This is a genomic window from Streptomyces sp. NPDC043853 (assembly GCF_056436025.1).
Genome location: NZ_JBWKDJ010000007.1, coordinates 56664 through 281099 on the forward strand (window position 1 = coordinate 56664; position 224436 = coordinate 281099).

The 224436-nt window shown below is 71.4% G+C and carries 220 protein-coding genes and 8 pseudogenes (1 of these 228 cut by a window edge); 98 read left to right on the top strand and 130 right to left on the bottom strand.

The genetic code is table 11. The features are described 5' to 3' along the window. Nucleotides 1–57: 57 nt before the first annotated feature. The 5 genes and pseudogenes from AC067U_RS19460 to AC067U_RS19480 all read left to right on the top strand — a co-directional run. Nucleotides 58–258, top strand: a pseudogene (locus AC067U_RS19460) (recombinase family protein); the annotation flags it as partial. A 52-nt stretch (nucleotides 259–310) separates the two neighbouring features. Beyond that, nucleotides 311–508 carry a helix-turn-helix domain-containing protein gene (locus AC067U_RS19465; RefSeq protein ID WP_478831333.1) on the top strand — a complete coding sequence of 66 codons (198 nt, stop codon included), beginning with the start codon at nucleotides 311–313 and terminating at the stop codon, nucleotides 506–508. Nucleotides 509–550: 42 nt separating this feature from the next. Beyond that, nucleotides 551–660 (top strand): annotated as a pseudogene (locus AC067U_RS19470) (glycosyltransferase family 2 protein); the annotation flags it as partial. Nucleotides 661–985: 325 nt separating this feature from the next. After that, on the top strand, nucleotides 986–2224 hold the full coding sequence (locus AC067U_RS19475) for an amidase domain-containing protein (protein ID WP_478830969.1): 1239 nt from the start codon (nucleotides 986–988) through the stop codon (nucleotides 2222–2224). Nucleotides 2225–2245: 21 nt separating this feature from the next. After that, the gene (locus AC067U_RS19480; RefSeq protein WP_478830970.1) at nucleotides 2246–2668 is read left to right on the top strand and encodes a hypothetical protein; all 423 of its coding nucleotides are present in this window, start codon (nucleotides 2246–2248) and stop codon (nucleotides 2666–2668) included. Between the two features lie 222 nt (nucleotides 2669–2890). Here AC067U_RS19480 and AC067U_RS19485 read toward each other — a convergent pair whose 3' ends face one another. The 3 genes from AC067U_RS19485 to AC067U_RS19495 form a co-directional block, all read right to left on the bottom strand. Beyond that, nucleotides 2891–3037, bottom strand: coding sequence for a hypothetical protein (locus tag AC067U_RS19485; protein ID WP_478830971.1), 147 nt, complete (start codon nucleotides 3035–3037; stop codon nucleotides 2891–2893). Between the two features lie 774 nt (nucleotides 3038–3811). Next, on the bottom strand, nucleotides 3812–4546 hold the full coding sequence (locus AC067U_RS19490; protein ID WP_478830972.1) for a hypothetical protein: 735 nt from the start codon (nucleotides 4544–4546) through the stop codon (nucleotides 3812–3814). Nucleotides 4547–4946: 400 nt separating this feature from the next. Beyond that, complete coding sequence (locus AC067U_RS19495; RefSeq protein WP_478830973.1) at nucleotides 4947–5672, bottom strand: hypothetical protein; 726 nt, start codon at nucleotides 5670–5672, stop codon at nucleotides 4947–4949. Between the two features lie 1435 nt (nucleotides 5673–7107). On the opposite strand from AC067U_RS19495, the gene AC067U_RS19500 reads away from it, so the two are divergent. The 4 genes from AC067U_RS19500 (at nucleotide 7108) to AC067U_RS19515 (ending at nucleotide 11924) form a co-directional block, all read left to right on the top strand. Then, entirely contained in the window at nucleotides 7108–8439 is a 1332-nt protein-coding gene (locus AC067U_RS19500; RefSeq protein WP_478830974.1) for an outer membrane protein assembly factor BamB family protein, read from the top strand. Between the two features lie 221 nt (nucleotides 8440–8660). Then, the gene (locus AC067U_RS19505; RefSeq protein WP_478830975.1) at nucleotides 8661–9572 is read left to right on the top strand and encodes an NAD-dependent epimerase/dehydratase family protein; all 912 of its coding nucleotides are present in this window, start codon (nucleotides 8661–8663) and stop codon (nucleotides 9570–9572) included. Between the two features lie 135 nt (nucleotides 9573–9707). Beyond that, nucleotides 9708–10526 carry a GAF domain-containing protein gene (locus AC067U_RS19510; RefSeq protein WP_478830976.1) on the top strand — a complete coding sequence of 273 codons (819 nt, stop codon included), beginning with the start codon at nucleotides 9708–9710 and terminating at the stop codon, nucleotides 10524–10526. 690 nt (nucleotides 10527–11216) lie between these two features. Further along, nucleotides 11217–11924, top strand: a complete 708-nt coding sequence (locus AC067U_RS19515) for a hypothetical protein (protein ID WP_478830977.1) — start codon at nucleotides 11217–11219, stop codon at nucleotides 11922–11924. A gap of 174 nt (nucleotides 11925–12098) precedes the next feature. Here the strand turns inward: AC067U_RS19515 and argS are convergent, their stop codons facing one another. Beyond that, a complete protein-coding gene (argS, locus tag AC067U_RS19520) occupies nucleotides 12099–13859 on the bottom strand; it encodes an arginine--tRNA ligase (protein ID WP_478830978.1) in 1761 nt (586 codons plus the stop codon). 195 nt (nucleotides 13860–14054) lie between these two features. Then, a complete protein-coding gene (locus AC067U_RS19525) occupies nucleotides 14055–15482 on the bottom strand; it encodes an MFS transporter (RefSeq protein ID WP_478830979.1) in 1428 nt (475 codons plus the stop codon). A 240-nt stretch (nucleotides 15483–15722) separates the two neighbouring features. Between AC067U_RS19525 and AC067U_RS19530 the strand changes: the two genes are divergently transcribed. The 4 genes from AC067U_RS19530 to AC067U_RS19545 all read left to right on the top strand — a co-directional run bounded on the left by AC067U_RS19530 (nucleotide 15723) and on the right by AC067U_RS19545 (nucleotide 20795). After that, the gene (locus AC067U_RS19530; protein WP_478830980.1) at nucleotides 15723–17216 is read left to right on the top strand and encodes an FAD/NAD(P)-binding protein; all 1494 of its coding nucleotides are present in this window, start codon (nucleotides 15723–15725) and stop codon (nucleotides 17214–17216) included. Continuing rightward, the gene (locus AC067U_RS19535; RefSeq protein ID WP_478830981.1) at nucleotides 17213–18574 is read left to right on the top strand and encodes an ATP-grasp domain-containing protein; all 1362 of its coding nucleotides are present in this window, start codon (nucleotides 17213–17215) and stop codon (nucleotides 18572–18574) included. Before AC067U_RS19530 ends, AC067U_RS19535 begins: the two co-directional genes overlap by 4 nt. Beyond that, nucleotides 18571–19203, top strand: coding sequence for an O-methyltransferase (locus AC067U_RS19540; RefSeq protein ID WP_478830982.1), 633 nt, complete (start codon nucleotides 18571–18573; stop codon nucleotides 19201–19203). The genes AC067U_RS19535 and AC067U_RS19540 overlap by 4 nt, the downstream gene beginning before the upstream one ends. Before the next feature lie 116 nt (nucleotides 19204–19319). Continuing rightward, nucleotides 19320–20795, top strand: a complete 1476-nt coding sequence (locus AC067U_RS19545; protein ID WP_478830983.1) for a M1 family metallopeptidase — start codon at nucleotides 19320–19322, stop codon at nucleotides 20793–20795. A gap of 76 nt (nucleotides 20796–20871) precedes the next feature. On the opposite strand, the gene AC067U_RS19550 is transcribed toward AC067U_RS19545, so the two are convergent. After that, entirely contained in the window at nucleotides 20872–21471 is a 600-nt protein-coding gene (locus tag AC067U_RS19550) for an N-acetylmuramoyl-L-alanine amidase (RefSeq protein ID WP_478830984.1), read from the bottom strand. Between the two features lie 413 nt (nucleotides 21472–21884). Here AC067U_RS19550 and AC067U_RS19555 point away from each other — a divergent pair, with 413 nt between their 5' ends. Continuing rightward, nucleotides 21885–22613, top strand: a complete 729-nt coding sequence (locus tag AC067U_RS19555) for an SDR family oxidoreductase (RefSeq protein WP_478830985.1) — start codon at nucleotides 21885–21887, stop codon at nucleotides 22611–22613. Between the two features lie 58 nt (nucleotides 22614–22671). Here AC067U_RS19555 and AC067U_RS19560 read toward each other — a convergent pair whose 3' ends face one another. Both AC067U_RS19560 and AC067U_RS19565 read right to left on the bottom strand, forming a co-directional pair. Further along, complete coding sequence (locus AC067U_RS19560; protein WP_478831317.1) at nucleotides 22672–23769, bottom strand: MerR family transcriptional regulator; 1098 nt, start codon at nucleotides 23767–23769, stop codon at nucleotides 22672–22674. A gap of 180 nt (nucleotides 23770–23949) precedes the next feature. Then, the gene (locus tag AC067U_RS19565) at nucleotides 23950–24654 is read right to left on the bottom strand and encodes a MerR family transcriptional regulator (protein ID WP_478830986.1); all 705 of its coding nucleotides are present in this window, start codon (nucleotides 24652–24654) and stop codon (nucleotides 23950–23952) included. A 110-nt stretch (nucleotides 24655–24764) separates the two neighbouring features. On the opposite strand from AC067U_RS19565, the gene AC067U_RS19570 reads away from it, so the two are divergent. Beyond that, nucleotides 24765–25271 (top strand): DoxX family protein, encoded by a 507-nt coding sequence (locus AC067U_RS19570; protein WP_478830987.1) that lies wholly within the window; start codon nucleotides 24765–24767, stop codon nucleotides 25269–25271. A 207-nt stretch (nucleotides 25272–25478) separates the two neighbouring features. Here AC067U_RS19570 and AC067U_RS19575 read toward each other — a convergent pair whose 3' ends face one another. Next, nucleotides 25479–25847, bottom strand: a complete 369-nt coding sequence (locus AC067U_RS19575; RefSeq protein ID WP_478830988.1) for a putative quinol monooxygenase — start codon at nucleotides 25845–25847, stop codon at nucleotides 25479–25481. 60 nt (nucleotides 25848–25907) lie between these two features. Beyond that, complete coding sequence (locus tag AC067U_RS19580; protein WP_478830989.1) at nucleotides 25908–27086, bottom strand: NAD(P)/FAD-dependent oxidoreductase; 1179 nt, start codon at nucleotides 27084–27086, stop codon at nucleotides 25908–25910. Between the two features lie 277 nt (nucleotides 27087–27363). On the opposite strand from AC067U_RS19580, the gene hpf reads away from it, so the two are divergent. Further along, a complete protein-coding gene (hpf, locus tag AC067U_RS19585) occupies nucleotides 27364–27660 on the top strand; it encodes a ribosome hibernation-promoting factor, HPF/YfiA family (RefSeq protein WP_478830990.1) in 297 nt (98 codons plus the stop codon). 146 nt (nucleotides 27661–27806) lie between these two features. On the opposite strand, the gene AC067U_RS19590 is transcribed toward hpf, so the two are convergent. Next, a complete protein-coding gene (locus AC067U_RS19590; protein ID WP_478830991.1) occupies nucleotides 27807–28310 on the bottom strand; it encodes a hypothetical protein in 504 nt (167 codons plus the stop codon). 289 nt (nucleotides 28311–28599) lie between these two features. On the opposite strand from AC067U_RS19590, the gene AC067U_RS19595 reads away from it, so the two are divergent. Beyond that, nucleotides 28600–28923, top strand: coding sequence for a hypothetical protein (locus tag AC067U_RS19595; protein WP_478830992.1), 324 nt, complete (start codon nucleotides 28600–28602; stop codon nucleotides 28921–28923). A gap of 47 nt (nucleotides 28924–28970) precedes the next feature. Here AC067U_RS19595 and AC067U_RS19600 read toward each other — a convergent pair whose 3' ends face one another. After that, nucleotides 28971–29240, bottom strand: a complete 270-nt coding sequence (locus tag AC067U_RS19600; protein ID WP_478830993.1) for a YybH family protein — start codon at nucleotides 29238–29240, stop codon at nucleotides 28971–28973. Between AC067U_RS19600 and AC067U_RS19605 the strand changes: the two genes are divergently transcribed. The 5 genes from AC067U_RS19605 to AC067U_RS19625 all read left to right on the top strand — a co-directional run bounded on the left by AC067U_RS19605 (nucleotide 29224) and on the right by AC067U_RS19625 (nucleotide 36359). Continuing rightward, nucleotides 29224–29511, top strand: a complete 288-nt coding sequence (locus tag AC067U_RS19605; RefSeq protein WP_478830994.1) for a winged helix-turn-helix transcriptional regulator — start codon at nucleotides 29224–29226, stop codon at nucleotides 29509–29511. The two genes, AC067U_RS19600 and AC067U_RS19605, sit on opposite strands and share 17 nt — an antisense overlap. Before the next feature lie 319 nt (nucleotides 29512–29830). Beyond that, on the top strand, nucleotides 29831–30382 hold the full coding sequence (locus tag AC067U_RS19610; RefSeq protein ID WP_478830995.1) for a hypothetical protein: 552 nt from the start codon (nucleotides 29831–29833) through the stop codon (nucleotides 30380–30382). Between the two features lie 301 nt (nucleotides 30383–30683). After that, nucleotides 30684–31163 carry an effector-associated constant component EACC1 gene (locus tag AC067U_RS19615; protein WP_478830996.1) on the top strand — a complete coding sequence of 160 codons (480 nt, stop codon included), beginning with the start codon at nucleotides 30684–30686 and terminating at the stop codon, nucleotides 31161–31163. Nucleotides 31164–31225: 62 nt separating this feature from the next. Continuing rightward, nucleotides 31226–35617: a caspase, EACC1-associated type gene (locus tag AC067U_RS19620; RefSeq protein ID WP_478830997.1), complete on the top strand. Its 4392-nt coding sequence runs from the start codon at nucleotides 31226–31228 to the stop codon at nucleotides 35615–35617. A gap of 220 nt (nucleotides 35618–35837) precedes the next feature. Further along, a complete protein-coding gene (locus AC067U_RS19625) occupies nucleotides 35838–36359 on the top strand; it encodes a hypothetical protein (protein WP_478830998.1) in 522 nt (173 codons plus the stop codon). 90 nt (nucleotides 36360–36449) lie between these two features. On the opposite strand, the gene AC067U_RS19630 is transcribed toward AC067U_RS19625, so the two are convergent. The 3 genes from AC067U_RS19630 to AC067U_RS19640 all read right to left on the bottom strand — a co-directional run bounded on the left by AC067U_RS19630 (nucleotide 36450) and on the right by AC067U_RS19640 (nucleotide 38745). After that, nucleotides 36450–37310: a glycosyltransferase family 2 protein gene (locus tag AC067U_RS19630; protein WP_478830999.1), complete on the bottom strand. Its 861-nt coding sequence runs from the start codon at nucleotides 37308–37310 to the stop codon at nucleotides 36450–36452. Between the two features lie 65 nt (nucleotides 37311–37375). Next, entirely contained in the window at nucleotides 37376–38116 is a 741-nt protein-coding gene (locus tag AC067U_RS19635; protein WP_478831000.1) for a hypothetical protein, read from the bottom strand. Further along, a complete protein-coding gene (locus AC067U_RS19640; RefSeq protein WP_478831001.1) occupies nucleotides 38113–38745 on the bottom strand; it encodes a 2OG-Fe(II) oxygenase in 633 nt (210 codons plus the stop codon). The genes AC067U_RS19635 and AC067U_RS19640 overlap by 4 nt, the downstream gene beginning before the upstream one ends. Nucleotides 38746–39028: 283 nt before the next feature. Between AC067U_RS19640 and AC067U_RS19645 the strand changes: the two genes are divergently transcribed. Then, entirely contained in the window at nucleotides 39029–39313 is a 285-nt protein-coding gene (locus tag AC067U_RS19645; protein WP_478831002.1) for a hypothetical protein, read from the top strand. Continuing rightward, on the top strand, nucleotides 39310–39903 hold the full coding sequence (locus tag AC067U_RS19650) for a hypothetical protein (RefSeq protein WP_478831003.1): 594 nt from the start codon (nucleotides 39310–39312) through the stop codon (nucleotides 39901–39903). The genes AC067U_RS19645 and AC067U_RS19650 overlap by 4 nt, the downstream gene beginning before the upstream one ends. 164 nt (nucleotides 39904–40067) lie before the next feature. On the opposite strand, the gene AC067U_RS19655 is transcribed toward AC067U_RS19650, so the two are convergent. From AC067U_RS19655 to AC067U_RS19670, 4 genes are all read right to left on the bottom strand, one after another. Next, nucleotides 40068–40625: a GNAT family N-acetyltransferase gene (locus tag AC067U_RS19655; protein ID WP_478831004.1), complete on the bottom strand. Its 558-nt coding sequence runs from the start codon at nucleotides 40623–40625 to the stop codon at nucleotides 40068–40070. Between the two features lie 811 nt (nucleotides 40626–41436). Beyond that, nucleotides 41437–42912 carry a chloride channel protein gene (locus AC067U_RS19660; RefSeq protein ID WP_478831005.1) on the bottom strand — a complete coding sequence of 492 codons (1476 nt, stop codon included), beginning with the start codon at nucleotides 42910–42912 and terminating at the stop codon, nucleotides 41437–41439. Between the two features lie 317 nt (nucleotides 42913–43229). After that, nucleotides 43230–43811: a potassium channel family protein gene (locus AC067U_RS19665; RefSeq protein WP_478831006.1), complete on the bottom strand. Its 582-nt coding sequence runs from the start codon at nucleotides 43809–43811 to the stop codon at nucleotides 43230–43232. Nucleotides 43812–43989: 178 nt separating this feature from the next. After that, on the bottom strand, nucleotides 43990–44964 hold the full coding sequence (locus tag AC067U_RS19670; RefSeq protein ID WP_478831007.1) for a helix-turn-helix transcriptional regulator: 975 nt from the start codon (nucleotides 44962–44964) through the stop codon (nucleotides 43990–43992). A 143-nt stretch (nucleotides 44965–45107) separates the two neighbouring features. Between AC067U_RS19670 and AC067U_RS19675 the strand changes: the two genes are divergently transcribed. Then, nucleotides 45108–45509, top strand: coding sequence for a RidA family protein (locus AC067U_RS19675; RefSeq protein WP_478831008.1), 402 nt, complete (start codon nucleotides 45108–45110; stop codon nucleotides 45507–45509). Between the two features lie 317 nt (nucleotides 45510–45826). Then, the gene (locus AC067U_RS19680) at nucleotides 45827–46657 is read left to right on the top strand and encodes a peptidoglycan recognition protein family protein (RefSeq protein ID WP_478831009.1); all 831 of its coding nucleotides are present in this window, start codon (nucleotides 45827–45829) and stop codon (nucleotides 46655–46657) included. A gap of 72 nt (nucleotides 46658–46729) precedes the next feature. Here AC067U_RS19680 and AC067U_RS19685 read toward each other — a convergent pair whose 3' ends face one another. From AC067U_RS19685 to AC067U_RS19695, 3 genes are all read right to left on the bottom strand, one after another. Continuing rightward, complete coding sequence (locus tag AC067U_RS19685; RefSeq protein WP_478831318.1) at nucleotides 46730–47362, bottom strand: ADP-ribosylglycohydrolase family protein; 633 nt, start codon at nucleotides 47360–47362, stop codon at nucleotides 46730–46732. A gap of 110 nt (nucleotides 47363–47472) precedes the next feature. Beyond that, nucleotides 47473–48165, bottom strand: coding sequence for a response regulator transcription factor (locus AC067U_RS19690; protein WP_478831010.1), 693 nt, complete (start codon nucleotides 48163–48165; stop codon nucleotides 47473–47475). After that, nucleotides 48156–49313 (bottom strand): sensor histidine kinase, encoded by a 1158-nt coding sequence (locus tag AC067U_RS19695; protein WP_478831011.1) that lies wholly within the window; start codon nucleotides 49311–49313, stop codon nucleotides 48156–48158. The genes AC067U_RS19690 and AC067U_RS19695 overlap by 10 nt, the downstream gene beginning before the upstream one ends. Nucleotides 49314–49544: 231 nt before the next feature. Here AC067U_RS19695 and AC067U_RS19700 point away from each other — a divergent pair, with 231 nt between their 5' ends. Then, nucleotides 49545–50783 carry a serine hydrolase domain-containing protein gene (locus tag AC067U_RS19700; RefSeq protein ID WP_478831012.1) on the top strand — a complete coding sequence of 413 codons (1239 nt, stop codon included), beginning with the start codon at nucleotides 49545–49547 and terminating at the stop codon, nucleotides 50781–50783. Nucleotides 50784–50893: 110 nt separating this feature from the next. Here AC067U_RS19700 and AC067U_RS19705 read toward each other — a convergent pair whose 3' ends face one another. Further along, nucleotides 50894–51670 (bottom strand): DUF6308 family protein, encoded by a 777-nt coding sequence (locus tag AC067U_RS19705; protein WP_478831013.1) that lies wholly within the window; start codon nucleotides 51668–51670, stop codon nucleotides 50894–50896. Nucleotides 51671–51936: 266 nt separating this feature from the next. Between AC067U_RS19705 and AC067U_RS19710 the strand changes: the two genes are divergently transcribed. Together AC067U_RS19710 and AC067U_RS19715 are read left to right on the top strand one after the other, a co-directional pair. Further along, entirely contained in the window at nucleotides 51937–52251 is a 315-nt protein-coding gene (locus tag AC067U_RS19710; protein WP_478831014.1) for an ArsR/SmtB family transcription factor, read from the top strand. Further along, entirely contained in the window at nucleotides 52248–52658 is a 411-nt protein-coding gene (locus AC067U_RS19715) for an SRPBCC family protein (protein WP_478831015.1), read from the top strand. The genes AC067U_RS19710 and AC067U_RS19715 overlap by 4 nt, the downstream gene beginning before the upstream one ends. 83 nt (nucleotides 52659–52741) lie before the next feature. Here the strand turns inward: AC067U_RS19715 and AC067U_RS19720 are convergent, their stop codons facing one another. Beyond that, nucleotides 52742–53155: a hypothetical protein gene (locus AC067U_RS19720; protein WP_478831016.1), complete on the bottom strand. Its 414-nt coding sequence runs from the start codon at nucleotides 53153–53155 to the stop codon at nucleotides 52742–52744. Between the two features lie 293 nt (nucleotides 53156–53448). Between AC067U_RS19720 and AC067U_RS19725 the strand changes: the two genes are divergently transcribed. Further along, nucleotides 53449–54621, top strand: coding sequence for an SMI1/KNR4 family protein (locus AC067U_RS19725; protein ID WP_478831017.1), 1173 nt, complete (start codon nucleotides 53449–53451; stop codon nucleotides 54619–54621). A gap of 46 nt (nucleotides 54622–54667) precedes the next feature. Here AC067U_RS19725 and AC067U_RS19730 read toward each other — a convergent pair whose 3' ends face one another. Together AC067U_RS19730 and AC067U_RS19735 are read right to left on the bottom strand one after the other, a co-directional pair. Beyond that, nucleotides 54668–54967: a hypothetical protein gene (locus tag AC067U_RS19730; protein WP_478831018.1), complete on the bottom strand. Its 300-nt coding sequence runs from the start codon at nucleotides 54965–54967 to the stop codon at nucleotides 54668–54670. Next, the gene (locus AC067U_RS19735; protein ID WP_478831019.1) at nucleotides 54967–55431 is read right to left on the bottom strand and encodes a hypothetical protein; all 465 of its coding nucleotides are present in this window, start codon (nucleotides 55429–55431) and stop codon (nucleotides 54967–54969) included. Before AC067U_RS19735 ends, AC067U_RS19730 begins: the two co-directional genes overlap by 1 nt. A 434-nt stretch (nucleotides 55432–55865) precedes the next feature. Between AC067U_RS19735 and AC067U_RS19740 the strand changes: the two genes are divergently transcribed. From AC067U_RS19740 to AC067U_RS19755, 4 genes are all read left to right on the top strand, one after another. Next, complete coding sequence (locus AC067U_RS19740) at nucleotides 55866–56801, top strand: class I SAM-dependent methyltransferase (protein WP_478831020.1); 936 nt, start codon at nucleotides 55866–55868, stop codon at nucleotides 56799–56801. Then, nucleotides 56798–57310, top strand: a complete 513-nt coding sequence (locus tag AC067U_RS19745; protein WP_478831021.1) for a hypothetical protein — start codon at nucleotides 56798–56800, stop codon at nucleotides 57308–57310. The genes AC067U_RS19740 and AC067U_RS19745 overlap by 4 nt, the downstream gene beginning before the upstream one ends. A gap of 237 nt (nucleotides 57311–57547) precedes the next feature. Then, complete coding sequence (locus AC067U_RS19750; RefSeq protein WP_478831022.1) at nucleotides 57548–57985, top strand: glutaredoxin domain-containing protein; 438 nt, start codon at nucleotides 57548–57550, stop codon at nucleotides 57983–57985. Nucleotides 57986–58270: 285 nt separating this feature from the next. Then, a complete protein-coding gene (locus AC067U_RS19755) occupies nucleotides 58271–58903 on the top strand; it encodes a class I SAM-dependent methyltransferase (protein ID WP_478831023.1) in 633 nt (210 codons plus the stop codon). A 38-nt stretch (nucleotides 58904–58941) separates the two neighbouring features. Here AC067U_RS19755 and AC067U_RS19760 read toward each other — a convergent pair whose 3' ends face one another. The 3 genes from AC067U_RS19760 to AC067U_RS19770 all read right to left on the bottom strand — a co-directional run bounded on the left by AC067U_RS19760 (nucleotide 58942) and on the right by AC067U_RS19770 (nucleotide 60540). Then, complete coding sequence (locus AC067U_RS19760; protein WP_478831024.1) at nucleotides 58942–59349, bottom strand: hypothetical protein; 408 nt, start codon at nucleotides 59347–59349, stop codon at nucleotides 58942–58944. Between the two features lie 80 nt (nucleotides 59350–59429). After that, complete coding sequence (locus AC067U_RS19765; protein WP_478831025.1) at nucleotides 59430–60017, bottom strand: hypothetical protein; 588 nt, start codon at nucleotides 60015–60017, stop codon at nucleotides 59430–59432. A gap of 145 nt (nucleotides 60018–60162) precedes the next feature. Beyond that, nucleotides 60163–60540 (bottom strand): hypothetical protein, encoded by a 378-nt coding sequence (locus tag AC067U_RS19770; protein ID WP_478831026.1) that lies wholly within the window; start codon nucleotides 60538–60540, stop codon nucleotides 60163–60165. Nucleotides 60541–60856: 316 nt separating this feature from the next. Here AC067U_RS19770 and AC067U_RS19775 point away from each other — a divergent pair. Beyond that, nucleotides 60857–61150, top strand: a pseudogene (locus tag AC067U_RS19775) (MBL fold metallo-hydrolase); the annotation flags it as partial. Continuing rightward, nucleotides 61149–61520 (top strand): hypothetical protein, encoded by a 372-nt coding sequence (locus AC067U_RS19780; RefSeq protein WP_478831027.1) that lies wholly within the window; start codon nucleotides 61149–61151, stop codon nucleotides 61518–61520. The pseudogene AC067U_RS19775 and the gene AC067U_RS19780, both read left to right, overlap by 2 nt. An 84-nt stretch (nucleotides 61521–61604) precedes the next feature. Here the strand turns inward: AC067U_RS19780 and AC067U_RS19785 are convergent, their stop codons facing one another. Then, nucleotides 61605–62123 carry a PH domain-containing protein gene (locus tag AC067U_RS19785; protein ID WP_478831028.1) on the bottom strand — a complete coding sequence of 173 codons (519 nt, stop codon included), beginning with the start codon at nucleotides 62121–62123 and terminating at the stop codon, nucleotides 61605–61607. Between the two features lie 160 nt (nucleotides 62124–62283). On the opposite strand from AC067U_RS19785, the gene AC067U_RS19790 reads away from it, so the two are divergent. From AC067U_RS19790 to AC067U_RS19805, 4 genes are all read left to right on the top strand, one after another. Beyond that, nucleotides 62284–62466: a hypothetical protein gene (locus tag AC067U_RS19790; protein WP_478831029.1), complete on the top strand. Its 183-nt coding sequence runs from the start codon at nucleotides 62284–62286 to the stop codon at nucleotides 62464–62466. A 60-nt stretch (nucleotides 62467–62526) separates the two neighbouring features. Beyond that, nucleotides 62527–62778 (top strand): hypothetical protein, encoded by a 252-nt coding sequence (locus AC067U_RS19795; RefSeq protein ID WP_478831030.1) that lies wholly within the window; start codon nucleotides 62527–62529, stop codon nucleotides 62776–62778. 218 nt (nucleotides 62779–62996) lie between these two features. After that, complete coding sequence (locus tag AC067U_RS19800; protein ID WP_478831031.1) at nucleotides 62997–63626, top strand: RNA polymerase sigma factor; 630 nt, start codon at nucleotides 62997–62999, stop codon at nucleotides 63624–63626. Then, nucleotides 63623–64807 (top strand): CU044_5270 family protein, encoded by a 1185-nt coding sequence (locus AC067U_RS19805; RefSeq protein WP_478831032.1) that lies wholly within the window; start codon nucleotides 63623–63625, stop codon nucleotides 64805–64807. Before AC067U_RS19800 ends, AC067U_RS19805 begins: the two co-directional genes overlap by 4 nt. Nucleotides 64808–64845: 38 nt before the next feature. Here AC067U_RS19805 and AC067U_RS19810 read toward each other — a convergent pair whose 3' ends face one another. Then, nucleotides 64846–65649 carry a class I SAM-dependent methyltransferase gene (locus AC067U_RS19810; protein WP_478831033.1) on the bottom strand — a complete coding sequence of 268 codons (804 nt, stop codon included), beginning with the start codon at nucleotides 65647–65649 and terminating at the stop codon, nucleotides 64846–64848. 117 nt (nucleotides 65650–65766) lie between these two features. Further along, nucleotides 65767–66993, bottom strand: coding sequence for a PP2C family protein-serine/threonine phosphatase (locus AC067U_RS19815; protein ID WP_478831034.1), 1227 nt, complete (start codon nucleotides 66991–66993; stop codon nucleotides 65767–65769). A gap of 237 nt (nucleotides 66994–67230) precedes the next feature. On the opposite strand from AC067U_RS19815, the gene AC067U_RS19820 reads away from it, so the two are divergent. Beyond that, complete coding sequence (locus AC067U_RS19820; protein ID WP_478831035.1) at nucleotides 67231–67734, top strand: hypothetical protein; 504 nt, start codon at nucleotides 67231–67233, stop codon at nucleotides 67732–67734. Between the two features lie 130 nt (nucleotides 67735–67864). Continuing rightward, complete coding sequence (locus AC067U_RS19825; protein WP_478831036.1) at nucleotides 67865–68362, top strand: hypothetical protein; 498 nt, start codon at nucleotides 67865–67867, stop codon at nucleotides 68360–68362. Nucleotides 68363–68371: 9 nt separating this feature from the next. On the opposite strand, the gene AC067U_RS19830 is transcribed toward AC067U_RS19825, so the two are convergent. After that, nucleotides 68372–68866 carry a carboxymuconolactone decarboxylase family protein gene (locus AC067U_RS19830; RefSeq protein WP_478831037.1) on the bottom strand — a complete coding sequence of 165 codons (495 nt, stop codon included), beginning with the start codon at nucleotides 68864–68866 and terminating at the stop codon, nucleotides 68372–68374. 181 nt (nucleotides 68867–69047) lie between these two features. Between AC067U_RS19830 and AC067U_RS19835 the strand changes: the two genes are divergently transcribed. Beyond that, on the top strand, nucleotides 69048–69809 hold the full coding sequence (locus AC067U_RS19835) for a DUF998 domain-containing protein (RefSeq protein WP_478831038.1): 762 nt from the start codon (nucleotides 69048–69050) through the stop codon (nucleotides 69807–69809). Nucleotides 69810–69911: 102 nt separating this feature from the next. Here AC067U_RS19835 and AC067U_RS19840 read toward each other — a convergent pair whose 3' ends face one another. Next, on the bottom strand, nucleotides 69912–71024 hold the full coding sequence (locus tag AC067U_RS19840) for an ABC transporter substrate-binding protein (protein WP_478831039.1): 1113 nt from the start codon (nucleotides 71022–71024) through the stop codon (nucleotides 69912–69914). A gap of 3 nt (nucleotides 71025–71027) precedes the next feature. On the opposite strand from AC067U_RS19840, the gene AC067U_RS19845 reads away from it, so the two are divergent. Next, a complete protein-coding gene (locus tag AC067U_RS19845; protein ID WP_478831040.1) occupies nucleotides 71028–71186 on the top strand; it encodes a hypothetical protein in 159 nt (52 codons plus the stop codon). 88 nt (nucleotides 71187–71274) lie between these two features. Next, nucleotides 71275–71682, top strand: coding sequence for a hypothetical protein (locus AC067U_RS19850; RefSeq protein WP_478831041.1), 408 nt, complete (start codon nucleotides 71275–71277; stop codon nucleotides 71680–71682). Nucleotides 71683–71915: 233 nt separating this feature from the next. Here the strand turns inward: AC067U_RS19850 and AC067U_RS19855 are convergent, their stop codons facing one another. The 5 genes from AC067U_RS19855 to AC067U_RS19875 all read right to left on the bottom strand — a co-directional run bounded on the left by AC067U_RS19855 (nucleotide 71916) and on the right by AC067U_RS19875 (nucleotide 74705). After that, the gene (locus AC067U_RS19855) at nucleotides 71916–73070 is read right to left on the bottom strand and encodes an oxygenase MpaB family protein (protein WP_478831042.1); all 1155 of its coding nucleotides are present in this window, start codon (nucleotides 73068–73070) and stop codon (nucleotides 71916–71918) included. A gap of 261 nt (nucleotides 73071–73331) precedes the next feature. After that, a complete protein-coding gene (locus AC067U_RS19860) occupies nucleotides 73332–73706 on the bottom strand; it encodes a hypothetical protein (protein WP_478831043.1) in 375 nt (124 codons plus the stop codon). 77 nt (nucleotides 73707–73783) lie between these two features. After that, nucleotides 73784–74107, bottom strand: a complete 324-nt coding sequence (locus AC067U_RS19865; RefSeq protein ID WP_478831044.1) for a hypothetical protein — start codon at nucleotides 74105–74107, stop codon at nucleotides 73784–73786. After that, a complete protein-coding gene (locus AC067U_RS19870) occupies nucleotides 74104–74466 on the bottom strand; it encodes a DUF6247 family protein (protein WP_478831045.1) in 363 nt (120 codons plus the stop codon). Before AC067U_RS19870 ends, AC067U_RS19865 begins: the two co-directional genes overlap by 4 nt. 35 nt (nucleotides 74467–74501) lie before the next feature. Further along, nucleotides 74502–74705, bottom strand: a complete 204-nt coding sequence (locus tag AC067U_RS19875) for a type II toxin-antitoxin system prevent-host-death family antitoxin (protein WP_478831046.1) — start codon at nucleotides 74703–74705, stop codon at nucleotides 74502–74504. A 748-nt stretch (nucleotides 74706–75453) separates the two neighbouring features. Between AC067U_RS19875 and AC067U_RS19880 the strand changes: the two are divergent. The 3 genes and pseudogenes from AC067U_RS19880 to AC067U_RS19890 all read left to right on the top strand — a co-directional run. Continuing rightward, nucleotides 75454–75906: pseudogene (locus AC067U_RS19880) on the top strand (carotenoid oxygenase family protein); the annotation flags it as partial. 212 nt (nucleotides 75907–76118) lie between these two features. Next, the gene (locus tag AC067U_RS19885; protein WP_478831047.1) at nucleotides 76119–76307 is read left to right on the top strand and encodes a DUF6381 family protein; all 189 of its coding nucleotides are present in this window, start codon (nucleotides 76119–76121) and stop codon (nucleotides 76305–76307) included. Nucleotides 76308–76351: 44 nt separating this feature from the next. Beyond that, nucleotides 76352–76738 (top strand): VOC family protein, encoded by a 387-nt coding sequence (locus tag AC067U_RS19890; protein ID WP_478831048.1) that lies wholly within the window; start codon nucleotides 76352–76354, stop codon nucleotides 76736–76738. 5 nt (nucleotides 76739–76743) lie between these two features. Here AC067U_RS19890 and AC067U_RS19895 read toward each other — a convergent pair whose 3' ends face one another. The 6 genes and pseudogenes from AC067U_RS19895 to AC067U_RS19920 all read right to left on the bottom strand — a co-directional run bounded on the left by AC067U_RS19895 (nucleotide 76744) and on the right by AC067U_RS19920 (nucleotide 83567). Further along, complete coding sequence (locus AC067U_RS19895) at nucleotides 76744–77145, bottom strand: nuclear transport factor 2 family protein (RefSeq protein ID WP_478831049.1); 402 nt, start codon at nucleotides 77143–77145, stop codon at nucleotides 76744–76746. Between the two features lie 89 nt (nucleotides 77146–77234). Continuing rightward, a complete protein-coding gene (locus AC067U_RS19900) occupies nucleotides 77235–79190 on the bottom strand; it encodes a Dyp-type peroxidase (protein ID WP_478831050.1) in 1956 nt (651 codons plus the stop codon). 502 nt (nucleotides 79191–79692) lie between these two features. Further along, a pseudogene (locus AC067U_RS19905) lies at nucleotides 79693–80577 on the bottom strand (IS200/IS605 family accessory protein TnpB-related protein); the annotation flags it as partial. Nucleotides 80578–80777: 200 nt separating this feature from the next. Further along, nucleotides 80778–82100: an adenosylmethionine--8-amino-7-oxononanoate transaminase gene (locus tag AC067U_RS19910; RefSeq protein WP_478831051.1), complete on the bottom strand. Its 1323-nt coding sequence runs from the start codon at nucleotides 82098–82100 to the stop codon at nucleotides 80778–80780. A 152-nt stretch (nucleotides 82101–82252) separates the two neighbouring features. Beyond that, nucleotides 82253–82930: a TetR/AcrR family transcriptional regulator gene (locus tag AC067U_RS19915; protein ID WP_478831052.1), complete on the bottom strand. Its 678-nt coding sequence runs from the start codon at nucleotides 82928–82930 to the stop codon at nucleotides 82253–82255. A gap of 43 nt (nucleotides 82931–82973) precedes the next feature. Continuing rightward, entirely contained in the window at nucleotides 82974–83567 is a 594-nt protein-coding gene (locus AC067U_RS19920; protein ID WP_478831053.1) for an MBL fold metallo-hydrolase, read from the bottom strand. Nucleotides 83568–84069: 502 nt separating this feature from the next. Here AC067U_RS19920 and AC067U_RS19925 point away from each other — a divergent pair. Next, entirely contained in the window at nucleotides 84070–84873 is an 804-nt protein-coding gene (locus tag AC067U_RS19925) for an alpha/beta fold hydrolase (RefSeq protein ID WP_478831054.1), read from the top strand. Nucleotides 84874–84963: 90 nt separating this feature from the next. On the opposite strand, the gene AC067U_RS19930 is transcribed toward AC067U_RS19925, so the two are convergent. Then, on the bottom strand, nucleotides 84964–85161 hold the full coding sequence (locus AC067U_RS19930; protein WP_478831055.1) for a hypothetical protein: 198 nt from the start codon (nucleotides 85159–85161) through the stop codon (nucleotides 84964–84966). A 382-nt stretch (nucleotides 85162–85543) separates the two neighbouring features. Further along, nucleotides 85544–86074, bottom strand: a complete 531-nt coding sequence (locus AC067U_RS19935; RefSeq protein ID WP_478831056.1) for a GtrA family protein — start codon at nucleotides 86072–86074, stop codon at nucleotides 85544–85546. 945 nt (nucleotides 86075–87019) lie between these two features. Here AC067U_RS19935 and AC067U_RS19940 point away from each other — a divergent pair. Then, entirely contained in the window at nucleotides 87020–87733 is a 714-nt protein-coding gene (locus AC067U_RS19940) for a DUF4190 domain-containing protein (protein WP_478831057.1), read from the top strand. 418 nt (nucleotides 87734–88151) lie between these two features. Next, complete coding sequence (locus AC067U_RS19945) at nucleotides 88152–88493, top strand: hypothetical protein (RefSeq protein WP_478831058.1); 342 nt, start codon at nucleotides 88152–88154, stop codon at nucleotides 88491–88493. 81 nt (nucleotides 88494–88574) lie between these two features. Here the strand turns inward: AC067U_RS19945 and AC067U_RS19950 are convergent, their stop codons facing one another. After that, nucleotides 88575–88781, bottom strand: a complete 207-nt coding sequence (locus AC067U_RS19950; RefSeq protein ID WP_478831059.1) for a hypothetical protein — start codon at nucleotides 88779–88781, stop codon at nucleotides 88575–88577. Between the two features lie 117 nt (nucleotides 88782–88898). After that, complete coding sequence (locus AC067U_RS19955; protein WP_478831060.1) at nucleotides 88899–89798, bottom strand: NAD-dependent epimerase/dehydratase family protein; 900 nt, start codon at nucleotides 89796–89798, stop codon at nucleotides 88899–88901. A 146-nt stretch (nucleotides 89799–89944) separates the two neighbouring features. Between AC067U_RS19955 and AC067U_RS19960 the strand changes: the two genes are divergently transcribed. Both AC067U_RS19960 and AC067U_RS19965 read left to right on the top strand, forming a co-directional pair. Beyond that, nucleotides 89945–90907, top strand: coding sequence for a GlxA family transcriptional regulator (locus AC067U_RS19960; RefSeq protein WP_478831061.1), 963 nt, complete (start codon nucleotides 89945–89947; stop codon nucleotides 90905–90907). Nucleotides 90908–91083: 176 nt separating this feature from the next. Then, nucleotides 91084–91434 (top strand): avidin-fold protein, encoded by a 351-nt coding sequence (locus AC067U_RS19965; protein WP_478831319.1) that lies wholly within the window; start codon nucleotides 91084–91086, stop codon nucleotides 91432–91434. A gap of 35 nt (nucleotides 91435–91469) precedes the next feature. On the opposite strand, the gene AC067U_RS19970 is transcribed toward AC067U_RS19965, so the two are convergent. From AC067U_RS19970 to AC067U_RS19995, 6 genes are all read right to left on the bottom strand, one after another. Further along, complete coding sequence (locus AC067U_RS19970) at nucleotides 91470–93221, bottom strand: phospholipase D-like domain-containing protein (RefSeq protein WP_478831062.1); 1752 nt, start codon at nucleotides 93219–93221, stop codon at nucleotides 91470–91472. 157 nt (nucleotides 93222–93378) lie between these two features. After that, nucleotides 93379–94242: an SDR family NAD(P)-dependent oxidoreductase gene (locus AC067U_RS19975; RefSeq protein ID WP_478831063.1), complete on the bottom strand. Its 864-nt coding sequence runs from the start codon at nucleotides 94240–94242 to the stop codon at nucleotides 93379–93381. Between the two features lie 194 nt (nucleotides 94243–94436). Next, complete coding sequence (locus AC067U_RS19980) at nucleotides 94437–94781, bottom strand: hypothetical protein (RefSeq protein WP_478831064.1); 345 nt, start codon at nucleotides 94779–94781, stop codon at nucleotides 94437–94439. A 4-nt stretch (nucleotides 94782–94785) separates the two neighbouring features. Then, nucleotides 94786–95373 (bottom strand): HAD domain-containing protein, encoded by a 588-nt coding sequence (locus AC067U_RS19985; RefSeq protein WP_478831065.1) that lies wholly within the window; start codon nucleotides 95371–95373, stop codon nucleotides 94786–94788. 68 nt (nucleotides 95374–95441) lie between these two features. Beyond that, entirely contained in the window at nucleotides 95442–95696 is a 255-nt protein-coding gene (locus tag AC067U_RS19990; RefSeq protein WP_478831066.1) for a hypothetical protein, read from the bottom strand. Beyond that, nucleotides 95693–96001, bottom strand: a complete 309-nt coding sequence (locus tag AC067U_RS19995) for a DUF6247 family protein (RefSeq protein WP_478831067.1) — start codon at nucleotides 95999–96001, stop codon at nucleotides 95693–95695. Before AC067U_RS19995 ends, AC067U_RS19990 begins: the two co-directional genes overlap by 4 nt. Before the next feature lie 118 nt (nucleotides 96002–96119). Here AC067U_RS19995 and AC067U_RS20000 point away from each other — a divergent pair, with 118 nt between their 5' ends. Then, nucleotides 96120–96659: a GNAT family N-acetyltransferase gene (locus tag AC067U_RS20000; protein ID WP_478831068.1), complete on the top strand. Its 540-nt coding sequence runs from the start codon at nucleotides 96120–96122 to the stop codon at nucleotides 96657–96659. A gap of 36 nt (nucleotides 96660–96695) precedes the next feature. On the opposite strand, the gene AC067U_RS20005 is transcribed toward AC067U_RS20000, so the two are convergent. The 6 genes from AC067U_RS20005 to rox form a co-directional block, all read right to left on the bottom strand. After that, nucleotides 96696–97262, bottom strand: coding sequence for a hypothetical protein (locus tag AC067U_RS20005; protein ID WP_478831069.1), 567 nt, complete (start codon nucleotides 97260–97262; stop codon nucleotides 96696–96698). 141 nt (nucleotides 97263–97403) lie between these two features. Beyond that, nucleotides 97404–99173: an ATP-binding cassette domain-containing protein gene (locus AC067U_RS20010; protein ID WP_478831070.1), complete on the bottom strand. Its 1770-nt coding sequence runs from the start codon at nucleotides 99171–99173 to the stop codon at nucleotides 97404–97406. Between the two features lie 748 nt (nucleotides 99174–99921). After that, complete coding sequence (locus AC067U_RS20015; protein ID WP_478831071.1) at nucleotides 99922–100482, bottom strand: hypothetical protein; 561 nt, start codon at nucleotides 100480–100482, stop codon at nucleotides 99922–99924. Nucleotides 100483–100523: 41 nt separating this feature from the next. Further along, entirely contained in the window at nucleotides 100524–100913 is a 390-nt protein-coding gene (locus AC067U_RS20020; protein WP_478831072.1) for a hypothetical protein, read from the bottom strand. 573 nt (nucleotides 100914–101486) lie between these two features. Beyond that, the gene (locus AC067U_RS20025; protein ID WP_478831073.1) at nucleotides 101487–101708 is read right to left on the bottom strand and encodes a hypothetical protein; all 222 of its coding nucleotides are present in this window, start codon (nucleotides 101706–101708) and stop codon (nucleotides 101487–101489) included. 181 nt (nucleotides 101709–101889) lie between these two features. Then, a complete protein-coding gene (gene rox, locus AC067U_RS20030; protein WP_478831074.1) occupies nucleotides 101890–103326 on the bottom strand; it encodes a rifampin monooxygenase in 1437 nt (478 codons plus the stop codon). A gap of 253 nt (nucleotides 103327–103579) precedes the next feature. On the opposite strand from rox, the pseudogene AC067U_RS20035 reads away from it, so the two are divergent. From AC067U_RS20035 to AC067U_RS20045, 3 genes and pseudogenes are all read left to right on the top strand, one after another. Next, nucleotides 103580–104355 (top strand): annotated as a pseudogene (locus AC067U_RS20035) (IS5 family transposase); the annotation flags it as partial. 955 nt (nucleotides 104356–105310) lie between these two features. Further along, entirely contained in the window at nucleotides 105311–106954 is a 1644-nt protein-coding gene (locus tag AC067U_RS20040; RefSeq protein WP_478831075.1) for an ISL3 family transposase, read from the top strand. A gap of 252 nt (nucleotides 106955–107206) precedes the next feature. Continuing rightward, nucleotides 107207–107599 (top strand): nuclear transport factor 2 family protein, encoded by a 393-nt coding sequence (locus AC067U_RS20045; protein ID WP_478831076.1) that lies wholly within the window; start codon nucleotides 107207–107209, stop codon nucleotides 107597–107599. Nucleotides 107600–107892: 293 nt separating this feature from the next. Here the strand turns inward: AC067U_RS20045 and AC067U_RS20050 are convergent, their stop codons facing one another. After that, nucleotides 107893–108651: a hypothetical protein gene (locus AC067U_RS20050; protein WP_478831077.1), complete on the bottom strand. Its 759-nt coding sequence runs from the start codon at nucleotides 108649–108651 to the stop codon at nucleotides 107893–107895. A gap of 1089 nt (nucleotides 108652–109740) precedes the next feature. Here AC067U_RS20050 and AC067U_RS20055 point away from each other — a divergent pair. Then, nucleotides 109741–109863, top strand: a complete 123-nt coding sequence (locus tag AC067U_RS20055; RefSeq protein WP_478831078.1) for a hypothetical protein — start codon at nucleotides 109741–109743, stop codon at nucleotides 109861–109863. 204 nt (nucleotides 109864–110067) lie between these two features. Here AC067U_RS20055 and AC067U_RS20060 read toward each other — a convergent pair whose 3' ends face one another. Then, nucleotides 110068–110574 (bottom strand): VOC family protein, encoded by a 507-nt coding sequence (locus tag AC067U_RS20060; protein WP_478831079.1) that lies wholly within the window; start codon nucleotides 110572–110574, stop codon nucleotides 110068–110070. A 68-nt stretch (nucleotides 110575–110642) separates the two neighbouring features. Beyond that, nucleotides 110643–111491, bottom strand: coding sequence for an alpha/beta fold hydrolase (locus AC067U_RS20065; protein ID WP_478831080.1), 849 nt, complete (start codon nucleotides 111489–111491; stop codon nucleotides 110643–110645). Between the two features lie 109 nt (nucleotides 111492–111600). Here AC067U_RS20065 and AC067U_RS20070 point away from each other — a divergent pair, with 109 nt between their 5' ends. The 3 genes from AC067U_RS20070 to AC067U_RS20080 all read left to right on the top strand — a co-directional run bounded on the left by AC067U_RS20070 (nucleotide 111601) and on the right by AC067U_RS20080 (nucleotide 115235). Then, nucleotides 111601–112092 carry a winged helix-turn-helix transcriptional regulator gene (locus AC067U_RS20070; protein ID WP_478831081.1) on the top strand — a complete coding sequence of 164 codons (492 nt, stop codon included), beginning with the start codon at nucleotides 111601–111603 and terminating at the stop codon, nucleotides 112090–112092. Nucleotides 112093–112509: 417 nt separating this feature from the next. After that, nucleotides 112510–113808: an MFS transporter gene (locus tag AC067U_RS20075; RefSeq protein WP_478831082.1), complete on the top strand. Its 1299-nt coding sequence runs from the start codon at nucleotides 112510–112512 to the stop codon at nucleotides 113806–113808. A gap of 1079 nt (nucleotides 113809–114887) precedes the next feature. Then, entirely contained in the window at nucleotides 114888–115235 is a 348-nt protein-coding gene (locus AC067U_RS20080) for an ASCH domain-containing protein (protein ID WP_478831083.1), read from the top strand. A 69-nt stretch (nucleotides 115236–115304) separates the two neighbouring features. Here AC067U_RS20080 and AC067U_RS20085 read toward each other — a convergent pair. Beyond that, nucleotides 115305–115658 (bottom strand): annotated as a pseudogene (locus tag AC067U_RS20085) (IS630 family transposase); the annotation flags it as partial. Next, nucleotides 115658–116896 (bottom strand): cytochrome P450 family protein, encoded by a 1239-nt coding sequence (locus AC067U_RS20090; RefSeq protein ID WP_478831084.1) that lies wholly within the window; start codon nucleotides 116894–116896, stop codon nucleotides 115658–115660. The gene AC067U_RS20090 and the pseudogene AC067U_RS20085, both read right to left, overlap by 1 nt. A gap of 221 nt (nucleotides 116897–117117) precedes the next feature. Here AC067U_RS20090 and AC067U_RS20095 point away from each other — a divergent pair, with 221 nt between their 5' ends. After that, on the top strand, nucleotides 117118–117492 hold the full coding sequence (locus AC067U_RS20095; RefSeq protein WP_478831085.1) for a hypothetical protein: 375 nt from the start codon (nucleotides 117118–117120) through the stop codon (nucleotides 117490–117492). Then, the gene (locus AC067U_RS20100) at nucleotides 117489–118178 is read left to right on the top strand and encodes a nucleotidyl transferase AbiEii/AbiGii toxin family protein (RefSeq protein ID WP_478831086.1); all 690 of its coding nucleotides are present in this window, start codon (nucleotides 117489–117491) and stop codon (nucleotides 118176–118178) included. Before AC067U_RS20095 ends, AC067U_RS20100 begins: the two co-directional genes overlap by 4 nt. Before the next feature lie 48 nt (nucleotides 118179–118226). Here AC067U_RS20100 and AC067U_RS20105 read toward each other — a convergent pair whose 3' ends face one another. Continuing rightward, the gene (locus AC067U_RS20105; RefSeq protein ID WP_478831087.1) at nucleotides 118227–118601 is read right to left on the bottom strand and encodes a PIN domain-containing protein; all 375 of its coding nucleotides are present in this window, start codon (nucleotides 118599–118601) and stop codon (nucleotides 118227–118229) included. After that, nucleotides 118598–118858, bottom strand: a complete 261-nt coding sequence (locus AC067U_RS20110) for a hypothetical protein (RefSeq protein ID WP_478831088.1) — start codon at nucleotides 118856–118858, stop codon at nucleotides 118598–118600. The genes AC067U_RS20105 and AC067U_RS20110 overlap by 4 nt, the downstream gene beginning before the upstream one ends. Before the next feature lie 277 nt (nucleotides 118859–119135). Between AC067U_RS20110 and AC067U_RS20115 the strand changes: the two genes are divergently transcribed. The 4 genes from AC067U_RS20115 (at nucleotide 119136) to AC067U_RS20130 (ending at nucleotide 121665) form a co-directional block, all read left to right on the top strand. Continuing rightward, nucleotides 119136–119540 (top strand): hypothetical protein, encoded by a 405-nt coding sequence (locus AC067U_RS20115; RefSeq protein WP_478831089.1) that lies wholly within the window; start codon nucleotides 119136–119138, stop codon nucleotides 119538–119540. A 396-nt stretch (nucleotides 119541–119936) separates the two neighbouring features. Continuing rightward, entirely contained in the window at nucleotides 119937–120521 is a 585-nt protein-coding gene (locus AC067U_RS20120) for a YdeI/OmpD-associated family protein (protein WP_478831090.1), read from the top strand. A gap of 68 nt (nucleotides 120522–120589) precedes the next feature. Then, nucleotides 120590–121207 carry a DinB family protein gene (locus tag AC067U_RS20125; RefSeq protein ID WP_478831091.1) on the top strand — a complete coding sequence of 206 codons (618 nt, stop codon included), beginning with the start codon at nucleotides 120590–120592 and terminating at the stop codon, nucleotides 121205–121207. Next, nucleotides 121204–121665: a VOC family protein gene (locus AC067U_RS20130; protein WP_478831092.1), complete on the top strand. Its 462-nt coding sequence runs from the start codon at nucleotides 121204–121206 to the stop codon at nucleotides 121663–121665. Before AC067U_RS20125 ends, AC067U_RS20130 begins: the two co-directional genes overlap by 4 nt. Before the next feature lie 3 nt (nucleotides 121666–121668). Here the strand turns inward: AC067U_RS20130 and AC067U_RS20135 are convergent, their stop codons facing one another. Both AC067U_RS20135 and AC067U_RS20140 read right to left on the bottom strand, forming a co-directional pair. Next, the gene (locus AC067U_RS20135; protein WP_478831093.1) at nucleotides 121669–122055 is read right to left on the bottom strand and encodes a peptidase inhibitor family I36 protein; all 387 of its coding nucleotides are present in this window, start codon (nucleotides 122053–122055) and stop codon (nucleotides 121669–121671) included. Next, a complete protein-coding gene (locus AC067U_RS20140; protein WP_478831094.1) occupies nucleotides 122052–122714 on the bottom strand; it encodes a hypothetical protein in 663 nt (220 codons plus the stop codon). The genes AC067U_RS20135 and AC067U_RS20140 overlap by 4 nt, the downstream gene beginning before the upstream one ends. Nucleotides 122715–122780: 66 nt before the next feature. Here AC067U_RS20140 and thpR point away from each other — a divergent pair, with 66 nt between their 5' ends. After that, a complete protein-coding gene (gene thpR, locus AC067U_RS20145) occupies nucleotides 122781–123389 on the top strand; it encodes an RNA 2',3'-cyclic phosphodiesterase (RefSeq protein WP_478831095.1) in 609 nt (202 codons plus the stop codon). Here thpR and AC067U_RS20150 read toward each other — a convergent pair. From AC067U_RS20150 to AC067U_RS20240, 19 genes are all read right to left on the bottom strand, one after another. After that, entirely contained in the window at nucleotides 123373–125415 is a 2043-nt protein-coding gene (locus tag AC067U_RS20150; protein ID WP_478831096.1) for a PA14 domain-containing protein, read from the bottom strand. The two genes, thpR and AC067U_RS20150, sit on opposite strands and share 17 nt — an antisense overlap. 244 nt (nucleotides 125416–125659) lie before the next feature. After that, complete coding sequence (locus tag AC067U_RS20155) at nucleotides 125660–125875, bottom strand: hypothetical protein (RefSeq protein WP_478831097.1); 216 nt, start codon at nucleotides 125873–125875, stop codon at nucleotides 125660–125662. Continuing rightward, nucleotides 125872–126507 carry a nuclear transport factor 2 family protein gene (locus AC067U_RS20160; protein ID WP_478831098.1) on the bottom strand — a complete coding sequence of 212 codons (636 nt, stop codon included), beginning with the start codon at nucleotides 126505–126507 and terminating at the stop codon, nucleotides 125872–125874. Before AC067U_RS20160 ends, AC067U_RS20155 begins: the two co-directional genes overlap by 4 nt. Beyond that, complete coding sequence (locus tag AC067U_RS20165) at nucleotides 126504–126755, bottom strand: acyl-CoA carboxylase epsilon subunit (protein WP_478831099.1); 252 nt, start codon at nucleotides 126753–126755, stop codon at nucleotides 126504–126506. Before AC067U_RS20165 ends, AC067U_RS20160 begins: the two co-directional genes overlap by 4 nt. Before the next feature lie 88 nt (nucleotides 126756–126843). Beyond that, entirely contained in the window at nucleotides 126844–127788 is a 945-nt protein-coding gene (locus tag AC067U_RS20170) for a hypothetical protein (protein ID WP_478831100.1), read from the bottom strand. A 73-nt stretch (nucleotides 127789–127861) separates the two neighbouring features. Continuing rightward, a complete protein-coding gene (locus AC067U_RS20175; RefSeq protein ID WP_478831101.1) occupies nucleotides 127862–128494 on the bottom strand; it encodes a DsbA family protein in 633 nt (210 codons plus the stop codon). 18 nt (nucleotides 128495–128512) lie between these two features. Continuing rightward, nucleotides 128513–130285, bottom strand: a complete 1773-nt coding sequence (locus AC067U_RS20180) for an MFS transporter (protein ID WP_478831102.1) — start codon at nucleotides 130283–130285, stop codon at nucleotides 128513–128515. A gap of 35 nt (nucleotides 130286–130320) precedes the next feature. After that, the gene (locus AC067U_RS20185) at nucleotides 130321–131109 is read right to left on the bottom strand and encodes a class I SAM-dependent methyltransferase (protein ID WP_478831103.1); all 789 of its coding nucleotides are present in this window, start codon (nucleotides 131107–131109) and stop codon (nucleotides 130321–130323) included. Beyond that, a complete protein-coding gene (locus AC067U_RS20190) occupies nucleotides 131106–131798 on the bottom strand; it encodes a putative quinol monooxygenase (protein ID WP_478831104.1) in 693 nt (230 codons plus the stop codon). The genes AC067U_RS20185 and AC067U_RS20190 overlap by 4 nt, the downstream gene beginning before the upstream one ends. Nucleotides 131799–131832: 34 nt before the next feature. Then, a complete protein-coding gene (locus tag AC067U_RS20195) occupies nucleotides 131833–132708 on the bottom strand; it encodes an NAD(P)H-binding protein (RefSeq protein WP_478831105.1) in 876 nt (291 codons plus the stop codon). Between the two features lie 71 nt (nucleotides 132709–132779). Further along, nucleotides 132780–134345 carry an acyl-CoA carboxylase subunit beta gene (locus AC067U_RS20200; protein WP_478831106.1) on the bottom strand — a complete coding sequence of 522 codons (1566 nt, stop codon included), beginning with the start codon at nucleotides 134343–134345 and terminating at the stop codon, nucleotides 132780–132782. Nucleotides 134346–134476: 131 nt separating this feature from the next. After that, entirely contained in the window at nucleotides 134477–135061 is a 585-nt protein-coding gene (locus AC067U_RS20205) for an NADPH-dependent FMN reductase (RefSeq protein WP_478831107.1), read from the bottom strand. 73 nt (nucleotides 135062–135134) lie between these two features. Beyond that, nucleotides 135135–136574: an MFS transporter gene (locus AC067U_RS20210; RefSeq protein WP_478831108.1), complete on the bottom strand. Its 1440-nt coding sequence runs from the start codon at nucleotides 136572–136574 to the stop codon at nucleotides 135135–135137. 42 nt (nucleotides 136575–136616) lie between these two features. Then, entirely contained in the window at nucleotides 136617–138929 is a 2313-nt protein-coding gene (locus tag AC067U_RS20215) for an SDR family oxidoreductase (RefSeq protein ID WP_478831109.1), read from the bottom strand. 2 nt (nucleotides 138930–138931) lie between these two features. Beyond that, nucleotides 138932–139864 (bottom strand): aromatase/cyclase, encoded by a 933-nt coding sequence (locus AC067U_RS20220; protein ID WP_478831110.1) that lies wholly within the window; start codon nucleotides 139862–139864, stop codon nucleotides 138932–138934. Between the two features lie 49 nt (nucleotides 139865–139913). Continuing rightward, nucleotides 139914–140699, bottom strand: coding sequence for a 3-oxoacyl-ACP reductase FabG (gene fabG / locus AC067U_RS20225; protein ID WP_478831111.1), 786 nt, complete (start codon nucleotides 140697–140699; stop codon nucleotides 139914–139916). A 109-nt stretch (nucleotides 140700–140808) separates the two neighbouring features. After that, a complete protein-coding gene (locus tag AC067U_RS20230) occupies nucleotides 140809–141078 on the bottom strand; it encodes an acyl carrier protein (protein ID WP_478831112.1) in 270 nt (89 codons plus the stop codon). Nucleotides 141079–141183: 105 nt separating this feature from the next. Beyond that, nucleotides 141184–141513, bottom strand: a complete 330-nt coding sequence (locus AC067U_RS20235) for a TcmI family type II polyketide cyclase (protein WP_478831113.1) — start codon at nucleotides 141511–141513, stop codon at nucleotides 141184–141186. Between the two features lie 97 nt (nucleotides 141514–141610). Beyond that, nucleotides 141611–143095, bottom strand: coding sequence for an FAD-dependent monooxygenase (locus AC067U_RS20240; protein WP_478831114.1), 1485 nt, complete (start codon nucleotides 143093–143095; stop codon nucleotides 141611–141613). 618 nt (nucleotides 143096–143713) lie between these two features. Here AC067U_RS20240 and AC067U_RS20245 point away from each other — a divergent pair. Next, nucleotides 143714–144295 (top strand): NADPH-dependent FMN reductase, encoded by a 582-nt coding sequence (locus AC067U_RS20245; protein WP_478831115.1) that lies wholly within the window; start codon nucleotides 143714–143716, stop codon nucleotides 144293–144295. 149 nt (nucleotides 144296–144444) lie between these two features. Here AC067U_RS20245 and AC067U_RS20250 read toward each other — a convergent pair whose 3' ends face one another. Both AC067U_RS20250 and AC067U_RS20255 read right to left on the bottom strand, forming a co-directional pair. Continuing rightward, the gene (locus AC067U_RS20250; RefSeq protein ID WP_478831116.1) at nucleotides 144445–145134 is read right to left on the bottom strand and encodes a ScbR family autoregulator-binding transcription factor; all 690 of its coding nucleotides are present in this window, start codon (nucleotides 145132–145134) and stop codon (nucleotides 144445–144447) included. Between the two features lie 108 nt (nucleotides 145135–145242). After that, nucleotides 145243–146484 (bottom strand): cytochrome P450 family protein, encoded by a 1242-nt coding sequence (locus tag AC067U_RS20255; RefSeq protein ID WP_478831117.1) that lies wholly within the window; start codon nucleotides 146482–146484, stop codon nucleotides 145243–145245. Nucleotides 146485–146688: 204 nt separating this feature from the next. On the opposite strand from AC067U_RS20255, the gene AC067U_RS20260 reads away from it, so the two are divergent. Beyond that, complete coding sequence (locus AC067U_RS20260) at nucleotides 146689–147462, top strand: SDR family NAD(P)-dependent oxidoreductase (protein ID WP_478831118.1); 774 nt, start codon at nucleotides 146689–146691, stop codon at nucleotides 147460–147462. Nucleotides 147463–147493: 31 nt separating this feature from the next. Here AC067U_RS20260 and AC067U_RS20265 read toward each other — a convergent pair whose 3' ends face one another. The 16 genes from AC067U_RS20265 to fabD all read right to left on the bottom strand — a co-directional run bounded on the left by AC067U_RS20265 (nucleotide 147494) and on the right by fabD (nucleotide 165559). Next, nucleotides 147494–147844, bottom strand: a complete 351-nt coding sequence (locus AC067U_RS20265) for a DUF6247 family protein (protein ID WP_478831119.1) — start codon at nucleotides 147842–147844, stop codon at nucleotides 147494–147496. Nucleotides 147845–148076: 232 nt separating this feature from the next. After that, the gene (locus tag AC067U_RS20270) at nucleotides 148077–149339 is read right to left on the bottom strand and encodes a ketosynthase chain-length factor (RefSeq protein WP_478831320.1); all 1263 of its coding nucleotides are present in this window, start codon (nucleotides 149337–149339) and stop codon (nucleotides 148077–148079) included. A 68-nt stretch (nucleotides 149340–149407) separates the two neighbouring features. Further along, nucleotides 149408–150679 carry a beta-ketoacyl-[acyl-carrier-protein] synthase family protein gene (locus AC067U_RS20275; protein ID WP_478831120.1) on the bottom strand — a complete coding sequence of 424 codons (1272 nt, stop codon included), beginning with the start codon at nucleotides 150677–150679 and terminating at the stop codon, nucleotides 149408–149410. Between the two features lie 220 nt (nucleotides 150680–150899). Then, the gene (locus tag AC067U_RS20280; protein ID WP_478831121.1) at nucleotides 150900–151724 is read right to left on the bottom strand and encodes an AfsR/SARP family transcriptional regulator; all 825 of its coding nucleotides are present in this window, start codon (nucleotides 151722–151724) and stop codon (nucleotides 150900–150902) included. A 169-nt stretch (nucleotides 151725–151893) separates the two neighbouring features. Next, nucleotides 151894–153198: an MFS transporter gene (locus tag AC067U_RS20285; RefSeq protein WP_478831122.1), complete on the bottom strand. Its 1305-nt coding sequence runs from the start codon at nucleotides 153196–153198 to the stop codon at nucleotides 151894–151896. Between the two features lie 98 nt (nucleotides 153199–153296). Beyond that, a complete protein-coding gene (locus AC067U_RS20290; RefSeq protein WP_478831123.1) occupies nucleotides 153297–157154 on the bottom strand; it encodes an amino acid adenylation domain-containing protein in 3858 nt (1285 codons plus the stop codon). 158 nt (nucleotides 157155–157312) lie between these two features. After that, nucleotides 157313–158272, bottom strand: coding sequence for a ribose-phosphate diphosphokinase (locus tag AC067U_RS20295; RefSeq protein WP_478831124.1), 960 nt, complete (start codon nucleotides 158270–158272; stop codon nucleotides 157313–157315). After that, a complete protein-coding gene (locus AC067U_RS20300; protein WP_478831125.1) occupies nucleotides 158269–159342 on the bottom strand; it encodes an alkene reductase in 1074 nt (357 codons plus the stop codon). Before AC067U_RS20300 ends, AC067U_RS20295 begins: the two co-directional genes overlap by 4 nt. 79 nt (nucleotides 159343–159421) lie before the next feature. Continuing rightward, the gene (locus AC067U_RS20305; protein ID WP_478831126.1) at nucleotides 159422–160366 is read right to left on the bottom strand and encodes a pseudouridine-5'-phosphate glycosidase; all 945 of its coding nucleotides are present in this window, start codon (nucleotides 160364–160366) and stop codon (nucleotides 159422–159424) included. A gap of 8 nt (nucleotides 160367–160374) precedes the next feature. Further along, a complete protein-coding gene (locus AC067U_RS20310; protein WP_478831127.1) occupies nucleotides 160375–160608 on the bottom strand; it encodes a tautomerase family protein in 234 nt (77 codons plus the stop codon). Nucleotides 160609–160834: 226 nt separating this feature from the next. Next, complete coding sequence (locus AC067U_RS20315; protein ID WP_478831128.1) at nucleotides 160835–161758, bottom strand: EamA family transporter; 924 nt, start codon at nucleotides 161756–161758, stop codon at nucleotides 160835–160837. Then, a complete protein-coding gene (gene upp, locus AC067U_RS20320) occupies nucleotides 161755–162420 on the bottom strand; it encodes a uracil phosphoribosyltransferase (protein ID WP_478831129.1) in 666 nt (221 codons plus the stop codon). The genes AC067U_RS20315 and upp overlap by 4 nt, the downstream gene beginning before the upstream one ends. 52 nt (nucleotides 162421–162472) lie before the next feature. Beyond that, nucleotides 162473–163168: a phosphoribosylanthranilate isomerase gene (locus tag AC067U_RS20325; RefSeq protein ID WP_478831130.1), complete on the bottom strand. Its 696-nt coding sequence runs from the start codon at nucleotides 163166–163168 to the stop codon at nucleotides 162473–162475. A 229-nt stretch (nucleotides 163169–163397) separates the two neighbouring features. Then, nucleotides 163398–164372, bottom strand: coding sequence for an alpha/beta fold hydrolase (locus tag AC067U_RS20330; RefSeq protein ID WP_478831131.1), 975 nt, complete (start codon nucleotides 164370–164372; stop codon nucleotides 163398–163400). Nucleotides 164373–164415: 43 nt separating this feature from the next. Continuing rightward, a complete protein-coding gene (locus AC067U_RS20335; RefSeq protein ID WP_478831132.1) occupies nucleotides 164416–164604 on the bottom strand; it encodes a hypothetical protein in 189 nt (62 codons plus the stop codon). Nucleotide 164605: 1 nt separating this feature from the next. After that, nucleotides 164606–165559, bottom strand: coding sequence for an ACP S-malonyltransferase (fabD, locus tag AC067U_RS20340; protein ID WP_478831133.1), 954 nt, complete (start codon nucleotides 165557–165559; stop codon nucleotides 164606–164608). A gap of 204 nt (nucleotides 165560–165763) precedes the next feature. Between fabD and AC067U_RS20345 the strand changes: the two genes are divergently transcribed. Then, nucleotides 165764–166954 carry an RNA-guided endonuclease InsQ/TnpB family protein gene (locus AC067U_RS20345; RefSeq protein ID WP_478831321.1) on the top strand — a complete coding sequence of 397 codons (1191 nt, stop codon included), beginning with the start codon at nucleotides 165764–165766 and terminating at the stop codon, nucleotides 166952–166954. Nucleotides 166955–167010: 56 nt separating this feature from the next. On the opposite strand, the gene AC067U_RS20350 is transcribed toward AC067U_RS20345, so the two are convergent. The 10 genes from AC067U_RS20350 to AC067U_RS20395 all read right to left on the bottom strand — a co-directional run bounded on the left by AC067U_RS20350 (nucleotide 167011) and on the right by AC067U_RS20395 (nucleotide 175593). Next, entirely contained in the window at nucleotides 167011–167931 is a 921-nt protein-coding gene (locus tag AC067U_RS20350) for a 4'-phosphopantetheinyl transferase family protein (protein WP_478831134.1), read from the bottom strand. Continuing rightward, nucleotides 167928–168314 (bottom strand): acyl carrier protein, encoded by a 387-nt coding sequence (locus AC067U_RS20355; protein WP_478831135.1) that lies wholly within the window; start codon nucleotides 168312–168314, stop codon nucleotides 167928–167930. Before AC067U_RS20355 ends, AC067U_RS20350 begins: the two co-directional genes overlap by 4 nt. Nucleotides 168315–168645: 331 nt before the next feature. Then, nucleotides 168646–169863 (bottom strand): ketosynthase chain-length factor, encoded by a 1218-nt coding sequence (locus AC067U_RS20360; protein WP_478831136.1) that lies wholly within the window; start codon nucleotides 169861–169863, stop codon nucleotides 168646–168648. Continuing rightward, a complete protein-coding gene (locus AC067U_RS20365) occupies nucleotides 169860–171128 on the bottom strand; it encodes a beta-ketoacyl-[acyl-carrier-protein] synthase family protein (RefSeq protein WP_478831137.1) in 1269 nt (422 codons plus the stop codon). The genes AC067U_RS20360 and AC067U_RS20365 overlap by 4 nt, the downstream gene beginning before the upstream one ends. 109 nt (nucleotides 171129–171237) lie before the next feature. Next, a complete protein-coding gene (locus tag AC067U_RS20370) occupies nucleotides 171238–171567 on the bottom strand; it encodes a TcmI family type II polyketide cyclase (RefSeq protein WP_478831138.1) in 330 nt (109 codons plus the stop codon). Between the two features lie 53 nt (nucleotides 171568–171620). Next, nucleotides 171621–172310, bottom strand: coding sequence for a TetR/AcrR family transcriptional regulator (locus AC067U_RS20375; protein ID WP_478831139.1), 690 nt, complete (start codon nucleotides 172308–172310; stop codon nucleotides 171621–171623). A gap of 111 nt (nucleotides 172311–172421) precedes the next feature. After that, on the bottom strand, nucleotides 172422–172598 hold the full coding sequence (locus AC067U_RS20380; protein WP_478831140.1) for a hypothetical protein: 177 nt from the start codon (nucleotides 172596–172598) through the stop codon (nucleotides 172422–172424). Nucleotides 172599–172601: 3 nt separating this feature from the next. Continuing rightward, nucleotides 172602–173483 carry a hypothetical protein gene (locus tag AC067U_RS20385; protein WP_478831141.1) on the bottom strand — a complete coding sequence of 294 codons (882 nt, stop codon included), beginning with the start codon at nucleotides 173481–173483 and terminating at the stop codon, nucleotides 172602–172604. Between the two features lie 59 nt (nucleotides 173484–173542). After that, nucleotides 173543–174274, bottom strand: coding sequence for a response regulator transcription factor (locus AC067U_RS20390; RefSeq protein ID WP_478831142.1), 732 nt, complete (start codon nucleotides 174272–174274; stop codon nucleotides 173543–173545). Nucleotides 174275–174663: 389 nt separating this feature from the next. Beyond that, complete coding sequence (locus tag AC067U_RS20395; RefSeq protein ID WP_478831143.1) at nucleotides 174664–175593, bottom strand: ScbA/BarX family gamma-butyrolactone biosynthesis protein; 930 nt, start codon at nucleotides 175591–175593, stop codon at nucleotides 174664–174666. 320 nt (nucleotides 175594–175913) lie between these two features. Here AC067U_RS20395 and AC067U_RS20400 point away from each other — a divergent pair, with 320 nt between their 5' ends. The 5 genes from AC067U_RS20400 (at nucleotide 175914) to AC067U_RS20420 (ending at nucleotide 181356) form a co-directional block, all read left to right on the top strand. Further along, the gene (locus tag AC067U_RS20400) at nucleotides 175914–176600 is read left to right on the top strand and encodes a ScbR family autoregulator-binding transcription factor (RefSeq protein WP_478831144.1); all 687 of its coding nucleotides are present in this window, start codon (nucleotides 175914–175916) and stop codon (nucleotides 176598–176600) included. Nucleotides 176601–177505: 905 nt separating this feature from the next. Beyond that, entirely contained in the window at nucleotides 177506–178612 is a 1107-nt protein-coding gene (locus tag AC067U_RS20405) for a bifunctional DNA primase/polymerase (protein ID WP_478831145.1), read from the top strand. Continuing rightward, nucleotides 178609–180348, top strand: a complete 1740-nt coding sequence (locus AC067U_RS20410) for a DNA primase family protein (protein ID WP_478831146.1) — start codon at nucleotides 178609–178611, stop codon at nucleotides 180346–180348. The genes AC067U_RS20405 and AC067U_RS20410 overlap by 4 nt, the downstream gene beginning before the upstream one ends. Beyond that, on the top strand, nucleotides 180345–180746 hold the full coding sequence (locus AC067U_RS20415) for a DUF6009 family protein (RefSeq protein ID WP_478831147.1): 402 nt from the start codon (nucleotides 180345–180347) through the stop codon (nucleotides 180744–180746). Before AC067U_RS20410 ends, AC067U_RS20415 begins: the two co-directional genes overlap by 4 nt. A gap of 307 nt (nucleotides 180747–181053) precedes the next feature. Beyond that, nucleotides 181054–181356: a hypothetical protein gene (locus AC067U_RS20420; RefSeq protein WP_478831148.1), complete on the top strand. Its 303-nt coding sequence runs from the start codon at nucleotides 181054–181056 to the stop codon at nucleotides 181354–181356. 31 nt (nucleotides 181357–181387) lie between these two features. Here AC067U_RS20420 and AC067U_RS20425 read toward each other — a convergent pair. Then, nucleotides 181388–181647 (bottom strand): annotated as a pseudogene (locus tag AC067U_RS20425) (TetR/AcrR family transcriptional regulator); the annotation flags it as partial. A 159-nt stretch (nucleotides 181648–181806) separates the two neighbouring features. Between AC067U_RS20425 and AC067U_RS20430 the strand changes: the two are divergent. The 5 genes from AC067U_RS20430 (at nucleotide 181807) to AC067U_RS20450 (ending at nucleotide 186170) form a co-directional block, all read left to right on the top strand. Then, nucleotides 181807–182835 carry an alpha/beta hydrolase family protein gene (locus AC067U_RS20430; RefSeq protein ID WP_478831149.1) on the top strand — a complete coding sequence of 343 codons (1029 nt, stop codon included), beginning with the start codon at nucleotides 181807–181809 and terminating at the stop codon, nucleotides 182833–182835. Between the two features lie 127 nt (nucleotides 182836–182962). Further along, nucleotides 182963–183313: a hypothetical protein gene (locus AC067U_RS20435; protein WP_478831150.1), complete on the top strand. Its 351-nt coding sequence runs from the start codon at nucleotides 182963–182965 to the stop codon at nucleotides 183311–183313. Continuing rightward, nucleotides 183223–183861, top strand: coding sequence for a hypothetical protein (locus AC067U_RS20440; protein ID WP_478831151.1), 639 nt, complete (start codon nucleotides 183223–183225; stop codon nucleotides 183859–183861). Before AC067U_RS20435 ends, AC067U_RS20440 begins: the two co-directional genes overlap by 91 nt. A 483-nt stretch (nucleotides 183862–184344) precedes the next feature. Continuing rightward, nucleotides 184345–185076, top strand: coding sequence for a nucleotide-binding protein (locus tag AC067U_RS20445; RefSeq protein WP_393576199.1), 732 nt, complete (start codon nucleotides 184345–184347; stop codon nucleotides 185074–185076). Continuing rightward, nucleotides 185073–186170, top strand: coding sequence for a ParB/RepB/Spo0J family partition protein (locus AC067U_RS20450; protein ID WP_478831152.1), 1098 nt, complete (start codon nucleotides 185073–185075; stop codon nucleotides 186168–186170). Before AC067U_RS20445 ends, AC067U_RS20450 begins: the two co-directional genes overlap by 4 nt. Before the next feature lie 120 nt (nucleotides 186171–186290). On the opposite strand, the gene AC067U_RS20455 is transcribed toward AC067U_RS20450, so the two are convergent. Further along, nucleotides 186291–187481, bottom strand: coding sequence for a GRAS family protein (locus AC067U_RS20455; RefSeq protein WP_478831153.1), 1191 nt, complete (start codon nucleotides 187479–187481; stop codon nucleotides 186291–186293). 262 nt (nucleotides 187482–187743) lie between these two features. Then, nucleotides 187744–188568, bottom strand: coding sequence for an ATP-grasp domain-containing protein (locus AC067U_RS20460; protein WP_478831154.1), 825 nt, complete (start codon nucleotides 188566–188568; stop codon nucleotides 187744–187746). Between the two features lie 206 nt (nucleotides 188569–188774). On the opposite strand from AC067U_RS20460, the gene AC067U_RS20465 reads away from it, so the two are divergent. Beyond that, on the top strand, nucleotides 188775–189035 hold the full coding sequence (locus AC067U_RS20465; protein WP_478831155.1) for a hypothetical protein: 261 nt from the start codon (nucleotides 188775–188777) through the stop codon (nucleotides 189033–189035). On the opposite strand, the gene tpg is transcribed toward AC067U_RS20465, so the two are convergent. Further along, the gene (gene tpg, locus AC067U_RS20470; RefSeq protein WP_478831156.1) at nucleotides 189025–189579 is read right to left on the bottom strand and encodes a telomere-protecting terminal protein Tpg; all 555 of its coding nucleotides are present in this window, start codon (nucleotides 189577–189579) and stop codon (nucleotides 189025–189027) included. The genes AC067U_RS20465 and tpg overlap by 11 nt on opposite strands. Nucleotides 189580–189620: 41 nt before the next feature. After that, complete coding sequence (gene tap, locus AC067U_RS20475; RefSeq protein ID WP_478831157.1) at nucleotides 189621–191897, bottom strand: telomere-associated protein Tap; 2277 nt, start codon at nucleotides 191895–191897, stop codon at nucleotides 189621–189623. Nucleotides 191898–192041: 144 nt separating this feature from the next. Between tap and AC067U_RS20480 the strand changes: the two genes are divergently transcribed. From AC067U_RS20480 to AC067U_RS20490, 3 genes are all read left to right on the top strand, one after another. Further along, entirely contained in the window at nucleotides 192042–193148 is a 1107-nt protein-coding gene (locus AC067U_RS20480; protein ID WP_478831158.1) for an NAD-dependent epimerase/dehydratase family protein, read from the top strand. 1117 nt (nucleotides 193149–194265) lie between these two features. After that, nucleotides 194266–194940, top strand: a complete 675-nt coding sequence (locus AC067U_RS20485) for a hypothetical protein (RefSeq protein WP_478831159.1) — start codon at nucleotides 194266–194268, stop codon at nucleotides 194938–194940. Nucleotides 194941–194991: 51 nt separating this feature from the next. Further along, nucleotides 194992–195408: a hypothetical protein gene (locus AC067U_RS20490; protein ID WP_478831160.1), complete on the top strand. Its 417-nt coding sequence runs from the start codon at nucleotides 194992–194994 to the stop codon at nucleotides 195406–195408. A gap of 163 nt (nucleotides 195409–195571) precedes the next feature. Here the strand turns inward: AC067U_RS20490 and AC067U_RS20495 are convergent, their stop codons facing one another. Further along, a complete protein-coding gene (locus AC067U_RS20495) occupies nucleotides 195572–195943 on the bottom strand; it encodes a MerR family transcriptional regulator (protein ID WP_478831161.1) in 372 nt (123 codons plus the stop codon). A gap of 123 nt (nucleotides 195944–196066) precedes the next feature. On the opposite strand from AC067U_RS20495, the gene AC067U_RS20500 reads away from it, so the two are divergent. After that, on the top strand, nucleotides 196067–197233 hold the full coding sequence (locus AC067U_RS20500; protein WP_478831162.1) for an alkene reductase: 1167 nt from the start codon (nucleotides 196067–196069) through the stop codon (nucleotides 197231–197233). A gap of 38 nt (nucleotides 197234–197271) precedes the next feature. Here the strand turns inward: AC067U_RS20500 and AC067U_RS20505 are convergent, their stop codons facing one another. Beyond that, the gene (locus AC067U_RS20505; RefSeq protein ID WP_478831163.1) at nucleotides 197272–197823 is read right to left on the bottom strand and encodes a flavoprotein; all 552 of its coding nucleotides are present in this window, start codon (nucleotides 197821–197823) and stop codon (nucleotides 197272–197274) included. A gap of 59 nt (nucleotides 197824–197882) precedes the next feature. Between AC067U_RS20505 and AC067U_RS20510 the strand changes: the two genes are divergently transcribed. Continuing rightward, a complete protein-coding gene (locus tag AC067U_RS20510) occupies nucleotides 197883–198311 on the top strand; it encodes an SgcJ/EcaC family oxidoreductase (protein ID WP_478831164.1) in 429 nt (142 codons plus the stop codon). On the opposite strand, the gene AC067U_RS20515 is transcribed toward AC067U_RS20510, so the two are convergent. Beyond that, complete coding sequence (locus tag AC067U_RS20515) at nucleotides 198308–199288, bottom strand: alpha/beta fold hydrolase (protein ID WP_478831165.1); 981 nt, start codon at nucleotides 199286–199288, stop codon at nucleotides 198308–198310. The genes AC067U_RS20510 and AC067U_RS20515 overlap by 4 nt on opposite strands. Nucleotides 199289–199295: 7 nt before the next feature. After that, nucleotides 199296–200798 (bottom strand): MFS transporter, encoded by a 1503-nt coding sequence (locus AC067U_RS20520; protein WP_478831166.1) that lies wholly within the window; start codon nucleotides 200796–200798, stop codon nucleotides 199296–199298. A gap of 294 nt (nucleotides 200799–201092) precedes the next feature. On the opposite strand from AC067U_RS20520, the gene AC067U_RS20525 reads away from it, so the two are divergent. The 4 genes from AC067U_RS20525 to AC067U_RS20540 all read left to right on the top strand — a co-directional run bounded on the left by AC067U_RS20525 (nucleotide 201093) and on the right by AC067U_RS20540 (nucleotide 204351). Beyond that, nucleotides 201093–201947 carry a helix-turn-helix domain-containing protein gene (locus AC067U_RS20525; protein WP_478831322.1) on the top strand — a complete coding sequence of 285 codons (855 nt, stop codon included), beginning with the start codon at nucleotides 201093–201095 and terminating at the stop codon, nucleotides 201945–201947. Nucleotides 201948–201950: 3 nt separating this feature from the next. Next, nucleotides 201951–202892, top strand: a complete 942-nt coding sequence (locus AC067U_RS20530; RefSeq protein ID WP_478831167.1) for a sigma-70 family RNA polymerase sigma factor — start codon at nucleotides 201951–201953, stop codon at nucleotides 202890–202892. Nucleotides 202893–202959: 67 nt separating this feature from the next. Continuing rightward, complete coding sequence (locus AC067U_RS20535) at nucleotides 202960–203826, top strand: NmrA family NAD(P)-binding protein (RefSeq protein ID WP_478831168.1); 867 nt, start codon at nucleotides 202960–202962, stop codon at nucleotides 203824–203826. 72 nt (nucleotides 203827–203898) lie between these two features. Then, entirely contained in the window at nucleotides 203899–204351 is a 453-nt protein-coding gene (locus tag AC067U_RS20540; RefSeq protein ID WP_478831169.1) for a DUF4240 domain-containing protein, read from the top strand. Between the two features lie 112 nt (nucleotides 204352–204463). Here AC067U_RS20540 and AC067U_RS20545 read toward each other — a convergent pair whose 3' ends face one another. Beyond that, the gene (locus AC067U_RS20545; RefSeq protein WP_478831170.1) at nucleotides 204464–204952 is read right to left on the bottom strand and encodes a MarR family winged helix-turn-helix transcriptional regulator; all 489 of its coding nucleotides are present in this window, start codon (nucleotides 204950–204952) and stop codon (nucleotides 204464–204466) included. A 127-nt stretch (nucleotides 204953–205079) separates the two neighbouring features. Here AC067U_RS20545 and AC067U_RS20550 point away from each other — a divergent pair, with 127 nt between their 5' ends. Beyond that, the gene (locus AC067U_RS20550; RefSeq protein WP_478831171.1) at nucleotides 205080–205493 is read left to right on the top strand and encodes an organic hydroperoxide resistance protein; all 414 of its coding nucleotides are present in this window, start codon (nucleotides 205080–205082) and stop codon (nucleotides 205491–205493) included. A gap of 75 nt (nucleotides 205494–205568) precedes the next feature. Here AC067U_RS20550 and AC067U_RS20555 read toward each other — a convergent pair whose 3' ends face one another. Further along, on the bottom strand, nucleotides 205569–206375 hold the full coding sequence (locus tag AC067U_RS20555) for an arylamine N-acetyltransferase family protein (protein ID WP_478831172.1): 807 nt from the start codon (nucleotides 206373–206375) through the stop codon (nucleotides 205569–205571). 216 nt (nucleotides 206376–206591) lie between these two features. Here AC067U_RS20555 and AC067U_RS20560 point away from each other — a divergent pair, with 216 nt between their 5' ends. Next, nucleotides 206592–207389, top strand: a complete 798-nt coding sequence (locus tag AC067U_RS20560; protein WP_478831173.1) for a bestrophin-like domain — start codon at nucleotides 206592–206594, stop codon at nucleotides 207387–207389. Between the two features lie 82 nt (nucleotides 207390–207471). Further along, complete coding sequence (locus tag AC067U_RS20565; RefSeq protein ID WP_478831174.1) at nucleotides 207472–208188, top strand: lipoprotein; 717 nt, start codon at nucleotides 207472–207474, stop codon at nucleotides 208186–208188. Between the two features lie 72 nt (nucleotides 208189–208260). Here the strand turns inward: AC067U_RS20565 and AC067U_RS20570 are convergent, their stop codons facing one another. Next, nucleotides 208261–208668: a hypothetical protein gene (locus AC067U_RS20570; protein WP_478831175.1), complete on the bottom strand. Its 408-nt coding sequence runs from the start codon at nucleotides 208666–208668 to the stop codon at nucleotides 208261–208263. Between the two features lie 257 nt (nucleotides 208669–208925). On the opposite strand from AC067U_RS20570, the gene metF reads away from it, so the two are divergent. The 3 genes from metF to AC067U_RS20585 all read left to right on the top strand — a co-directional run bounded on the left by metF (nucleotide 208926) and on the right by AC067U_RS20585 (nucleotide 215217). Then, a complete protein-coding gene (gene metF, locus AC067U_RS20575) occupies nucleotides 208926–209924 on the top strand; it encodes a methylenetetrahydrofolate reductase [NAD(P)H] (RefSeq protein WP_478831176.1) in 999 nt (332 codons plus the stop codon). Nucleotides 209925–210073: 149 nt separating this feature from the next. After that, nucleotides 210074–211018, top strand: a complete 945-nt coding sequence (locus tag AC067U_RS20580) for an AraC family transcriptional regulator (protein WP_478831177.1) — start codon at nucleotides 210074–210076, stop codon at nucleotides 211016–211018. Nucleotides 211019–211281: 263 nt separating this feature from the next. After that, on the top strand, nucleotides 211282–215217 hold the full coding sequence (locus AC067U_RS20585; protein ID WP_478831178.1) for a hypothetical protein: 3936 nt from the start codon (nucleotides 211282–211284) through the stop codon (nucleotides 215215–215217). Nucleotides 215218–215314: 97 nt separating this feature from the next. On the opposite strand, the gene AC067U_RS20590 is transcribed toward AC067U_RS20585, so the two are convergent. Next, complete coding sequence (locus AC067U_RS20590) at nucleotides 215315–218581, bottom strand: DNRLRE domain-containing protein (RefSeq protein ID WP_478831179.1); 3267 nt, start codon at nucleotides 218579–218581, stop codon at nucleotides 215315–215317. Between the two features lie 574 nt (nucleotides 218582–219155). On the opposite strand from AC067U_RS20590, the gene AC067U_RS20595 reads away from it, so the two are divergent. Beyond that, nucleotides 219156–224436: the 5' portion of a ricin-type beta-trefoil lectin domain protein gene (locus AC067U_RS20595; protein WP_478831180.1), read on the top strand. It continues 2102 nt past the right edge of the window; only the first 5281 of its 7383 coding nucleotides appear in the window; its start codon is at nucleotides 219156–219158; its stop codon lies off the right edge, out of view.

The following is a 224436-nucleotide window of genomic DNA, read 5'->3' on the forward strand; positions in this document are numbered from 1 at the left end:
ACATCCACGTCGACAAGGCGAGCGGCGAAGGTGTCCCGGCCGAAGCTCGATCTCGCCATGCAGCTGCTGCGCGAGGGCGACACGTTCAAGGTCACCCGGCTCGACCGGCTCTCCCGCTCGGTGCTGCACCTGGTAACGCTCGGTGCCGAGCTGCGCGAGCGCGGCATCGGGCTGCACGTCATCGAGCAGGGCATCGACACCTCCACGATGGAGGGCCGGGCGATGTTCGGGATGCTGTCCGTGCTGGCCGAGCTTCAGCGTGAACTGATCGTGGCGAACACCAACGACGGTCTCGCCTCCGCACGGGCCCGTGGCCGGGTCGGTGGGCGGGCCGAAGCTCACCGCGGATCAGGCCGCGCTCGCCCAGCGTCTCTACGACGAGCGGGAGAAGACCGTCCAGCAGATCGCGGACAGGTTCGGCGTACCCCGGTTGACGGTGTACGGGCACCTCGACAAGATCAAGACCGTGCCCCGCCAGGCCAAGAAGACCACGGTCGCGAAGCCCTGACCGCTACTTTGCGGCTGGGGTCAGAGATAGGAGTTCGGGGCCTTCTACGCCCACGAGGAAACGGACTTCGCCTGGCGGGCGCTCGACGCCGGCTGGGACATCGACTACCGGCCGACATGGTGCTGCAACACCCGCGCACGGGCAAATCAAAGGCCTGGTGGAGTTGCCCACACGCTTCAAACACATAGACGCGGCGACAATCACCTGCGGTGTCGCACCTGGGGAAATGCGGCTCTGCGCGTCTCGATTGAGCTCAGCGCCATCGAAACAACGCTCACCTCTACGAGTCCCTGTCACCGCCGCGCCCCCAGCCCGCTCTTGGGGCAGGCGCCGGCTGCGGTTCCCGTATTCAGCCAGAATATCGATGATTATAGGACAGGTGATCTTTCGCCGTACCCCTCTGGGGCGCGCTATGGCGTATACAGAGGCAGAGGCTGGCGCGGCCTTACCCCGGGGGGACCATTGCACAGAACAGCTGTGCTCATACGTACTGCCGGTGCCGCATCAATGGTGTTGGCTTCGCTTGGTATCACCGTTCCTGCCGCGTACGCGGACACCGTCGAGCTGTCGCAGGCTGACACCACGCTCTTGGTGCAGATGGCCGACTCCTACCTGCAGCGGCGCGCAGATGCCGTCACGACGGCCCCGCCGGTCCGGCCCGCTGCGGCGGTAGCGATGACCGATGCCGCAGCCGGTGAACTGGCCGCGGATCTGGAGGTACTGCAGCACAACGCCCACGTCCTCGAAACGGTCGACGGCGGATACACGCGTGCCGAGGTAACCACCACGGCGGAAGAAACGTCTCTGAGCGGGAACACCGCGACGGTGAAGGTTACCGAGGACACCCGCCTGTACTCTCCCGGCCCCAAGGGCGGGGAGCCCATCTATGAGGAGTACGTCCTCCCGCACACTCTGACGTTCACGCGTTCCGCCCAGGGGCGGTGGAAACTCGCCAACGCCCAGGCCGAAGTGAATCGCTCTGGTCTGCTGCCCAGTACGCAGATCAGCAAGCCGATCGACGGCGGAGGCCCGCTGCCCGGCCCCGCCGAAGAGTCCAGCCCGGGTGAGGAGCCCAGCTCCGCCGAGGAGCCCAGCCCGGCCGAAGAGCCCAGCCCGGCCGAGGAACCCGCCGCGGAGTCCCAGGACGCGGGGCCGAAGGCGAAACCCAGCAGCACCGAGATGCCGGCCTTGGGGGTGATGGCGGTTGAGGCGAAGCCGATGGTGACGGCCTCGTACAACTACAACAGCATGGTCTTCTACGCGAAGAAGCACGCGCTGCGCCCGAACTCCGCATATCGCAAGTACAGCAACGACTGCACGAACTTCATCTCCCAGGCAATGCGTGCGGGCGGCTGGACGGAAACGTCGGGCAGCGCATTTTCCCGCAAGGACAACCGCAGGTGGTTCTACGGCAGCTACACCTCGAACACCAGCTACACCTGGGCGGGTGCGGAGAACTGGTACTGGTACGCCAACCGCCACTCAGGCAGGACCAAGGCGCTGGACAACGTGTGGAAGATGCTTCCTTCCGACGTTCTTCAGATCGACTTCGCCAGGCCGCGCCCTGACGGGAACATCAACCACACCATGATCGTCACCGCCAAGGTGGGTAGCGTGCCTCTCCTCAGCGGACACACCAACAACGTCTACAACAAATCCCTGCACAAGATCCTGGCCGAGAACCAAGGCGCCTGGTTCTACGCTCACCGCACCTGATCCGAACAAGAGGAGCGTCTTGTGAGAAAGGCCCTGGCACTGCTGCTGGTATCCGTTGTGGGTGGGCTGCTCGCCGCCTGCTCCAGTGAGGGCAGGAGCGAAGAGGAGACCGCGAAGGCATACATCTCCGCGCTCAACGACCGCGACCCGAAGGCACTGTTGGCTCTGGCGAGGAAGACCGACGGCTTGGTGGGGATGGAGGAGGACGCCGAGGAAATCATCGTCAAGGATGGCGGCCGCGGCCTGAAGATCACCGACATGAAGGTCACCACCCCCACGTCGCCCGAAGCCGCCGACGTGGACGTCAGCGGTACGGACAAGGCCGGGAAACCCTTCACCATGCGCGTCTACGTCTCCCGTGAAGGGGACGCGAGGGACTGGACCATCAACCTGGGCCGATACGAAGGCACCCCCAAGCCAAACCCCGCCGCGACCGGGGCTTGACCCCGGATCCTGGACACTCGAGACACTTGGATCTTGAGTGTCCAGGAGAACGGATGTCCCGTGGTGATGAAGCACTACCCGTCGGAGTTCAAGGCTGGCGCCGCGAGTGGGCGGCTGGCCCGCTCCGGCGCTCGCCCGGCGCGCTGCAGGCGTCAAACGACCGGTCACAGATGCCCCTCGTTGTCTCGACCGCGCCACCGCATGAGCCGCTTTCCCGCCCGGTCAGGTGGCAGGCGGGGAGTGGGTGACGGCGTCGGCGGAGAGAGTGGGTGCGATCTCTTCGAGGTCGGGGTGGGTGGCCGCGACGGCACGCAGGACCCGCAGGACTGACTGGGGTTCGAGGCGGTTGCCGTTGACGGTGGTGAACAAGTGCCCGGAGTCGGGTACGGCGTTCGCGCGGATCGCCCGGGTCTGCGATGTCCTCCCAGCCTGCAGCGGCGGCTTTCCAGGCGTGCGAGGACTCCCGCAGCACGGCAGCCGCGTCCTTGAGGCTGTCCCTGGCGGGACCTTCCGGCAGGCTTTCCGCGACGTGCAGCAGGGTCCGTCCCGCCAGCAGCCGGCCCATGGCGTTCCAGCGGGAGATCTGCTTGAGGTCCGAGCCGCTCAGCCGGATGTCCGAGCGGTCGTGGAGGGCCGTGTACGCGGCCCGGGAGAGACGATCGCAGTCGTCCCCGAGCCGGGCGGTGACGGCACTGGTCGCGTCGGAGGGGGTGGCCTGTACCGGCTCGACGGGCAGGATCGCCGGGAAGCTGGCCAGGGCGTCATCAGCGTTCCGCGTCGAGGCCCGCGCATACACGGAAGCTCGGGCGAGGGATGTCCGGCTCTGGGTGAAGGCCTCGACAGCACCAGGATGTTCTGCTCCCTGCGACAGGCGGTGCACGACCTGGCCGGCGGACCAGGCGACCTCGGAGTAGCGCTGGGCGAGGTAGTCGAACGCCTTCTCGTTCCGCATGGGTAGGCGTACGGGGTCAGCGGAGCGGGTCCTCGGAGTCCAGCTGCGCGTGCATCTCCAACAATGCAGACATCAACATCCCCTCCTTCGTATCGGAATGGGAATGATCGTCCCACCCGGGACATGAGACACGAACCAGCCTGTGGACAGGACGTGCCCTGTGGAAAGCGCTGAGCGGACGATCACTCGCTTCAGTCACCGGTCGGGTAGCCCAAGAGCCGACCGTCCACGAGGACCAGGCCGAAGTACTCGTTGACCACGACCGGCGCGGCCTCCGGCCGAGTGGGCATGTCCTTCCCGGTCAGCGCATCCAGCGTCACTGCTTCCTTGGAGGCCTTGCCGTACACGCGGCCGTGCCAGGCCGTGGTGACAGCGGGGACGAGGCGCCCGTCTCCCTCTCGCAGGTCCCAGATCTGGCTGCCGGATGCCGCATCCAGAGCGACCACCGAGAAGCCGTCCACGCAGACCAGGGTCGCCGCAGCGTCGTGCATGCAGCTCAGCCCCTGCATGTGCGCAGCCAGGCTCTGCCGGACCTGCCCCGAGTCGCCGACGAGGAGGTCGTCGAAGTGGGTGGGACCGAGGTAGCCCCGGACCCGGACCAGGGAAGGGCCGGCCGCCTGGACGGACACCAAGGTACTGGGTTTGCCGCGCCACCTCTCCGTGCCGCGGGTGACCTCCCATCCGGCAATGACCTGGGTGTCGTTCTCGGCCGGGGCCAGGCCCACGGCCGTGCCGGCGGCAACGGCCCCGATGGCGGCGTCCGGCAGCGTCCACCGCAGCTGGTGGGTGGTGAGGTCGATGCCGTACGAGACGGAGCGCTCCCTGTTGTGCATGCTGATCACGGCGACGCCGGCGTGCGCACCGACCGCGGAGACCTCCACTCGGCTGGAGGAGGAGTTGACCCAGTCCGGTAGACGGACGGTCATCTGCCAGGCTGTTCTCCCGGTTTCGGCAGCGACGCCGACGACCTCCAGCATCCCCGCCGGGACCTGAGTGCCGGACCCTCCCCCGACGGTCAGGAACGGGACGACAGCCTCGGCCTCACCACCGTTCGTACTCCTCGTCGTGCGCCCGCCCATGTTGATGATCTTGTGGCAGCATCGCACGTCCGGCACCACCAGGCAGCGGCTTTGCCAGGGCTCCCTCAACGACCCCGGGCAGTGGCGCCTTTCTACTACCTCGGTGGTGATGGCGATATTTGGAATTTTCCCCACCGAGCGCTCAGGGATGCCTCAGAGTTGCTCAGGTTGATTCCCCAGACCCGCGCCGACTTGCCGCGGTCGGCTTCTTCCGCCTGGGTGCCACCCGCGGACGGGCCTTGCCTGGCTACGGCAGGTGGAGGTTCACACAGGTGGGGCCACGCGATGAACGGACATCGCAGTCCCCTTCGCCACCCGCGGTAACTGCTGTGATCTGAATGCCCCAGGCTTTTTGGGGGACCGTGACGGGCACGCTGACTCGCTGGTCGACCTCGCCCTTGTCGTTGGGGCGAAGGGTGCCCTCGTAGAGGATTTCGTCCGCGACAGACTCTCCGTTCTTGTTCACCCCAGTGACGTATACGCCGATCGTGGCCCACCTATCGACACCGTCCGCGTGAACGTCGAAGTACAGCTTCAGGTCGGGTCTGCGCCCCTCGACGGTCACCTTCGTGACGCTGGGGCGCCCGTTACCGCCTGCCGCCTCGGCGGCGCCGACGACGGCCACGCTCAATGCCGTCATGTAGAAGATCACCCCCAGTACCAGGACCACGGTCTTCCAGACGTTGCCCCGGCGCGTGGGGTGGAGGAGCAGAGCCACGACGCTGCATGCGATAGCCAGGATCGCGCACAGGGAGGCGACGTAGATGGGCCAGGAATCGTTGTTGAGGGCGACGAAGACCACATCGCTCGTCAAGCCGAGGGTGGTCATGATCCCCGCGACGGCGACCAAGGCGCCGGCCAGAATCTTGGCGACGTCGTCCAGGCGCTTGCCGACCGTAGCCTGGACCAAATCCGGTTCCGCCGTCAGCGGCTCATCCTCGCGGCCCGCGCCCGGCGTAGGGACCCAGCTCATGGCACCACGCTACGGTCGCGCCGGGAGGCAGGCCGTTCGGAGCTAGCCCGAAGGGGCGTAGACCGAACGGAATGGCCACAGATCGTGAAGATCACCGTTCCGATCCGGTAATCCGGCACCTACTGCAGCTTCCCCACGAGAACGGGGCCAAGGAGCGGGCGGCCCCAGTCTGTTGAGAACTGAACAAGGTGGGGCGAGGAGAAGCCTTGGTCGTTTTTGGGAATCCCCATCAGTGGCGGAGTCCGAGGTAGCAGAAGCGGCCAGTGTTCGCTATGCCCCCAGGCGTGGGGAGCGGGGGGCGTCCGGCGGAGGCATCGCGGCGCGCGGTGCCGGGGCCGTCACCTGTGGTGCAGCTCGTTGGCCGGCGGGGGTTGCGCCCGACTGGGTCGCCGCAAGCCGCGCGGAATGCGCACCGGCTGCCTGGCCTATGTCCTGCAGGGCCTTCACGTCTGCCGGAGCGAAGCGATTCGCCGCCACGGCGGCGGTGACCGCCGCGTGGGCCCGTTCGGCCACAGCCCGGTACGGCGCCGCGGCCGCGCCGGGGCCGTGCGGCAGGTCGTGCGGGGGTAGCTGCTGCCACGCCTCGCGCAGGGCGTTGATCCGCGGGTGGGTAGAGCCGGCCAGCTCCTGGCCCATGCCGCTCTGCATCCAGGCCTGGAAGCGTCGAGTGACCTCCTCGCCCGCGTGGCGCGCAGCCGCGGGCGTGGCGTACGGGTCCGGCGTGGTGCCGGGGGTGGCAGGTCTGCCGGGGCTGCCCGGGTTCCCGTGGACCGTGGACCGTGGTGGATCTGGACCGGGCCGCCGCGCCGGAGGGCCGTCCCGGCGTCGCGGCGGTGGTGGTGCTCACGCGCATGTCGCCTTCGATGCTGTTGTGGCGCATCGCGGGGGCGTGCGGGCTGGGCGCAGGCCCCTTGTCCCAGGCCCCGCGGTCGACCTTGATGAGGCCGGTGACCGCGCCTTCGGTGTAGAGGCGGTCCGCGTTGGCGCGGGCAGCGGAGAACGAGGAGTTCGCCTCCTGCTGCGGGTAGAGGGCGCGGATGAGGTACTCGGGGGCCATGCGGCCGCCGTAGGGGTTGGCTCCCGCATCGAAGGCGAGTCGTCCCGTCTGCCACCGCAGGGCGTTCTGCTCCAGCGACATCTGCATGGGGACTTCGACGCTCAGCACGACACGGTCGGCGTATCCTTCGCGTGCCAGATCGCCGAGCATGGTCGCCGTCCAGTCGTAGTCCGCCATGACGCCGTCGTAGAGCAGGTTGAGGTTCTCCGACCCACGCCGGCGAACCACGTGGCGGTGCGGACCCCGGGCCGTACGCGTCCTCGGCCGGCGGAGGGCGCGCCTTCCGGCCGGGCGGACCGGCTCCCTATGATGATCGTCGCCGAGGAACGCGGGAAGTCCGGCGGACCGTCGACGGCGACTCGCTCGGGGGGAGCAGACATGACCGCGCAGGTGAACGACGTACCGTCCGGCAGACGGACCAGGCGCAGCCTGGCCACGACGGGGGCGGCCCTGGTCGCCCTCTGCTCACTCACCGCTGGGTGCCTCCTCTCCGGGGCCGAGGACATGGGCGTCGCTTGGGACACCCCCGCGGACCGCAAGGGCGAACCGCAGGGCAACGGGGCCTGGCTGTCCGGCGACACCCTGGTCCGCACCCGCTTCGACGCGGTGCGCGGGTACGACGCCTCCACCGGCGAACGGAGTTGGGAGTACGTGCCGCCCAGCCGCTCGGCGGTCTGCCACGCCGCCGCCGACACCGACGGCTCGGTCCTGGTCGTCACCCGCGACGGGGACGGCGCTTCCGCCTCGGCCAAGGGCAAGCCCTGCGCCACCGCTGTCGCGCTCGACATGAAGAACGGCCGCGAGATCTGGCAGGTCCCGCTCTCCACCACCGAGCCCGGCCTCCGCCGCCTCCAGCCCTATTCGGTGTCCGCAGGCAGCGGCATCGCGGTGCTCCTCCAGAAGGACGACCTGCACGCCGTGGACGTGCGCACCGGTAAGTCCCGCTGGAAGGCTGCCCTCCCCAAGGGCTGCGTTCCGGGCAGGACCGCGGTGGCCGAGCGCCAGGTCGCCGCCCTCCTCGCCTGCGTCGGCACCGAGAACGTCTGGGGCGACAAGGTCCCCGGCGACGCCGAACTGCACGCCGCCGCCTTCGACCCGGCCACCGGCGCGCTCCTGTGGTCCGCCCCGCTCGGGGACCGGCGCACCGTCTCCTGGGAAGCCAGTGCGGAGTTCGTCTCGGCCGATCCGGTGGTCGTGGCCGCCTCGGAATCCGGCGACTCCGACTACGGGGCCTACTTCTCCTTCGGCAGGGACGGCCGCCCGAACCCGCCGATCGACTTCAGCGGCCCGTACGGCGAGATCCAGCGCGACTGGCGGCTCACGGCGGCGGTGGACGCCGGCAGGCTCTACGTTCTGCCCCGCCACCGGTCGAGGAACCGCCGTGACGCCTACCGCCTGACCGCCTTCGACCTGGCCACCGGAGACCCCGTCTGGGGCGGCACCCTCGACGACGACCGCCTCGACGGCGACAACGGGTCCCACCTTCACCTCCAGGACGGGAAACTCACCGTCCTCACCTCGCGCCACCGCAGTTCCTACGGCCTGCGCGTCTTCGACACCGCCACGGGCGAGCAGCGCGAATCCCGCAGCTTCCCCGATGGCCCGGGCCCGGTGGACAAGCTCTTCGAGTACAAGGACCGGCTCATCGTCGCCCGCTACGACGCCTATACGACACCGCCCAAGCCCTTCACGGCCTACGAACGCCGTTGACCGCCGTTGACGGCCGTTCGCGATCCCGCCCCGGGTTCGGGTTCTCCCGCGGAGATCGCCGGTTCCCGGACCGGCCGTCCGGAACCGACGGTCCGCCAGATCGCGCGCCGGGCACGCACCCGTACCGTGACGCGGATCACGGAAGGGCGGAGCCGTGGGGTGTCACGCACGGATCCGGTCGGTTGTCCTGTTGTCGTACCCATCACTTCAGGAGGATGACCATGAGAGTCCTGCTCGCCGGTGCGACCGGCGCCATCGGCCGACCGCTGACCCGGGCGCTGCTCGGCGGCGGGCACCAGGTGCTGGCGCTCGCCCGGACGGACCGCTCCGCGGCGACCGTGCGCGGGCTCGGCGCCGAACCCGTCCGGGCGGACGCCCTGGACCGGGACGGCCTGCTGCGGGCGCTGGACGGCGTCTCGGCCGACGCGGTGATCCACCAGCTGACGGCGCTCAAGGCGCCCAGGCGCACGCTCACCGCGGACGATCCCAGCAACGTGCTCCGCGAACGCGGCACCGCGAACCTGTTGGAGGCCGCGGGCACGGTCGGCGCCGCCCGGTTCCTCACCCAGTCCCTCGTCCTGGGCTACGGATACCGCGACCACGGCGACCGGGTCCTCACCGAGGAGGACCCCTTCGGAGTGCGTGGTGGCAACGTCGCCGACCATGTGATCACCGGGCTGCTGGAGGCCGAGGGCCGGCTCTTCGACGCCGGGCACGTGGCGGGCTGCGCCCTGCGCTACGGGGTGTTCTACGGCCCGGGAACCTGGTTCGACCCGACTCCGGGAAGCAAGTCCATCCCCGTCCCGACCGGCGGGGGCGGAGTGGTGCCGTGGGTCCACGTCGAGGACGCGGCCGCGGCCACCGTCGCGGCCCTGGAGCACGGACGGGCGGGCGAGGCTTACAACATCGTCGACGACCTGCCGTCGACGTGGGGCGAGCTCGGCGCGGCGCGCGCGTCGGCGGCCGGTGGCCGCGGGGTACGGCTGCCCGGGTGGGCTCTGCGCCTAATGGTCCCCTACCTCGGGGCGCTCATGCTGGACACCCGACTGCGGGTCTCGGGCGTGAAGGCGGCCCGGGAGCTCGGCTGGACCCCGCTCCACCGGGACCACCGGGCCGGTATGGGCGTCGCCTGAGCGGCGCCCGTACCCGCCCGCCCCCCTGGCCTGGGGCAACCCGGCAGCGCACCGCCGTCGTTCCGGATTCGACCACGCGTCAGGCAACTCCTGTGACACGATCGTCCGGCACGGTCACCGGGGGAGGTACTGCGCGTGGGCTGGGACTATTGGCATAAGGTCATCTTCTTCTTCTTGATAGCGGCGGCCTCCGCCGCCGGCCTGGTCGCCATCGGCACCTATGGCGAAGGCTTCCAGCGAACCGACGACAAGACCCTGATCTATCAGATCGGGGTGTCCCTCGCCGTGGTCGCGGTGCTGGGCACGTTCATCGAGAACCACCTGGTCGAGCGAGCCACCATCAAGGCGCGGGAGCGGGCCGTCAAGGCGGAGACCGAACTGAACACCCTCTACACGGACGTGCTGCCGACGATCGGGAACGCGGTCAGGGCCCAGGCGGCCCGGTACCGCGATCTCAATCCCCCTTCAGCGGCTTCGGCTGCCGACGCGGACCTGGTCTCCCGGTTCGACGTGACGGTGCGGACGGTGCTGGAGGCCGCCGTCAGCCTGACCGCCAAACCCTTGACCACGCCACAGGCCAGGAGCGCGTATTACGAGCTCACGTCCACCGGAGACTTCCGGCTCCGCGGCTTCTTCCCCTCCTCCGCCGACCGCCCCCGCGCGCTGATCCCCGGCAACAGCACCGGTGGAGCGCACATCAAGACGGAGATCCTGGACGTCGGGCGAGTCTGGGCGGTGGACGGCACCAACCCCAATCGGGTCAGCCATCTCCGGCCGACCTCCACGAACTCGTATGCGGCCGTGATCGCCGCACCGGTCGCCGACGGCGCGCGGCACTTCGGCATGCTGGCGGTGGACGCCGCCGAGGCGGGCCAGTTCGTCGCCGAACACCAGAAGTTGATCGGGGCGCTGGCGGATCTGCTGGCAGCCCGCCGGGTGTCCGTCGGACCATGACGGGGCGAGCGGCCGGACATGATGTGGCGGTCCGGGGACGTGGGGCTCCCGTCCTGGTACGGGGAAGGAGAGACGGCGCATGGCCTTCACGACCGGTGGTGAGGAACGGGATCGGCGGGGGAACGCCGGCCGACGACGGGAGGGGCTGCCGCCTGTTCCGGAGGACCTGCTCTCGCTGCAGGCCCGGCGCGAGCATGCGCGGCAGCGGGCAGTACAGCGCGTGACGTCAGACCTCGCCCGCGCGGAGGATGAGGCTCTGCCGCATCTCGTCGTCACGGTCCTTGCCACCGGTGCGTTCGCGCTGGTCGGCATCTCGCTCCGGCCTTTGGTTCCGGGCCTGTGGTGGACCGCTCCCGTGGCCGCAGCGGGCGCATCGGCACTGGCCGCCGTCGGATACGCCCGTACCGTGGTGGGGCGGGCCCCGGGCCGCGGCGGCCCGCGCCGTCCGGGGCGCGACGGCCGCGGGTCCCGACCCCGGTCCCGGTTCCGGTCCCGGTTCCGGTTCCGCTTGCCGTCCCGCAACTCCCGGTCCTGGGAGGACCGTTCGGGGTCCGACGACGGTTGACCCGTCCACCGAGCGGTTGGTGTCCCCCGCTGCGGCCGCTCTCGCACGGCCGCGCGGTGGTGGTGTGGCGCGGGCCAACGCGCTCGTTGGGATCACGAGCGGCACCGGGTGGTTCGACCGGGCTCGTGGCTCGGTCCACGCCGACACGATCGCCAACGGATACCCGCACCCCGCCTCGCCGCCGTTCCCGCCCGCGCCCCCGGCCAAGACCTCCCGGCCCCTGCCCTTGGCCCCCGGCGGCGGCTGCCGCGACCGGCACGCTCGTCCTCGGCCTGATAGGCGGGTTCCTCGTCGGCGCCGCCATCGCCATCGGCAGCGACGGCGACGGCGACGGCAACGGCAACGGCAACGGCAACGGCGGCACCGTCGCTGCGGCGGCCGCGAGCACGCCGACCGCCCCGGCCGGCACTGCCCCGGCGGGCCTTGTGATCACCGCCCCGGCCACCACCGAGGCGCCGGTACCGACCCCCGCGGCACCCACCCCCGCCCCCACCCCGACCCCTGTTTGCAGCAGCTTCGAGACGTTGTCCGACCGGGACTTCGCCAAACTCGCCCGCGACCCGGCGGCCCACTTGGGCAAGTGCTACCGGATCTACGGGTATGTGGTGCAGGCCGATTCCTCCACCGGCACCGCCGGTGTGCGTGCGAACACCTGCGGGGAGAAGAAGCAGCCGAAGTACGGCTACATCGCCGACTGCGACACCAACTCCTTCATCGGCACGCAGGTGGGCGTCACCCGAGGCGCCGACGACCTCGTCAAGGACGACGCCCTCGAGGCGGAAGTGGTGGTGGGCCAGCCCATCACCTACGCGACCACCATGGCGGCCAGATGACCGCCCCGCTGTTCGCCGCCTACAAGATCACCCGCTACGCCACCGTCAAGTAGCCCGCCACGCTCGGGGCCGCCCGGTGGACGGGGAGGCTGCCTGACTGCCGGAGTGCTGTCCACGGCACTCCGGCGGTCCCGGTGGTCCCGGTGGTCTTCGCTCAGCGGCGTTCAGAGGCGTTCAGAGGCGTTCGGGGCTGTGGATGCCCAGCAGGGCCATGCCCTGGTGCAGGGTGCGGGCGGTGACGTCGCACAGGAAGAGGCGGTTCTCGACCTGCTGCGGGGTCTCGGCCTTCAGCACCGGGCACTTGTCGTAGAAGGACGTGTAGAGCGAGGCCAACTGGTACAGGTACGCGGCCAGCTTGTGCGGGGCGTATTCCGCCGCCGCCTCCGTCACCGTCTCCGCGAAGGCGTCGGCGTGCAGGCCGAGGGCGCGCTCGGCGTCGGTCAGGGGCAGGTCGGGGTGGGCCGCCGGGCGGACGTCACCGGCCTTGCGGAGGATGGACCGGATCCGGGCGTGGGCGTACTGGAGGTAGACGGAGGTGTCGCCGGTCAGTGAGACCATCTGGTCCAGGTCGAACTTGTAGTCCCGGCCGGCCGACGTCGACAGGTCCGCGTACTTCACCGCGCCGATGCCCACCTGGGCACCGCGCTCGGCGATCTCCTCCTCGGTCAGGCCCTGGGCCTTCTCCCGGACGATGGCCGAGGCGCGGTCGATCGCCTCGTCGAGCAGGTCGACCAGTCGGACCGTCTCGCCCTCACGCGTCTTGAACGGCTTGCCGTCCTTGCCGAGGACCGTGCCGAAGCCGAGCTGGAACGCGGTGACGTCGTCGCCCAGCCAGCCGGCCCGGCGGGCGGTCTCGAAGACCATCCGGAAGTGCAGGGACTGGCGGGCGTCCACGACGTAGAGGAGCGTGTCCGCTTCGAGGCCGAAGACGCGGTCGCGGATCGCCGACAGGTCGGTGGCCGCGTAACCGAACCCGCCGTCGGACTTCTGCACGATCAGCGGGACCGGGTTGCCCTCGGGGCCCTTGACGTCGTCGAAGAACACGCACAGCGCGCCCTCGGAGCGGACGGCCACACCGGACTCCTCCAGCAGGCGGCAGGTCTCGGCCAGCATGTCGTTGTACCCCGACTCGCCGATGATGTCCGCCTCGCGGATCTCGACGTCCAGCTTGTCGAAGACCGAGTAGAAGTAGAGCTTCGACTCGTCCACGAGCCGCTGCCAGATGGCCCGCGTCTCGGCATCCCCGGACTGGAGGTCGACCACCCTGCGGCGGGCCCGGGTCTTGAACTCCTCGTCGGAGTCGAAGAGTGCGCGCGAGGCCTTGTAGACCCGGTTGAGGTTGGACATGGCTTCCTCGCCGGCGCCCTGCCCGCCCTTGTGCGCCAGCTCGTCCGGGTGCTCCAGGAGGTACTGGATGAGCATGCCGAACTGCGTGCCCCAGTCGCCGATGTGGTGGCGCCGGATCACCTTCTCGCCGGTGAACTCCAGGAGCCGGGTCACCGAGTCGCCGATGACGGTGTTGCGCAGATGGCCGACGTGCATCTCCTTGGCCACGTTGGGCTGCGCGTAGTCGATGACGGTGGTGCCGGGGGCGTCGGCGAACGGAACGCCGAGCCGGTCGCCGTCCGCGGCGCGCGCCGCGAGGTTCGCGGTGATCGCCCGGTCGGCGACGGAGATGTTCAGGAAGCCCGGGCCGGAGACCTCGACGTCCCCGATCACCTCACCGGTCACGATCCGGGAGACCACCTGCTGGGCCAGTTCGCGCGGGTTCGCCTTCGCCTTCTTGGCCAGCGCCAGGATCCCGTTGGCCTGGAAGTCGGCCCGGTCGCTCCGTCGCAGCAGCGGGTCCGCGTGCGCGGCCTCGGGCAGCGCTGCCGTGAGGGCGTCCGCGAGGCGCTGGTGCACAAGGGAAGTGAGCGGGGGGACCGAGGGCATCTGGGGTTCCGTTCCGTGCGGCGGCGTGGTCGTGGACAGGTGGTGTGACCGGCCCGACCTGGGCATCTTGCCTGATGCAGTATCACATGAGCGTATTTGGGCGGGTCCGGCTCCGGGGCTGGGTCCGGTCTGGGTCCGGGTCCGGGTCCGGGCCGGTGCAGGCGGCCGTTCCCGTCGTCCGCCGGCGGGCGGGTCCTAGGAGGCGGGCGCACGGAAGCGTCCGGCCACCAGGACCCCGGCGAGGGCGACGAGCGAGAGCGGGAGGAAGACGGCGAGGAACGCCTCGGCCGGTATCGGGCCCGGGGCCGGGCCTTCGCCGGCGGAGCCGCCGCCCAGGGCGGCGAAGACCACGCCGCACACGGCGAGCAGCAGGACGTTGGAGAGGCTGTCGGACAGTTGCAGGGCGGCCGAGTTGTCACCGGCCTCGGCCGGTGGCGAGAGCTCCATCAGCAGTACGCCGAGCGCCGAGACCACGATGCCCATGCCGAAGCCGCCCACGCACCAGGCGAGCGCGGTGGTCCAGGCCGCGGCGCCGGGCGCCAGGGGCAGTGCGGCCCCGGCGATCGCGGCGGCGACCAGCACCATGCCCGCCTGGCACAGCCGTTGCCGGTGTTGCCGGAGTGCCGGGCGGCTCTGCAGGTACGAGCCCACGGCCCAGGTCAACCCGCCGCCGGCGAGGGAGAGTCCGGCGAGGGTGACGGACATGTCGCGGCGGCTGACCAGCATCAGCGGCAGGAAGCTCTCCGCCGCGATGAACGACCCGGCGGCCAGGCCGCGCAGGAGGATCACGGCGGGGAGCCCGCGGGCGGCCCGGAAGGTGCCGCGCGGCATCAGCGTGCGTACGGCGGGGACGAGCAGCCCGGCACCGAGCGCCGCGGGCAGCAGGGCGAGGAGATCCAGTCGCTGCCCGGCGTACTGCAGCAGTGCGGCGCCCGCCGAGACGGTGAAGGCGAGCCGGATGCGCCGCGGGTCGGGCTCTGCCGGGGCGCCGTCCACCGGGCCGGACGCGGTTCGGCGTACGGCGGGGAGGGCCAGGAACAGGGCGGGCACCATGGCGGCCGGCACCGCGAGGAAGACCCAACGCCAGCCGGCATGCTGGGTGACGAGCCCGGCGAGGAGCGGCCCGACGATGCCGGGCACCACCCAGGAGGCGGAGAAGGCGGCCATGACCGCGGGCCGCAGCCGCTCGGGGTAGGCGCGGCTGACCACGACGTAGAGCGCGACGATGACGAGTCCGCCGCCCATTCCCTGCGTGGCCCGCCCGAGCAGGAACACCGCCATGACGGGTGCCGCGCCGGCGAGCAGCAGTCCGGCGGCGAAGAGGGTCAGGCCGGCGGTGAGCGGCGCGAGGGGGCCGCGTCGGTCGCACCACTGCCCGGACAGCACCATCGCGGCGAGGCTGGTGGTGAAGTAGGCGGAGAACGCGAAGGCGTAGAGGTCCACGCCGTGCAGTGCGCGGGCGGCGGCCGGCATGGCGGTGGCCACCGCCGTCGCCTCGAAGGCGATCAGCGCGACCACGGAGAGCATGCCGATGGTGAGGCGGCGGTAGGGCCGGGAGAGGGTTCCCCCGGTGGTCTGCTCGCCGGGCGCGGCGTCCGGCGCCCGTGCGTCCACGTCCTGCATACAGCTCCCCCGCCCTTCGGGAAATCCGGTCCGGGGAGTCCGGCCGGAGGACCAAGCAGGAGTAGTTTCACACACCAATGGTGGCTGCACGCACCCATCGTTGAATACAGAATCACAGGCAGATCCATCCTGAATGACCTGCGTCACACCACACCTCGATGTGGTCTGCGTCATAGACGGCCACCGAACTCGTCGACCAAGATCATCCGGGCTGAGCCGATTCGCACCGGGGGTTTAGAAATGCAGCCAGCAGACGTGGCTATCATCGGTGCTGGGGCATCAGGAACCGCGATATTGTCGGAACTGGTTCACAGATTCCGGACGGAACGTCCGGACCGCTTTTCCATCGTCATCGTCGACCGGGATTTCCGGCGCGGTCACGGCCGGGTCTACGGACCGGACCATCCGTGGCTGCTGATGAACACTCCGGCGCACGCGCTGTCGATCCGCTCCTGGGACGGAGCGGACTTCATGCGCTGGCTCCTCTCGCGCGGCGACCACCGCGGCGAAGAGCCCGTCGAGCACGCCCACGTGTCGCGCGCCCGGTACGGCGAGTATCTGCGCGAGCGTTTCCACGCCCTGCTCGACTCGCCTCCACCGGGCCTCGAGATCGAGGTCGTCGACGACTGGGTGGAGCGGCTCACGCCGCTCGAATGGGGCTCCCGCCTGCGGCTTTCCTCGGGCCGGGTGGTCGAGGCGCGCAAGGCCGTCCTCGCCACCGGCCCGAACCGGCCGGACGACGCCTACGGCCTCACCGGCACACCCGGCTACGTGGACCACCCCTACCCGGCCACCGCGCGCCTGGGCGAGGTGCCACCGGACGGCCGGGTGGCGATCCTCGGCAGCTCCCTGTCCGCGGTGGACGTCGCACTGACCCTGCACCACACCGGGCATCGCGCCCCCGTCCACATGGTCTCGCGGCGCGGGCTGCTCCCCGAGGTGAAGGCCGAGTACACCGTGCAGCAGGAAATCTACGACGAGGCCAGCGGCGCCGGCGCCGAAAACTCCGGGCAGCCCACCTCACTGGAATCGGCACTATCCGTTTTCCGCCGCTTCCTGAACACGCATCGCAGCTCCACGGAACCGGGCCGGAGCGATACTGTCCGGCAATTCACCAAAAGCGTGCGCCAGGCCGAACACCCGACGGACGGCACTTTCGCCCAGCGCTATTCTGCACATCTTGGAATGGACCAGGTATGGCCGCAACTGAGCGAGGAAGAACTGCTCGCATTCATGCGCACGCAGTACGCCTCGCTGCTCCATGAGAACGCCGCCATTCCACTGGCCAACGCACGCAAGCTGCTCGCCCTGCTGCGCGAAGACCGGCTGCGCGTGCACGGCGGCCTGCACACCGTCAGACCGGGCTCGGACGGCGGCTTCCGGATCTCCTTCCAGGACGGCACGGACCTCGCCGTCGACCACGTGATCAACGCCACCGGCCCCAGCAAGTACCTGGTGTCCCCGGGGTCGCGGAACCTCTACGCGCACCTCCTCCACGAGGGACAGCTGCGCGAACTGCCCACCGGCGGGGCCCGGGTCACCTTCCCCGGCGGAAACCTGCTGGACCGGGACGGCCGTCCGGTGCCCGCCCTGCACGCCGTGGGACATCCCACCAGCGGCAGCCACCCCTACATCAACAACGTCGAGCTGATCGTCTCCAACTCCGCACACGTCGCCCAGGAGATCTGCGCCGACCTGATGCGGTCCCGTACGGCTGCGAGGAAACACACGTGACACACCCCGGAGAAGACACGCAAGTCCGGCGGGCGCCCGCGCCCGCGCCTCCGCCCGCGCCGTCGCGCATCTGCGTGGTCGACGGGATCTCCACCGGACTCCACCTCGCCAGGGAGCTGCGCGCACGCGGTGTGGACTGCGCCCATGTCGCGAGCGCCCCGGCCTACCTCGGTGTCCCGCGCACAGCCGCCGCACGGGACCTGTACTCGGCCGAGTTCGCCCTCGACGGCTCCGGCGAGGAGGAGTCCGGCGACGAGGAGTCGTTCGCACGGCTCGTCGGCGAACTGAAGGACTGGCGGCCGGACTTCGTCGTCGCCGGCAGCGAGCCCGGTGTGGAACTCGCCGACCGCCTCGGCAGCGCCCTGGGCATCCCTGAGACGAACGCCGCCGCGACGACACCGTGGCGACGCGACAAATACGCCATGCACGAGCGGCTGCGCGAGACGGGCTTGCCGCACGCCCGGCAGATCCGCACCGCCGACCGCGCGGCCCTGGCCGGCTGGCTGGACGGGCACGGCCGCTACCCGGTCGTGGTCAAGCCCGTCGACAGCTCGTGCAGCGACGGCGTCCAGGTCTGCGAGGATGCCGCGCAGGCCCTGGCCGCCTTCGACGCGCTGATCGGCCGGCGCAACCGCCTGGGCCGCGTCAACCACGATGTGCTCGCCCAGGAGTTCCTCGACGGCACCCAGTACTTCGTCAACACCGTCACCTGGGCCGGTGCCCACCTGACCAGCGACGTCTGGCGGCTGGACCGGCGGCGCAGGCCCAGCGGGGCGTACCTGTTCGAAAGCATGACGCTGCAGCCCGCCGACGGTCCGGTCGAGTCCGCACTGCGCACCTACGTCGAGGCCGCCCTCGACGCCCTCGGGTTCGCCTACGGCGCCGCGCACTGCGAGGTCATGTGGACCGCGTCCGGTCCCGTACTGGTCGAGGCGAACGCCCGGCTGATGGGCGCGTCCATCGACGCCGAGTCCTTCACCCGCGCCCTGGGGCACACGCAGACGGGTCTGCTGGCCGAGGCGTACACCGACCCGGAGGGCTTCCGGCGGCGCCTCGACGCGGGCCCGTACGCGCTGCGCGAGCATCTCGCCGAGGCGTCCTTCCTGTTCAGCCGTTCCGGGACGCTGGCCGACTTCCCGGGACGGGCCCGGATCGAGTCGCTGCCCTCGTTCCACAGCTTCGTCGGCGTGCCCGAGCCGGGCACCCCGGTGACCGAGACCGTCGACACCCTCGGCACCCCGGGCTACGCCTACTTCCTTCACCCCGACCGCTCCGTCGTCGAGAGCGACGCCCGCGCCGTACGGCAATGGCAGCGGGAAGACAGCCTGTTCACCATCGATGAGGAGCCCCAGCCGTGACCACCCCCCGCCCCGAGACCCCGCAGTCCGTGCGCCCCGAGGTCTTCGACCTCGAACGCTTCAACACCTTCGCCCCCGCCGAACTCGACGCCATCGTGGCCGACACCACGGCCCTGGGCTTCGACATGTCCTGCTTCGACGGGGCCGGCCAGCTGCTGCGCCTCCTCGTCTCCACCAAGCCCGGCGGCCGGTTCCTGGAGATCGGCACGGGTACCGGAGTGGGCACGGCCTGGCTGCGGTCCGGCATGGACGCCACCTCGACGCTGACGTCCGTGGAGCTCGACGACAGCCTGGTCGCCGTGGCGCGCCGGCACCTCGGTGCCGACGAGCGGCTGACGTTCGTCACCGGCGACGGCGCCGAATTCCTGGGCGAGCAGCGCCCCGGCACCTACGACCTGATCTTCGCCGACACGGTTCCCGGCAAGTACGAGCTGGTGCGCGAGACCCTCGCGCTGCTGAAGCCGGGCGGCGTCTATGTGGTCGACGACATGCTGCCCCAGGAGGACTGGCCCGCCGACCACTACCCGCTGGCCGCCGGCATGGTCGACGGTCTGGTCTCCCTCGACGGCGTACGCTCGGTCGGCCTCACCTGGTCCAGCGGCCTGGCGCTGTTCACCGTCACCCGATAGGGGCAGAACGCTCGCCCGGTGGCCGGCCCCCTCGTGCCGGCGCGGCTGACGGGCGGCGCTCGTGCAGGGACGAGCGCGCACGGCGTGGCGTGGTCGGGGCGGCTGCGGGCTGGGTCATGATCGGCTGTGTGAAGACTCCCGGACGTCTCGCCGCCTTCGCGGTCGCGGGTCTGCTCCTCGGGCTCCCCGCGTGCTCGGCGCCCGGCGGCCGTGAAGGCGGTGCGGCGGCCCGTCCCGGCACGGGCAGCACCCCTTTGCCGGGCGCTGCCGGCACGCTGTTCCGGGGCGGGCATCCCGCTGCCGCGAGCGCCGGTGACCCGTATTTCCCGGAGCTCGGCAACGCCGGCTACGACGTCACCCACTACGCCCTGACCCTGTCCTACGACCCCGGCAGCGGCCGTCTCGAGGGCACTGCAGAGATCACCGCGAAGGCCACCGAGGACCTCAGTGCCTTCAATCTCGACCTTCTCGGCATGGAGGTGCTGAGCGCCGACGTCGACCGGCGCGAGGCGCGGGTCCGGCGGGACGGGCAGGAGCTCACCCTGCAGCCGCGCGATCACCTCAGGAAGGGCGTCACCTTCCGCAGCGTCGTGCACTACGCGGGCACGCCGGAGTCGATCACCCATGACCACGGATGGCGGGAAGGCTGGCTGAGGACGGAGAACGGAGCGGTCGCGTTCGGTGAGCCGACGGGCTCGATGTCCTGGTTCCCGGGCAACCATCATCCCTCGGACAAGGCCTCGTACGACATTGCCGTCACGGTCCCCAAGGGGGTGCAGGCGATCTCCAACGGGGTACTGCGCGAGCGGCGCACCGACGGCGACAGCACCACCTTCCACTGGCGCCAGGTCGAGCCCATGGCCAGCTATGTGGCGACCGTGGCCGTCGGCAGCTACGACATCAAGACCTCCCGGACCCGATCGGGCGTGCCGGTGGTGACGGCGGTGGACACGACCGCGGGCGTGGACGCGGACGGCGCGGTCCTCGGCCGGCTCCCCGAGATCATGGAATGGGCGGAGGGGAGGTTCGGCCCTTATCCCTTCTCCGCCGCCGGGGTGATCGTCGATCAGGCGGCCGACGTGCCCTACGCCCTGGAGACCCAGACCCGGCCGACCATTCCGGCCGGCATCTTCCACACCACCAACGTGGTGCACGAAATGGCCCACCAGTGGTTCGGCAACTCGGTAACCCCGCGGACCTGGCGGGACATGTGGCTCAACGAGGGCTTCGCGACCTATGCGGAGTGGTTGTGGACCGAGGACCACGGCGGGGCCAGCGCCCAGGACCACTTCGACCGCAACCACGCCAAGGCCGCGGATGACGACGAGTGGCACTTCCCGCCCGCCGAGCCGCCGAGCGCCTCGGACATCTCCGGCCAGCCGGTGTACGTGCGCGGCGCGATGGTGATCCACAGGGTCCGCCAGACCGTGGGCGACGAGGCCTTCCGGGACCTGGTGCGGGGCTGGACCCTGCGCCACCGCCACGGTTTCGCTTCCACGGAGGACTTCACCGCGTACGCGGAGGCGAGGGCCGGCCGGGACCTCGACTCGATCTGGGACTCGTGGCTCTACGGCGATGGCAAGCCCGCGTGACGGGGTCGCCCGCGTGGCCGGGGCACCCGGGTATCGGGGTAACCGGGTCGACGCGACGCCGGATCCGGATGTGCCGTCAGGTCTTGATGCGCTGGTGGGCGGTCTCGACGAGTTTCATGTACTTGTCCCAGTTCCAGACAGGACCGGGGTCCTCGTGAGTGGACTTCGGGATCTCGAAGTGGCCCAGGATGTGGTCCCGGTCGACCGGCACCTCGTACTTGGCGCAGATCGTCGCCGTGAGCACGGCGGACGCCCGGTACATGTCGTCGGTGTAGGCGGGCTGGTCGATCCAGCCTTCGTGCTCGATGCCGATGCTCCGGTAGTTGTACCAGACGCTTCCGGAGTGCCAGGCGACGTCGCGTTCGCGCACGCACTGGGCGATCCGCGTGCCGGTCGCGCTGATCACGTAGTGCGCCGACACCCCCTCGGTGGGGTCGTTGAACATCGCCAGCATCAGCGGAAAGGTGTCCGTCGTCAGGTGAATGATGACGTAGTCGATGGGATACGCCTCGGGGCGATCGGAGTACCTGTAGTTGGACTCGCAGGCTTCGACCCAGACGGCGGGGGCGTAGTCCACCGTGGTGTCCCGACGTACGGTGGCGGGCGGCCCCGCCGCGCCGGGGGCCTTGCGCCCGAGGTTCGGCGGCGCAGGCGTCGCCTTCTCCTCGGATCCCATCAGCTGAGGCACCCCGACAGCGGCCAGAGCCGTACCCGCCGCGCCGGCAGCCCCCCACAACAGTCGTCGACGGCTGAGCGGGCCTTCTTCCATTGCCACTCCTGATCAGGTCGAGGTCGAATTCGAGCAGGCGGAAGACGACACGCCGCAAATCATGACAGTGCGATGCACAAGCGGCATGTCCCGCAATCCGATCCTTTACCAGTGCCCGTACCCCAGCAAGCCGGTGCCCCCACCAATCGGCGCACACCCCCGCCGTGTCCAGCCCCGTCCCCGCCAACAGGCGCCACCCGTCCCACAGCCATACGGGTACACGGTGCGACCGCTCCCGGCCCCTCACCCGGTACCCGCCGGCCGATGGGTATGGGGAGCACGCAATGCGTTGCGATGCGTCTCCCGTTGAAAGGAACGTCATGAAGTTCGCAGTCCTCGGCGGTACCGGGCTGATCGGGTCGCAGGTCGTCAAGATTCTGAACGCCGCCGGGCATGAGGCGGTACCACACTCACAGTCCACCGGAGTCGACGTCATCAGCGGTCAGGGGCTGGACGAGGCGGTGGCGGGAGCCGACGTCGTCGTCAACGTGACGAACTCCCCGACCTTCGACGAAGCCTCCCCGGCCTTCTTCCAGACCTCGATGGACACCCTTCTGGCCGCGGCCCGGAAGGGTGGCGTCGGCCACCTCGTCATCCTCTCGATCGTCGGCGTGGACCAGGTGCCGGAACTGGACTACTACCGGGCCAAGATGCTCCAGGAGGACATCCTGCGGGCCGGGCCGATCCCGTACTCGATCGTCCGGGCGACGCAGTTCATGGAGTTCATGGACGCCGTCCTGTCCTGGGCCGCCGACGGCGACACCGTCCGGCTGCCCGCCACACCGATCCAGCCGATCGCCTCCAAGGACGTGGCCAACGCGGTGGCGGAGGTCGCCGCGGGCGCCCCGCTGAACGGCATCCGCAACGTCGCCGGACCCGAGATCTTCCCTCTGGACGAGCTGGGCCGGATCACCCTGTCCCACAAGGGAGACGACCGTACGGTCGTCACCGACCCCACCGCCGGCATATTCGCCGTGGTCAAGGGTGACGTCCTCACCGACATGGGCGCTCACCTCGCCCCCACCCGCTACACCGACTGGCTCTCCTGAACCGTTCGCGCCCTCCGGCTTCCCGTTCTGCCGGACGTGGACGTTCCTTCGACGCGGTTCATGCCGTGAGCAGGCGGAGGCCGAGATCTGCCGCGTCGAGCTCGGCGAGGTCGCTGTTGCGCTCGGCCCACCGGCCGGATTCGAGGTCGTCGCCGAGGCTTCGTACCGCCCGCCGCTCGGCCTCCGGCCCCACCCTCGTCCACACCGACACCGCACGACGCACGTGATCCTCCAGATACGCCCCAGGCCTGCGCCAGTACGCCTCGAACAGGCCGTCGGCGCAGTCCCACGGGACGGGCACCGGCTCGGCGCGGGCGCCGATCGCGCCGGCCATCCCGGCAAGCGAGGGAAATTCCGCGAGGACGGCGGCGAACTCGGGCAGGTAGTCGCGGGTGAGCCAGAACCGGTCCTGCCACCCGGGCTCGTCGGTGTCGAACGTGAGCACCACCACGCGGCGGGCCACGCGCCGCATCTCGCGCAGCCCCGCTATCGGGTCCCCCCAGTGGTGAACGGTGGAGACGGCCATCGCGACGTCGAAGGAGTGGTCCTCGAACGGCAGGCTCTCCGCGGCGGCGGCCACGCACGGCGCCGAGCCGACGGGCCTCTGTCCCCGCATGACCGCCGACGGCTCCACCGCGGTCACCTCGCGATCGGCAGGCTCGTAGGAGCCGGTGCCGGCCCCGACGTTCAGCACCGTCTGCGCGTCTCCGAGCGCGTCCCAGATCTGCGCGGCGATCCGCGGCTCGGTACGCCGTGTCGCGGTGTAGGAGCCGCCGATCGCGTCGTACAGCCGGGCACCGAGCATCTCCAGTTGCTCCTCCGGTGTCACCTTCAGTCCCTTCGCCCGTGCTTGAAGTTCCCGGTCGATGGCCGCCACCATGGCGTCAGCGCGATCGCGCCGTTCCAGCAGCAGGCCGCGCAGGCGGCGCAGGTGCGCGACCGTGTCGGTGGACGGGTCACCGATCAGTTCCGCAACCTCCCGCAGCCCGAAGCCCAACCGCCGGTATGCCAGCACCTCCCGCAGCCGCTCCACGTCGCCCGCCGAATAGGCCCGGTACCCGGCCGTGGTCCGCGCCGACGGCCGAACGAGCCCGATGGCGTCATAGTGATGCAGCGTGCGGACGCTCACGTCGGCCAGCTCGGCCACGCGTCCCACGGTCCAGTGATCCTCCACGGCCTCGACTATGAAGCCTGACGCCACGTGAGGGTCAAGGGTCAGAGCCTCACTCATGGCAGCAGGAGCCGAACGCGAAGCGGCGGTCCGAGGCGACTCGTGCAGGCCACGACGTCTGCGGACGGGGGGCGGCGCTGCTTCCTGGCACCGGCACCCGTCCGTTCAGGTCGGGTTCGCCTCGCCGGGCCGACCGCCGCCGCCTCCGCCGCCGCCTCCGCCGAAGTGCCGGGCCGACTTGTCCTCCTGGGCCAGTCGGCGGAGGGCCAGCAGGGCGGGTTCGAGGAGGATCGAGACCAGAACGGCCCGTTCGGCCTGGGCCAGCACGTCGCGTTCGCCGCGCATCTGCTGTACGTCCACGTCGGCGGTGCTGTCGGCGAGTCGGGCGTAGGGCAGCAGGCCGCGCCAGTCGATGTCCGCGCCCAGGTCGGCGAGTGCGGCCAGGACCTCTGCGAGGGTGTGCGCGGCGGGGTTGCCCCGGGACACTTCCCACCCCATCTCGTCGATCAGCCTGCGTGCGTCGGCCAAGCCCTCGGGCTCGGGCTCCGGCTCCGGCTCCGCCGAGGACGCTTCCGTGCCGGCGTCCTCTTCCTTCGTGGTCGGGCGTACGCCCAGCACGATCCCGAAGACCTGGTGCAGATCCTCTTGTTCGGCGGTGATCGCGTCCAGGATCTCCTTCGTCGCGCCGGCCGACAGGCCGCGCGTGGCGATCAGGGTGCGGATGAGCCGGAGCCGGTGGACGTGGTCTTCGCCGTAGTCGGCCTGGTTGGACGCGGTGGCCCGACCCGGCGGCAGCATCCCTTCACGCAGGTAGTACTTGATCAGCGGCACTCGTACGCCGGTGCGTCGACTGAGCTCGGAGACCTTCATCCACTCACTTTTCCCTCGGCAACGGATAGCAGATAACGCTATTATCCATTCTGCTCTTCAACAGCTCCGCGGCTTGAACACAACCGACCGACCGAAGGGATTCTCCTCTCATGTTCGGCACACTCATGCTCATCGCCGTCCCCACCGTGTTCTTCCGACTGCTCGGCGCGTTCGGCGTCGGACGGTTCGCGACCTGGCGGGTGTCCGTCCTGCACGGCCTCGCGGTCATGCTGGTGTTCACGGCGAGCGCGCACTTCGTCCCGTCGGCCCTCGGTCCCATGCCCGGCCACCACGACCTGGTCGCGATGGTCCCGCCGTTCGTGCCGTTCCCCCGCCTCGCGGTGTACGCCACGGGCGTCCTCGAACTGCTCGGCGCCGCAGGACTCGTCCGGGAGGCCACCCGGTCGGCGGCCGGGCTCGGCCTCGCCGCGCTGTTCGTCCTGATGCTCCCGGCCAACATCCACGCGGCCGTGGAGCACATCCCGTTCAACGGGGAGCCGGCGACGCCCTTGTGGTTCAGGATTCCCGAGCAGGTGGTCTTCATCGGTGTCGCGCTGTGCGCCTACGCCCCGGCGCGTGCTGCGGCTGCCCGCCGGGCCGACGGGGCGCCTGCGTAGGGTCGTGGCGGGTGGCCGGCCCGCGCCGTTCCCCAGCCCTGTCGATGCGGCGTTCGACCGGTTGCGGTCGCGGCAGCGCTCGGTGTCGTGGAGACGGGCTGTCCGCCCCGGCGGCCCGTCTTCTTGCGGTCCGCCGGTCTTCTACGGGACCACTGCCCGGAGGTTGCGTCTGCACAGGAGGAGTGGTCGGCGCGGGAGGGGGTGCGTCTACCGCCCCGGTCCAGCCGGTGCGGCAGAACCGCCGAGCCCCCGATCCGAACGCGGCGCGCTCGCCGGCCGGAGTGACGCGAGCGTGAAGTGACGTACCTGCAGCGGTGCGACGAGGTACTCGTCCTCGCCCGGCAGGACGACGGGCTGGTCACGCCAGTGCTCGCCCGCGTAGTCGACCAGATCCTGCTCGCTGCGCCAGCGACTGACGTACAGCAACGAATCCGGCGGCGCGAGCAGCACCTCATGGTCCACCAGCCCTGCGTAGCGGCTGGGAAACTCGCGCACCGCAGAGACGATCACGTCGCGGAACTCATCGAAACGGTCAGGACGTACGCGTGCCTCACTCACCCTGATGATCACGGTCACCAGAATGTCATGCACACGGACGTGCGCGCCAGCGTCCTGCCCGGTGCCGGGCGGCATCCGTCATGCGGCGGGCTCGAGGGAGGCGGTGGCGCCCTTGGAAACGAATGTGGTCATGTTCATTCGCTTGCTGTAGCGGTACGTCATCAGCGGGCTGCCGCTGACCAGCTCCTTGTACATCACGGCGGCGCGACCGGTGAGGCGCATGCGGACCGGGGTGAAGTCGGCCTTGGTGAACTGGATGACCGCGTCGCGCCGGCCGAGGCTGAGCGGCTGGTGGAAGTAGCCGAATCGGAACGGCTTGACGGACTTGCCGCTGACCAGCCGGACGATCGTGTCGGCGGTGTACTGGGCGGTCGGCAGCCCGCTCTGGCAGGAGCCGTGGAGTTGCCCCCAGGTCATGCGGACGGAGGCGGCGTCGCCGACGGCGTGGATCTCCGGGTGGGACACCGACCGCAGCGTGGCGTCGGTCAGGAGCAGTCCGCGGCCATCGGTGGCGATCTTCGAATCGGCGGCGAGCGGCGACACCTTGACGCCGGTGGTCCACAGGCAGGCGTCGGAGCGTACGGTGCGGCCGTCGCCCAGCTCGACGGCGTCGGGCAGTACCCGGGCGACACGGGCGCCGGACATCACGGTGATGCCGAGGCGGTCCAGTGCGCGGTGCAGGTATGCGCGGGCCTTGTCACCCATCATCGCGCCGGGCTCCTCCGCGCTGATCAGGGTGACGTTCAGACCGGGGTGGGCCTCGGCGAGCTCGGTGGCCGCCTCGATGCCGGTCAGGCCGCCGCCGCAGACGGTGACCGTGCCGCCTCGCCGCGCGAGCTCGGCGGCCCGCGCGGCGAGGAGGCCGGCGGTCTCCGGGCTGTTGAGGGTGAGCGCGTGGGCGGCGGCGCCGGGAACGTTGCCGGTGTCGGTCGAGCTGCCCAGCGCGTAGACGAGCGTGTCGTACCCGAGCGAGCGGGTGCCGTCGACGGTGACGCGCCGGGCTTCGGGATCGATGGCGGTGGCGGCTCCCCGGACGAACGTGACGTCCGTACCCGCGAGCAGGTCGGGGATCCGGTGGTCTGCCAGCTTCTGCCCGGCGGCGATCTGGTGCATCCGCAGCCGCTCCACGAACCGGTCCGAAGGGTTGACCAGTGTGATCTTCACGCCGGTCCGGCGGGTGCGGTGGGCCAGCCGGATGGCGGTGAACATGCCCGTATAGCCGGCGCCGAGAACGACGATGCGGTGGTTCGTGTCCATCGTGTGTGCTCCTCCGTTGTTCGTCGCTGTTGCGAGGACATCCACGGGACAAGTGAGGGCGCGGCGGCGTGACAGCCTTGAACGTGACCTGCATCACTCCGCGTACGGTGCTGGACGCGCGCTCGATCGGGCTGAGGCGGCGCCTGCACGTCGGCCGCGCCGCCGGCGCAGCAGCAATCCACTCAAAAGGGATAAAGTTCTGCCCCACCTTCGTTGGTGCCCGCCAAGGCGCCTAGCCTGACCAGCGAGAACCTGTCAGACAACCGAGAGGCAAACGATGGACCACACGCTCAACGGAGAGAACGTCGAGATCACCGACGCGCTGCGCGGTTTCGTCGGCGAGAAGCTGGCCGGGCTCAATGTGCACGGCACCGAGAGCACCAGCGCTCAGGTGACCCTGAAGAGCAACGGCACGGAGCAGACCGCCTCGGGCACCCTCCGGGTGGACGGCCAGGACCTCACCGCCCTGTCCGCAACGGCCTCCGACATGCACGCGGCCGTCGACGCACTCGTCGGCAAGATGTCCGCCCAGCTCCGGCGGCACACGCAGAGGCAGTTCGGGCGCCCCAAGTAGCCGGAAGCGTTCGGGGGTGGGGCAGTGTGCGGTCGGGAGCCTGTCGAACACGTCGGCGGCGATCCCGGCCCGCTCGGCCCGCTCGGCCCGCTCGACTGCTCGGCCCGCTCGACGCCTTCCCGTCCGGCGCGGGTGGCGGACGGCCGTCAGGGCTGTTTGGTCAGGAGCATCTCATCGCACTCGTCGGGGTCCCCCAGCACGTTGTGCAGCCTGGGCTGTTGCCGGGTGCCGGTGACGCGCAACGGTATGCCCGTGCTCCGCCCGTCCCGCAGTTCGAGCTTCACATGGACCTCCATCCAGTCCGTGTCGAACGGATCCCGCTCCAGCCGCCAGGTGCCCTTTCCGGTTGTCGGGAGCGTGGGGTAGGTGTCGATGTTGCCGACCGAGTCGTACTCGGGGTGGTCCATCCAGTCGGCGACCGCGAGGGTTCCGTCCTCCGACAGAGTCAGCTCGCCCTTCGGGTGACCGGCGTAGGTACCGACCACATCGGCCGCGGCCACCTCCTTCAACGGTCTGCCCTCGCAGCCCAGATAGACCTCGGACAGGGCGCACGAGGTCAGGCCCGCCCCCGTCACCAGGGAGAAGGCCAGCGGCAGAGCCCACCTGCGGCTCCGGCCGAAGGCCGCCGTCGCGAACGGAAGACGTGACATCCCTTGCCCCCTCGTCATCGCGGTCCTGACCGGTCCGGTCGACATCGCCATGGATTGAACGCGTTCAACATAGCGGACGGCGCGGCCGTTCCTGCGGTCGGTGCAGCCCATGGCGCCGTCACTGGCGCCGTCACCAACAACTTGAACGCGTTCAAGTGATGTGTCAGCATGACTGCCGAAGGCTGCGGACCGACCTGAATCCGGCCCCGCCGCCGACACCACAGCCGCCGGCGGGACATCGGTGTCCGTCTGGATCCGACGCTGCGCAGGCAGGTAGGGAGGGCATGACATGATCCTTTGGATTCCGATGCTGCTCGCTGCGCTGGCTCTCGTCATTGCGGCGCCCATCGCCGCTGCCTGGGCCACCACCGAGCTGACCCGCCGACTTCCCGGAGCCGCCCGGATCGGCCTCACCGTGCTCGCGGTGGCCGTGTCCTCGTGGTGGTTGCTGGTTCCCTCTCTCCTGTGGGCGGCGTTCGGGGCCCTGCTGTCATGGGCCGCCGTCGTCCTGCTGGTCGTCGACGCACACGAACACCGACGGGCCCGCCACCTCGTCATGACCCCCGCCCGGCACCAGGCGCAGGCCCATGGACCCTCGGCTCCGACCGAATGATGCGGGCGGTGCCGTCCGGCGCCTGCGAGCGTGTGCCCCGTTCCGGGTCAGGCGGGCGCGGTGCCGTACGGGTTGTCGATGACGTAGCGCCACAGACCGTCCGGACCGCGCCGGGCGACGTCCGTCGCGGTCCCGGAGAGGTGGACGGCCGCGCCGTCCGGTCCGGTGCCCTCGATGCTCCAGTCCACGATCAGCAGTGCGAGCTCACCCGCCGTGGACACGTGGCGGGGGTTCACTTCGATCGGCAGCCCCAGCCCGAGGAACTCCGCGGTGGCGGTGTCCGGGCGCTGGACCACACTCGTGCTGAGGGAACTCATGGGCGGGCCGCTGTCGTTCGGAGCGTTGTCGGCCCGGCTCCCCGACATCAGCCCGAAGGTGCTCACCGAACGGCTGCGGTCGCTCGAGGGTGAGGGCCTCGCCTCCCGGGAACGGCTGCCCGGCTTTCCCGTACGCACCCGCTACGGTCTGACCGCGGCCGGCGCGGCCTTGCGGCCCCTGCTCGTCGAGCTGTACCGGACCGGGGTGGCGCTGGCAGCGACGGGGGCGGAGGCGGAGCAGCTCGGGAAGGTGCGCGACCCCGCACCCTGAGCGCCGGACCGGGCAGCCCCGGCACAGGGCATCCCGCACGTACCGGATCCGGATCGGCCGAACCGCAGTGACGCGTTCGTGATCGTTTTCCGTACAACCACCTGGCCTCGGCACGGGTCGATCAGGTCATGTCCTCTTCTCAACTCCTCGCCGAACGGGACGCGTCCGCGATCCTCGGCCCCGGCCGCCCGGCCGTCGGGCGGGATCGCAGTGACAGCCGCCCACGTCTCCGGCGGCCGCGCGCCCCCTCCTCTTCGATCCGCTGCACCCCCCTGAATCAGCCACGCCCCTGCTCGGGCACCCCGCGGAGAGGATTCGCATGAGTCACTACCAGCCGTCTTCCGGCTCCGGGTACCCCTATCCCCAGCAGCCGCATCCGCAGCCGCAGCCCGCCGGCATGCCCACGGGAAAGAAGATCGGCATCGGCTGCGGCGGTTGCCTGGGCCTGCTGCTCCTGCTCGCCGCGTGCGGCGCGGTCATCGGCGGGGACACGGACCCGAAGAAGGCACCGAAGCCGACCGTGTCCGTCGGGGCCACCGCCACGGCGACCACGCAAACGCCGAGCGGTTCCCCTTCGCCGGAAGAGACCCGGGAGAAGCGCTCGCAGTCCCCGGCGCCTCGTCTCTCCACCCAGGCCCCCCGTCCGAAGTCGACACCGACACCGACCCGGACCCCGACCCGAACCCCGGCCCCGACCCGCGAGAGCGGAACGAGCGGGGGCAGCGGAGGAAGCGGGGGCGGCAGCGTCGGGACCGTGAACCCGGGCTCGTACTGCTCGCCGGAAGGCGCGACCGGCCGCACGAAGGCCGGGACGCTGATGCGCTGCAAGAAGAAGCCGGGCGAGACCCGGGCCCGCTGGCGCGCGGCGTGACCGGGGCGAGGAAGCGGTCCGCCGGGGCGGGAATCACCGGCGGACCACCTTGTTCCGGAGAACCGGCTTCGCCGTGCCCCGTCCGGGGTGCCGACCGGGCCTGAGGTCGTGTCGGGCGTTGCCGCGTCGGTGGAGCCGGTGGCGGAAGAGGCCGGGGCCCTCGATCCCCTGCCGCCCGGGGTGATCATGGCGGGAATGCGTCGGCAGTGGCCGCCGGTGGCGGTCAATCGGCGCTACGGGGGCGGTAGTTGGCCGTTACGATCCGAGGAGTGGGATGCGGTGAACAGGAATGGGGGCCTGCGTGCGCGTCGTCATCACGGTCGGGAACAGGAGTACGGGCGGTGACGCCGGTGCGTTGCCCGAGCTCCGCCGGTATTTGTCGGAGGAGCCGGAGCTTCGCGGTCGCGTACGGCGGCACCGGGACGAGCCGCTGCCCTCCGACGCCATGGGTCCGGGCACCGACGCGCTGATCGCCGTCCTCGCGCCGGGTGGTGTCGTCGCCGTCCTCGCGGGCGCCGTGGTGGCCTGGGTGCAGGGCCGCCGGGGCGACCAGAGCGTCACCATCAGCCGGGCCGACGGTACGGAGGTCACCGTCTCGACCACCCGCGTGCGCGGTCTCGACGCCCGTCAGAGCGCGGACCTGGCCAGGGAGTTGGCGATGCTGCTCGGGGCGCCGCCGACCGCCGCGGCACCCGAGCCCCCCACCGGTGCCGCAGCCCAGGGCGCCCCGCCCGCGGACGGTGGGGACGAGGGGCCCGCGCCGACGCCCCGCCTGCCGTGAGCGGCCCGGTGCCCGGCGCCGAGCCGGCGCAGTCACCGCCGCCGGCCACCGAAGCGGTTCACGTGCAGGACGATGCCGTGCCGCCGTCCGCGCCGGGCTCCGGTCTCGGCGCCGCCGGGACGCACGCCGTACTGATCGGCACCGGGCGGCACGTCTCCGGCTCACGGCTGCCGGACCTGCCCGGGGTCACCACCACGCTGGACGACCTCGCCGCCGCCCTGCGCGACGTCTGCGGCATCACCGACCCCGGCCGGATCCACCGGGTCCCCGACGACGCGGAGGCCGACGCGGTGATCGCCGCGGTCGAGCGCGCCGTCGCCGAGGCCACCGGGCCCGTCCTCCTGTACTACGTCGGTCACGGCCTGCTGGGCCCCCGCAACGCCCTCTACCTCGCCACCCACGCCACCACGGACGAGGACCGGATCGCCGGCGCGGTGCCCTACCGGACCGTGCGCGACCTGCTCAGTGACGCGGTGGGCGGCAGCATCGTCGTGCTCGACTGCTGCTTCTCGGGCCGCGCCGCCCTGCCGTCCGCCGGCTCCGCCGCGCAGGCGTGGGAGCATTTCGCCTCCGCCCGCCCCGACGGCAGCCTGCTGCTCACCTCGGCCTCCGGCTACGACCTGTCGTTCGCCCCGCCGGGCTCGCGGCACACTCTCTTCAGCGGGCACGTGCTGGACCTGCTGACCACGGGCGACCCGGCCGGGCCGCTGTGGCACACGACGGACAGCCTGTACGCCGCCCTGGAACGCCGTTTCCGCGACGGGCCGGTACGGCCCCGGCGCCAGGGCGAGGGCACCCTGGGGTCCCTCCCCGTCGCCCGCAACCGGGCCTACCGCACGGGCTCGGGCACGGCGCCGGTCCTGCCTCCCGCCGACGTGCCCTGCCCGTACCCGGGCATGGAAGCCTTCAGAGCGGCCGAGAGCCGTCACTTCTTCGGCCGGGAGGCGCTCACGGAACGCCTCGTCGACATGGTCTGCGCACCGTCCCTGACCACCCCCGTCGTCCTCGTGGGCGCATCCGGTGTCGGCAAGTCCTCGATCCTGCGGGCCGGACTGCTCGCCGGACTGCCCGCCGGACTCGAACAGCGCCGCCGGGCCGCCGGCACCTCGGCGGCGGACCCCGACGCCGGGCCGCTCCCCCGCCCCTGGCCGGCCCTGCTGCTCACCGCCCCCGGCCCCCGGCCGGTCCGCTCCCTCGCCGAGCTGTGGGCCCGCGCGACCGGCCGCGACACGGACACCGTCCACACCGCCATCGCGGCCCCGGGCGGGGTCCTGCCCCCGGCGCTGCCCGGGCGCGAGCCGTGCGGCCTGCTCGTCGTGGACCAGTTCGAGGAGGTCTTCACGCGGTGCGAGGACCCGGGCGAACGGACGAGGTTCATCGAACTCCTCGCCGGCGGACCGCGCACCGTACTGGGGCTGCGTGCCGACCTGTACGGCAGCTGCCTGGCGCACCCGGTCCTCGTCCGGGCCCTGAAGGACAACCAGCTGACGGTGCCGCCGATGACGGGTGACGAACTGCGTGCCGTGATCGAACGGCCCGCGCGGGCCGTCGGCCTGTCCCTGGAGGCCGGGCTCACCGACCGCCTCCTGCGCGACCTGCGCGGCGGGCCCGACGCCGAGAGCGCGCTGCCCTTCCTGGCGCACGCCCTGCGCGAGACCTGGCTCGCCCGCAGCGGCGCCACCCTCACCCTGGCCGGGTACGAGGGCACCGGCGGTATCTGGCACTCCGTCACCACGACCACCGAGTCGCTCTATGGCCAACTCGCTCCCGAAGAACGTGAGTTGTTACGGGATCTCCTGATGCAGCTGGTCCACCTCACACCCGCGGGCGCGGACGGTGACGCGGTCGTACGGCGCCGTGTCGGCCGGGACGGCCTCCTGTACGGTTTCACGCCCCGGCAACGGGACTCCGCCGCCGCCCTGCGCGACCGGCTCACCGCCGCCCGCCTGATCACCGTCGACCGCGACGGGGTGCAGATCGCGCACGAGGCCCTGCTGCGTGCCTGGCCCCGACTGCGCGGCTGGATCGAGGAGGACCGCGAGGGGCTCGTCGTCCGCCAGCGCTTGACGGAATCCGCCGAGGCCTGGGCCGCGGCCGACCGCCACCCTGACTTCCACCTGCGGGGCGGCCGGCTGAACGAGGCGTACTCCCTGATCCGCGAGGAACGGCTGCGGCACCGCCGGCTCCCGCGCCTGGACGAGGAGTTCCTCACGGCCAGCCGCCGCGCGGAGCTGGCCGAGCGGCAACGCGAGACCCGCCGCACCCGGCGTCTGCAGGCCGCACTCGCAGGCGTCGCGGTCGGCCTGTGCCTGGCGATCGTGGCAGCGGGCCTGGCCTTCCAGCAGCGCGCGGAGGCCGACGAGCAGCGGCGGCGGGCCATCCACCAGGCGCTCGTGGAGCGCGTCGCCGGCCTGCGTGACGAACAGCCCCTGATCGCACTCAAGCTGGCCCTGGCAGCGGAGCGGATCGATCCGACGTCGGGATCCCGGGCGGCCGTCGTCGACACCCTCGTCCGCACGGACGCCCTCGCGAGCAGCATCGACACCGGAGCGAAGGACGACTACGGGGTCCTGGATCCGGGGGGCACCCTGGAGGCGGCCGTCGACGCTCAGGGCGGCGTCGCCCTGTGGCGCATCGACGAAAAGGCCACCCGCACCCGCCTCGGCGTACGCCTGACGGCAGGCTGCGAACTGAACACCTACGAAGGGCTCGTCTTCAGCCGGGACGGCCGCATGCTCGCCGGGACCTGCCCGCAGGGCACGGTCGTGCTGTGGCGCATCGCGTCCCTCCCGACCGACGGCACGATGGCGCCTGCCGCGACCCTCCGTGTCCCCGGCCTGACGGCAGGCGCCGAAGGCGTGGCCTTCAGCTCCGACGGCACCGTCCTGGCCGCCTCCGGTCAGGAGGCTCACGGGCGCGGGGGTGCCATTGCCCTGTGGAACATCGAAAACCTCGCCGCGCCCCGTCAGTTGGGGGCGGTGAGCAATGTGTACGACAGCTCGGCCGTCCTCTTCAGTCCCGACGGGAAGACGCTCCTCAGCCACACCGGCCTGACCACCGGCACCGAGGAACCCAAGGACCGCCATTCACTGACCACCTCGCCCGGTACCACGCTCTGGGACATCAGCGACACTTCCGCACCGCGCGCCCTCACCCGGCTGCCGAACACCGGCACGCGCCGGGCCTTCAGCCCGGACGGCCGGCGGCTCGTCACCACGACCGGCAACGAGGTCCAGGTCTGGGACCTGCGCGACCCGGCCAAGCCGACGGAGATCGCCCGATGGCCGGCGCACCGCGCCAACGTGAGCACACTGAGGTTCAGCGAAGACGGCTCGCGCCTGCTCACAGCGGGCTACGAATCCGACAAGGACCTGGCGCTGTACAACATGACGGCGCTGCCCAAGGTGGAGGAGCGGGCGAGGTTCGCCGGACACACCAGCGGGGTTGTCGACGCCGCGTTCACCTCCCACTACAACGCCGTGGTCTCGGTGGGCCGGGACGGCCGCGTCATACGGTGGGACCTGGAGAATTGGGGACGGCCCGTCGCCGCCGCCAGCGTGGTCGAGGGTGGGTCCGCGATCACCGCCGCGGCGTTCACCGCGGACGGACGGATGCTCGCCACCGGCGGGTACGGCCAGGACGTCACACTGTGGGACATGGCCGAGCCCCGCCGGCCGAAGAAGCTGGCGGTCGTGCCCGGGGACCGCTTTGTCTGGGGCGTCGCCTTCAGCCGGGACGGCCGAACGCTGGCCATCGGATACGTACGGGCGGGTGTGCGCCTCTACGACCTGCAGGATCCGGCCCATCCCAAGGAGGCCCCGGACTCCGGGGAAGGCCGGGCCCTGGCCACGGCCCTCACGTTCTCCACCGACAACGCGATCGCCCCCGATGGCGGCCTGCTGGCGTTGGGAGGGCCGATGCAGGTCGTACTGCGCCGGCGGGCCGACAGCGGGAAGGGCGTGGCCCTGCCGGAGGGCAAGGGCACGCCCCGCTTCTCGCCCGACGGCCGCACCCTGGCCACGCTCGACTACGACGCGGACCTGATCCTCTGGGACGTCAGGAATCCCGACGAACCCGGGCGGCTCGCCCGTCTGCCGAAGACCGAGGACGACATCCACTCCGTCGCCTACCACCCGGCGGGGGCGCTGGTGGCGGGCCTCCAACGAAGCGGCGAGGTCAACGTGTGGGACGTCGGCGACCCGACCCGGCCGCACCAGGCCACCTTGCTCACGACCCACAGCGATGAAGTCCGCGCCATCACGTTCCGTCCCGACGGACGCTACGCGGTCACCGCCGGCTCCGACGGCCGGGCCATCCTGTGGGACTTGGGCCGCCTCCCGCGCATCGTCGCGGATCCCACGGGAATGGCCTGCGCGGCAGCGGGGGGCGGGTTCACGCCCGAGGAGTGGAAGAAGTTCGTCCCCGACCTTCCGTTCGAGAAGACCTGCGCCTGAGCCGCCGTCACACGAACGGCTCGATGTTCCCGTAGCGGGGCCGGTGTCGGCCTCGTGGTGGCCGCCGGTGATGCGGATCCGGCATGCGAGTGAGAATCCCGCTCCTCCGGGCCCGTCGACACGACACGCGTTCGGCCGGTTGGACAGCCTGGACCGCAGCGTGGACCACAGCCTGCGGGAGCCTGCTCACCCGGCCCCCGCCTCACCGATGGGAGTCCCCATGCGCGGTCATCTCACGCGCGGCGCCACGAAACTCTGCCTCGTCCTGGCCCTGCTGGGCCTGGCCGTCACCCCGACCACCGCCGCGGCGCAGCCCTCACAAGCCCTCTACCGGCAGACCGTCGTGCTGCCCCTCACCGGCACCTTCAGAACCTTCGGCACGGAGCCGATCGACGTCACCGGCAGCATCCGCGTCAGCGTCGTTACCCGGGCCGAGCCGGACGGCGGCGGCACCGCCCGGGTGAGCAGCACTCTGCTCCGCACCACCGGTACCGGCCAGGCCAGCGGCGACACCTACCGCTTCGTCGGCAGCGACCACGACGTGGTCGCCTATCCGCCGGGCCCCATCACCCCGCTGACCTTCCACCCCACCTTCTTCAACATCTTTCCGCCGGACCCCATCATCCCGATCCTCCCGCCCCACCCCATCCGGCCGGTCATCGTCGGCGTGACGCTCGCACCGGGCGGTGCCATCACCGGCATCACCGCACAGGTCGACCCCGGGTCGGTCGACAGCCCCTGAGACCGGGGGGCCGAGCCGCACAGGCCGGCCCCGCCCCCGCGCAGAACAGGTGCCGGGCCGTCACCAGCGGCCCGGCACCGGGCCCGGGCGTCACCTCCAGTCGCCGAACCTCTCGAAGTACGCCTCCACGGAGCGCACGCCGGTCGCGTCGAGCCCGGCCCGCTGCGCTTCCCAGTCGCCGGCGAAGGCCTCGACCAGCACCTCGGCGGCCCTCGGCGTACCGATCACCTTGCGCAGGCACTCCTCGCGGCGCGAACCGTCGAAGTGGACGAGCGCGACCCTCGCCACGTTGTACGCGCGGCTCGTGGGGCTCAGCCGGTACGGCGGGTACGGGCGGAAGCGGTGTGCCAGCCGCGCCTCCGGGACGGCCAGCACGTCGACCCCGGCGCGCCAGGCCCGAAGGCTGAAGTCCACGTCCTCCAGGCCGAGTTCACGGAAGGCGCCGAAGCCGCCCAACCGGTCGAAGGTCGCCCGGCGCACCGCGAGGCAGCCGCCCGGTGCGAGGGGCACGGGGTAAGGGGCGGCTCCGTCGGGCTCCGGAGGCAGCCAGCGCACCCGGAGGTGGGCGTCGATCAGCCGCGCACCGCAGCCCGCCGCCGTGCCGCCGGCTTCGCACACGGCGGGCGCGAGGACGGCGTCGGGCGCGGCGTCCAGCGCGGCCCGCAGGCGGGCCAGGCAGTTCCGCTCCAGTCGGCAGTGCGCGTCGAGGAACACCAGGTGTCTGCCGCGGGCGAGCCGGGCGCCGGCGTTGCGGGCCGCCGCGACCCCGCTGCGCGGGATGCGGCGTACCACGACCCCGCGGGCCCGCCACTCCGCCCGCTCCAGCACGGTGCAGCTGCCGTCGGTGCCGCCGTCGTCGACGACGATCGTCTCGTCCGCGATGACGGATCCGGCGAACACGGACTCCAGGGTCGCGTGCAGCTCCGCGCCCTCGTCCAGCGTGGAGACCACCAGCGAGACCGTTGACGCCCGTGTTCCGCGCCGCACGGGACCGGCCGGGGGCGCCGTACCGCTGTTCATTGCACCGGGGGCCCGGGAGTGCCCGGCGGGACGCCCGCGGGGGGCAGCGTGGCGACCATGTCGATCAGGCCGGGCAGGAGGGCCGCGTGCCTGAGCGAGTCCTGCAGGTAGGCGGTGAGTCCGGCGGTGAGCGTGAAGTGGTAGGAGCCCAGCCGGTCGAGCTCCGTACCGTCCAGGCTGAGCGCCAGCAGGTCGCCGACCCGCAGTCGGGCCAGGCCCAGCGCGTCGAGGACCTTCTGTGGCGGGGCGGAGAACTCCTGGTAGTCCGCGAAGTCGGTGGACGACCGGAAGTCCGCCTCGGCGAAGCCGGCTTGCCCGAGGGCGCGCTCCAGTGCCCGGTCGCCCTCGCGCACCAGATAGCCGGCCGACGGTACGTCCGCCTCGCGCAGGTATTCGAGCAGCTGCTTCGTCATGGCGCCGACGAGGCCGATGTTGGTGGCGTTCCTCCGGTCGGTGAGGACCGGCGTGAGGTGGGCCCGGTCCTCGCTTCCGATCATGGCGATGCCCACCGCCTCGATGCTCTGCGACCCGATGCCCCTGGGCGGCCACGGCCGCTCCGTCACGGCCAGCGCCAGGACGAGGCCGCGCCCGGACAGCAGGGGTTCCAGTACCTCGGTGAAGAGGTGGGGGTAGCGGTTGCGGCGGCAGAACGTCGCGAGCGCGGTCCGCGTCTCGAGGTCGACGTCGCCGGACACGCTCAACCGGACCGACTCGTTGGCGGAATGGTGGTGGGTCATCGCGGGCCTCCGAGAGCGGGCGAGTCTGCACTGGACATCCATCCGGCGACCGCGTAACGCGTGCCGTCCAGCACGGTCGCCACCTCGTGCATCAGCGAGGCCCGGAACAGCAGCAGCATCCCCGGCTCCGGCACGACGACCACCCGCCGGTCACGCAGGCGGGGGTCGGTCTCGTAGACGGTGAGCGCGCCGCCGTCGAACGTCGGCAGGTCCCCGGCCCCGGTGGCGCGGCGGCCGTTGAGGTAGAGCAGCAGCGACCAGCGGTGGGCGGCGAGCCTTGGCGGATCGTCCTTGTGGTTGGCGACGTCGCGGTGCGCGCGGAAGTAGCTGCCCTTCTCGTACGACATGAAGTAGGGGCCGTAGAGGAAGTCCGCGTCCGAGTCGAACGCCGTGCGGTGGTCGTCGAAGTAGGACGCCATGCGTTCGCCGATGCGCCGTTTGTGGTCTTCGGGGAAGTGGTGGTCGAAGCAGAGGCGCAGTGATGCGTCCAGGACCGATTCGCCCGCTCGGACGACCTGGGCGGGCTCGCGGGGCGACTCGTCCATGGCCCGGATGACGTCGGCGCACTCGGCGGCCGACAGGAAGCCGGGGGCCGACGCCACGTTCTGCGTCCTGAACTGGGGTCGCATGTCCTGACGCCTCCCGGTCGGGTACGTCTCGCTGGGGGTGGATCCAGACTCCTGCAGGCGGGCCTCGCGCACCGGGACCGGCACGCCGGACTAGCCCGCGCGGCGGAACGCCGGGCGGCGGAACGCCGGGCGGCGCTCGCGCGCGGATGCACCGGGACGGATCTCCGGAATCCGGGGACAGGCAGAGGGGTATGGCGTGCCGTCCAGGGGGTGCGGCAGTGGGGGCGGGCACCGGCGTCAAGGAAATCTTGACAAGTCGGCCGCGTCAAGGTTTCCTTGACGTATGTTGATCTTGAGTTCGAAGAACCGGCACCGGGACCTCTTTCCCGCCACGCCGTCCATGGCCGCCATGCTGCCGCTCGCCGTGAGCCTGCCGGCCCTGACGGTGATGTTCGGCGACCGGCTCGGCACCTACGCCACCATCGCCCTGATCGTCGTCGGCCTCGTGCTCATCGCCTGCACGGCCGGCCTGGCCTCCCGGGCGGCGGCCCGTGACTCGGCCGAGCGGGCGCGCCGCGACGAGGACGTCCTCGACACCCTCGAACCCCTTGCCGGACTGCGGCGATGAACGACCAACCACTGCTCCACCCCGTGGAGATGGACCGGATCCGGGAAGGGATCGCGACGGCCGTCCTCGGCGCCCCCGAGGGCCTGGCCGACTCGCTCGAACACGACCCCCACGGGTACCTGCGCCTGCTGGACGCCTCGCGCGTCGGCGCCGAGGAGGCGAGCCGGCTGCTGCGCGAGGCCGTCCAGGGCGCCAGGTCCGCAGGCCACAGCTGGGACACGGTGGGCCGCGTCCTGGGTGTCAGCCGCCAGGCCGCCCAGCAGCGGTTCTCGGGCAAGGCCGCGGCCTCGGGCCCGTCGGCACCCCCCGCCGAGGGACCGAACGCCCCGAAGCGCCGCACCCTCGGCGGCTTGACCGCGTTCAACGAGATGGCGGCCCTGGAGGAGGCCGGCCGCGACGGCTGGCACGTGGTCGGCTACGGCCCCTTCTTCCACGAGGTGGAGGCTTCCGGCCACCCGTGGGAGCACTGCCGGGTCACGCTCCCCTCCAGCGCACGGCACCGGCGGATGGAATCGGAGGGCTGGATCCCGGTCGGCGCGGGATGGTTCCCCTGGCGGTACTACAAGCGGCCCGCGAACCCGGGCACCTGAGGATCTTTCAGGAAGGCTTGCTCCGGGGCGTGTTGCCCGTACGGGCGAGGGCGTTGCGGGCGAGGGCGTTGCGGGCGAAGGCGTTGCGGGCATGGGCCCCGGCCTGTCCCGCGCCACGGTCCCGCCCGGTTGACCGCCCGACCGGCCGCCGTTGACGGCTGCTGTCAGCGCAGGGCGAGCAGCATCACGTCGTGGAGGTCCGCGCCCGTCCCCCAGGGCCGCGCCTCGCCGATCTTGCGGTAGCCCCACGCCCGGTAGGCGGCCGACGCCGCCTTGCCGTCCGGGTGGACGTTCAACAGCACCCGCTCGGCCTCGATGCCGTCGAGCAGCGTCCGGTGCAGACGCCGGGCGATGCCCTGCCCGCGCCACGGTCGGCGCACGGCCAGTTCCATCAGCCCGAAGGTGCGGTGTCCGTCCTCCCGTCGCATGGCTTCGGGCACCGGCTCGGTCAGTTCGTCCCACCAGCCCGTGTCGGCGTCGAGCGGGAAGCCGTACGCCATGCCGACCGGCTCGCCGTCCGCCGTACGGGCCAAGGCGGCGCGGAAGCAGTGCTTGCGGACCTGGGAGGGGAAGCGGCGGAAGGCCGCGGCGACGTCGTCCTCGGTCTCGTTGTGCGGAGGCTCGGCGAACACTTCGGCATAGATCAGCCTGAACGCCTCCTCGGCCCGTGCCGCGGCCGGCCCGTCCATGCCCTCTGTCGCGATGGTCCCCTGCTGCGCCATGTGCTGCCCCCTCGGACGGTTTCGCGGATGCGCCCGCCACATTCGCGGGCCGCGCCACTCTCACTCCGGACCACGGCTCTCTGCAACTCCCGGGTCCCATCGGGCGACGGCGGACCGTTCTCCCCCGTCCAGCCGAGGTGGACCGGCCTGCCTCCCCCATGCGGGGGAGGCAGGCCGGTCCCGGTGACCGACGCGCCCGGAGGGCGGTTCGGTCAGAGTTTTCCCGGGCGGGACGCGGTGGGCGTGCCGGACGAGAACGGGACCTCGGGGGGAAGACATGACGACTGCCACGGCTACGGCGGCGGTACGGCGCGGGTGGCGGCAGGATTGGCCGGGCCATGCGGCGGCCGCGGCGGCGATCGCCTACGCGGCACCGCATTTCTGGTGGGGTGCCGGAATCGGCGCGACCTTCCCCGGGGACTTCGCCTCCGCGCCGCACGGCACCTGGGAAGCCGCGATCGGCTACTGGGTGATGGGCATCGTCGCGGTGGCGGGTGCCGCCGTCGCGCTCGCCCTGGTCCGGCCCTGGGGCCGCCGGCTCCCGCGCCGTACGCTGTGCGCCGTGTCCCTGACCGCCTCGGTCGGTATGACCCTGTGGGGCTTCACCTACTTCGCGCTGCAGTACCTGCTCGCCGCCGGCCGGGTCGTCTCGGCCCCCGCGTTCGCCGCCAAGGACGCCCACCCGCAGGCCGCCTGGGGCCTCTTCTGGTACGGCCTCTTCGTCCTGTGGGGCCTCATGCTCGGCCTGGCCGCCCGGAACAGGCTGCGCGAGGACCAGGGTGTCGTATCGGAACCACCGTCGAACTGCGCTTCAGCCGCTTCGACGGCCCTGGGCTGCCCCTGCTTCGGGCGGTGCGGCGGGGAGGCGGGCGAGCCTGAGCGTGCCGACGTAGGCGACCACCACGGCGACGATCACCAGCGGCATCACGGTCAGACCCTCCGCGCCGAGCAGCAGGGTGGCCAGCATCACGGCGGTCATCGGCAGTTTCAGCATCGCCACGGTCATCGCGCCCAGCCCGATGGCGAATCCGGCGGTGGTTCCCAGGCCGGGCAGGTGGGAGAGGGCGAGGCCGCCGGCCGCGCCCGTGAACACCGCGGGGAAGACCGGACCGCCGCGGAAGGCGCTCATCGAGGCGCAGTAGGCGAGTGACTTGCACACCAGCAGGACCACCAGGGCGGCCGCCGTGTAGTTCGCGCTGTCCGCCAGCAGCGGGCCGAGTCCGTCTTGGCCGGAGAACAGCACCCCGGTGGCCGGCCGGTCGGTGATCACCGCGTACAGCAGCGCGATCACGCCGATGACGACGCCCATCAGGACGGTGAGCGGCAGCCGGTGGCGGTCGACCAGGCCCTGCAGGGCGAGCGCGGAACGGCGGATCGCCTCCCCGAGGAGTGCGGCGATGACGCCCGCGACGATCGCCCAGGCGAACTCGCCGAGCGTGGGACGCCCGGCGGGCGGCACATGGGTCAACGTCAGTGAGAAGGTGCCCAGACCGGTCCAGCTGCCGAGGCCGGTGAAGATCAGCGACCCGACGCCCGCGGAGAGCAGGCCGGGCACCAGGACCACGCCCATCATCGGCCCGCCCAGCCCGGTCGCCTCCATCAGCAGGAAGGCGCCGACCAGCGGGGAGCCCAGCAGTTCGCTGATGGCCGCGAAACTGCCGGCCGCGCCGATCACGGCGACGGAGCCGGGCGCGGCGTCGCGTTTGAGCAGTCTGGCCGCACCGACGGCGAGCCCGCCGCCGAGCGCGATCAGCGGGGCCTCCGGGCCGAGGACGGCACCCAGGCTGAGCGTGGCGAGCGCGGCGAGCGCCACACCCGGCACCACCGCGAACGAGAGGGGGCCGCCGGCCTTGAGCCCTTCGGCCGGCTTGTGGCCGCCGCCACCGGGCAGGTACCGGATCGTCAGGGCCACCAGTACGCCGGCGACCGCGAGCGGTCCGATCGCCCACCAGTCGGGAGTGCCGTGGAAGCCGAGGCTCTTGGGCAGGTCGTCGTAGACGAGCGACTGGAGTTCGGAGACCAGCGCGAGGAAGCCGAACGCGGCGGCCGAGATCGGCACGCCGAGCAGCGCCGAGATCACCAGGACGGAGAGGTATCCGCGGGTGCGGACGATCGCCAGCGGATCCGGCGGCGACACTGCGGGCGCCTCGGGAGCGCCGGGAGTGCCGGGAGTGCCGTGGGTGCCGGGGGTATCCGGGGTGCCGTGGGTGCCGGGGGTATCCGGGGTGCCGGGAGTGCCGGCAGTGCCGGGGGGCTCCTCGGGCTCGGTGGGCGGTCCGGCGGGCATGCGCATCGTCTCCTCTGAAGTCCGGCCCGACCGGGTGACCGGGCCCGAACGCCGGGAGCCGACCTGCCCGGAGGGTGTCGGCCACCGGTCGGCCCTCCTGCCTGGTCGGCCGACTGCCTGCCTGGCCGGCCGACTGCCTGGCCGGTCTGCCGACTGCCTGGCCGGTCGGCAGACCGGCATCCCCGGCCCGGGGCCGGTGCACATCCGTCCTGCGCATCATCGCGGGCGCAGACGGTTCCGTACTGCTGCGGCACGCTCAGACCCGTGATCCGTGGTTGCCGGTGGGCGCCGGTAGCGCCCGGGCACCCGCGCCGGGCTCACTGCGCCCCGCCCCCGTTCGGGGCGGTCGCCGTGGCGTTCCTGCGCTCCCGGCCGCGGTGGGCCGCACCCGCGATGACCTTGATGACCAGGCCGAACACGCCCAGGTCGGCAAGCATCTGCACGGTGACCACCAGCCGTGCCACCTCGGACTTGGCCGTGATGTCGCCGAACCCGACGGTGGAGAACACGGTGACGGTGAAGTAGAGCCCGGTGGAGTGGGAAAGGTGCCTGCCAAAGCTCACGGGAGACTGCGCGGCCATGGCGACGTAGGCGGCCGCGAACAGCAACAGGAAGAACGGGATGCTGACGGCCAGCGCCTCGAAGGCCCGTAGCCCCGGGTAACGGGAGCGGAGGATGAAGCGGACCTGGACGGCGATCAGGACGACGAATCCCACCAGCCCGCTGAGCAGCATGGCGACGGCGGAACCCGTCGAGGAGTGGTCCAGCGGCCCCACGTAATAGAGGGTCACCAGCGCGGCCACCGAGCCGAGCACGCGCAGCGCGGTCCAGAGGATCCGGCCGAACGGGCGCCCGGCCGCCGGCTGGTCCCGGGGCACCCCGCCGGTGTCCGCGGTCATGACGTCCTCCCCAGCGATTCCGCCAGCCGATTCCGCCAGCCGATCCTTCCAGCCGAACCGGTCGGCCTGCGGGAGGCTCACGTGACCTCCCGGGTGACGGGCGCTCGGGTGCGGCGGACTCCGCGGGGCCGGCCGGTGGTGCCTGTCGGCTTCGGCGGCCCGGAGCAGGCGGCGGCCGTCAGGAGGACGCTCCGTAGCACGTGGCGATCGCGGCGGCGCGGTGGTGCAGGGAGTCGCGCAGCGACTGCGGGGCCAGGACCTCCGCGCTCGTGGCGAGCTGCCACAGCGCCCATTCGGCGTGTCTCGGGTCCTGGAAGGTCACCTCCAGCCGCAGCCGGCCGTCGTCGTCGGCTTCTTCGGCGAGGACGGCCAGCGCGGTGCCCACCAGCTCCTCCCGCCGTGCCGGGTCCACCCTTACCAGTACGGCGACCTGGTCGCCGCCGGTCCTGAAACGCGTGCTGCGTTCCTGCCAGGCCCGGTCCAGATCCACCCGCTCCGGGCGCTGTGCCGGTTCGTCGAGTTCCTCGGCGGCGAGCACCCGGGAGAGACGGTAGGTGCGGTCCGAGCCGGACCTCGTGGCCAGCAGGTAGCCCTGGTCGCGGACGGTGACCAGGCCGATCGGGTCCACCGTGCGCCACTTCGGGGTCTGGTCCACAGCCGCGTAGTGGATGCGCAGTTTGTGTCCGGCGAGCACCGCGCGCCGGACCTCGGCCAGGATCGTCTCGGGTATCTCCTCGGCGACCGTGCGGCGCGAGAGCAGGTCGGTCTCCGGGTCGACGAGCAGTCGCTGCGCCGCGCCGGCCGCGTTGGTCCGCTGGTTCTCGGGCAGCGCGTCGACCACCTTGAGCATGGCCGAAGCGAGCGCCGAGCCCAGGCCGAACGCCTGCGCGCCGCGCCGTGATCCGACGACCAGCAGGGCGAGTGCCTCGTCGTGGTTCAGTCCGGTGAGTTCGGTCTGGAAGCCGGGCAGCAGCGCGAAACCGCCGTGTCGGCCGCGTTCGGCGTAGACCGGGACGCCGGCTGCGGACAGCGCCTCGATGTCGCGCAGCACGGTGCGGGTGGACACTTCCAGCTCGCGGGCCAGCGCGGCGGCGGACAGCCGCCCGTGCTGCCGCAGGAGCAGCACCAGCGATACCAAACGATCGGCGCGCATACGAGAACTGTAGGGGAATACACGACAGAGGATGTCGTGATTCCTTGCGAGGCTTGAGCAGCACCACACAGGACCACACAGCACCACACCACACCGCACCGCACCGCACCCCACGGATCCATCGCACACGAGAGGTGACCCGCATGGCACACGACTTCGTCAACCCGGACGGTCTGCACGATCCGGTCCCGTTCGGCTACAGCCACACCGCCGCCGTCCCCGCGGGGTCGGAACTGGTGCTGATCGCGGGTCAGTACGGATCGGGCCCGGACGGCGCGGTGGTCTCGGCCGACTTCGCCGAGCAGGTGAATCAGGCGTTCCGTAACGTCGGCGTCGCCCTCGCCGCCCATGGGCTCGACCTCAGCCACGTCGTGCAGCTCAGGACGTACGTGGTGAACCATGACCTCGCCAAGCTCGGCCCGATCGCCGGCGCCGTGCAGGAGGGCTGGGGTTCGAAGCCGCCCACGCAGACCCTCATCGGTGTCGCGAGCCTGGCTGCCCCTGATGTGCTGTTCGAGGTCGAGGCCCTCGCCGTGCGGCCCTGACCTGCCGCCCGGCCTTGATCGCCGCCCGGCGCCGACTCGCCACTGCCCACTGCCCGCGGCTCAGGATGCCGGGACGGCGGTCAGTCAGCGGGTGCGCCGGGCGCGGGAGGCGTTCAGGGCGGCTGCTCAGGGTTGGGACGGCCGTGGCCAGGCCCGATGCGCGGGTGTCACTCCCGTCGCGGCCCGCGCCGCAGGCGCCGTACGGCCGACTCGCCGTCCCCCAAAGGCTCAACGGACCGTACCCACGGAGCGCCTGCGTGTCTCGCGCGGCCCGGCCCCGTTCTATGGGTGTATCCCCCACCGGAACAGGCTGCTTCATGACGTCCACCCCACCCGCCCGGCTCTCCCGCCGGGCCCTGGTCTCCGCCGCGTTCGCACTCGGAGCCGCCACCGTCCTGCCCACCGCCGCCGCCTCCCGGGCCCGCGCCGCCACCGGCGCCGGGGCGTTCCGCGGCGGCGACGGATCCACCATCCCCGTGATCACCGACTGCGAAGGCTGGGGCGCCCGCGAGGCGTCCGAGTCCGTCGTGCTGCTCGCCGCACGCCCTGAGCGGATCATCGTCCACCACACGGCCACGGCCAACGTCACCGACTTCTCGCAGGACCGCGCCCACAAGCTGGCCCGTGCCATCCAGACCCACCACATGGACCTCCAGGGCTGGATCGACACCGGCCAGCACTTCACCATCAGCCGGGGTGCCTTCGTCATGGAGGGCCGCCACCAGAGCCTCGCCGCGCTGAACTCCGGGAACCGGCTGGTGCGGGCGGCCCATTGCGTCGGCCAGAACAACGTGGCCATCGGCATCGAGAACGAGGGCACCTACATGACGGAGGCGCCCCCGGAGGCGCAGTACGCCGCCCTCGCCGACCTGTGCGCCCATATCTGCCGCCAGTACGAGGTCCCCGCCTCCGAGATCTACGGGCACCGGGACTTCAACAGCACCGCCTGCCCCGGCGACACGCTCCACGCGATGCTGCCGCGGCTGCGCGAGGACGTGTCCCGCCGACTCGGGAACACCGAACCCGTCCCGCTGCCGCGCTGGCCCGTGAACCTGCCCCGCGACTGGCCCGTCGACCCGGCGGCCATGGCCGACTCCCTCTCGGAGTACCTCCCGGCGGGCCTGCTCGACCCCCTACTGACCCGTTAGGAGGCGGCCGAGGGAAGCCAACGGTCCGGTCCGACGGAACGACCGCCGGTGGGGTGATGAGCACGTCCCGGTTCAACCTGCCAGGCGGTGCGCGAGGCGGAGCAGATCCGCCAGGCGCAGCACGCGTCCGTCGGATCCCGGGAGGGGGACGTGGAGTGGCCGGGTCCAGCGGGCGGGGATCGCGTCCAGCCCGTAGTACGCCCCCGCGAGGCCTCCGGTCACCGCGGCGACGGTGTCCGTGTCACCGCCGAGGTCGATCGCCGCGCGGATCGCGTCCTCGAAGCCGGCGGTGGTGCGCAGGGCCCAGACGGCGGAGCCCAGGCAGGGCCAGACGGCACCGTTGAACTCGGTCGCCTGATCGGGGTGCCAGTCGGGCGCGAGGACCGTGGCGTAGCGCCCTCGGTGGTCGGGATGGACGTGGGCCAGGACGTCCGGGAGTGCGACGAGGGGGTCGGCGTCCTCGAAGGTGACGCGGATGAGCTCGTGGAAGATGGCGGTGCCTTCCCAGGCCGCGCGGTCGCCGTGGGTGAGGGCGGCGATGCGGCGGGCCGCGTCCATGGTGGCTTCCCGGCCGGCGGGAGCGAAGTGGACCGCGGAGGTCGTCGCCCGCCACGCTCCCGGGGGGCCGAACTCGAAGGGGCCGCCCAGGGCGTCGCCCACCGCCGAGCCGATGACCGCGCCGGCGGCCCGGTGCATCCGCTTCACTCCCTGCACTACCTGGACTCCCTGCACTCGCTGCCCCTCCAGCACTCGCCGCCCCTCCAGCACTCGCCGCCCCTTCTGCACTGCCTGCGCACCCATTCCCTGACGTATCGTCAAGGAGTTTCGCGCTCCGGGCGAACTGTGCGATCGCCGGGCTCGGTGCCGCCGTGGTGGCGGAGGTAGGCCAGGACGGCGCGGACGCGGCGGTGGCCGCTGTCCCCGGCCGACAGGCCGAGTTTGAGGAAGACGCCGCCGACGTGTTTGTGCACGGCGTTGTCGGTGATGAAGAGCCGCCGGCCGATGGCGGCGTTGTCGTGCCCTTCCGCCATCAGCGCCAGGACCTCGCGTTCGCGCGGAGTGAGGGCCTCGACGGGATCGGCGCGAACAGCCAGGAGCTGGGCGATGACCTCGGGGTCCATGGCGGTACCGCCGGCGGCCACGCGGCGCAGCGCGTCGGTGAACTCCGCGATACGGCTCACCCGGTCCTTGAGCAGATAGCCGATGCCGCCGCGGGTGTCGGAGAGGAGCCGACCGGCGTATTCCTGCTCGACGTACTGGGACAGGAGCAGGACGGGAAGACCGGGGTGGTCGCGGCGGGCCCGGAGGGCGGCCCGGATGCCTTCGTCGCGGAATGTCGGGGGCAACCGCACGTCGACGATGGTGACGTCCGGACGGTGGGTCTCGACGGCGGCGAGGAAGCCGGGGGCGTCATCCGTGATCGCGGCGACCTCGAAGCCCTGGGATTTCAGCAGGAGTTCGAGTCCGGAGGACAGCAGGACGTTGTCCTCGACGATGACTACGCGCACGGCAGCTCCACGGTGATCGCGGTCGGCCCGCCCGGCGGGCTGCTGATCGTCATGGTGCCGTCCAGGGCGGCGGCGCGGCGACGAATTCCGTTCAGGCCGCTGCCTCGGGACGCGTCCGCCCCGCCGGTCCCGTCGTCGGTGATCTCCACCGACAGCTTCGTGCCGTTGCGGACGACGCGGAACGCCGCCCCGGTGGCCCGGCTGTGCCGGGCGATGTTCGCCAGCGCCTCGGTGACGGCGAAATAGGCGACCGCTTCGACCGCGGCAGGGACTGCACCGAGCTCGCCTATGTCGATACGGGTCGGTACGCCGGCTCTGGTGGCCAGGGTGCCGAGCGCGCCGACGAGACCCTGGTCGGCGAGGACCGGAGGGTAGATGGTGCGGATGACGGAGCGCAGCTCGGTCATGGCCTCCTCGGTCTCGGCGCGGGCCTGCCCCACGAGCGCGGCCGCCGCATCGGGGTCCCGGGGAAGGGTCTCCCCGGCCACGGCGAGCCGGAGCGCGATGGCCACCAGCCGGGCCTGGGTGCCGTCGTGCAGGTCGCGTTCGATCCGGCGGAGTTCCGCGCCGTGCGCCTGCAGGACGTCCGCGCGCGTCCGGGTGAGCTCGGTGACGCGCGCGGCCAGTCGTTCCGCGGGAGACGGCGCCAGGACGGCCAGGCAGCACCGCGCGTGCACCCGGGCGAGCGGTGGCAGGGCGACGGCCGCCAGCACCGCGAGGAGCAGGAACTGCACGAGGTTGACCGTCAGCGCGGGGGCCCAGCCGTCGATACGTACGCCGAACAGCAGCAGCCGTGGCGGATCCGACGGGGGAAAGGCCCACCACCCCACGGTGACGACAAGGGTGAGGAGCAGGTTGCCCAGGCACAGCAGGGCGAGCGTGCCCGCGGGCAGGCCGGTGGCCACCTGGATCACGAACCATGCGAGGTCGCGGCGGAGGGCGCGCGGCCGCGGCTCCACCGGTCGGCCCAGCAGCGCGCCGGCGCGGCGTCGGTGGTGCTCCGCCCAGGAAGCCGCCGGCGACGGTATGCACAGCAGGGGCGCCGCGACGAGCGTCACCGTCGCGGTCATCAGGGTGCCGAGCAGGTAACGTCCGCTGCGCGCGGTCCGTAGCGACCACGCGCGTGCCTCGCCGATCACACCGTGCACGGGCTCGCCCTCCTCTGTCGTACGGACGGGGAACGGACCGGGAGTTGCCCGGAATCGGACCGGGACCAGCTCTGGAACGGACCGGGAGTTGCCCGGAAACGGATCAGAAACGGGCCTCGGACGCGTCACTGTACGGGCCGGACATACCTGCGGCACTACAGCCACCTGTAGGTTTCCAGCGGCCGCCCGCGGTAGCGACGCGCAACTCGACGCCTGCCTAGCGTGGGATTCATGAGACCCACGACCCCGGCCTCCGCGCCGCAGCACCGCCCGTCCCGGCAGCGTCACCGTAGGATCCGCCGAGGGTGGTCGGCCGTCGCGGCCGCCGCACTCTGCACGGTGGGCGTGGCCCTGGCCGTCCAGACCTCGGACGGCGCGGCCGCGACGTCCACGCCCGGCTACCGGCAGGACGACCTGCGCCTGGACACCGATGCCGTCCGGGCCCTGGGGGTCACCGGCGTCCAGGCGCGGGTGACCACCGCCTCCGGCCGGGATCTGGTCGCCGCCGCCGGTGTCGCCGTGGCGGGCACGAACCGCCCGGTGCCCCGCGACGGCTACTTCCGGATGGCCAGCACCGGCAAGGCACTCATGGCCACGGTGATCCTGCAGCTGGTCGACGAGGGCAAGCTGTCACTGGGCGACACGGTGGACCGTCGGCTGCCCGGTGTGATCGCCGGCAACGGCAACGACGGCCGGAAGATCACGGTGCGTCAACTCCTGCAGAACACCAGCGGCCTCCACGACGACCTGCCCGGCTTCGACACCGCGCAGCAGTACTACCAGCACCGTTACGACACCTACACCCCCGAGCAGATCGTCGCCCGGGCGATGAGTCACCCCCCGGACTTCCCGCCCGGCACCGGCTGGAGCTACTCCAACACCGGCTACGTCGTCCTCGGCATGATCGTCGAGAAGGTCGTCGGCCGGCCGTGGCAGGAGGAGGTCGAGAGCCGGATCCTGAAACCGCTCGGCATGCACCACACCTATCTGCCGGGCACCACGTCCACCCTCCGTCCCCCGCACGCCCACGGCTACCAGGTCTTCGGCTCCGGTGAACGGACCGACGTCACCGAACAGATCGTCCCCGACCTCGGCGGCTACGTCTCCACCACGGCGGACGTCAACCGCTTCTTCCGGGGACTGCTGGGCGGCGAGCTGCTGTCCGCGGCGCGCACCGCCGAGATGAAGGACACCATCCCGGTCGACAAGCGGTTCGAGACGTTCTGGCCCGGTGGACGCTACGGCCTCGGATTGGTCAACCGCCCCCTGACCTGTGGCGGCGGCTACTGGAGCCACGAAGGCGGCGAAGCCGGCTACATCACCCTGAACGGCGCCACCGACGACGGCAGCCGCACCGTCACCGTCTCCATGTCCACCAGCTTCAACGACCTCGACACAACGCTCCGGCAGCACAAGGCCGCCAGTGACCTCGTCGCCCGCGCGCTGTGCGACACCCCCACCAGCAGATGAGGGCAAGCAGCCTGCCCGGGTCGTGCGTGCCGGCTCCGGACCACCGCAAGCCGCTCCCCCGCAGCGGCACCGGCCGGCACGGGCGGTCGTTCCGCGCGCACCGTCGTACGTCAGGCCTCGCCCTGCGCCTCCCCTTGCGCCTTGCCCTGGGCCTTGCCGTGCGCCTCCCCCTGGGCCTTGTGCTGGGCCTCCCCCTGGGCCTTGCGCTGGGTCTCGCCGTGCGCCTCCCCCTGGTGCATCCAGGCGATGACGTCCAGCACGCGCAGGACGCCGATGTCCTCGCCGATCCCGGCCTTGGTCCGGAGCATTTCCAGATGCCGGCGGAAAGCCCCTCCGTCCGCCCGGAGTGCGGCTGCCACCGAGGCCCAGAAGGCGTGGTCGCTCTTCGGACGCCGGAACAGCGTCTTGACGCGGGCGTCGTAGACGGGGATCAGGTGCGGACGCTTGCGGGCCATGAGTTTGCCCGCGACGACGGGTCCCACACCGTCCGGACCGGACGGGTACTTTCCGCCCGGGTTCACCAGCCGCTCCCACAGCTCCCAGGCCGGCCCGCCCTCCGCGACCAGCGGATCGCTGGCCGGGTCCTCCAGCCGGGCGTCGCGGGGTAGGGCGGACAGCAGCCGGTGCCAGTGCCCTTCGGGGTCGGTCAGCAGCTCGATCGCGCCATGAGCGGCAACCGAGACGCTGAGCATGCCGATGGCGACCAGATCGGCCGCCTCGAACCTGTCCGCAGCCTCCGCACGGTCCCCGCCGCCTCCGAGCCGCTCGAAATGGGCGCCGGAGTAGTAGAGGTCGCCCCTGTGGCGCCGCTCGGTGAAGTAAGTCCGCAGCAGGCGGACCGACTCGTCGACGTCCCGGTAGACCTCGGGAACGTGGAGCTCCGTCACGTGCTGTCCCTCTCTCCCTGGTCGCGTGCAGCAGTTCGCCTTGCCTCGCCTTGCCTACCCGCGAACACCCGGCGCGACGCGGAGCCGGCCGCCCAAGCCTCGCCCTCCGGTCGCCCCACCTGTTGCTCAGACCCCCAGCCGGGCCGCCCTCTGCCGACGGCGCTCAGGCACCGGAGTCACTCCACCGGGCGACGATCCGGCCCGCGACCGAGCCGACACGTCGGAAATTCTTGACGCGTCGGAAATTGCCGACGCATACTGTGGTCATGCCTACCGACGTGTTCGGCGTACTGGCGAACCCGGTACGCCGCAGACTGCTCGAGAGCCTGCGCGAAGGGCCTCGCTCCACGGGCGAGCTGGCCGGGATGTTCGAGCTCGGGAGGCCGGCGGTCTCCGAGCACCTGGCGGTGCTCCGTACCGTCGGCCTCGTGCGCGAGGAGCCCCGCGGCCGGCACCGCTTCTACCACCTCCAACCGGCCCGGCTGGCCGAGGTGAGCGAGTGGCTGCATCCCTTCGAGCACTACTGGAAGCAGCGCCTGGACGCGCTGGCCGACGTTCTGGACGAGGAGAGCGAAAGATGACCGAGAGCAACACCATCACCTGCGAGAAGTTCCTGCCCCACCCCCCGGCTGCGGTGTGGAGGGCCCTCACGGACCCGGACCTCCACGCCCGCTGGTGGGCCGCCGGCGACGTGAAGCCCGTCGTCGGGCACCGCTTCACCCTCGACATGGGCGCCTTCGGCAGCCAGCCCTGCGAGGTGACCGAGGTGGAGGACCAGCGACTGCTGTCCTACCGCTTCGCCGAAGGCACGCTCGACACCACCATCACGTGGACGCTTCAGCCGGAAGGCTCGGGCACCCGCCTGTTCCTCACCCACGCCGGCTTCGACCTCGACTCCCCCATGGGCCGACAGGCGTACGACGGCATGGGCAAGGGCTGGCCCCACGTCCTGGACCGCCTCGAAGCCGTACTGGGCGAAACCGCCTGACCCCGGGGCGCCCCGGAGCGGTTCATCACCCGCAGAAGTAGTACACCTCCTCGGAGGCGGGTCCGGCACGCTGCCGGACGACGTCAGCACGTCAGCACGTCAGCCGTCAGTGCGTCCGAGTCCGCCAACTGCCAGATGTAGCGCCCGCCCCAGTGGCCGGCCATCCCTCCGGCACCGTGGCGGCGATACTCGTCGAGCCGCTTCCGCAAACCCCTCCGGCCGTCCTTCCCTGCCGTCGCCTTACCGATGTAGAAGACCGTGGCACCCGTCACCCAGGCGCTGCCGAGCTCGTCCGCCGTCACCGACGGGTCACGTCCTTTGAGGTGGCCGGCAGGGTTTCGAGGGAGGAACGACGGGGTCTCCGTACTCGTGCGCAGTACCACGTAGATGCCGGGCTCTGCGGGAACTCCGCCGTCACCCATCTCGCGGAACGGAACGAATCCGCGGAAGCCGCGCTCTGTCAGCGTCTTCCGGGTCAGCTCTGATGTCGGACTCATGGCTGGGATCGTGCCATCAACTGTGGCAACGGCGTCGGCGTCGAGTTCTCCTCATCACCACCGCAGTCGCCGGGCCCGCTGTGCTCCCCCGCTGACGCTTCTGAGACACGGTCCGCTGCCTCGCGGAAACGCTCTCTGGCCCTGCCCCCTCACACCAGCGGCGAGGTCAGTAATCCCTGTGGCAGACGCCGCAGTTGAGCCCGCTCCGGTGCGTTGTGTACGACGTGCCTCCGCCTCCTACCGGCCTGGGAAATGCACTGCTCGCCCACGACGCGCCTCGTTACGCTCTCTGGATGATCCACTCGTCGCCGTCCCCGCTGACCCTCGATGCCGCCCGGGACCTGCAGCGTCTCCTCCGTGCCGAGATCGGCCCCGGTCTGACCGAGACGGAGCTCGACGAGATCGAGGCCCGGTTCGGCTTCAGGTTCGCGGCGGATCACCGGGTGTTCCTGGCCGCCGGGCTGCCGCACGGAAACCGTGGCTGGCCGGACTGGCGGCACGGTGACCTCGAAGACCTCAAGGATCGGCTGCGCCGGCCGGTCGAGGGCGTGTTGTTCGACGTCGAGCACAACGGATTCTGGCACCGGTCCTGGGGGCCGAGGCCGACGGGGAGGGCAGCAGCCCTGGGGGTGGCGCGGACCGAACTGGCCACCGTCCCACAGCTGGTTCCGCTCTACAGCCACCGCTACCTGCCCGGGCTGGCGGGGGAATGGGGCCACCCGGTGATGTCGGTCCACCAGACCGACATCATCTACTACGGGAACCACCTCTCCGACTACGTCCGGTACGAATTCACCGGTCGCTCGAGCGGGCCGGGGCGCGCACGTGCGACGGTCGGGTTCTGGTCGTACTTCGTGGAGGGCGACGGCCCGGAGAGTGCAGCCGAGGCCGAGTTCACCACTCCGCACGAGCCCTACGCGGCCGATGCGGCGGAAGCGGTGGAGTACCTGCGCATGCTGGCGCTGGAGCGTCTGGTCGGACGTGAGGTCCATGACCACCAACTCGTAGAGGCCGGATTGACGGCATTGGTGTTCGACGTGGACGCGGCGGCGCCGACCCTGCCGCTCCTCGCGGGCCTGGCGAGGGCCGAGTACGATCAGGCGGCCGAGCTCTTCGACCGGGTGCTGACCGAGCTGGGACGAGCCGGCACCACCGCGAGCCTGCCGGCCGCCGCCGCAGCCGACACCGGCATCTCGTCGGAGTCGGCCCGCTGGGAACTCGTCCGCTGGTGGCTCCGGCTGATCGTGATCGGAAGCGTGGAACCCGCGACCGGCGTCGCCGTCATCACGTACGGCGGCTGGAACATGCTGGCCCGCCCCGAGGCACTGCGGCCCTTGGTCATGCTGGTCGGCACCGGCATGGACCGGAACGGGAGCGAGCCCAGCACAGGCGAGGAACTCGCCGCGGCAATCCGGGCGGAAGCCGAACGCCTGCTGGCCGGAAGCTGGCCGCCGCAGTCGGACTGACCCGCCAATGGCGAGGCAGCGAGGCGTAGCGGCAGAGGTGGCCTACTCACACGCTCGGGAGGCGAGGTCCGTCCAGGTCCTCGATCACGGCCGACGAGAAGATGGTGCCCGCGAGCCATGCGTCCTTGTCCGGGCCCGCGGTCGGGACGATGAGCCGGCGCCGAATCCAGGGGGCCGCCTGCCCGGGCAGGTCGATGGACGCCGCTACCCAGAGCCCGTCCTCGGCTTCGAAGAAAGACAGCTCCCGCAGCCGGGCGCCTCGCTCCGAGAGCGTCTGCCGCAGGCCCTCGGTCACCTCGGCGCGGAACTCGTCGAGGTACTGGGCAAGGGATTCGGGGGTCGCCATCACAGGCATCCGCAGTCGTAGTAGTACGCGGTGATGATGCCGACCGGGCGCCGGTCCCGCGACCGGGAGTCCACGCGCTCGGTGAAGACGACCTTCATGCCACCTGCCCGAGGGTTGGAGAAGGTGTGGCTGCGCAGGTCGCATGTGATCTTGCTGCCGGAGGGGGAACAGTGGCCGCGAGAGAGGGTCTTGTCGATGTCCTTCTTCATATTGGTCCAGTTGGAGATCTCGTCCGCGTGCCCGGACTCGATGTGGCGTTTGCCGAAGCCGTCGATGCCCCCGGCGTCGGCCTGCCCCACGCGCAGTGGCACGTCCTCGCCGTCGGGGCCGGTGTGGGTTGAGTAGATCGTCCAGCTGATCGGATTGGGGTTGCCGGTCGCGGCCGGGGCCGACCAATCCGGCAGACAGAGGAGGCTCAGGGCCGCAGTGCCGGACACGAAAGCCCGCCGGAGCCAGGTCCTCATGAATGCCCCTTCTGATTTCTGACGAACGGCCCGTCCCCGTGGCGGACCACGGCGCAACCCTCCCCAGCCCGCCGGAAGAGGGTCAAGGCAGCCACTCCCCGCGCCGGGTGAAACCACCCGGGCGAGGGGTTGTGTCGGCGTCAGTACCATCGAGGACCCCGCGGGCGCGTTCGGTAGCTGAACCGTGCACTCCGGCCGGCCGAGTACTGGCGGCCGGTTCCGACACTCGACCGTGACGACGGGCGACGACACCCGCGTGAAGAATGCGCGGCTGGGTGGCCGGCCGGCGAGCAGGTGACCCGGCTGTCCTTCGCCGCGGGCGGACCCGGCGCGGACCGCACCGACTCCGCGAACGGCCGGAACGGGGTGGCGTGAGGTGAGCTGGGGCAGGCGGCCTGAGGGGCCCGGCAGGCGACGCCGTAGGGTTCTGCCCCGTGCACCAGTTTGAGATATCCGATCTGATCACGGCGGTGGATCCGCGCAGCGGCCGCCGGATCCCGGTCCGGCGCGACGAGGTGATCCGGCAGCTCCTCGACAGCGGCGACAAGCGTGCGGCCGGGATCGTCGCCGCGCTGCCCGCCGACCGGGACGGCGTGCTCGATCCGCACGCCGTGGACCGTCTGCTCGTCAGTGTGCACACCGAGCTCCAGCGCCTGAGCGAGGAGCTCCGCGTCGGGGACCGGCTGGTCGACCTGCTCGGTCCGCTGTTCGCTGCGATCCGGGCGACCGGCCGGCACCCCGGGCCGTACCGCCTGGTCGACGTCGGTTGCGGTTTGGGCTACCTGGTCCGCCGGCTGGCGGCCACCGCCGCCCTCGGGTCGGACGTCGAGCTGGTGGGCGTCGACCTCGATGCCGCACTGGTCGGGGAGGCCGAGCGGCTGGCCCGCGCGGAGGGGCTCGGCTGCCGCTTCGTCCACGGAAACGCCTTCGACCTTCCGGAGGCCGCGACCGTCTACGTCTCCACCGGTGTGCTGCACCACTTCCGTGGTCCGGCCCTGGCCGAGTTCTTCCGGGCCCAGGCCGCCTCACCGGCGCTTGCCTTCTGCCATTTCGACATCGCCACGACCCGCCTGGCGCCCATCGGCGCCTGGGTGTTCCACCGCGCCCGGATGCGTCACCCGCTGGGCCGTCACGACGGCGTCGTCTCCGCGCGGCGCGCACACAGCGACCGGACGCTGCTGCGCGCCGCGGCCGCACCCGGGATACGGCCGCTGCTGTACGAGCCGCGCGGCTCGGTGAACCCGTTCTGCACCACGTTGCGGCCGGTCATCGGAGTGCGCCCGCACCTGGAGGAGCCGCTCCGCCTGGCACTGGGGCGGGCCGCGCGCCGGCTGATCGGCCCCGAGCACCTGGCCGAGGACGCCGGATGACGCCCGCCGTCCTGCTCGCGCTGCTCGGCCTGGTCGACGCCTCGTTCAGCGGCTTCCGCGCCTACGCCGGCCGTGACGCCCGTATCCGCAAGCACCGGGCGACGGCGCGAGCGGCCCTGCGCGGGCTGGCCGTCGGGGCCGTCCTGCTGCTCGCTCCCGCGCTGACCGCCGCCGCCCTGCTGCTGACCGCGTCCGACCGGGCCTCGACGTTCGACACACTGGCCGCCGGAGGTCTCGGCTACCTGCTGCCGCTCGCCCTCTACGCCGCCGTCGTACTGCTCTCGCTCGCGGCGTACCTCACCTTGCCGTTCCGGGCCAGCACCCTCGCGGTGGTCATCGGCCTCGGCCCGCTGACCCTGCTGCGCCCGCTCGCCATCGTCGCCGCCTGTCTCGGGGCGCTCGTCAACGGCGGCGGCGTGCCGGCCCTGCTGGTCGGCGCGGTCGCGGGTGCCGCCGTGCTGTGCGTGGAACCCCTGGTGCACCGACGCTGGTACCGGCAGGTGCTCTGAAGCCCGGCCGTCGGACAGCGCCTGCGGCCCGTCCCGGGTCGTCCGAGCCAGACGGTTCTCGCAGGATGTGCGGGCATTGGTGGAGGAAGTCGGCTCGCGGGCCGCGGTGCTGAGGGTGGCCGCCCGAGCGCCCCCGCCGGAGGCATCGTTCTGACGGTCGGCCGACGAACCACCGCTCCGGGGCACTGGCACCCGCACCGGCACCAGTCATTTCGACGCTCGATAGCCTGCGTCGTCATGACGCGCGTTTGGATCCTGCCGATACTGCTCGTGCTCTGCGGGTCGGCCACTGCGACCGGGCTGATCTCCAGCGGGAGCCCGGGCGAAGCCGCAGCACTTCTGCTGGTGTTCGTGCTGCTCGCAGTCGTGCACTCGCCTCTGATCTTTCCGAGGTCGATCAGTGCGCTGGAGGCCCAACGCCGCAGCGCGGCCGACGGCCGGCCGGTCGTGTTCTGGCGGCCGGGCTGCACGTACTGCCTGCGACTGCGCATCCGGCTGGGCCGTCGCGCCCGCCGGTTGCACTGGGTCGACATCTGGCGCGACCCTGCCGGCGCGGCAGCGGTGCGGGCAGCCAACGACGGGAACGAGACGGTGCCGACGGTCGTCGTGGCGGGCCGGCCGCACACCAACCCCGACCCCGCATGGGTGCGCGAACAGCTCTCCGCTTCCGGATGATCGAAATGATCGAGATGATCCGGTGCTGGGGAGGAGCTGACCGCCGAAGCGGTCTTTGCGCCGTCCGCGCTCGTCGGGTGGATGGATGATCGAACGGGGAGCAGACATCTCTCCGCCCTCGGGCCGGTCGGCCCGGTGCGTATCGCGAGCGCGGCCCAACCGGTGGCGACATGCCTGGTCCTTGGCACGTAGGGTAAACGTCGGTTCTCCGGCGCCGACACGGCCGTCCAGCACGCTGGCGTCCGTGCCCAGGCCGAGTGCGTCCGCCGTGGCAGGGTCGGGGCCATGCCTTTTGATCACAACGACCACTATCACCCTCTGCTGTTGCGCCAGGTGCCGCGGAACTGCGGTGCGGCACTGGATGTGGGGTGCGGGACCGGCCAGTTCGCGCGTCGGCTCGCTCACCTGGGCATAGAGGTCGATGCGATCGATCCGTCGGAGGAGGCCATCGCGGAGGCTCGCGCGCTGTCCGGCCGGATGACCGGTGACCGGAGTCCGCGCTTCCAGCACGCGGACGTGACTGAAGTCGAACTTTCCAAGGCGCACTACGACTTCATCGCGTGCCTCGCCAGCATCCACCGCATGCCGTTCGACACCGTCGCCGCATTGCGTGACGCGCTTGCGCCCGGCGGGGTCCTCGTGATCTTGGGGTGCTATCCGGAGAAGACCCGGCTCGACTGGGCCTGGAGCCTGGCAGCTGTGCCCGTCAACGCCGTCGCCAGGCTGGCTGTCGCCGTCAGGGACAAACTCCGCTCTGTCTCTGCTGCGACTCGTCGGGAAGGGGTGAAGGCGCCGGTGAGACAGCCGGCCATGCCCCTGGCCGAGATCCGCCGGGAAGCCGCGGTGCTGCTGCCCGGATGCAACATCCGCAGGCTCCTCCTCTGGCGTTATCTGCTCGTCTTTCGCAACCACGGCTGACGGGACCACGTGGTGTTTCCCCTCTGCTCCGCCCCGCATCAACTGCAGGTCCCGATCACCGTGGTCCGCGGAGCGGGAAGGCGGCTGACTCGGTTTGTCCCTGCAGCGGCTTGACGGAGCCGAACGATCTCCTCATGCTGTGCGGCCAGCCGGGCCAGGGCCTGGCTGCGGAAGTCGCTGAGCTCATCCACTGTCCCTTCCGACCGGGCCAGCCGTTCCCGGAGCTTGGTGTTCTCTGCCTTCAGCCGGGCAATCTGGGCTTCGCGAGGATCGGGGATCTCGCCGGTCTCGCGCATGGCGTCCAGACGTCGCTCGAACTCGACGCGGAGGTGTGCGTAGGTGCGAGTGCCGTAGAAGGCCGTGCGGTCGACGCCCGCTTCGCGGGCGAGGGTCTGGACATCGCACTTTCCACCGGGCGGGAGCTGTCCGCGCAGGAGCCGGTCCATGGCGGCCCGGATGCGATTCTCGTTCTCGACCCGGGCACGGGGACTGGGCCACTGCGCGCCCTTCGCCCTTCGCCCTTCGGTCAGTAGGTGTGGCGGGAGACCTTGAGGATCTTGCACTCGTACTTGTCGCCGGACTTGGAGTCGTGGGCGATGGAGTAGGCGACGGCGCCGGCCTTGTCGTCGGTGTACTTCTGGCCGGGGGCGAGGTTCTGGGCGGAGGACCAGATGTCGGCCTTCTTCGCGCCGTTCACCAGGATCTCGCCCTCAGCCAGGTACGAATACCGCCGGTCTCCGCTGTTGGTGTACTCCAGCTTGGCGGAGAACTCCTTGATGCCGAAGTCTCCGTTGACGACCTTGCAACTGGTGACCTTCACGTCCGCGGTGATGTCCGGTTCCGCGTTCGGGGCAGCGGTGCTGCCGGAGTTCCCGGCGCTCTGGGACGGCTTGACCTGCGCCGAGTCGTAGTTCTTGTCGAGTTCCTTCGAGACGTCGTCAGCGGCCTTGCCGACGAGGGCGGTGCAGCCGCCGACGAGGATGAGGCCGAGGACGGTGGGGATGCCGCAGCCGAGGGCGATCTTCGCGCCGGTGCTCATGCCCTGCTTGGGGGGCTGGGGGGCGGGGTACTGCGGAGGCTGCTGGGGGTTCTGCGGGTAGCCATATCCAGACACGACGGGGTGATCCTTCGAAGAAAGCGATTTCCCCAGGTCATGCGGTGCGGCGCGATGCGGCAGGGGCGGCGCCATCATGACATACCGAAATGGAACTTGCACGTTCACATTTCGAGGATGCGTGCATATCCGGTGGAGCGCGCCCCTACCGCGGGCCCTGCCCCCAGGGCACGGATCCCTCCGGGTCAAGGGCGTCCGCACGGTCGCGGAGGTCCGCCGCGATGTCTTCCCAGGAGGGGCTGTGTGCTTCGAGGCTGAGGGCCGCTTCCCGCATCAGGGCTGGGTCGTCGGGCCGCTGGAGCAGGATCAGGCGGTAGGAGAGGTTGCGGACCCACACGGGCAGGAGACCGTCGACCACGTGCGGGCACAGTTCGCGCAGCATGGCGAGGATCGCCTCGGCATCGGCGAAGGTCAGCTCCTCCGCAAAGTACATCCAATGGTGCTCGCGGGCTTCGCAGTCAGGTGTCGGACCGTACGCATCGCCCCAGATGCACCGGGCGTGCTCCGTCAGAGTGGTGTGCATGCGTGGAACGTACGTGAAGGCCGATCCGGCCCGGTCCACGGCCGACGGTCACCCGTCGATGGTCGATGCTCTGGAACCCACCGTAAAGCAAAATCATTGCGTCTAGCGAGCCGTCCACCTCCGTCTCCGTGCGACGAACCGGCCACTCGTCCGACGCGACGACCTTCTCGCCACGAGCCGTGTACGCACCGCCACCTCGTGCACGCCTGCGAGGAGCGGCGCCTTCGGCCCGGAAGGAAATGGCTCGGCAGGGCCGGAAGCACTCGTTCAGGCTGCGCGAGCAAGCTCGCGAGCAGGCTGGGTCTGCTCGTAGGCGCAGATGTTCCGCGACTCCGTGATCCCGGTGGAGGAGGCGGGGCTGCTCGACCTCGTCGACGTCCCCGCAGACGGCGTCGAAGTCGTCCCGGGCCTGCGACTGATCCCCACCCCCGGGCACACCCCCGGCCACATAGCCCTTGAGCTGACCAGCCGCGGAGATACGGCACTGATCACCGGCGACTGCATCCACCACCCCGTCCAACTCGCCCACCCCACCATCGGCGCCTGCGTCGACATCGAGCCCGAGCGGTCCGAGACCTCGCGCCGCAACCTGCTCGGTTCGCTCGCCGGTGCTGCAGCTCGCCGACCGCGCGAACCAGTACGGCACGATGCTCCCGGCCGAGCTGCCGGACGGCAGCCACGAGGTGTGGGTGGGTGCGCCGCTGCGGGTGCACCGGCGGTGCGACGAACCGACGTTCTCCATCGGCAACGCGGTCGCCTACGACGGCCTGACGGTGCCGGGGGTCGCGCCCGGGCAGCGCGATCCGTACGTCTACCGGCCGGCCGGCAGCTGGGTGGACGTGGCGGGCGGGGAAGCGGACGGACACTGGATCCCGGAGGAGGGCCGGGCGCTGCGGCGCATCCTGGAGCGGCTGCGGGACCCGCGGGCGTGGACCTGGCGAAGGACGTGTTCGTCATCAGCCCGTTCCGGCAGGGGCTGACGGGCTGACGGGCTGACGGGCTGACGGGCTGACGGTGAAAGGCGAACGGGCGGTGCGGGCCGAGCCGGGCTGCGGGGCGTCCGCTCAGCCCGGGTGGGTGTCGGAGGGCCGGCCGGGGGAACGGGGTGCGCGGGGTCCGGGCGGGGTGCTGCCGCCGAGGGCGGTCCGGACGCCGTTGAGGAAGGCGACCTCGTTGTCGAGGTCGTACCGCTTGCCCGCGACGTACGGCAGAGGAAGCTCCTGGCCGTCGGACAGCACGGCGATCACCGTCCGCCCCGCGGCCCCGCCGGTCCTGCGACCGCCGGCCGACGGTCCGCTCGGCCTGATGTCCCCGATCTCGGCCCAGCTGAGCCGGTGGGTACGGAGCAGGACGCGGACCCGGAGACCGTCGCGGTCGGCCCTGGTGTTCCGGAACACGGCGAGCAGCGCCAGCACCGTGGATGCCGATATCGCGACGCTGGCGAACGCGGTGACACCGGTCGAGAACAGGTCTCCCGACCAGGCGAACACGATCCACCCGACGGCCATCGTCGCGTAGAAGACCTGCAGCACCACGTCCCACCGCCCTGCCCCGTACCGACGCGGCAGTTCACTCGACCCCATGGCGTCCCCCTTCGGTCCCCTACCGACGTTCTCCGCCATTGGACCTCCGTGCCACGCGAAAGGTTGCACGACAGCCTCGTTCCGCCGGGCTTCGCCGCGCACCGGCCGACGCACCGTCACCACCAGTCACAGCCTGGACGGACGGCTCGTCAGTGTCGTCGTGCCGACGCCGGAGCCCGACAGGGAGACCCGGCACCGGCTGCTGGAAGCGGACGCACTGCGTCCGCTCGGCCGGCTGGGCTACCCGGTAGTGGTGGGCGAGGACGTGACCCCGCTGGCGAACGGCACCTGGCTCACGCGTGACGAGGACCGGCTGCACCGCTGGTCCCCGGGGCACGCGTAGGCTCGCGACCATGACCCGTCCGGCAGAGCGGAGTGCCCGACCGTGATGCCCCCACGGTGCGTGATCTGCGCCGCCTCGCCGGGTTCGGGCGGTGAGCCCGGCGATTTCACTCTGGTGTACTTCCGCGCCGTGGCGCCGCCGCTTGAGCGGGAAGGGCATCCGGAGAACGCCCTCTGGTTCTGCAAGGACCACGTCCGGTACACGGTGGGCACGACGGACCTGAGCGCGATCCTCGCCATGGTGCACATCCGCGCGGCGGTCCGGCGCAATGCCAAGAGCCTCTGGCCTTTGACCGGCACGAACACGCCCTGACCGGTGGGAGTGCGGCGGTGTGCGGCGGTGTGCGGCCCCTTCGCCTGCCAGGCTGACCTCCATGTCTCCGCCGTCCTCACCTGGGCGCGGCGATGAACGAGGAGACCGAACCCAGGGGGCGGAACCCGGGGGCCGACGGAGCGGCCCCCGGTCCACGTGACGCAGGTCACGGGAACCCGGCCGGGGATGCCGGACAGCCGACAGGAGTGACCACAGACATGCGAACCCGGGTGCGGGCCGGGGATCCGGACGCCTATGCGGAGCTGTTCGACAGATACGCCCGCACCCTCTACAACCACGCCTTCCGGATGACCGGGGACTGGACCGTCGCGGAGGACGTGATGTCGGCGGCCTTCCTGGAGGCGTGGCGGCTGCGCGGCACGGTCGACCCCGAGGGCGGATCGCTCCGGCCATGGCTCCTGGGCATCACCACCAACCTCGCCCGCAACCACTGCCGCAGCAACCGGCGCTACCGGGCCGTGGCTGCCGCCGCCGCGGCGGCAGCGGGTGCCGCGTCGGTGCCCGACCACGCCGACGAGGTGGCCGGCCGGCTGGACGACCGGCGGCAGATCGCGGCCACCCTGGCGCAGCTGAGTGCGCTGCGCGGGCCCGAGCGCGAAGTCCTGCTGCTGTGCCTGTGCGAGGGCCTGGAGTACGCCGAAGCCTCCCGGGTCCTCGGCATCCCGGTGGGGACGGTGCGTTCCCGGCTGTCCCGGGCCCGTACGAAGCTGCGGAAACGCGCCGACGCGGAATCGAGGAGGAACGGGCGGGAACTCGCGGCTCGGTCCCGACAGACATATGACGACCGCGCGAAGCCGGTCCGGCCCGCACAGGAAGGACTCCGATGAACTCCGACCTCTCCCGTCCCCAGTCGGCAGGCCGGGAGGAGCAGCCGCTCCTCCTGCCGTTCACCGAACGGGAACTGCCCGCGGGCCGCCACCAGTTCCACAAGGAGCGCCTGATGGCCCAGATGCACGAAGACCTCCGAGCCGCCGACTCCAACACCTCCACCACCTCCACCACCTCCACCACCTCCAACGCCGACGCCGTCGCCGGCGCCAACGTCAGCGCCCTCGCCGCCCCGGCCCGTGCCGCCAGGCCGCGCAATCCGTTCCTGCGCCGTGCGGTCCTCGTGCCCGCCGCGGCCTTCGCCCTGGCCGGCGCGCTCGCCGTCGGCTTCGTCTCCTATGTAGACCGTGCCACGGACGGGCCCGGAAACAGGGTCGCCACAAGTCCGGCGATGACCACCCGGATCGGCGCCGCCGACCCCCGGGGCACCGCGCAGCTCCTGGACCGGATCTCCCTCGCCGCCGCCTCCTCCTCGTCCGCTTCCGGACCGTCGGTGCGATCGGACCAGTTCATCTACATCGGCAGCAAGACGGCCACCACCTACGTGCGGACCGTCAACGACGAGCACACCCTGGTCAGCGAAGAACTGCACATGCGCCACCAGTGGAACTCCCCCGACGGCACCAAGGGCTGGCTGATAGAGCCCGGCAACACCGGCCCGGACGGCGTGACCCTGGAAGGGAAGGACGAGAAGGGACAGACCCCGAGGGCGACCCTCAACGCCCCCAGCTACGAGTACCTCGCCGCTCTGCCCACCGATCCCGACGCGCTGCTGCGGCGGATCCACCAGGAGACCAAGGGCCACGGCAACAGCCCTGACCAGGAGGCCTTCACCACGATCGGCGACCTGCTGCGCAGCAGCTACCCCCCGGCCGAACTCACGGCCGCGCTGTACAAGGCCGCTGCGAAGATCCCCGGCGTGGCGACGGTGGACGACGCGGTCGACGCCGCGGGCCGCCACGGAATCGCCGTCGCCCGCCTGGACCAGCAGACCGGAAGGCGCGAAGAGTGGATCTTCGACCGTCAGACCCTCGCGTTCCTCGGCGAGCGCACCGTCCAGGTGCAGGGCGAGTCCGGCGAACAGGGCCTGATCAAGCCCGGAACGGTCGTGTTCACCAGCGCCGTCATGACCCGTGCGGTAGTCGACCGGATCAAGGAGATGCCGGCCACGACCGGCTGACCGCCACCGGCCCGGCCCCTCCGGCTGGGCACGTCCGGCTAGGCACGGCCCTCCGACTGGGCGCCTCCCTCCGACTGGGCGCCTCCCTCCGACTGGGCGCCTCCCTCCGACTGGGCGCCTCCCTCCGACTGGGCGCCTCCCTCCGGCTGGGCGCCTCCCTCCGGCTGGGCACGGTCCCCGGGCAGGGTCTGGGTGACGCGCCACAGCCGACGGGGCAGGTCGCCCTCTTCGAAGGCGTGGACCTCCCCGAGCGTCCAGCCGTCGGCGAGGGCGTCCACCAGAGCACGGTCGAAGAAGTGCACGGCGAAGCCGCCGTGTTCGAAGATGTCGTCCCCGTGCGGGGTGCCGTGCCCGTAGTGGGCGTCACCGGTGTGCCGAACGGTGTAGACGAAGGTGCCGGCGGGGCGCAGGACGCGGCGCACTTCGCCGACCAGTCCGTGGATCTCCTCGGTGGACAGGGCCATGCACAGCAGCATGTGTGCGAAGACCGCGTCCACCGAGGCGTCCGGCAGGGGCAGCGGGTCGCGGACGTCGTGGACCACCGTCGTCACGCGCCCTTCGAGGCCCTGCCGCGTGGCGGCGGCGCGCAGCTGCGCCAGGCCGGTGGCGGAGAAGTCGGTGGCCTGGACGGTGAAACCTTCCCGGGCGAAGTGAAGGGCGTCGCGGCCGTGGCCGGCCCCGAGTTCCAGGACCTCGACCGCTCCGGCGGCACGGAACATGTTCGTCGCGTGCACTGCCGGGGCCGACGGCTCCTCGCCGTACATCCCGGGGTGGGTGGCGTAGGTGTGCTGCCAGTGGGCCCGCTGTGCCCCGGCCAAGTCCTGCTGGTCGTCGCTGCCCATGCTGCTTCCGTTCGCTCCTGTTCGTTCCCGTCGGGGCATGAAGTTCTTCCAGGGCAGGAACAAGACCCGCCACGCAGCCGTCGGGCGCGCTTCCCGGCACCGGCCCCGCGGGCCCGGTCAGAGGCGGAGGATCACCAAGGCGGCGTCGTCGGTGGCGCCGGCGGCGGGGAGCAGGTCGTGCAGGAGCGCGTCGGCCAGCTGCTCGGGCCCGAGCGTACGGTGGGTGGTCAGGGAGCGGGCCAGGCGGGTCAGGCCGACGTCGATGTCCTCGCGTCGGCGCTCGATCAGGCCGTCGGTGTAGAGCACCAGGGTGTCCCCGCCGGCGAAGGGAAGTCGTGCCTGGGGCCGCGAGACGTGCTCGGGGCGGGCGCCCAGCGGGGGGTCGGTGGCCTGGTCCAGGAACACCACCGCGCCCCCTTCGCCCAGCAGGGCGGGCGGGGGGTGACCGGCGTTGCTGTAGGTGAGCGAGCCGGCGGCCCAGTCGATGTTCACGGACACCACGGTGGTCGACTCGGCGCCCTCGACCGACCGGGCGTACAGGCCGAGCACCTCCAGGGCGTGGGCGGGTCCGTCCGAGGCCCGGGAGGCGGCGCTGAGGGCACTGCGCAGCTGGCCCATGACACCCGCGGCCGCCAGACCGTGGCCGACGACGTCCCCCACGGCCACCGACAGGCCCCCGCCCGGGAGCTCGACGATGTCGTACCAGTCCCCGCACACGTTCAGCGCGCCGACGGCCGGCTGGTAGCGCACCGCGGTCCGGTGGTGCTCGGTCAGGCGCAGCGCGGGCAGCATCGCGTCCTGGAGTGCGAGGGCGACTGACCGTTCGCTGGCGTGGGCCTGCCGCAACCGCTGGTTGGCTTCCTGGAGTTCCCTGGACCGGGTGTACAGCTCGGCCTCGAGCACGCGGGCCCGGTCCCCCGCCGCCTCGCCCCGGGCGCGGATCAGCTCGGTGACCTCCTCCACCCGGTGCACCAGCAGGACGACCCGGCCCTCGGCGTCCAGGACGGGAGCGTTGATCGGACTCCAGTACCGCTCCTCCCACTCGCCGGGGTGCTCCGGCAGCTCCACGTCGTAGCGCTGCAAGGCCATGGTGTCGCGCTCCCCGGTGCCCAGCACGCGCCTCAGCGAGGTCTCCAGGTTCCTCGCCCCGGAGGCGGTGGGATCGTTCGGGTTGTCCGGGAACACATCGAACAGGTAGCGGCCGACCAGGTCCTCGCGCGGGTGGCCGGAGTTGCTCAGGAAGTCCTCGTTCGCGTCTGCGTAGACCAGATCAGGCGTCAGCAGTGCCACCATCCCCGGCAGTGCGTGGAACACCGCCCGGTAGTCGATAGCCGGTTCGCTCACGCTCACGTCCCTCGTCTTCCGCGCCCGGCAGCCCACGATACGAGCCGACGGTGACGGTGCCGGGCGACGACCGCCCCGTGTCACGCCTCCGGCCCATCCCGCTCCGGCGGAGTGGGACGCGGGCGACGCGGGGACTCAGGGGACTCGGGGGGACTCGGGCGCCGAAGGGGACTCGGGGGGCGTGGGTGGTGGGAAACTGCTCTCGAACCGTGGTCCCCGTCCGGCCGTGGAGTGGGTATGGGTACGTCTGTTCCGGGTACGCCCCTTCCGGGTACGCCGGTGTTCCTCGCGCCGCCGCCCGCCGGGTCGGTCGGCGACGGCGGGATCCGTGTCGTGTGGGCGCTGGGCGACCGGGGCCGCGACCTGGACGCGAACCTGGTTCGGCTGGGTGCGGGGGCCGTCATCGGCGAGCACACCGAGACGGTCCTGGGAGTGCTGCTCGTCGTGGTCGCGGGCTCGGGTGAGATCCGTACGCCGGACCGCACCGTGGCGCTCGCGCCCGGATCCGTGGCCTGGCTGCCCGCCGGCACCACACGGTCCGTCCGGGCGGGGGCCGAAGGGATGGCCTACACCACCGCACACCGCCGCCGCCCGCCCCTGAACATCACCCCGGAGCCCGGTTCGGACGCCGGCGAGCCGGCCTGTCTGCTGAGCCTGGTGTGCGACGCGTGCGGACGCCCGGCCACCGAACGCGACACCCGCTACTGCGCCCGGTGCGGCACCCGGCTCCCGGCTCCCTGACCGGAACGGCCGGGCCCCCGGTCACCGCTCCGGCGCCCCGGGTGCGTCGATGAGGTGATGTGGGGCGTGGAGCTCCGTGGGGGAGCGCCGTGCGGGGGGTGAGGTGGGGGATGGTGTGGTGGTGAGAACGATGCTGCGTACGCGACTGGGGTTCGGCCTGGTGGCCGTGGCCGTCCCGCTGCTGGTGGCCGTGGGCGCCGGCGGCGCCGCCGGGGCACAGCCGGGTGCCGCGCGGGCGGCCCTGGACGCACCGCGGGCAGTCCTGGACGCACCGCGGGCAGTCCTGGACGCACCGCGGGCGAGCGGGGAATCCCGCGTGGTCGGATCGTGGGCGCAGGAGGTGGACACGACCCGGCCGGGCATCACCTGGTACGTGGAGGACCTGACGCTGGGCGCGGACGGCACCTTCTCGCGGCTGAACGACGTGGTGTGCAACGAGGAGCACTGTCCCGCGTTCAAGATCGGCGTCAACGAGGGCACGTACCGGGTGAGCGGTGACACGATCCGTTTCGACGGCAACCTGTACGACTTCACGGCCACGGTGAAGGGCGGGGACGTCCTCGAGGTCGAGGAGGACGGCTCCACCATCGCCCTTCACCGGGTCCGGTGTCCTGGTCCGGTTTCCTGACGCGGCCCCTCAGTCCCACTGCTCGTCCGCGAGGGAACTGACGGGCTGCGGCTTGCCGATCACGGCCAGGGCGATGAAGAAGCCGATCTGGCCGATCGCGATGGTGAGGGTGGCCATCGCCTTCTCGTCGTAGTGCTTGGCCGCCTCGGCGTACAGCTCGTCCGAGACGCGCTCCTTGCCGGGCGGGGCGGGCTGGAAGGTGGCCTCCACCAGGGCGAGGGCGGCGCGTTCGGCGTCGGTGAAGTACGGGGCGTCCTGCCAGGAGGCGACGGCGGTGATGCGCTCCTCGGACTCGCCGGCCTTGCGCAGGAAACCGGTGTTCAGGACGGTCAGGTAGGTGTTGCCGACGATCTGTCCGGCGCGCAGGTGGACGAGGTTCATGGTGGTGCGCGGCACCGAGCGGTTGCCGGTCGCCTTGAAGAGGGCGGCGCTGATGTCGTTCAGCTCGGGCACGAACTCCGCCGGGTTCGGCATCCGGGAGATCGAGGGCTTCGTGTGCGTCATGGCCGTGTCCTTGTCCTTGTGCTTGGTGGCTGTCCGGTCGGTGTCTTCACAGCACTGACGGATGGGCGGAGGCGATTGTGACAGGGGCAGATGTGATCCAGGTCACAGGCCGTGGGGCGGTGAGTCCGGCCCGTGGCGCCGGTCATATGAGGGACACCGTCGACGCGAGGAAGGCCCGGTCATGACTCACACGCTCAGCGCACCCCAGCACGTCGTTCCCGCCGCGCGGGGGTCGCGTACCGCGGCACGGCGGGCCCTGGCCGGCGGGATGGTGGCGGGGCCGCTGTTCCTCGGCGCCGGGGTCGTCCAGGGCTTGGCGCGCGACGGGTTCGACTTCACCCGGAACGCATTGAGTCAGCTCGCCCTCGGCGCGGCGGGCTGGGTCCAGACGGTCAACTTCCTGCTCGCCGGAGCCTTGTTGGCCGTCGGCGCGGTCGGACTGCGCCGGATGCTGCGTGGTGGCGCGGGTGGCACCTGGGGGCCGGTCCTGGTGGGGGTGTTCGCCGTCTCGTTCTGGGCTGCCGCGGCGTTCCCGGCCGACGCGGGGGCGGGTTTCCCGGCCGGCGCCACCGATGCCACCGATGCCGCCGCGATGAGCGGGCACGGCGCCGTCCACATGGTCTCCGGGATGGTCGGCTATCTGGCGTTGTGCGGCGCGTTCGTCGTCCTGGCCCGGCCGCTCGCCGCCCGCGGCCACCGCGGCTGGGCGGTGGCTTCGCGGGTCGTGCCGGTGGCCGTCCTCGCCGGGTTCACGGCCTCCGCCGCCTCCGTCCTGGCCTTCACGATCGGCGCGGGCCTCGGGCTGGTGTGGCTGACCGCGGTGACGGGGCGGATGGCCACCGCCACCGCCACCGGCACCAGCACCGCCACCGCGTCCGCCACCACCACCGCCACCGCCCCCACCTCCGCCTCCGCCTCCGCCTCCGCCTCCGCGGAGAGCTAGGCGTCGGCACCGCGAGCCGCCCTCCCCCTGATCGGCGGGAGGGAACCCGGTTCACCGGCCTGCCCGCACCACTTCAGGAGCGCCAGAAGACGAAGAACAGGCTCAGCCGGTGTGGAGGATCCGGAAGCGATCGGGTTCCGCCGGATCCCGGTCGACGACCTGGACGGGCGGCCACGTCCATTGCCAGACGCCGATGCCCGGTGCGCGGGAGAAGCTGATCGGCCCGCGGGTGCCCTCGACCGCCACCCGGGGCCAGGCCCCGGCGATGGCCGCCCGGTCCGTGCCGTGAGTACGCAGCACTTCGGCGAGGACGGAGACGGTGTCCCAGCCCTCGTAGGCGACGAAGGACGGCGCCTCGCCCAGCCGCTGTCGGAGCTCCTTCCCGACGCGTTCGCCCAGTGGGCCGCGGCGCTCGGGCAGGTAGCGCAGGAACGGGATCCCGGCGCCGTCCCCGCCGAGTGACTCGGCCCATCCGGCGAACTCCGGCTGCCCGGCCGGAGCGCCGATCAGGATCTTCGCCAGCCGCCGGTCGCCGCGTACGGCCTTGACGATCGGCACCGCCGGCTGCGGATGGCCGACCAGGAGGAGCAGTGCCGTCGCGCCCTGGTCCGCGAGGGCGTCGCAGAGGGCCCCGGGGGTGAGCGCGGTCGTGTCGAGTTCGACGACGGTGCCGCCGCGGGGAGCGAGGTGCTCCCGCAGGACACGGGTCCCGGAGGCCCAGTAGACGCTCGGCTGGGTCGCCACGGCGATACGGCCGTGGCCCGCGCCGAGGAGGAAGTCCGCGTAGATCCGCCAGCCGCGGGACTGCGCCGGGGCGAGGCGCGCGACCCATTCCGTCGGCTGGTCGGTGAGCGCGTCGAGGACCGCCGACGAGCAGAGGAAGGGGAGGCCGAGGGCGTCGGCCCGGGCGGCGGCGGAGCGGGCGACGACGCTGTGGTACTCCCCCACCACCGCGGCCACGCCCAGGCCGGCCAGTTCGTCCACGGCCGCCGCCGCCCGCTCCGGGTCGGCGGCGGTGTCCCGGACCACCAGTTCGAGCGGTCGCCCGCCGATCCCGCCGGCGTCGTTGACCTCGCGAACGGCCAGGTCGAGCCCGGCGAGCAGGTGCCGGCCCGCCTCGACCCAGCCGGGTTGCGTCAGCGGGACCAGAGCGCCCAGGCGGACGGCCGACCCGTCGGTCCGCTCCGTTCCGGACGGCGATGGTGAGGTGTTCATCGGATGGCGTCTCCCTGGGGCGATGCGGTCGCGGTCCCACCCGGACCCGCGCGCCGGCCGGTCCGGCGGTTGGCGTTCGTCACGTCACGTCTCGGCGCGGCGGACGCGACGGACTCGACCGACGCCACCGACGCCACCGACGCCACCGACGCCACCGGGTGATCATGCCGTCATTGCACACATCTCCCTGACGGGCGGGCAAGCGCTTATTGGTTGGCCGGGCCGGGCGGTGGCGAAGTAGCGTGCCCCCGTGCCCCGCGATCCGAAGAAACCCCGCCGCCTGGTCGCCGACGGTCGCGCGTACCTGTGGACGCTCCGGCACAGCCACAGCGTGACGGACAGCGGCCGGTCCTGCCGCGAGACCCTCACCCTGTACCCGCAGCCGGCCGGCACCGGCGGGCCGCTGCGCATCGTCTTCACCCAGGGCCCGGACCGGTTCGTACCGGGCGGAGCTCCCCTGGGCTCCGGGGACGTGGGGTACGTCCGGGGCGCCTCCCTGAACCTGCACGAACCGGGCGCCGTCCGGGCCCTGCTCGACGCGGCGGTGGCCGGCGGGTGGCGGCCGGAGGAGCGGCGGGCAGCGGAGACCGACGGCTGGCTCCTGCTGGAGACGGCGGCCGCCGCGCGTACCGGGGACGTCGGCCCTGCGGGGCCGTAGGGACGGGTAGCGGCGAAGGGCCGCGAGACGGCGCACGGCGATGTCGCGACCGGGGCAACGCGACCAGCGGTCCAACCCGCCCCGTTCCGTTCCCGTCCGTTCCCGTCCGTTCCGGTCCGGAACGGACGGGAACGGACGGGAACGGGAAACAGAAAGTACCGGTACCCTGTCGAACCGTCAGGCGCGCCGGATGGACGGCGGACCTCGTGCTCGGTGAGCAGCGGCTGTCGCGATCAGCGGTTGTCGTGGAGTTCCTGGTGCATCTGGGGCTGGTCGTCCTGGTCGTGGGTCAGGGCGAACTTCTGGATCTCGTTGAAGCCCTTGGAGGCGACGCCGACGATCTCCTTGTACGGGTTCACCCCGGTGGCCTTCTTCGCTCCGCCGCCCAGCAGGCCGCCGCCGATGCCGCTGATCGCGTCATGACCGGCCGCGAGGGGCTTGGCCGCGACGTCGAGGACGCCCTTGGGCAGGCCGGCCATGTCGGCGTACTTGTCGGAGAGGGCGTGGCGGACCATCGCGATGAACGCGTCGTGGGTGGGGCCGACGTAGAACTTCCGGTAGAAGTCGACGGCCTGCTTGGTCATGAAGACCCCGTCCTCGGTCTTCTTCCACTCCTTGTCGCGTTCCTGGTTCCACAGGGCCTGGACGATGTCGGGGTCCTTGGGCAGCAGCCACTTGGCGGGGGTGCCGAGGTAGTGGTTGACGTAGTGCCAGGCACACATGAAGCCCTTGGCGTCGTCCTTGGAGACGTCGATGCCGAGGCGGTCCATGGCCTGCAGGATCTGGGTGGAGAACACGCAGGCGGCGCCGGTGGTGTACTTCTGGGAGACCGGCTCGCCCCACTTCCCGTAGTCCCACTCGCCGCTCTTCTTGTGCAGTTGGCGGACCGAGGCGTGGACGAGGCGGACCTTGGTGACGTTGGCCGCGAGCGTGCCGTCGCGCATGGCGTTCTTGTTGCCCATGTCGATGAACAGGCGCGAGGACTGGGACAGGCGTCGGCCGGGGCCTTCGACGCCCCCGAGCCGGCCGGTGGAGCGAAGGGTGTGGGCACCGGTCGGGGAGAGGTAGGTGCCGATCAGGCCCACGGTGCCCTGGAGCATGGACACCTCGCCGTGGTGGTGTGCGAAGAAGCTCTCCGCGGCCTTGACGTCCGCCTCCGACCAGTCCGGCGGCGGGGTGGCGGCCTCCTTGAGGAATTCGGCGAGCCGAACGGGAAGCCCGGACATGTCCATCCCGGGCTTGAGGGTGCCGATGGTCCGGAACAGGGCGTTGACCCCGTCGATCTCCTTGCTGTCGATCAGGTCCGACACGAGCTCGTCGGCCTTCGGGTCGCCGACTTTGCTCGCCGCTTCCAGCTCGGCGGCGATCGTCGCAGTCGTCAGGGCCACGGTGAACCACTTCCTTCGGGTGGGGGATGCGCGGCAGCGCCCACGGCACGGCGCGCGCCGACAGCGCGGCCGGGCGGTCTCGGGCAGTGCCAGGCGGTTCCGGTCAGCGGCATGCTCCCGTCGCCCGTCGGCGGGCAGAACCCCCTGCCGATGAGGGATCGTTTGTTCCTCACCCCAACGGCGCACACCTTCGGCGGGGCGCGTCATCGGATCTCATCGGATCTCATCGGATCTCATCGGATCTCATCGCCGGCCGTCACCTCACCGGCGGATCACCGCGCACGGCTCCCCCGACACGGTGTTGAACTCGACGCACAGCCGCGTGCCGTGGGGGAACTTCCTGCCGCCCTTGAACTTCCAGTTCACGTCGGAGAACTTCGTCATGGCGGCCGAGATCGGGGTGGCGTCCTTCCAGCCCGTCAGCGCCGACCGGTAGCCGTTGGGGGTGTAGGTGATCAGGCGGGCGCGGACGCCGGTCCCGTGGCCGTCCATGTAGCCGCCGGCCTGGTCCACCCTCAGTCCCTTGCCCCGGACGGACAGGCCGACCTTCCCGTCCCTGACCCTCGCGTCGGCGTGCGCGGGCGTCGCGGAAAGCAGCAGGGCCGCCGCTGCCAGCATGTAGATCGTCTTTCGCATGCCTGCTCAACCCGCCGACGGCACCGATGGTCACCACTCGTCCGGTGTCAGTACAGTCGGCCTTCGCACCGGAACGCTCAAGCCCAGAAGGCGTCGGTCACCGTGATCTGGGGTTCGGCGTGACGGCGGATGAAGGTGTAAATGAGCCACCCACGACCGCCCGCGAGGTCGGCGATGTGCGGACCGCCGGGGTTGGTGGAGGCCAGCGGACGCACGGTGAGCCAGTGGGGCAGGCACGTGTCGGTGTCGATTCCCCGGTAGTAGGGGTCCTCTGCGGTGATCAGTTCGGCGCGGGCCGCCAGAACGAGTTGCCTGCCGTCGGCCGGCATCCCGTCGAATTCCTGGCGAGCCTCTGTCGTCCAGTCCATCTGCCAGGGCGGGCGGGGTGGATCGTCGGTCACTGGCCGGGCTCCACCACGCCCGCCGCACGCCGCAGACGGCTGTACTCGGCCAGAAGCCTGGCCGACTCCTGCGGGTCCTCCGACTCCGCGGCGCGGGCTTGGAGGTCGTTCAGACGCGCTTCGAGACCCGGATCACGGGCGATGGCGTACTGGGTCCACCACAGGCGCATGAACGCCGGAACGGGGGTGAGGTTGAAAGCATCCCCGATAGCACGCCGCCAGTGGGCCTCGAAGTCGGGCAGGAGGTGCGGGGCGTGTTCCTGGATGGCCAGGCGCAACGCCTGGGGGGTGCGTTCGGGCATCGGCGGGAGCGGCTTGTCTCCGCCGGGACCGTCGAAGTGCACGGGCTGCGCAGTCATGGTGTCAAGAGCTCCTGATATCCGGCCCGGTCCTGTCAGGCCGCGTCCTGGCCGGCGGCATCACCCGACGCCTGTTCCGCCAGCTGCCGGTAGTGCTCGAACCACTCGGCGGGCACCAGGTACGCGAGGGTCTTGCCCTTGCGGGTGATCGCGGCCGGCTCCCCCGCGATCCGGGTCCGGTCGAGGATCTCGCCCATCTGCTTGCGCAGGTCGATCGTCGTGTATGTCCTCGTTTCCATACTCGCCACCCTACACCCAAACTATCATAGTTGTAATAGTTGGGTGCCGTGAGTCACGGCGGCCAAACCACCCGCCGGTGTCCGGGTCGTGTTCTCCCCGTGCCGGGCGCCTGCTGCGGGCCCACGCACCGGCCCGGGCCGATGCTGCGCCGGACGCCGCTGGACTTCGTGCTGCCGGCCTGCAGCACGAGGTGCTCGGCACGGCCGGGAGCCCGGGGTTCCGTACGGGTGATTCCTACGCCAAGGCCGGCCGGAGCGCTACGCCCTGACCCCGCGCACCAGGACGGAGTTCACGGCCTGCGTGAGCGAGGCCGCCGAGCCGGGATCGCCGCTCGCGGCCCGGGCGGCGCGCGCCTACCTCGACGTGGCCTTCTTCCCCCTTCGAAGACGGCAACGCCCGGGCCGCGCTGCTGACCCCCGTCCACGTCCTGGGGCGGAACCGGTGCGGCCGGTTCGGGGTCAAGCAGGGTGATCGGGCATGGGTGCCCGGCACTGAGGTCTGGGCGGCGAGCCGACATGGTGTCCGTGGGCGAGAGGCTGAGCAGGGCGCGGGAGCGGGCGTTCATCGGCCGGGAGGACGAAGTCGCCTGATTCGCCGCGGCGTTGGCGGGGGACGCGCAGGCGCCGTTCGCGTTCCACCTGTACGGGCCCGGTGGTATCGGGAAGTCGTCGCTGGTGCGGTGCCCGGCGGACGAGGCGCGGGCGGCGGGGCGGCGGCTGCTGAAACAGTGAGCCCGCCTCCCGCTCCCACACCCGCCGCTGGGTGGTCGACTTGGCCTCCGGGGCCGTCGAGGAGCAGATCATCGACGACCTGGCGGTGGAGTTCCCGACCCTCAACGAGGACTACCTCGGCGCCGAGAACCGCTACCAGTACGCGATCTCCTTCCCCGACGGGAAGGGCTTCGGCGGCTACGGCATCGTCAAGTACGACCGCACCACCGGCGCCCGCCGCATCCACCAGGTCGGTGACGCCCGCCTGCCGAGCGAGGCGGTGTTCGTCCCCGCGGCCGGGTCCTCGGGCGAGGACGACGGCTACCTGCTGACCGTCGTCTCCGACCTCAAGCAGGACGCCTCGCAGCTGCTGGTCCTCGACGCCTCCGGCCTCGACCGCGTCGCGACCGTCCAGCTGCCCCGCCGGGTCACCGCCGGTATCCACGGCTCCTGGATACCGGACGGCGCCCTGGAGGGCACCGCGGGCTGATCTCCCGTACGCGTACGACCGCACCGGACCGCATTGCGGCCCCGCCCGTACGGGCGGGGCCGCAATGCGGTCCGGGGCCGGATTCCGGACGGTCGGACGGGGTCCTCCTCGGTGAAGATGGCGGCCGCCACGGCGGAGGTCCGGCGGCCGGGCTGCCGGGAGTGCTTGAGTGGAGAGGAGACGCAGCTCCCGCCCCCACCGGAGGAGTCCCCATGAGCGGCGACAGCGGGCCCAGCGAGCAGGTCCGACAGATGCGCGAGAAGGCCGAGGAACTCGAGCTGGCGGCACAGCGGTCCACGGACCCCGCCGAGCGGCAGCGGCTGATCGACAAGGCCCTGCACATCCGGCAGAAGCTCCAGGAGACCCACGGCCCGGAGAGCGCCACCATGGACCCCATGTAGCAGCGGCGGGGGCCGCCGTTGCCGGACTGGGGCAGAGTGGGGCCATGGTTCACGTACTGGGCAGCAGGATCCTGTTGCGCCCCACCGACCCCGAGCGCTCCCGCGCCTTCTACGGCGGCACCCTCGGCCTCGCCGTCCACCGCGAGTTCGGTACGGGCCCCGAGCGCGGCACGGTCTACTTCCTCGGCGGCGGCTTCCTGGAGGTGTCGGGCCGCGCCGAGGCTCCGCCCGCGCCCGGGCTGCGGCTGTGGCTCCAGGTGGAGGACGTGGAGGCCGCCCACCGGGAGCTCCTGGAGCGGGGCGCCGAGGTGCTGCGGCCGCCGCAGCGGGAGCCGTGGGGGCTGATCGAGATGTGGATCGCGGACCCGGACGATGTACGCATCGCCGTCGTGGAGGTCCCGGCGGACCACCCGCTGCGGTTCCGCCCCTGAGCCCGTCACACCGCCGGGGGCGCGGCGGCCTCCCGGGTGATCCGTTCGAACTGGGCGCCCATGGCCTCGGCCAGTGCGTGGGCGGCGCTGAGGGGGCGGACCATGACGGTGAACTCGTCGATCTTCCCCCGGTCGTCGAAGTGGAGGAAGTCGCAGCCCTGGATCTGTTTGCCGCCCACGGTGGCGGTGAAGACGAGGGCGTGGTCGCGGCCGTCGGGGTTCCCGATCTCGCGGACGTACCGGAAGTCCTGGAAGACCCGCATCACCGCGCGCAGGATCGCCGCGGTGACGGGCTTCCCGGTGTACGGCTTGAAGGCGACCGGGCTGGTGAAGACGACCTCGTCGGCGAGGAGTTCCTCGATCGCGGCGGCGTCCCGGTTCTCGACGGCGGTGCGGAACGGGTGCACGACTACCCCCTGTTTTTGCAACAAGTTGAATAATGCCTCCCGAGAGTAGGCCGCGGGACCCGATCGGCCAAGCCCCTGACGTCACACGGTCAGGACGGGTCCTCGGCGCCGGCGCGCCAGACGGGTCGGCCGTCCCTGAGGATGACGGCGTCGCCCGAGGGCCGGACGAGGAGGCGGGCGCCCGCCGCTCCGTCGGTCCGGGAGGACCAGACCGTACGGGCGGCGGCGTCACGGACGGTGAGTTCGCCGTTCGCCGCGAACCGTGCGTCGGCGCCGCTTCCCGCGGTCCCGGCGCTCCACACGGTGCCGCCGCCCTCGGCCTGCAGCACCAGGTCGCCGTCGGCCTGGAGGAGCAGGCGTACGGCGCCGGCGTCCAGGCTGTCGCCGGGGCGCAGCACGGTGCCCGGATGGACCTCGATGGAGTTGTCGAGGGTGCCCTCGGACAGGGCCCGGAGGGTGGGGATCGAGGGGGTGAAGGCGTACACGGCGCCCTGGGTGCGGACGAACCGCCGGAAGTCGAGGGTGGTGGCCCGGCTCCCGTCGGGAGAGGCGGACTCGAAGGCGACGGGGGAGCCGGGCCCGATGACCGTGTCCGCGCCCGGCTGCGGGTGTCTGCCGGGCGGGAAGTCGGTGTTGTTGCTCCACCTGCGGGCGACGAACTCGAACTGGTCGACGATGTCGGCCTGGTAGCTGACGAACAGCAGTCCGCGGTCGGCGGGTTCGGCGCCCTCGCGGTGCGGCGGGCCGAAGGGGATGCCGCGCCGGATGATGCGCCGGGAGTCGTGCGTCGAGGCGGGCAGGGGCGGGCGTCCGGGGGCGGTGGTCAGACCGGCGCGCGGGTAGGTCTTCCGGATGTGCGCGAAGAAGGGGGTGGTCCAGCCCTGGAGGTCCTCGTGGAAGTCGAAGGCGTTGCCGGGGTCCGAGCCGGGTGCGGGGATCTTCTCGGCCGCCGGGCAGGTGGCGACCGCGGCTCCCCCGGGCCAGCGGCCGACGAAGCGGGCGGCGAGCCAGGTGGCATCGGCGTCGGCGGGGGCCGCACCGGACTTCTTGAGCCGCTCGAGGAGTTCGTCGGCCTGCTCCCACCATCCAGGGACGTCCTGGGCCAGGCGCCGTACCACCTGGAACGATCCTCCGGTGGCCCAGACGGGCAGCCCGGCGGGCCGCTGCCCCGCCCGTTCCTGGCCGACGATGAACTCACCGGCGGGCACGAGCCGGGTTCCGGGTCTGCCCTGTACCTCCGTCCCCGTCGCGTCCGGGGCGTGGAAGCCCCGTACGCCGGGCTGGCTGATGGCGTCGAGGAACCCGAAGTGCTCGTGGCCGCGCAGGGCCCCGGGCAGTGTCGCCGCGTCCTGCCGGAACACCACCACGGCACGCGCGTGGCGCAGGGAGTCCCGGTGGCGGTCGGCGGCTTCCCCAAGCGGCCCGGGTTGGTCGCAGGCGAGGGTGAGGACGGCGTGGACGCTGTCCGCGGAGGTGCCGAACAGCCAGGAGCCGGGGGCGCTGGAACCCGTGTCGCCGAGCTGTTCGGCCCGGGCTCCGGGGCCGTCGCGGAAGGCTTCCGCGGTACCTCCGGGCGGGACGGCCGGGAACGGGTCCTGCTGGGCGAGATGGCCCAGCCCCGCGTGGGTGAGGCTGATGCCCGTCCAGAGCGCGGACATGGTGGTGGGGTCGGCCCCGTCCCGCAGCCGTCGGGCGCGGCTGAACTGCGTGTTGAAATGGGCGACCTGGTCCGTGGTGGACAGGTCGGGGAGCAGTTCGCCGAGCCAGCGGCGAGCCCGTGTGACCCCACGGAAGCGGATGAAGAACACGGACACGTGGTCCTTGCGGAACCCGGCGAGGATGTCGCCCTGGGTGGTGGGGTCCGTCCGCAAGGGCAGCGGCGGCTCCGCGGTGTCGGAGCCGGCGTGCCCCGCAGCCTGGGCGGCCGGCGCGACGGCCGGGGTGCCGGCAGGGGCCGGGGCGGCCACCGCGGCGGACTTCCCGACCGCCAGCGCGGCCGCGGCACAGCCTCCGGCCTGTACGACGGTCCGGCGCGTGAACTGCATGGGTCCTCCGTGCGGGCGGGACGGTACGGGGAAGTCACGGGCGCCAACGGTCCCGGCGTCGCATCGGCCGCAAGGGCCCTAACGGCCCAACACCTGCAACGGTCCCAATGGCCCCATCGGCCCCTCACCTTCGGCGATCGCCGGTGGACGTGCTCGGCGCCGCACCGGTCGGCAGCAGCATGATCACCCGACAAGTCGTGCAGACCTACCTTGCATCTTCGGCGACCGCGTCCCGTCGCCCACCGCTTGCGTCCTGCTGTCGGTGGATCGGGGCCGGTCCCCTCGCTGGACGTGGCGAGGGGACCGGGTGAAGCACCTTGGGGAGGTGGCCGCCTCTTGATCGATGCTGACACCCCCAGCAGCCTGTACCTGTCAGCCCACGAGGTGCTTGACCGCGTCGACCACGTGCGGACCGTACCCGAACGCCACGCCGAGCCGCTCGAGGCGGCCGTAGGTCTCGGGCGACAGGCGCGAGCAGAACTGGCCGGATGCGTTCAGTGGCCGGGGTGGGCGGGTACTGCCAGGAGGCGGTCAGGTACCAGCGGCCGCGAGTGGTGTCGTGGTGGATGCGGTAGGCCACGGACCGGCTGGCTTCCACCCGGTCGGCCCACTCGGTGCCCCGGTGCGGGAGCGTGATGCGGCAGGCCAGGACGTACCGGCCGTGCCCACTGTTGGCCAGATGGGCGAGCGGAGCGGGGAGCTTGACCGAGACTTCGCCGTCGGGGGTGACCCGGATCGTCTCGTTGCCGAACCTCTTGCCGGACTCCCCGTCGGCCTGGAGGAACCAGCGCGCCGCCTCCCACCGCTGCCGCCACGCCGTCTCGGTCAGCCGTGCCGGTTCCAGGCTGTGGCGGGTGCCCAGCAGGCGCTTGCCGCCCCGCACCACACGCACCCGGCCCGCTTCCCGGTCGGCCTCCGCGGCAGCCAGCCGGTCCTCCAGCACGTGCAGGCGCCGCGATTTCGCGTGCCACTCCTGCCGACTGCGGTAACCCCCCGGAGCCCGCTTGCTGCCCTTCTCCCCCAGCGGCTGGGAGAGACGGTGCCGGATGGTCCGGACACCGGCTTCCAGGCCCTGGACGTGCGCCATCTGGCCACGCCGGGCCAGCGCCCACTGATCATGCGACGCCTTCGTGATACTGCCCGCCCACCGCGACGACGACACCGCCGTCAGCTCCCGCTTCCGGACCGCCCACGTATCAGCGGAGTGCTCCAGACCGTCACGGCAACGGACCGCGAGATCCTTCGAAGCGAGCGAACCCAGGTGCGCGCCCACCAGGGCCAGCACCTCCTCGTCCCACGGCCTCAGGCCCTTCAGCCGGGTCCGAACCGCCACACCCGCAGGGCCGAGCGCGACGAACGGCGCCGACAACTCCCGCAGCACATCCACCACCCCGCCACCCACCCCGGTATCGAAGAACCCGTCCCCCCACCCAACGGCCACCGACCACCGCACCACAAAGGTCACCCATTCGATACGAGTACGCCCGTTCCTGCCGGGCGTCGCCTCGCCACCGTGGAGGAGGCGCTCACTCGTACACGCCAGAACACGCTCACACAGACACACCAGCCAGCAGTTCCAACCCCCGTTCAGCCGGACGCCGTCGCGGCGGAGCGCACTGCCGCGCAGATCCGGGCCAGGTCCGCGTCCGTGGTCACGTACGGCGGCATCGTGTACAGCAGGTCCCCGAAGGGGCGCAGCCACACGCCCTGGCGGGCGGCCGCCCGGGTGGCGGCCGTCATGGCGGCCGCGTCGAGACGGTGGTCCAGCTGGACCACGCCGATGGCGCCGAGGACCCGGACGTCCCGTACGCCGGGCAGATCGGCCGCCGGGGCCAGTCCGTCGCGCAGGCCGGTCTCGATGCGCTTGACCTCGCGCTGCCAGTCCTGGGTGAGGAGGAGTTCGAGCGAGGCGTTCGCCACCGCCGCGGCGAGGGGGTTGGCCATGAAGGTCGGTCCGTGGGCGAGCACGGGGACCTCCCCGCGGGTGATCCCCTCCGCGATCCGCGTGGTGCACAGGGTCGCCGCCATGGTGAGGTATCCGCCGGTGAGGGCCTTGCCGACGCACATCACGTCGGGCGAGACACCGGCGTGTTCCGCCGCGAACAGCTCGCCCGTGCGCCCGAATCCCGTGGCGATCTCGTCGAAGACCAGCAGGACTCCGTGTTCGTCGCAGGCCTCCCGCAGCGTCCTCAGGTGGGCCGGGGAGTGGAAGCGCATACCGCCGGCGTTCTGCACCACCGGCTCGACGATCACGGCGGCCAGCTCGTCGGCGTGCCGGGCGATCAGGTCCCGTAGGTGGGTCGCGTACGCCGGGTCCGGTCCGGCGTCGAAGCCGGTGGGGGGTGCCTCGGCGAAGACCTGCCGGGGCAGGGCGCCGGACCACAGGGCGTGCATGCCGCCCTCCGGGTCGCACACCGACATCGGCTGCCAGGTGTCCCCGTGGTAGCCGCCGCGCCAGGTGAGCAGCCGTCGCTTGGCGGGGCGGCCGGCGGCACGCCAGTACTGGAGGCACATCTTGATCGCGACCTCGACGGAGACCGAGCCGGAGTCCGAGAAGAAGACGTGCTGGAGGGGCTCCGGGGTGATCTCCACCAGCCGGGCGGCCAGTCGGACCGCGGGCTCGTGGGTGAGCCCGCCGAACATCACGTGGCTCATCCGTTCCACCTGGGCGTGCGCCGCGGCGTTGAGCACCGGGTGGTTGTACCCGTGGATCGCCGACCACCAGGAGGACATGCCGTCGATCAGCTCGTCGTTCCCGTCGATCGGTTCGGCGAGCCGGAGCCGGACCCCGGCGGCCGAGGTGACGACCAGGGGATCGGCGTGGCCCGGCATGGGGCTGTACGGGTGCCACACGTGCTGCTTGTCCAGGGCCAGCAGCCGGCGGGTGCCGAGGGGGGTCGGCTCGGGCATGGCGTATCGGGTCCTTGCGTGAGTGGCCGGTGGCTGGTGGCCGGTCGCTGGTGGCCGGTTGGCCGGTGGCGATCGGCTGTGCCCGGATCCCGGGTTTCGGGCTGCCTGAGGCAGCGGGCAAGGCGCCGGCTTCCGGGTGTGTGGTCAGGTGGTCACGCGGTCGCCGGGCCCAGGTGTGCGTCCAGCACGGCCGCGATGATCCGGTCGAGCGGGTCGAGCGGGGTTCCGTACGGCGCTCCGGCCGGCTCCACGGAGTCGAGGACGAGTTGCAGACTGCCCCAGGCCCACAGCTGGGCGGTGCCGTGCAGGTTCGCCCACAGGGCGGCGGCCGTCACGGCCGGGTGCGGCGCATCCGGCCCGTCCGGCGCATCCGGCCCGTCGGGCCCCTGCGTGGCATCGCGCTCGGCCCTGCAGCGGGCGACGAGGGCGACCATGCCTTCGAACAGCGGGACCGTCGATTCGCGCAGCTGCCGCTCGCCCGAGGCGTGCCGGTCGCTGTCGAGCAGGTCGTGCCGGAACATCAGCTCGAACATGCCGCGCCGCTCCAGCGCGTAGCTGACGTAGACCCGCGCGATGCCCCGCAACTGGTCCCGTGGCGAGGCCGGTTCGGTGATGACCGCCCCGACCAGGGCCGCGAGGTCCTCGAAGCCGCGCCGGGCGATCGCCGACAACAGGGCGTGGTGGGTGGGGAAGTACCGGCGCGGCGCGCCGTGCGACACCCCCGCCCTGCGGGCGATCTCGCGGAGCCCGAGCGATGCGGAGCCCTCGGTCAGGACGAGCTCCACTCCGACGTCGACCAGCCGCTCCCGCAGGGAGCCCTCACTATCCATAGACACTGTCTACCAGAATGGATAGACAGTGTCTACCGCACCGTCAGCGCGGAGCGGTGTCGTCGGCCTTGAACGCGGGACCGTGGCCGGGCACGATCAGGTCCGCGGCGGCCAGTACCCGGAGCCGGGAGTTCCGCAGTCCGTCCCGGTCCGGGGCCACCGGATCCTCCGCCGGACCGTCCGGACGCCACCACAGGTCGCCGACGAACGCCACCACTCCGGCGTCCGTGCCCGCCAGCAGCGTGATGTCCTCGGGGCTGTGGCCCGGAGTGCGGATCAACCGCAGCGACGGCGCGAGCTCGTGCCCCTCGGCGTCCCGGTCGGTCCACTGGTCGGCCTCGTAGATCGCCTTGTGGTCGTGCACCCTGGCCCGCCCGAACAGGCCCACGTTCATGGTGTTGTCGGGGTGGTGGTGGCTCAGCACCACGTCGGTGATGTCGTCCGGCCCGAGCCCCAGCCCGGCGAGCGGGCCCAGGATCCGGTCCCGGCTCGCCACCATGCCCGGGTCGACGATCACGTGCCGGTCGCCGTCGGAGACGTAGGAGACGGTGGCGGCCACTCCGGGGCCGGTGGAGAGGGTGTAACCGGTGGTCAGGATCAGGTACTTGGCGCTGCGTCCGAGCGGTGCGTCTGTCATGGCCCCCATCCTTCCGGGACGGTCGACCGCGTACGAGTGGCACTGATGCCACTGATCGCAGGAAATGTGCCAAGTGGCCGAGCTCTGCGCGTACGCCCCTCTCTGGACCGGCACCGCGCGGGCATCGAGCCGCCGTCGCGCCCCCAGCAGGACCCGGCGCCGAGTGGATCGCCCGGTCCCGCCATCTCGGCCGCCCCCGGAACCCCTGCCACCGGACGACGCACGGGTTCGCGGACACCCGACCGGCGGGGGGCCGGCCCGCGCCAGGGCCTGGTCTGCGGGAGTCGCGTGGCGGTTCGGCCAGGCGGGGCCCCGCGATCTCGTCCGTCCGCACAAGATCATTGCGGCGCCACCGGACGTACCCTGCCCATGGAGTGGTGCCCGAGGCGCGGGGCGCACGGCGCGGTCCGAAGACGGACCGAACGCGGACCGAACGCGGACCGAACGCGGTCCCGGTGCTGGTTCACCGCTCCCAGGGCAACGGACGGCAGGGGGAAGCGGCATGTTCACGGTGGTCTCGTCCGACGGTACGTCCATCGCCTGCGAGCGGCACGGGGAGACGGGGCCGGCGGTGGTTCTCGTCGGCGGGACGCTGATGACCCGGTTCCGGCACGCGCCCCTCGCCTCGCTGCTGGCACGGGACTTCAGCGTCTACTCCTACGACCGCAGGGGGCGCGGCGACAGCGGTGACCACCCGCACTACGACGTGCAGCGCGAGATCGACGACCTGGACGCGCTGATCGAGCGGGTGGGCGGGCCCGTGCTGCTCTTCGGGATGTCCTCCGGAGCGGTTCTGGCCCTGGAGGCCGTGGCCCGGGGCAGTGCGGTCCGCGCCCTCGCCCTGTACGAGCCGCCGTTCGTCGTCGACCGGACCCGGCCGCCCCTGCCGGCCGACTACGTCGAGCGCGTCGAGGCGCTCGTAGCGCGCGGAGACGTCACCGGCGCCCTCACCTTCTTCCTGAGCGAGGGCCTGGTCATGCCGCCGGAAGCGATCGACCGGATGCGGCACACCCCCGCCTGGGCCGCATGGGAAGCCGCCGCCCGGACCCTGCCCTACGACGGCCGGCTCATGGCCGGCTTCATGCGCGGCCGGCCGCTGCCCACCGACCGGTGGGCGTCCGTGGACGTTCCGGTGCTCGTCGGCCATGGCGGAGCGGGCGAGACGTACATGGCCAACGCGGCGAAGGAACTCGCCTCCCATGGGGACAACTACACCCTCCACACCCTCCCCGGCCAGGACCACGGAGTCGACCCGCACGCCCTCGCGCCCGTACTCACCGCCTTCTTCACCGCGGCGACCGGCTGAGGACGCGCCGCCGGCGTACGTCCTCGCCGAGGAGGGCGAGGAGCAGCCCGAAGTCGCGCAGCGCGATCTCGTGGAGGCCCGGTCGGCCGATCAGAGCAGGTGCGGCGGCGGCACCACCAGGACGATTGCGAGGAGGCGGGGACGCATCCGGGGGAGCGCCTGGGTCTCGAACCATCCGCCGGACGGGAGCGTGTGACGGCGAGCCGTACCCGGGGTGGGATCACCCGGTTCGGAAGGGTCGATGCCCAGGTTGGCGAGTTCGACGATCTGGTCGGCGACGGAGCTCACTTCATCACGGACGGCCTTCGGGTTTCCGACCTCGTCCCGCTATCGCCACCTCAACGGCCCATGCCTCGGTGAAGGCGCGGAGGGGAACCGCCGAGACCTCGGTGCTCATGCCGCTTCGGTCCTCTCCTCCTGGTCCAGTTCGCCTGCTTGGTAGGCGCCGGCGAGGGTGGTGATGTGCTGGCGGGACCAGCCGACGCGACGACCTACCGCGGCTTTCTGACATTCTCGCCACCGCCCGGCCCATCTGCGTACCGACTTCACGGGCTGAGCGCGCCGAAACCGCCCGACGGTCACGCGGTCGGGCGGTTTCGGCGGTTCGGGCGGTGCGGAAAGGTGCGGAGGTCGGGCGGTTCGGAGGTGCGGAGGTCAGGCGGTGCGGCGGTCAGGCGGCCCGGCAGAGGGCGGCGGGGGCGGCCGGGGCCGAGGTGAGCGCCAGCGTCGTGGGCACCGGGCGGGGGCCACGGGCGGTGGGCGCGGCCTGCTTGCGGGTCCGGGCGAAGACGACGAGGCGCAGGACCGCGAAGCGTGCGACACCGGCGAGTGCGGAGGCCGACAGGTACACGACCTGTTCCAGCACCTGACCGGGCGTCGCCACCAGCTGCTGAAGGACGAACATCGCCACGCAGGTCACGGCGTACGCGGCCGCCGCGGAACCGGCCGACTGCGCGTGCTGGCGCCACGTGGCACGCCCGCCGGCACCGAAGGTGAAGCGTGCGTGCAGCTCGGTGGCCAGGAGCGTGGAGACCACGGTGACCAGGGCGTTGGCCAGGACCCAGGGAATCCAGGAGGCCAGGGCAGCCACGGCGAAGCTGGAGGCGAGCCCCACTCCGCCGCCGCAGAGCACGAAGCGGGCGAAGGCGGTGAACGCGCCCGGTGCCGCCTGCTCCTGGCTCTGGCCCTGTGCTGACTCCATGATCCAACCCCCTTGATGGCTCACTCCGTGGCACGTGGACCCCTATTGGCCGCGTGGCCGCCGAGGGTGGTGCGCCGTTCGTGATGCCATCATGGCACACAGATGGCGCCATCGCGAGCCATATTTGGCGGCGGACTTGGCGCCATCCGTGACGCCAATGGCGTCACGCTATGGAGAAAGCCATGGGGAACGCCGTGAAGATGCAGGTCAGAAGCCTGAGGAGGCCGGGCACACGCGTGGCCCGCCGGCCGCCGGACACACGACGACCGTTCGCCGGAGCCACACGCCGGACGCCGGACGCCAGACGCCAGACGCCCGCCGCCAGACGCCCGCCGGCGCTCACGCCTCCTGGCGCATCCACGTCGGTTCGGTCCGGCTGGTGACCGCGGCCGCGAAGGCGAGGGTGAGCAGTGGGTCCAGCCAGTCCGCGTCCGCGGGTACGGCGATCCGGCCGTCCGCGGAATCAGGGACTGCGGGAGGCCGGCGCGTCCACGAGCGCCACGCGCTCGCCGCACCAGAGCCTCGCGAAGCCTTACGTCTCGGCTGCCGCGGCAACCGCCCGGATCGCCTCCGGACGGCCGGCCACCGACTTCGCCGAGCGCCTACTCCGTCGTCCGGGCGCGGTGCCTGACGATGCGCAACCCGCACCACAGGAACGACCGGCCGACCCGGTCGGGGGATACTGGGGCGCGGCTGGTCAGAACATCATCCGCCCGGTTGTCCCCCACCCGGCGGTTCCACCGCCCGGATGCCGGCTCTTTGTCCCACCCTCTCGCGAGGAGCACCACGCGCATGTCGATACCCCCGCAGCCACCGTCGTCCCCCCAGAACCCGCAGCCGTACCCGCAGTCGGGGCCGTACGGACAGGCGGGGCCGTACGGACAGGCGGGGCCGTACGGGCAGTCGGGGCCGTACGGGCAGCCCGGTCAGGCGGGAAAGCCCGCAATGCCCGGGCAGCCGGCACCGTACGGCGGACCGCAGGGCTTCTACCCGCCGCCGCAGGGGACCAACGGGCTGGCCGTCGCGGCGTTCGTGATGTCGCTCGTCTGCGCCATCCCGCCCGTGCCGCTGGTCCTCGGCCTCATCGGCCTCTCCCAGATCCGCAAGCGCGGCGAGCAGGGCAAGGGGCTGGCCATCGCGGCGGTCGTCATCCACGGCCTGACCCTGGCGTTCTACGCGGTCCTGCTGGTCCTGGGGCTGTCCGGCGCGCTGGACGACGGTCCGCCGTCGCGGCGCGACACCAGTGGCCAGGTCACCACGCCGGGCTCCAGCGCGGTGAAGGACATCCGCAAGGGCGACTGCTTCAACACCGAGAACGACCTGGGCGACATCCAGGAGGGGGACAGCACCCAGGCCCGCTTCTCGGTGCGGACCGTGCCGTGCGACCAGCCCCACGAGGGTGAGGCGTACGCCGTGTTCAACCTGGAGGACGGCACGTTCCCCGGCGAGAACGAGGTCGTCGCGACCGCCGAGAAGAAGTGCAGCGGAACCGCACTGACCGACTACACGGGCAAGGCTTCGAAGCTGCCGGGGAACCTGGAGGTCTTCTACTACTACCCGCAGTCCGGCAGCTGGCTCCTCGGCGACCGCGCGGTCACCTGTTTCCTGGGCACCGCCGACGGCACCAGCACCGGATCCGTCCGCGCCGGCGGTTCCTGACCCTCCGGCACCACCGGTCCGGAACGGACCGGTCGAGCCGCGGGGCCCGGCGCTTTCCGCCGGGCCCCGCGGCCGTCCGGCAGGAGTGCGTCGAAGACGGCCCCGCGCACAACCGATCGGCCCGGTTCCGCGTCCTCTTCCCCGAGCCGCCGCCTCCGGCACCGCGTGGGACACAGCGGCGGAGACCACCCCGGACCCGGACCCATCACCCTGGAGGAGCACCATCGGCGCCCCCACCCCCGACCGGCCGACTTCCGGCCGGCCCACCCATGACCGACCCGCACAGCACCTGGTCGAACAGCACCAGGCCGAACAGCGCCAGGCCGAACAGCACCAGGCCGAACAGCGCCAGGCCGCAGGCCGCTCCCGCCGGACCGCCGGAATCAGCAGGGTACTTCTGGGCGTCGCGGCGGGCGTCGTGGCGGGCGCCGTACTGACCGCCGTACTGATGACGGTCCTGTGGTGGCCGCGCACCGAGGTGACGTACCGGAGCAGTGCTCCCGCGTCCGTGGTCTACGACGACGGGTCACCGCACCACCTGAGCCTCGTACACGAGCACACCCTGTCGGGGCGGCACTCGTACAGGATGGTGATCGGCAGGTACCCCGGGGCCTCCTACGGACACTGGCTGGACGTCGACACCTTCTTGGGCTCCAAGGGCATCGAGTCCACCACGTGGACGGAGTCCGGAGTGCGCGTCCGCTTCCCGACGGGCCACGAGGTCCTCGTCCCGGCCCGCTTCTTCCTGCACGGCAGATGACGGTCCCGCCGGTCAACCGCGCACCGCGCGGCACCGGGGAACCTTCCGGGCTCGGGCGGACGCCCGGACTCGGGGACAGGATCAGTCCTCGCCGTGGCCTCCGCCGAAGTTCAGCGTGTGCTCCAGCACGTCCTCCAGAGGGTCGTCGATCTGGCCGGTGTTGAGCAGCGCCACCACCGGTGCGTTGTGCGCATCGCGGTGGTATTCGTCCGCAGCGGCGGGGCCGGCGGTGCCGACGGCGAAGGCCGCGAACGTCGTGAGGAGGGCAGCTGTGATGATCTTCTTCATGCCCGGCCAACGAGATCTCGCGACACAGGATGCGGGTACCACGTGAGTCCGGGCGTGGTCGGGCCGGGAGGCCCGGCACGTGGTCGGGCCGCGAGCCCCGGCCCGACCACCGCGGCATCAGGCCGCCAGCGCTTCGCGCAGCGTTGAGGGCCTGAGTCCGAAGGTGTCGCGGATATCGCTGTCGTCCACGAGGAACGGACGATCGGACATGTAGCTCATCTCGGCGAACTCCCGCCACAGTGAATCGGTGAAGGACAGCAGCGTCATATCCCGTTCGGTGAGCGGCTCCAACCGCGGTTCGGGCGCTCCGTGGAGTTCGGCGAGGGCGGTTGCGGCCTGGCGCAGGGTCGTGGTGATGACCGGGGCGTGCCAGGCGCGTCCCCAGGCCCGCTCGTCGCCGCTGACCGCCACCAGCGCCGCCGCGACGTCCTTGGTGTACGAAAACGAATGCGCCGCATCGGGGTTGCCATGGACGAGGGCCAGTTCACCTTCGCGGACGCGGGGCGCGACCAGCAGCGTGAACGCTGAGACCGCGCCAGGGCCCAGGTACTGGCCGGCTCGCACTTCGGTGACCCGCAGCCGCCCTTCGTCGTGGGCCACCTCGGCCTGCCGCCACAGTTCGGCCCTCACCCGGCCCTTTCGGGTGTGCGGGGCCATCGGGGTGCGCTCGGTGACCGGCCCGGTGGTCTGCTGATAGCCGTAGTGGTTGCCGAGCATCACGTAGTCGGCCCCGGCCCGCTCGGTCGCTGCCAGGATCGAAGCGAACAACGGCGGCATGGTCTCCGGCCAGGTCTGGTAGGCGGTCATGGCGGCGTTGAAGACCGTGGTCGCTCCGGCCAGTGCCTCGGCCAGCTCGTCGGTCCGGCCCGCGTCCAGGGCGATCCGTTCGATGCCGGGATGGTCAGGGCCAGTGCCACTGCGGGTGAGGAGGCGGACCCGCCGGCCGCTGTCGGCCAGTTGCCCGGCGGTCGCGACCCCGGTCGCGCCTGCCCCGATGACGACCGATTCAGCTGTCATGACGTTGACTCCGTTTTCCCTCACGATGGAACGCTTCCCCGGACGGGAAACGTGGTGTGCGGGGGCCCGACCGCTCGCTCGACTCTGCCGTGCGGCCGCAGGGTAGGGTCAGTGGCCCGAACGCCACGAGATCCAAGGATCTGGCCATGCACCGTGTCGCCGTCCTGGCCGTCCCTGCGGTCAAGCCCTTCGACCTGTCCATGCCGTCGGCGCTGCTCGGCTCCGCCGAACCCGGTGGACGCCCAGGCTATGAGGTGACGGTGTGTACCGCCGTGCCCGGTGCGGTCGCCGCCTCGGGTGGTATCGAGGTGGTGATCCGGCACGGCCTTGAGGTGGTCGCGGCGGCGGACACGGTGATCGTTCCCTCGACTGCCCGCCGACACGACGCCGAGCCGGCCGTGCTGGACGCCCTGCGGGGGGCCGCCGCCGCGGGCAAGCGCATTGCCTCGATCTGCAGCGGCGCCTTCGTCCTCGCCCAGGCCGGGCTCCTCGACGGCCGTGTTGCCACCACCCACTGGGCTCTGGCCGAGGAACTGCAGCGCGCCTTCCCTGCGGTGCGGGTGGATGCCGACCGGCTGTTCGCCGAGGACGGGCGCATCGTCACCGGCGCGGGCTCGGCCGCCGGGATCGACCTGTGTCTGCACCTGATCGGCTCCGACTACGGCGCGGCCGCGGCCAACGCGGCGGCCCGCGCCGCCGTCGTCACCCCGGTGCGCCACGGCGGGCAAGCGCAGTTCGTGCAGACCCCGCTGCCGGCCAGGACCGACTCCCCGTTGGACGCGGCTCGCATCTGGGCACTGCAACATCTGGACCAGCCGATCTCCCTGCACGACCTTGCCGGTCAGGCCAAGGTCAGTGTGCGGACCCTGACCCGCCGCTTCACCGCCGAAACCGGTGTGACCCCGTTCCAATGGCTGCTCCAGCAGCGGCTGCTGCGGGCCCGCGAGCTGCTGGAGACCACCGATCTGACCGTCGACCACGTGGCCGGCCGCAGCGGTCTCGGCTCCGGCGAGTCGCTCCGCCAGCACCTGAGCCGCCAGATCGGCATGACCCCGGCTGCCTACCGGAGCGCCTTCACCCACCGCCCGAGCGTGAAGACCGGTCGGTGACCGGACGTGACTCCGCCCGGACACGGCTCGAAGGCCACGAGTCTGCCCGCGAACGAGGCGAGACCATCGGCGGCGCCGGCGTCACCGCCGACGACATGCCCGGCATGGGGGCAGGCATAGGATCGCTGCTCGGACATCACCGTGCGCAGCAGCACATCACGCCTCAGGAGACCCCCATGGCAGGCTCGCTCGACGGCCTCGTCTTCGTCCCGGTGGCCGACCAGGCTCCCGGCCAGGTCGGCCGGGAGACCCGGTTCGAGTACCGCGAGGAGGACGGCCGCGTCTGGGCCGAGTACTCCGGCGGGGACGTGGTCAGGGGGTACCTGGTCGGCAGCCGGGCGGGCGACGCGGTGGACTTCCGCTACGTCCAGCTGCGCGTCGACGGCACCACCGCGTCCGGGCGCTGCACCTCGCTCGTGACCGAACTCCCCGACGGGCGCCTCCGCATGGCGGAGACGTGGTCGTGGGAATCCCAGGACGGCAGCGGTACGAGTGTCGTCGAGCAGCAGCCGCCGTCCGCGGGCTGACCGACGCCCTGGGACTCCCACCGGTCAGTCCCCGGTCAGCCCTGGCAGATGCCCCGCTCGTGGTCGTACGTGGCGGTGGCCCGCGAGTAGCGCCACTGGGGGGCCAGCAGGCTGTCGTCCAGTTGCCCGGCGGCCGCCGGGCTCTCCACGACGTAGCCGAAGTCCTGGAGCCAGGACGGGTAGAGGTTCTTGGAACCGATGTAGAAGGCGGAGCCGTCGACGGAGACCAGCTTGTGGTGCTGGGCGTACGGGTGTCCGTCGGCCCAGGTCGGGCTGTCGGAGCTGCGGAACGTGGCCAACTGGAGGTTCGAGCACATCGCCGTGCGGGCCTTGTTCGTGTCCCCGGTGAGTGCGGTCAGCCGGCCGCGGAGGACATCGCTGATCTCGTTGAGGGACTTGATCTGCGAGTAGCCGCCGCTGCCCACCGCGCCGCGGTTGGCCGGGTCGCTGACGACGATGCGGACCTTGACCCCGTCGGCGAGCTTGGCGGCGAGGGTGTCGTAGAGGCGGATGTCGTAGCGCGGCAGGGGCGGGCAGGTCGCGTTCACGTCCTGCTGCGAGATCTCGATGTGGCGGCCGGCGGAGGCGATGAGGGAGCGCAGGGCGCTCTCCTCCGGGTTGACGGTGTCGTAGTCGCGGTCCGCGTTGGTGTTGTCGTGCAGGCCCACCACGCACTTGGTGTCCGGTGCGGTGGGGAGGGCGGGCGCGAAACGGGAGGACGGGTCGCGGTCCTTGATGCCGACGCCGAGACCGCCGACGGCCACGACCGGGACCCCTTCAGCCGGGCCTTGCGCCGGGCCTTGAGCCGGGCCTTCAGCCTTGCCTTGGCCGCTCTGCCCGCTGCTCGCCGGGACCGTGTCGCGCGGCAGGGTCGGCATGCAGCCGGCGCCGTTCGAGGCGGCGAACCAGACGCTCGCCCAGTTGGACTTGTTGCGGCAGGTCCAGTCCCACAGGGTGTCCAGATAGGCGCTCGCGGAGCCGGCGGCCGGGCCGGTCAGGGCGAGGTCCACGTCCGCCACGGGGTGGGCGGTGTCCAGGTAGTCGCCCTTCCAGCTGTTGATGCCGCCGGTGATCACGGAGGTGCCGTCGACGACCAGCAGCTTGGAGTGGTTCCAGGAGAACGCCGTCTTCGACGTGGTCATGGAAGCGACGTTGAGGGTGATGTTCCGTGCGGCGGGCCCGAGCTTGGCCACCAGCTCGTCGCGGTACCGGGAGGGGATGACCGTCGAGTGGTAGAGCGGCGCGGCGCCGACCAGGATGCGTACGTCGAGCCGGTTGCCGGAAGCGGCGGAACGCTTCAGGCCCGCCACGATCGCGTCCTGGAAGGCGCCGTCGGGGAAGGGCGCGAGGGTGGAGATGTCGACGCTGCGCCGGGCCCGGGAGATGTTCTCGGTCGTCTTCTCCAGCAGCCGACGGGTGCCGGGGCGGTCGGCGCAGGTGGCGTCGCCCCAGCAGCCGGGCGTCTGCAGCAGCCAGTCGGCGCCGCCGGGTGCCGACGCGTCGAGCCGGTTGCCCGCGGTGCGTTCCCACACGCTGCCTTCGAGGCCGGGGGACACCTGGCGCAGGGCCTCCTCGACCGCGTCCAGGTGCGGTGTGGCGCCGGAGGAGGACGCTGCGCCGGACGACGGGCGGCCGGTGGCGGGTGAGGGGCCGGTGACGGGTGAGGGGCCGGTGGCGGGTGACGGGCCGGTGGCGGAAGCGGCGGGAACGGCGAGCGCGGCGGAGGCCGGCAGCAGGGCGAGGGCGAGGGCGAGCGCTGGAACCGCCGCGTGGCGCGGACGTATCACGGTGTTTCCTTCGTGCAGGTGAACTGCGGGTAAACCAAGATCGACTCGCGGAAGTTACCAGCACGTAGGGGCGGTTGGGTATTTCGCGGAACAGATCCGGCCAGGCCGCCCCGCCGCCCCGGGACCGGCCGTACGGTGCCACCGGACCGACGGCGGCTCACGGAGCCGGAGCCGTAACCGCCTTCTCCGCCGCGCGGCTGGTCTCCTCCCAGGCCGCCCATGTCGCCATGCGCCGCTTGGCGATGTCGAACGCGACGTCGTAGACCATGCTCCCGAGCAGGAGGCGGAGCGGCGGCTCCTCGGCGTCGACGAGCTTGAGGAGCGCCTCGGCCGCCAGACGCGGTTCGCTGTCGACCGAGCCTTCGGCCCACTGCTTTTCGAGTTCGGCACGCAGGGGGGCGTACTCCTCGACCGGGGTCGTCGCCCGCATGGAGGTGTAGAGGTCCGTCCAGTAGCCGCCCGGCTGCACGATGGTGACCTTGATCCCGAACGCGGCGCCTTCCATCGCGAGGGCCTCGCTCATGCCTTCGAGCGCGAACTTGCTCGCGCTGTAGAGGCCCGTGGTCGGGAAGCCGCCCAGCCCGCCGATGCTGGAGATCTGGACGACATGGCCCCCGCCCTGCCCGCGCAGCACGGGCATGACCGCCTGGCTGATCCAGAGCGCACCGAAGAAGTTGATCTCCATCTGGGCGCGGGCCTCGGCCTCAGTGAACTCCTCGACCATGCCCGCGGACAGCGTCCCGGCGTTGTTGACGACGATGTCGAGCGTCCCGAAGTGTTCGGCGGCCGTGGCGACGGCGGCGAAGGCGGCAGCGCGGTCTGTGATGTCCGCGGTCAGCGGCAGCACCTGCCCGGGGTGTGCCACGGCGAGTTCGTCGAGGGCCGCGGTGGTCCGGGCGACGGCGGCGACACGGTCGCCGTTCGCGAGCGCGGCTTCGGCGTACGCCCGGCCGAGGCCGCGGCTGGCGCCGGTGATGAACCAGGTGCGGGGTCGTGCGGTGGTGGCTGCGGCGGTGCGCATATGAGGTTCCCCCCTCGGCGATTGCGAGACGCTCCGTCTCGTCGATGTGGCCAACCATGCACCACATCCAACGGAGAGTCAAGACGATCCGTCTCGTCTCGCTACACGGGATCCGATGCGTACGCGCACGGGTGTCGGGTGTCACGCGGCGTACGAAGGGAGGCGCGGTGGTGACGCCGACGAGGGGGCGGCCCTCACGCCCCGCCGTCAGGGCGCGAGCCGAGAGCCCGTCGGGCGTCCAGCCACACCCGTTCGAACTCCTCCGACGAGATCGCGCCGGCTCCCGCCTCCTCCCCCTCCCCCACTCCGGACATGAGCCTGCCTTCGGCGACGGAACCGTACCGCTGCCGGTAGCGACCCATCGCGGCGAAGTCGGAACGTTCCTCGAACCGCAGCGCCTCCTCCGAGGACGCGGCGGTCACCGGAGTGCCGTCACCACCCCGCAGGTCCACCTGCCGCGTCACCCAGCCCTCCTCGTCCCCTTCGAAGTACCGCCACAGGTCCTGGTCGTCGTCGTACACACGGATCCACACGGGCATGCGGTCATGCTCGCGCAGGTTCCGCGCCGGGACGAGAGCACGCGCCGCTCCCGGCACTCGGCCCTCGGCGCCGCTGCCGCAGCCACGCGCCGAGGGCGGCGTAGTCGCCGTCGGTGAGTCCGAGGCGCGGATCGACCCGGTGGAGCAGGGCGTGCCCGGGATGGCGTACGGCGACCCAGGCCCGGTCGGTGTCCGTCATCTCGTCGTCGACCCAGATGAACGGACGGCCCGCCGCCCACTCGACCAGGCCACGGGTCTTCCAGTGCAGTCCGGCGCGTTGGTCCTGGTCGTCGATGTCGGACGGCTCCGGCCACGTCACTACGGGAAGCAGCGGCAGACCGATGCGGGGTGCGACGCACTCGTTCGCCTCGGTCAACCAGGTCGTCGCCCAGACGATCTCACACGCCAGCCCTGTCAGGCGGAGCCCGTGCTCCGGATCGATCCTGGCCAGGAGCGGGTTGGCATCGGCCGGCTGCTCAAGCCCCGTCGCACAGGCCGGATACGTCGGATACTGCCCTGCCTCGGCGCCGAAAGGGATCAGGGGGCCGTCGACGTCGAGGAACAGCAGCGGACGCTGCGCGGGCACGGTCATGCCAAGACGATAGCCATGCGCTTCACCTGGTCCGCGCCGACCGGCACCCGGCACCCGGCCCCGCCGGGTCAGCCGAGCCAGACGATGTCGATGACGTAGAGGCGGCCGGTGGGGCGGTTGATGAAGTAGACGGCCGTGAGGCGGCCGACGGAGGCGGAGCGCACGTCTTCGCCTTCCGGATCGCGACTGTCGAAGGCCGGGAAGGACCACGGGTCGCGGGAGGCGATGTCGAGGACGTCGCGGACCATCCCGGACGCGTGCTCGGGCAGCGCGGCGACCACTTTCGCGGCCTGCGGGGAGAGCCGGGCCGGCCAGGTGTTCACGGGCGCGCCCCGAGTACGTCGTCGAGGTTGACGCCGTCGGAGTCGTCCATCCCGGAGGCGATGAAGGCGTCGACGGCCGGCGCGGCGGCCATACGGGCCTGCCAGGACCGGACGACCTCGTGGAGGGGGCTGAGGCTGTAGCTGTGCCGGGAGTTCTCCAGGGCCCGCGACCAGTCCGCCTCGAAGGCGGGAGCCCACTGGCCGCCCCGGCGGTCCTGCCGGATCCGGACGAGCAGTTCCGCGGCGGCCGTCGGTCCGGGTGCGGGCGGCGGGACGGGCGAGTACTCGGGCCGGTCGGCGCTCATGGCTCCTCCAAAACGTCTCCCGGCCACGGTACCGGGGCCGGACGTGGCGTAGTGCGCTGCCGGGCAACGGGCCGATAAGTAATGGGCTGTTGGCGGATTGACCCCTATACTCCGACCCATGTCGTCCATCACCATCAGGCGTGCGACCGGGCAGGACGCCGAGGCTCTCACCGCGCTGGTACGGAAGTCCGCCGCCTACCGGGGGCAGTACGCCGCGATCATCGACGGCTACCGGGTCACGGCCGACTACATCGGCACGCACCGGGTCCACGCGGCCGTCGACGCGACCGGCCGGCTCCTGGGCTTCTACGCCCTGGTACTCGAACCGGCCGAGCTGGACCTGGCGTTCGTGTCGGACGAGGCACAGGGGACGGGTGTCGGACGGCTCCTCGTGGAGCACATGGTCGAGGAGGCCGGAAGGGCGGGCCTGACCCACGTGCGCGTCGTATCGCACCCGCCTGCGGAACGGTTCTACCGGCGTCTGGGTGCCGAGCCGGTGGGGACGGTTCCGCCGTCACCGCCGAAAGTGACCTGGGAACGCCCGGAACTGCGCTTCACCGTGGGCGAATCGCAGCCGTCCCCTGCCTCGCCTCCCGCCCCCACCTCTCCTCCGGCCGCGTCCTCGACTCGGCCTCGGCGTGAGACTTCCGGCCCGTGACACGCCCGCCACCGCACCCCCGGAGCGAGTCGCGTCCTACCGCGCAACATGTGCCGCGTCTCCTGGACCGGGCCGGTCGGCGATCTCCATGGCCCAGGCGCGGAAGGCCGCCCAGTCCTGCGGCCGGATGCGCAGTTCGGCGGGTACGAGACCGGAGGCGGCCGCGTCGAGGAGGTCGGCGAGGCCGAGATGGCACCAATCCCCGTGCACCTCGTTGTAGGCGGCCATGAGGGGGCCGACCCGCTCCCGGATCCGGACCGCTTCCGCGTGCCCGACCCCGTTGCGGGCCAGTCGGTCCAGGGTCTCCGCCTGGTGCGGGCGGTCGAACCAGGTGTCGAGGAACGGTTCGAGCAGGTCGCCCCAGATGTCGGGACGGCGGCGTACCGGTATGTGGTGTGCGGTGCAGAACCGTTCCAGCTCGGCGGTGTCCTGGGAAGACACGAAGACCGTGTCGCCCGAGACGGTGCGCAGCTCCGGCGGGGTTGCGGCCGGGTCGGCGTCCCTGATGGCCGCCGCGGGCAAGACCTGTCGCGGCGCGGCGGCGTCCGCGGCGGGCAGGGAGTCCGGGAAACCGCCCCAGTCGGAGAGGACATGAATGCTCACCGGGTCATGCTGCCCTACGGCGCGCGGGTCGGGCAGGGCTTCGTTCGCGGGGGGCCGCCGCCGTGAGCCTGCGGGCGCGGCGGCGGCCACGGTTGTCACCGTTCGTCGATGACGGCGGCGGGGAGGCGGCGGACGCGGTGGTCAGCGGTCGTGGGAGAGGGCCAGCAGTTCGGCGAAGGTGCCGCCGGCGTGGACCAGGTCGTCGTAGGAGCCCTGTTCGGTGATGCGGCCGTGCTCCAGGACCACGATGTGGTCGGCGACCCGGGTGTTCTCCAGCTGGTGGGTGACGACCACGGTGATGCGGTCGGCGGCGATCGCCTTGATCTGCTCGAAGATTCCGTGTTCGCCCCGGGGGTCCATCTGCGAGGTCGGCTCGTCCAGGATCAGGAGGGACGGCTGCCGATAGAGGGCGCGGCTGCAGGCGAGCCGCTGCCACTGGCCGCCGGAGAGCTCCGCCCCGCCGAACACCTCGCGGGCGAGGAGGGTGTCGAGGCCCGCGGGCAGGTCCTCGACGGCTTCGCGCATGCCGACCGCGTCCACGGCGTCCCATACGGCGCCGTCGTCGTGCGTACGGGGCTGGCCGAGGGTGACGTTCTCGCGGACGCGCAGCGGCCACTGGGCGAAGATCTGCGGGACCAGCCCGGTCCGGCGCCACGCCGATTGGGGGTCGGTGCGGGCGAGGTCCGTGCCGTTCCAGGTCACCCGGCCCTTGTCGGGCAGGTAGATGCCGGTAAGCAGGCGGGTCAGGGTCGACTTTCCGGAGCCGTTGGTGCCGACGATCGCGAGGATCCGGCCCCGGCGCAGGGTCAGGGAGACACCGTTGACGGCGGGTTCCTCCTTGCCGGGGTACCGGTACACGGCCTCTTCGAGCCTGATCTCCTCGATCGGCCCGTCGACGGCGTGGTCGCCCCGCTGGGGCGCGTGTGCCGATGCCTCGTCGAGGAAGTCCTGCATGTCGCCGAGGTAGATGCTCGTGTGGAAGACGGCGGCGGCGTTCATGACGACCTGGGAGAGGGCGGCGAGGGTGGTCTGGACGGCCACGACGGCGGTGGCGGCGACGGCCATCCCGATGCGGTCCGTCACCGCGAGCCAGGCCAGTGCGCCCCAGGTGGCGACCAGGAAGACGCCGCCGGCGAGGGAGGCGAGCAGCGCGATCCGCAGGGTGCGCGGGGCGGCGGCGAGGGTACGGCGGTCGCAGCGGTCGGACAGGGACCGGTACCAGAACGCGATGTAGTCGGTCATGGAGTTGGCGCGGACCTCGTCCTGGTACTTCGGGGTCGTCGCCCACCAGCGCATCATGCCGCGGACGTTGCGGTCGGCGATGTTCGCGTAGTGGATCTCGTAGTCGACACGGGCGGTGAGGACGGCGCCGACTCCGGCGGGGAGGACGGCCAGGAGGAGCAGCGGGAGCAGGAGGGGGTTCAGGACGGACAGGGCGCCGCCGGCGGTGACCATGCGGATGAGGGCGGACAGGAAACGCTGGGCGTCGGTGACCATGACGTGGGTGCGCATCACGCCCATCTCCGCCGCTTCGTGACGGTCGGAGAAGCCGTCGGCGGCGTACGCGGCCGCCTCCATGCGGCAGACCGCTTCCACCAGGGCGCTGTCGGTCCGGGTGGTCAGCTTCGGGGTGATCCGGCGTTCGGCGTACGCGGCCACCGCGTCGGCGCCGCGGGCGAGGGCGGCCGCCGCCGCGAGGACGAGGATCGCCGGCATGGCGGTGTCCAGGCGCTGCCCGACGAGGCCCGGGCCGAGGACCGGTCCCATCGCCCGGGCCGTCGCGGCCAGTACGACGGCTGCGGAGACGCCCGTCATCAGCTGGCAGCCGAGGAGCAGGAGGACGGCGCGGTGGTCGATGCGCCACGACAGCCGGGCGATGCGGGCGAGTACGGCGGGGATCTGCGCGCACATCCGGCGGAAGGAGACCTGCGCGAGGGGATTGACGGAGCACTGCCCGCTGTACGTGATCTCCGCCGGGGCGGGCGGGGGCGCGTGGCGCGGCTGTGCCTGTGCGTCTGGCTGCGGCTGCGGCTGCGGCCGCGAATCCGGTTGAGGCCGGGCCTGCGCTTGTGGCTGCTTCCGGGTATCGAACGAGGTCAACGCGGTCCCCCTGAGACGGTCGTCCGGCTGGGTCGCCAGGCTCAACGACCCGCCCCCCATATCGAACACATGTGTTTCGGACCGTCTCCGAAGACCGGCACGACGCGGATCGACGGGGATCCCGGAGCCTGCGGGATACACCCACCCTTGCCCCGCAACGGGCGGGCCAAGGGTGGGCACTGGCCGAAACGCCGACGTCCGCGGCGCCCTCTCAGGGGGTGGGCGGAGGGGTGGACGGAGGGGTGGACGGCTCCGCGAGGAGGTCGTCGACCAACCTGAGCCGGGTCGCCTCGAAGCGTTGCTCGATCGCCGCGCCCATGAGGGCCGCCCCTTCCGGGTCGGGCACCGCGCACCGCTCGCGCACCGCTCGCGCGCCGCTCGCGCGCCGCTTCGTCGGGCCACCGCGCGTGCGCCACCCATGTGCCGTCGACGGCCCGGTGACGCGCGAGCCGTAGCTCCCGCACCGCGCGTGGATCGCCTTCGTCACACGGTGCCGGCCCGCGGGCTCACTCCGGGGGAACTTGCCGACCGCCTTACGGAGAACCTGGTCAGCCGGCCGCTAGGTGGGGCGCCCGCTGATGATGTACCTGCAGTGGGTGTCCTGGAAGTACTTTTTCTTTCCCTGGGTGTAGTGGAGCCTGCACTTCTCGATGACTCCACCCTCAGGGCTCTCCACTCGCACGAGCGCCATGAAGAAGATGTTATTGTCGGCCCCTTTGGGCTCCAGTGCAATCTTCCCCGTCGCGTAGTTCTTGAGCTCCCGGAAGTTGATCTCTTTGCTGTCTTCCGGGTAGAGCGTCGGAATTCCCTTGGTTTCTGCGGCGCTGAACGCCGCGTACTCCAAGACCTTCAGGCCCTTGGGCATGTCCAGGACGGTGGTCCCGGTAAGTTCCACGGGTTCCGAGGAGGTATTGAGAGCCAGAGGCAGGGCCACCCAATACTTCTTCCCCACCTTGGCCTGCTCGGTACCCGATTCCACACCGGGGTTCGCCCCGTTGTAGAGGGCATTTCCGGCGATCTCAGACCCCTGGGGTGCTGCCGCTTGGGGCGCGGTGCAGGCCGAGATGCCGGCCAGGACCGCTCCCAGGACAACCGCTGCCCTAGTACGAGTAGAAGACACGAAGGTTCCCCGCTCCGACACGGCTCCAGCAGCCCCAGATGTCATGACTGCCGGAGCCGTTCGATCCGGCCGTGATGCGCTGTTTGTGATCCCGGTCGAACTGGGTCCCCAGCGGTGTTGTCGTTGTACGACTTCAGCGCACCATCCCGCTGGCCGAAGCCGTAGAAGACACCTTCGCCCCCACCGAAGAGGTAGGTGTGGCCGCCCACCATGGCGGTGTGCCGGCTCTCCGTCAGCGCGCCGTCGATGTTCCCCGACTTGGGCTTCCCGTCGTAGAACTTCCGGAGCGTCCGGGGTGCCCCGAGCGTGCCTGAAGCCTTGTCCAGGACGTACGTGGCCACATTCGACTCGCACTGTTCCGCCGCAGCGGCCTCGGGCGTGCCGGTGACTGTGGGTACCGTAGTCAGTCCGGACAGGACAGCAATCGACAAAAGGAATCTGGTATTCCGCCGTCTGCGGCGGCCGGTCCAAGAGGTGTTCATCATCCCCCCACGCAGTACATGACCAGGGCTTTTGCAGCCCAGACCGGAGATGAGAACACGCCGCACCCACCAAGTACAGCGCGCATCCGGAATCGGATTGTCCTATTCCGTTAGAGCGGAGGGCTACTGTCCGGACTTGTCCACACGTAGCACTCTCGTTCTGAGGTCAACTTGAGGATCAACTCAAGTCATATTGCCATATCTTTACTATTGCTCTGCAGATGCCGAGCATCTCATTGAGCTCGTTCCTTTTCGCCTCGGTGACGGTCAGCCGTAGCGGGCTTTGACGCTGCAACCTGGGGGCGTCCAGTTCCTCGGCATCACGCTGCCGAAGGCCCTGATTGTGGAGGGCACCCTGTCGGCCGTCATGCCGGAACCAACGCAGTCACCACGCAGGCGGAACATTCGCGGCGCGGGCCGGCCGTCGATTGTTCGCAGAACGGGTCGACAGGCCTTCCTGGCCCGGCCGCGGGGCCGGGTCGGTGGCACCCGGCGGGCGCTGACCCGCCGGGTGCCGGTGTGTCAGTCGGAGCCGGGATTGAAGCAGCCGCTGAAGCAGTTCTGCTTGCTGCCGCATTCGCCGCGGTGGCCGCCGCACTCGTTGCAGGCCGTGTGCTCGGGCTCGGACACCCACCAGCTCGCGGAACCGTCCTGCGCGGGGCTGAGCGTGCCCGTCCCGCGCGCCGCGAGCCAGGCGGATCCGACGGCGAGCACCGCGAGCGGCACCCACAACACCAGGAACATGTCATTCCCCCATTCGAGGCGGGGTCCCCTTTGTCCCGCCCTGCGAGGGGGATTCCCGTGCGGGGCGCGGCTCAAGCGCACCGCCCGAAAGCGGGAGGCTCCCCTCCGGGAAGGGCACCCGGAAGGGCTCCCGGGAAGGGCGCTCCGCGATGGGTGCGCACCGTTCCCGGCCGTTCCGCGCTCAGGCGGCCGGGCTGCCGAACCACCTGGCAAGGTGGGTGCGCAGGTCCTGCTGGTCCTCGCCCACCCACGCCACATGGCCGTCCGGGCGCAGCAGGACCGCGGGGGCGTCCAGTTCCTCGCCGGGGTCGACGGCGTCGACGACGTGGTCGACGCGGTCCGACCAGCCGTCCACGGAGAGGCGGCCGGTCTGGTCGAGGAGGAGTCCGCGGCCGGCGTGCGTGAGGTCGTAGAGGCGTCGCCCCTTCAGTCCGACGTCCCGCAGGCGGCGGCCGAGGAGTTCGTGGCCGGCGCCGAAGTCGTAGCGGACGCCGATCGCGGTGATCTTCTCGATGAGGTGGCGGTTCACCTCCTCGAAATCCATCAGTTCCGTCAGCAGCCGGCGTACGGCGCGGGCGCCCGGCGAGGTGGACAGCAGCTCCATCTGGGCGCGGGTGTTGTCCAGTACGGCGGCGGCCACCGGGTGGCGTTCGGCGTGGTAGCTGTCCAGCAGGTCTTCCGGTGCCCAGCCGGCCACCTCGGCGGCCAGCTTCCAGCCGAGGTTGAAGGCGTCCTGGATGCCGAGGTTGAGGCCCTGCCCGCCGGTGGGCGGGTGGATGTGCGCGGCGTCGCCCGCGAGGAGGACCCGGCCGACGCGGTAGCGCTCGGCAAGGCGGGTGGCGTCGCCGAAGCGGGAGAGCCAGCGCGGTGAGTGGATGCCGAAGTCGGTGCCGGCGACCGCCCGTACCTGCTGCCTGAGCTCGTCGAGGGTGGGGGCGGCGGCACGCTCCTCGGCGAGCCCGGCGGCAGGGGCGATGAATCGGTAGACCCCGTTGCCCAGGGGCATGGCGCCGAAGCGCAGCTGGGTCTTGCGGGCTTCGGCGATGACGGCCATCAGGGTCTCCTGCGGAACCGCCACCTCCACCTCGCCGAGCAGGGTCTCGGTCGTGGCGGGTTCGCCGGGGAAGGCGACGCCGAGCAGCTTGCGTACGGTGCTGCGGCCGCCGTCGCAGCCGACGAGGTAGCGCGAGCGCAGGCGGGTGCCTTCGGCGAGCTCGACGGTCACGCCGTCCTCGTCCTGGGTCAGGCCGACCAGTTCGCGACCGCGCCGGATCTCGGCGCCGAGGGCGGTGGCGTGTTCGGTCAGCAGGCGCTCGGTGGTGGCCTGCGGGATGGCGAGGACGTAGGAGTGCGCCGTGTCGAGCCGCGCCGGCCAGGACCGGCCGATGCCGGCGAAGAAGCCGCCGGTCTCGAACTTCCGGCCGAGCGGGAGGAAGCGGTCTAGCAGGCCGCGCTGGGCCATGACCTCGATGCTGCGGACGTGCAGGCCCTGTGCGCGGGACTGGTCGGTCGGTGCGGTCTCCTTCTCCAGGATCAGTACGTGCACGCCGTGCAGGCGCAGTTCGGCCGCGAGCATGAGGCCGGTCGGTCCGCCTCCGGCGATGATGACGTCGAACATTGGCTCCCCCGTTGTGTTTCCGCAGGTCGCGGCTTTGGAGGGATGATGGTGCAGCATGGACGGGGTCTTGCCGCAAGGCCCCCCGTGCGCTATATGTTGAGAGTGGCGAGGAGTGGCAGTGCTCCTTGCCTTTGTCTTTTCCCGGGGGTACGGGGTCCGGGGGTACGGGGTCCGGGGTACGGGCCGGGGGTACAGGTCCGGGACGTGCCCGGGGTACCGGGCGGCGACCGCATCACCCTCGCGCAGCTGCTGACAACGGTTCGGCCCGTGGAAGACCGTCTACGAACGACACCGGCTGTGGTCGGCCGACGGCACCTGGGAGCGTCTGCTCCAGCAGGTCCAGGCCGCGGCTGAGGCGGCGGGTGAAATCGACTGGGACATCTCGGTGGACTCCACGATTGTCCGCGCTCATCAGCATGCGGCCGGCGCCCGCACCGATCGGCCTCCGGCGCCCGCTTCAAAGGGGGCCGAACCGCCAGAGCATCAGGGCGAAACCGCGTGGCAGAGCCTTCACGCCCGCCTGGTGGAGGTGGTGCTGGAGGTGAGGGCCCGGGCCGCTCGCGCGGCGGGTTCTCCAGCAAGCCCCACCTGAGTGCTGACGGCCGCTGCCGCCCGCTGTCCCTGGTCGTCACCGGCGGGCAGCGGGCGGACTGCACTCAGTTCCAGCCGGTGCTGGAGAAGATCCGCATCCGCCGGATCGGTCTGGGAAGACCCCGCAACAAGCCGGACAGCCTGGCGGCGGACAAGGCGTACAGCAGCGGGCCCTGTCGCGAGTACCTGCGACGGCGGGGCATCCGGCACACCACCCCGGAAATGGTGGACAGCCAAGCCGCCCGCCTGCGCGGAGGCTCACGCGGCGGACGGCCGCCCGGCTTCGACGAGGACCGTTACAAGAAGCGCAACACCGTCGAGCGGGCGATCAACCGGCTGAAGCAGCACCCGGCGGTGGCCACGCGCTATGACAAGCGCGGCTACGTCTACCTCGGCACGGCCACCGCAGCAGCCCTCACGATCTGGCTCCGAAGCTAAGCGCCGACCTCACAAGGCGATCGGCCGATAGGCCCCCGCCTCCACCGTCGTGGAGGCGGGCACCGGCATATACGGGGAACGCCCCCACAGCCCCATCGGACCCAGCCCACTGCGGCCGCCGCCCGGTTCGGCGCGCCGCCTGGTCCGGGACGAAAGTGACGTGCCGGTCGAGTAAGGCAGGCAGGGCAGGTCCCGGCGGCGGCCGAGTGCGGCCACCTGGTCCGGGGTTGCACATCGGGGAACCCGGCATCCCCGCCCAGCCCGACCCGCAGGTCGGCACGGGTCATGTCCCGGTCGCCGGTCTGGTCACCGTAGGCCGGGGGCGGCCAGGCGGCCAGACCGGGCCGGGCCCCGGGGGTCGGTGCCCAGCGTCTCCCGGCCATGGTCCGGGTGGCGTCCTGACCGCCCGGCGGGCGTGTTCGACGGCTGGACCCGCGCGCCAGGGAGAGCATGTGTCGGCGTACTCATCAATGTGCTCAGCCGGGTACGGACGAACGACGAACGTGCTCAGCTAACGGCTCTCTCACAATGACCTAGTGATTAGGAGATCTCAAGGCCACCGAGCTAGATGTACGTCGGGACCTCCGGCGGGTCCGGCCAGGCCGGCGCAGTGCCGGCGCGTTCGGCCGCTGCACGGCTGCGCTGTAGGGCCGTGCAGCGGATGCCGCCGCCGGGGTGCCACTGAAGCGCAGGTCCGACAGCCCGGCCGTGCTCGGCGTGCCGGCAGGCACACCACCGCCGCCCGACCCACCCGAGCCATCCGCGCCACCTCCGCCGGCAACACCCGATCCCGGCCCGGCACGACCGGGTTGGCTGCGTCGGTCACAAGCGGGTTCTGGCACAGATCTTGGGGAGTCATCGCGCAGCGTTACCTCGATGTTCGATTGCGAGTGGACTGTTCGCGTGAGACCGCGTACGCCCTATCGTCCGACGATCAGAATTGACGCTCCCTCAGGTGCCTGTCAGCCGCTGCTGCGGTCGGTTGTGGACGGTGATGGTGCTGGTCATGCAGACCGATGCACCGTTTTGGGACTCTCTGGTGTTCGACGGGATCGACGATGTGGATGTCGAGGCGGTTACGGCCGCGTTCGGCACAGTCGAGGTGCTGGCGAGAGGCCGCACGGCCGGGGCGGCATGTCCGGACTGCGGCTGTTTCTCGGACCGAGTCCACGACCGTTACCAGCGCAGGCTGAAGGATCTTCCCCTCGCTGAGCAAGGCTTTGTGATCCGGCTGACGGTCCGGCGCTTTATCTGTGGGTCGGCGGACTGCCTGCGCCGGACGTTCGCCGAGCCGTTCTCCCGGCCGACCGCTCCGCACGCACGGTTCACCACGCGGCTCAACCACGCCCTGGAGCGAGTGGGGCTCGCTCTGGCCGGGCGGGCCGGCGCTCGGCTGGCGGCCCAGCCGGGCTTCGGTGCGGGACGGATGACCTTGTTACGCAGGGTCATGGCCTTGCCCGATCCGCGGTTCAGCACGCCGCGTGTGCTCGGCGTGGACGACTTCGCGATCCGTCGCGGCCAGACCTACTCCACCGTCTTGACCAGCGTCGAAGACCATCGCGTGGTCGATGTGCTCCCGACGCGTGAAGCCGGGCCGCTGGCCGCCTGGCTGATCCGCCACCCGGGAGTGGAGATCATTTGCCGGGACCGAGCCGGCGCCTACGCCGAGGGTGCCCGGCGCGGTGCCCCCAGCGCTCTGCAGGTCGCTGACCGGTTTCATTTGTGGCAGGGCCTCGGCCGGGCCGTGGAGACCTGTGTCGCCGCCCATCGCGACTGCCTCCGCAACCCTTTGCCCAGCGGCATGGTGCCGGTCGCCATCCGGCTGGCTTCCGGTCGGCCGAAAGACGACTCGGAGCCCGTCGGCCGGCGAGCCGAGCGGAAGAAGTCAGCACACGCCCTGGTCCACGAGCTGCTCGCCCGAGGCCACTCGCGCCGGGCGATCGCCCGACACCTGGGCTGGGGCCTCAACACCGTGCTCCGCTACGCGAACGCCGCACGCTGGCAGGACACCTTGCGCGAGAACCGCCCCCGGCCCAGCAGACTGGACCCCTACAAGCCCTACCTGGAGCGACGCTTCAGCGAGGGATGCACCAGCGTCACCCGACTGCACGACGAGCTGGTTGCCGAGCATGCTCCGGTCACCTACGGCATGGTTCGCGCACACATCGCGACCTTGCGCGGAGCTCCCTCCGCGGCGCCGCCCCGGCCGCCGACGGTGCGGCAGGTGACCGGCTGGCTCACCCGTTACCCCACGACCCTGACCGAAGAAGACCGGGCTGGCCTGAAGGAGGTCCTGGCCCGCTGCCCCGAACTGGTCAAGGCGGCTGGCCACGTCCGTGACTTCGGCGAGATACTCACCAACCGCCTCGGCTCCACACTCCCCACCTGGATCGACGCAGTCGACGCCAGCCAGCTACCCGGCCTCACAGGCTTCGCACTCCACCTACTCCGAGACCTCGACGCCGTGACAGCCGGGCTCACTCTCGACTGGAGCTCCGGCAGCATCGAGGGTGCCGTCAACCGCATCAAGAAGATCAAGAGGCAACTCTACGGTCGAGCCGGATTCGAACTACTCCGCAAGATGATCCTGCTTCAGTAGCCTCCTCGGCCACTGCCCAGGATCTGTGTCAGAACCCTTGACGGCACTGGGCTACTTGCCGGGAGAAGCATCGGGATGCTCCTCGTGAAGGGCCCCCAGGTCAGCCGGTCACCTGCTGCGAGTCATGGCCATCCATGGCGCAACCTACTCCGAATGACCGCACCCAACCGGGGGGCAGGGAATGGTGACCGAGCGTGGCCGCTGCCCTCCCACTTGTTTCCCGTGCATCCTTCTGGGCTCAAGGAGGCTTCCATGACCGAACATCCCAACATCGCTGTGTTCAGGCGCGCCATGGACGCCTTCTCGACAGGCGACATGGACGCTCTGGCGGAGGTGTTTCACCCCGACGTGCAGTGGCACATCACCGGCCAATCCCCGCTCGCGGGCGACTTCCAGGGCCGTGACGCCACCTTCGCCGCATTCGAGCTCGACTTCCGACTGTCCGGCGGCACTTACCGCCCGCAACTCCACGATGTGCTCGCCAATGACGCGCACACCGTCGCCCTGCTGCACGCCACGGCGTCCCGCGACGGTAGGGAGCTCGACATGGACTACGTCATCGTGTTCCACATCAGCGACGGAAGGATCACCGAGGGCTGGGAGCTGTGGGCTGACCAGAGGGCGTTCGATGCCTTCTGGTCGTAGCGTCCCGTTCTGACGTGTGAACCACCCTCACCCAGTGGGCCCCGGCACACATGCATTCCGCGCTGGCGCGGGTGGGCGGGGGTGTCCCGTCGACGAGACTCAGTGCTGTCAAAGTCTGCGGTCAAGCGGCAAGGCGTACGCGGTCTCACGCGAACAGTCCACTCGCAATCGAACATCGAGGTAACGCTCCGCGATGACTCCCCAAGATCTGTGCCAGAACCGAGAAATAGGAGCACCAGCAGCTTCTGGGGTTGTCGGGACGCCCAGCGACGGGGCAGGCTGCGCCGAGTGGGTCAGCTGTTCAGGGCGCGCAGCTCGATCTCTTCCCGGCGCCGGTCGACCCTGTCGACGTTGATCTCGGTTCGGATGGAGGCCAGGCCTGGGGTGCCGTCAGGTACGCCGAAAGCGGCACGCAGCGGGCCCTTGGCGGTGTTCCGGAAGGAAATCCGCTGGGGGACTTGGCCGACTTCCGGATGGGTGATCAGCTGGACAAGGTCGGGCAGTGGTTGGCCGGGCCGGACGTTGGTGAAGCGGAAGTCCATGTTGACCGTGCCGAGGGCGGGCTTCCTGCCGGCCAGGATTTCGGTGTAGTTGTGCCCGAACACAACCGGACTGGAGGCGAGGTCGCAGCCGTCAACCACGTAGGTGATCGCATTGGTGGCGACCAGGCGGACTCTGATCTCTGCGTTTCCGTTGTTGAGCGCATGCTCGCGGACGCTTCCCGTAACGGTGGGCCGCAGGTCGATGGCGCCCACGGACTGCTGCAGGATCCGCTCGGCCGCCAGACCCGCGTAGTCGACAAGAGCACATCGGCTCTGGTCGAGGTTGCTCCACACCAGCTGGTTCGGGAAGCCCGGGACCACCTCGGCGCAGCCACCGAAACCATCCGGAACGCAGAAGGTGCCCTGCGCGTCGAGGAACTCCTCGAACGAACGGACGGTGGTCTGCTGCGCCGCGGCCGGCGCAGCGGCCGGTGCGACGAAGGCCAGACAGGCAAGTGTGGTGAACACGGCACGCAGCGCGGTGCGGCGGCACCTGAAGAATCGAGACATCGCACGGCTCCTCTTCTTGGGGCTGGGGTCGGCACCACGACGTGGGGCCGTGCGGCCACGAGGCAATGGCGCCAGCCGTCACACCATCCTTCAATCGGCCAGGACGGCCTGCGGGCCATACTCGGCCAAATGCTGCGAGCAGTGGTCCGACCGGGCGTCCAGCCGCCCGCTTCAGGCGATCGGGAAACTCGGCGTCCCCCAGAGCGCCACGGCGGCGCCCTTCCCCCGCTGCGAGACCCATTTCGCCTGCTTCACGCCGCGCCTTTCCCTCGCCCGGCCCAAGACCCGCGCGACTGGCCGCGGAGTGCATTGTCCGACTGGGGAGCATGAGTACGCGTCGAGGAGTCGCCGCGTTCTCCCGGCGTGGCGACAGGCCGATGCGGGTGCCTGCCGTGGTCCCGCTGGGAACGGCCATCGCACACGCACAGATGGTCGAGTACCGGTAAGGCATCCGGGTTGAGTTCACCGAAACCGGAGAGGAGGCGCGCCGCTCGCCGATACGTCTGCAGAAGCTGGAAGTGGACCAACCGTTTCGATGCACCAAGGAGCAGTGAACGAGACCGGATTCAGGCAACGGGCCCCTGGGGCCGCTTCCCCGACGGAGCAGCCGGCCGGCCTGCCGCGCGCTCGCCTCAGTGACGCTGGCCCTGCTGGCGGGGGTGGCGGGAGTGGCCGGTCCGGCAGCGGCAGCACAGGTCGTGGACGAACCCATGACGGTGTCGGCCGGCGGCGGTGACAAGTGCGATGGCGAAGACCACCGCAAGGAGGACCGCAACTGCCAGAGGGGCCCGACCGGGGCGACCGGTCCCACCGGGGCGACCGGTCCCACCGACCCGCCGGGGTCCGACGGCCCCGCCGGAGCGACCGGCCCCGCGGGGGCCACAGGTCCCACGGGTGCCACCGGTCCCAGCGGGGCAACCGGCACCGCCGGCCCGGTCAGCGGGTACGAGATCGTGGACACGCAGGTCACGGTAGCCAACACCACCGGCTCACAGTTCTTCAGCCTTCCCTGCCCTGCCCTGCCCTGCCGGGAAGCGGGTTCTCGGGGGCGGCTACTTCCTCTTCGCGACCATCACCAACACCGTTCCCGTGGTGCAGAACAGCCGCCCCGGCCCCACCGGCACCGAATGGCTGGTCGGCGTGATCAACGGAACCGGACAGGCCCGGCCTGTCAACCTCTACGCAGTCTGCGGCAACGTCACCGAGACGTAGGGCCCTCACGGGCCAGCGATAAACCGCGCGACCAGCAGCGCGAGGCGTCCCTTGTGCTGGTCGCGCGGCAGCCGCCCGCCTCGGACGAACCGAACCTCCCCCTCGGCATCCTTGGCCAGAACCAGCCATGGGTCAGAACCGATGCGTGGCGCCTCCGCCGGCGGCCGGCACCAGCGAGGGGCCATCGGCGTGCCCGTAACTACCTCAGGTCCCAGTCCCCCGTTCCGGGTCGTGCAGCGTCCCCGAGACGTACTCCATCGCGCGGGTGAATCCGGGGTCGGTCATCCGCCGGCCCATCTCCTCCTCGTCGACGTCCTCGATGTGGGTCTGGATCCACCAGAGGTTGCCGAAGGGGTCGCGGACGCGTCCGACCTTGTCCCCGAAGAAGAGATGTGTGACCTCCGTGACGGAGGTCCCGCCCGCCTCGACCGCGCGCCGGTGGACGGCCTCGGCGTCCTCCACGTACAGCCGGACGAAGGCGGGCGTCGGGCCCCATCCGGGCGGGCTGTCGAAGGCCATGAGCCGTCCGTTGCCGATCCGAAGTTCGGCGTGGCCGATGGTGCCGTCCTCCATGACGAACCGCCCCAGGTCCTCGGCACCGAAAGCCCGCTCCAGGTAGTCGATGAGCCCGGCGGTGTCGCTTCCGATGATCCACGGCGTGACGGCGGTGTAGCCGTCCGGGACGGCCTTGACCGCTTCCTTGTCGCTCATGGGACGAGGCTATGCGGGATATAGGTCAGCTCTTTACCTATATGCAGCGTCGGGTTCGGCCTGCCCGGTCAGGCCGCCAGGAAGGTGGCGACCTCATTGCCGAACTGCTCGGGGTGCTGGAAGAGGAAGCCGTGGCCGGCGTCGCCGTAGATGATGACCTTCGAGTGGGCGAGGCGCTGGGACAGGGCGTAGGTCGAGTAGGCGTGGATCATGAGGTCGTGGGCGCCGTTCGCCGCCAGGACCGGGTGTGTGATCTCGCCGAGCCGGTCCCATGCTGCCCCTTCGCCGCGGCTCCAGCGGGCGAGCGCGGTGGCCTGCGCACCGACGCTGCGGGGCTGCACGGTGGCTGTGGTGGCGTCCAGCCTGGTGTCCAGGCGCCGCAGGGAGGCCAGCCCTGCGGCGCGAGCGGCGGGAGTGTCCGGGAAGAACAGGTACAGGAAGTCGGCATCGTCGTTGACCGGCTTGCCGGCAACCTGCCAGACCCTCTCGGGCGTTGCGGGGGTCTCGGGAAGACCGCCGGGGCCGCTCGCGGCGATGACGAGGCGCCGGACGAGATCCGGGCGCTGGAGGGCGAGTGCCTGTACGACGGCTCCGCCCATGGACCAGCCCAGCAGATCCACCTGAGGCAGACCAAGTGCCTCGATGAACTCGACGGCGCCGCTGCCCATGGCGGCAATGGTGTCCGGGGTCTGGCCTGTTGTCAGGCCGCATCCGGCGTTGTCGAAAACGATGACGTCGCGGGCGCCGGCCAGGGTCTGCAGGAAGGCGGGGTCCCAGTGGTCCATGGTGCCGCGGAAGCGTTGGGCAAGGACCAGGGGCGTTCCCCGGCCGGAGCCGAACCTGCGGTAGGCGAATGTGGTGGTCGGTCCCTCAACGAACGAAGTCTCGGCCGAGTCGGAGGTGTACGCGGACATCATGACGCTCTCCCTATGGTGAATCCGGCGAGTGAGTCTGGTGATGCGACTAACGCACCTCACTCTAAGGTATGAGAGTTGCTTCATGCGACTTAGTGGATATGCTCGACCCATGCTCGGCCGCGACTATGAGAACCAGGTGTGCTCGATCGCCCGCGCCCTCGAAGTGATCGGTGAGCGCTGGTCTTTGCTGATCGTGCGAAGCATCATGCAGGGCCACCGGCGCTTCGACGCGCTCCAGGGCGAGCTCGGCATCACCCGCAGCGTCCTCACCGAGCGGCTGCGCCGGCTCGAGAGCCAGGGCGTCCTTGAGCGTCGCCCATACCAGCAACGGCCGGAGCGCTTCGACTATGTCCTCACGGACAAGGGCCGGGCCCTTTGGCCCGCCCTGAACCACCTGATGCAGTGGGGGGACCGGTACTACCCGGAGCCGGCCGGGCCTCCGGTGGTCGTCGAGCACGCAGGGTGCGGTGGAGAGCCCGACGTCCACCAGCTGTGTGACCGCTGCGGCGAGCCGCTCGGCCCCGGGAACATCACCAGCCGGCCCGGGCCCGGGGCGGCGCGGCGCGAGCAGATCGAGGACAGCACCAGGGGAACCGCCTGATGCGGCCGCCCGCACGCGTGTAAAGCACTGAACAGGGTCGCGAGCGGTGAGCGGCTGGGTTTGGGCTGGGCGGGCCGCGGGTCCTTGCCGCACGGGAACACAGGGCCATCCAGCGCCCAGCGCCCAGCGCAGTGCGACGTTTGACCGGCAACTCGCCAGCAGCCAGCCCGCCAGAGCCGTGACCCCGCCGCCCGCAGCAACCGGTTGGATCGGCGCCGCACCGGAGACCCGACGGATCCGGGTTCATTGGAGACGCAGGCCATCTGTTGGACAACGATCAAGGTTTGCTAGGTTGGCCGGCATGTTCTTCTTCCGTGCGTAGGGGGCAGTGCTGACCGCGCTCACAGGCCGCGGTTCCCGCTGTTCACACTCTTCGAGTGCCTCTGACTGGGCGCTGCCTCTCCGAGGAACATGATCATGTCTTCTTCTTCCCTGACGCCTTCCTACGCGGCGGTCCTGCGGACTCCCCATGCGTGTCGCACATTTGGCGCGGCACTGTTGGGCCGACTGTCCTACGGAATGCTCTCCCTGTCAGGGGTGCTGGCAGTCAAGACGGCCACCGACTCCTATGCCGCGGCAGGCACGGTGATGGCCATGTTCTGGGTGACCAGTGTCCTTCTCTCGCCGACCCGGGCTGCTCTGTTTGACCGGTACGGAATACGCCGCGTGCTGCCTCCGATGGCTACCGCCTACGCCCTGCTGCTGGCAGGGCTGGCCTTCGCGACCTCGCGGGGCGGCACTCCGGTGGTCCTGCTGAGCATCATGGCCATGACCGCTGGTGCCAGTTCACCGCCGCTGGGCCCGGTGATGCGGACGCTGTGGAGGCAACTGGTTCCTGACCGTCGGCTACTTCAGCGCGCCTACAGCCTCGACGCCGTCGCCGAAGAACTCCTTCTGGTCATCGGACCACTGCTAGTGGGCCTGCTGATGAGAGTCACCGAGCCATCGGTCGGTCTTGCGACGAGCGCCACGCTCGTACTGACCGGCTCGCTTGCCCTGGCCTCATCCCCACCGGCACGCGGCGAGAACAATCCTGCGAAGCCCTCCGCGCCGTCCGAAGACTCCACGTCCAGCCCGAACCCCTCCCCACGGCGCCGGCCGCCACTGCAAGGAAACCCGGGGCTGCGTCAGGCCATTGCCGTCTCCGCCGGAATGGGCATGTGCCTCGGCGCCCTGGACCTCCTGGTGATCGCCTTCACTGAGCATCACCACCAACCCAAGGCAGCGGCCTGGGCCTTGGCCGCGCTGTCCGCCGGCAGCGCCATCGGCGGCCTGATCTACGGCGCCATCCCATGGCGCGCCTCAAGCCGGCTGCGGCTGGCGCTCCTCGCCACAGCGCTGGGGCTGGTCCTGGCTGCGACGGGGCTCTCGCCCCATCCCTATGTGTTCATTGCATGGGTCGGAGTCGGCGGGCTGTTCATCGCTCCGGCCATAACGACTGCCTACCTGATCGCCGACGAGTCCGTAAGCCCCGCTGTCCGCACCCAAGCGGGCGCCTGGGTCAACACCGCCTTCAATGCCGGTTCAGCGGGGGCCATGGCCGCTACGGGGTGGCTGGTGGGCCGCCTGCCCCTGTCCTTCTGCTTCGCGCTTGCAGCGGCCCCAGCGGTGCTCTCCGCAGCAACAGTCCTGAACCGGTCCCATCGCCCCGCTGCGGAGGCCGCCATCCGCGAGAGCGAACGGTCGTCGGCCGGAAGAGCAGCCGACCAGTCATGAGGTGGGCGAATGAGAACCGGCACCCGAACCGCCACCGCGTTCACCAGGCCTACTGGCGCAAGCCAGAATCGCACTCCGATCGCACATCGACGGCCTGACGATCGGGCCGCCGCCGCGGTCGGTACGGGCGCACCCCGCCAACGGCGCCCCCAGGACGGCCGCCACCCGGGCACCGATCGGCCCCCGCAGCGCTGCCCGGGCCGCCTCCGAACCGGCGGGCTCCACCACCGCCCGCGAACCCCGGTGTCGGCCCGGGACCCGGCCGACACCGGAAGGAAGGTCGTCGGCGGCGGGTTCTCGCTCCCGAGCGACGCCGACCCGTCCACGGTGATCGAGGGCGCGGTCCGTGGTACGTCGCGAACAACGCCGAAGCCACCCTCACCGTGTTCGGGCGAGCCAGCTGTGTGAAACACGACCCCGTGACCTGCCCGTGGTGCCGACCCCCAAGGAACCCGTTCGCCAGCGCGCAGCGGGCAGCGGGCAGCGGGCAGCACCATCGGCGGTCAGCCTACTGCCGCAACCGGCCCCTGCCCGAACAGCGGGACGTCGCTCACGGTGACGTCCAGGTGCAGAGCTGGAACCCGAGTGGATGACGGAAAACGCCCCGGTCAACGGCCCAATCAGCGCTGAACTCCGCCACCACGTCCGGGCGCACCACCGTGACGTCCAGGACGTCACGGCTCCCCCACGCCGCAGAGAACCGGACACCCGTCCAGGGTGTCCGGGGCCGGCCGCGGCCAGGTGCTCCGCGACCTGCCGGGAGGGGTCCCGGCGCAGGGGTACCATGCGGCCGACCGCGCGCAGCCGGCCGTCCTGGTCGTGGCGGCCAGGGATGAGCAGCTGCGGCGGGCGATGGTGCCCGCGATCGCGCCGATGATCGCTTCAGTGGTGTCACGCCGTCTGATCTTGGTCCACTCCCGGCACGAGGGGTGATAGACGCTGGTCAGCGGCTTGATCACGATGCCTTCAAGGCCGGACAAGTCCTTTGCCGTGACCGGAAACGTTCACCGGCGGGGGCCCGGGGCATCCACCGGATTGTGTGACACGGAGGGTTTGCTCGTTCCGTTAGGGTGCACCGAATGGACGACACCACTTCATGGCAGCACTCAACGGCGACTCAGACCCTGTACTTCCATCCTGACTATCTCGATGCAGTACGCGCCGGACAGAAAACGACCACGGTACGTTTCCGTGACCCGGTGGAGACGGGCCCGGTGAGCCTGGTGTTCGAGTTGGACAACGAGGTGGTACTACCGGGTGTCGTCACGCAGGTCACTGCCAAGACGATTGCCCAGCTCAGCGAGTCGGACGCCCGAGCGGACGGTTTCCGTGATCTCGCTGAGCTTCACGACAGACTGCGGTTTCACTACCCCCACATCGAGCCGACCGACACCATCGCCATCGTGCACTTCCGGTTGGCGAAATGAGTGCGTGGCCTCAGGTATCGACTGGAGTAACTCCCCGCATGGTCACGCCGCTTCGGGAGGTGGGCGGCCCCAGCGCTGCTGACGTTCACTGAGGATCACGTAGATCGGGGCGCCGTCCGGACGGGCAGCTCGGATCGATGGCAGGGCGGCCCAGGTGTGGTGGCCCGAACTCGTCGAATGCGAACGTGCGGTCCGGACGCTCGTTGACCGCGTACTCGATCCTGGCGAGCTTGGCGTCGAACGCCGGGTCCGGCGTCTCCTTCAGGGACTTCGTGCGCCGGAAGGAGACGCCGCGGAGGGCCAGGAGGCAGCGCAGGGCCTCCCGGCCGATCCGGACGGGCCGGGAGATGCTGCGCCGTAGGTGATCGGCGATTTGCGGATTGACCAGCGGGTGAAGGGCTTGCCCAACGCGGTCGGTCGGGTCAGCATTGGCCGCCGCCCCGGCCGCCCGGTGCGAAGGTCACCGGGAGGGTCTGGGGGCCGCGCAGGCCGCCGGGGCGCCAGCGGATCTCCTCGGGTGGTACGGCGAGGGCGAGGCCGGGGAGGCGGCGCAGGGCGGTGCCGATGGCGATCTGGCCTTCGAGCCGGGCCAGTGGGGCGCCCAGGCAGTAGTGGATGCCGTGCCCGAAGGCCAGGTGGGCGTTGTCCTGGCGGGTGACGTCCAGGCGGTCGGGGTCGGCGAAGCGCGCCGGGTCGCGGTCGGCGATGGCCGAGGCGATCAGCACCGTCGCGCCGCGCGGGACCGTCACGCCCGCGATCTCGACGTCCTCGCGCGCGAAGCGGGCGATGCCGGGGCTGACCGGGCCGTCGTAGCGGAGGAACTCCTCGATGGCGCCGGGGAGCAGGCCGGGGTCCTCGCGCAGCAAGGCGAGCTGGTCGGGGTGGGCGAGCAGGGTGGCGATGCCGCCGCCGATCAGGTTGACGGTGGTGATGTAGCCGGCGGCGAGCAGCAGGAACACCATGGCGATCAGCTCGTCCTCGGTGAGCTGCCGGTTCTCGTCCCGGGCGGTGACCAGGGCGCTGAGCAGGTCGTCGCCGGGGTGTGCCCGCTTGTCCCGGATGAGCCCGGTGATGTAGCCGCGCATGTGCTGCCAGGTCTCGTTGACCACGGCGGGGTCCGGAAGCCGCTCGCCCCGCATGATGATGCGGTCGGTCCAGCGCTGGAAGTCGAGGCGGTCGTCCACGGGCACGCCGAGCATTTCGCTGATCACGGTGACGGGTAGCGGCAGCGCGAAGTCCGCGACGAGGTCGGCGCGGCCGGCCGGGACGACCGCGTCCAGCAGCCGGTCGGTCACGGCCTGGATCCGGGGGCGCATCTCGGCGACGCGGCGGGCGGTGAACGCCTTGGAGACCAGGCGGCGCAGCCGGGTGTGGTCGGGCGGGTCGCTGCGGAGCATGTTGCCGATCATCGACTCGCGTTCGGTCTCGGGCAGCTGCTCCAGGAGGCGGGTGTCCGAGGCGTCGCGTACGTCGCTGCTGAGGCGGGTGTCGGAGAGTGCGGCGAGGGCGTCCTCGTAGCGGGTGACGAGCCAGGCGTCCAGGCCGCCCGCGATGACGGCACGGCGCACGGGGCCGTCCTCGCGCAGTTGGCGGTACAGCGGGAAGGGGTCGGCCACGAAGGCCGGGTCGGCGTACGGGAGAAGGACGGGCCGCTCGCTCACTATGCCTCCGGAGTACGTCGTCACCCTCGCTGCGCAAAGTCATGGTATATGCCTGGATATCCGCTTTTGCGGCAATGCGGCGACCTCGGCGCAGGGTCGGCACGGATCCCATGCACGCCCCTGCATACATCGAGCATCTGTTCACGCGCGTCGGTGTGGTCGGTCGGTGAATCCGGTGGACGGGATGTGCGGGGTGGGGGTGGCAGGGGATAATCGGCCGCGTGATCGTGTACGACAGCGGGGAGCCGGGCCCGTCCGCCGAGCAGGTACTCCGGGACCGGTACGCCCGGCGGCTGCCCGCCTCGCTGGACAAGCTCGCGGGCCCCCGCGGCGGCCTGGTCGAACTGCCCGCGCACGTGGCCTGGTCGGGGCTCCGTACCTTCGACCTGGACCGGCCGAAGCTGCGGATGGGCATGTACCGCACGGTGCTGGCCGAAGGCCTGCACGAGGACCTCCTCCACCTCCTCGACCGCGACCTGCTGCTGGAGCAGTGGCCCGTCCTGCGCAAGCTGGTCAGCCGGCACATCCGCGCCGTGTGGGAGGAGGCCTTCCCCGAGCTGGCCGCTGCCGCCGGAGCCGGGGCCGCGGCTGCGTGAGGCTCACCGACCTGCACCGGCGGCTGCTGGCCGCCGTCATCGACATCGGGTCCCGCTATCCGCTGGTGCTGGCCGGCGGCTACGCCGTCCAGGCCCACGGCCTGGTCGACCGGCTCAGCCAGGACCTCGACGTGGCCACCCAGGACCCGGCGTCGATGGCCGACATCGCGGCGCGCCTGCAGGACGGGCTCGCCGCCCGCGGCTGGCGGGTGCGGCCGATCGAGGTCGACCCCCTCGCCGCGCGCCTGATGGTCACCGACCCCGTCACCGGCGAGGACTGCGAAGTCGACGTCCTCAAGGAGCACTTCTGGTCCTCGCCCGTCGACACCGAGTACCGCCCGGTCCTCGCCCTCGACACCGTGATCGGCACCAAGGTCCGCGCCCTCGCCGATCGCGGTCTCCCCCGCGACCTGATCGACGTGCACGCCGCCGCCCGGCTCCGCGGCACCCGCGACCTGGAACGCCTCGGCGCCCGTCACGCACGCGACGACGGCTTCCTGCTGGAGGACCTCCGGGACCGCCTGAACGGCTCCGAGTGGATCGACGACGAGGAGTTCGGCACGTACGGCCTCGACCGGCCGGAGATCGCCGCACTCCGCGCCTGGGCCCTGGCCTGGTCCGCCGATCTCGACCGCCGCCTCCACCACGACGGGCCCCTCCACCACGACGGGCCCGCCGCCCAGTAGGTCACCGGATTGCCCCTCCCCTCGGCCGCCCGCCCTGTGGCCGGAACGTCAGGTGGGGTTGAGCGGGTGGACGCCGGTTCCCTCGTATCCCTCGGGGACCAGGGAGAGCACGGTGACGGGCTCTCCCGACTTCGCGGCCTGCCAGGCGATGGCCGCGGGGTGCGTGACCGGCCAGTCCGTGCCGGGCCAGGACGCGGCGTCCAGGGCGTGCGCCGCGGTGAAGGGCACGGTCTCGGCGAAGCGCAGGCGCGCGGAGTGGGAGCCGGCACCGGGAGCCGATCGCTCGGCAGCCAGGACGGACAGGGCCGGGATCAGGATCCTGCCGGTGCCTCGGGAGGACTCGATGTAGAGGCCGGTGAAGAAGGGGTCGGCCCGGTAGAGGGCGACGAGCGCGGTGTGGTCGAAGACGGCCGTCAGGTTCACGCGGCGGTGCCGCCCTGATGGGCGCGGATCTTCTCCCAGGCCGACTGCCCTGCCTGCTGCACCTGCTCGGTGTACTCCAGCCCGAGCTCCGCCGCGGCCAGCAGCGCCCGCTGCTCCTGCTCGGCCCGGGTCAGCCGGCTCTGCGCGAGCTCCTCAAGGAGCTCGGTGATCGTCGTACCGCGCTCCTGCGCGAGGAGGCGGAGCCGGTCCCGGGTCGCCTCGGTCGCCTTGATGCTCGTGGGCTTGCTCCTGTCCATGGACCCGATTCTACTGCCGGTAGAACAGCCCTGTCAGTGGCCCCGGCAGCCGCACTGCCGGGCCGGCAGCCGTTACCGGTAAGAGCACTGGTCACGGCACGCCCGTCCGCCGCCGCCGCAAGCACGATCCGCGCTCGCAGTACCTGCCGAACCTGCGCGGTCGCCGATGCCGCCAGCTTCCCCAGCCGCGCCCGTGCTGGCTCGGTGAGCTCCACCACGACCGCCCTCGCCCCCGCCATCGGACCCACCCCGTCCACCACCGACCAGGACGGTGATCATGGCGCAGGGCAGCAGAAGCCTGCAGGATGGGGCCGTGCCGAAGAACCCGCCGCCATCGATGCAGGTCTCACTGCGTCAGCGTTTGAACGATCACGCCTGTGTCCACTGGCCGCAGTTGACCGGTGTGACGATCCGCTATCGGGCAGGCTTCGCCTACGTCGCAGGTGAACTGCCCGACGAGGAACCGCTGCCACTGTGCCGCCTGCGATTCACAGGCGTCCTGCACACCTGGGGCTTCGCGCTTTACCTCGCCAGCCGTGACGGCTACGAAGACAACATCCTTCCCAGCGGCTCACTCGCGGGATCTCCCGAGGAAGCACTGGACTGCGCTTGCGCTCTGTACCTCAGCAACCCCACCGGGCGGATCCCGTCCGACCCGTCGACCCGGGCGCGCCGGTCATGAAGCCTCTCACGCTGCCCGCAGGGGTCACGTGGCATGACACTGGCACAGCTGTCTTTCCCTACGCGGCCCGGGCCGAAGGACGTTGGCTGGTCCTGCGGCTCAACGACTTTCCTGAGCATCCCCTCTACACCCTGTTCATCGACGCACAGGTCATCTGCGACACGGACGACGTCCCGGTCGCCTGGCGGTTGTCGCCCCAGGCAACACTCCCCGCTCTCACCGCGCCGGACCGTGCGGAGGTACTCCGTCTCATGGCCGGCCTCGGCCCATACGGGGCCTAGGCCGGCACTCCGTGCACGGGTGACTGGTGTACCTGCAGCATCCTCACGGACGAATACGCCGCCAGGCCCAACACCCCTCCACCAACTTCCGCGGAGCAGCACTAGGGTGAGGCGCATGGAGACCGAGCAGATCGACGGTGTGGAGATCATCGCGTTCGCGGACGGGGCGGCCTTCGAGGGGTGGCTGGGGGCCGGGCACCACGCGCGGGCCGAGGGCGTGTGGATCAAGATGGCGAAGAAGGGGTCGGGCATCCCCTCCGTCACCTCCGACGAGCTCGTGGACATCGGGCTCTGCTTCGGCTGGATCTCGGGGCAGCGGCGGTCCCTCGACGACCGGTACTACCTGCAGAAGTACGTGCCCCGCAGGCCGCGGAGCCTGTGGTCGCAGGTGAACGTCGAGAAGGTGGAGCGGCTGACGGCCGCCGGGCGGATGCGGGAGCCCGGGCTCGCCGAGGTCCGCAAGGCGCGGGAGGACGGGCGGTGGGTCGCGGCCTACGCCTCGCAGAAGACGGCGACCGTGCCGCCCGAACTCGCGGCGGCCTTCGACGCGGACCCCGCGGCCAGGGCCGCCTACGAGGCCCTCGACCGGACCGGCCGCTACCAGCTGCTCCTCCCCCTGCTCCAGGCGCGCACCCCGGCGTCCCGCCGGACCCGGCTCGACAAGGTGCTCCGTACGCTGGGCCGGTCCGCCGTCGATTGAGGCGCTTGCGGACGCCACACCGGCGGCGGCAGCCGCGTTCCCGGTGCTCCGGGTGTCAGGGTGGGGGCATGGGTGCGGATGAGACCGGACAGCCGGGTGCTGCGCGGGAGCTCGACTGGAACCGGACGCTCCGGTGGCAGTGGGAGTTCCACTGGGAGCACCAGCTGCGGGCCCGGCTCGACGGGCTCAGCGATGACGAGTACTTCTGGTCGCCGGTGCCGGACGCCTGGAGCGTACGTCCGCGGGGCAGCTCGACGGCGCCCGTGCAGGCCGGCGGCGGGGACTTCACCATCGACTACGGCTATCCCGAGCCGGTCCCCGCGCCCTTCACCACCATCGCCTGGCGACTCGGTCACGTGATCGTCGGCGTACTGGCCATGCGCAATGCCGCGCACTTCGGCGCGCCGCCGGCCTCGTACGACACCTGGGAGTACGCCGGCGGCGCGGCCGCCGCGCTCGGCCAGCTCCGGGAGCAGCTCGACGTCTGGGTGGCCGGGGTACGCGGGCTCGGCGAGGCCGGGCTGCGGGTGCCGGTCGGCGCGAAGGAGCCCGCCTACCCGGAGGCGCCGATGGCCGATCTGGTGCTGCACGTCCACCGCGAGCTGATCCACCACCTGTCCGAGGTCTGTCTGCTGCGCGACCTCTACCTGCACACCCGCCCGCATGCGAACGGAGCACGAGGATGAGCCGTGGCTTCCAGGTGACCTTCGACGCCCGCGATCCGCGGGCACTGTCGTCCTTCTGGCGCGAGGTGCTGGATTACGTGTATCCCGCGCCGCCCGGGGTCGACCTGCCGGAGGGGGCCGACCCGATGGCCGCCTGGGACGAGTTCCTCGCACGGCTCGGTGTGCCGGAGGATCAGCGCAACGCGGTCTCGGCGGTCGAGGATCCGGAGGGGAAGGGCCCGCGGCTGCTGTTCCAGCAGGTACCGGAGGGCAAGACGGCCAAGAACCGGGTCCACCTCGACGTCCGTGCGGCTCCGGGGCTGGAGGGGGAGGAGCGGATGGCCGCGCTGGAGGCCGAGTGCGGCCGCCTCGTCGCCCTCGGGGCGACGAGGCTGCGCCGCTTCGAACCCGCTCCCCCGATGAGCAACGGCTTCATCGTGATGGCCGACCCCGAGGGCAACGAGTTCTGTCTGGACTGACGGTCAGCAGCTCATGGACCAGGTGTGGGAGTCTCCGTTGTCGTTGGCCGCGCCGTTGTAGTTGACCTCCTGGCCGGGGGTGAGGCAGATGGTCATGTGGCCGCCCTGGCCCGCCCGGGAGTAGACCTTCACGTGGTCCTTGACGCCGGGGCCGGAGATGCCGTGGTTGGCCCAGGAGGAGTCCGCGTCGGCGATCCAGCTCTCCCACCACCCGTCGTCACCCGACCAGTTGGCGCGCTGGCCCGTGAAGTCGGCGTTCTCCCAGGCGCAGAACTCGCCGCTGGGGCAGTCGGCGGCACCGGCCGGGGTGGCCGCGGCGAGGCCGCCGGTGAGGGCGAGGAACGCCGCGGCGGCGGTGGTGAGCAGCTTGCTCTTCTTCAGCGGGTTCATGGAACAGCGTGGCCTTTCGGGTGGGGGGTGGGCGGGTCGGCCAGAAGCCCGGCGGCGCGGTGCAGTGCGCGCTCGCGCAGCCGGTCGTGGGTGGCGATCTCGGCGCGGTGCGCGGCGCGGACCTCGGCGAGCCGGGCGGGCTCCAGCCGGGTGCGCAGCTGCTCCAGGCCGCTCGCGCCGATGCAGGCGGTGTCGTGGTCGGCGCAGGCCGCGCGGCGGGCGAGGGCGGCCCGGTACGCGGGGTCCTCGGCGAGCCCGGCCTGGGCCTCGGGGAGCAGGTTGTTGACGGTGACCTGGGCGCGGAACCAGCGGGCCTGGTCGCCGTAGAGGAAGCGGTGGGCCTCGGCCAGGCAGCCGTCGGTGTGCGTACGGACGGTGTGGCCGGTGGCGAGGGTGACCGAGAGCTCGGCGGGGCCGGTGCCGAACAGCGCCTCCTCGCGCGGGGGCGGCCCGGCGGCGTGACGGGCCGTCATGCAGCGGTCCACCAGGACCTGCTGGGCGGCCTTGATCAGGTCGCTGCGCCCGTGCTCGGAGGTGGGGAGTGACGGCTGCGGCTCCGCTGCGCAGCCGCCGCCGAGCAGGGCCGCGAGCAGCACGGCGGGCACGGCGGCCGCCGCCGTCCGTCCCGTTGCCCGCCCCCTGGCGGCGCTGATCCCCACGCCCCGGCAAACGATCAAGGGGGGTCGAGGTCACGGGGGGTGGGCACGGTGGTGTACGAAGTCGGTGTGAGAGAAGAGAGCCGTGCCGCCACCGTCCGCGTGTTCATAGCGCTGGCGCCGCCCGACGATGCCAAGGAGGAGCTGGAGCGGGCGCTCGGCCCCGCGTACGAGGCGTACCCGCGGATGCGGTGGAACCGTATCGAGGACTGGCACATCACCCTGGCGTTCCTGGGCGAGCTGCCGGTGGCGGTGGTGCCTTCGCTAAGGCGGCCGCTGGCGGAGCTCGCGGCGGGGCGCGAGCCCCTGGAGCTGGCGCTGCGGGGCGGCGGGCACTTCGACGAGCGGGTGCTGTGGAGCGGGATCGAGGGGGACCTCGACGGGCTGCACCGGCTCGCCACGGACGTCCGGGCGGTGGTCCGGGGGTGCGGCGTCGAGTTCGAGGAACGGCCTCTGCGGCCGCATCTGACGCTGGCCCGGGCCCGCCGCGACGACCCCACCAGTGTGGTGGAGGCCGCCGCGGGACTGGCCGGGTTCACCGGCCGCGGCTGGCGGGCCGAGCGGCTGCACCTGGTGGGCAGCAACTTCGGGCGCGGCCCGGGGCCGATCCACTACCGCGACATCGAGGCCTGGGGCTTCGGCGGGGCCGACGGCGGCCCGGTCAGGGCTGCAGGATGACGTACTCGCCTTCCGGCGCCGACTCCGTGCCGTCGGCCAGGAGGGCCGTCACCCGGTAGTAGTGGGTGGTGCCGGTCCGGGCCGTGGTGTCGGTGTACGCGGTGGGGGACGGCGCCGCCGTCTGCGCCACCTTCCGGTACGCCTTCGCCGCCGGGTCCCAGCGGTCGATGCGGTACCCGGTGGCCCCCTCGACGGCGTTCCAGGAGAGGTCGACCGCCTTGCCGTCGGCGCTCGGGACGGCCTGGAGTCCGAACGGTCCGTAGTCCGGGGTCTCGACGGACGGGGTCAGGTCGAGCTCGGTGGCGGCGACGACCCGGGCGTTGCCGGTCGTACGGAAGGCGGAGTTGCCGTTCGCGTCGATGGCGTCGACGAAGTAGCAGCCCTCGTCACCGTCGGGGAGGACCGGGCGGACGTACCCCGTCGTCTCCGGGCCCAGGTAGGCGATGACGCCCGCCGAGCAGACCTGTTCGGTCTCGTCACCGAGGAGGTGTCCGGCGTAGACCTCGTACCGCTTGAGGTCGGGCGCGGGAACCGGGTCCCAGGTGAGCACGATGCCGTACTCGGTGGCCTTGGCGGTCAGGCCGGTCACGGCCGGCGGCGGGGTGCGGTCCTCGTAGAGGGAGGTGACGGTGGCGGTGTTCGAGGGCGCGGTGCGGAGGTCGCCCGGGTTGCCGACGCCGACGACGGTGTAGTGGTACGTGGTCTTCGAGGCGATGCCCGACCTGTCCGTGCAGGTGTACTGGATGCGGCCGTCCGGGAGCCGGGTGGAGGCCGGGGTGCACGGGAGCGGCTCGCCGGTGGTGGGCACCGGGAGCGTGGTGGAGCGGTGCACCCGGAAGCCGCGGTGCGTGCCGTCCGTCTTCGGGTCCGCCATCCAGGTCAGGGTGATCTCGCCGGGACGGGTGGCGCTCGCGTTCAGTTCCCGCACGGGGGCCGGTGCGCGCTCCGCCTTCACCCACGTGCTGTACGGGGACACCCGGCCGGCTCCGTCGACGGCGGCCACCTGGTAGCTGTGCGCCTGGGAGCGGGCGACGGCGGTGTCGGTGAAGCGGGTGCCGGTGGCGGTGCGGAGGAGGTCCGGTTCGCCCTGGCGGCGGAGCTGGTAGCGGACGGCGCCGGTGACGGGCTTCCAGGTGAGGGTGATGCCCGTGTCCTCGCCCCGGGCGGTCAGGCCGGCGGGTGCGGTGACGGCGACGGTGGGCAGCGGGGCCGCCGCTCCGGCGTCGGAGGTGTTGCCCGCCTTGTCGAAGGCCCGGACCGTGTAGTGGTACGTGCGTCCTGCGGTGGGCGGTACTTCGGCGTGGCCGGTCGCGGTCGCGGCCAGCGTCTTCACCAGGGTGATCGTGGTGCTGCCGTCGAGGCGGCGGTAGACCCGGTAGCCGGCCAGGTCCATCTCCTTGTTCGCGGTCCACGACACCTTCGCCTGCGCGGTGGCGTGGTCGAGGACGGCCGCGACCTTGGCCGGGGCGAGCGGCTTGACCTTGTCGTCGGCGGCGGCGGTCCGGGGTGCGTAGGAGAAGGAGGCGTTGGCCGGGCCGGTCCAGTTGACGAAGTCGATGCGCAGGGTGTGGCGGCCGGCCGGGACGGTCACGTTCACCGTCCTGGTCTGGGTGGTGGTGACGTCCTTCCACAGGTCGATCCTGCGGACGCCGTCGAGGTGGACGCGGATGCCGTCGCGGGCCGCGACGGTGAAGGTGAAGGGGCCGCCGGAGCCGAAGTCTCGGGTCAGGGACCAGCGGACGCCGAACTTGTCCGAGGGCAGCCCGGTGGCGGGCGCCCCGCTCCAGGTCTCGTTCACCGCGCTGTCGCAGTCGGTCTTCTTCGGGCTGCCCGAGAACGTGGTGCCGGCGAAGAACTCGCGGGTGAACTGGGTGCCGGTGCAGGCCGGGGCGGCGGCCGCGGCCGTGGGAGCGGCGGCGGCCGTGACGGTGAGGAGTCCGGCCGTGGTGGCGGCCACGGTGCACGCGGCGGTGGCGCGGAGGGCGTACGGAAGGGTGCGCGGCTGAGGGCGCGGGGATCTGGTCACGGAAATCAACCCGGTGTTCGTCACGGCAGGCGGGAAAAGGTGCGGCCGTCCGAGCATGTGGGGCTGATCATCCGGCAGAGCGGGACTCTACTTCCCGGTAGTGGGACGGTGCAGGCGGGGTCCCCTGCCGGGGTCGTGGGCGAGCGGCTGCGGGGTGGCGCCGGGGTCGAGCCCCGGGCCCCGGGGCCTGGAAGACGGCTCCGGGGGCGGGGCGGGGCGCGGGTGGACGGTGCGCGTCGGGCCGTCAGTCGGTGCCGCGGAATACGTGGTGGTCGGGGGCCTCGCGTTGCTCGCCGGCGAGCAGGGCCGGCCGTACGGGGTCCCGCCGCCCGGTCGCCCGCTCGGGTCGCTCGGGTCGCTCGGGTCGCTCGGTCCGCTCGGTCCGTTCGGTCCGTTCGGTCCGTTCGGTCCGTTCGGTCCGTTCGGTCCGTTCGGTCCGTTCGAGGAGGTCGTGGCTCATCGGTCCCTCCCCGGCGTGGTGCGGCGGTCCGTCCGGTCGGCGGCACCGGGGGCGCCGGGAGCGGCTGCCGGCGCCAGGAAGGCGGGGTGGACTGATCGGAGGTCGACCCCGGCCATCGACGCCAGCGGCTCGCCCCGGGTCCACTGGACGTGGAAGGCGAGCCGGTCCAGGCGCCAGCCCGCCGGGGTGCGGACGGCTCCGGCCCGGTAGTAGCCGCCGACCTCGAACAGGGATCCCGCCTCCGGTGCGGGGCCACGGTGCACATGGACGGCGAGCTGGTGCACCCGCAGTACCGCCCGGTCGCCGTCGAAGGCGATCTCGGTGTTGGAGCTGACGTGGTGGGTACGGTCCCACCAGCCGCGGGCCTCGCGCAGGAAGTCCGCGAAGCCGCCAAGGCCTTCGCGGGTGCCGATGGGAAAGCTCAGCCGGACGTCCTCGGTCAGGATCGAGCGGAACCAGTCGTCGTCGATGTCCTGCTCGCCGACGGTGTCCAGGCCGATGACGTAACGCTCGAAGAGCTCGCACAGTTCCAGCCGGTCGGTGACCGAGCGGAGCTGCGTCCTCAGGCGGCCGAGTTCCCCCGTGTCACCCGTCGTGTCACCGGCCGTGTCGCCGGCCGTGTCGCCGGTCATCTGGCGCCTCCGGCTCCGCGCACCGGAGTTCCCCGCCAGCCGCGCGCGGCGGAGTGGCCGCCGCCGTGGCGTTCCGCCCGGCGCCAGCGTACGGGCGTCGGACCCGCCGTGGCGGTGCCGAAGACGGCCGCGTCCCGGGCGGCGGAGCGGGCGAGCAGGACAGCGGTGAGCGCGGCCAGTTCGTCCGGGTCGGGGCACCCCTTCTCGATGCGAATGAACGTTTCTGCGGTCACACCGGACGTGCTCATGGTCATGGTCTCCCTGTCGGCTCGTACGGAACGGCGCCGGGGCCCGTACGGTCGTACGGGCCCCGGCGGCGGGGTGGATGCCGGAAGTTCAACGGACCTCGAAGACCTTCCAGTGCCCTCGCTTGATGAAGATCGTTCCTGCCTTGGCGTCGACGAAGAAGTCGACCACCGCGTAGCGGCCCGGCTGGAGCGAGAGCTGCAGCAGGGAGCTCTGCCCGCTGTTCATGGGCAGGCCGCCCGTCCCCTGCTCCAGGTCGAGCGCACCGGAGTGGTCGGGGAACCGGCCGCTGTCGCTGAACTCGTCGATGTACGCCTTGAGGTCCGCCTCGGTGACGCCGTCCGCGAGGCGGAAGAAGATCGCCTCGATGTTCTGGTCCGTCGGCATGGCGTTGCGGAACAGGATCGGGCGTCCGGACCGGACCGTGCCCTCCAGGTCCCACAGCGGCCGGTCGCCCTCCATCCGCCCGGTGAGCACCGCCGAAGGGGCGGGGGCGGCGGCCGTGACCGGTCGGCCGGAGACGGTGATCTCCCCGTGGCGCGGGTTCTCGTCGCGGATGCTCTGGTAGTCGAAGTACCAGTACGTGCCGGGCTCCAGCTGCTTGGTGAAGGAGGCCGGCAGGTTCGGATGGATCACCGTGCCGCCGATGAGTTCGGCCCGCTCGCGCAGTTCGGCGCTGCCCTCGATGATGTCCGGGCCGTTGTGGTTGATGATCTTCAGCAGGGCGGAGCGGAACTCCTCGAAGGTCACGCCCGGCTTCGGACGGACCAGCGAGACCCAGCCCGACCGCGGGTCGGTGGTGGTCACCCGGAACGTGGTGGTGCCCGGGCGCGCGGTGGCGGGGATCCGCAGGCCGTCCGCGGAGGACACGATGTCCAGGACCTGGACCCGGGACGCCTCCTCGCCGGCCGGGGCCCCCGCGGCCGCGGTCGCCTCCTGGGCCGTCGCCGGTGCGACCCCGGCGGTGGCGGTCAGTGTGAACAGCAGACCGGCGGCGGCCGCGCTCCACAGCGGGCGGGGGGACTTCGTACGCATGAGTTCTCCAGGTGGAAGTGGGGGCGGTACGGCGGTACGGCGGGAGCGGGACGGGACCCGGTACGGGACCGGTTCAGGTCCCGGTGGCCTGCGGTGCGGCCAGGGCCCGCCGGAAGGTCTCCTCGGGGGCCGCCCCGGTGACCGTGGGCCCGTCGTGGAAACGGAACACCGGGACGGAGTGGATGCCCAGGGCCCGGACCCGGGCCAGTTCGGCGGTGAGGGCGGCGGCCGCGACGGGCTCCGGCCGTACGCCGGTCTCGGCCGCGAGCCGGTCCAGGACGGCGGGGTCGCCGATGTTCAGACCGTCCGTCAGATAGGCCCGGAACAGCCGCTCGGCCATTGCCTCGCCCCGGCCCTGGGCCGCCGCCGCGGCCAGCAGCCGGTGCGCTTGGAAGGTGTTGACGTGCACGGCCCGCGTGAAGTCCAGTTCCAGGCCGTCCCGCGCCCCGGTCGCGGCCATCGCGTCGGTGGCCTGCCGGGCCCGCTCCGCGCTGCCGAAGAAGCCCAAGTGGACCTCCGGGAGCGGACGGCCCTCGGCCGGGGCGTCGGGTGACACCTGGAACGGGAGGAAGGTGACCTCGACGGCACCGCCCGCCGCGCGGTGGCGGCGGGCGGCCCGGGCGAAGCGGGTCCAGCCGATGTAGGAGTGGACGCAGGTCGGATCGAGGGCGACGGCGACCCGCACCGGTACGGTGCTCTCGGTCATCGGGGTCCTTCCCTCCGCTCAGCCGGCGACGGCGGGTTCGACGGCGCGGACGGTCAGCCGGGCGAACCTCCAGCCCTCCCGGGTGCGCACGGCCTCGGCCTCGTAGTGGCCGACGATGTCCAGTCCGGCATCGCCGGCCGCGGCCGCCCCGGTGCTCCCCGCCGTGCCGGCGGATGTGCCGGTCCCGGTGTCCGGGGTGTGGGTGACGATCTGGTGGACGGTGACCACCGCGCGGTCCCCGTCCAGGTCGATCGCGTACTCGGCGTTGACCTCCAGCACGCTGCCCCAGTCCCGGCGGGCCCGGTCGTGGAAGGCGCTCAGACCCTCGGTCCCGTGCACCGTTCCGTCGGGGTAGGCGAACCGGACGTCTTCGGTGAACACCTCCCGGTACCCGGCGGGCCGGCCGGGTCCTTCGTCCCGGCCGGCCGCCTCCAGCGCGAGCAGATGGCGGTCGACCAGCTCCCGTACGGCCTCACGGTCCGCGGCCGTACGCCCGGCGGACCGGTCGGCCCCGGCACCGGCACCGGCACCGGCCCCGGCACCAGGACCGGCTCCCGGCCGGTCCGCGGATCGCATCCGACCGGTGACGCGGCGGCCGCCCAGCCAGTACGCCACGGCCACCACCAGGGCGGCCCCGGCGATCACGCCGAACGTCGGCTGGATGCCCAGTGCACCCACCACCGGCTGCGTCACGACCGGAGCCAGGAACTGCCCCAGGAAGAGCGAGGTGGTCAGCAGACCCGCGTAGCGGGCCCGTACCAGCGCGGGCGCCTCGGCCAGCACCCAGTTGTTGAGGTTCGGCATCAGGAAGCCCAGGCCGGTGCCCATGATGAGCAGGGCGAGCACCAGCACCGCCACGTTCGGGGCCACCGCGAGCACCACGTAGCCCAGGCCGATGGCGAGGAAGGACAGTGCGACGAGGGTGTACTCGCCCGCGAGCCGGCGGAAGAAGGCGAACCGCATCGCCACCATGCCGGTGGTGAAGGTCTGGACGGCCATCACCGCGCCGGAGACCACCGAGGCGGCCTTGAAGTGGTCCTCCACCAGGAAGGGCACCTGCACGGGCACGGAGTAGAAGGCGACCTGGCCGAGCGTCATCGCGGCGAGCGCCGCCAGGATGCCGGCCGGCACCCGGGTGCGCTGCCGCGCGCCCTTCCCGGCCGCCGGGGAACCGGGGCCGGGCCCGGCCGCGGACGCGGCGGCGGTCGTCGTACGGCCCTTGGGGAGGTAGACCAGCGCGGGGATCACCAGCAGCGCGCCGAGCAGGTAGATGAGGAAGACGACCCGCCAGTCGAGGCCCGCCAGGGCACCGCCGCCGAGCAGCAGCACCACGCCGCCGAAGGAGCCCGCGGCGGCTTGCCGCCCCAGCAGGCGCTGGCGGTCGGCACCCTCGTACAGGTCCGCGATCATGGCCATGCTGCTGGTCATGATCAGCGACACGCCGACGCCGAGCACCACGCGGCCGGCCAGCATGCTGATGAGGTCCGGCAGGTAGGCACCGGAGCTGCCGCCGATGCCGAACGCGAGCATGCCGGTGACCAGCGCGCGCTTGCGGCCGAGCCGCTCCACGACATAGCCCGCCAGCGGCGAGAACAGCACGATGGCCAGTGCGTGGGTGGTGGTGATCATGCGCGCCAGCAGGTCGACGTTGGGCGTGTCCGCGAAGGCCTCGCGGATGCCCGGGATCGCGGGTGCCACGGTGGCGCCCGCCATGATCGTCAGGGTGCCTGCCAGGACCAGGGTGGCCGCCGGGCCGCCACTGCGGACCGGCCGGGCCGACGGTGAGCTCATGGTTCCTCTCCTCCTGGGGAAGGTGGTGGCGTGGGTCATGCCTGCCGGCGGCGGCCGGAGGCGGAGAAGAGCAGGGTGGTCACGTCACGCGCCGTCGGGTCGTCGAGGTTGGCCACGAACGCCGCCAGGTCCTCCGCGCCGACCAGTCCCTTCTCGACCAGGCCGGGTCCTTGGAGCTTCATCCGCAGCCGCATCAGCTCGTTGTCGACGGCGTGCTGGCCCGGCCCCAGTGGGGTGACCCTCAGGTCCACCGCTTCCAGTCCGGCCCGGGCCAGGGTCGCCGGGAGCCGTCGGCCCCAGTGCATGTCGGCCCCGGCCGCCTCCCATCCCTTCAGGTACGCGCCCACCAGCGTCCGGCCCACGTCGGTGGAGCAGTGCTCGCTGGGCAGGAAGTAGAAGTCCTCCACCACCAGGTGGCCGCCCGGGGCCAGCCAGTCCACCGCGCGGCGCAGTACCTCCTCGGGTTGCGCCAGGTGCTCGAAGAACGCCCTCGCGAACACGAGGTCGAAGCTGCCGGGCTCGAAATCTGCTTCGGTCACGTCCAGTTGCCGCACGGTGAGGTTGGCGGCCCGGCCGGCGTCGAGCTTGCCGGTGTCGGAGTCGACGGCGAGCACCGAGCCCTGGTCGGCGCGCTCGGCGAACCAGTACGCCATCGAGCCCGCGCCGGCGCCCAGTTCGAGGATCCGCCAGGTGCGGCCGATGCCCAGGCCGTCGACGAGGGCGCGGCTGCCCGGGTCGTAGATCGTCTCCCACAGCGCGTCCAGCGCCGTCTCGACCGACCGCGGGTCGGTCCCGGTCTCTTCGTCGGTTGCGATGGCGGTCATCGGGTCGGTTCCTCCGTGAGGGGTCGGGGCGCCGCGTCCACCTGCGCGGCGACGGTGCACAGCACGTACTCGGGCGGGGCGACTTCGAGCCGGGCGAGTTCCTCCTGGCCCTCCGAGATCCGCGGGTCCGCCATCCAGGCCTGGTAGGCGACCTCGCTCACCCACATCGGGTAGTTGATGAAGGTCGTGCCGTCCCGGTCGAGGTAGGGGGTGGCCGAGATGAAGCCCGGGAACTCCCGCTTCCACTCGCCGCTCCCGGCCAGCAGCTCCAGGACCTTGCGGGCCGAGTCCCGGCCGTCGAGGTGCCGGGTGGCGACCACGACCACGCCCGGCCGTCCGGTGGCCTCGGGTCCCTCGATGCCGGGCGCCGGGGTGCCGCAGAAGACGGTGGCGGCCAGGACTCCGGGGCGCGAGCCCAGTGCGTGCAGCACTCCGCCGGCCGGGTTCTCCTGGAAGGAGGAGCGGTAGGCGGACTCGCTGGTCCACTCGCCGCGGTTGATGACCGTGGTGCCGTCGGCGCTCCGGTGGACCCGCGAGGAGATGAACCCGGGTGTGTGCCGCACCCAGTCCCGCACCTCCCCGGTGAGGACCGCGGTCAGCTCGTCCGCGGTCCGGGGTGTGTCCACCCGCAGGACGCCGAAGGTGACGAAGCCGACGTCCGGCCGGTGTGTGGCGGTATCGGATGGCATGGGACAACTCCGTTGGTGCGGTGCGTAAGGGTGTTCAGGCGTCGTTGCGGAAGGCGTCGGCGTGCTCCTCGGCCCAGGCGCGGAAGGTGCGGGCGGGACGGCCGGTCACCTCCTCGACGACAGTCGAACCGAGCTCCGGCTCCTTGGTGAGCATCGCGAAGTAGTCGAGTGCGCCGTCGGCGTACGAGGGCGGCCAGCCGGAGCCGACCATGGCGGCGCGGGCGGCCTCGTGCTCCACGTCCTGCCAGCCCAGTTCACGCCCGAGGACCTCGCCGATGATGCGGACCTGCTCCCGCTGGGACAGTTCCTCCGGGCCGGTCACCAGGTACTTCTGTCCGGCGTGCGGGCCGGGCCGGGTCAGCGCGGTCACGGCGACGGCCGCCAGGTCGCCCTCGTGCACCGAGGTGCGGGTGGCCTCGCCATAGGGGAAGTACACCGTGTCGCCGGCGCGGATCTGCGGGGCGAAGCCCAGCGCGTTGGCCTGGAAGCCGGTGGTGCGCAGGAAGGTCCACTCCAGGGTGGTCGCCTCCAGCAGTTCTTCGAGGTAGGCGTGGCAGTTGTTGTCGACCCGCTCCAGTCCGATGTGGACGCCGACCGAGGAGACCAGCACCACCCTGCGGGCGGCCGCCCCGATCTTCCGTACGACGGCGGGGGCGGTCTCCACGGAGGTGGTGAAGAAGGGCCACATCAGGAGCACGCCGTCGACTCCCGCCAGGGCGGCGTCCAGGCTGTCGGGGTCGCGCAGGTCCCCCTCGTACAGCTCGGTGCCCTCGGGCAGCCGGGAGAGGTTCGGGTCGTCCTTCAGCACCAGGGCGCGGACGGCGACGCCCGCCTCCAGCAGCAGGCGGACGGCGTGCGGTCCCACGTTCCCGGTGGCCGCGGTGACCAGGACGGTGTTCTTCTTCTGCATGGGTGGCTTCCCCCGGTCGGGTGCTCGGCTGGTTCGGTGGTGGGGTTCTCGGCTGGTCGGGCGGCCCGCCGCTACTGCGGCGGGTTGCCGTGCTTGCGGGAGGGCAGTTCGGCGTGCTTGGCGCGGAGCATCTCCAGGGAACGGATCAGCACCGAGCGGGTCTCCCGCGGGTCGATGACGTCGTCGATCAGGCCCCGCTCGGCCGCGTAGTACGGGTGCATCAGCTCGTCCTTGTACTCGGCGATCCGCCGCTGCCGCACCGCCTCGGGGTCCTCGGCCGCGTTGATCTCGCGCCGGAAGACGACGTTGGCCGCGCCTTCCGCGCCCATGACGGCGATCTCGTTGGTGGGCCAGGCCAGGGCCAGGTCGGCGCCGATGGAACGGGAGTCCATGACGATGTACGCGCCGCCGTACGCCTTGCGCAGCACCAGCGAGATCCGCGGCACGGTGGCGTTGCAGTACGCGTACAGCAGCTTGGCACCGCGCCGGATGATCCCGTTGTGCTCCTGGTCCACGCCCGGCAGGAAGCCGGGCACGTCGACCAGGGTGACGAGCGGGATGTTGAAGGCGTCGCAGAACTGTACGAACCGGGCCGCCTTCTCCGAGGCCTCGATGTCGAGCACGCCGGCCATCGCGGAGGGCTGGTTGGCGACGATGCCGACGACGTGCCCGTCCAGCCGGGTCAGCGCGCACACGATGTTGGCGGCCCAGGCCGGGTGCACCTCGAAGTACTCGCCCTGGTCGACGATCTCCTCGATGACGGAGCGGATGTCGTACGCCTGGCCCGGTTCGACGGGCACCAGGTCGAGCAGGGCGCCGGTGAGCCGGTCCGCCGGGTCGCCGGAGTGCTCCACCGGGGAGAGTTCGCGGTTGTTGGAGGGCAGCAGGGAGAGCAGGTAGCGGACGTCCTCCAGGCAGCTCTCCTCGTCGTCGTAGGCGAAGTGCGCGACGCCGGAGACACTGCTGTGCGTATCGGCTCCGCCGAGGCCGTTCTGGCTGATCTCCTCGCCGGTGACGGCTTTGACCACGTCCGGGCCGGTGATGAACATCTGCGAGGTCTCGCGGACCATGAAGACGAAGTCGGTCAGGGCCGGGGAGTACGCCGCGCCGCCCGCGCACGGCCCGAGCATCACGCTGATCTGCGGGATCACCCCGGAGCAGCGCGTGTTGCGCTGGAAGATCCCGCCGTAGCCGGCCAGCGCGGACACCCCCTCCTGGATCCGCGCGCCGGCGCCGTCGTTCAGGGAGACCAGCGGGGCCCCGGCCGCCTCCGCCAGATCCATCACCTTGTGGATCTTCTGGGCGTGGGCCTCGCCCAATGCCCCGCCGAAGATCCGGAAGTCGTGCGCGTAGACGAACACCGTCCGGCCGTGGACGGTGCCCCAGCCGGTGACCACGCCGTCGCCGTGCGGCTTCCTGTCCTCCAGCCCGAACCCACTGGCCCGGTGCCGGCGCAGCGGCTCCACCTCGTTGAACGAGCCCTTGTCCAGGAGCAGCGCGATCCGCTCGTGGGCCGTCAGCTTGCCCTTGGCGTGCTGGCGCTCGGTGGCCGCCGGGTCCGGGCCGCGCCGTGCGCCCTCCTTGATCTCGCTCAGCTCGTCGATCCGGCCCCGGATCGTGGCGTCTGCTGCGGGCATGTTCTTCCCTCTGCTTTCGTACGTCTGTCGGTGGTCGGGCGGCGGAACGGATCCGGGCGGCGGGAACGGGGGCGGCGGCCGGCGGCCGGCGGCGGAGGGGTGTCGCGGACCCCTCCCCCGCCGGCGGTCCGTCAGGCCTGGTACGGGTTCTTGGCACGGGCCTCGCGCAGCGCGGTGCCCCACCACACGAGCTGGTCCAGCAGCACCTTGGCGGCGCCGGACGGACCGGTCTCGTCCTTCGGCTTGCCGTCCTCACCGAACTGCTCCCACGCCATGTGGAAGCTGACGGCGTCGCGCACGGTGACCGCGTGCAGCTCGGCGAAGACCGGCCGCAGCTGCTCCACCGACCGCAGGCCGCCCGCCAGGCCGCCGTAGGAGACGAAGCCGACCGGCTTGGCACGCCACTGCGTGTAGTGCCAGTCGATGAGGTGCTTCAGGGAGGCCGGGAAGCTGTGGTTGTACTCCGGTGTCACGACCACGTAGGCATCGGCCTGTTCCAGGCGCGGCGAGATCTTCGCGAGGATCTCGGCGGTCTCCTCCGAGGGGCTCTGCGAAAGGGCGGCGGGCAGCTCGTGGTCCGCGAGGTCGATCGGGTCGACCGTCAGGTCCGCGCGCTGCGCGGCCAGTTCGGTGAACCAGGAACCGACCACCGGACCGAACCGGCCCTCGCGGACGCTGCTGGTGATCACTGCAAGCCGGAGAGGCTCGTTCGACATGTTCTGTCCTTTCATGAACAAGGTGGAAACGGGTGTGGGGGGAGGTGTGGGGAAGCGGGAGGAGCGGGGGGGGTCAGACGGTGGTGCCGGCCGTGGCCGGCCGCGGGCCGATGCCGCGCAGCGCGAGGACGAGTCCGGCCAGCCCGACGGCCGTCACGAACCACAGGGCCGGCCCGGATCCGGCCGGCAGCAGTGCGGCCGTCACCGCCGTCACCAGCACGGCGCCCAGCTGCACGCCGGTCTGGTACAGCCCGCCCGCCGCCGCCTGCCGTTCGGCCGGCACCGAGCCGGTGGCCTGCAGGTGGAAGGAGGCGAAGGCGAGCACGAACGCGGCCCCGACGAGCAGCATGGTGGGGAGCACATCGGGCGCGTACCCGACGTCCGCGCCGCCGTCGCGCGGGTACAGCAGGTATCCGAGCGGCGCGGCCGCCGCCCCGGCCGCGATCAGCCGGGCCGGCCCGAAGCGGGCCGCGATCCGGCCCGAGTACAGGGCGGTCAGCGCGAGGGGGAGGCTGGCCGGCAGGAAGGCGAGCCCGGTATCCATGGGGCTCCAGCCGGCCCGCTGCTGCAGGTGCACCGTGCTCACCAGCAGCAGCCCGAGGTACGAGCCGTTGAGCGCGCCCGCGCCGAGCGCGGAGCGCACCAGCGGCTCCCGGGCCGCCAGGTCCAGCGGGACCAGGGGATGCCGTGCGGTCCGCTCGGCCCGGACGAGCACCGCCGCGCACACGGCGGCCAGGGCGAACGCGCCCACGGTGTACGGGTCGCGCCACCCGGCGCCCGGCACCGAGGTGATCCCCTGCACCAGCGCCAGGACGGCCCCGGTCAGGGTGAGCGCGCTCACCGCGCCGTACCCGCGGGCCCGGGCGGAGGGGTCCGCGCCGGGCCGGTCGCGGGGGATCAGCCGCAGTCCGGCGGCGAACAGCAGCAGCGCGACCGGCGCCGGGAAGGCGAAGGCCCAGCGCCAGCTGACCTCGGTGAGCGCCCCGGACAGCAGCAGCCCGGCGGAGAAGCCGCCCGCGCCGAAGAGCGAGTACACCGCCACCGCCCGGTTGCGGGCGGGGCCCTCGGGGAAGGACGAGGCGATGATGGCCAGCCCGGTCGGCGCGGTCAGCGCGGCGCAGGCCCCCTTCAGGAACCGGCTCGCCACGAGCAGGGGGAGGTTCTCCGCCCACGCCCCCGCGAGCGACGCGGCGGCGAACACGGCGAGCGCGGCGAGGTAGACGGGGCGGCGGCCCAGCAGGGCGACCAGTCGGCCGCCGAAGAGCAGCAGTCCGCCGAACCCCGCCGCGAAACCGGTGACCACCCAGCTCAGCCGCGGCACGTCCAGGTGCAGGTCGGCGCCGATGGACGGCAGGGCCACGAGCGCGACGGAGACTTCGAGGGCGTCGATGAGCATGTTGCCCGCGAGGACGAACAGCAGGCCCCACAGCGCGGCGCCGATCCGGCCCCCGGCCGGCCGGGACGCGCCGGACGCGCCGGAGCCGCGGGGCGCCTTGGTCGTGGAAGGTGACATGTCCTGTTCCGCCTGGAGGGGGTGGGAGGAGGGCGGGGCGGCTCAGCCGAGCAGGGTGCCGCCGCTGGCGTCGACGAAGGAACCGGTGATCCAGCGGGCCTCGTCGGTGGCCAGGAAGGCGACCACGTCGGCGACGTCCCCGGGCTCGCCGACCCGGTTGAAGGCGGACAGCCCGGCCATGGCCTCGACGGCCTCGGGCACGTCGAAGAGCGGGTTGCCGTTGCGGGTGATGCCCGGGGCCACGCTGTTGATGGTGATCCCGCGCGGGCCCAGCAGCTTCGCCCAGTGCAGGGCGAGCTGTTCGACGGCTCCCTTGGTCATCGCGTACGCGATCTCGTCGGGGTTGGCGAAGCGGGTCAGGCCGGAGGAGATGTTGATGATGCGGCCGCCGTCGGGCATGTTCTTCAGCGCCCGCTGGACGAGGAAGAACGGCGCCTTCGCGTTGACCGCGAAGAGCCGGTCGAAGACCTCGGCGGTGGTGTCCTCCGCCTTGACCCCGCCCATCACACCGGCGTTGTTGACCAGAACGTGCAGGTCGGTGCCGCCGGTGCGCTCCCGCAGGCCCTCCTCCAGGGCCAGGAAGAGCTCGTGGACGTCCCCGGGCACGCCCAGCTCGGCCCGTACGGCGAAGGCCCGGCCGCCGTCCTTCTCGATGGTGGCGACGACCTCTTCGGCCGCCTCCTTGCCCGACGAGTAGTGGACGGCGACCAGCGCGCCCTCCTGCGCCAGGCGCTCGGCGGTCGCCCGGCCGATACCCCGGCTCGAACCCGTGACCAGTGCCGTCCTACCGGTGAGCCTGCCCATGGTGTGTTCACTCCGTTTCTTGGACTTGGTCGGGTTGTTGGGGTTGCCGGACTTGTTGGGCCTTGCGGCCGCCGGGGCACCGAACCAGCGGTGCAGGGCGGGGGTGAGCTCCGCTTCGCCGGCCGAGCCGGTCCACGCGACGTACCCGTCCGGACGCACCAGCACGGCGTCCGCGCCACGGAAGGGGTCGTCCCCCGGCAGCGGATCGGCGGTCACGGTCTCCACGAGGCCCGCCCAGGGCTCGGCCAGGGCGCGGGACCGGTCCCGGTGGACCGGGTCCCCCGACAGGTCGAGCAGCAGGCCGCGACCGGAGCGCAGCAGCGAGGCCGTCGTGGACCGGGCCCCGTCCACGACGAGTCCGGCGTGCGGCACGCGTGCGCCGAGGAGCGGGTGCCCGCCCGGGCCCACGTCGTAGCGGACGTCCAGGCCGGAGATCATCCCGGCCAGATGGGAGCGGACGTCCTCCTGTCGCACGAGCTCGCCGACGACCTCCCGGACGGCCTCGACCTCCGGGCCGCCGAGCAGCAGCACGGCCTGGGCCGCGATGTTGCCGAGGACCCGGCGGCCGGCCTCGTGCCGTTCCGTGTGGTAGCTGTCCAGCAGGCCGTCGGGGCCGCGCTCGGCGACCTGGGCGGCCAGTTTCCAGCCGAGGTTGACGGCGTCCTGCAGGCCGAGGTTGAGGGCCTGCCCCCCGATCGGCATCTGCGCGTGGGCGGCGTCACCGGCCAGGAAGAGCCGGAAGTCGCGGTACCGGGACGCCTGGCGGGACACGTCGCCGAAGGCGTTGACCCAGAGCGGGGTGCCGCCGCTGATGTCCTCCCCGGTGACGCGCCGCCAGGCGTCCGCGATCTCCCCGAAGTCCGGCTCCCCGGTGCGGGAGCGCAGGGTGCGCCCGAACTCGTGCACCATCACGCGCGTCACTCCGTCGGAACGGCGTGCGGCGATGGCCAGTCCGCGCTCCAGCCGCTGGAAGCGCCGGTCGGGGATCTCGATGCCGGCCACGTCCGCGCGGATCAGCTCGCGGGACGCGTCGGAGCCGGGGAAGTCGAATCCGCCGAGGCGGCGGACCGTGCTGTTCTCCCCGTCACAGCCGACGACGCACTTGGCCCGGATCCGTACCGGACCGTCCGGGCCGACGGCCTCGGCCTCGGCGTGGTCCTCGGTCACGGTCAGCCCGCGCAGCTCGTGGCCCCGCAGGACGACCGCGCCCAGGCCGGTCGCCCAGTCCCCGAGCAGTTCCTCGGTGCGGACCTGCGGGACCTTCCACTGGCCCGGGTACGGGCCGGGGAGGGTGAGGTCGAGCGGGACGCCGCCGAAATGGCCGCGGACCTCGCCCGGCACCGGGCCGAGCGCGTCGAGCAGGCCACGGCTGTCGAAGATCTCCATGGTGCGGGCGTGCAGGGTCGATGCCCGCGACTCGGTGGTGGGGGCGGAGAGCCGTTCCAGGACGACCACCTCGGCCCCGCCCAGCCGCAGCTCGCCCGCGAGCATCAGCCCGACGGGGCCGGCGCCGACCACGACCACCTGGGTTTCCGTGTAGTCGCCGGCCATGGTCAGCGCTGCTGCTCGGCGTGGTTCTTGGCGTGGCCGAGCGTCGCCCTGCTGTTGGTGCTCAGGGCCGTCCGCACGTACTCGCGGGCCTCGGCGATGCCCGCGTCGGGGCCGAGGACACGGGTGATGTTCGCGGTGTTCAGCACGACGGTGTGCTGCGAGGAGGCGGCGACGCCGTCCTCGTTCTCCTCGAACGTCCAGTAGCCGGTGTGCAGGGTCATCAGCGCCGGCAGCGTGACCTGCTTGTAGGCGATCTTCGCGTGCGGGAAGCACACCCGGTAGGACTTGGTGGTGTGCGTGGAGCCGTCCTTGGCGCGGGTGTCCATCTCCAGGACCTGCAGCCCCGGGGAGACCTCGTCGAGACGGACGGTGGCCACGTGCGGCAGCCGCTCCTGCCACCGGTCGGCCTCGTTGATGAAGTCGTACAGGTCCTTGGCGAAGCCGTCGACCTGGACGGTGTCCTCGAAGGAGAACGTCACCTCGGCGGTGGCGTGCGCCAGCTCCACATTGGTCTTCAGCGCGGCCAGCTCCGAGCGGGAGTTGCGGTCGACGGCCTCGTCGATCCACTTCAGGCCCTCAGGGTCGTCGTCGATCGCCCGGTAGTCGTGCAGCAGCCGCACCCGGGAGGAGTCGCCGGAGAGCGGCTCGATGATCCAGGTGCCGCCCATGGACGCCACGGGCGGCGCCGACACCTCCTGGCGGAAGGTGATGCGCAGTGCCGCGGGGTCCAGGGTGCGCCGCGAGGTCCAGTTCTTGACCTCGCCGTTGGCGGTCGCCCAGATGCGTATCCGCTCCTCGTTCTCCCCGCGCTCGACGTGGTCGACGTAGATGGTGGGCGGGAAGATCCGGGGCCAGTTCTCCACCTCGGCGATCAGGCGGTACACCTCGGCGGCGGGGGCTTGCACGGTGATCTCGTGCTCGACCTCTTTGGTCATGGGTACTGTCGTCCTTGTCCGTCTTGTTCGTCTTGTCCGTCGGAGCCGGTCAGAAGTTGCCGAGGCCGCCGCAGACGTTCAGCGCCTGCGAGGTGATGGAGGCCGCCGTGTCGGAGGCGAGGTAGCCGACCAGACCCGCGACCTCCTCCGGCGTGGAGTAGCGGCCGAGCGGGATCTTCGACTGGAACTTCTCGAGGATCGCCTCCTCGGTGGAGTCGTACGCGGCCGCGTAACCCTGGCGGACCCGCTGGGCCATGGGGGTCTCGACGTAGCCGGGGCAGACCGCGTTGACGGTGATGCCGGTGGGCGCCAGCTCGTTGCCGAGCGCCTTGGTGAAACCGACCACGCCGTGCTTCGACGCCGAGTACGGGGCGCCGAGGACGACGCCCTGCTTGCCGGCGGTGGAGGCGATGTTGATGATCCGGCCGCGGTCCTTGTGGCGCATCCCGCCGGTGGTGAGCACCTCGCGGGTCATCCGGAACACGCTGTTCAGGTTGGTGTCGATGACGTCGAGCCACAGTTCGTCGGTGATGTCGGCGGTGACGCCGCCGCCGCTGCGGCCCGCGTTGTTCACCAGGACGTCCACGGTGCCGAAACGGTCGACGGCGGCCTGCACGAAGGTCCGCACGCTGTCGGGGCAACGGACTTCGAGGGTCGTGCCGTCCACGTCCAGGCCCTCGTCCTGGAGCTGCTTGACGGTGGCGGCGACGTTGTCGGCGCTGCGCGCGCCGATGAAGACCCGGTGCCCCTGCGTGGCCAGGAGGCGGGCGGAAGCCAGGCCGATTCCGCTGGTGGCGCCGGTGACGAGCGCGACCCGCTGGTCCTGCTGCGACATGGTGACTTTGCTCCAATGGTTGGTGGACCGGTGCGGCCGCCGCGCCGGGGAACGGGCGCGGCGGCCGCCCAAAGGGGGGTGGGGGGAGGGGAAGGGGAGGGAAGGAACGTCAGGCCGCGACGGACTCCTCGAGGTGGCCGTTGACGGCGGCGATCAGGCCCCGGGGGGTCGGGGCGTCCCCGAACACGTCGTCGTCGAGCGTGATGCCGTACTCGCGCTCGATACGGCCGGCCGTCTCCAGCAGGGCCAGCGACTCGTAACCCAGCTCCTCGAACTCCGTGTCGAGGATGTCGCCGTCGAGATCGACGCCTTCCCCGGCGCCGGCACCCTCGATGAGGATGCGGCGGAGGTCGGCGAGGGTGAATTCCTTGTCGGACATCTGTGTTCCTTCACATGGGTTGGCGGAATGGGCCGTTCTCCCGGTGATCACGGAGATCACCGGGCCAACGGGGCTCGTGGGGGATGGCGGGGAGGCGGCACGGCCTCAGGAAGACGTCGACCAGTCGTAGAAGCGGGTGGCCATCGCGTCCTTCGGGGAACGCCAGGTCGCCGGGTCGTACGCCTCGATGTACGGCTTCAGGTCCTCGCTGATGCCGACGAACAGCGGGTCCGTCTTGGCCTCCTCGATGACCTCGCCGCCGTTGTCGCCGTCGAAGTCCTGGAGGTGGAAGTACAGGCCCCGGTAGGAGAACAGCTGCCGGCGCCGGGTGCCCATACGGTGGGGCATGTCGGTGGCGTCGAAGGCCCCGAAGAGCTTCGCCACGTCGACGCTCGCCGCGGGGTCCATCCGGGCCACGATCAGAGTGCTGTGCATGTGACTTCCTTCTTCATCGGGTGTGGTCCGGACCTCGGTGCGGTCCGGATGCGGTACGACCGGATGCGGTGCTCGCCGCGCGGGCCGGCCGTACGGGCTACAGGCCGCGCCCCGCGGAAGGGCTGCCGAACCAGCGCTCCAGGGCCATGGGCAGGTCGTGGTGGCTGCCGGGGGCGGCCCAGGCGACGTATCCGTCCGGACGGACCAGCACGGCGGCCGTGCCGTGGAGCGGATGGTCCTCGGTGAGGCCGTGCGGCTCCGCGGTGACGATGTCGACCCGCCGCGACCAGGGCGCGGCCCGCTCGCGCAGCCGGGCGTTGTCCGCCAGGTCGAGCAGCACACCGCGCCCGGAGTGGAGCAGGCCGGTGCTGCTGGTCTTGCGGGTCTCCCCGACCAGTTCGAGCTCCGGCATGCGCTTGCCGAGCAGCGGGTGGGAGCCGTTGCCGACGTCGTAGGTGATCTCCAGGCCGCTGACCATGCCGGCCAGGTGGCGGCTGACGTCCCGGTAGGCGATCAGCTCGGTCAGCACGTCGCGCAGGGGCTGCACCTCGGGGCCGCTGAGGAAGAGCAGTCCCTGCGCCTGCGTGTTCATCAGCAGCCGCTTGCCGACCGGGTGGCGCTCGCCGTGGTAGGTGTCCAGCAGGCCTTCCGGTGCCCAGCCGTTGACCACCGCGGCCAGCTTCCAGCCGAGGTTGACCGCGTCCTGGATGCTGGTGTTCATCCCCTGCCCGCCGGCCGGCAGGTGGATGTGCGCGGAGTCGCCGGCGAGGATGACCCGCCCCCGGCGGTATTCGGTGACCTGGCGCGTCGCGTCGCCGAAGGAACTGACCCAGACCGGCTCGCCGTGCGAGATGTCGTTGCCGGTCAGGCGCTTCCAGGCGGCCGCGACCTCGTCGTAGGTGGGGGGCGAGGCGCGCCGCCGGGGCGGGGTGCCGCGTTCGCAGACGATCAGGCGGGTGATGCCGCCGGGCAGCGGGCCGACCATGACCATACCGCCGGGCAGCGTCTCGCCGATCATGCGGGGCTCCAGGTCGAGCCCCTTGACGTCGGCGAGGTACATCTCCAGCGTCGCGGCCGTTCCCGGGAAGTCGAAGCCGGCCGCCTTCCGGACGGTGCTGCGACCGCCGTCGCAGCCCACCAGGTAGGCGGCGCGCAGCGTCTGCACTCCCCCGGGGCCGCGGACCTCGACCTCCACTCCGTCGCCGTCGTCCTTGAAGGTCACCAGTTCGTGGCTGCGCCTGAGGTCCGCTCCCAGGTCGGTCACCCATTGCTCGAGGGTCGCCTCGGTGACGGACTGCGGAATGGTCTTGGCCGCCTGCCAGGCGCCTTCGAGGACCCCGAAGTCGACGGGCAGACCTCCGAAGTGGCCCTGGTTGCTGGTCTCGATGTCGCCGAACCGGGGCAGCAGGCCGCGCTGGTCGAAGACCTCCATGGTGCGTGCGGTGAAGCCCAGTCCACGGGACTCCCCCGTGCGCTCGGGGAGCCGCTCCAGGACGATGACGTCCACTCCCGCGAGCCGGAGTTCCCCGGCGAGCATCAGCCCGGCCGGTCCGGCGCCTGCGATGATCACCGCAGCGTCCATGTGCCTCTCCTTGGTTGTGATCGGGAAGTCGCCGAAGATCGGGATGGCCCGGCCGTCGCTCCGGCGACGGGTCACGACTGGCCTCGGCGCGGGCCGGCGGGTGCCTGAGGGGAAGGTCGGAGGGCCGCGCCGGGGGACCGCAGGGAAGCGCGGACGGTGGCGCCGCGGTGGCGGAGGCCTCGGCCTCCGCGTTCGGGCCGAGGGCGGTGTCCTGCGTCGGAGGGGCCGGGGTGCGCCCGGGGCGGCCCGGCCGGGACTTCCTCGCGGCACAGCGCTGGGGCTCGACGCCGTCGGCGGCCACAGGACCCGCGGGGACACTGCTCCGGATCTTGGTATCCAGGTTCTTCGGCCCCGCCCGGCCGATCAATGGCGCTCCGTACAGGAGTTGGTCAGGTTCCACAGGCGCCGGTCAGGCGCGTCAGGAGCAGGGCAAGCCCATGTCAGGGGACGGACAAGCCACGGGCCGGGGCCCGTTTACCGGTGGTGGTTCACGGCCCGCAGACGGTCGGCGGGGCCCTCCGGTCGCCGCCGCACGGAGGACGACTTGACCTCAAGTGAGATTCAGGTTGTTCGATCTACTCGTCCAGCCGGTCCACACCAGAACTCCGGGAGAGACTCATGTCCACCGACACCCTCCGCCTCGCCGTAATCGTCGGAAGCGTCCGCGAGGGCCGCTTCGGCCCGGTCGTCGCCCGGTGGTTCACCGACCGGGTCGCCGAGCACGGCGGGTTCCACGTCGACCTCGTGGACCTGGCCGAGGAGGACGTGCCGTTGGCCTTCCCGGCCTTCGGCGCCCAGGCACCCGCCTCGGTCACCGCCGTCAGCGGGCGGCTCGCGGACGCGGACGCCTTCGTCGTGGTCACCCCCGAGTACAACCACAGCTATCCGGCCCCGCTCAAGAACGTGATCGACTGGCACCGCGAGGAGTTCCAGGCCAAGCCGGTCGCCTTCGTCTCGTACGGCGGCCTGTCCGGCGGGCTGCGTGCGGTGGAGCACCTGCGCCCGGTCTTCGCCGAGCTGCACGCGGTCACCATCCGCGACACGGTCAGCTTCCACAACGCCTTCGGCGAGTTCGGGGACGAGGGCGTGCACGCGGACGGCGGCCCGGCCGCAACCGCGGCCAAGACCCTCCTGCAGCAGCTGGAGTGGTGGGCGCTGAGCCTGAACGAGGCACGCGACAAGCGCCCGTACAAGGCCTGAGCAGGATTTCGCGCGCGCCGCCGGCAGCCCGCCCCGGTGAATCAGCACAACGATGAGCGCCACTGCCCGGTCGGGGCAGTGGCGCTCATCGTGGGACACTTTGGCCTGTTTGAAACCGTCTCTGCGGTTTAAGATGATCCTCGGTCGCGCTACGAAGCCAGTGGTTCCGCTTCCGCTTCTGCCTTCGCCGCCTTCGTGGCCTTCGCCTCCTCGACCTCGGCGGCCACCCGGGCGCCGCGGTCGGCGGCCATGTCCAGGCGGGCGAGGACGGCGGGCGTGGCGATGCTCGGGTAGATGTGCTGGTAGACGCCGGCGACCCGGTACTCCAGGTCCGCGCGGTCGCTCAGGGTCTGCGAGTACACCTGGGCACCGGTCCAGCAGGCCGAGAGCACCCAGGCCGTCTCGGCCGGGTCCACGTGCGGCAGCAGCTCGCCCTGGGCCTTGGCCTCGACCAGCAGCCGGGTGGCGATGTCGATCCAGCCGGGGATCGAACCGCCGCCGAAGATCTCCCTTATCTCCGGCCCCAGGGAGAGCCGGGCACCGGCGCTGAGCAGCGGCTCCCGCTTCATGCGGTGGGCCAGCACCAGGCCGGCGTCGACGAGTTCCTGCAGCTTGCTGTCCCGGGGCGGCACGCCGCCCTCGGCGAACTGCTCGTCCAGGACGCCCTGCGCGAGCATCTGCTTGGACGAGAAGTGGAAGTACAGCGCACCCTTGGTGACTCCGGCGCGGGTGAGGATCTCGGCGATGGTCGCCGCCTCGTACCCGCGCTCGTCGAAGACCTCCGCGGCCGCTTCGAGGATGGCGCGACGTGTGCGCTCCGCGCGTTCTTGCTTGGCCACGGTGCCTCCGCTTCGTGGTGGGATCCGGTATGGAGACCCCTACCGGATCACCGACCGTCTGCAAAAATCAACCAGGAGGTCCGTATTTTATCAGCAGCTGGCTTGGTTTCAGCCCTGCTTCTCAGGTCCGAGGAAGACCGGCAACTCCTGGTGGCCGTTGGAGATGAAGGACTCGATGCGCTTCAGCCGGCCCGGCGGGCAGGCGAGTTCGAGTTCCGGGAAACGGCCGAAGAGCGCCTCCAGGCCGATCCTGACCTCCATCCGGGCCAGCGGGGCACCCACGCAGTAGTGGGTCCCGAAACCGAAGGATATGTGGTCACCGCGGGTGGGGCGGGTGATGTCGAAGCGGTCGGCGTTCCCGCCGTGCACCGACGGGTCGCGGCCGGCGCCCGCGTAGGAGACGGCGATCGGGGACCCCTTGGGGATCACCGTGCCGTGGAGGTCGATCTCCTCCACGGCGTAGCGCAGGATCCCGGTGGCGGCGGGGGGTTCGTGGCGCAGGGTCTCCTCGATGACGTCCTCCCAGCCGGCGTCGCCCGCGCGGACCAGGGCGAGCTGCTCGGGGTGGGTCAGCATGGCGTGGATGCAGGAGGAGATGAGGTTGACCGAGGTCTCGTAGCCGGCGGTGAACAACAGGATCAGGTTGTCCACCAGCTCCTTCTCGGAGAGCCGGGCTCCGTTCTCGTCGTCGCGGGCCGCGATCAGCCCCGAGGTGATGTCGTCGCCGGGGTGCTCCCGCTTGCGGGCCACCAGTTGGGCCATGGTGGAGTGCAGCAGGGCCCCGTTCTCCTGGGCGTCCTCCAGGGAGATCTTGGTGTCGAAGAAGCTCTGGGTGATCCGGTGCAGCGGCTCCCAGAACTCCCCGGGGATGCCGAAGAGTTCGAAGGTGACGTGGGTGGGCAGCTGGTGGGCGAACTCGGCCCGCAGGTCCACGGGCCGGTCCGGCGGGAGGGCGGCGAGGCGGTCCAGCAGGGTTTCGGTGATCCGCTCGATGCGGGGGCGCATGGCGGCGACCCGGCGCATGGTGAACGTGGGGGCCACCAGCTTGCGCAGGCGGGTGTGCTCGGAGCCGTACGCGGTGATCATGTTCCGTACGGAGACCCAGATGGCCAGCGGCCAGGACCCCTCTATCTCCCCGTCGATCCACGCGGGCCAGTGCCGGTAGGCGTCCTTGGAGACCCGGTCGTCGGTCATCAGCCGCTTCAGGTCCGCCAGTCCGGCCACCGCCCAGGCGTCGACGCCGCCGGGCAGGGTCACCTGGGCCGCCGGCCCCGAGGCGCGTAAGTGAGCGGCCTCGGCGTGTACGTCGGCACCCGAGGGGTCGATGGCGTAGGGGCACTGATGGAGCATCGGCTGTCCTCAACTAGGGGCTGGGCTCCCTCCGGAACCGCAGCGAACCGGTCGTCCGGATTTTTTTCCGGCGCGCGCCGAGAGTATGTCAGCCGGGCGCCCGGAGCCCAGCGGGATCAGGGCCGAAATACCGTGCCCGGGACGGCGGATGACGGGTGGCCGGCAAGTTGTTCGACGCACCCGGGCGGGACTAATGTCGTGCGCATGACCGATTCCGCAGGACTGCTGACAGGTAAGTCGGCGCTGATCACGGGTGCCAGCACGGGGATCGGCGCAGCCGCGGCACGGGTGTTCTGCCGCGAGGGGGCCGCCGTCACCCTGGTGGCCCGGCGGGAACACGAACTGGCCGATCTGACCTCCGAGCTGTGCGCCGCGGGCCACCGCGCACAGTACGTGGTCGCGGACGTGACCCGACGCGAGGACGCGGACCGGGCGGTGGCCTCCGCGGTGGCGAAGTTCGGGCGGCTGGACGCCGCGTTCAACAACGCGGGGACGGCGGTGACCCCGGAGCCGATGCACCTGATGGACGACGAGCCCTTCGACACCGTCATGGACGTGAACGTGCGGGGCGTGTGGAACTTCATGCGGGCCGAGCTGGCCGCCATGCTGAGGACCGGCGGCGGGGCCATCGTGAACAACAGCAGTACGGCGGGGCTGGTGGCCACGGTCGCCAGCTCCCCCTACATCGCGTCCAAGCACGCGGTCATCGGTCTGACGAAGGCGGCCGCCCACGAGTACGGCCCCTCGGGGATCCGGGTGAACGCGGTCGCGACCGGCGCCACCCGGAGCGAGATGATGACCGGCTGGATGGCGGAGGACCACCCGGCGCGAGAGCAGGCGATGGCGCGGCGGACGGTGCTGTCACGGATGGCGGACACCCCGGAGATCGCCGAGGCCGCGGCCTGGCTGTGCAGCGACCGGGCCTCCTACGTGGCCGGCACGACCCTGGCGGTGGACGGCGGCTGGCTGGCCCACTGACGGGCCGGCAGGTGCTGCATGGTCCAGTCGCTCACCGGGCGGCGGCCTCGGCGTCGGCCAGGATGCGGGCGATCTCCGACGCGGCTGCACGCCTTTCCGCCCGGTCCTGCGAGGTGCCCACGACGCGCTCGCACGCACGGAGGCGGGCCGCCTTGGCCGGCCACCGGTGAACGGCGACCCATGACCACCAGTGCTCGGCGAACGCCCGGCCGGGAAGCGGGCTGTACTCGTCGCGGGCCGGGCCCATGGCCTCGGCCCAGTGCTCGTCGAAACGGACGAGCACGGCGGGGTCGAGGCGGGCCACCGCCACCCGGAGGGCGGCAGGCGTCTTCTCTGGCATGGGGACGAGCGGCCCGGTAGGGCTGTCGGGTGCGGTGCTCACGCCGCTCCTCTTCCCCGTCGGACCGGTGCCCAGCCGCGAGTGTCGGGACATGCCGCCCGGGGCCGTGCTACGGCACTCCGCCGCGCGTGCCGTGGAGACCGCCTGCGTGCGCGAGAGCGGTTGGGCGACGAGAGTCCGCCGTCGAGGTCCGGGGCCGGGCCGCGGCCCCGCGGGCGGCAGAAGGGCTGCCGGCCGCGGGGCGCGTGAGGTGCCGGTCGCGGGCGCGACCGGCTCAGTCGGCGGCGCGGACGACCATGGCCGAGTTGAAGCCGCCCCGGCCGCGGGCCAGGACCAGCGCGGTGCGCAGCCGCTCGGGCCTGCGTACCGCGGTGACCAGGTCGACCGGGCAGTCCGCCGCGGTCCGGGTGACCCCGGTGGTCGGCGGGATCACCCCGTCGCGGAGCGAGAGGAGTGCCGCCGCCAGGTCGAGCGAGGCACCTCCGGCGGCGAGCCGGCCCGTCATGGTCTTGGGGGCGGTGACGGGCACCCCGTGCTCCCCGAAGATCCCGGAGATCGCCTCGGCCTCGTCGCGGTCGGCCCCCCGCCGGCCGGCCGCGTCGGCGAAGACGACGTCCACATCGGCCGGGCCCAGCCCGGCGTCGCCCAGGGCCAGCTCGGCGGCGGCGCGTAGCCGGGGCGTACCGCCCGAGCCGGGGGCCGGGTCGAAGGTGGAGGCGTAACCGGCGACGGATCCGTAGGTCCGGACTCCGCGCTCCCGCGCGGACGCGGGGTCCTCCAGGACCAGCAGGGCTCCGCCCTCTCCGGCGACGTGCCCGGAGGCGTCGGCGGAGAAGGGGAGGAAGGCCCGGTCCGGGTCCGAGCTGCCGGTGAGCTCGCCGCCCGCCAGGTGGGCCGCCCAGCCCCAGGGGCACAGGGAGGAGTCCACGCCGCCGGTGACGAGGAGGCGGACGCCCTTGCGGAGCTGGCGGCGGGCCCGGGCGACCGCGTCGAGGCCGCCGGCCTGCTCGGTGACCAACACCCCGCTGGGGCCGCGGAGCCCGTTCTTGATGGAGATCTGGCCGGTGTTGACGGCGTAGAACCAGGCGAAGGACTGGTACGCGCTGACGTACTGGCCGCCCTTGCTCCAGAGGGCCTCCAACTCCTTCTGGCCGAACTCGAAGCCGCCCGCGGAGGCGGCGGTGATGACGCCGGCCGCGTAGTCGGGGAGCCGGTCGGCGTCCACGCCGGCGTCGGCGAGGGCTTCCTCGGCCGCGACCAGGGCCAGCCGCGTCATGTGGTCGGTCTGCGGCAGCAGTCGGCTGGGGATGTGCTCGGCCGGGTCGAAGCCCTGTATCTCGCCGGCCAGCCCGGCCGGGTACTGCCCGGCGTCGAATCGGGTGATCGGGCGGATGCCGCTCTGGCCGGCCAGGACGGCCTTCCACCAGCTTTCCGTGCCCAGGCCGTTGGGGGCGGTGACGCCGATTCCGGTGACGACCGGGGCGGCGGTGCGGGACTCGGCGGTGCGGACCGCGCTCTCGGGGGTCACGGCGGTCACCGCGGTCTCGGTGGTCACGGCAGTCACATCGGTCTCGGCGGTCACATCGGTCACGGCGGTCACGGCGGTCATGCGGAGTCTCCCAGGCGCGGGCGGGTGAGGATCATGGCGCTCTGGAAGCCGCCGAAGCCGCTGCCCACGCTGAGCACGGTGTCGGTGCGCTGCTCACGTGCGACGAGCGGGGTGTAGTCCAGATCGCAGGCGGGGTCGGGGTTGTGCAGGTTGGCCGTCGGGGGCACGGTGTTGTACTCGATGGCCAGGGCGCTGGCCGCGATCTCCAGGGAGCCGATGGCCCCGAGCGAGTGGCCGATCATCGACTTGATCGAGCTGACCGGCACCTCGTGGGCGTGCTGTCCGAGGCTGCGCTTGAAGGCGGCGGTCTCGTGGCGGTCGTTCTGCTTGGTGCCCGAGCCGTGCGCGTTGACGTAGTCGACCGCGGTCGGGTCGAGGCGGGCCTCGTCGAGGGCGACGGTGATCGCCTCGGCCATCTCCCGTCCGTCGGGGCGCAGGCCGGTCATGTGGTACGCGTTGCAGCGGCTGGCGAAGCCCGCGATCTCGGCGTAGACGTGCGCGCCGCGGCGGCGGGCGCTCTCCAGCTCCTCCAGCACCAGGACGGCGGAGCCCTCGCCGAGGACGAAGCCGTTGCGGGAGGCGTCGAAGGGCCGGGAGGCGGTGGCCGGGTCGTCGTTGCGGGGCGAGGTGGCCTTGATGGCGTCGAAGCAGGCCACGGTGATCGGGGAGATGGGGGCCTCGGTGGCGCCCGCGATCATCACGTCGGCACTGCCCTCGCGGATCAGTTCGACGGCGTGGCCCACGGAGTCCAGGCCGGAGGTGCAGCCGGTGGAGACCATCTGTACGGGGCCCTGGGCGCCGGTGCGCCAGGCCACCTCGGCGGCCATGGAGCTGGGCACGAAGTAGTCGAACAGGTGCGGGACGGCCAGGGTGTGGTCGACCTGCCAGGTGCTGCCGCCACGGCTGACCGCGTCGTACTCGGTGTCCAGGCCCATGGTGCAGCCGACGGCGCTGCCGAGGGTGACGCCGGTGCGGGTGGGGTCGAGTCCGGCGGTGTCGAGTCCGCTGTCGCGGAGGGCTTCGCCGGCGCTGACGACGGCGAACTGGGCGGCCCGGTCCAGGCGGGCGGCCTCCTCGGCGGTGAAGCCGTGGTCGAGGGGGTGGAAGTCGGCCTCGGCTGCGATCCTGGACCGGAACTGCGAGGCGTCGAAGAGGCTGATGGCGCGGGTCGCGGTGGTGCCGGAGGTGAGCAGGGACCAGAACTCCTTGGTGCCCACACCCCCGGGCGCGACGACGCCGATTCCGGTGATGACGACGCGTCGGCTCATTGGATGTCCTTCACGGTGAGTCCTTCGGCTGGTCATTGACGATCTTGGGAACAGGTGCTCGACACTCGGTCGAGGCGTGGCGGTGGAACACTGCCCGGGGGCCCGCGAGCCTCGCCGCAGGTCATCGGGCACCCCTGGGAACCGGCAACGCCGAAGGGGCGGCCCCGGAAGGCCGCCCCTTCGGCGTTGCCGGTCCTCGGGCGCCGGCTCGGGCGCCGGCTCAGGCGCCCGCTCGGGCGCCGACGAGCTGGCCGCGGGAGCGCGGGGCCGGCCACCGCTCGGCCGGCACCGGCTCCGAGTTGAGCAGCGTGATCTGCAGCTGCTTGAGTTCCGACGAGGGTTCCAGGCCGAGTTCCTCCTGGAGCAGCCACCTCAGCTTCTGGTAGGCCTGCAGGGCCTCGGCGCGCCGGCCGGCCGCGCCGAGCGAGGCGATGAGCTGGCTGTGGAACCACTCGTTGAGCGGGTAGTCGTTGATCAGGCGGCGCAGCTCGGGGATCGACTCGCGGCGCCGGCCGAGCTGGTCCTCCGCCTCGATCCGGATCTCGAAGGCGCGGATCCGCAGTTCTTCGAGGTGCACGATGTGCCCGTTGAGGACGTCACCGGCGGGGAAGCTGGACATGGCCGGGCCGCGCCACAGGTCCAGCGCCTGCCGTACGGTGCGCAGGGCGGACACGGCGTCACCGTCGCTGAGCTCGTTGCGGGACTGGGTGACCAGGCGCTCGAAAATCCGGATGTCCACTTCGGATTCGGCCACCTGGATCGCGTATCCGGGTGCGCTCGTGACGATCAGATTGCGTCCGGGCGCGGCCAATTCCTCCGTCGCGAACATTCGGCGCGCGTGATAGACGTAGGTCTGGAGCGTCGTCACGGCGCTGCGCGGGGGCTGGTCTCCCCACAGTTCCCGGATCAGCGATTCGGCGGTCACGATCTCGTTCGGCCTGGTCAGCAGCAGTGCCAGCGTCTGGCACACCTTCGGGGTGCCGGGCCGGTACACCCTGCCGTCGTCGGTGATGATCTCGAACGGCCCAATCAGGTTGAAACGCATGGGAATTCGCTCCTCGTCACGCATAGGCAAGGGCTTTTGGTTCTGCGATTCCGATGCGGTCGTGGAATGCACCGGACGGTTCGTCAGACCCCGCTTGGAATGAACTCGAGTCTCCAACGAACCGAATGGCGGTGCAACCGTCTCCGTGTCAGGGCGGTGTCAACCAGTGTCAGGAACGCGCGCGGCTCTGTCCGGATTCTTCCCGGGGCGTCAGAGCCGCTGCAGAATGATCCGTTCCGCCGCCTCGCCGACCGTGCTGCGCGGCGAGCGCGGCCAGCCCGGCGAGTACGCAGGCGGTACCGCCGGCGAGCAGTCCGGAGCGGGCCCCGTAGGCCTCGCTCAGCACGCCGGTCAGCAGGGCGCCCAGCGGAGTGGTGCCCTGGAAGACGAGGGTGTAGAGGGCCATCACCCGGCCCCGGTAGGCGGGGTCGGTGCCGAGCTGGATGTGGTGGTTGGCGGCCTGCGCGAACCAGATCGCTCCGAAGCCGGTCAGGAACAGCAGGACGACGGCCGCGCCGAAGCCGGGCGCCAGCCCGGCCAGCACCTCCAGTGTTCCGAAGCCGATGGCGGAGGCGAAGACCAGGAGGGCCGGCGGCCGCCCGCGGCGGGCCGTGCCGGCGAACGCGGCGACCAGGGATCCGGCGGCCAGTGAGGTGGTCAGCAGGCCGAAGGAGGCCGCGTCGGTGTGGAAGACGGTCTTGGCCAGCAGCGGCAGGGTGAGCGTGAAGTTCAGGCCCAGCATGCCCACCACGGCCACCAGCGCCATGGGCGGCAGCAGGTCCCGCCGGGCCAGCATGTAGCGGATGCCCTCGCCGACCCCGGCGCGCTCCCGGCCGGTCCCGCCGCGGTGCAGCTCCCCGGGACGGATCAGCAGCAGCCCGAGGACCGTCGCAAGGAAGCTGACCGCGTTGAGCAGCATCACCGGCCCGGTCCCCCACCAGCCGATCATCAGTCCGACCAGGGCCGGCCCGGCCACCCGGGCCGTGTTGAAGTACGCGGCGCTCAGCGCGGAGGCGTTGGGCAGCAGCTCCCCGCCGACCAGTTCGCTGACGAAGGACATCCGGGTCGGCACCTCGACGGAGTTGACCGTGCCGAGGGCGAGGGCGAACAGGTAGACGTGCCAGAGCTCGGCGGCCCCCGCCAGCACCAGCAGCGCCAACAGCAGGGCCAGTGCCCCGGCGGCCAGGTTGGCCGCGACCAGCAGCCGGCGTTTGTCGTGGCGGTCGGCGAGCCCGCCCGCGTACAGGGTGAGCAGGAGCAGCGGGGTGAACTGGCAGGCGGTGACCACGCCCAGGGCGGTGCCCGAGTCGCCGCTCATCGACAGCACCAGCCAGTCCTGGGCGACCACCATCATCCAGGTGCCCGCGACCGACACCAGCTGCCCGGCGGCGAACAGCCTGAAGTTGCGGACCGTCAGGGACTGGAAGGCGGTCGTCAGGACGCGCCGTACGGCCGGCTGCCGCTGCCTGCTCATCGTGCTCCTTGCTGTCGCGCCACGGCATGGCGGCCGTCCCGCCGGACTGCTTCCGGCGGGACGGCCTCTCCCGGGGTTCGGGACCCGGGGCCCGGGCGCTACTTCGCCCCGTACTGGTATCGGATGTGCTTGACCAGTTCCTTGATGTCCGGCGCGCGGAGCAGGCTGTAGTGGTCCGCGACCAGGTCCACCACGACGGGCGGCTCTGCGGAGTAGCCCGAGGCGCCCTCGATGAACGAGTAGTCGTCACCGACCGCCTTGAAGACCGTCACCGGCGCCTTCAGGGTGCGCTCGGCCAGCTCGTGGAAGGTGTACTCGAACTCGTAGGTCTGGCCGACGACCTCGATGATCCGCTTCACGAGTGCGGGCTCCAGCCCCTTCAGCTCGCTGACGAACGCGGCGAAGGACTCCGGGTCCCGGCCCGCCCGCAGGCACTCCTCCAGGTCGGGGCCGCTGATCCGGCCGGCGAACACCGAGTACAGGATGGTGGTGTAGCCGTCGTTGGCGTACGAGGCCTCCCTCGGGTACTCGCTGCCGTCGGCGGCCCGCAGCTTCGGGGAGCCGGGGGCGATGAGGAAGACCTCGTCGACCCGCTCGCCGGCCTGCTCCAGCTGCCAGGCGGTCTCGAAGGCCACCCGGGCGCCGAAGGAGTAGCCCCACAGGGTGTAGGGGCCGGACGGCTGGAGCTTCTTGATGGTCCTGATGTCCGCGGCGGCCATCTCGCCGATCGTCCGGTACGGGAGCTCGCCCTCGTTGATCCCGTGCGCCTGCACCCCGTAGAAGGGGCGCTCCAGGCCGATCTCACCGGCGAGGGTGCGCAGGTTCATCGGGTAGCCGCCCAGGCCCGGCCAGCACAGGATCGGCCGGCCGTTCTTCTCGGAGTTCAGCCTGAGCAGCCGGGAGGAGGCGGTGTCCCCGCCGATGCGGGCGCGGCGGGCGAGCTGCTCGACGGTCGGGTGCTCCAGCACGGTCTGCAGCGGCAGGGAGAGGCCGAAGCGGGCGTTGATCTGCCGGACCAGGGTCATGGCGATGAGCGAGTTGCCGCCGGACTCGAAGAAGTCGTCCTGTACGGAGACGGTCTCGCGGCGCAGCGCCTTGGCCCATTCCTCGGCGATGTCCTGCTCGCCCTGGTTGCGGGGGGCGACGAAGGGGCGCTCCACCAGCTCGGCGTTGACCTGGTCGGAGGCCGCCAGCGCCTTGACGTCGATCTTGCCGTTGGCGGACTGGGGCAGCCGTTCGAACACCACGACCCGGTTCGGGATCATGTAGTCGGGCAGGAAGCGGACCAGGTCGTCGCGGATCATCTCGGCGGGACCGCGCATGTGGACGGTGTCCTCGCGCATGCCCTCGTGGGCCAGCTGGATCTCGCTGACCCGGCCGCCCACGAAGAAGTAGAGCGGGCCGCTGGTGCGTCCGGTGGCCGCGAGGACGGCGTCCATCCGGCGGGAGGCCGGCAGCGGGTGGCCGGACTTGGAGCTGTAGCCGGAGGACATGAAGCCCAGGCCCAGCCCGTTCATCATCAGGTGCTGGAGCTTCTTGCCGAGCTCGATGTATTCCAGCCATTCCTCGCGGGCCCGGCTGACGACCGAGATGCCGAAGCTGGATCCCTCGTACACGGCCTGGTTGATGGCGATGACGTGCTTCTTGAGGACGATGTCGTCGGAGATCCGGGTCAGCCGGCCGTCCTCGTACGCGTACTGGCCCTCGGGGAGCCCGGGGATCCGGTCGCCGTGCGTCTGGACGAACACGTCGGCGGCGCTGTCGGGCTGTCCGCCGTCGTACGGGACCAGCTCGAAGGTGCCCAGGTAGTGGTCGTCGTCGGCCACCTGCAGGCCGTCGAGGACCGCGGGGTCGAAGGCCAGGTCCTGGATGGCGAGGCCGTAGCCGGGCAGCACCTGCTCGAACAGGCCGACCATGTGGCCGGTCTCGATCTCCAGGACTTCCAGGATGTTGTTCTTGTAGACCGGCTCGATGCCCCGGTTGCGGCCGATGAAGTGGACCAGGGCGCGGGCGGCGCCGGTGGCGGGCAGCTCGTCGATCAGGACCAGCTGGTGGCGCTGCGGGTGGTAGTAGTAGCGGCCCGCGCCGAGGCCGGCGACGCCCTCCAGCTCGAAGTACATCTGGGTGGCGTAGAGCGCGCCCGGCGAGGCGTAGCCGTACTTCGGCAGCAGCCGCTCCTCGCTGAGGTACTGGCCGAACCAGCGCAGGATCTCGCCGAACTCGGCCGCGGACAGCTCGCGGGCCTCGCGGGAGCCGTGGCCGCCGGTGACCCCGGCGGCGAGCAGCTCCAGCAGGTCGTGCTCGCTGACCCGGCCGCCCTCGTAGAAGCGGTAGGTCTTGCGGGCGAAGACGCGGCGGCGCTGCTCCTGCGTGGGCTCGGCGCCCGGCAGGTCGTAGGTGGGGCGGCCGGCCAGGTCGTGGTCGTCGCGCAGGCCGGGGTTGGACAGCTGCGCCTTGACCTGCAGCTTGCTCTTCTTCGAGGCGTGGTGGGAGCCGTGGGTGCCCTGGTCCATCAGGGCGGCTTCCTTCTCGCTGAGCTCGATGCAGGCGATCAGGTTCTGGAAGCCGGTGCGGGCGTCGTCCTTGACGATGACGGCGGCGTTCCGCACCCAGTCGTGGTTCTCGATGGCCAGCGAGATCTCGTCCAGTTCCACGCGGTAGCCGCGCAGCTTGACCTGGTTGTCGGCGCGGCCGGCGAACTGCACGGTGCCGTCGGGGTTCCACTGGGCGAGGTCGCCCGTCTTGTACACGCGCACCGGCGGGCGGCCGGCCTCGACCTCGACCTCGACCTCCAGGAAGCGGTCGGCGGTCAGGTCGGGGCGGTGCAGGTAGCCGCGGGCCAGCTGGACACCGCTGATGTAGAGCTCGCCGAGCTCGCCGACGCCGACCGGTTCGAGGGTCTCCTTGGCGAGCACGTGGAACGCGGTGCCGGCGGCCGGGCGGCCGATGGATATGGACTGCGGGCCTTCGGCGAGCTCCTCGGGGACCACGGTGAAGGAGGAGGCGTTGATGGTGCACTCGGTGGGCCCGTAGAGGTTGACCAGGGCGACGTCGGGGAGTTCCTGCGTGCACTGGACCGCCAGGTTGCGGGAGAGCGCCTCGCCGCCGCTGAAGATCTGGGTGAGGGAATCGCAGCCTGCCAGCCGCTCGGTGTCCAGCAGGGCCTGCAGCAGCGTCGGCACGCACTGGAGACTGGTCACCCGGTACTTTTCGATGTGCTCGATGAGCCCTTCGGGGTCCGCGTAGACGCCGGGGGCGCCCATGACCACGGTGGCGCCGTTGGCCGGGGAGAGGATCTCCCACTGGGCGGCGTCGAAGCTCATCGGGGTCTTCTGCAGGACCCTGCGGCCGGGCCCGATGCCGTGCTCGGAGAGCATCCACCGCATCTGGCTGACGATGCTGCGGTGTTCGATCATCACGCCCTTGGGGCGGCCGGTGCTCCCCGAGGTGTAGATGACGTACGCCAGCCCGTCCGCGCGGGCCGAGGAGGCCGGACCGCCCTCGCCGACCGGGACGAAGGATTCCGCTTCCCGCAGGGTGATGATCCTGGTCCCGCGGGGGGCCAGGTCGCGCAGCCGCGCGGTGAGGTGGTCCTGCGCCAGCAGCACCGAGGCCCGGCTGTTCTCGATCATGTAGCGGACGCGGTCCTCGGGGTACTCCGGGGACAGCGGGAGGTAGGCGGCGCCGGCGTGCAGGATGCCCCAGGCGCCGACCATCAGGTCGACGGAGGGTTCCACGAACAGGCCGACGCTGTCGTCGACCTTCACGCCGAGGTGTCTGAGGTAGGAGGCCAGGGCCTGGCTTCTGTCCGCCAGCTGCCCGTACGTCACCTGCTCGTCCCGGCAGACGACCGCGATCGCTTCGGGATGCTCGGCGACCCGTTGTGCGAACAGGTCGGGAAGGGACGCGACACCGACAAGGGAAGGCTCGAGCACGCTGGACTCCTGATTGGTCATTTCTGGCTTCCTTGACTTTCCTTCGGTGGTACGGCGGGCGGGCGGCTCGCCCGGTGGAACGGTGGAACGGCGGAGTGGGGGGCGGTCCGGGCCGGAGGGAGGGGGTGACCGCGGGGGCCGGCTGCCCGACTGGGGAGGAGGCGGCCGGCCCCCCGCGGTCACCGGTCCCGCAGGAGTTGCGTGATCGATCCGTTCCGGTGGATCTCGCGCACGGCGCCCGCCAGGAGCGGCGCGACCGACAGGACGGTGATCTTGTCCAGGCCGATCGAGGCCGGCACCGGCAGCGTGTCGGTGAAGACGAACTCGCTGACGGCGGAGTTCTTCAGGCGGTCGGCGGCCGGGTCGGAGAGCACCCCGTGGGTGGCCGCGACGATCACGTCGCGGGCGCCCTGCGCGAACAGCGCCTCGGCCGCGGCGCAGATGGTCCCGCCGGTGTCGATCATGTCGTCGACGAGGACGCAGACCCGGTCGCGGACCTCGCCCACGACCTCGTGGGCGGTGACCTTGTGGGCCACCTCCTTGTCACGCCGCTTGTGCACGATGGCCAGCGGGGCGCCGAGCCGGTCGCACCAGCCGTCGGCGACCTGGACCCGGCCGGCGTCCGGGGAGACCACCGTCAGCCGGTCGCGGTCCACCCGGCTGCCGACGTGGTCGGCGAGCACCGGCATGGCGAACAGGTGGTCGACCGGGCCGTCGAAGAACCCCTGGATCTGGTCGGCGTGCAGATCGACCGTCAGGATGCGGTGCGCGCCGGCCGCCTTGAGCAGGTCGGCCATCAGCCGGGCCGAGATCGGCTCGCGGCCGCTGTGCTTGCGGTCCTGGCGGGCGTACCCGTAGAAGGGCACGATCACCGTGATGCTGCGTGCCGAGGCCCGCTTCAGCGCGTCGACCATGATGAGCTGTTCCATGATCGCTTTGTTGATGGGGGCCGTGTGGCTCTGCACCACGAAGCAGTCCGCGCCGCGGACCGAGGCGTGGTAGCGGACGTAGATCTCCCCGTTGGCGAAGTCGACGGCCTTGGTCGGCACCAGGGTGGTGCCGAGTTCGGCGGCGATCGCCTCGGCGAGCTCGGGGTGGGAGCGGCCGGCGAAGAGCAGGGGCTCCCGCAGGGCGCTCATCCCTGGTCCAGGGCCGGGTAGTCGGTGTACCCGGTGTGGTCGCCGCCGTACCACTTGGACTGGTCGCCTTCGTTGTACGGGCCGCCGGCCAGGATCCGCGCGGGCAGGTCGGGGTTGGCGAGGAAGGCCGCGCCGAGCGCGACCGCGTCGGCGGCGTCGTCCTCGAGGGTCTGCGCGGCGAGCTCGGCGGTGACCGGGACCATGCCGGACGGGTGCGGGTTGAGGATGAACGCGCCCTGCCACTGCTTGCGGAGGGCCAGGGTCTGCTCGCGGTCACCGCCCTCCATGACGTGCAGGTAGGCGACCGGCGGGAGGGCGTCGAGCAGCGCCTCGTAGAGCTCGGCGGTGTCGCTCTCGGCGATGTCGTTGTACGGGTTGGCCGGGGAGATGCGGATGCCGACCCGGTCGGCGCCGATGCGCTCCGCGACGGCCTCGGCGACCTCGACCACGAAGCGGATGCGGTTCTCGATGCTGCCGCCGTAGCCGTCGGTGCGGCGGTTGGTGTTGTCGGCGAGGAACTGGTGGAGCAGGAAGCCGTTCCCGGCGTGCAGTTCGACCCCGTCGAAGCCGGCCTCGATCGCGTGTGCGGCGGCGTCGGCGTGGTCCTGGACGGTCCGGGCGATCTCGGCCTCGGTCAGCTCGTGCGGGACCTGGTAGTCCAGCGGGCCCTCGGGGCCGAACGCCTGGCCGGCGGCCTTCACCGCGGACGGCGCCACCGACTGGTGGGCGCTGGGGTAGAGGGACGGGTGTCCGATCCGGCCGCTGTGCATGATCTGGGCGACGATGCGGCCGCCGCGGGCGTGCACGGCCTCGGTGACCTGCTTCCACGACGCGGTCTGCTCGGCGGTGTGCAGGCCCGGGGAGTTCATGAAGCCCTGGCCGACCTGGCTGGGCTGGACGCCCTCGGTGATGATGAGGCCGGCGGTGGCGCGCTGACCGTAGTAGGTGGCCATGAGCTCGGTGGCCACGCCCTCGGGCGTGGAGCGGTTGCGCGACATGGGGGCCATGACCAGCCGGTTGGCAAGGGACAGCTTCCCCATGGTGACCGGCTGGAACAGCTTCGCGGACATGCTTCTCCTCTGGTGAGGTTCGGTGCGTGGAACGGGAATGATGGGTGGTCGGCTCGGGGCGGGGCCCGCTCGGGGCGCGTCAGGCGCCCTTGACCGCGGCGAGGTGCCGGGCGTGCGCGACGGCCAGCCGGCCGGCGGCCTCGGCGCAGGTGGCGAGGACGGCCATGTTGGCGCGGGCGGATCGCCCGTCGGTGGCCGCGTCGACCGCCCGCATCAGGTACTTGGTGATGGCCTGGCCGGAGACTCCGTCGCGGGCCGCCTGTTCGACGGCTTCCCGGATGGCGGCGTCGACCTCGCCGGAGTCGATGGCGTCCTCCTCCCGGACCGGGGTGGTGACCAGGAAGGAACTGTGGTTGCCCAGGGCCCAGTGGGCCTCGACGGCGCGGGCGATGAGGTCCTCGTCGTCCAGCCGGTGCGGGGCGCGGTGGCCGCTGGTGCGGCAGTAGAAGGCGGGGAAGTCGTCGGAGCGGTAGGCGACGACCGGGACGCACTCGGTTTCGAGGTACTCCAGGGTCAGGCCCAGGTCGAGGATCATCTTCGCCCCGGCGCAGACCACGGCGACCTTGGACCGGGTGAACTGGACGAGGTCGGAGGAGATGTCGAAGGTCTCCTGCGCGCCGCGGTGGACCCCGCCGATGCCGGCGGAGGAGAACCAGGGGATGCCGGCGATCTCGGCGGCGACGACCGAGGAGGCCACGGTGGTGGCGCCGAGGCCGCCCTGGGCCAGGACCACGGGAAGGTCGCGGCTGGACACCTTCGGGATGCCCGGCAGTGCGGCGAACCGCTCGATGTCCTCGTCCGACATGCCGACCTTGATGGCGCCGTTCTCGACGCAGATCGTGGCGGGCACCGCGCCGCCGGCCCGTACGGCGTCCTCCACCTTGCGGGCGGTGGCCGCGTTGTCCGGGTACGGCAGGCCGTGGGTGATGACGTTGCTTTCGAGGGCCACCACGGCCGCGCCCTCGTGGAGGGCCTCGCGGACCTCTTCGCTGTAGATGACCGGGATGCCGGTGGCGTTGCTCATCGGAGCTCTCACTTCTCGTTCCAGTAGCCGGGTTCCTTGAGCAGCCGGTCCCGGTGGGCCCCGATCTCGTCGAGGACCCTGCCGGTCCAGTCCTCCGGGGACACCGGCTCCAGGGAGATGGAGACGGCCTCCTCGTCGATGGCGAAGGTCCGGGTCACGGCGGCGGTGACCGCCTCGTCGATGTCCTTCAGCTGCTCGGGAGTGAAGTTCCGCGGGTAGTGCTGGATGTGGATGTGCGGCACGGGTGCGGTCCCATCTCGGGGTGTGTCCCTCACGGGGTGGTGTGTCCCTCACGGGGTGGGTGGACTGGGGGCGGGTGGCGCACCGGAGCGCGGGGGACGGATCCGGTGCGCCACCGCCCGCTCCGCGGGGCCGGCGGGGGATGTGCCGGGGCGGAGCCTTCGGGGGGAGGAGCGGCCGTGTGCCGGGGACCGGGGAAGGGGTCCCCGGGCCGGAATGTCTTCCGGCCTAGGCGCGGGCCGGCTCCTTGGACTGCGGGCCCGGCTGCGGTTCGGCGTCCGGCGCGGGGCGCCGGGCCGGCCGGGGCTGGGCCAGGACCACCGCGGCGACCACGGTCAGGGCGCCGGCGAGCTGGAGCGGGGAGAGGCTCTGGTCCAGTACGAACCAGCCCAGCAGGGTGGCCGCGAGGGGGGAGGAGAAGCTGAGGAAGGAGACGGCGAGCGCCGGCAGCCGTTCCACCCCGCGGAACCAGATGGCGTACGCGAACAGCGCGCCGATCAGGCCGAGGTAGGCGAAGCCGCCGAGGTTCTCGCCGGTCAGCCGGTCCGGCAGCCCCTCCCCCACCAGCGTGATCGGAAGGAGCACCAGACCGCCCACGGTGAGCTGCCAGCCGGTGAAGGTCAGCAGGCCGACGCCTTCGGGGCGGCCCCAGCGCTTGGTGAGCACGATGCCGGAGGCCATGCTCACCGCGCCGAGCAGGCCCGCGCCGACGCCCACCGCGTCCAGCCCGGCGTTCGGCTGGAGGACCAGGAGTCCGACTCCGGCGGCGCCCAGCACGCAGGCGACGACGTGGACGGACTTGATCTTGTCCTTCAGGAGCAGTGCGGAGAGCAGCAGCACGAGCATCGGCTGGATGGACATGACCAGGGCGGCCACTCCGCCGGGCAGGTGGTACGCGGCGACGAACAGCAGGTAGAAGAACGCGCCGATGTTCAGTACGCCGAGGACCAGCGCCCGCCCCCACCAGATGCCCTTGGGCAGGGTCCGGCCGAGGGCCAGCAGGACCAGGCCGGCGGGCAGCGCCCGGATCATGCCGGCCAGCAGGGGCCGGTCCGGCGGCAGGAACTCGGTGGTGACCAGGTACGTGGAGCCCCAGATCGCGGGGGCGAGGGCGGTGAGCGCGGAGTCGGCGACGACCCCCTTGGAGCTCATCGGAGCACCGCCGAATCGGTGGTGCCGAAGAACCGGTCGCCGAAGTCCCCGATGCCCGGGATCATGAAGGCGTTCTCGTTGAGGCGTTCCTCGACCGAGGTCGTGACGATCTTGACCTGGGGGTGCTCGCGGTGGAGGGCCTCGATGCCCTCGGGCGCGGCGAGGAAGTTGACGAACACGATGTTCTCCTCGCGGACACCGGCGTCCAGCAGGACGCCGATGGCCGCGTTGGCGCTGCCCCCGGTGGCCAGCATCGGCTCCAGGAGCAGCACGTGCCGGTCGGCGATGTCGGCCGGCAGGTTCTGGTAGTACAGGTGCGGGAGCTTGGTCGTCTTGTTCCGCTGGATCAGGACCTTTCCGACGGGGATGCCGGGCACGATCGCGCGGAGCTCGTCCACCATCGAGTCGCCGGCCCGGATCACGGGCACGGCGCACAGGTTCCCGGCGATCTTCAGACCGTGGTAGGTCTCGCCGACGGGCGTGGTGACTTCCCGCTTCTCGAACGGCAGCAGGTCCAGCGCCGATTCGAGCAGCAGCCGGATGATGCGCCGGGAGTAGAAGACGAAGTCCTCGCGGGACGCGGTGCGGTCCCGGATGATCGTGTGCATGGCCCGCAGCTGGTCGGTCTGGGGCAGCTGGTGGACGTGGTGGCCGGTCGCCATGGGAACCTGCTTCTCGTCGGGTCGGGCGGCGGGGCCGCGGGGTGGCGCCGGATCAGGCGTTGTCGGCGGCGATCTCGGCGAAGGCCTTGCGGGACTCGGCCACGAACTTCGCGACCTTGGCCCGGTCCTTGCGGCCGTCGGGGCCTTCGAGACCGGTGTGGGCGTCGACGGCGGCCGGCTTGACGACGCGGATGGCCTCGGCGACGTTCTCCGCGTTCAGGCCGCCGGCCATCATCAGGGGCTTGGGCGAGCGGCGGACCAGTTCGGCGCTGACGGACCAGTCGTGGGTGAGGCCGGTGGCGCCCTTGGCGCCGGTGGCCGGGTCGAAGGTATCCGTAATGAACATGTCAACGGAGTCGGCGACCTCGTCGACCAGGGCCAGCAGCTCCTCGGCGTTGTCGGCCTTGACCACCAGGCTCTTGAGCACGTAGAGGTCGGGACGGTTGGCCTTGAGCTTGCGCAGCTGCTCCGGCTCCACGTCACCGTGCAGCTGCACGGCCTTGACGCCGAGCTGCCGGGTGAACGCGCTGATCTCGTCCGCGTCGGTCATGTAGCTGATCAGGACGCCCTCCTGAGGGGTCTTCAGGCCGGCGATGATCTCCGTGGCGGCCGCCTCGGAGATGTCGTCCTTGCCCGAGGGAAGGCGGAGCGGGAAGCCGAACCAGTCGACGCCCTCCTCGGCGAGCAGGGCCGCCTCCTCGGCGTCGATGATTCCGGCGACCTGCACCAGGTCCTTCACGTCACTCATGGTGGGGTTCCTCTTTTTGGGGTGGATTTCATGAAATGCGCAGGACGAAGAAGCCCGCGTGGGGTCGGGAACCATCGCTCTGCGGTGCTGCCGGCCGTGGGGGACCCGGTCAGATGAGTGACGCATCGGGTCATACGTCACGGGATGCTCCCCACCAGGCTCGGGCATGCCCCGTAGGGGGCACAAGGAGCGTCGTGTCAGATCCAGGTCAACCATCTACAGGCCGATGTCAGGTCGTTCCGCCACCGCGCCGGGGGACGGCGGTCTCGCGGGCCGCGAGGCATTCCTCCAGGAAGGCCAGCGCCCTCAGGTGGTACGTGCGGGCCGCCCAGCCCAGCGAGATGTTGTGCCCGGCGTCGGACTGGCGGGCCACCGTCACCCGCGGGGCGGACAGGGGTTCCAGCAGCTCGCCGAGGGCCACCTCGTCGTGCCGCCACCACTGCTCCTGCTCGGCGAAGGTGAACCGGACGGGTACCCGGACCCGGGCGGCGATCCCCGGGTACGCCCCGGGCCAGCCCAGGACGTCCCGCGCCTCCCGCTCCGGGGTGGGACGCACCAGCTCCTGGCCGAGCCGGAAGGCGCCCGGCGGGTAGAAGCGCAGGGCTCCCCAGTGCCGCCGCCAGGCGCCGCGCGCGTCGAGGGCGGGCAGTTCGTGCCGTTCCACGGCGAAGCTCCGGCCGAGTCCGGAGACGTCCACCCCCAGCAGGGGCAGCTCCGCACGCGGTTCGGCGGCGGCGGCCAGCGCGATCCGGCCGCCGCTGGAGTGCGCCACCAGGAACACTCCCGCGCCGAGGTCCCGGTCCCGGGCGAAGCCGGCCAGCGCCGCGTACAGCAGCCGGGTCTGCCCGGCCAGGTCGAGCCCTTCGGGCAGGTACGGGGCGGAGGCCCCGTAGCCGGGCCGGTCCAGGGCGAGCGCGGTGGCGCCCGCCCCGGCCGCCAGGGACAGCAGGGACTGGCCGGGGATCGCCCGGCCGTCGAAGTAGCCGGCGCTCATCCCGCCGCCGTGCAGGGCGACCACGACGGCGCGCGGTGCGGCTCCCGCGGGTTCGGCCAGCAGCCCGGACAGCGGGATGCCCTCGGCGTCGAGTTCGACGGGGCGGACGGGGGTGGCGGCCGGCCGGACCGGCGGACGGGCCGGAGGACGGGACGTCGGACGGGACGTCGGACGGGGCCGCGGGTGGGGCGGTGGATGGGTCGGGTCCATGGGCACTCCGGTGCTCGGGGGTGTGGGGGGGCGGTCCGGCCGGTCAGCGGACCCGGCGCGGGCCACGGGCGCGGCCGACGGCGACGCCCCAGGCGAAGCGGCGGCGCAGCAGGGTGCGCAGCGGAACCGGCCGGACGCCCGGCGGCAGGCCCCCGGTCGCGTGGGCGCCATAGCGGGGCGCGACGACGAGGAACCCTGCGATCCCGACGGGCTGAACTCTCCGCGAGGGCATCTCAGACGGTGGCCGCGGCCAGGGCGTTCACGGTCCGCTTGCGGCCGGCGGCGCCGTACGTGGCGTGGACGGCGACCCCCGGCACGATGCGGCGGATCAGCCCGCCCAGCACCTGGCCGGGGCCGACCTCCACGAAGCGCCGGATCCCCGAGGCGGCGAGCACCTCGACGGTCTCGGTCCAGCGCACCGGGCTGGTCAGCTGGCTGCGCAGGGCGACGACGGCCTCGGCCGCGGTGGTGATCCGGCCGCCGGTGACGCTGGAGACCACCGGGATCCGCGGATTGCGGAAGTCCGTGGCGATCAGCGCCTCGGTGAACTCGGCCTCGATGCCCAGCAGGAGCCGGGAGTGCAGCGGGCCGCCGGTCTTCAGGTCGATCACCCGCAGCGCCCCGGCCGCCCGGGCCGCCCGCGCCACGTGGGCGACGGCCGCCGCCTGGCCGGAGACGACGGTCTGCTGGGGCTCGTTCTCGCCCGCGACCTCGACGATCCGGCCGGTGGCCGCGGTGGCCTGGACGCACAGCCGGGCCAGCCGGTGGCGGTCGAGGCCGATCACGGCGGCGGTCGCGCCGGGCACCTGGTCGCCGACGCCGGCGACGAGCTCGCCGCGCAGCCGGACCAGCCACAGGGCCTCGGTCCATTCGAGTACCCCGGCGGCGACCAGCGCCGTGTACTCGCCCAGGCTGTGCCCCGCGACCGCGTCCGGCTCGATGCCCTCACCGCGCAGCCAGTCCAGGAGGACCAGGCTGGTCAGGAAGATGGCCGGCTGCATGACCGCCGGATCGTCGAGGTCGGCGGCGGAGCCCTCGCGGCACAGCCGGGACAGCGGGATGCCGAGCAGGTCGTCGGCGGTGCGGAAGTAGGTGGTCAGCAGGTCCGGCCGCAGGGCGGCCGGCTCCTTGCCCATGCCGGGGCGCTGGGAGCCCTGGCCCGGGAAGACGAAGGCGGTGCGGGTCATCCGGTCGTTTCCTTTCGTCACCTGATTTCTCCCAGGAGGCCCCGGCCTTCAGGCCGGGGTGGGGGCATCTCCCGCTTGCTGGGGAGAATGGGTCCTCGGAGCGGAGCCGTGAAGCGGCTGAGTTTTCTGCGCATCTGTTCTGACCTGCGCTCTCATCCGTTGTCAGTGGGGGCTGTTAGCTTGCGGATCGTGACGACGACACCGATGGCCGAGAGCGTGGCCGGGCATGCCCGGTACACGTACCGGCTGCGCGTGTCGTCCACCGCGCTTGCCCTGCTCGAAGCCGAATGGGCGCGGTGCCGGTGGGTGTGGAACGAGTGCGTGGTGATGTCCCGCAAGGTCCACGGCCTGAACAAGACCGCCAAGGAGAAGATCACCTGTGGTCCGGCGCAGCTCGACAGGATGCTGACCGAGGCTCGGCAGTCGATGGGATGGCTGCGTGAGGGTGCCTCGGTTCCGCAGCAGCAGATCATCCGCGACTTCGCGAAGTCCCGCGCGAAGGCGCTGAAGGACATCAAGGCGAAGCTGCCGGTGCGTCAGCGGGCCGGGATGCCCCGCATCAAGCGTAAGCGTGAGGCATCTCCGTCGCTGAACTACACCACCCGTGGATTCCGCATCAAGGATGGCCGACTGCACCTGGCAGGCGGGATCGTGCTCACGGTGGTGTGGTCGCGTGGTCTTCCGTCGGCTCCGTCGTCGGTGCGGGTGTACCGGGACAGCCTCGGCCACTGGTACGCCTCGTTCGTCGTCGCCACCGAGACCGTGATCCTTGCTGCCACCGGCCGGGCGATAGGCATCGACTGGGGCGTGACGCAGACCGCGACCACCACCTCCGACGTCCACGACCTCCCGCACGCCCAGCACGGGAAGACGGCCGCCGCAAAGCTCGCCCGGTACCAGCGGCAGATGACCCGCCGCCGCACGCCGAAGAACCGGCCCGACACCGCCGGCTACCGCAAGGCACGCAAGGCTGCGGCGAAGATGTCGAGGAAAATCGCCCGGCAGCGGCAGGACACCGGCCGCAAGTGGGCAAAGACCATCGTCCGGGATTTCGACGACCTCGCGGTGGAGGATTTCCGGCCGAGGTTTCTCGCGAAGACCACGATGGCCCGCAAGGCCGCCGACGCCGCGATCGGCACCGTCAAGACCGCGCTGGTCGAGATGGCGCGCAAGCACGGCAAGACCGTGCACCTGGTCAACCCCGCGCATACCACGATGGACTGCGCGCACTGCGGGGCGAGAGCCAAGCACCGCATCCCCCTCCCGATGAGAACGTATACGTGCACCGCGTGCGGAACCTCGTCCCCCAGGGACAAGAACTCCGCCCGCGTGATGCTCGTCCGGGCTGGTCTCAACCCGGCTAGTGCTGATCTTGTAAGCCCTGCCACCTGCTAGGCGTCAGGCAAAGTGAGCTAGGAATCCCCGTCCTTCAGGGCAGGGAGGATGTCAAGTCAGAGCGTGGGCCCCGTCCGGCGGCGCGGGTCGGGGGTCCGGGTCGGTGGTGCCGTCGACGGCGTCGGTGCCGTCGATTGGAGACTGGCCGGCCCGTGGCCGAACAGCTCGTCGTCGGCCACGTGTCCGGACGTCAGCCATGCGTCGGGAACCCACCGGACGTCGACGACCGAGGGGGCGGGGCCCCGCACGGCGGCCGCTGCGGCATGGGTGGGATCACAGGGAAGGCCGACCATCGTCCAGTTCTCGGGGTGCCGGCCGGGGTCGGTGCCGAGGTAGTCCTCGGAGGGCGGTCGGCTCAGCCCCGTGCCGAGGCCCTTGAGGTAGGCCTCCTTGCGGGTCCAGATCCGGCCGAACAGCTGCCGCCGCTCCTCCCCCGCCTCGGTGGCGGCCAGTTCGGACTGCTCCTCGGGATGGAGGGCCTTCGAGCAGATATCGACGGTCTCCGCGCCGGGCAGCTTCTCCACGTCCACCCCGAGGGGCACGGTGGCCACGCCCACCAGGGCGATGCCGCCGCTGTGGGAGAGGGAGAACTGCAGCGGTGGTGGCGGCGGTGCCACGGCCGGCCGGCCGTGCGACTCGCCGCAGCCCGGGCAGGGTTCGCGCATGAACCGCACGTCCTGCGGCTGGTTCACGGTGTAGCGGGCGATGATGCGGCGCAGTGCCACGTGCGCGGCGGCGTAGAGCAGCCCGTCGGAGGGACGGATGAACGCGTCGGCGCGCTCGCGCTCCCGGTCGTCGAGCTCTTCCCGGGCGAGGTTCTCGGCGGCGTCCCTGGACGGCCGCCGGATCAGCCACATGTCGGCCCGGCCCGGGGCGAGGGTGAAGGTGGGCGGCGCGAGGTTCTGGTGGTTGACCACGGTGCGGGCGGGTGTGCCGGCGCCGGTCGGGGGCTCCGGCAGCAGTACGGTCGTGCTCATGCGGGCACCGGAGCCCCGCGCCGGTGGTCCGCCGCCTCCGGGCCGAACTGGCCGGCGAGGCAGTCGATCAGTTCCTCGGCGCTGTTGGCCAGCAGCAGCCGCTGCAGGTTCAGGTCGACACCGAGCTTCCCCTCCATCCGGTACTGGAGTTCGATGCCGGAGATCGAGCCGATGCCGAGGCAGCCCATCGGGCGGCCCGTGGTGTCGACGAGCTCCGGCGCGATGCCGAGGATCCGGCCCAGCTCCTCGCGGACGTACTGCTCCAGGATGCGGGTGCGTTCGGCCAGGCCGACGGAGTTGAGCACGTCGAGGTCGGGCACGTGGATCTCCACCACCGCACCCGTGTCGGTCTCGTAGGTCTGTGACATCACAGGTGTCGTCATGGGGCTCTCCTGGATCGGGGGCGGGGCCGGGCGGGCACGGCAGGGCTCTGCCGACGGGGTCGATGAGGTCGATGAGGTCAATGGGGCCTATGGGGCCGGTCCGCCCGGGGGTTGACGTCCCGGGCGGACCGGCCCGCCGGCGCGCGGCGCGGGCAGTGGCGCGGCCGGCGGTCGGAGGGAGTGCGGGTGACGCAGATGGCGCAGACGGCATAGGTGGCATAGGTGGCGTAGGCGGCACGGAGGACACGGGTCGTCCGGGGAAAGACGGGCGCGCCACTGCCCGGGGGGAAGCGGGCAGTGGCGCGCCGGCTCGTGTGGCGCCCCGGCCGGGTCAGTCGACGGCGCGCAGCACCAGTGCGGAGTTGAGGCCGCCCCGGCCGCGGGCCAGGACCAGGGCGGTCCGCACCGAGGCGGTCCGCGGCCGGCCGGCGACCAGGTCGAGCCCGTACTCGGGCGCCGGATCCACGTTGGTGGTGGGCGGGATCAGGCCCTCGCGCATCGAGAGCAGGGCGGAGACCACGTCCACCGGCGCCGCCCCGGAACAGAGCCGTCCGATCATCGTCTTGGGCACGGTCACCGGCACTCCGCGCGGACCGAACACCGCGCCGATCGCCTCCGCCTCCACCCGGTCGAGCTCCGGGGTCCCGGCCCCGTCGGCGAACACCACGTCCACCTCTGCCCGGTCGCAGGCGGCGTCGGCGAGCGCCAGCTCGATGGCCCGGCGCAGACCCGGCTCGCGCCCGCTGCCCGGCTTCGGGTCGGTCGTCGAGCCGTGGCCGGCGATCTCCCCGTAGACGGTCCGGGCGCCCCGGGACCAGGCGCTCTCCTCGTCCTCGAGGATCATCAGCGCCCCGCCCTCCCCCGGCACATGGCCCTGCGCGGCGCCGTCGAAGGGCCGGTAGGCCCGGTCGGGGTCGCTGTCGGTGGACATGAGTCCGGTGGACAGCCGGGCCGCCCAGCCCCACGGGGAGAGGGCGGCGTCGAACCCGCCGGCGGAGATCAGCCTGCTGCCCTTGCGGATCTGCCGGCGGGCGTGCGCGAGGGCGTCGAGTCCGCCGGCCTGGTCTCCGACGAGCACACCGGCGGGGCCGCGCAGGCCGTGCCGGATGGCGAGCTGCCCGCTGTTGACCGCGTGGAACCAGGCGAAGGACTGGTACGCGCTGACGTACTTGCGGCCCTGGCCCCAGAGCTTGCGCAGCTCGTTCTCGCCGAACTCGAAGCCTCCGGCGCCGGCCGCGGTGACCACGCCCATGCCGTCGTCGGGGAGGTCGCCGGGCCGCACGCCGGCGTCGGCGAACGCGCAGTCGGCCGCGACCAGGGCCAGCTGGGTCACCCGGTCGGTCTGCGGGACGAGCCGGCCCGGCAGGTGGTCCGCGGCCTCGAACCCGTGGATCTCCCCCGCCAGTCCGGCCGGACAGCCGGACGCGTCGAAGCGGGTGACCGGGCCGATGGCGTTCTTGCCGATCCGGGTCGCCGCCCAGAAGTCCTCGACGCCGAGGCCGTTGGGCGCGGCCACGCCGATGCCGGTGACCAGGGTCCTTGCCGTCATAGCGGGCTCCTGTCGGGACGGGTCAGCACCATCGCGCTCTGAAAGCCGCCGAACCCGCTGCCCACGGTCAGGACCGCGTCGGTGCGGTGCTCGCGCGCGACGAGCGGAACGTAGTCGAGGTCGCACTCCGGGTCCGGGGTGCGAAGGTTCGCGGTGGGCGGGACGACGTGGTGCTCCATCGCCAGGAGGCACGCCGCGATCTCGATCGAGCCGATGGCGCCCAGCGAGTGCCCGACCATCGATTTGATGGAGCTCACCGGGGTGCGGTACGCGTGCTCGCCGAGCGCCAGCTTCAACGCGGCCGTCTCGTGGCGGTCGTTCTGCTTGGTCCCCGATCCGTGGGCGTTGACGTAGTCGACGTCGGATGGGTTCAGGCGCGCCTCGTGCAGCGCGACCCGGACGGCCTCGGCCAGCTCCCGCCCGTCCGGACGCAGGCCGGTCATGTGGAAGGCACTGCAACGGGAGGCGTACCCGGCGATCTCGGCGTAGATGTGCGCGCCGCGCCGGCGGGCGGCCTCCAGCTCCTCCAGGACGAAGACCGCCGCTCCCTCGCCGAGGACGAACCCGGCCCGGTTCGCGTCGAAGGGCCGGGAGGCGGTCTCCGCCTCGTCGTTGAGGGTGGTGGTCGCCTTGATCGCGTCGAACGCGGCGAGGGTGATCGGCGAGATCGGGGCGTCCGTCGCGCCGGTGACCATCACGTCGGCGGTGCCCTCGCGGATCAGATCCACGGCGTGGCCGACCGCGTCGATACCGGCGGTGCATCCGGTGGACACCAGCGTCGACGGGCCCTCGGCCCCCACCGCCCGGGCCACCTCGGTCGCGAAGGAACTCGGCACGAAGAAGTCGTAGAGGTGGTCCGGGACGTGCCGGTGGTGCACCTGTTCCAGTCGGCCGTCGTCGCTGGCCACCCGGTACTCCGCGTCGAGCCCGGTGGTCGCGCCGACCGCGGTGCCGAGGGCCACGCCCGTACGGTACGGGTCGAGGCCGGTCCGCTCCAGCCCGCTGTCGGCGAGCGCCTCGCGCGCGGTGACCAGGCCGAACTGCGCGGCGCGGTCCAGTCGCCGGGTCTCCCTCGGGTCCAGGCCGTGCAGCGCGGGGTCGAAGTCGACCTCGGCCGCCACCCTGGAACGGAACGGGGAGGGATCGAAGAGCGTGATGCCGCGGGTGGCCGTACGGCCCTCGCTCAGCAGCTTCCAGAAGTCCTTGGGTCCCGTACCGCCCGGTGCCAGTACTCCGACTCCCGTGATCACTACCCGGCGGGCCATGAGCGGCGTCCTTCCCCGCTACCGGCCGGACGCGGTCCGTTCGCGACCGGCTCCACCGGCGTGTTCGGCGTACTTGGCACGTTCGGCGTACTCGGCATATTCGGCGTGTTCATGAGGCGGCCGACCAGTCGTAGAAGCAGGTGGCCGTCGAGTCGGACGGCTTGCGCCAGGTGGCCGGGTCGAGCGGCTGGATGAACGGCTGGAGGTCGTAGCGGATCCTCATGAGCCGCGGGTCCTCGCGGGAGGCCTCGATCCGCTCGCCACCGTCGTCTTCGGCGAAGTCCTGCAGGTGGAAGTACAGCCCCCGGTACGAGAACAGCCGGCGCCGCAGGGTGCCCATGTGGTGCGGCATCTCGGTCCGGTCGAACTCGCCGAACAATTTGGCGACTTCGGCGGCCGAACGGCTGTCCATCCTCGCCACGATCAGGTTGCTGTGCATCTTCTCCACTCTCTTTGCGCGTGCGCTCTCTGCGCGTTCCGCGGCCGGACGGTTCAGCGGGACGTGCGCCTGCCGTACAGGCGGATGAAGTCGGCGACACCGGCGGCGATCAGGGCACGGGTCTCCTCGGGGCCGAGCGGCACCGCCCCGTGGAAGGAGCGCTGCACCACCCCCGAGGGGACCAGCAGGATGAACCGGTCGGCTGCCTGGTCGGCGTCGGGAATGCTGAGCAGCCCCTGGTCGGCGACGTGCCGGAGGCGGCGGGCCAGCGCGCCGCGGGCCTGTCTCGGCCCGGCCGACTGCCACTTCTCCGCGGCCTGCGCCGGCAGGCTGGTGATCTCCGCGCTGAGGTGCCGGACGATGGCGAAGTGCTCGCGGAAGGCGGTCAGCGGGGTCAGCCAGGCGTGCCCGAGGGCGATGAGCTCGGACTCGACGTCGGTGACGTCCCCGAGGTGCTCCTCGGCGATGGCGGTCAGCGCCGCCGCCACGACCGCCGAGCTCTCCATCAGAACGGTCAGCAGTAGCTGTTCCTTGTCCTGGAAGCAGCGTTCGACGGAGTCGACGGGGACTCCCGCCTCGGCCGCGACGGCCTCCACGGTGGTACGGGTCCAGCCCCGGCGGGCGAACAGGGTACGGGCCGCCCGCGCGATGTCCCGGCGCTCCTCCGCGGAGGAAGCCCGGACGCGCGCCGTGTCCGCTCGCTCTCGCGCCACGTCTGCCTGGTGTGCGTGCGTCGTCGACATGTGCCCTCCGTGGCCGGGGAGCCGGTCGGTCCACGCGCCTTGCGGAGACACTGCACCGGATCTTGTTCTCCAGGTTCTTCGACTGCGGACGCCCGGGCAATGGAGCAGATTTCAGGACTCGGTCAGGTTCCACAAGCGGGCGTCGGCTGCGTCTGATGACCGCCAAGCGGATGTCAGGAACGGGTCAATCCCGCGGGCCACCGCCACCGCCACCGCGCACCGCGGCGACAGCAACAGCGACAGCAACAGCAACAGCAACAGCAACAGCAACAGCAACAGCAACAGCAACGATCAGCGCTTCGCCGCCCGGCGGCTGAAGCACCTCCGTACATCGGTCTCGCTGTAGTACGTGCGCCCCGCACGGCTCTTGCGGCGCCAGCGCTCCTCGCTCGCGAGCCGGTACACCGTGCCGACCGACGCCTGCCACAGCTGCGCGATGTCGGCGGCGGTGAGCCAGCGCTCGGTGACGGGAGCGGCCCGCCCTGCGGAACTCGTGGTCTCCTCGGGGCCGGACCCGCCGGGTCCGGCCGGGGCGACGGAGTCCATCGCCTCGCTGAGCTCGCTCCACCGCCGGCTGTCCCAGTGGTGTTCCGCTTCGGCGTCGCATTGGATGCCCGGGGCGTCCGGCCCGGCGTACCCGCGGACGGCGAGGGCGAGCGTGCCGGTGCAGCCGGGTTCCGGGCAGGAGCCGAGACGGATCCTGCGGGTGGGATCGGGGAACGCCACCCGCCGTCCGTGCCGGACCAGGCGGGCGACCTCCTCGGAGGCCTCGGGGGCCGCGGTGTGCGTCAGCAGCCATCGGGAGTGGCGCAGCAGGAAGGCGGTGAGCTGGGGGACCGCGCGCGGGGGCGGGTTGATGCCGCGCGCCTGTGCGACGAGCCCGCTCCAGGAGCCGAGGGTGGAGAGCATCCGCGCGCGGACCTCTGCCGCCTCCCCGTTGAAGGGCAGGCCCGGCATCGTGCCGCCGGTGGTCTTCTCGCGGAGGGTGTCGGGCAGTCCGCCGCCGAGCGCGCTCCCGCATTCCTCGTAGAGGTGGGCGAGTTCGCCGAGTCCTGCCGTGAGGTGGTCCTGGCAGGGGTGGCAGAGCCGTGAGCCCGCGGCGGTCCGCCGGCGTGTCCGTCCGCACGCGTCGGCGCGGCGGCATCCTTCCCCCTGGCACAGCTTCGTCGTCATTTTCTTTCCCCCTCGCAGGCCTGTGGTGACCGTTGGGCCCGCCCGGGCGGGCAGCTGGATCAGCCCTGGCCGAAACGGAACCCGACGCCGCGGATCGTGATGATCCAGTCCGCGCCGATCTTGTTGCGGAGTGTGCTGACATGCGTGTCGACCGTCCGCCGGGACCAGGAGTCGCCCCAGACCTGCTGCATGAGCATCTTGCGGGGAATGACCGTGCCGGGGTGCGACGCCAGGAGATAGAGCATGTCGAACTCCTTGCGGGTGGTCTCGACGGGCCGGCCGTCGAGGCTGACCTCGCGGGTGCCCGCGTCGATCCGCAACGGCCCGCAGGTGATGGTGGAGGAAACCGGTGCGGCCGGGCGGGCCCGCCGCATCACCGCCTCCATACGGGCCATCAGTTCGCGGAAGCCGTAGGGCTTGACCAGGTAGTCGTCGGCGCCGGCCTGGAGGCCGAGGACCCGGTCGAGTTCGGTGCCGCGGGCGGTCACCGCGATCAACGGGGTCTCGCCGGCCGTGCGTATCCGGCGGCAGACCTCCAGACCGTCGAGGTCGGGGAGTTCGAGGTCGAGCAGGACGAGGTCCGCGTCGGGGAAGGCGCGCAGGGCCTCGCCCCCCGTGCCGACGATGTCGACCTCGTGCCCGTGCCGGCGCAGGCCGCGCGCGAGCGTCTCCGCGTCACCGGAGTGGTTCTCCACGAGCAGGATCCGCCAGGTGGCGGTGGCCGATGGAACCGGTCCGCCCTGCGGCGAGGCTGCGTGAGGCTCCAGCACAGCGGTCGAACGCTGGTTCATCTGTCCCCCTACTCATCAGGCTCGGCTCTCAATGACCTAGCGTGCCTACGTCAGAGAATATATAAACCGCACTGCCGGTTTGTCAAAGGGGTGTCGATGGCGTGAAGGGTCCGTAATTGGGCCGTCAATCAGCCCAATTACGGACAGAAAGGTCGGGCGTGGCCCGAGAGAGAGTGCTAAAAACAGTCCATGCGGTCGCTATTTTACTGCGGTTAAAGCCGTCAGGGGCTGTTTCAGAGGCCATCAGATCGGGCCGGGCAGGAGACCGCCGGAGTCTGCCCGAGGGACCGCGAAGGCCGCGGGGCCGCCCGGGGAAGGCGGCGACCGTCACCGAAGAGGGCGCGGCGTCAAGGGGGACAGCGCCACAGGACGGTGTCACGCGAACGGTGTCACGAGGACAGCGGTGTGGTGAAGGTGCAGTCGAACAGCTGGGCCCCCGCCTGGTGGCCGGTGACCTGCAGGGCTGCCGTGCCCTCTTCCATCGCGGGGACGGATACGGCTTCCACGAGGCAGGGGCTGTCGAACTCCGCGTACTGGTGGAAGACGATGCTGCCGCGGGCCGGCAAGAACGGGGCGGGAGCGACCGCCGCGGCGGCGGCCTGGCGGGCTGCCTCGAAGAGCAGCATGCCGGGGATGTGATCGGCCGGGCGCTGGAAGAGCGTGGGGTGCCGGGTGTCCGGGCGGAGCTCCCACAGTCCGTCCACCGGAGTGGGGGAGAGAAGGACGTCCTCGGTACGGGACCGTCCGACGAGTGCCGCGTCCGCGGCGGGGGCCACCGGCTGGAAGGTGACCGGTGTGACCCGGCCGCCGCGGAGCCTGCGGTAGACGGCGGGGCTGATGAGGCGGGCCTGACCGCCTCCGGTCGCGACGGTCCGGCCCTCCCGCCGGACCACCCAGCCGACCGTCAGGTGCGAAAGGTTCCGGCCACGGTAACTCAGATCGGAGAACGTGATCTCCAGGTCGGCCTGGTCCTCGTTGCCGCTCACCTCGAACCCGTCCGGGTGGTACACGTACTCGAGCTCGGTGAGCAGGAAGTGGTGGTCGAGCGGGATGCCGTACCCCGCGTGCAGGACCGCCATGGTCGACTGCCGCATCGTCTCGACGATCAGGAGCGGATCGTGGATGCCCCCGTGGACGGGGGCGAAGAAGGGGTGGCTGGCCGGCCAGCCCGCGCGGACGAGGAAACGATCCTCCGCCAACTCGGTCCAGCCGATCGCGAACGCGTCCTCAGCCCTTACCCGGTGGCACAGCTCATAAGGAGCCGGGTTCAGCTCGCTGGTCTCGGGTCGTAAGTAATCGATGACTGCAACCTGGTGCATGTCCCCCCCTGGGGTGATCGAATCGGCCGCCCTCGGGCAGTAAAGATACAGACGCCCCGGTTTTTTGTCATGGGGTCTTTCGCTGCCCGGAATACACCAGCAAAACGGGGCACAGCGTGCGAATCTCTGCGGGATTGAGGGGCCGGCCGCCTCGGATCAGACCCAAAACAGGACCCTGAAGTGCAACGGAAGGCAGGGTTCCTACAGGGGACGGGGTGCCGCGGGGATGGCAAACGTTCAGCCAATCGGCCAACCCGAGATCGAAACCATACCAACGGCGCGGTTTAATAATGAGTAAAGATCTCATACAGGAGCTCTCCGTGACCAAACAGGAACGGGCCGCGCGCACCCGCCACGCGCTGGTCAAGTCGGCAGCGGCGGCGTTCGGCGCCTGCGGGTACGCCGAGGCCACGCTGAACATGATCAGTGCCGGAGCCGGAGTGAGCGCCGGTGCACTGCACTTCCACTTCGAGAACAAGGCGGCCGTTGCCCTGGCCGTCGAGGGCGCGGCTGCCCGCACCCTGCGCAGGGTGGCCACAGACGTGTACGCGGTGCGGAAATCCGCCCTGCAGGCGCTGACGGACACCTCGTACGCCCTGGCCCACTCCCTGCGGAGTGACCAGGTGGTGCGGGCCGGCTTCCGGCTCGGCCGCGAGGCCTCTTTCGAATCCGCCTGCGACCTGCGGGGAGAGTGGCGACTGCACGTGGGCCGCCTGATCGCCGAGGCCGAGGAGGAAGGCGCCCTGCGCCCGGGGGTGAGCCTGCGGAACGCGGCCGCGGTGGTGGTGGCCGCGACCACCGGGTTGGAGGTGCTGGCCCGCGACGATCCCGAGTGGATCTCCCACCGCTCCCTGGTCGGCTTCTGGCGGGTGGTCCTGCCCTGTCTGGCTGCCCCGGCAGCCGTGGACCTGCTGGGGCCCGAGTTCGCGCCCGGCCTCGGGGCGGACCGCGATTCCCTGGGCCAGGCGGGCCGGCGGGAGTGCGCACTCCCCCATTCCTCACCCTGAGGAGTTGGAAAACAGACCAGACGGTTTGATATGCTGGTTTATGTCACCTCGCACCAGGCCGGACCGTCGGTCGCTTCAGTCGCTTCGGTCGCTCCCCGGAGGCCTGGCGCGAGGGGGCTCCGGTCGGCAGCGACTGAGGGAAGAGCGACCGAACCGCTTCGGTCGCTGCTTCAGTCGCTGGACATTCCTGCAGGTCAGGCAGGGTACGGAGGCCAGACAGCGACCGAAGCGACTGTAGTTCCGGTATATGAAGACATTGGCGCGCGCGCATTCGTGTCATAGATAGGAACCTTCAGTCGCTTCAGTCGCTTTTTGATCTTTACTACCGGCTCTGACCTGCGATACTTCCCCAGCGACCGAAGCAGCGACCGAAAATCCTCAGTCGCTTTCCGCAGGACGTTCCGTCGCTGCTCGGTCGCTGCCGGTCGCTGTTGCCCGTGGAGAGGGGTGGCAGAGCCCCCGGACGGGTTTACGCCCTGCGCAGGAGTGCGGGCAGCGACCGACGGGGCGCGTTCCTGCCGCTCGGCAGGGACAGAGGGGGGACGTGGGCACGTGCGCAGGTACGCCGGGGAGGCGGGGACGGGGGAAAGCGGGTCGGCCGCCGGGCACGTGGGCCGGAGCGCCGACACAGGGCCGCTTACCCCGTGGGAGGACTCTTCAGGACCCGTCAAGACCGCCGTCACCCGTTCGCCACGCCGGTCCGGTCCGTCCGCTTTGGACCGCCGTCCGCTAGGGTGTGACGGCCCCATAGTTGAGTTTGAGTCGCTTCGGTCGCTGTTGGAGTTGGACATGCCCTCTGAGCTGCAGGTTTCATGCAGCGACTCATGGGCCGTTCCCGACTCGTCGACCGCCTCCGTCGCTGTCGCGGGCTTCCTTTCCGTCGCTGCCGCCCGGCGGGTGGCCATATGACGGCCGTCTCCCCCACGCCCGCCCCGCACGCCGTCGCCCGCTGGTGTGCCGAGCAGGGCTGGCCGGTGCACCCCCTTGCCCCACTGCTCAAGACCCCGCCCAAGAACTGTGTGCTGTGCCGCGCGGACGGCCACCGCGCCGCGGGATGCCCGTGCATCCCGGTCGGTCGCTGGTGCCACGGCTTCCACGCGGCCACCACCGACCCGGCACGCATCGACGCCTGGTGGGGGCCCAACCAGGGCTTCGGCGTCGGGGTGGCCACCGGCCCGGCCGGCCTGGTGGTCATCGACGTGGACGCACACGGCGGCGAAGTCCCGCCCAGGGACCGGATCCTGCCCGGGATCGGCATCGCCGACTCCGTGGACCTGACGGGTCTCGCCAGCGGTTTCCACACGCTGGCCGTGCTGGCCGCGCTGCGCGGTGCCCCGGACCCGGCCGCGGACGAGAACACCCTGCGGGTCCGCACGCCCTCCGGCGGACTGCACCTCTGGTACCGGGCCGGGGCGGGGCGCACCTGGCTGTGTTCCACCGGGTCCAGCCGCGGCCGGGCCCTGGCCTGGCAGGTCGACGTACGGGGCGAGGGCGGGTACATCGTCGCGCCCGGCACGGTGACCGAGGCGGGCCGGTACGAGGCCGTTGGCCCCTGCCGGACCCCGGGGGAGCTTCCGGACTGGCTGGCCGGGGAACTGATCCGTACGGGTCACCTGGCGCCCTCAGAGCCCCCTCCGGGCCCCGCGTCGTCGCAGGACCGCCCCGCGGCCGCCCCGCGGCCTGTCACGCCCTCCAGGGCCCGGCAGGCCGTGCAGGCCGCCGGTGGCGGCCTGGAGCGGGCCGCGGCCGTCCTGAGCACCGTCCTGGCCGAAGTCGCCGAGTGCGGACGGCAGTCCGAGGGAGCTGGCTTCTCGGAGAAGCTCAACCGGGCCGCGTACACCGTGGGCGGCCTGGTCGCCGCCGGGCACCTGGGGGCCGCCGAGGGCGAGCGCGCCCTGCAGGACGTCGCCGATCACGTGCGCCCCGGACAGCACGCCCGGGCCCGGCAGATCATCGCCGGAGGCATGACGGCGGGGCAGAGCAAGCCCTTGTACACCGGAGGCCGCCGATGACGCAGCCTCCCTTCGACTTCGAGGGCTTCGACACCTTCGAGGGTTTCGACGGTCTGGACGGTCTCGACGCCGCCCTCGGCACGTCGGCCGGCTTCGCCGCCGAGGCGGGCGCGGTACCGGGGCCCGCCCCCGCCCCCGGGCCCGCCCCCGGGCCCGCCCCGGTGCCTGCCCCCGGGCAGGCTGCGGCTCCCGGCCCGGCCACGGGGCCGCAGCCGGCCGCTCCCCCGGGCACGGCTGCCGCACAGCAGGGCGACTTCGACCCGATCGCCGTCGCACGGCAGATCCTCGCGGCGGGCCCCTCGCCGCTGCCCGCACAGCCCCAGCCGGGCGGCTTCCCCCAGGCGACCACCGAGGGGCTGCTCCCGGACAGCCTCACCGACCGGGGCAACGCCAAGCTGTTCGTACGGCTGTACGGCCGGGACTACCGGCACGTACCGGGCCTCGGCTGGTACAAGTGGGCCGGTCACCGCTGGGAGCTCGACGAGGACGACACCGTCGTCTGGGCCGCCGGTGAGATGGCCGAGCAGCTGGCGGTGCACGACCCGAGCGGCGAGTACACCACCACCAGCCTGCGCCAGCACCGGCGCCGGGCGCTGTCCACCGCCGGCATGAAGGCCATGCTGCTCCAGGCCAAGTCGGCCCCCGGCATGGTCCTCAACGCCACCCAGCTGGACGCCGACCCGTACGCGCTGTGCACCCCGCGGGGCGTGGTGGACCTCCGTACCGGTCTGATGAGCGCACCGGACCCGGGCAAGCACTACCACTCGCGGGCCACCTCGGTCGCGCCCGAACCCATCCCGATCAGACGGTGGGAGTCGTTCCTCCGGGACACCTTCGGCGAGGACGCCGAAGGCGCGGAGATGATCAGCTTCCTGCACCTGCTGCTCGGCTACTCCATCACCGGCGACGTCGGCGCCCAGATCATGCCCTTCCTGTACGGCCTGGGCAAGAACGGCAAGTCCGTGCTGCTCGACGTCATGGTGAAGCTGCTGGGCGACTACGCGGACGCGGCCCCGCCCGGCTTCCTGATGGCCAAGCCGTTCGAGGGGCACCCGACCGACCTCGCCGAACTGCACGGCCGGCGCGTGATCGTCTGCTCCGAGCTCAAGCCGGGCGACCGTTTCGACGAGGCGCGGGTCAAGCTGCTCACCGGCGGAGACCGGATCAAGGCCCGCCGCATGCGACAGGACTTCTTCTCCTTCGACCCGACGCACAAGCTGTGGCTGCTGGGCAACCACCGGCCCGAGGTGGGTACCGGCGGCTTCGCCTTCTGGAGGCGCATGCGGCTGATTCCGTTCGAACGGGTGGTCCCCGACCACCGGAAGGTCGACAATCTGGCCGATGCGCTGGTACAGGAAGAGGGGTCGGGCATTCTCGCCTGGCTGATCGACGGCGCCCGCCGTTACCTGGGCGGCGAGAAGGATTTGACGGGACCGGGCAGGGTACGCATCGCGACGACCGCGTACGCGGAGACCGAGGATCACATGGGCCGTTTCATCAGCGAGGCGTGCGCCCTCGGGCCCGAGCTGCGCGCAGAACAGAGCCGTATGTACCAGGCGTACCGCCAGTGGTGCATCGACGAGGGGGCGAACCCCGTGACCTCCCGCGCATTCGCGGCCCGGGTCCGGGAAACCGTGGGCATGACCAGCCCGAAGCAGATGCTGACGTCCAATCAGCGCAAGTACTACCCCGGGATCGGCCTGCTGGCCGACGAGGGTGAGGAGGATGTCCGGTGAGCGCCCTCATCGAGCCCCAGCAGATCGCTCACGAATCGGAAATCATCTGGCTGGAACCGATCGAAGAGCTGGACTACGTACGCCAGTCCCTCGACCGGCTGCAGAGCCGTCGCGGCCGTCCGCCGTACCACCGGGACGGCCGGATGGTCGGTTACGCGACCCTCTCCTCCACGGCCAAGGCCTCCCGGGTCTCCGGCACGTTCCTGCGCCGCGTGTTCTGGCTGCTCCCCCACGACCGGGACCAGCGGCCCGACGGCAGCTACGCCTCCAGCTCCCCTTCGGAGGCGATCGACCCGCGCACCCTGGCACCGCGCGTGACGGGCCACAAGACCCAGCGCTCGGCAGGCCCCCCGTCCCCGGCGATGCGCGAACTCGGAATAACGCTCCCGGAGCACTGACCGGCCGCACCGCTCCCGCTCCGGCCGGGCCACGCCTGGGCACACGGCAACCATCACCCCTGCCGCACCGCCTGCAACACCGCCTGCGTCTCCCGCACCGGACCACACCGACCGGCGCCCTATCGGGACTCCCGTACGGCGCGCCGGCCGCAGCGGCCGGCGACTCCCCGCCGGGGCTCCCGGCCCGCCCGGAGGAAGACCGGGACATGGGCGTCCGGGTGGTTGTAGCCGGGCTCGTCGGGCCTGAAATGACCTGGCCTTCTCGGAAGTCTCGGCCGGCCGGCCGGCCGGCCACAGCTGCGTCCGCATGGCCCGCCGCGTCCCGGGCCGGGCTGCCCAGAAGAGCAGCGCCACCGCCACCACCGCACTCGACAGCGCCAGCCAGGGCGCGAACAGCAGCCGCTGCACGGACTGCTGCCATGCCTCCGCCACGTCCTGCCAGCCACCGAACGCGGCCAGCAACACCCCCGACACGGCGAGGGCCACCCAGGCCCGCACCCGCTGCAACCGGAGCACCTCGGGATCCTCGACGTGCCCGACCGGGCGTACGGGGAAGACCCGGCGCGCCCTCCGGCGCGCCCTCCGGCGGGCCGTACGGGTCAGCTGGTAGCCGACCAGCCGACCGGACGTCCCGTGCTGCCGGGGCGCGCGGCGCCACCCCCCGGCTCCGCTTGTCTGCCGAAGGCGATGACGAGGTCCGCCCGGGTGGGGAAGTGCCGGTAGAGCGTCCCCAGCCCGACGCCCGACGCCCGACGCGGCCGCGATCCGGCGGATCGGCGCATTGATCCCCGAGGTCATGAACACCTCGGCGGCGGCGTCGAGCAGCGTCTGCCCGGTTGCGCACCGCGTCGGCCCGTTTGCTGCGGGCGGACGCTCCTTCGGCCGGGCCTGCAGTGGGCACCGCGCTTCCTTCCGGCGACCGTTGACGAAACGGATCAGCGTTCCGTATTGTAAATGGAACAACGATCCGTTTTCTGGTCAGCCGAAAGCGGGCTCTCCGCCATACCCGCCGCCGGCCCCGCGCGGTCGGCGGCGGCGGTCATCGAAGGGCATGTTCCTCATGAGTGCACCTGCTGTCACCACCGACATCTCCAGCTCACCCCTGCCCGTCGTCTCCGTCAGCCCCGTGGTGCTGCCGGCGCCCGGCCGTGCCGTGGACCTCCAGGTACGCGTCTCCGCCCCGGCGAGCGGGAGCGAACTGCCGGTCATCCTCCTCTCGCACGGCCTCGGCTTCTCCAACAACCTCTCCTCGCTCAACGGCTACGCCCCGCTCGCCAACTTCTGGGCCGCACACGGCTTCGTCGTGATCCAGCCCACCCACCTGGACTCCAGGACGCTGGGCCCGGCCCCCGAGACCCCCGGGGCCGAGCACTGGCGCACCCGGGTCGAGGACATGACACGCGTCCTCGACCAGCTCGACATGATCGAGGAAGTCGTCCCGCAGCTCGCCGGCCGCCTCGACCGGAGCCGGGTCGCCGTCGCCGGGCACTCGATGGGCGGGCACACCGCGAGCCTGCTCCTCGGCGCCCGCCTCACCGATCCCCACGACGGGACCGAAGTGGACCTGGCCGACCCGCGGATCAAGGCGGGCGTACTGCTCGCCGCGCCCGGCCGGGGCGGTGACGCCCTCACCGAGTTCACCGTCGAGAACTACTCCTTCTTCCTGACCACCGACTTCTCCACGATGACGACGCCCGCGCTCGTGATCGCCGGCGACAAGGACGACTCCGCCTTCCTGACGGTCAGCGGCCCGGACTGGCACACCGACCCCTACACCCTCGCCCCGGGCCCCAAGTCCCTGCTCACCCTGTTCGACGCGGAACACGGGCTCGGAGGGATCTCCGGATACGACGTCGCCGAAACCACGGACGAGAACCCCGGGCGGGTCACCGCCCTCGCCCACCTCGCCTGGGCCTACCTGCGCAGCGAGCTCTACCCCGGAGACCCCGCCTGGCAGACGGCCCGCGACGCACTGGCAGCCGACCCCAGCCCCATCGGACGCGTCGAATCCAAGCAGGGCCAAGGCGCCGCCGGCTCCGAGCCGGCCAACGGCAAGGAAATGCCCGCGACACCAAGTGGTGCTCGGTGAAACCCGGGGTACGGGCCGCCGCAGTCGTCGGCCCGTACCTCCCGTGAGGGGGTGCCGAACGGTTTCGGTGCGGCGCGCCCGGCCAGGCCTCGTCACCGGAGGACTCGGGTTCATCGGGACCCATACCGTGCGCTCCCTGATCGACCTGGGCGAAGACTGCGTCGTGGTCCAACGCCGGGCCCGTGAACTCCCCGCCGTACTCGACGGCGCACGCCTGGCCGTGGAACACGTGGACGTCACCGACCGCGAAGCCCTGCTCGAGATCGGCCGCCGCCACGACATCACCGGCATCGTGCATCTGGCAGGGTCCTGCCCCTGGCCGCCCGTCCCCGACGCACCCGTCGAGGCGACCCGCCAGGCACTCGGCGGGCTGCACAGGAATGGGGCGTGCGGCGCCCAGGCATCGCCGGCACCATCGGGGTCTGCTTCGGCACCGACAGCGACGAACCACTGCGCGAGGACGCGCAACTGGCGATGAACGCGCCCGTGGCGATCCCCACCTTCAAGAAGGTCGGCGAACTGCTCAGCGGATATCTCGCCGTCCGGACGCACGGTCAGCGGTCCGAAGTACCCGACGCTGCCCCAGTTGGAGGCGAAGTTCGATCCGGCGAGTTCGCCCTCGACCGTCGCAGCGAAGGCCGCATGTGGATCGGCCGCCCGGCGGGTGCGGACGTAGTCGGCGGTGCCGAGGAACTCTTCGGCTCAGGAAGCCCGAGGAACGTCCCGAAGCGATCCCTCCTCGTCCGTGAGCCCCCGGACCCCCGGAAGGTCGGCGACGACCGACGTCTGTCCCTCGGGCAGCTCGGCCTTGGCCACACCCCCGATGACGTCCATGACGGCGGCGGTCAGCAGGGCCGTGGCCACGTGGTCGCTGCGGGCACGTTCACGTGGAACTCCCCCGGTCGCTTCTCGTCGAAGTGTGAGGACAGCTCCACCATCAGGGCGCGGAACTGCCGCAGCGCATCAGGAGAGACGCCCTCGGCCAACTCGATCACCAACGTCGGTCCGGAGATGCCGGGAGAGTAGCGCCCGGAGAGGCCGGGGCTCGACGGGATGTGCGGGGTCCGCTTGCCAACCGCTGGATGGACGCCCGTCCGGGGCCGCACGCCCAAGATCTTCAAAACCGGGTTTTGAAGAGTGCGGCACAGGCCGGGCCGGCGGCCGCAGCTCCGAGGCCAAAGCTCCGAGGCCGAAGCTCCGAGGCCGAAGCTCCGAGGCCGCGGCCCGAGTCTGCTGTCCGAGGCCGCGGCCAGAGCTCATCGACTCCCACGACCATGATCACCAAAACCCGGTTTTGAAAGTCCTTCGGGGGGCGGGGGTTGAGGAAGGCGCCCAATACGCAGAATCGCGGACGTTCTGCAAGATCATCAAAACCGGGTTTTGAACTCCGGGGTGGATTCGGTGGTGTGAGATTCCGACAAAAGCTCTTGACGTGCAATGCTGTCCCGGTCCGCTAGTACCGGCCCTCTCGTGGTCGGGAAGCACACGGAACCTACGGAGTACCAACTCATGGCACGCATCACTGCCGTCATCAACCGCAAGGGCGGAGTCGGCAAATCGACTCTCACCGTCAATGTGGCCGCCGTAGCGGCCGAGGTCCTCGGTGAAGCCCCTCCGGGAGAGCCCGACTACGTCGTCGCCGTTTCGAGCGACCCGCAGGGCTCGGCGACCTGGTGGTCCGAGCGGGTCGGCGACGACCTGCCGTTCTCCTTCATCCAGACCAAGTCCCGCAAGGACCTCACCTACTTCCCCGACCTCAAGAAGACCCGCAAGGTCAAGCACGCGTTCATCGACACCCCCGGCTGGATGGACCTGCCGGAGGACGAGCTCGGCCGGGCCGGCGACCCGTTCGGCGACAGTGCCGCCGCCGACGCGATGCGGGCCGTGCTCGCCAACGCCGACGACCTGATCATCCCGGTGGAGCCCGAGCCCCTCGGCTTCATTCCGACCCAGACCACCATCGAAGAGGTCGTCAAGCCGCTCGGCCTCCCCTACTGGGTGGTGATCAACAACTGGGATCCCCGGGACGGCATCGCGGATCTGGAGGACACCCGGGCGTTCATCGAGGGCAGCGGCTGGAACCTCGCCAACACCGTGATCCGGCACTACAAGGTGCACGCCCGAGCGGCGGTCGAGGGCACCGTCGTCACCCGCTACAAGAAGAACCGCGTGGCCATGGAGGCCCGTGAAGACTTCTACAAGCTGGCGCTGGAGATCGGGGCGGGGGCCAAGCGCCGATGAGCAAGCGCACCAACTTCGCCAGCCTGATCGGGGAGAAGTCCTCCGCCTCGGCCTCGTCCGCGGAGCCGGAGGCCACGGCCCCGCCGACCACGGCCCTGATGCACACCGTCATCGGCAACCCGGGCAACCCCCGCAGGGAGGGCGAGTACAGCACCAGCGACCCGGGCTTCGAGGAACTCATGGTCACCCTCAAGGAGGTGGGCCAGCTCCAGCCGGTGGTCGTGGTCTCCCGCGATGTCTTCCTGAGGCTCAAGCCGGAGCACACGAAGGCGGTCGGCACCGCGGACTGGGTCGTGGTGAACGGAAACCGCCGTTTCGCCGCCGCCCGGCAGCTCGGCTGGACCCGGATCGACATCAAGGTCCAGGACCACCTCGGTGAGGGCAAGGGGCTGCTCGACGAAGCGGTCATCATCGAGAACATCCACCGCAAGGCGATCGAGCCGTGCAAGGAGGCCGCCTTCCTGCAGGGCCTGGTGGAGAGGTACGGCTCCCAGGACAAGGTCGCCTCACGCATCGGCAAGTCGCAGATGTACGTGTCGCACCGCCTCTCCCTGCTGCGGCTCGCTCCCGAGCTGCAGCGGCGGGTGGACGCCGGGGTGTTCAAGCTGAAGGCGGCGCGCGAGCTGGCCGCCCGAACGGCCGACCACGAGGAGCAGCGGGCCCAGTTCGCCGAGCTCCAGCGCCAGGCGGAGCTGCCGAAGGCCAAGCCGGCCACCGTCACTCCCCCGGCTGCCGCCCCCTCGGCTGCCACTCCCCCGGTCGAGGTCGCTCCCCCGGCACCGCAACCGGCACCGGCACCGGCTGCTGCCGCGGTGCCGGTCGCCCCCGTCACTCCCCCGGCGCCGGCCGCCCCGGTCGCCCCCGCCGCCCCGGTTCCGGCGGCGGTTCCCGAGCCCGTGTCGGCCCCGGTGGTGAAGCCTCGCACCGAGACCCCCGCGGCGGAGCCGGTGCTGCCCGGGATCGCCATACTCCCCCTGCTTGCGGAGCTGCTCGAGGCAGCCGGCCGGCCGGAGGATCTGGTCGCCGGTCTCCAGGAGCTGACGGACGGGGCGTACCGGCGGCACTTGGCCGAGCTGCTGCTGGACCAGCTGTAAAGGCTGTACCAGACACACAGTTCAAAACCCGGTTTTGAAAACAGGTGGCCCGCAGCCCCGGAGCACTGCTCCCGGAGGCTGCGGGCCATCTCTGTTGCCGGCCTCTTCCTCACCGCCGTTTCAAAACCCGGTTTTGAAACCCTGCTGCGGGACGGCGATGAGCACACCGGCCAGAGCAGTACCCCGGTAGGCCAGTTCGATCTCCGTGTCCCGCGCGCGGGTGGTGAACCCCGGCTGGGTGTCGGGCTCCGGGGTGAGCGGTCTCACCAGGCGGAACCCGTGCGCGGTGAACCGGTCGGCCCATACCCGCAGGGGTTCGTGGCGCTCGTAGCGGTCCTCGTCCGCCGCTCCGATGACGTTGTGGATCTCCCGGCCGAAGAAGCGCTTCATCGCGTCCTTCTCGGGGCCGCTCGCTCCCGTGCTGTCGATCGCCTTGAAGAGGGTCCCGTAGTGGTGCCAGGAGTTCGCGAAGCGGGCCGACAGCGGCACGTTGTGGTGGTCCGAGTCCGGCTCGCACAGCGCCACCGCATCCGGCGCGAGACTTCTGAGCCGCCGGAAGAGGGCGGCACGGGCGTCCTCGCCCGCGGTGTCCCGCATGTGGTGCAGCGCGAACGAGGCCGTCACCAGCAGCGGACGCGGAGCACGCCGCACCAGCTCCCACACCCCTTCGTCGAGGTGCTCGGTGGCGGCCCGCACGGGATGGACGGCCACGGTGGTGCCCGCCCTTTCGCCTGCGGTGCGCAGCGCAGCCTCTGCCGTGGTCAGGCTGTCGCCCGCCACGTCCACGCCGATGACGTGCAGGGAGCGTAAGCGGGGGGCGCGGGCCAGGAGGTCGCATTCCTGTTGGCCCTTGCCGATGCCGAGTGAGAGGACCGTCGCGGATTCCTCGTCCCGGAGGAACGGCAGCAGGTTGTCGTTGGCCAGCCGGGCGGCGCGGAGCAGTGGAAGGTGCCGGCCCAGGACCGCGAACAGGTCGATCTGCGCCACGTCCTCCGAGCGCAGGTACAGGTTGCCCTGCTGGGTGGTGCCTTGCTCGGAAGTCCCCGGCTCGGCGGTGTGCTGCCCGGCAGCTGTGCCCCGTGGACCTGTCGTGTCCCCTTGCCCCGTGGTGTCCCGCACGGGCGCGTTCAGCCGGGCTTCGAAACCCTCCAGGTAGTAGTCCAGCAGGAGTGGATCGTCCGCGGGATCCTCCCGTGCTTGCTTGAGGGCGCGGGCCGACGTCTCCAGGTCGTCGGCCTCGGCCGCCGCCGCGGCCTCGGCCAGCAGGGCGTACTCCTCGCTCACACCGCGGAGTTCGTTCTCGGACCTCATCACAGGACCCTTTCGCTGCGGTCATCCGGTCGGAGGAGTCGGCTCGACTGTCCGTCGACCGACCCGACCCTGTCGAGGATGACCGCCGAAGGCGAACAGGCACGCCGATATTCCGAACGGGACCGGGAACGGGACCTACAAGCTGAAGTCGTCGCGGGTGCCTCCCGGCTCCCCTCTCCGCCCTGTTTTCAAAACCGGGTTTTGAAGCCGGCTCCTTCGACACCGGGTCGGCATGGTTGTCGTCACTGATCACAACGGCATTTCAACCGGCCGGGTGAGCGTCCGCGATGTTCCGGCAGAACCGGCGGTCACGCTCGGCCAGCTGTGACCGCGGACCAGCTGAGCGCAGGACGACGTCCAGGACCCGGTCAGGATCGGCGGCGTAGCAATTGCTGAACCACGCCATGTTCGCCTCGACCACCGCCCACTGGTCGGCGGCGCCGTGCTCAGGTGTGGCCAGGAGCCCGACGTCCACCACCACCGCGCTGGGCAGGCCATCGCCGCACGTGGCCAGCAGATCGTCCGCGAACTCCAGGACACTGTCTTCATGGCGGTGCCCGTCCAGCCGCTCGGCGTCGAGACGGCCGAAGGTGGCGTACTGCGAACCCGTGCGGACCTCGCCGTCCAGGAGGTACAGCCGAAACTCCGCTGCCCAGGTCACCACGTCGCTGATCTGTACCGGCATGTCCGGCGACAGCTCCGGCCTTCTCGGGAGGCAACCACCGTTGGTGTAGACGGCTGCCGGGAAGCTCTTGTCACTGGGCGGCTTGACGAACGCCGGGCGGGACAGACGGCGCGCCTCGCCCAGCGTCGCCATGGTGATGCGCCGTCCGGTGTACCCCTGGGGCAGTGTGGCCAGCCAGTCGTCAGCCGGCTCCAAGAGCGCGAGCTCGAGGTCATCCACGACACGTGCTGCGAAACCGGGTCCGCCATAGTAGTGGCCACCCGACCTCCCCGTGGCGGTGCCCGCACCGCCACGGGCGGGAAGTGCTTCAACATCCATCCCCCGCCGACGTGCCGATGTCGAGAGCAGTTCGGATGTCGTGGTGTATTGCGGCGCCAACGCCAGGAAACCGTGATCCGTCACGATCGCTGACGATGCCACCGATTCGGCCGAACAGTCCACAGCGTTCGGGCGCCCACCGTCATGGGACACCCCAGGGACAAGGCAGGCGGAGGCTCTCGATCATGGAGCTGTGATGCTCTGTGATCATTTGGAGGCTGCGCCTGCGTCGGCATCGCGAGCCTGCCCCCTCACGCACATGGACTGCCCGGATGTCGAATGCAGGCCCGATGGCTGATTCGCTGGAGCGCGAATGGCCGTCCACTTCGGCGGATGACGAGCTCCGTCTGCAGTGGGAGTTTCTCTCCTTCCTGCGCACCACCGTCGTCAACAAGATCGCTGGCCTGGACACCGGCCAGGCGGCGGCCACTCGGCTGCCGACATCTCCGTTCATGAGCGGCCTCCAAGGCAGCCCTTGTGACAACCAACGCGGTTCGGCTCAGGAGCCGAACCGCGGGGGTGCCGGCCGGAACGGGATGTTCAGAAGCTGAAGTCCACGTAGTCGATGTCGGTGAACTCGACCAGCAGCCCCTGCGCGCGGGCCCCGCCGTCCTTGAAGTACATCTCCTGCAGGCCCTCGGCGGCGATGTGCCGGAGCCGGTCTTCGGTGGCGCCGGACTGCTGGGCGGCGAAGAGGCGTTCGGCGTATTCCGGGGGAAGGTGCTGGGTGATGCGGCGCATGCGGCCGTCGTCGGTGCTGCCCGGGGCGGCGGTGAAGCCGAAGCGGGCGCGGGTCTCGATGACCAGGCCGGTGGTACGGGCGGCCCGGTCGCGGGCCCGCTTGCGGACCAGGGGCTGCCAGCGGCGCCGCACCTCGGCCTCCAGACGGGCCGCGAGCGCCGGTTTGGGCCGCCTCAGCTGGTCCTTGACGTAGCGCTCGACGGTGCGCTGGGAGATGCCGAGGAGCGTGGCGACCGCTCGGGTCGACTTGAGCCGCTTGACGAGGAAGCGCATCTGCGCTCCGGCCGACTTGGGTGCCGGCCGGGTGAAGTGCTGCTCGTCGGCTCTGGTGAGGCTGTCGCTGATCTCGGGCATGAGCGTCCGTTACTCCCCTGCTCCCCTGTTCACGGTGTTCCCTACTCGCCGTCGGCCGCGGCGTCGTGGCCCTTGATGTGCCGGGCCGGATTGTGGCCCTGGTCGAGCAGCTGGACCGCCCACAGCATCGGCTGGGTGCCCTCGTGCTTGACCATGCCCGGGCTGACGCCGAGCCGGAACCCGCCGGGCAGCGGCTTGCCGTCCGGGGTCCGCGGGAGGAAGTCCAGCGGGCTCGGGCCGTCCGCCAGGTAGACCGCGCAGTCGGAGAGGACCGCGACGGGGTACAGGCCGGCGTCGGTGGCCAGCTTGTTCATCTTGCGGTGCATGTTGACCCGGGCCGTGGAGATCACGGCGGCGCGGATGTCGGGCCGCCAGGTGGGCCGTTCCAGCGCGGGCCAGGATTCGCCCGGCCGGTACGCGGCGCCCTGCGGGCGCTCCCGCAGCTTGCCGATGCCGCCCTTGACGGTGGCCTTGATCGCGGAGAGGACGGCGGCACGCACCGGGTCCTTCGCCTTGTGGATCTCCATGGCGTCCAGGAACTCGGCTTCCGTCAGCGTGCTGCTCACACCCAGGTCGGCCATGGTGGCCAGGTAGGCGTCGCGCAGCCGTCCGTACCAGGGGTCCAGGTACGGGCCGTGCTCGGGCCGGACCCAGGCATCGAGGGGACGGACCTCGTGGCCGAGCTCGACGGCGTAGGCGAGGGTGGGGGTCGCGTACCAGGCGGGACCGGCGGGCGGGCGCCCGTCCGGGGTGAACGGACTGGGCAGCCGGGGATCGAGTTCGATGCCGGAGAGATCGGCCAGCCAGCAGCCGGGGAGCTTCGGGTTCAAAACCGGGTTTTGAAGACGGACAGCGGGACCGGTGCCGACGGTGAGCCGGTTGGCGGCGGCGGCGAAGGCCATGTTGACGTCGAGGCCGACCGCGTGGGTGCGCGCACACTCGGCGTCCGTGAGGAGTTGGGGGTCGCGGATCCAGTCGTACGCCTCCTCGTCGAGCACCTCGTCAGGGGTACGCCGGTGGCCGCGCGGGTACAGGGCCGCGATGACCGGGTGCTCGTCCGGAGCCTCCGGGGGTGCTGGATCGACCGCACGGGTGAGGGAGCCCGCGACGGGGGCCGGCACCCAGGTGCCGGTACCGGGGTCCTTGACGGCACGGGTGGGCGGCCGCAGGGCCGTCATCAGCTCCAGGCCGGTGACGGCGGTGGAACCGCGCGGGGTCAGGACCCGGGCGGCGTACGTGGTGAGCAGGTCGGCCAGTTCCGGCGCGGGCAGCTCGGCGGTGTGCTCGCCCCAGGCCCGGGGATCGAGCGCGCCCCAGGGGAGTACGGCGAGCTGCACGCACTGTCGGCCGGTGGTGGGGGAGGCGGGCCGGTAGATGCGGGGCCAGGGCCCGAAGCCGCGCCGGGTCAGCTGCCACTTGGCCTTGGCCAGCTGCTTGACGACCGGGTGGTTGTCCGGGAGCCGCAGGCCGCGGCGGTCCTCGAGGACGAGGGGCAGCCCGAGGGCCTCGGTGGCGGCCGGGGTGAGGACGAGCAGGGGGTCGCCGTCCCGGCCGTTGGGGTGCAGGCGCGGGGACCGCAGTCCGGCCTCGGTGAGCGCCCAGGTGAGGAGCTCGGGAAGGCTGGCGGCCGGGTGGGGGAGGATCAGCCCGCCGGCGGCATGGGCCTGCCCGGTCCCGTCGAGTACGGCGAGCGGCCCGTGACCATCCCCCTGCGGGGCGGCCGACGGGGTTGGGCGCCGCGCCCGGGCGCGGGACGGTCCGGGGGCCGCCGCGCGGACGGGATCCGGAACGGGATCCGGAACGGTGTCGGCCGGGGACGGGGCGGCCGACTGTGACGGGGCGGCCGACTGTGACGGGGCGACCGCCGGTTCCGCCGGGCGGGCGTGCTGCGGCTCCGGCTCGGCCGGGGGAGTGGGGGAGAGCCCGGCACCGGGTGTGGAGTCCGGCCCGGACTCCGATAGAGGTCCTGGCTCCGGCCGGGGTCCCGAAGCGAGCTCCGCCCCCGGATCGGGCTCCGGCTCCGGCTCCGAGCCGAGGTCCGACTCCGGCCCCGACTCCGCCGGGTGAAGGTCCGCCAGCCCCTCCAGCAGGCGCAGGTAGGCGGCCCGCTTCGGCGGCCGCGGGTCCGTACGGCCGGACTCCCAGGAGGTCACCGTTTCCCGCCGTACCGAAAGGGCCCGCGCGACCTGGTCCTGGCTCAGACCGGCGGCTTCCCGCAGGCGCTTGCGCTCGTCCGGTGCGGGCAGTGCGTCCTTGCCCGCGGTCTGGGCCAGTAGCGCATCGACCGCCGCGAACAGGGTGTCTTGCTCGTGGTGCATGGGGACCTCCGAGGTGAGCCTAGGCCAATCGCACCTCAGAACGCACACGGAACACACAGCGCAAGTCTGTTCGTACATAAGCCTTATAAAAAACCAGTCGGCTGGTATGTTCTTCTGCCGGACAGGCGATCCAAGGGGGATGCGATGGCGAGGCCGGAGAAGACGAGAGAACTGGCGCCGGAGACGACGGCGGGGCACGGCTCGGCGGGGCACGGCTCGGTGGGGGAGGGCCGCACGGAACCGGTGCTGGTCACGGGCGGGGCCGGTTTCGTCGGGACGCACGTGGTGGCACGGCTGGCCGCGCAGGGGGTGCCGCTGCGGGTGCTGGTGCGAGACCGTGAGCTCCCCCTGATGCCCGGTGTGGAGCTGGTGCGGGGCGACCTGACGCGGCCCGACACCCTGCGGGGCCTCTGCGACGGGGTGGGCGCCCTGCTGCACCTCGCCGCTCGGATCGGCGGCCCCGAGGAGGACTGCCGGGCCGTCAACGAGGCCGGTACGAGGGACCTGCTCGCCGAGGCGAAGCGGGCCGGAGTGCGCCGGATCGTGCAGCTCGGCACCGCGGCCGTGTACCGGGACGGCGCTCATCGGGGCGCGGCGGAAGGCGAACTGGCCGAGGAGCCGCGCTCGGTGACCAGCGCCACCCGGCTGGCGGGGGAGCGGCTGGTCCTGGCCGCGGGCGGCACCGTGGTGCGCCCGCACCTGGTCTACGGCCGCGGTGACCGCTGGGTGGTGCCCGAGCTGGTACGGATGCTCGCGCGGCTGCCGTACTGGGTGGACGGCGGCCGGGCCCGGATGTCGATGATCTCGGTGGACGCCCTGGCAGCGGCGCTGGCGGAACTTGCCGTACGAGGTCCCGGCGCGGGCGCCGGGACGGCCGGGCGGGTGCTGCACGCGGCACACCCCGAACCGGTCACCGCCCGGCAGGCCCTGGAAGCGATCGCCGGCGCACTGGGCCTGCCCCTGCCGACCGGCGACACGGACCGGGCGGGCGCGCTGGAACTGATCGGCGGCATGGTCGGCACGGGGGATGGCCCGGAGCGCGCAGCCCGAGCCGCCAGGCTGAACCGACTGGTGTCCCTGCTGACCGTCGACCACTGGTACGACAGCGGCAGGCTCTGGAGCGAACTCGCGGCATCCCCCGGACCGCGCTTCACGGAGGCGTTCGCGACCTACGCACCCTGGTACCGCGAAGAGGCACGGAGGCACTGTCAGCTCGCCCCTGATGCCCGGTCCTTGATGCCCAGTCACTGATGCCCGGTCACTGATGCCCGCTCCCCGACACCCCTGCCACTCCGGGGGGCGTCTTCGAGGTCTGGGACGGCTCGGTCCCCGCCGACCGGCTGAGCCGGGGTTCTTGTGCCTCGTCGGCCGCGGACCGTACGTCCCAGGGGCCAGCCCCTGGACCCCGCCAGCGCCCGGGCCGCGCTGGACCGGCCACGGCATGGGGGGCTCCTCGCCCCCCAGACCCCCTCGCCAGGCGCTGAGGCGCCCTGGACCCGCCCACCCTCGCGCCCTGCCCCAGCTCCCTGACGGTCGCTGGTGCACCGGTCGGGCGCTGGGCGCCCTCCCTGGGCACGAGGGACTGCGACAGCGATGGCGGGTGAGGTCACCGGGCTGAGGATGGGGCGGCCCGCAGATCGGTCGGCCGCGGGATCCATGCGGCACAGGTGCGTGGGTTGATGTCCACGGTGGTGTGTGTCCCGGGGAGCACATTCGGAGTGGTGGTGCGTCAGTTGCCGGCACAGGCAACGGTGCCGGTGCGCTCAAGGCTGCGGGTCGTGCCCTGTGGCCTGTGCGCTGAGGGCTGGTGGTGATGGGCAAGCACAGCTGGGACGCCCCGCCCCGCCTGCCGCAGGACGGTAGCGGCGGGTTGCTCTTTAATAAGAGGGCCGCAGCCGGAACTGGCCTCTGACCTGCTGTTTCTCCCGAGGGAGTGTGCTCCCCAGGACACATTTGGGTCCGTGAAATGTGTACCTGGCGAGCACATTTCGCCGAAAAATCAAGCAGGCGTGGAGTTTTTGGCGGCGCCGAAGCCCGTGGGATCGTCGCAGGTCAGACGGTTGGGCCTGAGGGCCCGGGGGGCCCGACGCACTCTCGCGGGTCACTCGAAACGTGCCCTCATCACGGCAACAAAAGTCAAGCAGTCGTGGATTTCCGCTCCTTCGGCCCCGAAAAACTTCACGTGGCGTGGATTTTTGACGCCTTGTTCGAACGCGCCCGGGATCCGGGGCCTCGTCGGCGCGCCGCGGCGCCAAAAGACAAGCACACGTTGATTTTTTGGATAGTCTCGGGGCCGTGAGTAGCAAGGGGGCCTGGTCCTGTGACATCTGATCCGCCCGCCCGTCGGCGAGGGGGCGGGCCCCGATCCGTGCCCGCCGTACCCGCCGTGCCCGCTCCTTCCGCCGCGGGGGACGACGCCGAGTACGGGGACATCCTGGCGGTGCTCGGCCAACAGCTGGGGGAGCAGGTGGCGCAGGCCACCGACCCGGGTGGTCGCCGTCGCCTCACCGGCGTCCACTTCGAGTACGCGGCGGACCCCAAGTCCGTCCACGACATGGCCGGTGGTGCCGGCTACAGCCTGGCCAGCAACTGGTTCACCCAACTGCTGGCGCAGTTGGCCGTCGCGAACAGCATCACCAAGTCCCAGCTGTGCGTCTTCCTGTTCGTGGCCGGGGGGCAGGTGCCCGGCACCGGCATCACCCAGTACACGCAGCAGGAGATCACGGACGGGCTGAACAGGATTGCCGCGCAGAAGGGCGGCAAGATGATCACGCGCTCGACGGTCAACCGCGCCGTGCAGGCGCTGTGCGGCTACAACTGGGTGGAGAAGGCGGGCAACGGCCGGATCCAGATCAACGTGCGCCTGTGGTTCCACGGCAACAGCACGGCCCAGCAAGAAGTGCTCGCCGACATCGCCGACCGGCACGACCACGACACCGGTGCGTTCCCGTACGCGGTCGGACCGGAAGGCGCCCATCAGGAGGAGCTGGACCTCGGCTTCGAGCTCGATTCCCGCCCCCGCGGAAGGAGGCGTACCGGATGATGGTGCTGCCATGCCCCTGCACGGGCGTCCGCTTTCGAGGAAGGCCGTCCCATGCCTAACGTCATGTCTCCGATCGTCGCGGAGCGCATCTGGGCCCTGCCGCTGTCAGGCTCCGCCGTGAAGTTCCTCCAGTACCTCGTCTCCCGCAGCGACTTCGGCGGCACCCTGCCCGTCCGACAGAAGGACATGGCGGCCGAGTACGGGGTCACGCCACAGGCCGTCAGCGGGCTCATGGCACCGCTGTGCGACCTGAACATCGTGCTGCGCCCGCGCAGTGAGGAGCGGAACGGCAACTCCTACCGGCTCCACCCGCTGGCGGCGAAGTACGAGACCCCGGAGGCCATGGAGGCGGCGTTCCGCGCGGCCCTCGCCCGTATCAAGGCGGGAGACCTGCCCAATCTGAAGCTGCCCACGTACCACCAGGCCCCGCCGACCCCGACGGGCCGCCCGAAGCTGCAGGTCGCCTGAGTCGGTTCCGACGCGTTCCCGTTCCCGTTCCGTTCCTGTCGGTGTTCCCGTTGGTGTTCCCGTTCCCGGGTTTGGTCCGCGGGTCCGGGCGGCTCCGTCTTCAAAACCCGGTTTTGAAACCGTCGCCTGGGTCGGCTCCAGCCCAGGATGCGCCGATCCTTCATCACGCCACGGGCAGGCTCCCGGAGGCGGTGGCGATGACCTCGTCCAGGACCTCGCGGGACCGCAGCAGATCGGTGATCATCCGGTCGATGCGTTCGCGTTCCGCGGTGAGTTCCGCGACGAGCCGAGGGGTCGCGCGTACGGAAGGCCCTCCGTCCGTGTCCCGCATGCAGGGCAGGATCTGTGCGATCTTCGAGCTGTGCAGCCCGGCCGCGAACAGTTCCTGGATGCGGATGACCCGGTCGACGGCCGCCTCCGAGTAGTCGCGGTGGCCGCCCGGGGTGCGGTCCGAGACCAGCAGCCCCTGCTTCTCGTAGTAGCGCAGGGAACGCTCGCTGACCCCGGTGCGTGCCGCCAGTTGTCCGATCCGCATTTCCCGCCTCCGCCGAGCGCTGCTGTCGCTGTCGTGTCGTAGTCGCTGTCGTGGTCGTGGTCGTGGTCGTCAGGGTTCTTCGAACTTGAACTTGACACTGGTGACAACTTCTACCGTACGGGCATGACGAAGACCAAGGACCAGATCCAGACCCAGACTCAGACCCAGACTCAGAAGCACGACTCTTCACGACTGTTCGAGACGGCCCGCCTCGGTGGTCTGGAGCTCCCCAACCGACTGGTGATGGCCCCGCTGACCCGCAACCGGGCCGGCGCCGACGGTGTGCCGGGCGAGCTCATGGAGACGTACTACGCGCAGCGCGCCTCCGCCGGGCTGATCATCGCCGAGGCGACCACCCCGAACGCGGTGGGCCAGACGTACCCGCACATCCCCGCCATCCACACCCCGGAGCAGGTGGCCGGCTGGCGCCGGGTCACCGACGCGGTGCACGCGGCCGACGGCCGGATGTTCCTGCAGTTGCAGCACGGCGGCAGGGTCGGCCACCCCGACACCAGCGGCCACCGGCCCCTCGCCCCCTCCGCCGTACGCTTCCCGGAGCCGCTGCACACCCCCGGCGGCCTCCAGGAGGCCGTCGTGCCCCGCGAGATGACCGCCGAGGACATCCGCTCCACCATCACCGACTTCGCCAACGCCGCCCGCAACGCCGTCGAGGCGGGCTTCGCCGGTGTCGAGGTGCACGCCGCCAACGGCCATCTGCTGCACCAGTTCCTGGCGGGCAGCACCAACCTCCGCACCGACGAGTGGGGTGGCCCGGCGGAGCACCGCATCAGGTTCGCCGTAGAGGTGGTCCGGGCCGTGGCCGAGGCCATCGGCCCGGAACGGGTGGGCGTGCGGATCTCACCCGGCCTGATCGTCAACGCGGCCGAGGAGAGCGACACCGAGGTCATCTACCCGCTGCTCCTGGCGGCCCTGGCCGAGATCGGCCCGGCCTACCTGCACCTCGTGTACGCAGACCCGGACCAGCCCCTGTACTGGCGGATCCGCCAGATCTGGCCGGGCACGCTGATCGCCAACCCGCGGCTGTCGCACGAGGAACTGGCGGCCGACGGCGGCAAGCGGAAGGGCGAACGGCTGCTCGCCGCGGGCGCCGACCTGATCGCGCTCGGCCGGGGCTTCCTGGCCAACCCGGACTTCGTCGAGCGGCTGCGGACGGACGCCCCGCTGAACCCCGTGCGGCCTGAGTTCCTGATGTACGTACAGGGGGAGGAGGGCTACACCGACTATCCCGCCCTCGCGACCGCTCCGGGGCATTCGCTCAGCGCGGCGTGACCCGCCAGCACACGGCAACCGGCGGATTCAACCGGCGGCTACGACTGCCGGATCCCCGCAGCCACCCGCCCGATGGACTCCAGCGCCACGTCCCACGGGAACGGGCCGGGATCGTCGGTCCCCGGCGGGCCGGGGGCGTAGCCGCTCTCGCCGCTCAGCACCTCCACGCCCGCACCGCGCAGCACGGTGAGGCTCTGCTCGAACTGCGGGTGCCGGGCCAGGGCTTCGTTCGCGCACGGCATCGTGACGGCCGGGGTGCCCTTCCCGAGCGCCTCGGCGGCCACGCCGATGACGAACCGGTCGGTGAGGCCGAGGGCCCACGCATTGACCGAGTTGAACGTGGCCGGGGCGAACAGCAGGGCGTCGGCCACGGGCCACACGTCGGGATCGCCGGGGAACTTGTACTGCCAGCGCACCGGATGCCCGGTCAGCGCGGCCAGGCCGTCGAGACTGCCGGACAACCAGTGCGCCGCCGTCGGCGTCAGGCCGAGGCAGACGTCCCAGCCGCGGACTTGGGCATCCTCGATCACCCGGGCCACGTCGAAGACGGGCGGGGCGGCGGAGCAGAACAGATACAGGGTTCGCGTCATATCAGCATGTGATCTTATGTGTTGACCTCAATGGGGGTTCAGGTTGCACCATGATCTCCATGACCACGACACCGAACGAAGCCTCGACCACCGACTCCGCCCGCCCCGCCGACATCGAAGCGATCAAGCAGGTGGTCGCCGATGTCGAGGCGTCCCAGCGGGCCAAGGACCCCGAGGCCTTCCTCGCGCTCTTCCACCCGGACGCCCTGTGGACGACGGGCGGCGGCAAGGTCCTGATCGGCCTGGATGCCATCGCCGAATTCACCAGAGAGGTGCTCCCGAGCGCGTCCTGGGACGGCGAGGTCACCTACGAGGTCACCCACGTGCAGTTCCTGCGCCCCGACGTGGCGGCGGTCAAGGTGAGCCAGGTCTACCACCCGAAGGAGGGCGAGGGCGACCAGGGCGTTCCGCTCTACGTGATGACGAAGGACGGGGACGGCCCCTGGCTGCTCACCGCCTGCCAGAACACGGTCGTGCACAAGGCCTAACGGTCTGCCGCCGCTCCTGTCCTGGTGTCTGCCGCGGGGTCCGTCGTACGGTCCATTCGCTCCAGGAAGTCCGCGAGCAGCGGGTGCAGCACCTCCGGGCGTTCCAGGTGGACGTCGTGCCCGGCCGACGGTACGCACACGGCGGTGGTGGCGTCGGGCCGCAGCCTCAGCATCTCCTCGGCCTCGGAGGCCGGGACGATGCCGTTCTGGGCGAGCACCACCAGGGCCGGGCACGCGACGCGCTGCCACTCCGGCCACCACGGGCGGGCGGTGACCCCGGTGATCGCCGCTACCATGACCTCGCGGTCGAACCGAGGCCACCACCCGTCCGTACCGTTCGTACCGTCCGTACCGTCCGTGCCATCCGTACGCCGTTCCAGGCCCGCCGCCCACCCGTCACCCACCGGCCCGCCGCCCAGGAAGCGTGCTGCGGCCTCCCGCGAGGGGAACGGCACCGGCCAGGTATCCAGCCAGCCGGCTATCGCCTCCGGGGTCCCGGGGTCCGCCGCGGCCGGCCCGGCTTCGACCAGGACCAGCCCGCTCACCAGGTCGGGGTGTGCGGCCGCGGCCAGCAACGCGGTGTGGCCGCCCATGGACTGGCCGACCAGAACCGGCCGGTCGAGCCCGAGCCGCTCGATGACGGCCCGTACGTCGGACACGTACGCGGCACGGGAAACGTCACGGGGACGGCGTTCGCTCGCGCCGTGTCCGCGCTGGTCGAGGGCGACCACCCGGCGATCGCCGGCGAGGTGCTCGGCGGCCGCGTCCCACTCGCCCGCGTGGCCGGCGAGGCCGTGGAGCAGGACCACGGGCCGCCGGGTGCTGCCCGGCCGCCCCCAGACCCGGCAGGCCAGCCGCACTACTCGGTTCTGACCGCTCCGGCCGATCTGGCCGCTCTCCTCGGACTTCTCGGACTTCTCGGACTTCTCGGGCTTCTCGGACTCGGCGTTCACGACGATGTGTTCGGTCCAGTTCATGATCGGATTATCGGGTGCGTTCCGAGGGACGTCCCGAGGTGCGTTCCGAGGAGCGCCCCGACCGGGTCCGCGGCCCGAGGTAGCGTGCGGCGGCCAGGACGCCGGCCAGCACAAGCCCGGCGTTGACCAGGACCGCGGTGCTGATCCCGTCCATCACCTCGGTCCGGGACGCGGCGACCGCGCTCATGATCGGGGTGCCCATGGTGATGCCCACCTGCTGGGTCATGGTCGCCAGGCCGGTGGCCAGCCCCTGTTCGTGGTCCGGCAGCCCGGTGGTGGCAGTGACCATGAAGCCGACGATGACGAGCATGTTGCCGACGCCGCCCGCGAACGTGGCACCCAGCAGCAGCCACAGCGAGTCCCCGTCCGTTCCCAGCCCGACCAGGGCCAGGGTGGCGGCGGCCTGCAGCAGTCCGCCGGCCACCAGGGTGCGCCGGGTGGAGCCGGCGGCGATCACCCGCGGGGCGAGTACGCCGCCCAGGACCGTGCCCAGCCCCAGCACGGAGAAGCTGAGCCCGGCGGCGAGCGGCGAGCGGCCGAGGACTTCCTGCAGGTAGACGGTCATCAGGAAGACCAGGGAGGTCTCCGTCAGGAAGGCGATCAGGCCTACGGCGTTGCCCCAGGCCACGGTCCGCCGCTTCAGGACGGAGAGCGGCACCAGCGGTGAGGCGGCCCGGGCCTCGACGGCCCGGAAGACGGCCAGCAGGACCGCGCCCGCCCCGAGCCAGACCAGGGCCGGAGCGTGGCCCCAGCCGTGTTCGCCCGCGAGGGTCATCCCGTAGACGAGGGCGAGCAGTCCGAGGGTCACGCTCACCGCGCCGGGCACGTCCAGCCGCGGCCGGACGGCCGGACGGGACTCGGCGATGACGGCGGGGGCGACGAGCAGTACGGCCAGCGCCACCGGGACGTTGATGAAGAACGCCCACCGCCAGGACAGCAGGTCCGTCAGCAGCCCGCCCAGGACGGCGCCGGTGGTGAAGCCGGCCGACATCAGCGCCCCGTTCAGGCCGAGCGCCTTCTGCCGCAACGGGCCCTCCGGGAAGGAGGTGGTCAGCAGGGAGAGCCCGGCCGGGGTGACGGCGGCGGTGGCCAGACCCTGCAGGACGCGGGCGGTCAGCAGCATTTCCGGGGTGGTGGCCAGCCCGCCGGCCAGGGAGGACAGGCCCAGTACGGCGAGTCCGCCGAGGAAGAGACGACGGCGTCCGAAGAGGTCGGCGATCCGGCCGAAGAGGAGGGTGAACCCGGCCGCGGAGAGGGCGAAGGCCGTCGCGATCCACTGGAGCCCGGAGAGGGAGAAGCCGAGCCCCTCGCCGATGACCGGCAGGGCCACGTTGAGGATGGAGAAGTCCACCGCCAACATGAACTGCGCGACCAGCAGCACCAGCAGGACCAGCCGCAGCCGCCCGTCCAGCCGGGCCGGGGCGTGGGCCGGGGCCTGGGATTGGTGCTGGGCCGGACCGCCGGCTGCGGAGTCCTGCGGTGCGTTCGTCGTACGTTCTGTCATCGCCATGACCGGCAACCTTTCGTTCCACGTCCCGTTCTCGGGTGTCTCGGGAACGACCTTGCTGGGTCGCGGCGGGGTTACCCAGAAGCCTGTCGGTGCTGGTGCTGCGGAAGGTGGCACTCGCAGGGCCACCCTCGGGACCCCCGAACGGCGCACTCCCGGCGCAGACTTGCAGCCATGGCCCGTACCGACGCATCAGCATCAGCATTCGCCACCGCAGCAACGACCGCCGCCTCAGCCTCACCTTCAGCCTCAGCCTCAGCCTCAGCCTCAGCCGCAGGATCCGGCTCGACGACGGCGCTGGGTGCGTTCCTCCGTTCCCGCCGGGACCGGATCCGCCCGGAGGACGTGGGCCTGCCCGTACACGGCACCCGGCGACGGGTCCCGGGACTGCGCCGCGAGGAACTGGCGTTACTGGCCGGCGTGAGCATCACGTACTACACGCACCTGGAACAGGGGCAGAGCAGCAACGCCTCCGACGCAGTGCTCGACGCGCTGGCACGGGCCCTGCGGCTGACACCCGACGAGCACAGCCACCTCCGCGACCTGGCCCGTCCGCCGCGCGCGCAGCGCGAGCGGCCCCCGCGGCCGGAGTACGCACGACCCGCGACCCGGCAGCTGCTCGCGGCCATGGACGGCGTACCGGCCGTGGTGCTGGACCGCCGGAACCACGTCCTGGCCTGGAACCCGCTCGGGCACGCGCTGCTCGCCGGCCACCTTGCCGCGGACGGCCCGGACCGGCCCGCCGACCGGCCCAACCTGACCCGGATGCTCTTCCTCGACCCGCACACCCGTGAGCTGTACCCGGACTGGCGGACCGAGGCCCGGACGGCCCTGGCCGCCCTCCGCCTGGTGGCCGGCCGACACCCCCAGGACCGGGCGCTGGCGGAGCTGATCGGCTCGCTGATGCTGCAGAGCCCGGAGTTCGCGGAGCTGTGGGCCAGACAGCCGGTACGGGAATGCCGGGTCGGGGTGAAGACCATGCACCACCCGGTGGTCGGCCCGCTCTCGCTGGACTTCGAGACCTCGAACCTCGGTGACGGGACCGGACACCGGATGCTGATGTACAGCGCCGCCCCGGATTCGCCCTCGGCGGCGGCCCTGACCCTGCTGGCCGGCACGGTCCGTACCCGCACCTCACCCCGCATGATGTGACGGATGAACAAAAACGTGAACGAGAACGGGAACGAGGCGGACAACGGCCGGAACGACGACCTCCTCGCAAAGCGGTTCGAGGAGTACCGGCCCCACCTCCGCGCGGTCGCCTACCGGATGCTCGGCTCGCTCAGCGAGGCCGAGGACGCCGTACAGGAGGCGTGGTTCAAACTCAGCCGCTCCGACACCGGCGAGGTCACCAACCTGGGCGGCTGGCTGACCACCGTCGTCGGCCGCATCTGCCTGGACCTGCTGCGCTCGCGCGCGTCCCGCCGCGAGGACCCCCTGGAATGGCCGGACGGTCAGGTACGCATTCCCGACCCGGTGATCAGCCGCACGGACACCGTCGACCCCGAACAGGCGGTCCTGCTCGCCGACTCGGTCGGCATCGCCCTGCTCGTGGTGCTGGAGACGCTGACCCCGGCCGAGCGGCTCGCGTTCGTGCTGTACGACCTGTTCGCCGTGCCCTTCGAGGAGATCGCCCCCGTCCTCGGCCGCACCCCGGCCGCCACCCGGCAGCTCGCCAGCCGCGCCCGGCGGCGCGTCCAGGCGAGCCCCACCGTTCCCGACCCGGACCTCACCCGGCAGCGCCAGGTCGTCAGCGCCTTCCTCACCGCCGCGCGCGGCGGTGACTTCGACGCCCTGGTGTCCGTCCTCGACCCGGACGTGGTGGCCCGCGCCGACGGCGGCGCGCTGCGGCCGGGACGGCTCATGCGCGGTGCCGACACCGTGGCCTCGCAGGCGATCACCTTCGCGGCCTTCGCCCAGACGGCGGTGCCGGTCCTGGTCAACGGGGCCGCGGGCTTCGTGGCGTTCACGGACGGCAGGCCGGTGACCCTGATGGCGTTCACCGTCCAGGCCGGAAGGATCGTCGCGATCGACATCCTCAACGACCCGGAGCGCCTTACGGCTCTCGGCCTCACGGCGGAGCCGGACGAAGGTTAGACGCTCGCGTATGCAGCTGAGCTTCGGGGCTATGTTCCGTCTCACCGCCCCGAGCTTGACTATAGGCATGACGAACACGGAGAACACGCAGACCAGTCAGACCACGCAGACCACGCAGCAGGACCAGGCCACGACCCTCGTCATCGGGGGAACCGGCAAGACGGGCCGGCGGGTCGCCGAGAAGCTCACCGCGCAGGGCCGCCGGGTCCGTATCGGCTCCCGCCGGGGCACCCCCGCCTTCGACTGGCACGAGCCCGCCACCTGGGGCCCGGCCCTGGAGGGCGTCGACCGGGTGTACATCACCTACTACCCCGACCTGGCCTTCCCGGGCGCCGCCGACCACATCGGCGCCTTCGCCGAACTGGCCGTGGCCTCGGGCGCGCACCGCCTCGTCCTCCTCTCCGGGCGGGGTGAGGAGGCCGCCGCTGCGGCCGAGGCCCGGCTGCGGGCGTCCGGCGCCGACTGGACCGTCGTCCGCGCCAGTTGGTTCAACCAGAACTTCGACGAGAGCTTCTTCCTTGAGCCCGTCCTGGCCGGCGAGATCGCCCTGCCGACCGCGGACGCGGTCGAGCCCTTCGTCGACGCCGACGACATCGCCGACGTCGTCGTGGCCTCGCTGACCGACGACCGCCACATCGGCAAGGTCTACGAGCTCTCCGGTCCGCGCCTGCTCAGCTTCGGCGACGTGGCCGCGGAACTGTCCAAGGCCACCGGCCGCGAGATCGCGTACGTCTCCGTCACCAACGAGGAGTACCGCGCGGTGCTGCGCGAGAACGGCCTCCCTGAGGAGTTCGCCGACCTGTTTACGATGATCCTGGACGGCCGTAACGCCCACCTGGTGCACGGCGTCGAGGAAGCCCTCGGCCGCAAGCCGAAGGACTTCGCGGACTACGCCCGCCGGGCCGCCGCCACCGGGGTCTGGGACCTGGCCTGAAAGGAACGGCGCGGGGTGGCCGTCTCGGGCGACCGGGGCCACCCCGCCACGGCCGTCCGCCATGCTGCGGGCATGGACGAGAACGCCTTCTGGGATCTGCTGGAGGACTGCCGCCCGGCCGGGCCCGACCCGGACGCCGACCTCCTCGCGGCGGCGCTGACGGTGGCCCTCTCGACGGGTCCGCTGCACCGGGTGGTCGCCTTCGCCGAGCGGCTGTCCTGGCTGCTGTACCGGCTCGACCGGCGCGAGTACGGTCGCGGCCTCGGGGGAGAGGCGTTCCTCCACATCCGGTGCGCGGTCGTGGCGGCCGGCCGGGCGACGTACGAGTCCGTACTGGCCGATCCGGCCGAGTTCGCCCCGTACGCCGAGGGCCCGGCCCGGGCGGAGGACCTCCTCTACGTCCCGGACCAGGCGTACGAACACCTCACCGGCGAGCAGTGGCCCCGCGCCACCCGCTACTCCTACGAATCCTTCTCCAACCGCGACGGCTGGTCAGGCACTTGGCTGGGCGGCAGCGAAGCCTGAGGGCCGGAGTCCGAGGGCCGGAGTCCGAGGGCCGGAGCCGGAGCCGGAAAGCCGGTTGCCCGACCAGCCGCGCGGGTTCCCGGCCGAACGGGACCCTGGGACACGGGGGTGCTCAGAGGCCCGATTCGGCCGCGGCGTCCAGGGCCGTGGTGAGGCGGTCAAGGCGGGACTGGAGATCGCGGATCTCGGCGAGCTGGAAGCCGGTCGCGGTCGCGATGCGGCGGGGGACCTCCACCGCACGGGCGCGGAGGGCGGTGCCGGCCTCGGTGAGCTGGGCGTGGACCGAGCGCTCGTCCTCGCTGCTGCGCTCGCGGCGGATCAGGCCGGTCGCCTCCAGGCGCTTGAGGAGGGGGGAGAGGGTGCCCGAGTCGAGCCGCAGGTGCTGTCCGAGCTGCTTGACCGGCATCTCGCCGTGCTCCCACAGGACCAGCATCACCAGGTACTGCGGGTACGTGAGCCCGAGGTCCTTCAGGACGATCCGGTAGAGGCCGCCGAAGGCGCGGGTCGCCGCGTTCAGGGAGAAGCAGATCTGGCCGTCGAGGCGGAGAAAGTCCTGGTCGGCGAGGGTGGCGGTCGGCTGCTCGGTCGGCTGCTCGGTCATGGGGTCCAGTGTAGCGCGAGGAAAGCTGTGGGCCATTTAGTTGTGCACAACTGAATTGTGTGCCATCTTTGTGGCCGGGCCGGTCCCCGAACGGGGCCGGGCCTCCGATCTCAGAGAGGAACCCTCGATGGACGCGCTGTACACCGCTGTCGCCACCGCCAACGGACGTGAGGGCCGCGCCGTCAGCTCCGACGGTCAGCTGGACCTCGCGCTGGCGATGCCGCCGGCCCTCGGCGGCAGTGGCAAGGGCACCAACCCCGAGCAGCTGTTCTCCGCCGGATACGCCGCCTGCTTCGCCAGCGCCCTCGGCCTCGTCGGCCGTCAGGCCAAGGTCGACACCAGCGAGGTCTCGGTGACCGCAGAGACCTCCATCGGCGCGGAGGCGGACGGCGGCTTCGGGCTCTCGGTCACGCTGCGCGTCGAGCTGCCGGAGGAGCTGGCCGGGGAGACGGGCGCCCTGCTGGTGAAGAAGGCGCACGAGGTGTGCCCGTACTCCCGCGCCACCCGCGGCAACATCCCCGTCGAGCTCGTCGTCGAGTAGTCGGGTGGTCGGGTGGCGGTCGGCCGTGGTCGGCCGACCGCCGCGCGGCGGTCGGCGGGCCGGTCACCGGGCCCGTTACCGGGCCGGGGGAGCGGGCGGGGTGTCGCTGCGGTCGGGCACGCGCGGCAGGCGTACGCCGAACCGCTCGCGGTACGCGGTCAACAGCTCCGCGTCGTCCTCGATGACCCGCACCGTACGCTCCCCGCCGGCCGTCGGCGTGTTGATCAGCCGGCGGCCGCTGAGCGTGACCCGGCCGGTCTCGGTGAGCCGCGAGCAGAGCGGGGCTCGGGTGAAGTGCGAGTCCGGTGAGGTGGCCGTCCACCAGGCGGCACCGTCGAAGTCGTCCAGCGCGCGCGCCCGGGTCTCCACGAGGTAGACGGGCTTGCCGTCCTTGAGTACGTCGAGGTCGCCGTCCTCCGTCGGCACGATGCGGAACACACCGGCCGCGTCCTGCTGGTCCCCGCGCTCGTCGTGGACGAGCGGGAGGTGGCTGTGGTCGCCGAACCCGACGTCGGCGAGCAGGCGTTGCCCGTCCGAGGTCTCCACCAGCAGCGCGAGGTGGCCGAACGGGATGCCGGGCGTGCCGTCGTCCATGTACACGCGCACCGACAGCAGCCGCACCCGGAAGCCGAGCGCGCGCAGCAGGGCGGCGAAGGCGCCGTTCAACTCGAAGCACACGCCGCCGCGTTCCTCGTCCAGCAGCTTGGCGAGGAGGTCCTTCTCGACCAGGGAAATGCCCCCGCCGAGGTGCAGGTCGAGGTTCTCGAAGGGGATCGTGTGCAGGTGGCGGAGGTGCAGGTCGCGGAGGGCCGCGGCGGTGGGTGCGGCCGGGCGCTCGGCGCCGATGCGGCGCAGGTAGGCGCCGAGGGTCGTATCGTCCATGATCCTCAGTCTCGACGGCCACTGCCCCGAACCGCCATCCTCCGCTGGACCTAAGCCCGGCACCGGCCGTACTCGGCTGTTCGGCGCAGGAAGCGAGCCGCGATGCCGGGCGTCGCGGGTATCGGAGGCCCTTGACCTGTGATCATGGGGTCTTCCTCGCATTCTTCGCATTCCGCGGTCGTGTGACGCTCGTGGGAACGCACGGTAGGTGATCTGGTGGACTGGTTGACCTCGCTGCCGGCGGTGGTGCTGGTCGTGGGCTGGCTCTTCCTCGCCCTGCTGGTCGCGGCCGTGGCGCGGGTCGGCGTCCGGGCGCTCGTACCCGTCGGGGAACAGGACCGGGTGCCGCAGATCGCCATGCCCCTGATGCCCACGCTCGGCGCCGCCTTCGCCATCTTCGCGGCGCTCTCACTGGCCAGCGAGGCCGGCTACCTGCGCGCGGCGGAGGGGCTGGTGAGCGACGAGGCGGCCGCCGCCTCCCGCCTGGCGTGGGCGGCGACGAGCCCGCGGGTCCGGTCCGAGCCGATCCATGCGGCACTGCAGGACTACCTGCGGACCACGCGCGCGCGGGAATGGGAGGCCGGCCCCGCGGCGTCCGCCGACGACCTGGCCACCGCTCGCGCGATCGCACGGCTGGAGCGGACCGTGCGCGCCGAGGCGGCCCGGTCCGAGCTGGGCAACCCGGCCAGCACGGAACTGCTGGCTTCCCTGGACAGCGTCACCAGTGGTCGTCGCGCCCGCATCGCGGCCGCCTCGCGTGACGTTCCCACGCTCTACGTCGTCACGCTCGTGGCCAGCGGACTGGCCTTGATCGTGAACGCCGGCGCACTGATCTTCCACAGCAGCCTGCGCACGTCACTCCTCGTCGTGGGCGTCGCGAGTGTGGTCGGGCTGAGCCTGGCGTTGCTCTTCGCCCTCAGCGCGCCCTGGAGCGGCCCGTTCGTCGTGAGCGGGCACCCGCTCGACGCCATCGTCGGCGACCTGAAGTCCGGCTTCTTCGGCGGCGGCCCGTAGGCGGCGGCCGTCGCGAGCGCGTGACCTGCTAGGTTGACCGTCCTTTTGTTCTTCAGGTGTCTCGGGTGGGGGAGTACGGACGATGCGGCGCGGGCTCGTACGGGTGGCGATGGGCGTGATCGGGGCGGGCGTCCTGGTGGCGGGACTGACGGCATGCGGGCCCGCGGAGCCGGAGAAGGCCAAGACCGGTGGGGGCGCGCAGGACCCGAAGCCGGCCGCCACCGGCACCCCGGCGCCCTCCGGGTCAGCCGGGAACGCGACGGCCGGCACGACGGCCGGCGCGAAGGCCGCCGGTTCCGTCGGCGGTGACGGATCCCCCTGCCGCCTGCCCGTCTCCTTCGACCTGCCCAAGGACTGGAAGCCGAAGGCCGTCACGCACGCAGAGGACGACCAGTTCGCCTCCCTGTTCAAGCAGGGCGGGGCGACCCTGGCCTGCGAGATCGACGCCAAGCCCGCCGGGAACATCGGCTTCCTGCGCGTCTGGGTCGCCGACAAGCCCGCCGCGCCCGGGGACGCCCGCAAGGTGCTGGAGTCGTTCATGACCGGCGAGAAGGCCACCGGCAAGCCGCCCGTCTACACCGAGCTGAAGGCCGGCACCGGCAGCACCGCGCTCCCCGCCGTCCAGGTCGCGTACGAGACGTCCCCCCTCGACGAGCCCAAGAAGGAGAGCGCCTTCGCCGTCGTCACCCCCGGCGGCGCGGCCGTCGTCGTCCATCTGGGCGGCCTGGACACCGGCGAACACGAGCAGATGCTGCCCGCCTACCGCCTGGCCCAGCAGTCCCTCAAGGCCGGCAAGTAGGCAGCCTCGTCCTGCACGGGCCGCCGGCACGGAGGCGGTCCGGGTACATCCCCGCAGGCCCCGCCCGCCCGCTCACTGGCGGGGCGTACGACGCGACTCCCGCCGGTACGTCTCGCCCGTGCCCGAATCCTGCCCGAGCCGCAACGCCGTCCCGCTGCCCTGCCGTTCGACCCGGACCGTGCAGGGGCGGAAGCCCTCCCCGGCCGGCCGGAAGGCGATGGTGGCGCCGTTCGACCACGTCCAGCGCCCCGTACCCGACACCCGGCGCTCCGGACTGAGCCCGCTGCCGGGCGCGTCGCAGCCGGGGTCGAGGCTGATGTTGAAGGCGGTGAAATCGCCGTTCGGGGTGAAGAGGAGTTCCCCGCCGTCCGTGCTGCCCCACCGGCCGCGCAGATCGGACGCGTCGAAGCGGAGACCGAAGCCGCGGCCGAGGCCGTCGGACAGGACGTAACCCCCGATCCCGCCCCCCACCAGCACCACTGCTGCCGCACCCCAGCCCAGAATCCTGATCCTGCCCTGCCGCGTCACTTCGCCCCCGGTCGTGTCCTGCCGCGTCCGCCCCCCGTAGGTATGACCCCATTCCGATCAACCTCGTTGCTCCGACCTCGAGGAATCACGGAATCTGATCGCGATTCACGGCACGGAGCCCAATACTCGGATCACGCCGCGTACTTGTTCCACGCCGAACGGCGACGGACAGGACACCGACAGGACACCGACAGGTAGGGAGTCCCACCATGACGACCGTGACCGCTGCCGCCACCGCGCCAGCGCCCGTGCTGCCCGCTCCGGCCTCCGCCCCCCTCACCACCGGTGGGACCACCACCGCCAGGACGAGCGGCGGCACCGGCGCCCACCCCACCCCCAGCGTGCGCGAACTCCTGGCCCAGGGCCGCCGGTCGTACTCCTTCGAGTTCTTCCCGCCCAGAACCGACGCCGGTGAGCGCACCCTGTGGGACGCCGTCCGCCGCATCGAGTCCCTCGCCCCGTCCTTCGTCTCCATCACCTACGGCGCCGGCGGCTCCTCCCGCGACCGCACCGTCGAACTGACCAAGCGGATCGCCTCCGACACCACCCTCCGCCCCGTCGCCCACCTCACCGCGGTCGGCCACTCGGTCGCCGAACTGCGCCACATCATCGGCCAGTACGCGGACGCGGGCATCCGCGACGTCCTCGCGCTGCGCGGCGACCCGCCGGGCGACCCCCGCGGCGAATGGGTCGCGCACCCGGACGGTTTCACCCACGCCCATGAACTCGTCGCGCTGGTCCGGAGCCTGGGCGACTTCACGGTCGGCGTGGCGGCCTTCCCCGAGCGGCACCCGCGGTCCGCCTCCTGGACCGAGGACATCCGCCACTTCGCGGCCAAGTGCCGGGCCGGCGCCGACTACGCCGTCACCCAGATGTTCTTCCAGGTGGAGGACTACCTGCGGTACCGCGACCGGCTCGCCTCCGTCGGCTGCCTGACCCCGATCATCCCCGCGATCATGCCGGCCACCGCCTTCCGCCAGATCGCCCGCTTCGCCGAGCTGAGCGACGCCCGCTTCCCGCGGCACCTCGCCGACCGCCTGGAGGCCGTCCAGGACGATCCGCGGGCCGGCCACCGCATCGGCGTCGCGTACGCCACCGCCATGGCCGAGCGCCTGCTCGCCGAGGGCGCCCCGGGACTGCACTACATCACCCTCAACCAGTCCACGGCCACGATGGAGATCCACCGCAACCTGGGCGTACGGAGCTGAACCCGCGCCGGGGGGACCCGTAGGGGGAGGCCGAGGAGGCAAGGGAAGAGAAGAGAAGAAGAAGGGAGGCAAGGGGGTGAGACGCCCGCACATGAACCGGGCAGCCCCAGCCATGGTCCTGCCCCCTCCCCCTCGGCGAGGATGACCCCATGGACACGCTCACCGGCCTCCTGGAGGGCCCCAAGGCACGCGGAGCCTTCCTCCTGAAGTCCGTCCTCAACCCGCCGTGGTCCCTCCGGATCGAGGACCGGGCCCCGCTCTCCGTCATCACGATGGGGCACGGGGAAGCCTGGCTGGTCCCGGACGGCGGGTCGGAGCCGGTGCGGATCCGGCCCGGCGACGTGGCCGTCGTACGCGGCCCCGACCCGTACACCGTCGCGGACGCCCCGGACACCCCCGTCCAGATCACGGTCGGCCCGGACCAGCGCTGCAGCACCGGCGCCGGCCAGGACGTCACCGACACCATGGCACTGGGCGTCCGTACCTGGGGCGACGGCGCCCAGGACGCGGGATCCTCGGTCATGCTCACCGGCACCTACCAGGCCCCGAGCGAGATCGGCCGCCGCCTGCTCGGCGCCCTGCCGCCGCTCCTGGTCAGCTCGTCCAAGGACACCGCGTGCGATCTCCTGATCCGCCTCCTCACCGAGGAGATGACCAAGGACGAGCCGGGTCAGGAGATCGTCCTGGACCGCCTCCTCGACCTCCTCCTCATCGGCGTCCTGCGCACCTGGCTGGCCGCCCCCGACTCCGGCGCCCCGGCCTGGTACCGCGCCCAGAGCGACCCGGTGGTCGGCCCCGCCCTGCGCATGCTGCACGAGAACCCGGCGTACGCCTGGACCGTCGAGGAACTCGCCCTCAAGGCGGGCGTCTCCCGCGCCTCCATGGCCCGCCGCTTCACCGCCCTGGTAGGCGAATCCCCGATGGCCTACCTCACGGGCTGGCGCCTGGCCCTCGCCGCCGACCTCCTCCGCGAACCCGACGCCACGGTCGCCACGGTCGCCCGCCGAGTCGGCTACAGCAGTGCCTTCGCCCTCTCCACGGCCTTCAAACGAGTCCGCGGCATGAGCCCCCAACAGTTCCGCACCTCCCTCTGACCAGAACGCACCCGAGCCCGGCACCGAATCTCCCGAAGGCACGGGGCAGGAAGCCCGGTTGGCACGGCCAAGCCAATCCGTGGCACTTTTCGGCCCGTACGCGAGATCCCAAACGAACGCACGTTCACCTCCTGACTACACTCTGCTGGCCCCAGCCCCTGTGATCGTCCCGGGGCGGGCGTTCTCGGAAGTCACCCAGGGGGGAACCCATGCCGCCACCTGTCGCGGACCTGCGGCGTCGAAGAAGACACCCGTTCACGGGTGTGGCTTCGCTCGTCGCCCTGATCATCGCCGTACTCGCCTCACTCGCGGGGCAAAGCACCATCGCCCCGGTTGCGTCGGCAACCCCGGCCCCGGCCCCGGCCACCCAGAGCCACGCCCCCGCAAGTCCACCCGCACCGGAGCACCGGGCCGCAACCGGCACCGGCAGTCCCGCACCGGGCAAGCCGGACACGAAGGCCCAACAGGCCGCCGCCGCCCGCGCGGTCGCCCAGCGGATCGAGCGGAACGGGGAGGCTGCCGACACCTGCTCGGGACCGATCGCGCCGGGCACGGTCCACACCTGCTCGGACTCGCAGGCCAACGCCCGCTTCACGCTGACGCTCACCTCCACGAAGGACCTGGTGTTCATCCAGGCCATCGCCGCGAGCGGTCAGCCGACCTACCCGAAGTTGACCGCTCCGGACGGAAAGGCCGTGGCGTGCGCCGGGCGGCCCGCCGGTGACTCCCAAGGGCTGATCCGGTGTGCGACGGCCAAGTCCGGCACCTACACCCTGGAGGTCCACGGCTTCGACACCGGCGGCTTCTCCGTCGCCTACACCCCGCTGCTCTCGGATCCGTCCTGCACGGCGGTGGCCGCGGCGGACACCTCACTCGGGGCGCCGAAGTCCTTCGGCGGCAGCCTGGCAGCGGGTTCGGCGGGCCACTGCTACGGCCTGCCGACAGCCGCCAACGGCATCCTGCGCGGCCACCTCTCCACCTGGCGGGCAACCGAAGTCGTCTACGACGCGACCGGCAAGGAGATCTGCTCCACGCTGGAACGCGGCGCCGTCGACATCGACTGCACCCTGACCGGCACCGCTCCGTTCCGCGCCCTGGCGTTCCAGCGCTACGGGGACGGCATGGACTACGCCGTCACCTTCGCCCAGCTGTCCAAGCCCGTGGGCTGCCCCGTCGTCCAGCCGCAGGCGTACGGCACGGTGCCCGACACCAGCTCCGCCGCACGTTGCCGCACCCTGCGCGTGAGCGCGGCCGGCCCCTATCTGTTCGGCTCCATCGCCACCGCTTCCGAGGTGACCGGCAGCCTGTACCGGGCCGACGGCAAGGCCGTGTGCACCCCGGTCCTGCTCGAACCCTGCTCCCTCGCCGTCGGTGACTACACCTGGGCACGCGACGGGAGCAGCACCGCTTCGGACGCCTTCGGCCTCTGGTTCCACGCCACGAACGAGACCAAGGGCTGCACCGCGGCACGCGATGACGGCTTCGCCTCGGGCCCCGCCACGGGCAGCTTCACCGGCCGCGGCCAGCGGCTCTGCCTCACCCTCCCGACGGCCACCGGCCAGGGAGTCCACATCGTCAACCAGCCGTCGAGCGGCGCCGCGGAGCCGACGGGTGCGGTCTACGACAGCAAGGGCGTCCGCCAGTGCGAGATCGCGTACCCCGCCAACGTCTGCAAGCTGACCGGCACCGCCCCTTTCCGGGCCGTACTCTCCGCGCCCGAACCGGGCGCCTACCGGTTGATCTTCCACCGCACCAGTGAGGTCAACGGCTGCACCCCCTGGGCGCAGAGCCCGTTCGGCCCGTCCACCGGCACGAAGGTACAGCTCACCGCGGACCGGATGACCGCGTGCCTGGCCATCCCGGCCGACCGGCACGCAACGGCCGAACTGATCGACTACACGAACTCCGCCAACCAGGTGAACGGCTCGGTCAGTGTGTACGACAGTGCCGGGAACGGTGTGTGCACCTTCATCAGCGGCACCACGAGTAGTTGCGCGCTCAAAGCGGGCATGTCCTACGCGGTCCTCCTTGTGGGCAGGTACACCGACACCTTCCAGCTGGTCCGACGGGACGTATCGGCTGCGGCGAAGTGCAACCAGCCCGCATCGCTGGCTGTTGGCAAGGCGTCCACGGGCTTCACCTTCAAATCGGCTCTGGACAGTGGCTGCCTGCGCGTCACGGGAGCGACGACCGACAAGTTCTGGTTCGGTGCGCGGACTCCTGGGGCCACGCCGTACACCGGTACGCTGTTGGGGGTGGTGAACGCCTCCGGCAAGTTCGTCTGCCGACAGTACGGAACTTCGTGCCTAGTCACGGGCTCCTCCTCGTACGTCGTGTTCGCCCTCGCTTCCGGCTACGAGGGCAAGCCCATCGGCACGCGTCTGGACGCCTGGCGGATCGGTACGGCGGCCGGATGGGCACCCGAGTGCACCGGCCGTGTGTCACCGGAAGGCTTCACGTTGCGGAGCATCACCTTCCGGGAGACCGCAACGGCATATTGCGCGCGTATCGCCCTGAAACCCGAGCAGCGATTCTTCGTCTATGGCGCGGACAGCAGTACGACCAACGCTGCCCCCTGGGTCGAGCTCCTCGCTCCAGACCATTTCGGCGACTCCGACTCCGGCCCGCGTTGTCTCGGCTACCTCTCTGAGTCTCGCTTCTCCTGCTCCAGCGGCTCCGCTCCGGCACAGGGCGACCACCTGATGGTCGTGACACCGAGCGATGCAGCCACCCCTCTCGAATACTCCATGCAGGGTGTCTGTGAGGAGGGATGCCCCACGCCGCCGCAGAAGGCCGTTGTGACCTCAGTGAGTTCTCCGAGCGGACCGACGGGCACCTCCAACGAGGTGGTGCTCCGCGGCACGAACCTGACGCTCGGCACTGAAGTGAAGCTCACCCTCGGCGGCACGCCCGCAAGCGATTCCAGGATGACCACGGTCTCCGCGAGCCCGGACGGCACCTGGCTGACGGGTCTGCTCCACACCCACGGTCTCGCCCCCAAGAAGTACGACCTGTTGGTGGAGAGTGCCGGTGCGAGGTCGAGCCTGCCGGGTGCGTACACCGTTACCGCCGCTCCGGCGGTCTCGAAGAACCGATTCGTGCCGGTCACGCCGGTACGGATGCTGGACACCACGACCGGGACCGGGGCCGCGAAGGCCCGCATCCCCGCGGGCGGCGAGGTCAAGCTCAAGGTCGCCGGGGTCAAGGGCCTGCCGGCCACCGGCATGACCGCGGTGGTCATGAACCTCACCGCCGTACGGCCCACCGCCAACGGCAGTGTGACGGCGTACCCGGACGGGCAGCCGCGGCCCGGCACTTCGAGCCTGAGCTACACCGCCAACCAGACGATCACCAACACCGTCGTCATCCCCGTACGCAACGGCACCGTCAACTTCAAGAACAACATCGGCACCGTCGACCTCACCGCCGACATCACCGGCTACTACGACGGCAAGACCACGGGCTCGGCACTGAACACCGTCACGCCCGTGCGGATGCTGGACACCACCACCGGAACCGGGGCACCCAAGGCCCGCATCCCGGCAGGCGGCGAGGTCAAGCTCAAGGTCGCCGGGGTCAAGGGCCTGCCGGCCACCGGCATGACGGCGGTGGTCATGAACCTCACCGCCGTACGGCCCTCCGCCAACGGCAGTGTGACGGCGTACCCGGACGGGCAGCCGCGGCCCGGCACTTCGAGCCTGAGCTACACCGCCAACCAGACGATCACCAACACCGTCGTCATCCCCGTACGCAACGGCACGGTCAACCTCAAGAACAACGCCGGCACCGTCGACCTCACCGCCGATATCACCGGCTACTACGCCGCCACCGGCGCGACGTTCACACCCAGCGGCCCCCTCCGTCTGCTCGACACCCGCAGCGGGCTCGGCGCCCGGGCCGGCGCGGTGGGTGCGGGCGGCCTGGTGAGCTTTCAGATCGGCGGGGTCGCCGGAGTCCCGGCCACCGGAGTCGAGGCCGTGGCCCTCTCCGTGACCGTCACCGCACCCAAGACGGCCGGCCAGATCACCGCCCAGCCGCACGGCACCACGTGGCCGGGTCTGCCGAGCGTCACCTTCGCCGCCGGCCAGACGGTCACCAACACGGTCGTCGTCCCAGTCGTCGACGGAAGGGTCACGTTCAACAGCCCCTCCGGCGAGGTCCAGATCACCGCGGACCTCAACGGCTACTACACCGGCTGACCGCACCCTCCCCGCCCACACGAGTGAGCGGGACCGGGAGGATCAGGCCCCGACTGGCTGACGGTCGGGGCCTGATCCTGTTGCCGCGTGCGCGGACTCAGCCGATGGACTTGAAGGTGTTCCAGCCGTCGCCGTCCCCGTCACCGACGGGGTTGCCGAGAGTCGCTTCCTTGCCCGCGAACAGGTACTGCCTGCCGTCGTTGCGGACCGCCCAGATGTCGGGGATGCCGTCTCCGGTGGCGTCAGGGGTGCCGACGAGCATCGGCACGGCGGCGCGGCCCCAGCCGGTGGTGGCGTAGGTGTGGTCCTTGCCGTCCAGCGCGGAGGCGGCGTACCGGAGCGAGTCGAGGTCGACCCCACCGTTGGCCCCGGCCTTGCCCTTGCGCAGGGCGAGGCCGCGCTCGGGCATGGAGTCATCGCGGAAGATCAGGTCGGGGACCTTGTCCCCCGATACGTCCCGTACGCCGACCAGGTCGCGCTCGGCCCAGCTGGTGGCCATCTGCTTGGCCTCGGCGAAGGTGGCTCCGCTGTAGCCGGTGAAGGCCCAGAAGGTGTCGCCGGCCAGGGCGAAGGCATCGGGAAGCCCGTCGCCGGTGACGTCCTCGACTGCCACGATCTGGGTGAGGGTCGACGGGTCGGGGGCACCGGGTGGCAGGAGCACTTCGATCCGGCGCGAGACGTCGAACCGCCCGAGGCCGTCACCGGGGTACACGTACAGGTTGCCGTCGGGCATTCGGGCCAGGAGGTCCGTGAGGCCGTCCCCCGGGAACCAGTCGGTGGAGTGGGCGATCAGCGCCCGCTTGCCGTCGACGTCCTTCCAGTGGCCCTTCGGAGCGGGCTTTCCGTCATCGACGCCACCGGACAGGAACGCGTCGGTGTCCCCCGCCGCGTCGGCGGCGTACGTCCGCAGGTTCCCGGATCCGTCGACGGCGAGGAGGTCGGGCATGCCGTCACCTGTGACGTCGCCGGGTTTGTCCAGGCCGGGTCTGGGGCTCACGTAGAAGAGGTACTTGGCGTACTGCTTCGTGGTGTTGCCCGCTTTGTCCACGGTGCGCAGGTAGATGACGTTCGGCCCGGCCGAGGCGGGGTTGATGTGCGCGGCCGCGACGTCGCCGTCGTACGGCCACGCCTTCTGGTCGAACGTGGTGCTGTTCAGGCTCCACTCGTAGTAGTTGATCTCCTCCGCCTTGGCGCCGTTGCCGAGGAACCGGATCCAGCCCTTCTCGCCGTACGGCTTCTTGCTCCACTCATTGCCGTCGGGGCCGGGGGCGGGGAAGTCCTCGGACCAGAAGGCCGGGGTCGGCGGGGCCATGTGGTCGACCGTGAACGTGCAGTGGCCATCGCTCCCGCCCGGGCCGCCGGAGGACCAGGCGCCGGACTTGTCGACGGACCAGGCGGTCCACATGTAGGTCGCCCCGTGCGTGAACCTGTCCGCGGTCACCGTCGTCCAGACCTTGCCCGTGTTGGCGTAGGGCTGGAGGCCGGTATCGATGACCACGGCACCGTTGTCCACGCGCCAGACCTTGATCTGGACCTTGGCGAGGTCGTCGACGCCGTCGCCGTCGGCTCCGGTGGCGTTGAAGGTCAGGTCGCGTTTGGGCACGGCCGGGACGGGCGCTGTGGTCTTGCAGCCGCCCCCGGGATCGGTCCACATGGAAGCCAGCGATGGCTCGATCGGGGGCTTGTTGTATTCGATGTCGATGAACGGGGCGGTTTCACCGTTGGCCAGGAACTTCTTCCAGTAGGACTCGTCGGTCTCGACGGCCGCCCGCAGACCGAGGGACAGGGCGGGCCACTTGTACGTGGCCGCGTCGATCGCGGCCTGTTTCATGTCGATTCCGACCCAGGCATCCGGGCAGGTGCCTGATTTGTACCCGTGCGTACTGGAAGAATGATTCAGATAGCGTGACCAGAACTTGTTGTTGTCGGTGTTGTCCCATGTGCTCGAACTGGACACCCAGCCCGTTGCGTAGAGGTGGTACGCGCGAGAAGCGCACCCCCAGGAGTACGTCTGTAGGGCCCGGAATGTTGCCTTGCTGATGTTCGCGCCGTGGATGTCGCTGCTGAACGCGAAATTGAAAGCGGAACGCGATGTGCCGCCACTGTCCGCCTCATAGCCGATGCGGGCCTCGTTCGTGCCGCCGGCGTTGAAGTTCTGGCCGTTGTAGAAGCTGGAACTGCCGGCCGTCTTGTAGAAGAGCGACCAGCTGTGCTTGCGGCCGTTGAACTGCGGATCGATGAAGACGGGGTACTTCGTGTCGGCTGCGGTCAACAGCCGGTTGTCGGGCGAAATGGTGAGCAGGTTGTCGGCGCCGAGAGCTGCCTTCGCGGTTGTGGCACGGGCGCCTTCGGCGCCGTTGATGCCGGGCAGGGTGAGGGCGGCGTGCTGCTTGGCCACGTCGCTGAGCTCGGGAACGGGCTCGCCCTCGGTGCGGGCGATCTTCCCGCTGGAGTCCCACATGTACGGAGTGGGGGACCCGGCGATCTCCTCGCCGTCGGCGTCGCGCGCGCTGACCGAGTGGGAGGTCGGATCCAGGTGGAAGGTGAGATCCGGAGAGCTGAGCCGGTAGTTCAGCTGGGCGAGGAGGGGATCGGCCGCAGCTTCTCTGGTGTGGACGATCAGCAGGTGTGTGTAGCCGTCGTCCTGCGCGGTCATCAGCAGGTCGATGCCGGGCCGCACGCCTTCGTACAGGGCGCGCGGACCGTCGATGACCGGCGCGGGCAGCGGACCGGGCCACTTCACGACGAGCTGGTGGCCTTCGGGGGAGAACGTGACGAGATCGGTCCACTCGGGCTCCGTCGCCGTCGCCGTCGCCGTCGCCGTCGCCGTCGCCGTCGCCGATGCAGCCTTTGCCTTCGCCGCAGCCTGAGCGACGGTCTGGAACCGGCCGCCGGTGGCTGCGTGGCCGCCAGCGAGAGGGGTGCGCGTCGAGGCGTGCGAGGCCCGGGTCGCGCCGTCGGCAGCCTTGCTGCCCTTCGCGCCACCGCTTCCCGCACCGCTGCCGCCCGCCCTGCCGCCGCTGAAGAGGAGCGGTGTGTTGACCGCCTTTGGCGTATAACCGCCCCGACCGCCCTTGGCCGGCTGCAACGAGGTGTCGACGGGCTTCCACTCGCCGCCCACCTTGGCGCGGACCGGGCTGCTGTGGATCCGGGTCCGGGACTGGCCGTCCGGCAGTGCCCAGGTGGTGCTGGTGGCCGTCCGCGCCGCCGTGACCTCGACGTCCTTGCCCGTCTGCCTCGCCTCCAGGCGCGCAGCCGCGGAATCGACCGGCGGGTCTGCCGTGTCTGAGGTGGCAGCCTTCTTCCCGTCCTGTCCGGTCAGGTGCAGGCCCAACGGGACGGCGAGAGCGGCGACGGTGAGCACCGCGGCAATGGCGGTAATTCGTCTACGCCGTTGTTTTCCTGGCCGATTTCTCTTCCTCAGCTGACTGGATTCGGGCTTCTCGTCCACGGGTGGCTGTAATGCGACCACGGTTGTCCTCTCCCCCCTCGGGCATGCGAGAACCGCTGCCCTCATTGCCGACGGAATTCGGCCAGTGGCTTGAATTTGGAAGGTTGGCTCCCCACTCGCCCTCCGCGCGTCATGCGCGAGCCGAGCATGAACCATCGTCGGCGTTTCGTCACCCTGTGGAGATCTCCAATTTCAGGCCCGGCGCCCCTTTTGCCGCGAATATTTGGCCATGCGACTCCGTTAAGTGATTGAGGTCACAGTGATTCCAGGGGTGTGGATTTATGCACCGACTAACCCGCACAATCAGCGGGCTATTTGTCAATTCCCTGTCCGTGCACGTCCGTTGGCGCGCCCGGCAGTGGCGTGGGGGGGGTCCACAATGTCGCCGTTCTCGGCGAACGATTTTCGCCTGCCCGGAGGCAGAAAGGCCCGTGCTGTCCGTGCGCGCTTAGCCGGGCGCACCGCGGCCGGGCTCTCGGTGCTGCTCATGGCGACGTTGTTGCCGGTCCAGGCATGGGCTGCGCCGCCCGGCGGCCGTACCGGCTTCGATCTGCCGAAGCTACAGGGGAGTGAGCCGGCGCGGCTGGACACCGACAAGGCGGCTGCGATGGCCGGCTGGGTGGACGGGCCCGCGTCATTTCCCGCGGACTTCGATCCGCCCAAGGTGAGCCCTCCCGCAGGTGACTCCGAGTCCGTAACCCTGAAGCCGACCGATACGGCACTGGTTCAGGCGGGTGCCCTGCCGGTGAAGATCGGAAAGGTCGCCGCACCGGCCGATCCCACCGCGCCCGCTCCGTCTGGCACGTGGTCGGTCGCCGTCAAGTCGCGCGCGGACACCGAAGCGGCAGGCGTGGACGGCGCGATCATCAAGGTCACCCCGCCCGCCCAGGGATCCGCCCCGGTCGACGTCGAACTGGACTACGACCGGTTCAGGGACCTCTTCGGTACCGAGTGGTCCACCCGGCTCGAGCTCAAGCAGTTCCCGGCGTGCTTCTTCGACTCCCCGGAGCTTCCGGAGTGCTCCACCGCCACCCCGCTCCGCTCCCTGAACGACCCGGATACGAAGACCGTCCGGGCGACCGTCGACCCTGCCACCGCCGCGCCCCAGGGGATGTCCGCGATGTCGGGCGCCGGCCCGGTGGTCATGGTGGCCTCCGACAGCGTGAAGGGCCCCGCCAACTCGTACAAGGCCTCACCCCTGTCCCCGTCCGGGACATGGACGGCGGGCGGCAGCGGCGGCGGGTTCGGCTGGACCTACCCGCTGACGGTCCCCGCCCCGCCCGCAGGCCCCGCACCAAAGATCGCCTTCTCGTACTCCTCACAAGCCGTGGACGGCAAGACCTCGGTCACCAATGGCCAGGCCTCCTGGATCGGTGACGGCTGGGACTACACCCCGGGCTTCATCGAGCGCCGTTACCGGTCCTGCGCCGACGACCTCGATCCGTTGGTCAAGGACGGTCCCAAGCCGAACAACGACAACGCCACCGACAAGAAGAAGGGCGACCTGTGCTGGGCGGGCGACCACGTGGTGATGTCGCTGGGCGGCAGCACCACCGAGCTCGTCCACGACGCCTCCAGTGGCAAGTGGGTCCCGGCGACCGATGACGGCTCGCGCGTCGAGCGCCTGACCGTCACCGATCCGGACGCCCCCCGCAACGAGGCCAAGGACGGCGAGTACTGGGTCGTCACCACGCGCGACGGCAGCCGCTACCACTTCGGCCGGCAGAACGTCGGTGCGCACGGGGACGGCTCCAGCAAGCCGAACACCACCAACTCGGTGTTCTACACCCCGGTCTTCGGAAACCACCCGGGCGAACCCTGCTACGCGTCGACCTACGCGGCCTCCTCCTGCCGTCAGGGCTGGCGCTGGAACCTCGACTACGTCGAGGACGTCCACGGCAATGCCATGGTCATCGACTGGGCCCGCGAGGAGAACCGCTACGCCAGGAACGAGAAGTCACAGGAAACCGCCAAGGACAAGGTCGGCTACATCCGCGGTGGCCACCCCACCCGGATCCTCTACGGTCTGAGGGCCGACGACCTCGACGGCGCACCCGCGGCCAAGGTCGAGTTCGTGGTCAAGGAGCGCTGCGCGGAAGACGTGGCGTCGAAGTGTGATCCGGCGAAGTTCGATTCGAAGAACTACGAGGACAAGCAAGTCTGGTGGGACACCCCGGCCACGCTGAACTGCAAGTTCACCGACAAGAACTGCTACGTCGGCTCCCCGAGCTTCTGGTCGCGGAAGCGCCTGACGAACGTCAAGACGTTCGCGCAGCGCACCGAGGGTTCCACTGCGCTGTCACAGGTCGACCAATGGGACCTGGACCAGATGTTCCCGGTACAGCGAACACAGACCCACCCCCCGCTGTGGCTGAAGTCGATCACCCGCTACGGCTACGGCACGGTCAAGGACGAGGACGGCGACCTCCGCACCGATCTGCCCCAGGTCTTCTTCCTGCCGAACGTCGACCCCATGCCCAACCGGGTCAAGACCGACGCCAACGACAACACCCCCGGCTTCGACCGGCTGCGTGTGGAGACCATCCGGACCGAGACCGGCGGTGAGATCCGGGTCGACTACTCGCCGCCGTGCGCATTGGGCAGCAAGCCCGACCCGGTGAAGAACGACACGCGCTGCTACCCGGTCCACTGGTCCCCGGACCCGACGCTCGAAACGCCCCCGCTGGCGTACTTCAACAAGTACGTGGTCGACGGCGTCCGGGAAAGGGACCGGGTCTCCCGCCAGCCCGACGTCGTCACCCGGTACATCTACGAGGGCGGCGCAGCCTGGGCGAAGGACACCGACGAATTCACCGAGCCCAAGCTGCGCACGTACAACCAGTGGCGCGGCTACACCGGCGTGCTGGTGCAGAAGGGCACCACCGCCAACGCCGGCAAGGCGGACGCGACCGTGCAGTCCCAGAGCCGCACCCGCTACTTCCGCGGAATGTCCGGCGACGCCGGACGCGCGAAGGTCCCGGTCAAGGACTCGACCGGTGCCGACCTCGGCGAGGACCTGCTGCAGTACCAGGGCATGGCCGCCGAGACGATCACCTACGACCGGGCCCCCGACCCGGAGAAGGTGAAGGAGCTCGGGCGGGCCGAAGCGGAGAAGGACATCAAGGTCCTCTCCCGAGAGGTGAACTGGCCGGAGAGTCACAACACCGCGTCACGCCCCCGCAAGGACAACACCACCCTGGAGGCGTTCCGCACCAGGACCTCGCGGACGGACGCCGTCGAGACGGTGACCGGCGGCACCCGGACGGTGCGCACCCGGTCCACCTACGACGACAAGGAATACGGGCTGCTCAAGACCGTCCAGAAGGAAGCCGTCACCTCTTCCGGAACGTCGGAGCAGACCTGCGCGGCCACCGGCTACGTCCACAACGAGGGCAAGTACCTGATCGGGCTGCCCAAGGAGGTCCGTACCACGGCGGGCACCTGCGCCCAGCAGACCACCGGCGCGCTGCTGTCCGCCACCCGCACCTCCTACGACGCGCTCAACGCCTTCGGCAAGGTGCCGGTCAAGGGCCTTGCCCAGCAGGTCGACACCAACGACGCGGCCGGGACGGGCTGGATCACCACGGTCCGCTCCGAGTACGACGCGCTGGGCCGCGTGACCAAGGTGTACGACGCCGCCGGAAGCGCCACCTCGACCTCGTTCTCCCCGGCGACCGGACCTGCCTTCACCACCACCGTCACCAACGCCCTCGGTCACACCACCACCACGAAGGCAGACCCGGGCCGCGGCAGCGTTCTGGAGACGACGGACGCCAACGGCCGCAAGGTCACCACGCAGTACGACCACCTCGGCCGTACGACGAAGGTCTGGATCCCGTCCCAGAAACCGGCCACCGACAAGCCGGCATACACGTTCGGCTACCAGATCGCCGCCCAGGATCCGCCGGCCGTCACCACGCGCGTGCTGCGTGACAACGGCACGTACGAGGTCTCGACCGCGATCTACGACGGCCTGCTGCGTCCCGTCCAGACCCAGGGCGAAGCCCTGGGCGGCGGCCGGATCATCACCGACACCTACTACAACCAGCACGGCACCGTCCGGCGGACCGACAACGCGTACCACGCGGAAGGCGAGCCGACCCAACAGATCTTCTACCCGAAGTCCGACTACTCGGTCGCCAACTCGACCCGGACGGCTTACGACGGTCTGGCGCGCCCGGTGCGCGCCACGACCTTCCACAAGGGCGACGAGAAGTACTCCAGCACGACCCAGTACGGGGGCGACTGGACGCTCGCCCGCACAGGAATGTCGGCCGACGGGCTGACCCCGCTGGGCGGCAGCCGTGCGGTGAAGACCTGGACGGACGTCCTGGGCCGGACGTCGAAGATCCAGCACTTCACCTCCACCACCCTCAGCACCGCGAACGACACCACGTACACCTATGACCTGCGGGGCAAGCTGACCCAGGTCTCGGACGCGGCCGGCAACGACTGGACGTACACCTACGACGGCCGGGGCCGGAAGACGACGTCCGACGACCCTGACATGGGCAAGGTCCAGTTCGTCTACAACGACCTGGATCAGATCACCTGGACCCGTGACTCGACCGGCCGTGCCCAGCACCACAAGTACGACGTGCTCGGCCGGAAGGTCGCCCTGCGCGACGACGCCTGGGACGGCAAGCTCGTCGCGGCCTGGACCTTCGACACCCTGCCAGGCGCCAAGGGCCTGCCGGTCGCGTCCATCGCCTACGACGGCAACGGCAAGGCGTTCACCAGCGAGGTGACCGGCTACGACGCCGAGTACCGCCCCACGGGCAGCAAACTCACGATCCCGGACACCGCGGACACCAAGGGGCTGGCCGGCACCTACGCCTACAGCACGGCCTACACGCCCACCGGCAAGGTCCAGTCGACCACGGTCCCGGCCACCCCGGGCGGCCTCGCGGCCGAACGCCTGGTCACCCGCTACAACGACGAGGGCGTCCCGACCACGTTCTCCGGCCTGTCCTGGTACACGGCCGACACCGTCTACAGCCCCCACGGCGAGGTCCTGCGCACCGCCTCCGGTTCCGCCCCGGAACGCGTGTGGACGACGAACGACTACGACGCCAGCACGGGCCGCATCACTGACTCCTTCGCCGACCGTGAGACCGGTCCCCAGCACCGCATCTCGGAGTTGAAGTACACCTACGACACCGTCGGCAACATCACCTCCGTCGCCGACAAGCAGGCCGTCGGTACCGACCGCCAGTGCTACCGCTACGACCCGCTGGGCCAGCTGGTGGAGGCCTGGACTTCGAACAACGAGAAGTGCCGAGCAGACGCGGAGACAGAACTCACCGATGTCACCCCTGGCCCGGACGGTGACGGCTACTGGCAGAAGTACGAGTTCGACAAGATCGGCAACCGCACGAAGCTGATCGACAAGGACCTCACCGGCGCAGGCCTGGAGGACACGTACAGGTACACCTACGGCGTCACCGTCACCAACAACGGCACTCAGCAGACGATCAAGACCCAGCCCCACGCGCTGACCCGGGTGGACGCGACGGTCAAGAGTCCCGGCTCGACCATCGAAACGGTCTCGACGTACGGCTACGACAACGCCGGCAACACCACGCGCCGCACCATCAACGGCGACACCCAGACCCTGACCTGGGACCGCCGCAACAAACTGACCTCCGCGGACAGCCCGGGCATCGGCGCCTTCCCGGTACTGGGCCTGGCAGGCAAGTGCCTGGACGTCCAGTCTGCGGCCACGGCCGACGGCACCCCGATCCAGCTCTACAGCTGCAACGACACCA

Coding starts and splice junctions, on each gene's coding strand:
- AC067U_RS20010 (WP_478831070.1), bottom strand. CDS start 99,173: ATGTGCGCGCAGATCCCCGCCGTACTCGCCCGCATCGCCCGGCTGTCG.
- AC067U_RS19635 (WP_478831000.1), bottom strand. CDS start 38,116: ATGACCCACCACCATTCCGCCAACGAGTCGGTCCGGTTGAGCGTGTCC.
- AC067U_RS19495 (WP_478830973.1), bottom strand. CDS start 5,672: ATGAGCTGGGTCCCTACGCCGGGCGCGGGCCGCGAGGATGAGCCGCTG.
- rox (WP_478831074.1), bottom strand. CDS start 103,326: ATGTTCGACGTCATCATCGCCGGAGGCGGACCGACCGGCCTCATGCTC.
- AC067U_RS19920 (WP_478831053.1), bottom strand. CDS start 83,567: ATGACAGACGCACCGCTCGGACGCAGCGCCAAGTACCTGATCCTGACC.
- AC067U_RS19835 (WP_478831038.1), top strand. CDS start 69,048: ATGACTCACACGCTCAGCGCACCCCAGCACGTCGTTCCCGCCGCGCGG.
- AC067U_RS19915 (WP_478831052.1), bottom strand. CDS start 82,930: ATGGATAGTGAGGGCTCCCTGCGGGAGCGGCTGGTCGACGTCGGAGTG.
- AC067U_RS20500 (WP_478831162.1), top strand. CDS start 196,067: ATGACGAAGACCAAGGACCAGATCCAGACCCAGACTCAGACCCAGACT.
- AC067U_RS20060 (WP_478831079.1), bottom strand. CDS start 110,574: ATGAGCGACAAGGAAGCGGTCAAGGCCGTCCCGGACGGCTACACCGCC.
- AC067U_RS19820 (WP_478831035.1), top strand. CDS start 67,231: ATGGGTACGTCTGTTCCGGGTACGCCCCTTCCGGGTACGCCGGTGTTC.
- AC067U_RS20385 (WP_478831141.1), bottom strand. CDS start 173,483: ATGACGACGAAGCTGTGCCAGGGGGAAGGATGCCGCCGCGCCGACGCG.
- AC067U_RS19610 (WP_478830995.1), top strand. CDS start 29,831: ATGAGTCACTACCAGCCGTCTTCCGGCTCCGGGTACCCCTATCCCCAG.
- AC067U_RS20325 (WP_478831130.1), bottom strand. CDS start 163,168: ATGAGTGACGTGAAGGACCTGGTGCAGGTCGCCGGAATCATCGACGCC.
- AC067U_RS20390 (WP_478831142.1), bottom strand. CDS start 174,274: ATGAACCAGCGTTCGACCGCTGTGCTGGAGCCTCACGCAGCCTCGCCG.
- AC067U_RS20395 (WP_478831143.1), bottom strand. CDS start 175,593: ATGCACCAGGTTGCAGTCATCGATTACTTACGACCCGAGACCAGCGAG.
- AC067U_RS20000 (WP_478831068.1), top strand. CDS start 96,120: ATGTCGTCCATCACCATCAGGCGTGCGACCGGGCAGGACGCCGAGGCT.
- AC067U_RS19650 (WP_478831003.1), top strand. CDS start 39,310: ATGAACGACCAACCACTGCTCCACCCCGTGGAGATGGACCGGATCCGG.
- AC067U_RS20315 (WP_478831128.1), bottom strand. CDS start 161,758: ATGAGCTCCAAGGGGGTCGTCGCCGACTCCGCGCTCACCGCCCTCGCC.
- AC067U_RS20405 (WP_478831145.1), top strand. CDS start 177,506: ATGACGGCCGTCTCCCCCACGCCCGCCCCGCACGCCGTCGCCCGCTGG.
- AC067U_RS19750 (WP_478831022.1), top strand. CDS start 57,548: ATGACGCGCGTTTGGATCCTGCCGATACTGCTCGTGCTCTGCGGGTCG.
- AC067U_RS20180 (WP_478831102.1), bottom strand. CDS start 130,285: ATGAGCTCACCGTCGGCCCGGCCGGTCCGCAGTGGCGGCCCGGCGGCC.
- AC067U_RS19670 (WP_478831007.1), bottom strand. CDS start 44,964: ATGCGCGCCGATCGTTTGGTATCGCTGGTGCTGCTCCTGCGGCAGCAC.
- upp (WP_478831129.1), bottom strand. CDS start 162,420: ATGGCGACCGGCCACCACGTCCACCAGCTGCCCCAGACCGACCAGCTG.
- AC067U_RS20290 (WP_478831123.1), bottom strand. CDS start 157,154: ATGACCAATCAGGAGTCCAGCGTGCTCGAGCCTTCCCTTGTCGGTGTC.
- fabD (WP_478831133.1), bottom strand. CDS start 165,559: ATGACCCGCACCGCCTTCGTCTTCCCGGGCCAGGGCTCCCAGCGCCCC.
- AC067U_RS19500 (WP_478830974.1), top strand. CDS start 7,108: ATGACCGCGCAGGTGAACGACGTACCGTCCGGCAGACGGACCAGGCGC.
- AC067U_RS20455 (WP_478831153.1), bottom strand. CDS start 187,481: ATGAGGTCCGAGAACGAACTCCGCGGTGTGAGCGAGGAGTACGCCCTG.
- AC067U_RS19675 (WP_478831008.1), top strand. CDS start 45,108: ATGGCACACGACTTCGTCAACCCGGACGGTCTGCACGATCCGGTCCCG.
- AC067U_RS19710 (WP_478831014.1), top strand. CDS start 51,937: ATGCCTACCGACGTGTTCGGCGTACTGGCGAACCCGGTACGCCGCAGA.
- AC067U_RS20230 (WP_478831112.1), bottom strand. CDS start 141,078: ATGTCCGACAAGGAATTCACCCTCGCCGACCTCCGCCGCATCCTCATC.
- AC067U_RS20280 (WP_478831121.1), bottom strand. CDS start 151,724: ATGCGTTTCAACCTGATTGGGCCGTTCGAGATCATCACCGACGACGGC.
- AC067U_RS20355 (WP_478831135.1), bottom strand. CDS start 168,314: ATGACGACACCTGTGATGTCACAGACCTACGAGACCGACACGGGTGCG.
- AC067U_RS20300 (WP_478831125.1), bottom strand. CDS start 159,342: ATGTCCGCGAAGCTGTTCCAGCCGGTCACCATGGGGAAGCTGTCCCTT.
- AC067U_RS20205 (WP_478831107.1), bottom strand. CDS start 135,061: ATGTCGAACGAGCCTCTCCGGCTTGCAGTGATCACCAGCAGCGTCCGC.
- AC067U_RS20200 (WP_478831106.1), bottom strand. CDS start 134,345: ATGCCCGCAGCAGACGCCACGATCCGGGGCCGGATCGACGAGCTGAGC.
- AC067U_RS20075 (WP_478831082.1), top strand. CDS start 112,510: ATGTCTTCTTCTTCCCTGACGCCTTCCTACGCGGCGGTCCTGCGGACT.
- AC067U_RS20510 (WP_478831164.1), top strand. CDS start 197,883: ATGACCACGACACCGAACGAAGCCTCGACCACCGACTCCGCCCGCCCC.
- AC067U_RS19590 (WP_478830991.1), bottom strand. CDS start 28,310: ATGTCACGTCTTCCGTTCGCGACGGCGGCCTTCGGCCGGAGCCGCAGG.
- AC067U_RS19985 (WP_478831065.1), bottom strand. CDS start 95,373: ATGACCGTGCCCGCGCAGCGTCCGCTGCTGTTCCTCGACGTCGACGGC.
- AC067U_RS19810 (WP_478831033.1), bottom strand. CDS start 65,649: ATGGGCAGCGACGACCAGCAGGACTTGGCCGGGGCACAGCGGGCCCAC.
- AC067U_RS20165 (WP_478831099.1), bottom strand. CDS start 126,755: ATGAGCACGTCCGGTGTGACCGCAGAAACGTTCATTCGCATCGAGAAG.
- AC067U_RS19800 (WP_478831031.1), top strand. CDS start 62,997: ATGCGAACCCGGGTGCGGGCCGGGGATCCGGACGCCTATGCGGAGCTG.
- AC067U_RS19950 (WP_478831059.1), bottom strand. CDS start 88,781: ATGAAGAAGATCATCACAGCTGCCCTCCTCACGACGTTCGCGGCCTTC.
- AC067U_RS19640 (WP_478831001.1), bottom strand. CDS start 38,745: ATGCGACCCCAGTTCAGGACGCAGAACGTGGCGTCGGCCCCCGGCTTC.
- AC067U_RS20345 (WP_478831321.1), top strand. CDS start 165,764: ATGGCCGAGAGCGTGGCCGGGCATGCCCGGTACACGTACCGGCTGCGC.
- AC067U_RS20540 (WP_478831169.1), top strand. CDS start 203,899: ATGGACGAGAACGCCTTCTGGGATCTGCTGGAGGACTGCCGCCCGGCC.
- AC067U_RS20490 (WP_478831160.1), top strand. CDS start 194,992: ATGCCTAACGTCATGTCTCCGATCGTCGCGGAGCGCATCTGGGCCCTG.
- tpg (WP_478831156.1), bottom strand. CDS start 189,579: ATGCCCGAGATCAGCGACAGCCTCACCAGAGCCGACGAGCAGCACTTC.
- AC067U_RS20335 (WP_478831132.1), bottom strand. CDS start 164,604: ATGCCCTCGCGGAGAGTTCAGCCCGTCGGGATCGCAGGGTTCCTCGTC.
- AC067U_RS20495 (WP_478831161.1), bottom strand. CDS start 195,943: ATGCGGATCGGACAACTGGCGGCACGCACCGGGGTCAGCGAGCGTTCC.
- AC067U_RS19935 (WP_478831056.1), bottom strand. CDS start 86,074: ATGGAGTCAGCACAGGGCCAGAGCCAGGAGCAGGCGGCACCGGGCGCG.
- AC067U_RS20465 (WP_478831155.1), top strand. CDS start 188,775: ATGGCTGATTCGCTGGAGCGCGAATGGCCGTCCACTTCGGCGGATGAC.
- AC067U_RS19885 (WP_478831047.1), top strand. CDS start 76,119: ATGAGCGGCGACAGCGGGCCCAGCGAGCAGGTCCGACAGATGCGCGAG.
- AC067U_RS20285 (WP_478831122.1), bottom strand. CDS start 153,198: ATGAGCAGGCAGCGGCAGCCGGCCGTACGGCGCGTCCTGACGACCGCC.
- AC067U_RS20420 (WP_478831148.1), top strand. CDS start 181,054: ATGGCCCGCCGCGTCCCGGGCCGGGCTGCCCAGAAGAGCAGCGCCACC.
- AC067U_RS20515 (WP_478831165.1), bottom strand. CDS start 199,288: ATGAACTGGACCGAACACATCGTCGTGAACGCCGAGTCCGAGAAGCCC.
- AC067U_RS20210 (WP_478831108.1), bottom strand. CDS start 136,574: ATGTCACCTTCCACGACCAAGGCGCCCCGCGGCTCCGGCGCGTCCGGC.
- AC067U_RS19845 (WP_478831040.1), top strand. CDS start 71,028: ATGGCGTCTCCCTGGGGCGATGCGGTCGCGGTCCCACCCGGACCCGCG.
- AC067U_RS20365 (WP_478831137.1), bottom strand. CDS start 171,128: ATGGCCCGCCGGGTAGTGATCACGGGAGTCGGAGTACTGGCACCGGGC.
- AC067U_RS19980 (WP_478831064.1), bottom strand. CDS start 94,781: ATGCCCGTGTGGATCCGTGTGTACGACGACGACCAGGACCTGTGGCGG.
- AC067U_RS19645 (WP_478831002.1), top strand. CDS start 39,029: ATGTTGATCTTGAGTTCGAAGAACCGGCACCGGGACCTCTTTCCCGCC.
- AC067U_RS19660 (WP_478831005.1), bottom strand. CDS start 42,912: ATGCCCGCCGGACCGCCCACCGAGCCCGAGGAGCCCCCCGGCACTGCC.
- AC067U_RS19545 (WP_478830983.1), top strand. CDS start 19,320: ATGATCGGCTGTGTGAAGACTCCCGGACGTCTCGCCGCCTTCGCGGTC.
- AC067U_RS19725 (WP_478831017.1), top strand. CDS start 53,449: ATGATCCACTCGTCGCCGTCCCCGCTGACCCTCGATGCCGCCCGGGAC.
- AC067U_RS20045 (WP_478831076.1), top strand. CDS start 107,207: ATGACCGAACATCCCAACATCGCTGTGTTCAGGCGCGCCATGGACGCC.
- AC067U_RS19530 (WP_478830980.1), top strand. CDS start 15,723: ATGCAGCCAGCAGACGTGGCTATCATCGGTGCTGGGGCATCAGGAACC.
- AC067U_RS19595 (WP_478830992.1), top strand. CDS start 28,600: ATGATCCTTTGGATTCCGATGCTGCTCGCTGCGCTGGCTCTCGTCATT.
- AC067U_RS19890 (WP_478831048.1), top strand. CDS start 76,352: ATGGTTCACGTACTGGGCAGCAGGATCCTGTTGCGCCCCACCGACCCC.
- AC067U_RS20350 (WP_478831134.1), bottom strand. CDS start 167,931: ATGAGCACGACCGTACTGCTGCCGGAGCCCCCGACCGGCGCCGGCACA.
- AC067U_RS20275 (WP_478831120.1), bottom strand. CDS start 150,679: ATGAGCCGACGCGTCGTCATCACCGGAATCGGCGTCGTCGCGCCCGGG.
- AC067U_RS20565 (WP_478831174.1), top strand. CDS start 207,472: ATGCGGCGCGGGCTCGTACGGGTGGCGATGGGCGTGATCGGGGCGGGC.
- AC067U_RS20480 (WP_478831158.1), top strand. CDS start 192,042: ATGGCGAGGCCGGAGAAGACGAGAGAACTGGCGCCGGAGACGACGGCG.
- AC067U_RS19840 (WP_478831039.1), bottom strand. CDS start 71,024: ATGAACACCTCACCATCGCCGTCCGGAACGGAGCGGACCGACGGGTCG.
- metF (WP_478831176.1), top strand. CDS start 208,926: ATGACGACCGTGACCGCTGCCGCCACCGCGCCAGCGCCCGTGCTGCCC.
- AC067U_RS19940 (WP_478831057.1), top strand. CDS start 87,020: ATGCCCGGGCAGCCGGCACCGTACGGCGGACCGCAGGGCTTCTACCCG.
- AC067U_RS19805 (WP_478831032.1), top strand. CDS start 63,623: ATGAACTCCGACCTCTCCCGTCCCCAGTCGGCAGGCCGGGAGGAGCAG.
- AC067U_RS20305 (WP_478831126.1), bottom strand. CDS start 160,366: ATGAGCAACGCCACCGGCATCCCGGTCATCTACAGCGAAGAGGTCCGC.
- AC067U_RS19730 (WP_478831018.1), bottom strand. CDS start 54,967: ATGGCGACCCCCGAATCCCTTGCCCAGTACCTCGACGAGTTCCGCGCC.
- AC067U_RS20445 (WP_393576199.1), top strand. CDS start 184,345: ATGGCACGCATCACTGCCGTCATCAACCGCAAGGGCGGAGTCGGCAAA.
- AC067U_RS19870 (WP_478831045.1), bottom strand. CDS start 74,466: ATGACTGCGCAGCCCGTGCACTTCGACGGTCCCGGCGGAGACAAGCCG.
- AC067U_RS20115 (WP_478831089.1), top strand. CDS start 119,136: ATGGCGCAGGGCAGCAGAAGCCTGCAGGATGGGGCCGTGCCGAAGAAC.
- AC067U_RS20430 (WP_478831149.1), top strand. CDS start 181,807: ATGAGTGCACCTGCTGTCACCACCGACATCTCCAGCTCACCCCTGCCC.
- AC067U_RS20050 (WP_478831077.1), bottom strand. CDS start 108,651: ATGTCTCGATTCTTCAGGTGCCGCCGCACCGCGCTGCGTGCCGTGTTC.
- AC067U_RS20125 (WP_478831091.1), top strand. CDS start 120,590: ATGGGTGCGGATGAGACCGGACAGCCGGGTGCTGCGCGGGAGCTCGAC.
- AC067U_RS20410 (WP_478831146.1), top strand. CDS start 178,609: ATGACGCAGCCTCCCTTCGACTTCGAGGGCTTCGACACCTTCGAGGGT.
- fabG (WP_478831111.1), bottom strand. CDS start 140,699: ATGTCGCAGCAGGACCAGCGGGTCGCGCTCGTCACCGGCGCCACCAGC.
- AC067U_RS19735 (WP_478831019.1), bottom strand. CDS start 55,431: ATGAGGACCTGGCTCCGGCGGGCTTTCGTGTCCGGCACTGCGGCCCTG.
- AC067U_RS20360 (WP_478831136.1), bottom strand. CDS start 169,863: ATGACGGCAAGGACCCTGGTCACCGGCATCGGCGTGGCCGCGCCCAAC.
- AC067U_RS20175 (WP_478831101.1), bottom strand. CDS start 128,494: ATGACCGAGAGCACCGTACCGGTGCGGGTCGCCGTCGCCCTCGATCCG.
- AC067U_RS20070 (WP_478831081.1), top strand. CDS start 111,601: ATGCTCGGCCGCGACTATGAGAACCAGGTGTGCTCGATCGCCCGCGCC.
- AC067U_RS20110 (WP_478831088.1), bottom strand. CDS start 118,858: ATGGACAGGAGCAAGCCCACGAGCATCAAGGCGACCGAGGCGACCCGG.
- AC067U_RS20215 (WP_478831109.1), bottom strand. CDS start 138,929: ATGGCCGGCGACTACACGGAAACCCAGGTGGTCGTGGTCGGCGCCGGC.
- AC067U_RS20555 (WP_478831172.1), bottom strand. CDS start 206,375: ATGGACGATACGACCCTCGGCGCCTACCTGCGCCGCATCGGCGCCGAG.
- AC067U_RS20235 (WP_478831113.1), bottom strand. CDS start 141,513: ATGCACAGCACTCTGATCGTGGCCCGGATGGACCCCGCGGCGAGCGTC.
- AC067U_RS20580 (WP_478831177.1), top strand. CDS start 210,074: ATGGACACGCTCACCGGCCTCCTGGAGGGCCCCAAGGCACGCGGAGCC.
- AC067U_RS20160 (WP_478831098.1), bottom strand. CDS start 126,507: ATGACCGGCGACACGGCCGGCGACACGGCCGGTGACACGACGGGTGAC.
- AC067U_RS20375 (WP_478831139.1), bottom strand. CDS start 172,310: ATGTCGACGACGCACGCACACCAGGCAGACGTGGCGCGAGAGCGAGCG.
- argS (WP_478830978.1), bottom strand. CDS start 13,859: ATGCCCTCGGTCCCCCCGCTCACTTCCCTTGTGCACCAGCGCCTCGCG.
- tap (WP_478831157.1), bottom strand. CDS start 191,897: ATGCACCACGAGCAAGACACCCTGTTCGCGGCGGTCGATGCGCTACTG.
- AC067U_RS20535 (WP_478831168.1), top strand. CDS start 202,960: ATGACGAACACGGAGAACACGCAGACCAGTCAGACCACGCAGACCACG.
- AC067U_RS19550 (WP_478830984.1), bottom strand. CDS start 21,471: ATGGGATCCGAGGAGAAGGCGACGCCTGCGCCGCCGAACCTCGGGCGC.
- AC067U_RS20295 (WP_478831124.1), bottom strand. CDS start 158,272: ATGAGCGCCCTGCGGGAGCCCCTGCTCTTCGCCGGCCGCTCCCACCCC.
- AC067U_RS19900 (WP_478831050.1), bottom strand. CDS start 79,190: ATGCAGTTCACGCGCCGGACCGTCGTACAGGCCGGAGGCTGTGCCGCG.
- AC067U_RS19525 (WP_478830979.1), bottom strand. CDS start 15,482: ATGCAGGACGTGGACGCACGGGCGCCGGACGCCGCGCCCGGCGAGCAG.
- AC067U_RS19825 (WP_478831036.1), top strand. CDS start 67,865: ATGCTGCGTACGCGACTGGGGTTCGGCCTGGTGGCCGTGGCCGTCCCG.
- AC067U_RS19755 (WP_478831023.1), top strand. CDS start 58,271: ATGCCTTTTGATCACAACGACCACTATCACCCTCTGCTGTTGCGCCAG.
- AC067U_RS20240 (WP_478831114.1), bottom strand. CDS start 143,095: ATGGACGCTGCGGTGATCATCGCAGGCGCCGGACCGGCCGGGCTGATG.
- AC067U_RS19875 (WP_478831046.1), bottom strand. CDS start 74,705: ATGGAAACGAGGACATACACGACGATCGACCTGCGCAAGCAGATGGGC.
- AC067U_RS20450 (WP_478831152.1), top strand. CDS start 185,073: ATGAGCAAGCGCACCAACTTCGCCAGCCTGATCGGGGAGAAGTCCTCC.
- AC067U_RS19760 (WP_478831024.1), bottom strand. CDS start 59,349: ATGGACCGGCTCCTGCGCGGACAGCTCCCGCCCGGTGGAAAGTGCGAT.
- AC067U_RS20505 (WP_478831163.1), bottom strand. CDS start 197,823: ATGACGCGAACCCTGTATCTGTTCTGCTCCGCCGCCCCGCCCGTCTTC.
- AC067U_RS19580 (WP_478830989.1), bottom strand. CDS start 27,086: ATGGACACGAACCACCGCATCGTCGTTCTCGGCGCCGGCTATACGGGC.
- AC067U_RS19570 (WP_478830987.1), top strand. CDS start 24,765: ATGTTCGGCACACTCATGCTCATCGCCGTCCCCACCGTGTTCTTCCGA.
- AC067U_RS19490 (WP_478830972.1), bottom strand. CDS start 4,546: ATGACCGTCCGTCTACCGGACTGGGTCAACTCCTCCTCCAGCCGAGTG.
- AC067U_RS19665 (WP_478831006.1), bottom strand. CDS start 43,811: ATGACCGCGGACACCGGCGGGGTGCCCCGGGACCAGCCGGCGGCCGGG.
- AC067U_RS20545 (WP_478831170.1), bottom strand. CDS start 204,952: ATGACCGAGCAGCCGACCGAGCAGCCGACCGCCACCCTCGCCGACCAG.
- AC067U_RS20550 (WP_478831171.1), top strand. CDS start 205,080: ATGGACGCGCTGTACACCGCTGTCGCCACCGCCAACGGACGTGAGGGC.
- AC067U_RS20245 (WP_478831115.1), top strand. CDS start 143,714: ATGTCCACCGACACCCTCCGCCTCGCCGTAATCGTCGGAAGCGTCCGC.
- AC067U_RS19565 (WP_478830986.1), bottom strand. CDS start 24,654: ATGAAGGTCTCCGAGCTCAGTCGACGCACCGGCGTACGAGTGCCGCTG.
- AC067U_RS19745 (WP_478831021.1), top strand. CDS start 56,798: ATGACGCCCGCCGTCCTGCTCGCGCTGCTCGGCCTGGTCGACGCCTCG.
- AC067U_RS20170 (WP_478831100.1), bottom strand. CDS start 127,788: ATGCGTACGAAGTCCCCCCGCCCGCTGTGGAGCGCGGCCGCCGCCGGT.
- hpf (WP_478830990.1), top strand. CDS start 27,364: ATGGACCACACGCTCAACGGAGAGAACGTCGAGATCACCGACGCGCTG.
- AC067U_RS20330 (WP_478831131.1), bottom strand. CDS start 164,372: ATGGACCCGACCCATCCACCGCCCCACCCGCGGCCCCGTCCGACGTCC.
- AC067U_RS19720 (WP_478831016.1), bottom strand. CDS start 53,155: ATGAGTCCGACATCAGAGCTGACCCGGAAGACGCTGACAGAGCGCGGC.
- AC067U_RS19995 (WP_478831067.1), bottom strand. CDS start 96,001: ATGAGCGCCGACCGGCCCGAGTACTCGCCCGTCCCGCCGCCCGCACCC.
- AC067U_RS20025 (WP_478831073.1), bottom strand. CDS start 101,708: ATGTTCCTGGTGTTGTGGGTGCCGCTCGCGGTGCTCGCCGTCGGATCC.
- AC067U_RS19625 (WP_478830998.1), top strand. CDS start 35,838: ATGCGCGGTCATCTCACGCGCGGCGCCACGAAACTCTGCCTCGTCCTG.
- AC067U_RS19700 (WP_478831012.1), top strand. CDS start 49,545: ATGAGACCCACGACCCCGGCCTCCGCGCCGCAGCACCGCCCGTCCCGG.
- AC067U_RS19785 (WP_478831028.1), bottom strand. CDS start 62,123: ATGGGGTCGAGTGAACTGCCGCGTCGGTACGGGGCAGGGCGGTGGGAC.
- AC067U_RS19955 (WP_478831060.1), bottom strand. CDS start 89,798: ATGACAGCTGAATCGGTCGTCATCGGGGCAGGCGCGACCGGGGTCGCG.
- AC067U_RS20185 (WP_478831103.1), bottom strand. CDS start 131,109: ATGACCGCCATCGCAACCGACGAAGAGACCGGGACCGACCCGCGGTCG.
- AC067U_RS20255 (WP_478831117.1), bottom strand. CDS start 146,484: ATGCTCCATCAGTGCCCCTACGCCATCGACCCCTCGGGTGCCGACGTA.
- AC067U_RS19600 (WP_478830993.1), bottom strand. CDS start 29,240: ATGAGTTCCCTCAGCACGAGTGTGGTCCAGCGCCCGGACACCGCCACC.
- AC067U_RS19505 (WP_478830975.1), top strand. CDS start 8,661: ATGAGAGTCCTGCTCGCCGGTGCGACCGGCGCCATCGGCCGACCGCTG.
- AC067U_RS19965 (WP_478831319.1), top strand. CDS start 91,084: ATGGCAGGCTCGCTCGACGGCCTCGTCTTCGTCCCGGTGGCCGACCAG.
- AC067U_RS19555 (WP_478830985.1), top strand. CDS start 21,885: ATGAAGTTCGCAGTCCTCGGCGGTACCGGGCTGATCGGGTCGCAGGTC.
- AC067U_RS19655 (WP_478831004.1), bottom strand. CDS start 40,625: ATGGCGCAGCAGGGGACCATCGCGACAGAGGGCATGGACGGGCCGGCC.
- AC067U_RS20080 (WP_478831083.1), top strand. CDS start 114,888: ATGGACGACACCACTTCATGGCAGCACTCAACGGCGACTCAGACCCTG.
- AC067U_RS20135 (WP_478831093.1), bottom strand. CDS start 122,055: ATGAACCCGCTGAAGAAGAGCAAGCTGCTCACCACCGCCGCCGCGGCG.
- AC067U_RS19830 (WP_478831037.1), bottom strand. CDS start 68,866: ATGACGCACACGAAGCCCTCGATCTCCCGGATGCCGAACCCGGCGGAG.
- AC067U_RS19960 (WP_478831061.1), top strand. CDS start 89,945: ATGCACCGTGTCGCCGTCCTGGCCGTCCCTGCGGTCAAGCCCTTCGAC.
- AC067U_RS20190 (WP_478831104.1), bottom strand. CDS start 131,798: ATGCCATCCGATACCGCCACACACCGGCCGGACGTCGGCTTCGTCACC.
- AC067U_RS20155 (WP_478831097.1), bottom strand. CDS start 125,875: ATGAGCCACGACCTCCTCGAACGGACCGAACGGACCGAACGGACCGAA.
- AC067U_RS20120 (WP_478831090.1), top strand. CDS start 119,937: ATGGAGACCGAGCAGATCGACGGTGTGGAGATCATCGCGTTCGCGGAC.
- AC067U_RS19680 (WP_478831009.1), top strand. CDS start 45,827: ATGACGTCCACCCCACCCGCCCGGCTCTCCCGCCGGGCCCTGGTCTCC.
- AC067U_RS20530 (WP_478831167.1), top strand. CDS start 201,951: ATGAACAAAAACGTGAACGAGAACGGGAACGAGGCGGACAACGGCCGG.
- AC067U_RS19860 (WP_478831043.1), bottom strand. CDS start 73,706: ATGCGAAAGACGATCTACATGCTGGCAGCGGCGGCCCTGCTGCTTTCC.
- AC067U_RS20370 (WP_478831138.1), bottom strand. CDS start 171,567: ATGCACAGCAACCTGATCGTGGCGAGGATGGACAGCCGTTCGGCCGCC.
- AC067U_RS20220 (WP_478831110.1), bottom strand. CDS start 139,864: ATGACCAAAGAGGTCGAGCACGAGATCACCGTGCAAGCCCCCGCCGCC.
- AC067U_RS19715 (WP_478831015.1), top strand. CDS start 52,248: ATGACCGAGAGCAACACCATCACCTGCGAGAAGTTCCTGCCCCACCCC.
- AC067U_RS20065 (WP_478831080.1), bottom strand. CDS start 111,491: ATGATGTCCGCGTACACCTCCGACTCGGCCGAGACTTCGTTCGTTGAG.
- AC067U_RS20195 (WP_478831105.1), bottom strand. CDS start 132,708: ATGCAGAAGAAGAACACCGTCCTGGTCACCGCGGCCACCGGGAACGTG.
- AC067U_RS20130 (WP_478831092.1), top strand. CDS start 121,204: ATGAGCCGTGGCTTCCAGGTGACCTTCGACGCCCGCGATCCGCGGGCA.
- AC067U_RS19770 (WP_478831026.1), bottom strand. CDS start 60,540: ATGCACACCACTCTGACGGAGCACGCCCGGTGCATCTGGGGCGATGCG.
- AC067U_RS20260 (WP_478831118.1), top strand. CDS start 146,689: ATGACCGATTCCGCAGGACTGCTGACAGGTAAGTCGGCGCTGATCACG.
- AC067U_RS20520 (WP_478831166.1), bottom strand. CDS start 200,798: ATGGCGATGACAGAACGTACGACGAACGCACCGCAGGACTCCGCAGCC.
- AC067U_RS19925 (WP_478831054.1), top strand. CDS start 84,070: ATGTTCACGGTGGTCTCGTCCGACGGTACGTCCATCGCCTGCGAGCGG.
- AC067U_RS19910 (WP_478831051.1), bottom strand. CDS start 82,100: ATGCCCGAGCCGACCCCCCTCGGCACCCGCCGGCTGCTGGCCCTGGAC.
- AC067U_RS19975 (WP_478831063.1), bottom strand. CDS start 94,242: ATGCGCACCGCCGCAGCCACCACCGCACGACCCCGCACCTGGTTCATC.